155 protein-coding genes, 4 tRNA genes and 1 pseudogene (1 of these 160 only partly in view) are annotated in these 204,593 nt (G+C 73.4%); 79 read left to right on the top strand and 81 right to left on the bottom strand.

What is annotated here, in order from left to right; all coding sequences use genetic code 11:
- Positions 1-543: 543 nt before the first annotated feature.
- From ACGFIS_RS23210 to ACGFIS_RS23190, 5 genes are all read right to left on the bottom strand, one after another.
- Positions 544-1,158 carry a TetR/AcrR family transcriptional regulator gene (locus ACGFIS_RS23210; RefSeq protein ID WP_392906949.1) on the bottom strand — a complete coding sequence of 205 codons (615 nt, stop codon included), beginning with the start codon at positions 1,156-1,158 and terminating at the stop codon, positions 544-546.
- Positions 1,159-1,162: 4 nt separating this feature from the next.
- The gene (locus ACGFIS_RS23205; RefSeq protein ID WP_392906948.1) at positions 1,163-1,945 is read right to left on the bottom strand and encodes a fatty acid desaturase family protein; all 783 of its coding nucleotides are present in this window, start codon (positions 1,943-1,945) and stop codon (positions 1,163-1,165) included.
- Positions 1,942-3,417, bottom strand: a complete 1,476-nt coding sequence (locus ACGFIS_RS23200) for a phytoene desaturase family protein (protein ID WP_392906947.1) — start codon at positions 3,415-3,417, stop codon at positions 1,942-1,944. Before ACGFIS_RS23200 ends, ACGFIS_RS23205 begins: the two co-directional genes overlap by 4 nt.
- Before the next feature lie 175 nt (positions 3,418-3,592).
- The gene (locus ACGFIS_RS23195) at positions 3,593-4,270 is read right to left on the bottom strand and encodes a DUF998 domain-containing protein (RefSeq protein WP_392906945.1); all 678 of its coding nucleotides are present in this window, start codon (positions 4,268-4,270) and stop codon (positions 3,593-3,595) included.
- Positions 4,271-4,346: 76 nt separating this feature from the next.
- Positions 4,347-5,150, bottom strand: a complete 804-nt coding sequence (locus ACGFIS_RS23190) for a metalloregulator ArsR/SmtB family transcription factor (RefSeq protein ID WP_392906943.1) — start codon at positions 5,148-5,150, stop codon at positions 4,347-4,349.
- A gap of 84 nt (positions 5,151-5,234) precedes the next feature.
- Here ACGFIS_RS23190 and ACGFIS_RS23185 point away from each other — a divergent pair, with 84 nt between their 5' ends.
- The gene (locus ACGFIS_RS23185; RefSeq protein WP_392906942.1) at positions 5,235-5,654 is read left to right on the top strand and encodes an SAM-dependent methyltransferase; all 420 of its coding nucleotides are present in this window, start codon (positions 5,235-5,237) and stop codon (positions 5,652-5,654) included.
- A 24-nt stretch (positions 5,655-5,678) separates the two neighbouring features.
- Here the strand turns inward: ACGFIS_RS23185 and ACGFIS_RS23180 are convergent, their stop codons facing one another.
- Positions 5,679-6,287, bottom strand: coding sequence for a TetR/AcrR family transcriptional regulator (locus ACGFIS_RS23180; RefSeq protein ID WP_392906941.1), 609 nt, complete (start codon positions 6,285-6,287; stop codon positions 5,679-5,681).
- 99 nt (positions 6,288-6,386) lie between these two features.
- Here ACGFIS_RS23180 and ACGFIS_RS23175 point away from each other — a divergent pair, with 99 nt between their 5' ends.
- The 4 genes from ACGFIS_RS23175 to ACGFIS_RS23160 are packed head-to-tail and all read left to right on the top strand — an operon-like array spanning position 6,387 to position 12,848.
- Complete coding sequence (locus ACGFIS_RS23175) at positions 6,387-8,141, top strand: acyclic terpene utilization AtuA family protein (RefSeq protein ID WP_392906939.1); 1,755 nt, start codon at positions 6,387-6,389, stop codon at positions 8,139-8,141.
- Positions 8,138-9,730 carry an acyl-CoA carboxylase subunit beta gene (locus tag ACGFIS_RS23170; RefSeq protein ID WP_392906938.1) on the top strand — a complete coding sequence of 531 codons (1,593 nt, stop codon included), beginning with the start codon at positions 8,138-8,140 and terminating at the stop codon, positions 9,728-9,730. Before ACGFIS_RS23175 ends, ACGFIS_RS23170 begins: the two co-directional genes overlap by 4 nt.
- A gap of 5 nt (positions 9,731-9,735) precedes the next feature.
- Complete coding sequence (locus ACGFIS_RS23165; RefSeq protein ID WP_392906936.1) at positions 9,736-11,697, top strand: acetyl/propionyl/methylcrotonyl-CoA carboxylase subunit alpha; 1,962 nt, start codon at positions 9,736-9,738, stop codon at positions 11,695-11,697.
- Entirely contained in the window at positions 11,694-12,848 is a 1,155-nt protein-coding gene (locus ACGFIS_RS23160; RefSeq protein ID WP_392906935.1) for an acyl-CoA dehydrogenase family protein, read from the top strand. The genes ACGFIS_RS23165 and ACGFIS_RS23160 overlap by 4 nt, the downstream gene beginning before the upstream one ends.
- On the opposite strand, the gene ACGFIS_RS23155 is transcribed toward ACGFIS_RS23160, so the two are convergent.
- The 6 genes from ACGFIS_RS23155 to ACGFIS_RS23130 all read right to left on the bottom strand — a co-directional run bounded on the left by ACGFIS_RS23155 (position 12,802) and on the right by ACGFIS_RS23130 (position 19,712).
- Positions 12,802-13,413, bottom strand: a complete 612-nt coding sequence (locus ACGFIS_RS23155) for an AAA family ATPase (RefSeq protein ID WP_392906934.1) — start codon at positions 13,411-13,413, stop codon at positions 12,802-12,804. The two genes, ACGFIS_RS23160 and ACGFIS_RS23155, sit on opposite strands and share 47 nt — an antisense overlap.
- Complete coding sequence (locus ACGFIS_RS23150; RefSeq protein ID WP_392972427.1) at positions 13,410-14,468, bottom strand: enolase C-terminal domain-like protein; 1,059 nt, start codon at positions 14,466-14,468, stop codon at positions 13,410-13,412. The genes ACGFIS_RS23155 and ACGFIS_RS23150 overlap by 4 nt, the downstream gene beginning before the upstream one ends.
- A gap of 76 nt (positions 14,469-14,544) precedes the next feature.
- Complete coding sequence (locus tag ACGFIS_RS23145) at positions 14,545-15,015, bottom strand: hypothetical protein (RefSeq protein ID WP_392906931.1); 471 nt, start codon at positions 15,013-15,015, stop codon at positions 14,545-14,547.
- A gap of 40 nt (positions 15,016-15,055) precedes the next feature.
- Positions 15,056-16,552 carry an LCP family protein gene (locus ACGFIS_RS23140; protein WP_392906930.1) on the bottom strand — a complete coding sequence of 499 codons (1,497 nt, stop codon included), beginning with the start codon at positions 16,550-16,552 and terminating at the stop codon, positions 15,056-15,058.
- A 118-nt stretch (positions 16,553-16,670) separates the two neighbouring features.
- A complete protein-coding gene (locus ACGFIS_RS23135; protein WP_392906929.1) occupies positions 16,671-18,137 on the bottom strand; it encodes an LCP family protein in 1,467 nt (488 codons plus the stop codon).
- Positions 18,138-18,275: 138 nt separating this feature from the next.
- Complete coding sequence (locus tag ACGFIS_RS23130) at positions 18,276-19,712, bottom strand: GuaB1 family IMP dehydrogenase-related protein (RefSeq protein ID WP_392906928.1); 1,437 nt, start codon at positions 19,710-19,712, stop codon at positions 18,276-18,278.
- A 698-nt stretch (positions 19,713-20,410) separates the two neighbouring features.
- Between ACGFIS_RS23130 and ACGFIS_RS23125 the strand changes: the two genes are divergently transcribed.
- Entirely contained in the window at positions 20,411-21,316 is a 906-nt protein-coding gene (locus ACGFIS_RS23125) for an Lrp/AsnC family transcriptional regulator (protein ID WP_392906927.1), read from the top strand.
- A gap of 74 nt (positions 21,317-21,390) precedes the next feature.
- On the opposite strand, the gene ACGFIS_RS23120 is transcribed toward ACGFIS_RS23125, so the two are convergent.
- From ACGFIS_RS23120 to ACGFIS_RS23110, 3 genes are all read right to left on the bottom strand, one after another.
- Complete coding sequence (locus ACGFIS_RS23120) at positions 21,391-22,263, bottom strand: LysR family transcriptional regulator (protein ID WP_392906926.1); 873 nt, start codon at positions 22,261-22,263, stop codon at positions 21,391-21,393.
- 93 nt (positions 22,264-22,356) lie between these two features.
- Entirely contained in the window at positions 22,357-23,961 is a 1,605-nt protein-coding gene (locus ACGFIS_RS23115; protein ID WP_392906925.1) for an MFS transporter, read from the bottom strand.
- Between the two features lie 77 nt (positions 23,962-24,038).
- On the bottom strand, positions 24,039-25,073 hold the full coding sequence (locus ACGFIS_RS23110) for a GDP-mannose 4,6-dehydratase (RefSeq protein WP_392906962.1): 1,035 nt from the start codon (positions 25,071-25,073) through the stop codon (positions 24,039-24,041).
- Positions 25,074-25,248: 175 nt separating this feature from the next.
- On the opposite strand from ACGFIS_RS23110, the gene folP reads away from it, so the two are divergent.
- On the top strand, positions 25,249-26,088 hold the full coding sequence (folP, locus tag ACGFIS_RS23105) for a dihydropteroate synthase (protein ID WP_392906923.1): 840 nt from the start codon (positions 25,249-25,251) through the stop codon (positions 26,086-26,088).
- Positions 26,089-26,096: 8 nt separating this feature from the next.
- On the opposite strand, the gene ACGFIS_RS23100 is transcribed toward folP, so the two are convergent.
- On the bottom strand, positions 26,097-26,684 hold the full coding sequence (locus ACGFIS_RS23100) for a CGNR zinc finger domain-containing protein (protein ID WP_392906921.1): 588 nt from the start codon (positions 26,682-26,684) through the stop codon (positions 26,097-26,099).
- Between the two features lie 217 nt (positions 26,685-26,901).
- Positions 26,902-27,474, bottom strand: a complete 573-nt coding sequence (locus ACGFIS_RS23095) for a hypothetical protein (RefSeq protein ID WP_392906920.1) — start codon at positions 27,472-27,474, stop codon at positions 26,902-26,904.
- A 298-nt stretch (positions 27,475-27,772) separates the two neighbouring features.
- Here ACGFIS_RS23095 and ACGFIS_RS23090 point away from each other — a divergent pair.
- From ACGFIS_RS23090 to ACGFIS_RS23080, 3 genes are all read left to right on the top strand, one after another.
- Positions 27,773-27,844, top strand: a tRNA-Trp gene (locus ACGFIS_RS23090).
- 15 nt (positions 27,845-27,859) lie between these two features.
- A tRNA-Ala gene (locus ACGFIS_RS23085) sits at positions 27,860-27,930 on the top strand.
- A 54-nt stretch (positions 27,931-27,984) separates the two neighbouring features.
- A tRNA-Ser gene (locus ACGFIS_RS23080) sits at positions 27,985-28,072 on the top strand.
- A gap of 18 nt (positions 28,073-28,090) precedes the next feature.
- Here ACGFIS_RS23080 and ACGFIS_RS23075 read toward each other — a convergent pair.
- Positions 28,091-29,428 (bottom strand): pyridoxal phosphate-dependent aminotransferase, encoded by a 1,338-nt coding sequence (locus ACGFIS_RS23075; protein ID WP_392906918.1) that lies wholly within the window; start codon positions 29,426-29,428, stop codon positions 28,091-28,093.
- Positions 29,429-29,612: 184 nt separating this feature from the next.
- On the opposite strand from ACGFIS_RS23075, the gene ACGFIS_RS23070 reads away from it, so the two are divergent.
- The 5 genes from ACGFIS_RS23070 (at position 29,613) to ACGFIS_RS23050 (ending at position 35,600) form a co-directional block, all read left to right on the top strand.
- The gene (locus ACGFIS_RS23070; RefSeq protein WP_392906917.1) at positions 29,613-30,539 is read left to right on the top strand and encodes a LysR family transcriptional regulator; all 927 of its coding nucleotides are present in this window, start codon (positions 29,613-29,615) and stop codon (positions 30,537-30,539) included.
- A gap of 230 nt (positions 30,540-30,769) precedes the next feature.
- Positions 30,770-31,534 carry a VC0807 family protein gene (locus ACGFIS_RS23065; protein ID WP_392906916.1) on the top strand — a complete coding sequence of 255 codons (765 nt, stop codon included), beginning with the start codon at positions 30,770-30,772 and terminating at the stop codon, positions 31,532-31,534.
- Positions 31,535-31,654: 120 nt separating this feature from the next.
- Positions 31,655-32,824, top strand: a complete 1,170-nt coding sequence (locus ACGFIS_RS23060) for an Ig-like domain-containing protein (protein WP_392906915.1) — start codon at positions 31,655-31,657, stop codon at positions 32,822-32,824.
- A gap of 208 nt (positions 32,825-33,032) precedes the next feature.
- Positions 33,033-34,214, top strand: a complete 1,182-nt coding sequence (locus ACGFIS_RS23055; protein ID WP_392906914.1) for an Ig-like domain-containing protein — start codon at positions 33,033-33,035, stop codon at positions 34,212-34,214.
- A gap of 63 nt (positions 34,215-34,277) precedes the next feature.
- A complete protein-coding gene (locus ACGFIS_RS23050) occupies positions 34,278-35,600 on the top strand; it encodes a glycosyltransferase family 4 protein (RefSeq protein WP_392906913.1) in 1,323 nt (440 codons plus the stop codon).
- Positions 35,601-35,636: 36 nt separating this feature from the next.
- Here the strand turns inward: ACGFIS_RS23050 and ACGFIS_RS23045 are convergent, their stop codons facing one another.
- The 3 genes from ACGFIS_RS23045 to xylB form a co-directional block, all read right to left on the bottom strand.
- A complete protein-coding gene (locus tag ACGFIS_RS23045; RefSeq protein WP_392906911.1) occupies positions 35,637-36,146 on the bottom strand; it encodes a DUF664 domain-containing protein in 510 nt (169 codons plus the stop codon).
- Between the two features lie 84 nt (positions 36,147-36,230).
- Complete coding sequence (gene xylA, locus ACGFIS_RS23040; RefSeq protein WP_392906910.1) at positions 36,231-37,391, bottom strand: xylose isomerase; 1,161 nt, start codon at positions 37,389-37,391, stop codon at positions 36,231-36,233.
- A gap of 11 nt (positions 37,392-37,402) precedes the next feature.
- A complete protein-coding gene (xylB, locus tag ACGFIS_RS23035) occupies positions 37,403-38,809 on the bottom strand; it encodes a xylulokinase (RefSeq protein ID WP_392906908.1) in 1,407 nt (468 codons plus the stop codon).
- 106 nt (positions 38,810-38,915) lie between these two features.
- On the opposite strand from xylB, the gene ACGFIS_RS23030 reads away from it, so the two are divergent.
- Complete coding sequence (locus ACGFIS_RS23030) at positions 38,916-40,121, top strand: ROK family protein (RefSeq protein WP_392906907.1); 1,206 nt, start codon at positions 38,916-38,918, stop codon at positions 40,119-40,121.
- A gap of 37 nt (positions 40,122-40,158) precedes the next feature.
- On the opposite strand, the gene ACGFIS_RS23025 is transcribed toward ACGFIS_RS23030, so the two are convergent.
- From ACGFIS_RS23025 to ACGFIS_RS23015, 3 genes are read right to left on the bottom strand one after another with little or no spacing between them, the layout of a single operon-like run.
- A complete protein-coding gene (locus ACGFIS_RS23025) occupies positions 40,159-41,721 on the bottom strand; it encodes a glycoside hydrolase family 43 protein (protein WP_392906906.1) in 1,563 nt (520 codons plus the stop codon).
- On the bottom strand, positions 41,718-44,039 hold the full coding sequence (locus ACGFIS_RS23020) for a beta-glucosidase (protein WP_392906905.1): 2,322 nt from the start codon (positions 44,037-44,039) through the stop codon (positions 41,718-41,720). Before ACGFIS_RS23020 ends, ACGFIS_RS23025 begins: the two co-directional genes overlap by 4 nt.
- On the bottom strand, positions 44,036-45,064 hold the full coding sequence (locus ACGFIS_RS23015; protein ID WP_392906961.1) for a LacI family DNA-binding transcriptional regulator: 1,029 nt from the start codon (positions 45,062-45,064) through the stop codon (positions 44,036-44,038). The genes ACGFIS_RS23020 and ACGFIS_RS23015 overlap by 4 nt, the downstream gene beginning before the upstream one ends.
- A gap of 331 nt (positions 45,065-45,395) precedes the next feature.
- On the opposite strand from ACGFIS_RS23015, the gene ACGFIS_RS23010 reads away from it, so the two are divergent.
- The 4 genes from ACGFIS_RS23010 to ACGFIS_RS22995 all read left to right on the top strand — a co-directional run bounded on the left by ACGFIS_RS23010 (position 45,396) and on the right by ACGFIS_RS22995 (position 49,798).
- Complete coding sequence (locus ACGFIS_RS23010) at positions 45,396-46,637, top strand: extracellular solute-binding protein (protein ID WP_392972424.1); 1,242 nt, start codon at positions 45,396-45,398, stop codon at positions 46,635-46,637.
- Positions 46,634-47,623 carry a carbohydrate ABC transporter permease gene (locus ACGFIS_RS23005; RefSeq protein ID WP_392972422.1) on the top strand — a complete coding sequence of 330 codons (990 nt, stop codon included), beginning with the start codon at positions 46,634-46,636 and terminating at the stop codon, positions 47,621-47,623. Before ACGFIS_RS23010 ends, ACGFIS_RS23005 begins: the two co-directional genes overlap by 4 nt.
- On the top strand, positions 47,623-48,453 hold the full coding sequence (locus ACGFIS_RS23000) for a carbohydrate ABC transporter permease (RefSeq protein WP_392906899.1): 831 nt from the start codon (positions 47,623-47,625) through the stop codon (positions 48,451-48,453). Before ACGFIS_RS23005 ends, ACGFIS_RS23000 begins: the two co-directional genes overlap by 1 nt.
- Before the next feature lie 232 nt (positions 48,454-48,685).
- Complete coding sequence (locus ACGFIS_RS22995) at positions 48,686-49,798, top strand: lytic polysaccharide monooxygenase (protein ID WP_392906898.1); 1,113 nt, start codon at positions 48,686-48,688, stop codon at positions 49,796-49,798.
- A gap of 281 nt (positions 49,799-50,079) precedes the next feature.
- Here the strand turns inward: ACGFIS_RS22995 and ACGFIS_RS22990 are convergent, their stop codons facing one another.
- Positions 50,080-51,807 (bottom strand): glycoside hydrolase family 6 protein, encoded by a 1,728-nt coding sequence (locus ACGFIS_RS22990; protein ID WP_392972420.1) that lies wholly within the window; start codon positions 51,805-51,807, stop codon positions 50,080-50,082.
- Positions 51,808-52,131: 324 nt separating this feature from the next.
- Between ACGFIS_RS22990 and ACGFIS_RS22985 the strand changes: the two genes are divergently transcribed.
- Together ACGFIS_RS22985 and ACGFIS_RS22980 are read left to right on the top strand one after the other, a co-directional pair.
- Positions 52,132-53,274 carry a substrate-binding domain-containing protein gene (locus ACGFIS_RS22985; RefSeq protein ID WP_392972418.1) on the top strand — a complete coding sequence of 381 codons (1,143 nt, stop codon included), beginning with the start codon at positions 52,132-52,134 and terminating at the stop codon, positions 53,272-53,274.
- A 114-nt stretch (positions 53,275-53,388) separates the two neighbouring features.
- A complete protein-coding gene (locus ACGFIS_RS22980; protein WP_392972416.1) occupies positions 53,389-56,313 on the top strand; it encodes a glycoside hydrolase family 48 protein in 2,925 nt (974 codons plus the stop codon).
- Here ACGFIS_RS22980 and ACGFIS_RS22975 read toward each other — a convergent pair.
- Positions 56,303-57,151, bottom strand: a complete 849-nt coding sequence (locus tag ACGFIS_RS22975) for an alpha/beta fold hydrolase (protein ID WP_392972414.1) — start codon at positions 57,149-57,151, stop codon at positions 56,303-56,305. The two genes, ACGFIS_RS22980 and ACGFIS_RS22975, sit on opposite strands and share 11 nt — an antisense overlap.
- Positions 57,152-57,200: 49 nt before the next feature.
- Between ACGFIS_RS22975 and dinB the strand changes: the two genes are divergently transcribed.
- From dinB to ACGFIS_RS22960, 3 genes are all read left to right on the top strand, one after another.
- On the top strand, positions 57,201-58,394 hold the full coding sequence (gene dinB, locus ACGFIS_RS22970; protein WP_392972412.1) for a DNA polymerase IV: 1,194 nt from the start codon (positions 57,201-57,203) through the stop codon (positions 58,392-58,394).
- 148 nt (positions 58,395-58,542) lie between these two features.
- Entirely contained in the window at positions 58,543-59,223 is a 681-nt protein-coding gene (locus ACGFIS_RS22965; protein WP_392906888.1) for a GntR family transcriptional regulator, read from the top strand.
- A 91-nt stretch (positions 59,224-59,314) separates the two neighbouring features.
- Entirely contained in the window at positions 59,315-60,121 is an 807-nt protein-coding gene (locus ACGFIS_RS22960) for an SAM-dependent methyltransferase (RefSeq protein ID WP_392972410.1), read from the top strand.
- Between the two features lie 27 nt (positions 60,122-60,148).
- Here the strand turns inward: ACGFIS_RS22960 and ACGFIS_RS22955 are convergent, their stop codons facing one another.
- The gene (locus tag ACGFIS_RS22955) at positions 60,149-61,000 is read right to left on the bottom strand and encodes a hypothetical protein (protein ID WP_392972408.1); all 852 of its coding nucleotides are present in this window, start codon (positions 60,998-61,000) and stop codon (positions 60,149-60,151) included.
- Positions 61,001-61,430: 430 nt separating this feature from the next.
- Here ACGFIS_RS22955 and ACGFIS_RS22950 point away from each other — a divergent pair, with 430 nt between their 5' ends.
- From ACGFIS_RS22950 to ACGFIS_RS22940, 3 genes are all read left to right on the top strand, one after another.
- Entirely contained in the window at positions 61,431-63,242 is a 1,812-nt protein-coding gene (locus ACGFIS_RS22950; RefSeq protein WP_392972406.1) for a sensor histidine kinase, read from the top strand.
- Positions 63,243-63,300: 58 nt separating this feature from the next.
- Positions 63,301-63,975, top strand: coding sequence for a response regulator transcription factor (locus ACGFIS_RS22945; protein ID WP_392972404.1), 675 nt, complete (start codon positions 63,301-63,303; stop codon positions 63,973-63,975).
- Positions 63,976-64,274: 299 nt separating this feature from the next.
- Positions 64,275-66,077 (top strand): sensor histidine kinase, encoded by a 1,803-nt coding sequence (locus tag ACGFIS_RS22940; RefSeq protein WP_392972402.1) that lies wholly within the window; start codon positions 64,275-64,277, stop codon positions 66,075-66,077.
- Here the strand turns inward: ACGFIS_RS22940 and ACGFIS_RS22935 are convergent.
- The 4 genes from ACGFIS_RS22935 to ACGFIS_RS22920 form a co-directional block, all read right to left on the bottom strand.
- Positions 66,043-66,738 carry a TetR/AcrR family transcriptional regulator gene (locus ACGFIS_RS22935; protein WP_392906880.1) on the bottom strand — a complete coding sequence of 232 codons (696 nt, stop codon included), beginning with the start codon at positions 66,736-66,738 and terminating at the stop codon, positions 66,043-66,045. The genes ACGFIS_RS22940 and ACGFIS_RS22935 overlap by 35 nt on opposite strands.
- A 13-nt stretch (positions 66,739-66,751) precedes the next feature.
- Positions 66,752-67,660, bottom strand: coding sequence for an oxygenase MpaB family protein (locus ACGFIS_RS22930; RefSeq protein ID WP_392972400.1), 909 nt, complete (start codon positions 67,658-67,660; stop codon positions 66,752-66,754).
- A 146-nt stretch (positions 67,661-67,806) separates the two neighbouring features.
- Complete coding sequence (locus ACGFIS_RS22925; protein WP_392972398.1) at positions 67,807-68,208, bottom strand: STAS domain-containing protein; 402 nt, start codon at positions 68,206-68,208, stop codon at positions 67,807-67,809.
- 131 nt (positions 68,209-68,339) lie between these two features.
- Positions 68,340-69,191: a PaaX family transcriptional regulator C-terminal domain-containing protein gene (locus tag ACGFIS_RS22920; RefSeq protein ID WP_392906875.1), complete on the bottom strand. Its 852-nt coding sequence runs from the start codon at positions 69,189-69,191 to the stop codon at positions 68,340-68,342.
- Between the two features lie 255 nt (positions 69,192-69,446).
- Here ACGFIS_RS22920 and ACGFIS_RS22915 point away from each other — a divergent pair, with 255 nt between their 5' ends.
- The 8 genes from ACGFIS_RS22915 (at position 69,447) to ACGFIS_RS22880 (ending at position 79,617) form a co-directional block, all read left to right on the top strand.
- Positions 69,447-70,961 (top strand): long-chain fatty acid--CoA ligase, encoded by a 1,515-nt coding sequence (locus ACGFIS_RS22915; protein ID WP_392906874.1) that lies wholly within the window; start codon positions 69,447-69,449, stop codon positions 70,959-70,961.
- Positions 70,958-71,767, top strand: coding sequence for an IclR family transcriptional regulator (locus tag ACGFIS_RS22910; protein WP_392906873.1), 810 nt, complete (start codon positions 70,958-70,960; stop codon positions 71,765-71,767). The genes ACGFIS_RS22915 and ACGFIS_RS22910 overlap by 4 nt, the downstream gene beginning before the upstream one ends.
- A gap of 107 nt (positions 71,768-71,874) precedes the next feature.
- Complete coding sequence (locus ACGFIS_RS22905; protein WP_392906872.1) at positions 71,875-72,894, top strand: Rieske 2Fe-2S domain-containing protein; 1,020 nt, start codon at positions 71,875-71,877, stop codon at positions 72,892-72,894.
- Positions 72,895-72,962: 68 nt separating this feature from the next.
- The gene (locus ACGFIS_RS22900) at positions 72,963-73,124 is read left to right on the top strand and encodes a hypothetical protein (protein ID WP_392906870.1); all 162 of its coding nucleotides are present in this window, start codon (positions 72,963-72,965) and stop codon (positions 73,122-73,124) included.
- Positions 73,125-73,143: 19 nt separating this feature from the next.
- On the top strand, positions 73,144-74,226 hold the full coding sequence (locus ACGFIS_RS22895) for a FecCD family ABC transporter permease (protein WP_392972396.1): 1,083 nt from the start codon (positions 73,144-73,146) through the stop codon (positions 74,224-74,226).
- 5 nt (positions 74,227-74,231) lie between these two features.
- Positions 74,232-75,263: a FecCD family ABC transporter permease gene (locus tag ACGFIS_RS22890; RefSeq protein WP_392906867.1), complete on the top strand. Its 1,032-nt coding sequence runs from the start codon at positions 74,232-74,234 to the stop codon at positions 75,261-75,263.
- Positions 75,260-76,063: an ABC transporter ATP-binding protein gene (locus ACGFIS_RS22885; protein ID WP_392906866.1), complete on the top strand. Its 804-nt coding sequence runs from the start codon at positions 75,260-75,262 to the stop codon at positions 76,061-76,063. Before ACGFIS_RS22890 ends, ACGFIS_RS22885 begins: the two co-directional genes overlap by 4 nt.
- A gap of 35 nt (positions 76,064-76,098) precedes the next feature.
- Complete coding sequence (locus tag ACGFIS_RS22880) at positions 76,099-79,617, top strand: amino acid adenylation domain-containing protein (RefSeq protein WP_392972394.1); 3,519 nt, start codon at positions 76,099-76,101, stop codon at positions 79,615-79,617.
- Between the two features lie 23 nt (positions 79,618-79,640).
- On the opposite strand, the gene entS is transcribed toward ACGFIS_RS22880, so the two are convergent.
- Positions 79,641-80,984 (bottom strand): enterobactin transporter EntS, encoded by a 1,344-nt coding sequence (gene entS / locus ACGFIS_RS22875; protein ID WP_392906863.1) that lies wholly within the window; start codon positions 80,982-80,984, stop codon positions 79,641-79,643.
- 77 nt (positions 80,985-81,061) lie between these two features.
- On the opposite strand from entS, the gene panD reads away from it, so the two are divergent.
- From panD to ACGFIS_RS22855, 4 genes are all read left to right on the top strand, one after another.
- The gene (gene panD / locus ACGFIS_RS22870; RefSeq protein WP_392906861.1) at positions 81,062-81,469 is read left to right on the top strand and encodes an aspartate 1-decarboxylase; all 408 of its coding nucleotides are present in this window, start codon (positions 81,062-81,064) and stop codon (positions 81,467-81,469) included.
- An 8-nt stretch (positions 81,470-81,477) separates the two neighbouring features.
- Positions 81,478-83,088, top strand: a complete 1,611-nt coding sequence (locus tag ACGFIS_RS22865; RefSeq protein WP_392906859.1) for a (2,3-dihydroxybenzoyl)adenylate synthase — start codon at positions 81,478-81,480, stop codon at positions 83,086-83,088.
- Positions 83,089-83,368: 280 nt separating this feature from the next.
- Positions 83,369-84,589: an ISAs1 family transposase gene (locus ACGFIS_RS22860; protein WP_392972392.1), complete on the top strand. Its 1,221-nt coding sequence runs from the start codon at positions 83,369-83,371 to the stop codon at positions 84,587-84,589.
- Positions 84,590-84,904: 315 nt separating this feature from the next.
- On the top strand, positions 84,905-86,338 hold the full coding sequence (locus ACGFIS_RS22855) for a DUF222 domain-containing protein (RefSeq protein WP_392972390.1): 1,434 nt from the start codon (positions 84,905-84,907) through the stop codon (positions 86,336-86,338).
- A gap of 87 nt (positions 86,339-86,425) precedes the next feature.
- Here the strand turns inward: ACGFIS_RS22855 and ACGFIS_RS22850 are convergent, their stop codons facing one another.
- Together ACGFIS_RS22850 and ACGFIS_RS22845 are read right to left on the bottom strand one after the other, a co-directional pair.
- A complete protein-coding gene (locus ACGFIS_RS22850; RefSeq protein WP_392906856.1) occupies positions 86,426-87,103 on the bottom strand; it encodes an alpha/beta fold hydrolase in 678 nt (225 codons plus the stop codon).
- Positions 87,104-87,334: 231 nt separating this feature from the next.
- Entirely contained in the window at positions 87,335-89,017 is a 1,683-nt protein-coding gene (locus ACGFIS_RS22845) for a hypothetical protein (protein ID WP_392906854.1), read from the bottom strand.
- Between the two features lie 242 nt (positions 89,018-89,259).
- Between ACGFIS_RS22845 and ACGFIS_RS22840 the strand changes: the two genes are divergently transcribed.
- Positions 89,260-89,427: a hypothetical protein gene (locus tag ACGFIS_RS22840; protein WP_392972388.1), complete on the top strand. Its 168-nt coding sequence runs from the start codon at positions 89,260-89,262 to the stop codon at positions 89,425-89,427.
- A gap of 66 nt (positions 89,428-89,493) precedes the next feature.
- On the opposite strand, the gene ACGFIS_RS22835 is transcribed toward ACGFIS_RS22840, so the two are convergent.
- From ACGFIS_RS22835 to ACGFIS_RS22810, 6 genes are all read right to left on the bottom strand, one after another.
- On the bottom strand, positions 89,494-90,150 hold the full coding sequence (locus ACGFIS_RS22835; RefSeq protein WP_392906851.1) for a response regulator: 657 nt from the start codon (positions 90,148-90,150) through the stop codon (positions 89,494-89,496).
- Positions 90,147-91,295 (bottom strand): sensor histidine kinase, encoded by a 1,149-nt coding sequence (locus ACGFIS_RS22830; RefSeq protein ID WP_392906849.1) that lies wholly within the window; start codon positions 91,293-91,295, stop codon positions 90,147-90,149. Before ACGFIS_RS22830 ends, ACGFIS_RS22835 begins: the two co-directional genes overlap by 4 nt.
- A gap of 61 nt (positions 91,296-91,356) precedes the next feature.
- Positions 91,357-92,379, bottom strand: coding sequence for an ABC transporter permease subunit (locus tag ACGFIS_RS22825; RefSeq protein WP_392906848.1), 1,023 nt, complete (start codon positions 92,377-92,379; stop codon positions 91,357-91,359).
- Complete coding sequence (locus tag ACGFIS_RS22820; RefSeq protein WP_392906847.1) at positions 92,376-93,290, bottom strand: ABC transporter ATP-binding protein; 915 nt, start codon at positions 93,288-93,290, stop codon at positions 92,376-92,378. Before ACGFIS_RS22820 ends, ACGFIS_RS22825 begins: the two co-directional genes overlap by 4 nt.
- A gap of 121 nt (positions 93,291-93,411) precedes the next feature.
- Complete coding sequence (locus tag ACGFIS_RS22815; protein ID WP_392906845.1) at positions 93,412-93,540, bottom strand: hypothetical protein; 129 nt, start codon at positions 93,538-93,540, stop codon at positions 93,412-93,414.
- Positions 93,541-93,567: 27 nt separating this feature from the next.
- On the bottom strand, positions 93,568-94,878 hold the full coding sequence (locus ACGFIS_RS22810; RefSeq protein ID WP_392972386.1) for a salicylate synthase: 1,311 nt from the start codon (positions 94,876-94,878) through the stop codon (positions 93,568-93,570).
- A 99-nt stretch (positions 94,879-94,977) separates the two neighbouring features.
- Between ACGFIS_RS22810 and ACGFIS_RS22805 the strand changes: the two genes are divergently transcribed.
- From ACGFIS_RS22805 to ACGFIS_RS22790, 4 genes are all read left to right on the top strand, one after another.
- The gene (locus ACGFIS_RS22805) at positions 94,978-107,268 is read left to right on the top strand and encodes an amino acid adenylation domain-containing protein (protein ID WP_392972433.1); all 12,291 of its coding nucleotides are present in this window, start codon (positions 94,978-94,980) and stop codon (positions 107,266-107,268) included.
- Between the two features lie 113 nt (positions 107,269-107,381).
- On the top strand, positions 107,382-108,401 hold the full coding sequence (locus ACGFIS_RS22800; RefSeq protein WP_392906842.1) for an iron-siderophore ABC transporter substrate-binding protein: 1,020 nt from the start codon (positions 107,382-107,384) through the stop codon (positions 108,399-108,401).
- Complete coding sequence (locus tag ACGFIS_RS22795; RefSeq protein WP_392906840.1) at positions 108,401-109,711, top strand: lysine N(6)-hydroxylase/L-ornithine N(5)-oxygenase family protein; 1,311 nt, start codon at positions 108,401-108,403, stop codon at positions 109,709-109,711. The genes ACGFIS_RS22800 and ACGFIS_RS22795 overlap by 1 nt, the downstream gene beginning before the upstream one ends.
- Entirely contained in the window at positions 109,711-109,908 is a 198-nt protein-coding gene (locus ACGFIS_RS22790; protein WP_392906959.1) for an MbtH family protein, read from the top strand. The genes ACGFIS_RS22795 and ACGFIS_RS22790 overlap by 1 nt, the downstream gene beginning before the upstream one ends.
- 42 nt (positions 109,909-109,950) lie before the next feature.
- On the opposite strand, the gene ACGFIS_RS22785 is transcribed toward ACGFIS_RS22790, so the two are convergent.
- Entirely contained in the window at positions 109,951-110,853 is a 903-nt protein-coding gene (locus tag ACGFIS_RS22785) for an alpha/beta hydrolase family esterase (protein WP_392906838.1), read from the bottom strand.
- Between the two features lie 525 nt (positions 110,854-111,378).
- On the opposite strand from ACGFIS_RS22785, the gene ACGFIS_RS22780 reads away from it, so the two are divergent.
- Positions 111,379-111,831: a MaoC family dehydratase gene (locus ACGFIS_RS22780; protein ID WP_392906837.1), complete on the top strand. Its 453-nt coding sequence runs from the start codon at positions 111,379-111,381 to the stop codon at positions 111,829-111,831.
- A gap of 29 nt (positions 111,832-111,860) precedes the next feature.
- Entirely contained in the window at positions 111,861-113,522 is a 1,662-nt protein-coding gene (locus ACGFIS_RS22775) for a long-chain fatty acid--CoA ligase (RefSeq protein WP_392972384.1), read from the top strand.
- A gap of 33 nt (positions 113,523-113,555) precedes the next feature.
- On the opposite strand, the gene ACGFIS_RS22770 is transcribed toward ACGFIS_RS22775, so the two are convergent.
- From ACGFIS_RS22770 to pfkB, 8 genes are all read right to left on the bottom strand, one after another.
- The gene (locus ACGFIS_RS22770; RefSeq protein ID WP_392906834.1) at positions 113,556-114,161 is read right to left on the bottom strand and encodes a TetR/AcrR family transcriptional regulator; all 606 of its coding nucleotides are present in this window, start codon (positions 114,159-114,161) and stop codon (positions 113,556-113,558) included.
- A 100-nt stretch (positions 114,162-114,261) separates the two neighbouring features.
- Positions 114,262-115,023, bottom strand: coding sequence for a DeoR/GlpR family DNA-binding transcription regulator (locus tag ACGFIS_RS22765; RefSeq protein WP_392906957.1), 762 nt, complete (start codon positions 115,021-115,023; stop codon positions 114,262-114,264).
- Between the two features lie 95 nt (positions 115,024-115,118).
- Complete coding sequence (locus tag ACGFIS_RS22760) at positions 115,119-115,403, bottom strand: HPr family phosphocarrier protein (RefSeq protein WP_392906833.1); 285 nt, start codon at positions 115,401-115,403, stop codon at positions 115,119-115,121.
- A 50-nt stretch (positions 115,404-115,453) separates the two neighbouring features.
- On the bottom strand, positions 115,454-116,494 hold the full coding sequence (locus ACGFIS_RS22755; RefSeq protein WP_392906831.1) for a zinc-dependent dehydrogenase: 1,041 nt from the start codon (positions 116,492-116,494) through the stop codon (positions 115,454-115,456).
- Positions 116,491-117,000, bottom strand: a complete 510-nt coding sequence (locus tag ACGFIS_RS22750; protein ID WP_392906830.1) for a PTS sugar transporter subunit IIA — start codon at positions 116,998-117,000, stop codon at positions 116,491-116,493. Before ACGFIS_RS22750 ends, ACGFIS_RS22755 begins: the two co-directional genes overlap by 4 nt.
- A complete protein-coding gene (locus ACGFIS_RS22745; protein WP_392906829.1) occupies positions 116,993-117,292 on the bottom strand; it encodes a PTS lactose transporter subunit IIB in 300 nt (99 codons plus the stop codon). Before ACGFIS_RS22745 ends, ACGFIS_RS22750 begins: the two co-directional genes overlap by 8 nt.
- A gap of 52 nt (positions 117,293-117,344) precedes the next feature.
- On the bottom strand, positions 117,345-118,526 hold the full coding sequence (gene mtlA / locus ACGFIS_RS22740) for a mannitol-specific PTS transporter subunit IIC (protein WP_392906827.1): 1,182 nt from the start codon (positions 118,524-118,526) through the stop codon (positions 117,345-117,347).
- Positions 118,527-118,630: 104 nt separating this feature from the next.
- On the bottom strand, positions 118,631-119,557 hold the full coding sequence (gene pfkB / locus ACGFIS_RS22735; RefSeq protein ID WP_392906825.1) for a 1-phosphofructokinase: 927 nt from the start codon (positions 119,555-119,557) through the stop codon (positions 118,631-118,633).
- 389 nt (positions 119,558-119,946) lie between these two features.
- Here pfkB and ACGFIS_RS22730 point away from each other — a divergent pair, with 389 nt between their 5' ends.
- Together ACGFIS_RS22730 and ligA are read left to right on the top strand one after the other, a co-directional pair.
- Positions 119,947-120,849, top strand: coding sequence for a DMT family transporter (locus tag ACGFIS_RS22730; RefSeq protein WP_392906824.1), 903 nt, complete (start codon positions 119,947-119,949; stop codon positions 120,847-120,849).
- A 58-nt stretch (positions 120,850-120,907) separates the two neighbouring features.
- Positions 120,908-122,977, top strand: coding sequence for an NAD-dependent DNA ligase LigA (gene ligA / locus ACGFIS_RS22725; protein WP_392906823.1), 2,070 nt, complete (start codon positions 120,908-120,910; stop codon positions 122,975-122,977).
- Positions 122,978-122,988: 11 nt separating this feature from the next.
- Here the strand turns inward: ligA and ACGFIS_RS22720 are convergent, their stop codons facing one another.
- The 10 genes from ACGFIS_RS22720 to ACGFIS_RS22675 form a co-directional block, all read right to left on the bottom strand.
- Positions 122,989-124,167, bottom strand: coding sequence for a helix-turn-helix domain-containing protein (locus ACGFIS_RS22720; protein WP_392972382.1), 1,179 nt, complete (start codon positions 124,165-124,167; stop codon positions 122,989-122,991).
- A gap of 105 nt (positions 124,168-124,272) precedes the next feature.
- Complete coding sequence (locus tag ACGFIS_RS22715) at positions 124,273-125,568, bottom strand: acyltransferase family protein (RefSeq protein WP_392972380.1); 1,296 nt, start codon at positions 125,566-125,568, stop codon at positions 124,273-124,275.
- A 228-nt stretch (positions 125,569-125,796) separates the two neighbouring features.
- Positions 125,797-126,591, bottom strand: coding sequence for an SAM-dependent methyltransferase (locus ACGFIS_RS22710; protein ID WP_392906820.1), 795 nt, complete (start codon positions 126,589-126,591; stop codon positions 125,797-125,799).
- Positions 126,592-126,904: 313 nt separating this feature from the next.
- On the bottom strand, positions 126,905-127,552 hold the full coding sequence (locus ACGFIS_RS22705; RefSeq protein ID WP_392906819.1) for a GNAT family N-acetyltransferase: 648 nt from the start codon (positions 127,550-127,552) through the stop codon (positions 126,905-126,907).
- A gap of 65 nt (positions 127,553-127,617) precedes the next feature.
- The gene (locus tag ACGFIS_RS22700; RefSeq protein ID WP_392906818.1) at positions 127,618-128,031 is read right to left on the bottom strand and encodes a hypothetical protein; all 414 of its coding nucleotides are present in this window, start codon (positions 128,029-128,031) and stop codon (positions 127,618-127,620) included.
- 168 nt (positions 128,032-128,199) lie between these two features.
- Positions 128,200-129,147: an anti-sigma factor RsbA family regulatory protein gene (locus ACGFIS_RS22695; RefSeq protein ID WP_392972378.1), complete on the bottom strand. Its 948-nt coding sequence runs from the start codon at positions 129,145-129,147 to the stop codon at positions 128,200-128,202.
- Between the two features lie 248 nt (positions 129,148-129,395).
- Positions 129,396-130,484 carry a glutamate--cysteine ligase gene (locus ACGFIS_RS22690; protein ID WP_392906816.1) on the bottom strand — a complete coding sequence of 363 codons (1,089 nt, stop codon included), beginning with the start codon at positions 130,482-130,484 and terminating at the stop codon, positions 129,396-129,398.
- A 150-nt stretch (positions 130,485-130,634) separates the two neighbouring features.
- On the bottom strand, positions 130,635-130,808 hold the full coding sequence (locus ACGFIS_RS22685) for a hypothetical protein (RefSeq protein WP_392906815.1): 174 nt from the start codon (positions 130,806-130,808) through the stop codon (positions 130,635-130,637).
- Between the two features lie 4 nt (positions 130,809-130,812).
- A complete protein-coding gene (locus ACGFIS_RS22680; RefSeq protein ID WP_392906814.1) occupies positions 130,813-131,022 on the bottom strand; it encodes an HGxxPAAW family protein in 210 nt (69 codons plus the stop codon).
- A 111-nt stretch (positions 131,023-131,133) separates the two neighbouring features.
- Positions 131,134-132,312: an acyl-CoA dehydrogenase family protein gene (locus ACGFIS_RS22675; RefSeq protein WP_392906813.1), complete on the bottom strand. Its 1,179-nt coding sequence runs from the start codon at positions 132,310-132,312 to the stop codon at positions 131,134-131,136.
- A 130-nt stretch (positions 132,313-132,442) separates the two neighbouring features.
- Between ACGFIS_RS22675 and ACGFIS_RS22670 the strand changes: the two genes are divergently transcribed.
- The 8 genes from ACGFIS_RS22670 to ACGFIS_RS22635 all read left to right on the top strand — a co-directional run bounded on the left by ACGFIS_RS22670 (position 132,443) and on the right by ACGFIS_RS22635 (position 141,372).
- Positions 132,443-134,266 (top strand): methylmalonyl-CoA mutase family protein, encoded by a 1,824-nt coding sequence (locus ACGFIS_RS22670; RefSeq protein ID WP_392906812.1) that lies wholly within the window; start codon positions 132,443-132,445, stop codon positions 134,264-134,266.
- Entirely contained in the window at positions 134,263-136,476 is a 2,214-nt protein-coding gene (gene scpA / locus ACGFIS_RS22665) for a methylmalonyl-CoA mutase (RefSeq protein WP_392906811.1), read from the top strand. Before ACGFIS_RS22670 ends, scpA begins: the two co-directional genes overlap by 4 nt.
- Positions 136,473-137,456: a methylmalonyl Co-A mutase-associated GTPase MeaB gene (gene meaB / locus ACGFIS_RS22660; protein WP_392972376.1), complete on the top strand. Its 984-nt coding sequence runs from the start codon at positions 136,473-136,475 to the stop codon at positions 137,454-137,456. The genes scpA and meaB overlap by 4 nt, the downstream gene beginning before the upstream one ends.
- Before the next feature lie 78 nt (positions 137,457-137,534).
- Complete coding sequence (locus tag ACGFIS_RS22655; protein ID WP_392972374.1) at positions 137,535-138,518, top strand: GNAT family N-acetyltransferase; 984 nt, start codon at positions 137,535-137,537, stop codon at positions 138,516-138,518.
- A 136-nt stretch (positions 138,519-138,654) separates the two neighbouring features.
- Positions 138,655-138,725: transfer RNA gene (locus ACGFIS_RS22650), tRNA-Asn, on the top strand.
- A 6-nt stretch (positions 138,726-138,731) separates the two neighbouring features.
- On the top strand, positions 138,732-139,193 hold the full coding sequence (locus ACGFIS_RS22645) for an HNH endonuclease (RefSeq protein WP_392972372.1): 462 nt from the start codon (positions 138,732-138,734) through the stop codon (positions 139,191-139,193).
- Between the two features lie 250 nt (positions 139,194-139,443).
- Positions 139,444-140,484, top strand: coding sequence for a coiled-coil domain-containing protein (locus tag ACGFIS_RS22640; protein WP_392906807.1), 1,041 nt, complete (start codon positions 139,444-139,446; stop codon positions 140,482-140,484).
- A 51-nt stretch (positions 140,485-140,535) separates the two neighbouring features.
- Complete coding sequence (locus ACGFIS_RS22635; RefSeq protein WP_392906806.1) at positions 140,536-141,372, top strand: endonuclease/exonuclease/phosphatase family protein; 837 nt, start codon at positions 140,536-140,538, stop codon at positions 141,370-141,372.
- Here the strand turns inward: ACGFIS_RS22635 and ACGFIS_RS22630 are convergent.
- Both ACGFIS_RS22630 and ACGFIS_RS22625 read right to left on the bottom strand, forming a co-directional pair.
- Positions 141,366-142,421, bottom strand: coding sequence for a Gfo/Idh/MocA family oxidoreductase (locus ACGFIS_RS22630; RefSeq protein ID WP_392906805.1), 1,056 nt, complete (start codon positions 142,419-142,421; stop codon positions 141,366-141,368). The two genes, ACGFIS_RS22635 and ACGFIS_RS22630, sit on opposite strands and share 7 nt — an antisense overlap.
- A 51-nt stretch (positions 142,422-142,472) precedes the next feature.
- Positions 142,473-143,267 carry a class II aldolase/adducin family protein gene (locus ACGFIS_RS22625; protein ID WP_392906803.1) on the bottom strand — a complete coding sequence of 265 codons (795 nt, stop codon included), beginning with the start codon at positions 143,265-143,267 and terminating at the stop codon, positions 142,473-142,475.
- A 126-nt stretch (positions 143,268-143,393) separates the two neighbouring features.
- On the opposite strand from ACGFIS_RS22625, the gene ACGFIS_RS22620 reads away from it, so the two are divergent.
- The 3 genes from ACGFIS_RS22620 (at position 143,394) to ACGFIS_RS22610 (ending at position 145,808) form a co-directional block, all read left to right on the top strand.
- Positions 143,394-144,542, top strand: coding sequence for a helix-turn-helix domain-containing protein (locus ACGFIS_RS22620; RefSeq protein WP_392906802.1), 1,149 nt, complete (start codon positions 143,394-143,396; stop codon positions 144,540-144,542).
- A 64-nt stretch (positions 144,543-144,606) separates the two neighbouring features.
- Positions 144,607-145,479 carry an LLM class flavin-dependent oxidoreductase gene (locus ACGFIS_RS22615; RefSeq protein WP_392972370.1) on the top strand — a complete coding sequence of 291 codons (873 nt, stop codon included), beginning with the start codon at positions 144,607-144,609 and terminating at the stop codon, positions 145,477-145,479.
- On the top strand, positions 145,479-145,808 hold the full coding sequence (locus ACGFIS_RS22610; RefSeq protein WP_392906798.1) for a DMT family transporter: 330 nt from the start codon (positions 145,479-145,481) through the stop codon (positions 145,806-145,808). The genes ACGFIS_RS22615 and ACGFIS_RS22610 overlap by 1 nt, the downstream gene beginning before the upstream one ends.
- Positions 145,809-145,878: 70 nt before the next feature.
- Here the strand turns inward: ACGFIS_RS22610 and ACGFIS_RS22605 are convergent, their stop codons facing one another.
- From ACGFIS_RS22605 to ACGFIS_RS22585, 5 genes are all read right to left on the bottom strand, one after another.
- Entirely contained in the window at positions 145,879-146,730 is an 852-nt protein-coding gene (locus ACGFIS_RS22605; RefSeq protein ID WP_392906797.1) for a helix-turn-helix domain-containing protein, read from the bottom strand.
- A 36-nt stretch (positions 146,731-146,766) separates the two neighbouring features.
- Positions 146,767-147,516 carry a hypothetical protein gene (locus ACGFIS_RS22600; protein WP_392906796.1) on the bottom strand — a complete coding sequence of 250 codons (750 nt, stop codon included), beginning with the start codon at positions 147,514-147,516 and terminating at the stop codon, positions 146,767-146,769.
- A 190-nt stretch (positions 147,517-147,706) separates the two neighbouring features.
- Positions 147,707-149,116: an aldehyde dehydrogenase family protein gene (locus ACGFIS_RS22595; RefSeq protein WP_392972368.1), complete on the bottom strand. Its 1,410-nt coding sequence runs from the start codon at positions 149,114-149,116 to the stop codon at positions 147,707-147,709.
- Between the two features lie 141 nt (positions 149,117-149,257).
- On the bottom strand, positions 149,258-149,782 hold the full coding sequence (locus tag ACGFIS_RS22590) for a hypothetical protein (RefSeq protein ID WP_392972366.1): 525 nt from the start codon (positions 149,780-149,782) through the stop codon (positions 149,258-149,260).
- Between the two features lie 6 nt (positions 149,783-149,788).
- A complete protein-coding gene (locus ACGFIS_RS22585; RefSeq protein WP_392906792.1) occupies positions 149,789-150,415 on the bottom strand; it encodes a hypothetical protein in 627 nt (208 codons plus the stop codon).
- A gap of 241 nt (positions 150,416-150,656) precedes the next feature.
- Here ACGFIS_RS22585 and ACGFIS_RS22580 point away from each other — a divergent pair, with 241 nt between their 5' ends.
- Positions 150,657-151,148: a hypothetical protein gene (locus ACGFIS_RS22580; protein WP_392906791.1), complete on the top strand. Its 492-nt coding sequence runs from the start codon at positions 150,657-150,659 to the stop codon at positions 151,146-151,148.
- Positions 151,149-151,251: 103 nt separating this feature from the next.
- On the opposite strand, the gene ACGFIS_RS22575 is transcribed toward ACGFIS_RS22580, so the two are convergent.
- The 4 genes from ACGFIS_RS22575 to aceA all read right to left on the bottom strand — a co-directional run bounded on the left by ACGFIS_RS22575 (position 151,252) and on the right by aceA (position 155,277).
- On the bottom strand, positions 151,252-152,244 hold the full coding sequence (locus ACGFIS_RS22575) for an ATP-binding cassette domain-containing protein (RefSeq protein WP_392906790.1): 993 nt from the start codon (positions 152,242-152,244) through the stop codon (positions 151,252-151,254).
- Positions 152,244-153,059: an ABC transporter permease gene (locus ACGFIS_RS22570; RefSeq protein WP_392972364.1), complete on the bottom strand. Its 816-nt coding sequence runs from the start codon at positions 153,057-153,059 to the stop codon at positions 152,244-152,246. The genes ACGFIS_RS22575 and ACGFIS_RS22570 overlap by 1 nt, the downstream gene beginning before the upstream one ends.
- Entirely contained in the window at positions 153,052-153,840 is a 789-nt protein-coding gene (locus tag ACGFIS_RS22565; RefSeq protein ID WP_392972362.1) for an ABC transporter permease, read from the bottom strand. Before ACGFIS_RS22565 ends, ACGFIS_RS22570 begins: the two co-directional genes overlap by 8 nt.
- Before the next feature lie 153 nt (positions 153,841-153,993).
- Complete coding sequence (aceA, locus tag ACGFIS_RS22560; RefSeq protein WP_392906786.1) at positions 153,994-155,277, bottom strand: isocitrate lyase; 1,284 nt, start codon at positions 155,275-155,277, stop codon at positions 153,994-153,996.
- A gap of 149 nt (positions 155,278-155,426) precedes the next feature.
- On the opposite strand from aceA, the gene ACGFIS_RS22555 reads away from it, so the two are divergent.
- The 8 genes and pseudogenes from ACGFIS_RS22555 to ACGFIS_RS22520 all read left to right on the top strand — a co-directional run bounded on the left by ACGFIS_RS22555 (position 155,427) and on the right by ACGFIS_RS22520 (position 166,955).
- Positions 155,427-156,863 (top strand): helix-turn-helix domain-containing protein, encoded by a 1,437-nt coding sequence (locus ACGFIS_RS22555; protein WP_392906785.1) that lies wholly within the window; start codon positions 155,427-155,429, stop codon positions 156,861-156,863.
- Between the two features lie 166 nt (positions 156,864-157,029).
- Entirely contained in the window at positions 157,030-158,013 is a 984-nt protein-coding gene (locus tag ACGFIS_RS22550; protein WP_392906783.1) for a glucosyl-3-phosphoglycerate synthase, read from the top strand.
- Positions 158,014-158,126: 113 nt separating this feature from the next.
- A complete protein-coding gene (locus ACGFIS_RS22545; RefSeq protein WP_392972360.1) occupies positions 158,127-159,356 on the top strand; it encodes an acyl-CoA dehydrogenase family protein in 1,230 nt (409 codons plus the stop codon).
- Between the two features lie 204 nt (positions 159,357-159,560).
- Positions 159,561-159,893 (top strand): acyl carrier protein, encoded by a 333-nt coding sequence (locus ACGFIS_RS22540; RefSeq protein WP_392906780.1) that lies wholly within the window; start codon positions 159,561-159,563, stop codon positions 159,891-159,893.
- An 11-nt stretch (positions 159,894-159,904) separates the two neighbouring features.
- Positions 159,905-163,405: pseudogene (locus ACGFIS_RS22535) on the top strand (condensation domain-containing protein); the annotation flags it as partial.
- A 63-nt stretch (positions 163,406-163,468) separates the two neighbouring features.
- Positions 163,469-165,187 carry an amino acid adenylation domain-containing protein gene (locus ACGFIS_RS22530; RefSeq protein WP_392972431.1) on the top strand — a complete coding sequence of 573 codons (1,719 nt, stop codon included), beginning with the start codon at positions 163,469-163,471 and terminating at the stop codon, positions 165,185-165,187.
- Positions 165,184-165,936: a thioesterase II family protein gene (locus ACGFIS_RS22525; RefSeq protein ID WP_392906777.1), complete on the top strand. Its 753-nt coding sequence runs from the start codon at positions 165,184-165,186 to the stop codon at positions 165,934-165,936. The genes ACGFIS_RS22530 and ACGFIS_RS22525 overlap by 4 nt, the downstream gene beginning before the upstream one ends.
- Positions 165,915-166,955, top strand: coding sequence for an LLM class F420-dependent oxidoreductase (locus tag ACGFIS_RS22520; RefSeq protein ID WP_392906776.1), 1,041 nt, complete (start codon positions 165,915-165,917; stop codon positions 166,953-166,955). Before ACGFIS_RS22525 ends, ACGFIS_RS22520 begins: the two co-directional genes overlap by 22 nt.
- Here ACGFIS_RS22520 and ACGFIS_RS22515 read toward each other — a convergent pair.
- The 7 genes from ACGFIS_RS22515 to ACGFIS_RS22485 all read right to left on the bottom strand — a co-directional run bounded on the left by ACGFIS_RS22515 (position 166,923) and on the right by ACGFIS_RS22485 (position 192,337).
- Positions 166,923-170,261, bottom strand: coding sequence for an amino acid adenylation domain-containing protein (locus tag ACGFIS_RS22515; RefSeq protein WP_392972358.1), 3,339 nt, complete (start codon positions 170,259-170,261; stop codon positions 166,923-166,925). The genes ACGFIS_RS22520 and ACGFIS_RS22515 overlap by 33 nt on opposite strands.
- Complete coding sequence (locus ACGFIS_RS22510) at positions 170,258-173,419, bottom strand: amino acid adenylation domain-containing protein (protein WP_392972356.1); 3,162 nt, start codon at positions 173,417-173,419, stop codon at positions 170,258-170,260. The genes ACGFIS_RS22515 and ACGFIS_RS22510 overlap by 4 nt, the downstream gene beginning before the upstream one ends.
- Positions 173,420-173,527: 108 nt before the next feature.
- Positions 173,528-179,044 (bottom strand): amino acid adenylation domain-containing protein, encoded by a 5,517-nt coding sequence (locus ACGFIS_RS22505; protein WP_392972354.1) that lies wholly within the window; start codon positions 179,042-179,044, stop codon positions 173,528-173,530.
- Entirely contained in the window at positions 179,041-184,581 is a 5,541-nt protein-coding gene (locus ACGFIS_RS22500) for an SDR family NAD(P)-dependent oxidoreductase (protein ID WP_392972352.1), read from the bottom strand. Before ACGFIS_RS22500 ends, ACGFIS_RS22505 begins: the two co-directional genes overlap by 4 nt.
- Entirely contained in the window at positions 184,550-189,505 is a 4,956-nt protein-coding gene (locus tag ACGFIS_RS22495) for an amino acid adenylation domain-containing protein (RefSeq protein ID WP_392972350.1), read from the bottom strand. Before ACGFIS_RS22495 ends, ACGFIS_RS22500 begins: the two co-directional genes overlap by 32 nt.
- Positions 189,502-190,695 carry a thioesterase domain-containing protein gene (locus ACGFIS_RS22490; protein ID WP_392906956.1) on the bottom strand — a complete coding sequence of 398 codons (1,194 nt, stop codon included), beginning with the start codon at positions 190,693-190,695 and terminating at the stop codon, positions 189,502-189,504. The genes ACGFIS_RS22495 and ACGFIS_RS22490 overlap by 4 nt, the downstream gene beginning before the upstream one ends.
- A 271-nt stretch (positions 190,696-190,966) precedes the next feature.
- On the bottom strand, positions 190,967-192,337 hold the full coding sequence (locus ACGFIS_RS22485; RefSeq protein WP_392972348.1) for a hypothetical protein: 1,371 nt from the start codon (positions 192,335-192,337) through the stop codon (positions 190,967-190,969).
- 112 nt (positions 192,338-192,449) lie between these two features.
- Here ACGFIS_RS22485 and ACGFIS_RS22480 point away from each other — a divergent pair, with 112 nt between their 5' ends.
- The 6 genes from ACGFIS_RS22480 (at position 192,450) to ACGFIS_RS22455 (ending at position 197,827) form a co-directional block, all read left to right on the top strand.
- Positions 192,450-193,106 carry a TetR family transcriptional regulator gene (locus tag ACGFIS_RS22480; RefSeq protein ID WP_392906764.1) on the top strand — a complete coding sequence of 219 codons (657 nt, stop codon included), beginning with the start codon at positions 192,450-192,452 and terminating at the stop codon, positions 193,104-193,106.
- Positions 193,103-193,528 (top strand): phosphomannose isomerase type II C-terminal cupin domain, encoded by a 426-nt coding sequence (locus ACGFIS_RS22475; RefSeq protein WP_392906763.1) that lies wholly within the window; start codon positions 193,103-193,105, stop codon positions 193,526-193,528. Before ACGFIS_RS22480 ends, ACGFIS_RS22475 begins: the two co-directional genes overlap by 4 nt.
- 336 nt (positions 193,529-193,864) lie before the next feature.
- Complete coding sequence (locus ACGFIS_RS22470; protein ID WP_392906762.1) at positions 193,865-196,042, top strand: anthranilate synthase component I; 2,178 nt, start codon at positions 193,865-193,867, stop codon at positions 196,040-196,042.
- A 67-nt stretch (positions 196,043-196,109) separates the two neighbouring features.
- Positions 196,110-196,256, top strand: coding sequence for a GPGG-motif small membrane protein (locus tag ACGFIS_RS22465; RefSeq protein WP_165975373.1), 147 nt, complete (start codon positions 196,110-196,112; stop codon positions 196,254-196,256).
- A gap of 71 nt (positions 196,257-196,327) precedes the next feature.
- Positions 196,328-197,245, top strand: a complete 918-nt coding sequence (locus ACGFIS_RS22460) for an SDR family oxidoreductase (protein WP_392972346.1) — start codon at positions 196,328-196,330, stop codon at positions 197,243-197,245.
- A 177-nt stretch (positions 197,246-197,422) separates the two neighbouring features.
- The gene (locus ACGFIS_RS22455) at positions 197,423-197,827 is read left to right on the top strand and encodes a ChaB family protein (protein WP_392906759.1); all 405 of its coding nucleotides are present in this window, start codon (positions 197,423-197,425) and stop codon (positions 197,825-197,827) included.
- Between the two features lie 28 nt (positions 197,828-197,855).
- Here ACGFIS_RS22455 and ACGFIS_RS22450 read toward each other — a convergent pair whose 3' ends face one another.
- Positions 197,856-198,836, bottom strand: coding sequence for a helix-turn-helix transcriptional regulator (locus ACGFIS_RS22450; protein WP_392972429.1), 981 nt, complete (start codon positions 198,834-198,836; stop codon positions 197,856-197,858).
- A 111-nt stretch (positions 198,837-198,947) separates the two neighbouring features.
- Between ACGFIS_RS22450 and add the strand changes: the two genes are divergently transcribed.
- Entirely contained in the window at positions 198,948-199,973 is a 1,026-nt protein-coding gene (add, locus tag ACGFIS_RS22445) for an adenosine deaminase (RefSeq protein ID WP_392972344.1), read from the top strand.
- A gap of 12 nt (positions 199,974-199,985) precedes the next feature.
- Here the strand turns inward: add and ACGFIS_RS22440 are convergent, their stop codons facing one another.
- Positions 199,986-201,230, bottom strand: coding sequence for a DUF1266 domain-containing protein (locus ACGFIS_RS22440; RefSeq protein WP_392906757.1), 1,245 nt, complete (start codon positions 201,228-201,230; stop codon positions 199,986-199,988).
- Positions 201,231-201,357: 127 nt separating this feature from the next.
- Between ACGFIS_RS22440 and thyX the strand changes: the two genes are divergently transcribed.
- Complete coding sequence (gene thyX, locus ACGFIS_RS22435; RefSeq protein WP_392906756.1) at positions 201,358-202,155, top strand: FAD-dependent thymidylate synthase; 798 nt, start codon at positions 201,358-201,360, stop codon at positions 202,153-202,155.
- Between the two features lie 108 nt (positions 202,156-202,263).
- Entirely contained in the window at positions 202,264-202,986 is a 723-nt protein-coding gene (locus ACGFIS_RS22430; protein ID WP_392972342.1) for a dienelactone hydrolase family protein, read from the top strand.
- Between the two features lie 30 nt (positions 202,987-203,016).
- Here ACGFIS_RS22430 and ACGFIS_RS22425 read toward each other — a convergent pair whose 3' ends face one another.
- Positions 203,017-203,421: a PaaI family thioesterase gene (locus ACGFIS_RS22425; RefSeq protein ID WP_392906754.1), complete on the bottom strand. Its 405-nt coding sequence runs from the start codon at positions 203,419-203,421 to the stop codon at positions 203,017-203,019.
- 144 nt (positions 203,422-203,565) lie between these two features.
- On the opposite strand from ACGFIS_RS22425, the gene ACGFIS_RS22420 reads away from it, so the two are divergent.
- Positions 203,566-204,363, top strand: a complete 798-nt coding sequence (locus ACGFIS_RS22420) for a helix-turn-helix domain-containing protein (protein WP_392906954.1) — start codon at positions 203,566-203,568, stop codon at positions 204,361-204,363.
- Positions 204,364-204,367: 4 nt separating this feature from the next.
- On the opposite strand, the gene ACGFIS_RS22415 is transcribed toward ACGFIS_RS22420, so the two are convergent.
- Positions 204,368-204,593 carry the 3' end of a globin domain-containing protein gene (locus ACGFIS_RS22415; protein ID WP_392906752.1) on the bottom strand. It continues 908 nt past the right edge of the window, so only the last 226 of its 1,134 coding nucleotides appear in the window; its start codon lies off the right edge, out of view; its stop codon occupies positions 204,368-204,370.

Here is a 204,593-nt window from a genome sequence, read left to right as displayed (position 1 = left end):
GACCTTCCCGCCCGCCGTCACCACCCGCCAACGCAAGATCCTCGACGCCCTGAACACCCCACGCGCCACGCACTAACCAATTGAGCCAACTCAGGGGGCCTTTCTCATTTTGAGGCTTTTGTGGTCGTTCGGTGTACCGCGGGGTACCGGACCGTCGCACTCGGAGTACATCCGGAAGGCGGTCAGGGGCGAACCTGGTGTTCCACGCGGTGACGTATGTACTCGTCTGGATGCGAGCGGGCGATCGCCACCGCGGCGTCGACGAGGCCGTGCAGTTCCGGCGGGTGGGCGGACCTCCACAGGGAAAGTCCGGGGAGGATGCAGCGCCGAACATAGGTCGATCAGGCGGACGATGTCGGCGAGACACCGTAGGAACGGTGCTCATCCGTCATCGGTTCTCCCCGGCAGCGCCATGAACGACTGCACGGCGCCGGACACTTTCTCGGCGGCTGCTTCATTGTCACCCGAGTTCATGTCGGCCTCCCAGTCCGGAATCGGAAGCTGCCCGCGGCTGCGTTGAGCTGAGCAGGGACACGGGCCTTCTCAATTCTCGGGGATCGTTGCGGGGCCGCGGGCGAAGGCGTCCCAGAGCAGCGCGGCGGATTCGGCGGTGTTGAAGAGCGATTCGATCCGGGAGCGGTCGTCGTCCAGGTGGACGAGCGTCTGGACGCCGAGGAACATCGCGACCGCGATCATCCCGACGTCACGGGACGGGACGACGTTCTCCAGGGCCGTTCCGCCGACGAGGCGCTGGACCGCCGCGGCGGCGAAAGCGGACCACGATTCGACGTGTGCCAGAAGTTCCTCCCGCAGCCTCGGCGACGTCGCCGAGGCGGTGAAGAGCTCCTGGACGGCGTCGATGTGGCCCTGTTCGCGCACGTCCGCGGCATACACGTCACGGAGGCGCGAGAACAGGTCGGTGGCGTCCGTGCAGGAGCCGAGCGCCTCCTCGTAGCGTTCCATGCGGACCCGGCTCGTTTCGCGGAGTGCCGCGACCAGGAGGGCTTCCAGATCCTCGAAGTGGTAGTAGATGACGCCCGGTGCGAAGCCGCCCGTCCTGGCGATCGAGCGTGCGGTCGTCCCGCCGTAGCCCTCGACCGCGAGCGTCCGGATGGTCGCTTCGAGGAGCCGTTTCCTGGCCTCCGCGCGTGGCGCCATTCGTTCAGATCACTTTCCACGGTTTCACCCCGGCCTCGGCGAGGACGGGGTCGAGGCGCCGTGCGAGGCGCGCCAGGTGGTGGCTTGGCACCTGCGGGTACAGATGGTGCTCCAAGTGGTACGTCAACTCCAGGAACAGCGCGGGGACGACACGCCCGCGCAGGGTATGGGTCTGCGTGAGCGGCGTGTCCCCGTAGTGCCGGTGCGGCAGGTGGACGGTCAGCAGCGGGTAGACCCAGCTTCCCACGATCATCATGACGGCGTAGGCGAGGAGGCCCCGGGAGAACAGGGTGCCCGCGCCGACGGCGGCGAAGGGCGGTGCCGCCTCCGCCAGCAGCCATGCCCGCTGACCGGCGGAGCCGCGCCGGAACGCCCACCACCACAGGCGGATGAGGAAGACCGGCCCGTAGAGGACCGCGCCGAGCGCGGACAGGTTCGCGGGATATCCCTCGGGGTCCTCGTCGCTGGGGAACGTCCGATGATGCTGCAGGTGGGTCGCGCGATAGGCGTGGCCGCTTTCCAGCAGGACCGTGCCCAGCAGGAACAGCGCCCATTCGGTCGCCCGCTTGCCGAGACCGAGGGACCGGTGGACGACGTCGTGCGTCGCGGTCACCACGGCGACGAAGACCCCGAAGGCGATCAGCGGTGTCAGCCACCACCATCCCGCGAGCCACGCGGCGGCGAACAAGGCGACCCCGGCGAAGGGGAGGGAGAGGGTGAGGATCCGCCGTGGGCGGGTCGTGACGAGCAGGTCGGGGCCCAGTTCGGACAGTCTGGGGACCGTCATCGCGCCACCGCCGTCCGGCGCGCGGACTTGAGCGCCTCGTCTGCGACGATCCTGCTGCCCAGGGCGCACGCGACGGTGCCGAGGCCGGGCCAGGTGGAGTCGCCGACGAGCCACAGGCCGGGCACGCCCAGCGAATGGGGGACGGCGTTCTGGTTGGCGTTCCCCGGCGACTGGTGGGCGCCGCCGACCGCGCCGCCCGGCCGGAACGCGAAACGCTCGTACGAGCGCGGTGTGCCCACCTCCCGGACGCGTGCGCGTTCGCCGAGTGTGGGGTGGACGCGGCGGGCCAGACCGACGAGACGCTCCCCGATCTCGTGCTTGCGGGCCTCGTAGTCGGCGTCCGGCAGCCCTTCCCATTCCGCGAGCCGCGTGTGCGTGGAGATCATCACGGCGCGTTCGCCCGGCGGTGCGCTCTCGGTGTCGCCCCGCGCGGACACCGACACGAACATGTTGTTGCCGTCGCCGAGCGGCCGGCCGTAGTCGTGCAGCAGTTGATGGTGGGTGAACTCCTGGCCGGCGACCTCGTCCTCCGGGACGCCGAGGAACACGACGATCGCGCCGCCCATGTCGTGCTCGTCCCGTTCCAGGTAGGGCTTGAGCGGGCGCGCGAGGTCGGGGACGACGCGTGCGGTCGTGGCGGCCGGCAGCGCGCTCACGACCTGCCGGGCGTGGACGTCGCCCTGTGACGTGTGGACGACGAACGCCCCGGCTCGTCCGGTGACCCGTTCGACCTGGCAGCCGACGCGCAGCCGCCCGCCGATCCCGCGGTAGTGGGCGAGGAAGCGCCGCCAGAAGCCGCGCATGCCGCCGTCCGCGCGGGTGAGCCCGGCGCCGCGGATGGTGACGCCCAGCGCGGCGTTGATGAGCGGGGCGCGGTCGACGGTGCTGTGCACGGTGTCCTCCACCAGCATCGACAGAAGCCCGACGAGCGGTGCGTCGCCGCGGAGGCGGTGCCGGACGAGGACGTCGCCGAGGGTGGTGTTGAGGTGGCGGGCGAGCGGGAGGCCGCGGGGCCCGAGGGCCCGCAGGTTGTGCATCGCGTCCGCGGGACGCCGGATCGGCAGCCGCACACCGGCGCGGCTCGCGTCCCAGAAGACGTGCGCGAGGCGGTCGAGCCGGTCCCAGAACGCGCGGTGCCGGGGGCTGTCGCCCAGCGCGCGCAGCCGTTCGCGGTGCCAGGCGCGGGTGTCGCGGTAGAGGGTGACCTTGCGGTCGGGCAGCCAGCCGACGTAGCCGGGCAGTGCCTCGCCGGGGACCGGGTCCATCCCGACGCTGTCGAGGAGTTCCGCGCCGACCCCGCCGGGTTCGAAGTCCACCATCGTCGTCGCGCCCACGTCGAAGGAGAAGCCCCGCCGCCGGTAGTAGCCGGCGCAGCCGCCCACATGGCCGTGCGCCTCGATCACGAGCGTGGACACGCCGGCCGCCTGCAGCCGGGCCGCCGTCGCCATCCCGGCGAGGCCCCCGCCGAGCACGGCCACCTCGCACGACGCGGGAAAACGCGCCGCTCTCCGTGGACGATCCACCTGAACGCTTGTTCTGAACATGAGTTCAGATTCCGTCAGGCGTCGGATGCGGTCAATGCGCGGAGGCGGACATGGCCGGAGGCGGCCCCGCTCCGGCCGTGGAGCGGGGCCGCCTCCGGGCGGTTCAGGTGCGGCCGGCGGATTCACGCAGGAACTTCAGCGACAGGACGGCGGCCCACGTCCAGATGACGGCGCCTCCGGCGAGCATGAGCCGGAAGTCGCCCGCCGGGAGCGCGGCGAACCCCAGGACAAGGTACACGGACGGTGCGGCGGCGCTGTAGACCGTCCAGCCGGTCCGTCCCTCGCGGAGGAACCGGCGGGCGAACACCACGCAAGCCGCGCTCAGCGCGAGGCCCATCCCGACCGGGGCGAGGTTGTGCAGCATGCCGTGCCAGCTGACCTCGCCGGCGCCGCCTGGCGTACCGGCCGGGAAGCCGTCGGCGGGGTCGGTGCGGAACATCCCGGCCCACACCAGGCTCGCGCCGTAGACGGCGATGAGGGCGGTGCCCCAGGTGCGGCCGGCCGTGCCCGGTTCCAGGACGCGGCGCAGCCCGGCGGCGGACGCCGTGACGAGAACGCCGCAGACCAGGAAGTTCGCGGTCTGGATCCACCCGTGCTCGCCGAGCGCGAGCATGCTGAGCGGATGGCGCGCGGCGTCATAGCCGTCGCGGGTGAGCGCCTGCGCGACGATCAGCAGCGTGAACAGCGGCCCGGCGGCGGCTCCGCCGGCGAGCAGTGCGCGGGCGGAGGCGGGCCGGGTGTCGGGACGGGACCGGCCGGCGGCGGTGGAAGGGCTGAGCATGAGGACTCCACTTCGGGGGATGGCGGCGGCCGGGCCTCGGCCGCCGGCGTGCGATGACGCGGGGGCACGGCGATGATCAGGCGAAGAGGGACTCGCCGGTCTCCAGCAGGGTCTTCAGGTCGCTGAGCGTCTGGCTCCAGCCGCCGCCGGCCCCGGGGGTCTCGCCCGCGGACTGCGCCGCCGTCTGCGGTGCGCCGGTGACGTCGTGGGTGACGGTCAGCCGCGTGATGCCGGGTTCGTCGTCCTCGATCTCGTAGGTGAGCCGTGTGGACGGCTCGCCGAGCCACAGCGCCTTCCATGTCTGGACGAGCCTGCGCGGCGGGTCCGCCTCGATGACCTCGCCGTCGATCACCACGTCCGGGGCGCCGTGCTCCTTCATCGCGTCGCTGGCGAGGCCGCGGAAGGCGCCGCCGGGACGCAGGTCGTACTCCACCGGCGCCTGGTAGCCGAACTTCACCGTCCACTCCGGTTTGGTGATGGCGTCCCAGATGGCCTGCGGTGTCGCTTTGATGTACACCCGGTACACCTGGACGGTCCTGTCGCCGCCGGTCTCGGTCGTCGTCATGTCGGACTCCAGTTCTCGCTTGAGGTCGGTGAGCGCCGCGACGGGCGGCTCGGTGTACTTGCCGATCCACCGGTCGTGGATCAGCCGGATCGGCACCGGGTTGAGGAAGTGCAGCTTCTCCCGGCCCGAACGGCGCGGGACCACCAGCCCGGCGTCCTCCAGAACGCGCAGGTGCTTGGCGACCCCGAACCGTGTCATCTCCACCTCCGACTCCAGTTCGCCGAGCGTCCGCCCGTCCCGGGCGAACAGCAGGTCGAGCAGGAACCGGCGGGTCGGGTCCGCCAGCGCCTTGAACGCCAGATCGTCGTCGTCCACACCCGGAAAATACGTGACCAAAAGGTCACATGTCAACCATGGTCGAGGAAAGCCGCGCCGGGGCGGGTGCCGTATCGTCGGTCCATGACGCTCTCGCCCCGGCTCGCCGAGATCGTGGACGCGCTGCCGCTCGCACCGGACATGCGGGTCCTGGAGATCGGCTGCGGGCCGGGCGCCGCCGCGCGGGCCGTCGCGGCGCGGCTCGGCACCGGGCACGTTCTCGCGATCGACCGGTCCGCCAAGGCGATCGCGCAGGCGGAGGCCGCCTCGGCCGCCGAGATCGCCTCGGGACGCATGAGCGTCCGGCGAACCGCGATCGAGGACTTCTCGCCCGAACCCGGCGAAGGTCCCTTCGACCTCGTCTTCGCGGTGCGGGTGGGGGCGCTGGACGGCCGCCATCCGGAGGCCGGCCGGGAGGCCGTGCGGTCCATCGCGGCGGTGCTCGCTCCCGGTGGCCGCGTCTTCATCGACGGCGGAAGCCCCTTGCGGGAGATCACCGTCTGAGCCGCGCCCCGCGGACGTGCGGGGTCAGCCGCCGAGGGCCTGGTCGAGCGTGGCGGCCCACTGGTTCAGCAGGCGGGTGCGGCGGGCCGAGTCGTCGGTGAGGAGATCGGCCAGGCCGAGGCCGCGGACGAGATCGAGCGTCGCCTGGACGGTCTCGCGGACGCCGGGCACGCTCTCGTCCGCGCCGAGCGCCTCGATGGTGAGACGGTGCGCCTCGCGTCCGACCCGGGCCTCCAGGGGGACGACCCGCGCGCGCAGCTGATCGTCGGAGGCGGCGGCGACCCAGAGTTGCAGCGCGGCGCGGAACAGCGGGCTGGTGTACATCTCGCCGAGCAGCGCGACGACCTCCAGGGTGGACGGACGCCGGTCGGCCAGCGCGTCCAGGCGCTCGCGCATCTGCGTCATCCGCACGTCGGAGCCGTACTCGACGGCCGCGGTGACCAGTTCCTCGCGCGTCCTGAAGTGGTGCTGCGCGGCGCCCCGGGAGACGCCGGCGCGCTCGGCGACCACCGCGACCGTCGTCCCCGCCCAGCCCACGGAGGCGAGGCAGTCGACGGCCGCCTCCAGGAGGCGCCGCCGGGTCGCGCGGCTGCGGTCCTGCTGCGGTTCACGGGGGACTGCCTGCGTGGTCATGTGGTCCTCGGCTCGGCGGACCTCCAGTCAACCAAAACGCCTTCAAAGAAACAATCATGCATGATTGATTTTTTCCGTCCGGGCTGGCAGGGTTCTGCCATGAGCCAACCGCTGCGGGTCGGTAACGCCTCGGGCTTCTACGGCGACCGCTTCTCCGCGGTCCGGGAGATGCTGGAGGGCGGGCCGCTGGACGTCCTGACCGGCGACTACCTCGCCGAGCTGACGATGCTGATCCTCGGGCGCGGCAAGATGAAGGACCCGGACGCCGGGTACGCCACCACGTTCCTGCGGCAGATGGAGGAGTGCCTCGGGCTCGCCGTGGAGCACGGCACCGCGATCGTCGCCAACGCCGGCGGGCTCAACCCGCGCGGGCTGGCCGCCAGGCTGCGCGAGCTGGCCGGGCGGCTCGGCCTTGAGGTGCGGATCGCCCATGTCGAGGGCGACGACCTGCTGGCGCGGGCGGTGGACCTGGGGCTCGCCGATTCACGCTACGGCGCGCCGCTCACGGCCAACGCCTACCTGGGGGCGTGGGGCATCGCCGAGTGCCTCCGGAGCGGCGCCGATGTGGTGGTGACCGGCCGCGTCACCGACGCGTCCCTGGCCGTGGGGCCGGCCGCCGCGCACTTCGGCTGGGCCCGCGACGACTGGGACGCGCTGGCCGGCGCGACGGCCGCCGGGCACGTCCTGGAATGCGGTGCGCAGGCGACGGGCGGTAACTACGCCTTCTTCGAAGAGATCCTCGGCGAAGAAATCTACAACGTAAAGGCGCCGGGTTTTCCGATCGCCGAGATCCACCCCGACGGCTCCAGCGTGATCACCAAACACGACGGGACGGGCGGCGCCGTGACCGTCGAGACCGTCACGGCGCAGCTGCTGTACGAGATCGGCGGGCCGTACTACGCCGGCCCGGACGTCACGACGCGCTTCGACACGATCGAACTGGCGCAGGACGGCCCCGACAGGGTGCGCATCAGCGGCGTGAAGGGCGTTCCGCCGCCCGCGACCACCAAGGTGTGCCTCAACCATCTCGGCGGTCACCGCAACGAGATGACGTTCGTCCTCACCGGGCTCGGCATCGAGGCCAAGGCGGAACTCGCCAGGAGGCGGCTGGAGGCGGCGTTCGGCGACGCCCCGCCGGCCCGCGTCGAATGGACGCTCATCGGCACCGCCGGCCCGGACCCCGCCACGCAGGGGGAGGCCACCGCGCTGCTGCGCTGCGCCGTCCTCGACCCCGACCCGGAGAAGGTAGGCCGCGCGTTCAGCGGCGCGGCCGTGGAACTGGGACTCGCCGGCTACCCCGGCTTCACGATGACGTCCCCGCCGGGCAAGGGCGGCCCCTACGGCGTCTACACGCCCGCGTTCGTCCCCAACGAGGCCGTCGAACACGTCGCGGTCACGCACGAGGGCGAGCACGTTCCCATCCCCTCCGCACCCGTCGTGGCCCCGGCCGGCGAACCCGCAGGCCACGGGGCGGGAGAACAATCGCCCGCTGTGGAGAACCCGGCCCCCGCACCCGGGGGCACGGCCGTCCGGGTGCCACTCGGGCGGGTCGCGGGGGCGCGGAGCGGGGACAAGGGCGGGGACGCCAACATCGGCGTGTGGGCGCGGACGGACGCGCAATGGCGGTGGCTGGAGCCGTTCCTCACCGTCGAGCGGTTCCGTGAGCTGCTGCCCGAGACGCGCGACCACGCCGTCCAGCGGCACGTTCTGCCCAACCTCCGTGCGGTCAACTTCGTCGTCGAGGGGCTGCTGCAGGAGGGCGTATCGGCCTCGACCCGGTTCGACCCGCAGGGCAAGGCCCTCGGCGAGTGGCTGCGGTCCCGCCTCGTCGACATCCCGGAGGCAGTCCTTTGACGCTCAAGAGCACGATCGACCCGCGCGGCCCGGAGTACCGGGAGCGCCGCGCGGCCATGCTGGAGAAGATCGCCGCCCTGGACGCCGAGCACGCGAAGGCGCTGGAGGGCGGCGGGGAGAAGTACGTCGCGCGGCACCGCGGGCGCGGCAAGATGCTCGCGCGGGAACGCATCGAGATGCTGATCGACCCGGACTCGCCGTTCCTGGAGCTGAGCCCCCTCGCCGCGTGGGGCAGCGACTTCCCCGTCGGCGCCAGCGTCGTCACCGGCATCGGGGTCGTCGAGGGCGTCGAATGCGTGATCGTGGCGAACGACCCGACGGTGCGGGGCGGGGCCAGCAATCCGTGGACGGTGAAGAAGAGCTTCCGGGCGTCCGACATCGCGCTGGAGAACCGGCTGCCGCTCGTCAACCTCGTCGAGTCGGGCGGCGCCGACCTGCCGACGCAGAAGGAGATCTTCATCCCGGGCGGGCGGATGTTCCGCGACCTGACCCGGCTGTCGGCCGCCGGGATCCCGACGATCGCGCTGGTGTTCGGCAACTCCACGGCGGGCGGCGCGTACATCCCCGGCATGTGCGACTACGTCGTCATGGTCAAGGAGCGCGCGAAGGTGTTCCTCGGGGGCCCGCCGCTGGTGAAGATGGCGACGGGGGAGGAGGCCGGCGACGAGGAGCTCGGCGGCGCGGAGATGCACGCGCGGGCGTCGGGCCTCGCCGACTACATGGCCGTGGACGAGGCCGACGCGCTGCGCCTTGGCCGCCAGATCGTCAAGAACCTGGGGCACCGCAAGCCGGGCCCGCCGCCCGGCCCGGTGGAGGAGCCGCTGTACGACGCGGACGAGCTGGCCGGCATCGTCCCCGAGGACCTGAAGATCCCGTTCGACCCGCGCGAGGTCATCGCCCGGATCGCGGACGGCTCACGGTTCGACGAGTTCAAACCCCTCTACGGGACGAGCCTGGTCACCGGCTGGACGCGCGTCCACGGCCACCCGATCGGGGTGCTCGCCAACGCGCAGGGCGTCCTGTTCAGTGAGGAGGCGCAGAAGGCGGCGCAGTTCATCCAGCTCGCCAACCAGCGCGACATCCCGCTGCTGTTCCTGCACAACACGACCGGCTACATGGTCGGCAAGGACTACGAGCAGGCCGGGATCATCAAGCACGGCGCCCTGATGATCAACGCGGTGGCCAACAGCACGGTCCCGCACCTGTCGATCGTGATGGGCGCCTCCTACGGGGCGGGCAACTACGGCATGTGCGGCCGCGCGTACGATCCCCGGTTCCTGTTCACGTGGCCGAGCGCGAAGTCGGCGGTGATGGGCCCGCAGCAGCTGGCGGGGGTCCTGTCGATCGTGGCGCGGCAGGCCGCCGAAGCGCGCGGGCAGGCCTACGACGAGGAGCAGGACCGGGCGATGCGGGAGATGGTCGAGGCGCAGATCGAGGCGGAGTCGCTGCCGTACTTCCTGTCGGGACGGCTCTACGACGACGGCGTCATCGACCCGCGCGACACCCGCACCGTGCTCGGCCTGTGCCTGTCCGCCGTCCACAACGCGCCCGTGCGCGGAGCCGGCGGCTTCGGCGTCTTCCGGATGTGAGGGTGATGATCGCAACAGTGCTGGTCGCCAACCGCGGCGAGATCGCCCGCCGCGTCCTGCGGGCCTGCCGGGACCTCGGCATCGGGACGGTCGCCGTCCACTCCGACCCGGACGCGGGCGCGCCGCACGTCCGGGAGGCGGACGTGGCGGGGCGGCTGCCCGGGGCGTCTCCGGCGGAGACGTACCTGTCGGCCGAAGCGCTCCTCGCCGTGGCGAAGAGCGCCGGGGCGGACGCCGTCCACCCCGGGTACGGGTTCCTGTCGGAGAACGCGGACTTCGCGCGGGCCGTGACCGACGCCGGCCTGACCTGGATCGGCCCGCCGCCGGCGGCGATCGCCGCGATGGGATCCAAGATCGAGGCCAAGAAGCTGATGGCCGCCGCGGACGTCCCGGTGCTGCCCGAACTCGACCCCGCCCAGGTGACCGACGCGGACTTCCCGTTGCTGGTGAAGGCGTCCGCGGGCGGCGGCGGGCGCGGCATGCGGATCGTCCGGACGCCCGAGGAGCTGCCGGACGCCGTCGCCGGGGCGCGCCGCGAGGCGGAGTCGGCGTTCGGCGACCCGACCGTGTTCTGCGAGCCGCTGCTGGAAGGCGCCCGGCACATCGAGGTGCAGATCCTCGCCGACGCGCACGGCACCGTCTGGGCGCTGGGCGAACGCGAATGCTCCATCCAGCGCCGCCACCAGAAGATCGTCGAGGAGGCGCCGTCGCCCGCGGTCGGCCCCGGACTGCGCGCCGAACTGTCCGGGGCGGCGGCGAGCGTGGCCCGCGCCATCGGCTACACCGGGGCGGGCACGGTCGAGTTCATGCTCGCCCGCGACGGCCGCTTCTTCTTCCTGGAGGTCAACACCCGCCTCCAGGTCGAGCACCCGGTCACCGAGTGCGTGTACGGGGTCGACCTGGTCCGGCTGCAGATCGAGATCGCCGAGGGGGCGCGGCTCCCGGACGCGGCGCCGGAGCCGCGCGGCCACGCCGTCGAGGTCCGCCTGTACGCCGAAGACCCGGCCCGCGACTGGCGTCCGGGCAGCGGCCCGCTGCACACCTTCGAGGTACCGGACGTCGACGCCGAGTTCGCCGTCCCCGCCTCGTACGGGCTGCGGCTCGACAGCGGGGTGGAGAGCGGCGGCGAGATCGGCGTCCACTACGACCCGATGCTCGCCAAGGTGATCGCGTGGGCGCCGACCCGCCGCGCCGCTGTCCGCCGCCTCGCGGCCGCGCTGCGCGGCGCCCGCATCCACGGCCCGGCCACCAACCGCGACCTGCTCGTCCGGATCCTGGAGGAACCCGCCTTCCTGGACGGCGACACCGACACCGGGTACCTGGACCGGGTCGGCCTGGACGCCCTCGCCGCTCCGCTGGCCGGCGAGGCGGCGATCCGGGTGTCCGCACTGGCCGCCGCGCTGGCCGGAGCCGCCGCGGACCGGGCCGCCGCGCCGGCGCTCGGCGGGCTCCCGTCCGGGTGGCGCAACGTCCGGTCGCAGCCTCAGCGCAGGGCGTTCGAGGGGCCGGCCGGGCCGATCACCGCCGACTACCACCTGGACAGGGGCGGGCTGGTTTCCGGACTGTGCCCGGGCGGCTCGCTGGTGAGCGCCGCACCGGAGCGGGTCGTCCTGGAGCATGACGGGCTGCGCGAAACGTTCACGGTGACCACGGCCGGTGACTCGGTGTACGTCGACTCCCGCCTCGGCCCGGTGGCGTTCCGGGCCGAGCCGCGCTTCGCCGACCCGAGCAGCCACATCGCACCGGGCTCGCTCCTCGCGCCCATGCCCGGGACCGTTGTGCGCGTCGAGACCGAACAGGGCGCTTTCGTCGCCGAAGGGCAGACCCTCATCGTCCTGGAGGCGATGAAGATGGAGCACCGCATCGCCGCCCCCGCCTCCGGGACGGTCGCCGAACTGAACGTCGCGGAGGGACGGCAGGTCGAGTCCGGCGCCGTCCTCGCCGTCATCGAAGGGACATCCGGATGAGCTTCGTCGAGACCGAGGAGCGGCGGGCGCTGCGCGCGGCCGTCGCCGAACTGGGCGCCGCGTACGGTGCCTCGTACTACGTGGAGAAGGCCAGGTCCGGGCAGAAGACCGACGAGCTGTGGTCCGAGGCGGGGCGGCTCGGCTACCTCGGCGTGAACGTGCCCGAGGAGTACGGCGGCGGAGGCGGCGGCATCGGCGACCTCGCCGCGGTGTGCGAGGAACTGGCCGCGGCGGGCTGCCCGCTGCTGCTCATGGTCGTCTCCCCGGCGATCTGCGCCACGATCATCGCGCGGTCCGGCACCGGGGACCAGAGGAAGCACTGGCTTCCGCGGTTCGCGGAAGGCTCGGTCAAGATGGCGTTCGCGATCACCGAGCCCGACGCGGGCTCCAACGCGCACCGCATCACCACCACGGCGAGGCGCGACGCCGGCAACTGGGTGGTGAGCGGGCAGAAGACCTTCATCTCCGGTGTGGACGAGGCGGACGCGGTCATGTTCGTCAGCCGCACGCAGGACCAGAAGGGCAACCTGCGTCCCTCGCTCTTCATCGTCCCGACGGATGCGCCGGGGTTCTCCTGGACGCCGATCGACATGGAGATCGTGTCGCCGGAGAAGCAGTTCGTCTGCCACCTCGACGACGTCCGGCTGCCCTACGACGCGCTCGTCGGCGACGAGGACGGCGGGCTCCTGCAGCTGTTCGCCGGCCTCAACCCCGAGCGGATCATGGCGTCCGCCATGGGCGCCGGGATCGGCCGCCTGGCCCTCGGCAAGGCCACCGCCTACGCGAACGAACGGCAGGTCTTCGCAACGCCCATCGGCGCGCACCAGGGCCTCGCGCACCCGCTCGCCGCCGCGAAGATCGAGCTGGAACTGGCGCGGCTGATGGGGCAGAAGGCCGCCTGGCTGTACGACGAGGGCGACGACACCGGCGCCGGCGAGGCCGCCAACATGGCCAAATACGCCACCGCCGAGGCCGCGATCCACTGCGTCGACCAGGCCATCCAGACCCACGGCGGCAACGGCCTCACCACGGAGTACGGCGTCGGCATGCTCGCCGGGGTCGTCCGCCTCATGCGCATCGCCCCGGTCAGCCGCGAAATGATCCTCAACTACGTCGCGCAGCACTCCCTGGGCCTGCCCAAGTCCTACTGAGCCGAGCCAGCGCGTCGAGCTGCGTCTCCAGGGGGACGGGTGCCGTGAGGCGGTTGTCCACGGCCGTGTGGGGAACGGGCGGCGGCTCGTCCGGCCGCATCCGGGCGGTGAAGGCGTCGAAACCGGCCAGCTTGCCGGTGTCGCGCGGTGAGCCGCGTTCCTCCAGGCGGCGGCGCAGCGTCGCCGCGTCCGTGCGGACCCACACGAGACGCACCGGCGGGCCGCCCAGGGACCGCGTCCACTCCGCCCAGCGGACGCCGTCCCGGATGTGGCCGGTGAACGGGCCGCTGAGCAGCACCGGGCAGCCGTGCGTGCGGATCTCCCGGGCCGTCGCGGTCATCCCCGCGTACTCGTGCGGCTTGACGTGCTCGTCGTACCACGGGCCCTCGCGCTCACCCGGATCGCGGGCGGACGCGGCGAGGGCGGCCTCGACGAACGGCCCGTACATCGTGTCCTTGTCCAGCAGGGCCGGGACGGGCCGCAGCCGCGCCAGCAGCAGGTCCGACACGGTGGACTTGCCGGAGCCGGGCGGGCCCGCCACCACCCACACCGGGGCGGGGATCATGCCGACAGGCGCAGCCGGCGGGTCGCGAGCCGCTCGATGCGCGCCTCGTCGATCTCGTGGCCGAGGCCCGGCTGGGTGAGGGGGACCCCGACGACGCCGCCGGACGAGCGGACGGGCGGTGTCACGAACACCGGGCCGCCCGCCGGGTCCGACACGTCGCTCGGCAGCGTGCAGCCCGGCAGTGACGCCAGCGCGACGGCGGCGGCCTGCCCGATGCCGAACGCGCCGCACCCGCTGCACCACACGTCCCAGCCGGCCGCGTACGCCAGATCGTGGGCGCTGCGGGCGGCGGTCAGCCCGCCGAGCCGGTCCAGCCGCAGGTGCAGGGCGCGGCCCGCATCCAGCGACAGGGCCGCGTCGAGGTCTTCCAGGTCGCCGATGGCGGGGGCGACGGCGGCGCCCACCCGCAGTTGGAGCCGGGCGTGCGCGGCGAGGTCGCCGGCCGCGAACGGACGCTCGACCGCCGCCACGCCGTAGGCGTCCAGCCCCTCCAGCACGGCCAGGTGCTCGGCCGACTCGGAGTAGGCGTGGCCCGCGTCCGCCACGAGCGCCAGCGCCGGGTACGCCTGCCTGACCGCCCGGACCGGCTCGATGTCCCAGCCGGGGCGGATGTCGAGGGTGACGCGGGTGTGGCCCGCTCCAACGGCCTTGTTGACGCGGCCCGTGAGCGTGTCCAGCTCCGTCTCCGGCGTGATCCGCGCACCGGTCACGATGGACGTGCGGGTGCCGCCGAGCGCGTGCGCGAGCGGCAGGCCCTTCGTGCGGCACCACAAATCCCAGCAGGCGGTGTCGACGGCGGCGGCCGCCTCCCGGGCGCCGAGGTCGGCGGCGGCGGACACGTCCTCGGGACGGTCCAGGTCGAGCCCGACGAGCGCCGGACCCAGGCGCTCCTCGATGTCGGCCCAGGCCGGGCCCGGACCGCCGGAGCCGCCCGAGACGGCCATTTCGCCCCATCCCACGGCGTCGCCGCCGGTGAGGCGGACGAGGACGCTCTCCGGCCGCCGCCCGCGCGGCATCGTCACGCGGAAGGCGTCGCAGCCCTGGATCCGAGGCACCCGCACCCGCCCTTCGAGGAAGTGGTCTCCATCAATGATCCCCCCTCCGGGCACCTGCGAAGACACTCCGGGCGGGTCAGGGCGCGCCGGGCGGCCCGGACGCACCGCCGCGGAGCCGGTGCAGCACCGGCCGCAGCGGCCGCCGCTCGTACCCGCCGTCGGCGAGACCCGCGAGACGCTCGAACGGGTTGTAGGACGACCAGTCGCCGCACAGGAGCATCGACACGCCCGCGCACACCCCGTACAGCGGGATCATGACCGGGCCGAGGCACCAGGCGTACTGCGTGCAGTGCCGTGCCTCGTGCCGCAGCAGCCGGGACCCGTCGGCGAGACCGGACGCGTCGCCGCGCACGAGGACGACGTTGCCGACCGTGAACACCGGCGCGGCCGGCACCGGCGGACGGTAGCCCCCGGCGACCAGCAGCCCGCCCGGGGCCCGGCGGACGCCGCGGGGACGCCGGGTGGCGGTCGCGGCCAGCGCCAGACCCAGGGCCGTCGACAGGTTGACCGCGTTGACGACCTGCCGGAGCCGGTGCACCCGTTTCACGTGAACAAGTGTCCCGCGCCGGCGGCGCCGCCGGCAGTGGCTACGGGCAGTTCGCTTCCAGGGACACCGGTTCTCTGGTGGGCGCCCGCGTCGCGCCGCCGTCCGGCTGCCGCCCCGGCGTGGGCTGCTGCCCCGCCACGGGCGGGGACACGCTCGGCGACGCGCCGGGAACACCGCCCGGGTGGCTGCTCACCTGGCGGGGGTCGGTGTTGACCGCCTCGGACGCCAGCTTGCGGATGAGGTCGAAGTCGGGGTTCCCGGTGTAGATCAGCGGCGGCACGAACTGCAGGCTGTTGATCTGCGCGCCGTCCTTGACCTTGTTCGACAGCTCCACCAGCGCGGGCAGCAGCTCGTGCGGGATGTCGGTGGCCAGGGTCCGCTTGGCGGCCGCGGCGAGCTTGTCGAAGCTGGTGAGGACGGTCCGCGGGTCGGCCTGCTCGGCGATCGCGGCCATCAGGCACTTCTGCCGCCCCATCCGCACATAGTCGCTGCTGTTGGTGCGGGACCGGCCGTACCAGAGCGCCTCCTTGCCCGTCAGCGTCCGTTGGCCGGGCTCGAGCACCGCGCCCTCCAGCCCGTACGGGATGGGCTGCTTGATGTTGAGCTTGACGCCGCCCATGGCGTCGATGATGTCGGCGAAGCCGAACATGTCGACCAGGATGTAGTAGTCGACCCGCAGGCCGAGAATGCCGGCGATGGTGGCCTTCAGCAGCTCGGGGCCGCGCTGGTTCTTGGGGACGCCCGGCACCACGTCGGGGTGCTCCTCGGCGTACTGGTACACCTCGTTCAGCAGGCCCGGCGTCTGCGGGCCGGCGCCGGTGAAGCCGTAGGGGAAGCGGTCGCGGGCGGGTCCGGGCGGCAGCTGGAAGCTCTCCAGGTTGCGGGGGAGGCTCAGCAGCACCGTGTCGCCGGTCTCGGTGTCGACGCTGGCCACCGTCATGCTGTCGGTGCGCACGCCGGTGCGGTTCTCGGCGGAGTCGCCGCCGAGGAGCAGGATGTTGACGCGGGCCTGCCCGTTGAACGGGTCGTCGGCGTCGACCTCCTTGCCGTTCTCGCTGCCGCTGCGGAAGATGCTCGTCAGCGCGTCCCGGTAGACGTAGGTGCCGTGCGCCGACCACGCCACGGGGACCGCGACGGCGAAGCACATTACGGCGACGGACGCCGCGCCGAGCGTGCGGGCGGGCACGGACAGCCGGAGGGGACGCAGCACCTGGTAGGAGCGGATCACGATGAAGACCCACACCACGCCGAGCGCCACCAGCGCGGCGGACAGCCGCTGCAGCATGTCCGGCTGGACGGCCAGGTGCGTCAGGTCGGAGCGGTAGAAGGTGGCGGCGACCGCCACGGTGGCGGCGAGCGCGGCGTACAGGGACAGCAGCAGCCACCCGGCGATCCGCCGGCCCGCGACGATGTGGGCGACGCCCCACACCATGGCCGACGCCAGCGTCAGCGCGAGCGCCCGGGGCAGCCCCCCGGCGCCGCCGGAGGAGCGATCCCCGTCCCCTTTCCGGGCGCGCCGACTCGCCGATCGACCCATGTACGCTCCGATTCCCACCCACGGTGAAATAAGCCTGGCTCACATCTATCGACGCGCAGAACCGGTCAAAAGTTGCGTGGGAGTCGACCGCGTGCGAGCGCGTGTTGCCCGTGATGTCCTAGGTGCAGCTGTTGTTCAGGATATGCAATCCGGCCGTCTTATGGGAGCCCGACGCCGAGTCGCGGACCGCCCGCGCCGCCATCCGCCTGATCCCGGCGTAGTCCGGGCGCCAGGTCGAGATGAGGGGCGGGACGAACTGCAGGCTCGTGATCTCGGCGTTCCTGACCTTCGCCGCAAGGCCGACCAGCGGCGGCAGCAGCCCGCGCGGCAGATCGGTGCTGACGGAGTCCTTGAAGACCTGGGTGAGCCGCTGGAAGCTGCGCAGCACGGTGAGCGGCCCCGCCTGGCGGGCGAGCGCCCACATCAGGCATTTCTGCCGTCCCATCCGGTCGTAGTCGCTGCTGCCCGTCCGCGACCGCCCGTACCAGAGGGCCTCCCGGCCGCTCAGCGTGCGGCATCCGGGTTCGAGGACGCCCGCCGGTACCTGCTGCCTGGGCACGGGGACGGCGTCGGCCACACAGACCCGGACACCGCCGACCGCGTCCACGATCTGCCGGAAGCTGCGCATGTCGACCATCGCGTAGTAGGGGACGGGCCGGCCGAGGATGTGCGCGACGGTCCGCTTCAGCAGCTCGGCGCCGGGATCGGGGACGTGCCCACCGCCGGCGAGGACGCCGGGACTCCGGATGCCGGCCCCGTAGACGCCGTTCAGCAGCCCCTCGGCCGGGTACGGGACCCGCTCGCTGCCCGACCACACCGGCACGTGCTGCAGGTTGCGCGGCAGGCTCAGCAGAACCGTGTCGCCCGTCCCGGTGTCGATGCTGGCGAGGGTCATGCTGTCGGTGCGGATGCCGGGGCGGCCCACGTCGGCGTCGCCGCCGATGAGCAGGACGTTGAGGCGCGGGACGTGCGCCAACGGGTCGCCGGCGCCATGCGGGGCGGCCGGGCCGCCGGCGGCGCCGCGGGCCGCGTCCCGCTCGTCGGTGAACAGGCTCGTGACCAGGTCGCGCTGCAGGTGGCCGTAGTGGGCGACGGTCATCGGCGGGACGACGACCAGCAGGCACAGGACCGAAACGGTGGTGCCTCCGGCGAGCCGCCACAGCGGCGGCAGCCCGCCCGGCACCAGCACGGCGTAGGAATGGACGATCAGCGCCGCCCACAGCCCCGCGAGGACCGCGGCGCCGGCCGTCAGGGCCAGCAGCCAGCCGGGCCGCACCGACAGCTCGAGGAACAGGGAGCGGCCGTGGCCGGCGCAGATCGCCGCCGCGGTCAGCAGCACCGCCTGCGCGCCGAGCAGCGCCGCGCCGAGCCGGACACGCCCCGCCCGCAGGTGTGCGACGCCGGGCATCACCGGCGACACCGCGGCGATCAGCAGCGCCTCCGCCAGCCGCCGCAGCGCCGCGTCCCGCCGGCCCCGCACGGCCCGCCTGCCCCGCTCGTGCCGCTTGTCCCGCCCGCCGTCCTCCGACCGCGGACGGTCCGGCAGCAGCGGTGTCCGGCCCCCGATCGGCCCGCCGTCGAACATGCTCCGCCCCCCTCGGGGACGCAGACCCCCTTCTGCGTCCCCTGGGTCAAAAGCGTGCAGGTCAGCGAGCCGAATATGCCGCGACGGCGGCGGCGTGTCGCGAAATGCCGCGCCGGGAAGGCGGCGAAACCGGGAGGTTCACCAGCTGCTGGACAGCGGCATGCCCTCGGCGTAGCCGGCCGAGCTCTGGATCCCGACGGTCGCGCGCTCGTGGAACTCCTCCAGCGTGCGGGCGCCCGCGTAGGTGCACGAGCTGCGCAGCCCGGCGACGATCGAGTCGACGAGGTCCTCCACGCCGGGACGCCGCGGGTCCAGGAACATCCGGGATGTGGAGATGCCCTCCTCGAACAGCGCCTTGCGGGCCCGGTCGAACGGGGAGTCGTCGGCGGTGCGCAGCCGCACGGCCCGCGCGGACGCCATCCCGAAGCTCTCCTTGTAGAGCCGCCCGTCGGCGGCGCGCTGCAGGTCGCCGGGCGACTCGTAGGTGCCGGCGAACCAGGAGCCGACCATCACGTTCGCGGCGCCGGCCGCCAGCGCCAGGGCCACGTCGCGGGGATGCCGGACCCCGCCGTCGGCCCACACGTGCCGGCCGAGGCGGCGGGCCTCGGCGGCGCACTCCAGGACGGCGGAGAACTGCGGGCGGCCGACTCCGGTCATCATCCGGGTCGTGCACATCGCGCCGGGGCCCACGCCGACCTTGACGATGTCGGCGCCCGCCTCGATCAGGTCGCGGGTGCCCTCGGCCGTCACCACGTTCCCGGCCGCGACCGGGACGCCGGGGTCCAGGCCCCGGACGGCGGCGAGCGCGCCCAGCATCTTGTCCTGGTGGCCGTGCGCGGTGTCGACGACGAGCAGGTCGGCGCCCGCCTCCAGCAGCGCCTTGGCCTTGCCCGCCACGTCGCCGTTCACGCCGACCGCCGCGGCGATGCGCAGCCGCCCGGCACCGTCCACCGCGGGCTTGTAGAGGGTGGCGCGCAGCGCGCCGGTGCGGGTCAGGATGCCCGCGAGCCGGCCGGCGGCGTCGACGACCGGGGCGAGCCGGTGGCCGCGCTCGTGCAGCCGCTCGAACGCCTCGCGCGGGTCGACGCCGGCCGGCACCGTGACCAGGTCGCGGGACATGATGTCGCGGAGCTGGGCGAACCGGTCGACGCCCTGGCAGTCGGCCTCGGTGACGACGCCCACCGGGCGGTCGTCCTCGACGACGATCACCGCGCCGTGCGCGCGCTTCGGCAGCAGCGCGAGCGCGTCGCCGGCCGTGCTCGACGGGTCCAGCCGGATCGGGGTGTCCACGACCAGGTCGCGTCCCTTGACCCAGCCGATGACCTCGGCGACGACGTCGGCCGGGATGTCCTGCGGAAGCACCGCGATGCCGCCGCGCCGGGCGACGGTCTCGGCCATCCGGCGCCCCGATACCGCGGTCATGTTGGCCACCACGAGCGGCACGGTCGTACCGCTGCCGTCCGAGGTCGACAGGTCGACGTCCAAGCGCGACCCGACCGAGGAGCGGCGCGGGACCATGAAGACGTCGTTGTAGGTGAGGTCGTGAGCGGAGGGCTCACCGTTCAGCAGCTGCACGGCGGTACTACACACCAATCACAGGATCTGGGTGGCTGGGCCACCGTTCATTGTCGGCCATACCCGCCGATGCTCCGGCCAAGCCGTGACCGGGCCCGGCCGCCCGCCGGCCCGGACGGCGCGGTCCGCGGGGCCGTACCCAGGGGTGATGACTCTGTGTCCCCGTGGAGTGGCCGAATGATCTCCGGCGGTGCCTCCGGCCCCTTCCCGGCGTGGCGGAAGTGAACGCCGTGCCGGTGGGGCAAAACGGTGCAACGTGAGGCTTGGCTCTCTGTAAAGTTACCTCTTGACGTAACTGCGCCCTGGATGCACTTTTCTTACATGTGCCTCACGCGGACGGCGAAACCCGCCGTAGGGCGTGACAGCAGAACACCGGGAGAAGCGCATGCAGGTCAGGCACTTGAGCCCGGTCAGCCGCGCTCGCCCGCGCCGCGGGCCGCCCCGGCCGGGCGGCGACCACCGTGGTGATCATTGCCATCCCGCGCGGCCGCCGCCGACGCGAGGCGGAGGCGTTGCGCTCTCGCAGGGATTTACCCGGCGTCGGAAACGGCGCCGCGCGGAACCCGGCACAGACGCATCGACGGCCGCCGGGCATGGCGAACACGAGCAAGATCAATATTTGACGTCATACCGTCCTGAAATGGAATGATCTTGCAGTTGCTGGCAAAACGATTCATCGCACATCGAGGAGGAGAGCCGTGCTGGATGCGGTCGACGCCGTGCTCGTCCGCGAGCTCCAGCGGGATGGCAGAGCGACGTTCCAGGCGCTCGCCGACCGTGTCGGGCTTTCCCGCACGGCCGTGCGGGCACGGGTACAGCACCTTCTCGAGACCAAGGTCGTCCGCGTCGTCGGCATCGTGCACGCCGCCGTCGTCGGAGCGGAGGCGATCGGGCACCTCTCGGTCGCCGTGGACGGCTCGGCCAGGGAGGTGGCCGCGGCCATCGCCGAACGCCCCGCCGTCAGCTTCACCGCGCTGACCGCCGGCCCGCACGACCTGGTCGCGCAGGTGCGCACCAGCGACGACGCCGCGCTCGCCGCGGAGGTGGACCACATCAGGTCCGTCCCCGGGGTGCGCGTGGCGGAGGTGTTCCGGTCGGTGTCCACCGTGCGCGACACGCACGCGGTGGTGCGCGAGCTCGGCGAGGTCAGCCTCGACGACATCGACTGGCGGCTCCTGCAGGAGCTGCAGCGCGACGGGCGCGCCCCCTACACCCGGCTCGCGCACATCATCGGCCTGTCGCAGGCCGCCACCCGGGCCCGGGTCGTCAGGCTCATGCGCTCGGGCGTCATCCAGGTCACCGGCCTGGCCGACCCGCTGGCCCTCGGCGCCGCCGAGCTCGGCGGGTTCGGGCTGACGGTGACCGGGGGGCTGCGCAAGGTCGCCGAGGCGGTCGCCGCCCAGGACGGCGTCCGCTACCTGGCGACGGGCTTCGGCCGCTACGACATCGTCGGGCAGGCCGAGGCGACCTCACGCAGCGAGCTGGTCGCCGTGCTGGACGCGATCCGGTCGGTGCCCGGGGTCACGGTCAGGGAGTCCTGGCACCACCTGGACGTGGTGAAGGAGTCCTACGCCGTCGAACTCCCCGAGCACGGGTCGTCCTGACCGGTCCCGCCGCGGCCTCGGTGCGAACCGCGGCCGAGGCGGGACCGGCACGCCCCGTCACGGGCCGTCCGGCGTCACTGGTCGCCGCGGCCCGTCTCCTTGGCGAACGTCAGGAAGTCGCGCGCGGCGGGCGGGAGCCTGCGGTGCGCGTGGACCAGCCCGATCATGCGGGTGATCGGCGGCATGAACGACCGGACGGTCACCCCCTCGGTGTCGTCGATCTGGTTCCGGTACCACAGCAGGGACCCCAGCCCGGCGCGGACCCAGCCGAGCCAGGCGCCGCGCTCGTCGGACTCGACGGCGGCGACCGGGGTGGCGCCGACGCGGCGCAGCACCAGGTCGATCTCGGCGCGGCGGGCGCTGCCGCGGGCGGGCAGCACGAGCCGCATCCCGTTCAGCGCGGCCGGCGACACCGGCTCCCGGACCTTCAGCGCGGGCGGCGAGATCAGCACGACCTCCCGCTGCTCGAACGGATGCGCGGACATGTCGCCGGGGACCGGCAGATCGGTCAGGGCGAGGTCGGCGCGGCCCGTGCGCAGCGCCGCCGCGACCTGGTCGCGGTCCGCGCAGCGGACCACCCGGATCCGGACGGCCGGCTGGTCGCGGGCGAAGCGGGGGATGAGCCGGCCGGTCAGCTCCGGCTCCAGGGACGCGGTGACGGCGATGCGCAGCTCCGCGCCCCGCCCGTTGGCGCGGGTGACCGACAGGGCCTCGATCGCCTCGACGGCGCCCAGCGCGACGCGGGCCTGCCGGACCACCTGCTCGCCCGCGGGGGTAAGCGCGACACCGCGGCCGGAACGCGCGAACAGTTCGACGCCGAGCTCGCGCTCCAGCTCGCGGACGGCCCGCGAGAGCGCGGGCTGGGCCACGTAGAGAGCCTGGGCCGCCGACGTCATGGTGCCGTGGTCGGCGGTCGCCACGACATAGCGCAGCTGCCGCAGATTCATGCCTTGACCGTATGACAACGAACCGTTCCGGTCCTGGACATAGCCGGAATCGGACCGAGAATCAGCGGCGGCGCCCCCCGTCCGGCCAGGTGATCAAGGTGGCGGGCCCGGTGGCGGGGCCTTGCGCGGGCCCGCGGGCGGGTCGGCAGGGACGGTCTCCGGCTCGGGCTGCAGCTGCGGGGCGCCGACGCCGCACTGGCTCCTGCACTCCGGCCGGACCTGCTCCCCGGACGGGGTCCGCAGCGCGTCGTCGCCGATCGTCAGGAGGCTCAGCACCGCCCCGCAGGCCAGGATCGCGGCGCACGTCACCATCGCGATCGCGAACCCGCGGGAGAAGTCGGCGGGGTTCCGGTAGGCGTCGCCGGTCAGCCCGGCCAGCGGCGGGATCGCCGCCACCGCCAGGAGCCCCGCGGCCCGCGCCACCGCGTTGTTGACCCCGCTGGCCACGCCCGCGTGGCGGACCTCAGCGGTGGCGAGCACGGTGGCGGTGAGCGGCGCGACCACCGCCGACAGGCCCAGCCCGAACACGATCACGGCGGGCAGGACGTCGCGCCCGTACGAGGTGTCCGCGCCGATCCGGGAGACCATCAGCATCCCGGCGGCCGCCAGCAGCAGCCCGCCCGCCATCGGCAGCCGCGGGCCGATCCGCTGCGCGAGCGCGCCCGCCCGCGCCGACAGCAGCAGCATCAGCACGGTGACCGGCAGCAGCGCCGACCCCGCGGCGATCGGCGAGAACCCGCCGACGACCTGCAGGTGCAGCACGAACAGGAAGAACATCACGGCCATCCCGCCGTACATGATGAACGTGACGACGTTGACGGCGGAGAACTGCCGGGACGCGAACACCTCCAGCGGCAGCATCGGCTGCGGCGCCTCCGGAGCGCGCGCCTCCCGTCCGGCCGTCCCCTTCGCCCGCCGGCCGGGCGGCCGCTCCCGGCCGCGGCTCCGCTCGACCACCACGAACGCGGCGGCGGCCGCCAGGCCCGCGACGGCGGCGGCCCCGATGACCGCGGGGTTCACGTCACCGCCGGGCGCCTCGGTGAGCGCGTAGGTCGTCCCCGTCAGGGCGAGCGCCGCCAGGGCCGCGCCGAGCACGTCGAAACGCCCGTGGGCCTCGGGGTCGGCGCTCTCGGGGACGTGCCGGGCCGCCACCAGCACCACCACGGCGGTCAGCGGCACGTTCAGCAGGAACACCCACCGCCACCCGGCCGCCTCCACCAGCCAGCCGCCCGCGAACGGCCCGACCGCGGCGGCGACGCCGCCGAGGCCCGACCAGGCGCCCACCGCGCGCGGACGGTCATCGGGGACGAACGACGACTGGATGATCGCCAGCGAGCCGGGGGTGAGCAGCGCACCGCCCACGCCCTGCAGCGCCCGCGACACGATCAGCATCTCGATGTTCAGGGCCAGGCCGCACAGCGCCGACGCGACCGCGAACCACACGACGCCGATGAGGAAGATCCGCCGCCGCCCGAACCGGTCGCCGAGCGAGCCGCCGAGCAGGATGAACCCGGCGAGCGTCAGCGTGTAGGCGTTCACCGTCCACTGCAGCCCGGCCATGTCGGCGCCCAGGTCCCGCGCCAGCGCCGGCAGCGCCACGTTCACGACCGTGGCGTCGAGCATCGCCACGCCCGACCCGAGCACCGTCGCCAGCAGGATCCAGCGCCCGGACCCGGTGCCCAGCCGGACGTCCGGCATCAGACGGTCGGTTCGTCGGCGGCCATGCCTGCATCGTGCCACGACCCGCCCGGTTCACGCCTCCCCGGCGGGACGGATCACCAGTGGTCGGGGCTGAACGGCTCGTCCTCGGGCCGCGCGGACCGCGACAGCAGCCGCAGGTCCGACTCGACCATCATCGTCACGAGCTCCTCGAACGTCACCGCGGGCTCCCAGCCGAGCTGCTCGCGGGCCCTCTTCGGGTCGGCGCACAGCAGGTCGACCTCGGCGGGACGCGTGTAGCGGGCGTCCAGGACGACGTGGTCCTCCCAGTTCAAGCCCGCCGTGCGGAACGCGAACTCGACCAGCTCCCGCACCGACTGCGTCTGGCCCGTTCCGATGACGTAGTCCTCGGGGGCGTCCTGCGTCAGCATCAGCCGCATCGCGCGGGCGTAGTCGCCCGCGTAGCCCCAGTCGCGCCGCGCGTCCAGGTTGCCGAGCCGCAGCTCGGTCGCCAGGCCCAGCTTGATGCGCGCCGCGCCGAGCGTCACCTTCCGGGTCACGAACTCGGCGCCGCGGCGCGGGGACTCGTGGTTGAACAGGATCCCGCTGACGGCGAACATCCCGTAGGACTCGCGGTAGTTCTGCGTGATGTAGTGGCCGTAGCTCTTGGCCACCCCGTACGGGCTGCGCGGGTGGAACGGCGTCTTCTCGTTCTGCGGCGTCTCCCGCACCATCCCGAACATCTCCGACGACGACGCCTGGTAGAACCGGATCTGCTCGCGGGCCGGCGTCCGGGACGGGCTGATGCCCGACACCACGCGGATCGCCTCCAGCATCCGCAGCACGCCCATGCCGGTCACCTCGGCGGTGAGCTCGGCCTGCTGCCACGACATCGGCACGTAAGAGATCGCGCCCAGGTTGTAGACCTCGTCGGGCTGTACTCGCTCCACCGCCGAGATCAGGCTGCCCTGGTCCAGCAGGTCTCCGGTGGTGATCTGAACGTCGCCGATGTGCTTGCGCAGCCGCGACACATGGGGGTTCGCCTGCCCCCGCACCAGGCCCCAGACCTCGTACCCCAGCCCAAGCAGATGCTCGGCCAGATACGAGCCGTCCTGTCCGGTGATGCCGGTGATGAGTGCTCGCCTGGACAGCGGATCCTCCATGGCTGAAATAGGTCCGACGGGGCCCACCACGGGTGAACCCGCAACGAGCGTGAAATATGAGATTACCGACCGCGCCACGTCGATGACGAGGGAGGGCACCGTTTGGACCGAATTCACTTCTGGTTCGCCCGCCGGGCCGCCGATGTGCCACGGTGAGGGGATCATGAGCTCTGCGCTGGTGCCGCCGCTGCGGCTGAACGGCCGCGAGATCGGCCCGCACGCGATCATGGCCGTGGTGAACCGCACACCCGACTCGTTCTTCGACCGGGGCGCCACCTACGGCTTCGACGCCGCCCTCGCCGCCGCGGGCCGGGCCGTCGCCGCCGGCGCCGACATCGTCGACATCGGCGGCGTGAAGGCCGGTCCCGGCGAGGACGTCGGCGTCGACGAGGAGCTGCGCCGGGTCGTCGACCTGGTCGCCGCCGTCCGGGACCGCCATCCCGGTGTGGTGATCAGCGTCGACACCTGGCGCGCCGAGGTCGGCGAGGCGGTCGCGCGGGCGGGCGCCGATCTGCTCAACGACACCTGGGGCGGCCCCGACCCCCGGCTCGCCGAGGTCGCCGCCGCGCACGGCATCGGCCTGGTCTGCTCGCACGCGGGCGCCCTCGGCCCCCGCACCCGCCCGCACCGGATCGGCTACGCCGACGTCGTCGGCGACGTGATCGCGCACATCACGGCCGAGGCCGAGCGCGCCGCCGCCCTCGGGGTACCGCGGGAGGCGATCCTCATCGACCCCGCCCACGACTTCGGCAAGAACACCCGGCACTCCCTGGAGATCACCCGACGGCTCGGCGAACTGACCGCCACCGGCTGGCCGGTACTGGTCGCGGTGTCCAACAAGGACTTCATCGGGGAGACCCTCGGCCGCCCGGTCGGCGCGCGCGGCGTCGGCACGACGGCCGTCCTCGCCGTCTCCGCGCTCCTCGGCGCCCGCGTCTTCCGCGTCCACGACGCCGCCGGCGCGCGCCGCGCCCTCGACGCGGTCACCGCCCTCCGCTCCTGAACGACCGCTCAGTGCGCGGCGGTCTCCTGCCGGGGCGAGTCGGCCCCGGCCTCCCGCTGGCGGGCCCGGTAGGCGGCCACGTGCATGCGGTTGCCGCAGGTGCGGCTGTCGCAGTAGCGGCGGCAGCGGTTGCGCGACAGGTCCACCAGGACCCGGGAGCAGTCCGGTGCCTCGCAGGTGCGCAGCCGGTCCAGCTCGCCGGACGCCACCACGTACGCCAGCGCCATGCCGCAGTCGGCGGCCAGGTGCTCGCCCAGCGGCGCGCCGGGCGCGAAGAAGTGCACGTGCCAGTCGTAGCCGTCGTGGTCGGTCAGGTGCGGGGTGGTGCCGACCTCGCCGACGATCTCGTTGATCTTCCGCACGGCGGACGGGACGCCGTCGGCGCGGAACACCGCGTGGAACCGCGCGCGCAGGTCCAGGACCCGCAGCAGGTCGGTGTCGGTGAGCTCGCCCACGTCGCTGAACGTGTTGCGCTCCACGAACGAGCGCAGGCCGGGCAGGCCGCCGAGCCGCTCGGCCCCGGACGCCGCCGCGCCGGTGTTGATCAGGTCGACGACGACGGCGAGCGCGTGCTCGGTGTCATGAGTGAAGATCACAATGACTCCAGTCTCGGGGACCGGGGCGGTCGTGTGCCCGGCAGCGCCGCCGGGGCCGGAACGCGGCCCGTGGGCCCCAACCATATGACGCGGATCGCGCACGTCCACGCGCACCCCGCCAGGATGCGCTGGCGCGTCGCGCGGCCTGATCCGGCCGGAACGTTCCATGTGCGGCGGGTCCCGCGGGCCCGGCCGCGGCGAGGGATCGCGGCGCCCGTCAGCGCTCGTAGCTGGGGTCGGCGACGACCGGGTAGTAGGCGTCGGTGTGCTGGACCCGCATCGTGACGACCGCGCCCTCCAGCGTGTAGTCGGCCTTCACCTGACGGAACATCGCGTCGCTCGCCCAGGGGTTGTAGAGCCGGCCCACGGTCGCGCCGTAGCGCAGATGGACGACGTCGTAGCCGCCGGACGGCATCGACTCCAGCGTGAGGCCGTCGGCGAGGGAGATGGTGAAACGGAACTCCGAGGGGGCGTCGGGGCCGTGGATCACCGTCAGCAGCCGCACGCCGGCCGCCGTCGTCTGCGCGACGATGTCGGTGTCGACGTCCACGCCCACGAAGACCCGCAGGCTGGGTCGCAGCACCTGCGCGACGGTGTCCGCCGCCGCGACGTCGATGCCGAGGTGGATCCGCTGCCCGTCCCTGGTCGGGACCCACACGCCGTCGCGGGCGCGCTGACCCCAGGCGACTTCCGGATTCTCCATCTCCTGGGGCTCGTTCTTGCCCCGCGCGACCAGAATCCTGGAGGCGGCGCTCATCGCCGCGGCAGCCCCGTCCCGTGCATGCCTCATGGCGGGCCCCCTCGCCTTCTTTCATCACTTGCGTGACTTCGTGCTCATCTTGGGTTTATCACGGGCAAGGCGGGCCGGATGCCGCTTGCCTTGCCGTTGGTCGATTCGTGACGTTCGCCCCGTGCGTCGTTGGACCTTACACCACGCTTATACGTGCCGGTCGGGCCGGACTGTGACCCTCCGCACGGCCGCCCGCGGCGCCGATGACGGTGCGCATCCGGCCCTTCACGCAGAAAACACTTTGTGTCGTGCCGGGAACGCCCGCATCATTGGACGCATCGAACGAGCGAAAGAACGATGGGGTGAGCCACCGGATAGGCGGCCGGTCTCCAAAACCGGCGGAAAGTGGGTTCGACTCCTACCGCCCCAGCTGAGCACGGATCACGGGCTTGTGGTGTAACGGCAGCACACTTCCCTTGCAAGGAAGCGATCAGGGTTCGACTCCCTGCTGGTCCACCGGCGTTTCACGCCGCGGGCCGTCCGGTCGCCCGGACGGCCCGCGATTCGCCCGGAGGGTTGGCCGAACGGTAAGGCAGCAGTTTCGAAAACTGACGTCGAGGTGACACTCGAAGGGGTTCGACTCCCTTACCCTCCGCCATTCCCGCCGACTTTCCCGTCAGGCCGGCACCGGCTCGCCCGCGGTGACCGTCTCGGAGAGGTCGGTGAGGACGTCGGTGAGGTGGTCCAGGGCGCCCGCGATCCACGGCAGCGCCGCCGGGGCGGGGGAGGCCAGGGCCGCGAGCCGCCGCTCGTCGTCGTCCCCGTACAGCAGGCTGGGCGCCACCCGCATCCGCAGGGCCGCCGGAGCGTCCCCGAACGAGCTGCCGGGCAGGACGCCGACCCCGTAACGCTCCAGCAGCAGATGTGTCAGGTCCGCGGCCGTCCGGATGCCGTGGTTCTCCCGCAGCGCCTCCCGGACCGGGCCGAAGTCGGGGTAGACGTAGAAGGCCGCCTCCGGCCGGGTGACCCGGGCGCCCGCGGCGGCGAACCGGTCGGCGACCGCGCAGGTGACCGCGGCGTGCAGCCGCCTGCTGCGGTCGATGTGCTCGACCAGCTCGGGCGGCTCGGCGAACGCGTACGCGGCGGCGTGCTGCATCGGGGCCGGGGCACTGGACCAGATCTCGCTCGCCACGCCCAGCAGGCTGTCGCGCAGCGCACGGCCGAACGGGCCGTCCGGCAGCCGCGCGACGCCGAGCCGCCAGCCGCCCGCGGCCAGGCTCTTGCTCAGCGCGGTCGTCACGACGGTCCGCTCCGGCGCGTGCCGGGCCGGGCTCGGCACCGCGCGGCCCGGCTCATGCACCAGGTCGCGGTAGATCTCGTCCGAGATGATCACAAGGTCGTGCTCGCGCGCCACCGCGCACAGCCGCCGCACGGTTTCGGCGGAGGCGATCGTCCCCGTCGGGTTGTCGGGCAGCGTCACCACCACGGCCCGCACGTCCCGGCCCCGCGCCCTGGCCCGCACGACGGCGTCGGCCAGCAGCGCCGGGCTCGGCACACCGCCCTCGCCGGGCGGGGTGGCGACGCGGATCGGCTCGGCGCCCACCAGCGACGTCTGCGCGGCGTAGGTCACCCAGCTCGGCGCCGGCACGACGACGTCGCCGCCGATCGCGGTGAGCAGGGCGTACAGCAGCGGCTTGCTGCCGGGGCCGGCGACGACCGTGGACGGGTCGGTGGGCAGCCCGCGCCGCGCCCAGTAGCCGGCGGCTGCGGCGCGCAGTGCGGCGGACCCGGCGACCGGGCCGTAGCCGCCACGGCCCGCGGCCGCGCCGAGCTCGCGGGTCAGGGCGGGATGTATCGGTATCCCGGCCTCTCCGAAGCCCAGGGGGAGGACGCGCCGGCCCTCCCTGCGCTTGCGCGCGATGGCCTCGTTCACCGCGAGCGTCGCCGACAGCGGGACCGGACGCGGGGTGAAGGGCAGTGGCCGGACGGGTGCGGGCTCTTTCTGGGCAGGCATCGATACTCCAATGGGCATGGCGAATTAGGCATCGCGAAACAGCCATCGCGAAACAGGCACAGCGAAATAGCGGTGGGTGACTGCAGAATCCCCCTGTGTGACCCGGCCGGGCTCGATTTCATACTTGCCCGCTCCTAGCATCATCACAAGCGAGTCTCATCGATGGTGACCGTAAGGTGGAGTGATGCTAGAGCTGCGCCGCCTCCGCCTTCTCGCCGAATTCGCCCGCCGCGGCAGCATCGCCGCGACCGCCGCCGCCCTCGGCTACACGCCGTCGGCGGTCTCCCAGCAGCTGTCCGCGCTGGAGCGGGAGGCCCGCGTCCCGCTGCTGGACCGGACCGCCCGCAGCGCGGAGCTGACCGATGCGGGGCGCCGCCTGGCCGAGCGCGCCGAGGAGATCCTCGGCCTGGTCGAGACCGCGGAGTCGGAGCTGTCGGCGCATTCGGAGACCCCCACGGGACGCGTCGTCGTCACCGCGTTCCCCACCGCCGCCGTCGCCTTCGCGCCCGCCCTGGCGCACAGCCTCGGCGAGCATCCCGGGCTGGCCTTCGTCCTGCGCCAGACCCGGCGCGGCGACGGCATCCGGCAGGTGCAGAACGGCGAGGTGGACATCGCGCTCATCGACGACTGGACGGGCAAGGTCCCCGACCAGTCGCCGGCCGCGCTGGAGTTCTTCCATCTGCGCCGGGACCCGCTGGTCCTCGTCGTGCCGGCCACCCATCCCATGTCGGACCCGGCCCTGCCCGTGGACCTGCAGCGGCTGCGGGAGGAGCCGTGGATGGCCGCGCCGCCCGGGGAACTGTCCCGGCAGGCCGTCGAGCGGCTCCTGGACACCGTCGGCGGGGCCCGTCCCGTCCCGTGGGAGTTCGAGGGCCTGCACACGATCCTCAGCCTGGTGGCGCGGGGGATCGGCATCACCGCCGTGCCCGCGCTGGCCCTCGCGGCCGGCGACCAGGACGTGGCGGTGCGGCGCATCCCGGAGTGCACGCTGGCCCGCGAGGTCTACGCCGTCACCAGGACCGCGAGCGTGCGCAGGCCGTCGGTGGCGGTGACGCTCCGGGCCATCTACGCCGCGGCTCGCGACGCTCAGCCCGCCCCGCCGGAGAGCTGAGCGAAGGGGCCGCTAAAGTCGGAATCAGGGCCGGGGTCACACGGGTTCGACTCTGGCCGTTTCCGGACGCCACCCGCACCGAACGGGACGCGCAGCCGAACTAAGGAGCGGACGGCCGCGTAGCCCGGGTGATCTCAAAACGGACATACGGGTGCGGATCATCACGTACGGTGGGGCGAATCGTGAGCACATCCGAGTTCATGCACACCGATCGGGGAGCACACCGCTCGATGGATCGACCGGCGACCATGCCCGCACCGCCCCTCGGGGCGGCGGAACCTCCCGCACCCGCGGCGGACGCCCCCGCGGGGCTCACGCGTGCGGCCGAGCCCGAGGACGCGCACGGCGGCGGGAGCGCCGTCTTCGAACTGCCGCGGGTGCCGGCGCTGCTGATGCACGCGCTCCCGCGGTTCGTCGAGGGCGTCATCGCCCCCGTCGTTGTGTTCTACGTCGCACTCGTGCTCCTGGGGCTGACCGGGGCGCTCGTGGCCGCCGTCGTCTGGGTGTACGGCGGCATCGTCTACCGGTACGTGCGCGGGCACCCGGTGTCGGGGATGCTGCTGCTGGCCGCGGTCGGCGTGACCGTCCGCGCGGGACTGGCGGCCGCGACGGGCAGCGCGGTCGTGTACTTCCTGCAGCCGACGCTCGGGACGCTCTGCGTGAGCATGGCCTTTCTCGCCTCGGTGCCGCTGGGGAAGCCGCTGGCCATGAAGCTGGCCAGGGACATGGCGCCGATCCCCGACGCGTTCTACAAGCACGCCAGGGTCCACCGGTTCTTCCTGCGCATCTCGCTGCTCTGGTCGGCGGTCCTGCTCGCGAACGTGGGCGTCAGCCTCTGGATGCTGTTCAGCCAGTCGATCAGCATGTACCTGTGGATCCGCACCGGCATCGTCGCCGGGCTGGGCGCGATCGGCATCGCCGTGTCCGTGTGGGGCTTCAAGCGCGTCGTGCGCCACGTGAACCGCGAGCCCGCCGAGGGCGTGCAAGCCGCCTGAGCGGCCTCATCCGGCCTGAGCAGTGATCACCCGGCCGATGGGCCGAACTTCCGGCCCGTCTGCGGCGTCTCCATTCTCAGATAGTCCGACACGGGGCGATATTTCGAGTTTGGGGGAGTTGTGGCGACTAGGGGCCGTTTCAGGCTGGTGCTGACCGGTACCGCGAGCGCGGTCGCGATGCTCGCGACCGCCTGCACGGTCGGCGGCGGGGGCAAGCTGGCCGCGGGGAACTCGGGCGAGCCCGTGACGATCACCCCGGTCAACGGGACCGCACAGGTCAAGCCGGACGGAAAGATCCAGGTGAAGGCCTCGGACGGCGAGCTGCAGAAGGTCACCGTCCAGGGCGAGGGCGCCACCATCACCGGGACGTTCGGCGACGACCGCAAGACGTGGCACTCCACCCGGACGATGACGCCCGGAACGTCCTACACCGTCACCGCGCAGACCCGCGACGACGGCAAGACCCGCACCGTGACCAGCTCGTTCAGCACGCTGAAGGCCGCCCAGACGCTCTCGATCGCCGATGTGACCCCGAACGTCGAGGGGGAGAAGGTCGGCGTCGGCATGCCGATCATCGTCCGGTTCGACCGGCCCGTCACCGACAAGGCCGCCGTCGAGCGGGCCCTGCGGGTCAAGCCGGCCAAGCCGGTCGAGGGCGCGTGGCGGTGGGTCGCCCCCGACCAGGTCATCTACCGGACGAAGACGCACTGGCAGCCGCACCAGAAGGTCGCCTTCCACGCGGCGCTGGCCGGGGTCGACGCGGGCGGCGGCGTCTACGGGGCGAAGGACGCGCAGGCGACCCTGAACATCGGCGCCGCGCAGATCACCACCGGCGACATCGGCAAGCACGAGATGACCGTCACGCGGGACGGCGAGAAGCTGCGGACCATCCCGTTCAGCGCGGGCAACGGGCAGACGCGGGAGTACACCACGACGAGCGGCGTCCACCTGCTGATGGGCAAGGGCAACCCCGTCACGATGACGGCCCCCGGCCGCAAGCCGGGCGACCCCGGGTACTACAAGACGGTCGTCGACCACGCGGTCCGCTTCTCCAACAGCGGCGAGTTCGTGCACTCGGCGCCCTGGTCGGTCGGATCGCAGGGCTCGGCGAACGTCAGCCACGGCTGCATCAACGTCAGCCCCGCCAACGCGCGCTGGTTCTACGACATCATGCAGCGCGGCGACGTCATCAAGCTGACCGGCACCGACCGCCAGATCGAGTGGGACAACGGCTGGGGCTACTGGCAGATGTCCTTCGACAAGTGGCGGCAGGGCAGCGCGCTGGGCTGACCTTTCACCGCCGCGCCCCCGGTACGGGCCGGGCGGCGCGCCGTTCTGCAACGCTTTGATCTCGGACACCTGCAAAAACCCTGTGACGTGGCATGATCGACGACTTTTGTCGCTAATGTCTCTCTGGTAGTTCGGCGGGGTACTGGAGGTTGAGGTGCAGCGGAGGTTTTCCGCAGGAGTTCGGGCGGGCACGGCACTGGCGGGGGTCGTGTTGCTCCTTACCACGGCCTGCAGCGGGGGAGAGAAGGACAACGGCGTCACCGTCGGTGAGAAGGCCGACGCGAACGCACCGCAGGTGACGATCGACCCCGCAAACGGGAACGCCAAGGCGAAGCCCGAGGACGGTGTCACGGTCACCGCCGCGGGCGGGACGCTCGCCAAGGTCACCGTCACGCTCAAGGGCAAGCAGGTCGACGGGAAGATGGCCGCCGACAAGACCACCTGGAAGTCGCGCACGCTGCGTCCCGGCTCCAAGTACCAGGTCACGGCGGTCGCCACGAGCCCGGAGGGCAAGTCGACCACGGTCAACGCCGCGTTCGCCACGCAGAAGGCGCCACTGGAACTGAAGATCGCCGACGTCACGCCGCAGAAGAACGAGAAGGTCGGCGTCGGCATGCCGATCCGGGTGGTCTTCAACCGCGGGGTGGCCGACAAGGAGGCCGTGGAGAAGGCCCTGGAGGTCAAGTCCACCAAGCCCGCCACCGGGGCGTGGCACTGGGCGAACGACACCACGGTGATCTTCCGTACCAAGAACGGCCAGTACTGGCAGCCCAACCAGAAGGTCCTGTTTCGGGCCAGGCTGTCCGGTGTGAAGTCGGGCAAGAAGACCTACGGCGTCTCCGACTACGCGCGCCCGTTCCGCATCGGCGACTCGCACATCCTCACGGTCAGCACCAAGAGCAAGAAGGCCGTCGCCAAGGAGAACGGCAAGAAGGTCCGTAGCTGGCCGATCAGCGCCGGCAAGGGCGGGCGCGTGGTCAACGGCGTCGACACCTACCTCACCGCCAGCGGCATCCACCTGACCATGGGCAAGGAGAATCCGGCGGTCATGACGTCGGAGTGGATGGGCGTCGATCCGAAGGACAAGAAGAACGGCGGCTACAAGGAGGTCATCCCGTGGGCGGTGCGGATCTCCGCCACCGGCGAGTACGTCCACGAGATGGCCGCGACCGTGTGGGCGCAGGGCGAGCAGAACGTCAGCCACGGCTGCATCAACTCGCCGCCCAAGGACGCCCGCTGGTTCTACAAATGGTCCTACCGCGGCGACCCGGTGATCATCACCGGCAGCAAGCGCGGCCTTGACCCGTTCAACGGCTGGAGCTACTACGAGATGTCCTGGAAGCGCTGGGTCAAGGGCAGTGCGCTCGAGCGCTCCGTGACGACCGGCTGATGTTAACCGGGCTCTCCGCCGGGAAAGAGCAGGCCACGACGGCCGGCTTCGATGGGGGGCCCGGTGAACGAGCCAGTGCGCAAGCTGAGACTGCGGCGCCGCGTCCGGCGCAGGGCACACCGTGTTCTGCGCCGGGCGGCGCTCTGGACGTTGCGTCCGCTGCGATGGAGGCGCGTACCGCCGCCGGGTGAGCGCCTGCGCGTCCGCGTTCTCCTCCAGAACGCGCACGGGACGGGCGGCACGATCCGCACCGTGCTGAACCTGTGCGGGCACCTGACCCGCGACCACGACATCGAGATCGTCAGCGCCCTGAAGGGGAACCCGAAGCCGTTCTTCCCGCTTCCCGCCGGCGCCGCGATCACCTACGCCGACGACCGCTTCGCCGCCAAGGGCAGGGCGGCGCGCCTCCTGGCGCGGTTTCCGAGCCTGCTGATCCCGGCGGAGGAGTCGTCCTTCCGCTTCATGAGCCTCTGGACGGACGTGTGCCTTCTGCGCGCCCTGCACCGCACGCCGTCCGACGTGCTCATCGCGACCCGGCCGTCCCTCATCCTGCTCGCCGCCGAGCTCACGCCGCGCGGTACCGCGACGATCGGGCAGGACCACATGAGCCTGGAGTCCTACCGGCCGCCCCTCCGGCGGCTGGTCGTGCGCGCCTACCGCCGGCTCACCGTGCTCAGCGTCCTCACCGGGCCGGCCCGCGCCGGTTACGAGACGGCCCTCGCCGGATCCGGCGTCCGCATCGTCCGGATCCCCAACGCCTCGCCGCCGCTGCCGGGACGGCCGTCCCGGCGCGAGCACAAGGTCGTGCTTGCCGCCGGCCGCCTCGTCGCCAACAAGGGCTTCGACCTGCTGATCCGCGCCTACGCGCCGATCGCCGCCGAGCATCCCGACTGGACGCTGCGCATCTTCGGCTCCGGGCTGCGCCGGGACCGGCTCGGCGCCCTGATCACCGAGCTGGGCCTGACCGGGCGGGTGGAGCTGAGCGGTTTCACCCGCGACCTGCACGGCGAGATGGCGCGCGCGTCGATCTACGCCCTGTCGTCCCGGCGCGAGGGCATGCCGATGGTCATCATCGAGGCCATGGGCATGGGACTGCCGGTCGTGTCGTTCGACTGCCCGTTCGGCCCCCCGGAGCTGATCACGCACGGAAGCGACGGCCTGCTCGTCCCCACCGGAGACGTGGACGCGCTCACCGCCGCGCTGCGCGAGCTGATCGCGGACCCCGCGCTCCGCGACCGGCTCGGCGAGCGGGCCCGGCGGTCCGCGCGGGCCTACGACCTGGAGCACATCGGCGCGCGGTGGTCGCGCCTCATCTCCGGGCTTCGGCCGTCCGTGCCGCGCGACATCACCCGCAGGCCGGAGAAGCCGCGGAAGATCCCCGCCTGAGCGGCTGCGGCGCGGGCCGGTGGCGTCGGGTGCGGCTCAGCCGCGCAGGAGGAGACCGCGGACGAAGGCCGCCTGGCCTGCGTGCTGCAGGTCATCGGAGATCACGCTGACCAGCCGCACCGCCAGCGTGACCGGCGGGTCCCAGGCGCTGTCCACGACCCGGCCAAGATCGTCGTCGGTCAGCGAACCCACGTACTCGGCGGTCCGGTCGTGCACGGCGTCGTGATAGCCGGTCAGCAGGTCCGCCGAGTCGACCTGGACCGCCGCGACCTCGTCCCCGGTGTGGCCGTAGCCGGTATCGGACGGGTCCAGCGGGAGCCCGAACCGGCCGGCCCAGCCGTCCCGCGTCCACACCTGCGCGGTGCCGGCGGCGTCGGCGATGTGATCGTCCTGGACGCGGGTGAGGTGCCAGACGAGCCAGCCGATCGAGTTGGCCCCGTCTCCGGCGCGGTAGGCGAGCTGCCGTGGGGTGAGCCCGCCGGCCGCGTCGTGGACCGCCTCCCGGATCCGGCCGAACGCGTCGGTGAGCAGTTGCGCGCTGGTCATTGCCCCGACGCTACCCCAACGGGCACCCGACGTGCGGAAGCCCGCCCCCGGGAGGAGAGGGCGGGCTTCCGCGGGGACGGGCGTCTAGGAGCGGACGCCGTAGAGGTGTTCGAGGGCGAGCTGGTCGAGGTGCTCGAACGCGGTGCGGCGGGTCGCGAGGGCCTCGATGTCGGGGGAGGCGTCGCGGACGGAGCGCCAGTCCTCCCCGTCGGCGAGGGTGGGCTGTGCCAGCTCCTCCAGCTTGGCCTCGCGCAGGGCGCTCTGGACGTCCGGATCGGCGCGGAAGGCGCGGGCCTTCTCCCGCAGGATCAGCCAGTTGCGCATGCACGCCGCCGCCGACTCCCACACGCCCTCGTCGTCCTCGGTGCGCGGCGGCTTGAAGTCGAAGTGGACCGGGCCGTCGTAGTCGCTCTGCTCGATCAGGTCGACCACCCAGAACGCGCCGCGCGCGTTGCCGGCGCCGAACCGCAGGTCCTGGTCGTAGCGGGGGCCGTGCTGCCCGTTCAGGTCGATGTGGAACAGCTTGCCCTGCCAGAGCGCCTGCGCCAGCCCGTGCGCGTAGTTCAGCCCCGCCATCTCCTCGTGCCCGACCTCGGGGTTCAGGCCGACGTTGTCGGAGTGCTCCAGGGTCTGGATGAACGCCAGGGCGTGGCCGATCGTGGGCAGCAGGATGTCGCCGCGCGGCTCGTTCGGCTTCGGCTCGATCGCGAACCGCAGGTCGTAGCCCTGGTCGGCGACGTAGGCGCCGAGGACGTCGAACGCCTCCTTGTAGCGGTCCAGCGCCGCCCGCACGTCCTTGGACGCCCCGGACTCGGCGCCCTCGCGGCCGCCCCAGCACACGTAGACGCGGGCGCCGAGCTCGGCGGCCAGGTCCAGGTTGTCCATGACCTTGCGGAGTGCGAACCGGCGCACGTCGCGGTCGTTGGCGGTGAACGCCCCGTCCTTGAAGATCGGGTGGCCGAACAGGTTCGTGGTGGCGGTGGTGACGACCAGGCCGGTCTCGTCCAGCGCCTTGCGGAACGCGTCGATCCTCCCCTGCCGCTCGGCCGGCGTGGCGTCGAAGTCGAACACGTCGTTGTCGTGGAAGTTCACGCCGTAGGCGCCGAGCTCGGCCAGCTTGCGGACGGCGCGGTCGGCGGGCATCGGCGGCCGGGTGCCGGGGCCGAACACGTCGACGCCCTGCCAGCCGACCGTCCAGATGCCGAACGAGAACCGGTCCTCGGGTACGGGTGTGTAGTCGCTCATGGGAGACCTCCTCAGATCTGCGGGGCGGAGTCGCGCAGCGCGGCGTAGCGTCCGCGGATGTCCTGCCCGGTGTGCTCGCCGGTGTGCCCGGTCGCCGGCGGCGCCGGCCATTCGGTCGCCGGCGGCGCCGGCCATTCGGGTGGCTCGGGCGTCCCGGCGAGGGCCCACGCGGCCTGCCGGGCGGCGCCGAGCGCGACGTACTCGGCGGGCTCGGGGACGGTCACGGGCGTCCCGAAGATCGCCGGGGCGAGGGCCCGGACGGCCTCGGAGCGGGCGCCGCCGCCGATCAGGAGGGTGCGGCGGGGCCGGATGCCCTGTGCGGCGAGATGGTCGACGGCGTCGGCGAGGGAGCACAGCAGCGCCTCCACCGCCGCCCGCGCCACGTTCTCCCGCGTCGCGTTGGACGTGGTGAGCCCCGCCAGGACGCCGGTCGCGTCCGGCCGGTCGGGGGTGCGCTCGCCGTCGAGGTAGGGGAGCAGCGTCACCCCGCCGGCGCCCGGTCCGGCCGCGAGGGCGAGCGCGGACAGCTCGTCCAGCGCGGCCCCGGTCATGGCCGCGGCGGCCGACAGGATCCGGGCGGCGTTGAGCGTGGCGACGAGGGGCAGGAACCGGCCGGTGGCGTCGGCGAACCCCGCGACCAGGCCGGACGGGTCGGCGGCGGGCTCGTCCGCGACCGCGAAGGCCGTGCCGGACGTGCCGATCGACACCACGACGTCGCCGGGCCGCAGCCCGAGGCCGAGCGCGGCGCCCATGTTGTCGCCGGTGCCGGGGCCGAGCGCCGCGCCCCATGCCGTCTCGCCGGCGCGCTCGCCGGGGGCGGCGACGCGCGGCGTCTCGGCGTCGTGGCCGAGCGCGGCGCGCAGCAGGTCGGGCAGGTAGGCGCCGGTGGCGGGGGACCAGTAGCCGGTGCCGGACGCGTCGCCGCGGTCGGTGACCGGCTCGGGCGCGCCGAGCCGCAGCGTCAGCCAGTCGTGCGGGAGCATCACCCGCTCGGTGCGCCGCGCGTGGCCCGGCTCGTGCTCGGCCATCCAGCGCAGCTTGGTCACGGTGAACGAGGCGGGCGGCACGCTGCCGGTCCGGTCCGCCCACGCCTTCGCGCCGCCGAACTCCTCGACGAGGGCGCGGGCCTGCGGCGCCGAGCGCGTGTCGTTCCACAGCAGCGCGGGCCGGACGACCTCGCCCGCGCCGTCGAGGGCGACCATGCCGTGCTGCTGCGCGGCGACGGCGACCGCGTCGGCCCGTTCGAGCAGGTCCCGCACCCGCGTCAGCGCGTTCCACCAGTGGTCCGGATGGCATTCGGTCCCGTCGGGGTGCGGGGCCGACGCCTCGGCGACCACGGTGCCGTCCGCGGCGCGGCACAGGACGACCTTCGTCGACTGCGTCGAGGAGTCGACGCCCGCGACCAGGCTCTCGGCCATCCGTCCCACTCCTTCATGCGAAGTCGTTTCGTAAAGAGCGTGGACTAATTAACGTAGCAGAGGGGTACCGTCCTGCCTATACACGTGTTTGATTTAGGGTTCATTCATGACGAAGTCCGCGAACGCCCCCGTCCGGCACGCGACGATGCGCGAGCGGAACCTCGCCGTCGTGCTGGAGCACATCGCGCGGCACCAGCCCGTCACCAGGGCGCGCCTCGCCGAACTGACGGGCTTCACCAAGACGACCGTCTCGAACCTCGTCGCCCTCCTGGAGAGCGCGGGCCTGGTCCGTGGCGGCGCGCCCGTCCACGAGGGGGAGCGCGGGCGTCCGGGTGTCGGGGTGTCCGTCCACGGCGACGGCGCCGCCGGGCTCGGCCTGGAGGTCAACGTCGACTACCTCGCCTCCTGCGTGATCGACCTCGGCAAGCAGGTCCGCTACCGGCACGTGCTCAGCTCCGACAACCGCGGACGCGAACCAGGCGCCGTCCTCGCCGCCCTCTCGGCCCTCGCCGCGGAGGCCGTCTCCGCCGCCGCCGGGCAGGGGCTCACCGTCGCCGGCGCGGCCGTCGCCCTCCCCGGCCTGCTCGACCGCGAGAACGGCGTCGTGCGCCACGCCCCCAACCTCGGCTGGACCGACGTCCCCGTCACCGGCGCGCCCGGCCTCGACGCCGCCCTGCCCGCCGAGTACGACAACGAGGCCAACCTCGCCGCTCTCGGCGAACTGTGGTTCGGCGGCGGGAACCGGTTCGGCGACTTCGTGCACGTCTCCGGCGAGATCGGGATCGGCGCCGGCATCGTCGTGGACCGCCGGGTGTTCCGCGGGGCCCACGGCTTCGCCGGCGAACTCGGGCACCTGGTGGCGGAGCCCGGCGGTCCGCCGTGCTCCTGCGGCGGCCGCGGATGCCTGGAGCAGATCGCCGGTCAGGAGGCGATCCTGCGCGCGGCCGGGCTTCCCGTGACGCGGCCCGCGGCCGGGCCCGGGGGCCCGGTGAGCACGCTCATCGACCGGCTGAACTCCGGCGACGAGACGGCCCTGCACGCGGTGGACCGGGCCGGCCGCGCGCTCGGCGGTGCGCTCGCGTCCGTCGTCAACCTGATCGACCCGGACACCGTCGTGCTCGGCGGGGTCTTCTCCCCGCTGGCCGAATGGGTCCGTCCCCCGCTCCAGGAGGTCCTGGCCGACGGCCCCGGCTCGCTCCGCCGGGGCGTGCCGCCGGTGGAGATCTCCGGCCTCGCCGAGGGCGCCGCCGTCCTCGGCGCCGCCGGCCTCGTCATCGAACGCGTCATCGCCGACCCGGCCCTGCTCCTGTGAACGACCCCATGATCGTTCACAGGAGGCGCGCCGCGGATCAACGGGGGAGCGGGTGGTACTCGAACCAGGCGAAGTCGGCGTGGTTGATGCCGGCCCGTCCGTTCGCGGTGGCGTAGAGGCCGATGTAGGCGCCGGTGAAGCCGCCCGCGACCTGGCTGCTGAGGATGTCGCCGTCCACGGGATCGCCGAGCGGCGTCCAGCCGCCCGCCTCCACGGTGTTCCCCGGCTCCAGTGCGTAGGACGCCTGGTACCAGCGGCCGTGGGCCTCGAAACCGAGCCGGACCCGCCCGGGAGCGGCCGGCGCCTTGGCCAGCACGGTTTCGATCCCCTGCTCACGCTTGATCAGCCGCAGCCCCTGGCTCGTCGAGACGAGCAACACGTGGAAGTCGTTGTTCTGGACCAGTGCGAGGCCCGCCCACTCCTCGTTCGCCGGGACGAAGTCGAGCGAGGTGAAGGCGGCGAAGTCCGGGTGCTGCTGGCGCCGCCCGACGAACGAGGGGTTGGCGACGTCGGCGAGGCTCTCCGGCCGCACGCGCAGCCGCAGATGCCCCGGACGCTCGTCCAGGCTCCACCAGCGTTCCCGCGGAGGCCGCAGCATGTTCCAGACCGGGGCCAGCTCCGGCCCGTCGAACTGGTCGCACATCGGGGCGGCGGGCCAGGGATGCGGAGGCAGCGCCGGAACCGGATGGTCCGGCTCGACCCGGCCGCCGGTGACCGGCCATCCGTCTTCCCAGGTGACGGGCGTCAGGAACGTCTCCCGGCCGAGGACGCACCGGTCGTCGCGATGCGGGCGCATCCCGAGCAGCACCATCCACCACTCGCCGCCGGGCGTCTCCACCAGGTCGGCGTGGCCGGTCCCGACGATGGCCTGGCCCGTCCCGAGGTTGCGGTGGGTCAGTACCGGGTTGCGCGGGTTCCCCTCGTACGGGCCGGTGACGGTGTCGGCCCGCGCGACCATGACGGCGTGCTCCAGCGCGGTGCCGCCCTCGGCCGTGAGCAGGTAGTACCGTCCGCCGATCTTGTAGAGGTGGGAGCCCTCCGACCAGATCGAGCCCTTCAGCGCCCCGTCCCAGAGCACGTGCTCATCGCCCGTCAGCGCCAGGGCGGACGGGTCGAACTCGCGCAGCCAGATCTCCGTGTGCCCCTCGTACCGCCCGGTCAGGCGGGTGCCGGTGCACCAGGCGCGGCCGTCGTCGTCGAAGAACAGGGACGGGTCGATGCCCTCGCCGTCCAGCCGGTGCGCGTCCGACCACGGCCCGGCGGGGTCGGACGCGGTCATCACGAAGTGCCCCGACCACTCCTTGCCGTCCACCAGCGTGCAGACCAGGTAGAAGCGGCCCTCCTGTCCGGGGGGCGCGTGGTAGCGCAGCGTCGGCGCGTACAGGCCCCCGGATGCGGGGACGCCGTCCAGCGGGAGCTGCTCCGGCCGGTCCAGCGCGTGCCCGGCGTGCCGCCAGTGCACCAGGTCGCGGCTGTGGAACACCGGCAGGCCGGGGAACCACTCGAACGTCGACGTCACGAGGTAGAAGTCATCGCCCACCCGGCAGATCGACGGGTCGGGATGGCAACCCGGCAGGATCGGATTGCGGAATCGCGTCATGGCAGCGTGACCTCCACGGGGACGGTCAGCACGCGATCCGGGCCGAGGGTGCGCACGGGCCCGTCCAGGACGAACGACCCCCGCAGCGGCAGATCGGCGCTCGACCGCCCGACGGCGACCTCGATCGCGCCCGGCTCGACGATGCGTCGCAGGTCGGGGCCGGTGAACGAGGTGCGGTCGGCGTGAACGTCGAACACGATCCGCGCCGCGTCGCCCGGCTCCAGCCTGACCCGGGCCCAGCCGGCGAGCCAGCGGACCGGCCGGACCACCGACGCCACGGGGTCCGACAGGTACAGCTGCACGACCTCCGTCCCGGCGTGGTCCCCGGTGTTGCGGACGACGGCGCTGACCTCGACCGACCCGTCCGTGGCCGCCCGCTCGTCCACGTGCAGGGCGTCGTACTCGAACGTCGTCCAGGTCAGGCCGTATCCGAACGGGTACCGGGGGACCGGGTCGACCACGCTCCAGTCGTGCCCGCCGTCCATCTTCGACCGCAGGTAGGTGACGGGCGGGCCGGACGCGCGGCGCGGCACGCTGATCGGCATCCGCCCGGACGGCTCGACCCGCCCCGACAGGATCCCGGCGACCGCCCGGCCGCCCTCCTCGCCCGGGAAGAACGCCTGCACGACGGCCGCGGCGCGGTCGCCGATGCCCTCCAGCGCGTAGGGGCGGCCGGTGAGCATGACGATGACCGTGGGCGTGCCGGTGTCGATCACCGCGGTGGCCAGCTCGGCCTGGCGGCCGGGCAGCGCGAGCGTCTCGACGTCGCAGCCCTCCCCGGAGGTGCCGCGGCCGAAGATCCCGGCCCGGTCGCCGAGCGCCAGCACGCACAGCTCGGCGTCGCGGGCCGCCGCCACGGCCGCCTGGATGTCGGCGTCGTCGGTCACGAGAACGTCCTTGGAGCCCGCCACCCGCACGTCGGGCAGTTCGCCCTGGAGCGCCTCCGCCAGCGTCGGGAACTCCACCCCGAGGGGCAGTTCCGGATGCTGCCTGCCGACATGGCTCGGGAACGTGTAGCAGCCCATCATCGCGAACGGGTCGTCGGCGAGGGGGCCCGCCAGCACGACCCCGGCGCCGGAACGCAGCGGCAGCGTCCCGTCGTTGGCCAGCAGCACGACCGACTCCTCGGCGAGCCGCCGTGCCAGCGCCCGGTGCTCGGGCGGGTCGAAGTCCAGCTCCGCGCCGTCACCGTCGCCCGGTACGCCGTCCAGCAGGCCGAGTTCGGCCTTGAGGGTCAGGACACGGGCGGCGGCCCGGTCCAGGAGCTCTTCGGAGACGGCGCCCCGGCGGATCTCCTCGATCAGGGGAGTGCCGTAGCAGCGCACGGTCGGGAGCTCCATGTCGATGCCGGCGCGCAGGGCGAGCGCGGCGGCCTCGCCCCGGGAGGCGGCCACGCGGTGGCGGGTCTCCAGGAACGAGACGCCGAAGTAGTCGGCGACGACGATGCCCGTCAGACCCAGCTCGTCGCGCAGCAGCCCGGTCAGCAGCCGCTCGTCGGAGGCGGCCGGCATCCCGTCGACGTCGGTGTAGGAGTGCATGACCGAGCGGGCGCCGCCGTCGCGCAGCGCCATCACGAAGGGTTCGACGATGACGTCGGCGAACTCGCGCGGCCCGATCGGCGTGGGGGCCATGTTCCGGCCGGCGCGGGAGGCGGAGTAGCCGGCGAAGTGCTTGAGCGTCGAGACGACCCCGGATCGTTCCAAGCCCCGGACGTATGCGGTGCCGAGAACGCTGACGAGATACGGGTCCTCCCCGATGCACTCCTCCGTCCTGCCCCAGCGCGCGTCGCGGACGACGTCCAGGACGGGCGCGAGGCCCTGGTGGACGCCGGCCGCCCGCATGTTCTCCCCGATCGCGGAGGCCATCTCGCCGACGAGATCGGTGTCGAACGTCGCGCCCCAGGCGGGCGGGCTGGGGAAGACGGTGGCGCCCCACGTCATGAAGCCGTTGAGGCATTCCTCATGCGCGATCGCCGGGATGCCGAAACGGTTTCCGGCGGCGACGCGCCGCTGCAGATCGCGGAGCCGCGCGGCGCCCTCCGCGGCCGGGACGGGAGCGGTCCCGAACACGCGGGTGAGCTGGCCGAGGCCCCGGTCGAGGATCTCGTCCAGGGAGGGGGCGGTCTCGTTCGAGTCGTCTTCCATGGGAGCCACGGGCTCGCCGGGCTCGGCGGGCAGCGCCCAGTATCCGGCGAGCTGGCCCGCCTTCTCCTCCGGCGTCATCCGGGCCAGCAGGTCGGCGACCCGCTCGGCGACCGTCAGCCCGCGGTCCCGCCAGGGCTCACGGGTCGCACTCGCGGCCGGGACGGCTTCGGTCATCGCTCCTCCGATGGTGGTGGTGCGGTGGAGGCGCGGACACGCAGATCGGTGGCCAGCTCCACGCGGGGGGTCAGGGGCGGCCGTCCGTCGAGCAGCTGGAGCAGGGTCCGGGCGGCGACCCGTCCCATCTCCTCCAGCGGCTGCCGGACGGTCGTCAGCGGTGGCGACAGCCACTCGCAGGTCGGCAGGTCGTCGAAACCGACGACGCTCAGGTCCTCGGGAATGCGCAGGCCGGCGAGCCGGGCAGCCTGGTAGGCGCCCATCGCCTGCTCGTCGCTGCCGGCGAAGATCGCCGTCGGCGGATCCGGGAGCTCCAGCAGCTCGCGCGTCCGGGCGAAGCCGCCCTGGTGGTGGAAGTCGCCGTACCGGACGAGGTCCTTGTCGACCTCGACCCCGGCGCGCTCCAGGGCCGTCCGGTAGCCGTCCACCCGGGCCTGGGTGCACAGCATGTCCGCCGGGCCGCCGATCATTCCGATGCGGCGATGGCCGAGCCCGAGCAGATGCTCGGTGGCGGACATCCCGCCGGCCCAGTTGGTGGCGCCGACGCTGGCGATGTCGTTGTCCGGCAGGTTCACCGGATCGACCAGGACGAGCCCCACGCCGGCCCGGGCCAGCTGGTCGCGCTGCCGGCGCGTCATCCGGGACGTCACCAGGATCACCCCGTCGCTGTGGTGCAGCGCGGGCAGGTTCTGCCAGCTCGGCGGGCGGGCGTCGTCCTCGCGGACCAGCGAGACGACGACGCCGGTGCCGTGCTCGGCGCATTCGGCCTCCACGCCGCGCAGGATCTCCACCGCCCACGGGCTGTCGAGCCCGGCCAGGACGAGGTCGATCAGGCCGGACCGGCGGGCGCGCCGCGCCCCGCCGGGTCCGGGGTAGTTGTGGGTGCGCAGCAGCGCCTCCACCCGCTCACGGGTCGCGGCGGCGACGTCGGTCCGGCCGTTGAGGACCTTGGACACCGTGGCGGGGGACACCCCCGCCTCGGACGCGATGAGCGCCAGGGTCGGCCGGGACGGCGGATCCGGCATCTCGTCGGTGGTGCGCACGGGCACGCTTCTCTCCTCCCCGAGGAAACGATTGCGAACAGTATCGCAATGTTTCGGCCACTCCTAGCCCCCGACGCCGGTAACTCTTCCGCACTTAATTGCGGTCAACCATCGCTCAGGTCTTGACCGCCGGGGGTCTCGTTCTTAGAGTTCCACGGCAACGGAGCCCGAAGACTTTCGAAATGTTTCGAGCGGAACGGATCTCGTTCCCCCCAGCCAGGCCAACGCCCACCACCCCCGGATCCAGGAGACCACCATGGGCATCCCTCACCGATCGCGACGTTCGTTCCTGACCGCAGTCTCTGCGGGAGCCGTGCTGGTCACGGCCGCGCCCATGCTCACCGCCTGCGGCGGGGACGACTCCGGATCGGGCGGCAAGGTCACGATCGAATGGATGAACATCGCGACCACCGAGCCGTCGCAGAGCCTCTTCCCGAAGATCGCCAAGGCCTATGAGGCGCAGCACCCGAACGTCGACATCAAGGCCACCAGCCTGGAGAACGACGCCTACAAGTCGAAGATGACGGCGCTCGTCGCCTCCGGCGACCTGCCCGACATCTACGTGACCTGGGGCGGCGGCGTCCTCAAGCAGCAGATCGACGCCGGCCTGGTCAAGGACATCACCTCCGACGGCGCCAAGGTGCTCGGGACGATGACCGACGTGTCGAAGAAGGCGTACACCTTCGACGGCAAGACCTACGCCGTCCCGTACGACATGGGCATGGTGGGCTTCTGGTACAACAAGAAGCTCTTCAAGGACGCCGGGGTCAGCGGGCCCCCGAAGACCTGGACCGAGTTCATGGACGCCGTCCAGAAGCTCCAGGGGGCCGACATCACCCCCATCGCGCTCGCCGGCAAGGACAAGTGGCCCGGCCACTACTACTGGGCCTACCTCGCGATGCGCATCGGCGGCATGCAGGCGATGCAGCAGGCCGCCCAGTCCAACGACTTCGGCGGCACCGCGTTCATCCAGGCCGGTGAGAAGCTGAAGCAGCTCGCGGACCTCAAGCCCTTCCAGGAGGGCTACCAGAACGCCGGCTACGACACGCCCGGCGGCCACTCCGCCTCCATGGGCGCCGGCAAGACCGCCATGTCGCTGATGGGCCAGTGGGCGCCCGCCGTCATGAAGGACGCCTCCGGCAAGGACCTCGGCGAGGACCTGGGCTGGTTCCCCTTCCCGACCGTCGAGGGCGGCCCGGGCGCCGTGACCGACGTGTTCGGCGGCGGCAACGGGCACGCGGTGAGCAAGGACGCGCCCCCCGAGGCCGTCGACTTCCTGACGTTCCTCATGAACGAGCAGAACGAGCGCGAGTTCGTGACCTCGGGCGCGTTCATGCCGGTCGTCAAGGGCGCCGAGAGCGCGCTGACCGACGAGAACCGCAAGATGGTCGCCGAGGCGCTGAAGGGCTCCACCGGGTTCCAGCTCTACCTGGACCAGGCGTTCCCGCCCGCCGTCGGCGCGGAGGTCAATGACAGCGTCGCCCTGCTCATCGCGGGCAAGAAGTCGGCCCAGGAGGTCGCGCAGACGGTCACCAAGGTGGCCAAGGACCAATGACGCTTTCCGCCACGACCGATGATCGGCCGCGGCACGCCGAACGGGCCCCGCGCAAGCGGGGCCCCAAGGCGTCGGCGGGGAAGCGGCTGCGCGGCTGGCTGTCGAGCACCTGGTTCCTGACGCCCGCACTGCTGCTGTTCGCCTGCTTCGTCCTGATCCCGATCCTGGTCGCCTTCTTCACCAGCTTCTTCAAGTGGGGCGGCTTCGGCTTCCCCGACGAGTTCATCGGCCTGGACAACTACCGGAAGCTGGCCGGCGACGAGGTCTTCCGCGGCGACCTGTGGCGCGCTCTCGTGCTGGTCGTGATGTCGCTGGTCGTCCAGCTGCCGCTCGCCCTCGGCACCGCCGTCCTGCTCAACCAGAAGATGCGCGGCAGGGCGGTCTACCGAGCGGTCTTCTTCGCGCCCTACATCCTGGCCGAGGTGATCGCCGGTGTGCTGTTCGGCATCATCTTCCTGCCGGGAAGCGGCCTCGCCGACGCCCTCGTCGAGGACCTGCCGCTGCTCGGCGGACTCGCCGGCAAGTGGTTCTCCGACCCCGACACCGCACTGCCCACCCTGATCGCCGTCATGACGTGGAAGTACTTCGGCTTCCACATGATGATCTACCTCGCCGGGCTGCAGGGGATCCCGAAGGAGATCCTGGAGGCCGCGTCGATCGACGGGGCGGGGGCGTGGCGGCGGTTCCGCAGCGTCACACTGCCGCTGCTGGCGCCGACCCTGCGGATCAGCGTGTTCCTGTCCGTCATCGGCTCGATCCAGCTCTTCGACCTCGTGTGGGTCACCACGACTGGCGGGCCGACTCATGCAACGGAGACGATGGCCGTCACCATGTACGAGTTCGGCTTCAAGCGATACCAGATGGGCTACGCCAGCGCGATCAGCGTGGCCATGTTCCTCATCAGCATGGTCTTCTCACTGATGTACCAGCGCTTCGCGCTCCGCCGCGACCTGCAGGGCTCGGTCACCTCCGCGGGAGGCCGCTGATGAGCCGCCAGGCGATCGCGAAGAGCATGTCGCGGCACACGCTGGTCTGGGTCCTCGGCTCGTTCATCGTCGTCCCGCTGCTGTACGCGGTGCTGTCGGGCCTCAAGACCACCGGCGCCCTCTCGTCCGACCCCTTCGGGCTGCCGGACGAGTGGCAGTTCTCGAACTACACCGGCATCCTGTCGTCCGGCGGCTTCTGGCGGCAGATCGCCAACAGCGTGATGATCGCGGTCGGCACCACGCTGATCGCGGTCGCGGTGTCGGCGATGGCGGCGTTCGCGTTCGCCCGCTACGCCTTCCGGGGACGCGAGATCTTCTTCACGGCGTTCGCGGCGGGCCTGATGTTCCCGCCGGCGGTGGCGGTGCTCCCGCTGTTCGTCCTGCTGCGCTCGCTCGGCCTGCTGGACAATCCGCTCGGCGTGATCCTGCCCCAGGCCGCGTTCGCGCTGCCGATCACGATCATCATCCTGCGCTCCTTCTTCCGGACGATCCCGGCGGAGCTGGAGGAGGCGGCGATCATGGACGGCTGCACCCGGTTCGGCTTCTTCTGGCGCATCCTGCTGCCGATGGCGCGACCCGCCATCGGCACCGTGTCGGTCCTCGCCATCGTGACGAGCTGGAACAACTTCTTCCTGCCGCTGCTGGTGCTGGCCGACGAGAAGTGGCACACGATCCCCGTCGGAATCCAGCAGTACCAGGGGCAGTACTCGACGGACTACGCCCTCGTCCTGGCCTACATCGTGCTGGCGATGATCCCCGCCCTCCTCTTCTACGCGGTGGCCGAACGCCAGCTGATCGGAGGTCTCACGGCCGGCGCGACCAAGGGCTGAGCCACCGGGCCCCGGCGCCGGGGTGATCTCCCGGCCCACGGCCGGGGGACAACCAGGCCGCCGGGGTCCATCCGGGCCGGCGATTCGTCCTCGCCCCGGCCCGGCGGCCACCCGCAGGGCACCCTCGGTGAAAGGGCGAGGTGAAAGGGTGAAAGGGCCGTTCACGGGCCTGACCGGCCGGAGTTAGCGTCCGGTTGGGACAGATGTCTCCCGACCCCGTGAACGGAGGACGATGACCACCCCGAGTCGAACCACCCGAAGACGCGCCCCCCGGAAACGCGCGACCCGGAAACGCAAGGCCCTGGTCGCGGGCGCCGTGCTCGGCCCCGCGATGCTGGCCGGTTCCCTGCTGACGGCCGCGCCGGCCGCGGCGCACGGCGCGATGATGGTGCCCGGCAGCCGCACCTACCTGTGCTGGAAGGACGGACTGACCCCGAACGGGCAGATCATCCCGAACAACCCGGCCTGCGCGGCCGCGGTCGCGCAGAGCGGCACGAGCTCGCTCTACAACTGGTTCGCGGTGCTGCGCTCGGACGGCGCCGGCCGCACCAGCGGCTTCATCCCGGACGGTGAGCTGTGCAGCGGCGGCGCGGTCGTCTACGACTTCGGCGGCTACGACCTGCCCCGCGACGACTGGCCGGTCACGCACCTCACGTCCGGCGCGAACCTGCAATTCAGGTACAACAAGTGGGCGGCCCACCCGGGAACGTTCCGCACCTACATCACCAAGGACTCGTGGAGCCCGACGAGCCCGCTGTCCTGGGACGACCTGGAGGCGGAGCCGTTCTACAGCGCCACCGACCCGCCGAGCGTCGGGTCGCCCGGCAACGAGGACGCCTACTACCACTGGGACGCCCGGCTCCCGTCCGGCAAGAGCGGCCGCCACATCATCTACACCGTGTGGGAACGCTCTGACAGCCTCGAGACCTTCTACGGCTGCTCCGACGTCGTCTTCGACGGCGGCAACGGCGAGGTCACCGGGATCGGCGACGGGGACGGGGAGCCGACCGACCCGCCCACCGATCCCCCCGGCGACCCGGGCATGGTCTGCACCGCCGCCTACCGCTCCGTCAACAGCTGGGACGGCGGCTACCAGGGCGAGATCACCGTCACCAACACCGGCACGCTCCCGATCAACGGCTGGACGGCCCACCTCACCTTCGCCAACGGTGAGACGGTCGCGAGCCTCTGGAACGGCACCTACACCCAGTCCGGCCCCGACGTCACCGTCGGCAACGCCGCCTGGAACGGCGCGCTGGACGTGGGCGACACGGCCACGTTCGGGTTCACGGTGAACACGTCCGGAGCGGCGACCGACCTCGACCCGCACTGCATGACCTCATGACCCCGTGACTCATGACCCCGTGACCTCTGGACCCCCATGACCTCCTGATCCCATGATTGCCTGATACGGCACAGCGCAGAGAACGGCATTCCGAGCGAAGGCTCCCGACAACAGAACGTGGCCCGCGGCGTCCGGACAGGGGACGCCGCGGGCCGCTTCGTCTCCCCGCCGATTCCTTCCTCTCCCGCGAGTCCCTCTCCGGCTCCCGGGTTCCGCGGACAGGGAGAGGCCCCGTGACCGGAGCAGATCACGGGGCCTTTCCCGGGGTGGCCGGTTACCGGTTACCGGACGGGCGGGTTGGCGTTCCGGAGCAGCTCCTGGAACTGGGCGGAGAACCAGTGGCCGGAGAGCGGCGCGTCCGGCAGGGCACCGCTCGGGTTGCCGCCGTTGCGGGGGTTGCCGCCGTACGCGGGATCGCACATCTCGTCGAAGCCCTTGCCCTCGTCGTTCGGGATCTCCTCGCTGGCCCCGTCCGACTCGCCCGGAGGCTTGATCCAGACATAGGCGTCGATGCCCGGCTCGGGCGCCGCCGTCGGCCGCTCACCGAGACCCGCGCCCGACTGGTTGCACCAGTTGCCGAGGTGGAGGCGCCGGTCGGTGCGGCCGCCGTCGACGTAGGCGTCCACATCCGTCGTCGGGCCGGGACCGGTCGGGCGGTCGGCGCCGCCCCAGCCGTTGCGGCTGGTGTCGATGAGCATCCCGATGCCGTCGTCGAAACCGTTGCCGACGAGCTCCTGCCGGTACGCCTGCGCGTACGAAAGCTCGTCGACGTACCGGTTCCAGTCGACCCACGAGGATTGGCGGACGGACGTGCCGTTGACGGAGTCGCTGATGGAGAAGTACGGCTCCGTCAGCGCCCCGTAGTTGGCGGTGTTGGTGATGAAGCCCGTGATGTTGTCGAGTGAACCGGACATCTGGGCGACCTCGGTGAGCAGGTCGGCGGACGAGGAGAAGTTGTCGTCCCAGCCGAGCCAGCCGTGGTGGCCGATGTCGATGTAGTTGTAGACGTTCGGAATGGCGCCGAGCTCCTGCAGCGCGTAGGCGATGCCCTTCTGGTAGTTGCCGTTCGCCAGCATCTCGTTGCAGTTCTCGGTGGCGACGTCCCCGTCGCCGACGTTGGTGATGAGGTTCGGCAGCGAGTCGAGCTCCACGACCGTGACGATCCGCAGGCCGGCGTACTTCTCGTCGCCGAGGATGTCCGCGATCGGGTCGATGAACTCGGTCTTGTACCTGTCGATCTCGTCCGGGCCGAGCTCGCCGTTGGACGCGAGCGCCGCGCAGTCGCGTCCGGGCAGGTTGTAGACGACGACCTGGACCAGGTCGTCGCCCTGGTCGAGCGCGGTGTCGAGATGGTCGCGCAGGCCCATTTTGCCGCCCGCACCCTCGATCGCCGCGATCCGGTCCATCCACACACCGGTCGGCTCGTCGGCGATCGCGTCGCCGCCGGGCTCGGCGGCGGCGTTGGCCGCCCACTGCGGGTTCACGTACACCTCTGCCCCGGCGTACGGGTTGTCGGCCCGGTCACCGGGCGGGTCGGTCGGCGGGTCGGTGGTCGGCGGGTCGGTCGGTTCCGTCGACCCGGTGCAGAGGACGCCGTTCAGAGTGAACTCGGAGGGCGCCTGGTTGCTGCCCGAATAGGTGGCCTGGAAGCCCGGGCCGGCCGTCGCGCCGGTGCCGAGCGTGCTGCTCCAGCTCGGGTTCGTCACCGTGACGTGGCTGCCGGACTGCGCGAACGTCCCGCTCCAGCCCGAGGTCACCTGCTGGTTGCCGGCGAAGTCCCACTCCAGCGTCCAGCCGCCGGTGATCGGGTCGCCGAGGTTGGTGACCGAGACGGTGGCGGTGAAGCCGCTGTCCCACGAGTTGGCGGTGTAGTCGACCTTGCAGCCGGCGGCGGCGCTGGCCTGGGCCTGGCCCAGCGCGACCGTGCCTGAGGCGAGCAGGAGAGCGGCCGACGCGGCCGCGATGCCGCGGCGGGCGCCGCGTCTCCTGCGCACTGGGGGGTGTTTCATCCGGTGTCCTCCTCTGGTTGGGCGGATGTCTTCCGGTCGGGGCTCTCGCTACTGTGCGTTCGGCCTTGGGAGCGCTCCCACTCCTGGACTGACGGTGAACGTAGAACGCCCCGGCTTAGGAGGAGAAGGCTTGTTTCATTACTTTCACGAATTTTCACCGCCCCTCGCGCGCGCGGTGAGGGACTCGGGGCCCGGGCCGAATCGGTCGCCCGGCGGCCCTTGACACGGCAGGCGTCCGAACGGATTCTTGGGAGCGCTCCCACTACTCCCCGACCCGGCCTCACCCCCCGCACGGCCGGGAACCCCCGAAGGGAGTGCCGAAGCGTGACCGTCACCCACCCCCCAGAAGACCCCGTCCTCCCGAAAGACCCCGCCTACCCGCGAGACGCCGCCTACCCGCGAGACGCCGCCTACCCGGAAGACCCCGCCTGTCCGAAAGACCCCTCCAAGGACCCCGCCCTCCCCGACCGCCGCCCCCCGACCCTCGCCCACGTCGCGCAGCTCGCCGGAGTCTCCCCGGCGACCGCGTCCCGCGTCCTCAACGGCTCCGCCAGGGTCAGCCGGACCGCCCGGCTCCAGGTCGAGGCGGCCGTCGAACGGCTCGGCTACGTCCGCCGCCGGACCGGCCCCCCCGACCGCGTCTCGTCCGGGACGATCGCCGCCGTCGTGTGCGAGGACGGCTGCCGCGCCATCGGCGACCCGTATTTCGCGCGCCTGCTGTGGGGCGTGCGGCGGGAACTCGCCGGCCGCGCGCCGCTCGTCGTCCTCATGGCCGGCCGCGCGGAGGAGTGGCGCGCCACCACCGGCTACCTGCGCGGCGGGCAGGCCGAGGGCGTCCTGCTCGTCGGCGCCCGCCGCGCCCACCTCGCGCCGCTGGTGCAGGCGGCCGCCGGGGCCCCGGTCGTGCTGGCCGGGCGGCCCCTGGAGGAGGTGGCCCTGCCGTACGTCGACGTCGACAACTTCGGCGGGGCGCAGGCCGCCGTCCGGCATCTGCTCGCCTCCGGCCGCCGCCGGATCGGCACCATCGCCGGCCCCGCCGACATGGGCGCCGGCGTCGACCGGCTGGCCGGCTACCGGCTCGCCGTGCAGGAGGCCGGGATGGGCGTCAACGGGCTGGTCTGCCAGGGCGACTTCGGGCGGCTGTCCGGTGAGCGGGCGATGCGCCGGCTGCTGGAACGCCGCCCGGACCTCGACGCCGTCCTCGCCGCGTCCGACCAGATGGCGGTCGGCGCCCTCAGCGCGCTGCGCCGCGCCGGGCGGCGCGTCCCCGACGACGTCGCCGTCGTCGGGTTCGACGACGCGCCGGTCGCCCGGCAGGTCCGCCCCCGGCTGACGACCGTCCAGCAGCCGGCCGAGGACCTCGGCGCCCGGCTGGCCCGCGAACTGCGGGCCTGCACCGGCGGCCGGCCCGCCGGCGAGCGCGCCGTCGTGCTCCGCACCAAGTTGATCATCCGAGAGTCCGGCTGACACTTCCCGGACCGGTGCGCCCCCGGGCGCGACCACCCGAACGCCATCGCCGGACTCCGCCGGTGGTGGAGCCCGGTATGCCCGGACTCGGGCACGCTAGGAAGGAACGAAGGCGTGAGAAGACGGCAACGATGGCGCGCGTTCACCGCCGTGAGCGCCGCGCTGACCCTCCTCTGCGGCGGCCTGGGCGCCATGGTGCCCGCGCAGGCCGCCGCGGCGTCCTGCAAGGTCGTCTATGAGAAGAACGACTGGGGCAGCGGCTTCACGGCGAACATCGGCATCACCAACCAGGGCGACCCGGTCGACGGCTGGGAACTGGTCTACTCCTACTCCGGGAACCAGCGGCTGACCAGCGGCTGGTCGGGCCGGTGGTCGCAGTCCGGCTCCGAGGTCACCGTCCGGAACGAGAGCTGGAACGGGTCCCTGGCCACGGGCGCGACGGTCAGCGTGGGCGCGCAGTTCACCTACAGCGGGACGAACGCCGACCCCACCTCCTTCACCCTGAACGGCACGCCCTGCAACGAGGGCGCCCCCGCCCCGACGGTCGTGCTGACCAGCCCGTCCGCCGGTGCGACGTACTCCGTGGGCGCCTCGGTGCCGCTGGCGGCGACCGCCGAGGCTGCGGACGGCGGGTCCATCGCCAAGGTCGAGTTCTTCAACCAGGACGGGCTGCTCGCGGAGGCCGACACCTCCGCCCCCTACAGCCTGGACTGGACGCCCTCCGAGGCGGGCGACTACTCGGTCTACGCCAGGGCGACCGACGGCAACGGCGCGACCGCCGAGTCGACGCCGGTCGGCATCACCGTGACCGCGGATGCGAGCGTCGTGGCGAGCCCGGCGGCGCTGACCGTCGCGCAGGGCGCCACCGCCGCGTACGGCGTGAAGCTCACCGAGGCGCCGTCCGCGAACGTGACCGTGACGACCACCCGCACCGCGGGCAACAGCGGCCTGTCGGTCACCGGCGGCGGGACGCTCACGTTCACGCCGCAGAACTGGTCCACCGCGCAGAACGTGGAGATCACCGCGAACGACACCGGGACCGGCACGGCGACGTTCACCTCGACCGCGCCCGGCTACGCGGACGCCGAGGTGACCGCGACGCAGGTGGAGACCGGCGGCGGCACCTACACCCAGCGGTTCCTCGACCAGTACAACAAGATCAAGGACCCGGCGAACGGGTACTTCAGCCCCGAGGGCATCCCGTACCACTCGGTCGAGACGTTCATGATCGAGGCGCCGGACCACGGGCACGAGACCACGTCGGAGGCCTACAGCTACCTCATCTGGCTGGAGGCCATGTACGGCAAGGTCACGCAGAACTGGGAGCCGTTCAACGACTCCTGGGCGCTGATGGAGAGATACATGATCCCCACCAGCGAGGACCAGCCGACGAACTCCTTCTACGACCCGTCCTCGCCCGCCACGTACGCCTCCGAGCACCCCGAGCCGAGCGACTACCCGTCGGCGATCGACGACGGCGTCCCCACCGGGCAGGACCCGATCGCGGCCGAACTGGAGTCCGCCTACGGGACCGACGACATCTACGGCATGCACTGGCTGCAGGACGTGGACAACGTCTACGGCTACGGCAACACGCCGGGCGGCGGCTGTGAGGAGGGCCCCGGCGCCGACGGCCCCTCGTACATCAACACCTACCAGCGCGGCTCCCAGGAGTCGGTGTTCGAGACCGTCCCGCAGCCGACGTGCGACAGGTTCGCCTACGGCGGCACGAACGGGTTCCTCGACCTGTTCATCGACGACGACTCCTACGCCGAGCAGTGGAAGTTCACCAACGCGCCGGACGCCGACGCGCGCGCCATCCAGGCCGCGTACTGGGCGAACGTCTGGGCGGGGGACCAGGGCAAGGCCGGCGAGATCTCGGCCACCGTCGCGAAGGCGGGCAAGATGGGCGACTATCTGCGCTACGCGTTCTTCGACAAGTACTTCAAGCAGATCGGCAACTGCTACCCGGCCTCCTCCTGCCCCGGCGGGACGGGCAAGGACAGCGCGCACTACCTGCTGTCCTGGTACTACGCGTGGGGCGGCGCCCTGGACTCCAGCGCCGGCTGGTCCTGGCGCATCGGTGACGGCGCGTCGCACTTCGGGTACCAGAACCCCCTCGCCGCGTGGGCGCTGGTGAACGACCCGGCCCTCGCACCGGAGGGCGCGACGGCCAAGGCCGACTGGGAGACCAGCCTCACCCGGCAGCTGCAGCTCTACAAGTGGCTGCAGTCCGCCGAGGGCGGGATCGCCGGCGGGGTCACCAACAGCTGGGAGGGCAGCTACAGCGCGCCGCCCTCCGATCTGACGAAGTTCTTCGGCATGGCCTACGACTGGCAGCCCGTCTACCACGACCCGCCGAGCAACCAGTGGTTCGGGTTCCAGGCGTGGTCGATGGAACGCGTCGCCGAGCTGTACCAGGTCACCGGCAACGCCGACGCCAAGGCGATCCTCGACAAGTGGGTCGACTGGGCGCTGTCGGAGACGACGGTCGACCCGTCCACCGGCAGCATCCAGATCCCGTCCACGATGACGTGGTCCGGGACACCGGACGCGAACTGGTCGTCGGCGACGGGCATGCCTCCGGCCAACACCGGGCTGCACGTCACGGTGGAGAACCACACCGACGACGTCGGCGTCAGCGCCGCGTACGCCAAGACCCTGACGTACTACGCGGCCAGGTCCGGTGACGAGGACGCCAGGCGGACCGCCAAGGATCTCCTCGACGCGCTGTGGCGGCACACCGACGGCAAGGGCGTCGCGGTGGAGGAGACCAAGGGCGACTATGACCGCGTCAACGACCCGGTCTACATCCCGCCCGGCTGGACGGGGACCATGCCGAACGGCGACCCCGTCAATTCTGAGTCGACGTTCATGTCCATCCGCTCCTTCTACGAGGACGACCCCGACTTCGAGCGGGTCTGGGCCTACGCCAACGGCACCAGCTCCACCGAGCCGGTGTTCACCTACCACCGGTTCTGGGCGCAGGCCGACATCGCACTCGCGATGGCGGACTACGGCCGGCTCTTCAACGAGTGACCCCCCGGGGCCCGCGGCGGGCGACCCCCGCCGCGGGCCCCTCCAGGGCGGCGAACGCGGAAAGGGCCCCGGCGAGCAGCGCCGGGTCCTCCATCATCGCCATATGTCCCTGACCGGGAAGGACGGCGACGTCCGCGCCCGGGATCAGCTCGGCGATCGCCTCGGCCGCCGGCCGCTGGTACGCCGGACTCCGTTCCCCGACGAGCAGCCGGACGGGCACCCCGATGCCGGCGAACCGGCCGCACTCCTCGATCCGTCCCACGCTCTCCGTCTCCCGCAGGAGCGGGGGCGCGTTCTCCAGGGACGTCCGCCAGAACCGCCGGGCACTCCGCAGCGCGTCCACCTGCTTGGGGGACAGCCGGATCACCTCGCGCAGGACGGTTTCGAGCAGCCGCTCGTAGTCCTCCTCGCCGGCGAAGGCGCGGAGCCGCTCCATCGCCTCCGGTGAGGCGACCTCACGCCACGGCGAAGTGACCGGCGGCTCGTAGAGGACGATCCGCCCGATCGCATCGGTGTGCGGCGCCGCGTTCAGCGAGCACAGCGCACCGTAGGAGTGGCCGACGAGGAACACGTCCCGTCCCGCCGCCTCGACCACGGCCGCGACGTCCTCGCCCTCGCGCGCGAGCGCGTACGGGTCGCCCTCCCGCATGCTGAGGCCCCGCCCGCGCCGGTCCATCACGTGCACGGTGAACCGCTCGGCGAGTTCCGGCACCAGCGGCGCCCAGGAGCGCCCGTCGACCGCGGCGCCGTGGACGAGGACCATGGGCGGCCCCTCGCCGAAGACCCTGAACCCGATGACGCTGCCGTCCGCCGACTCGGCGTACCGCCCTTCGTCCATCCCCGGAGGGTACAGCGACGCACGGCACAGACTATGCGAACATATGTTCGTGTCCGGTAGCGCCACGATCCTTCACGCCGACCTGGACGCGTTCTACGCGTCGGTCGAGCAGCGCGACGATCCCGGCCTGCGGGGACGGCCGGTGATCGTCGGGTCGGGCGTCGTGCTGGCGGCCAGCTACGAGGCCAAGGCGCACGGCGTCCGCACCGCGATGAGCGGCGGCCAGGCCAGGCGGCTCTGCCCGCGCGCGATCGTCGTCCGGCCCCGCATGAGCGCCTACACCGAGGCGAGCAAGGCGGTGTTCGCCGTGTTCCGCGCCACGACGCCGCTGGTGGAGGGCCTGTCGATCGACGAGGCGTTCCTCGACGCGGACGGGCTGCGCCGGCCGCCCGCGGACGTCGCCGCGCGGCTGCGCCGGGAGGTCGCCGAGGAGGTGGGGCTGCCGATCACGGTCGGGGTGGCGCGCACCAAGTTCCTCGCCAAGGTCGCCAGCGGCGTCGCCAAACCCGACGGGCTGCTGGTGGTGCCGCCGGACGGGGAGGCGGAGTTCCTGCGTCCCCTCCCGGTGCGGCGGCTGTGGGGGGTCGGCGGGGCCACCGCCGCCAAGCTCGCCGGGTACGGCGTCACGACGGTCGGGGACGTGGCGGACATGCCGGAGGCCACGCTGGTGTCGCTGCTCGGCCCCGGCGCCGGCCGTCACCTGCACGCGCTGGCGCGCAACCGCGACCCGCGGCCGGTGCGCACCGGGGTCCGGCGCCGCTCGATGGGCGCGCAGCGGGCGCTGGGACGCCGCCGGCGGTCCCCCGAGGAGCTGGACGCGATGCTCGTCGGCCTCGCCGACCGCCTCGGGGGCAGGCTGCGGGCGGCCCGGCGGGTGTGCCGGACGGTCACGCTCCGGCTCCGGTTCGGCGACTTCGCCCGCGCCACCCGCTCGCACACGCTGCCGCAGGCCACCGCCGAGACGCCGCAGATCCTGGCCGCGGCGAGGGCCCTGCTCGCCGCCGCCGCACCCATGATCGAGAGCCGCGGCCTGACCCTGATCGGCGTCTCGCTCGGCAATCTGCACGACGACCGGGCCGTCCAGCTCGCGCTCCCGTTCGAGGGGTCGCCCTTCGTCGAGCAGGGCGGCGCCGTCGACCAGGCGGTCGACGGCGTCCGCGGCCGCTTCGGCTCGGCCGCGATCACCCGCGCCGTCCTGCTCGGCCGCGACCAGGGGGCGTCCGTCCCGATGCTCCCCGACTGACCGGGGCCGGCCCGGCCCCCACCCTGCCCCCGCCCTGCTCCCCGTCTCTTCCTTCCGTTCCCTCCCGTGCTCGCGTTCGGCGAGAATGATGGGCCGGCACGGGGATCGCGAACGACCGGGGGTTCGGCCCAAGGATGAGGAGAACCGGGTGAGTTCCGCGAGGAAGCAGGACCGGACCAGAGAGAGCAAGGTCGAGTTCTGCTACGGACTGCTGCGGTCGCGCATCCTGGAGGGCACCTACGTGCCCGGATACCGGCTGGTCATCAACCAGCTCGCCCAGGAGACCGGGGTCAGCACGATCCCGCTGCGCGAGGCGCTGCGCCGCCTGCAGTCCGACGGGCTCGTGGAACTGGTGCGCAACGTCGGCGCCCGCGTCGCGGTGTTCGACGCCGCGCAGGTGGAGCACACCCTGCAGATCCTGGCCCGGCTGGAGGGCTACGCCACCGCGATCTCCGCCCCGCACATGACCGCCGCGGCGGTCGGCCGCTCCCGCGCGATCAACGAGCGCATGATCGAGGCGCTGGAGGCGTTCGACCCCACCGCGTTCACCGCGCTCAACCGCGAGTTCCACTTCTCGATCTACGAGCACTGCCCGGACGCGCATCTGCGGTCCCTGGTGGAGGCCGAGTGGACGCGCCTGGACCACATGCGCCGCCCCGCGTCCGGCTATGCCCCCGGCCGGGCCCGCCGCTCGGTGGCCGAGCACGGGCGGATCCTCGACCTCATCTCCGGGCACGCCGGCCCGGACGAGATCGAGCGCGCCGCCTGCGCCCACAAGAACGCCACCGCCGGCGCCGTGCACGGCGGCCCCGCCGTATCGCACAAGTGATCGCCGTATCGCACGAGTGATCCGCCGGGGCCTGGCAGGCCCGGTTCGCACTTCATGAGACGATCGTCCCCCGGGGACGAATGGAGTCGCGATGGCCGATGAGGGGTGGTCGCCCGCCGGCGTCGATCTGACGACGCCCAACACGGCACGGATCTACGACTACCTTCTCGGCGGCAAGGACAACTACGCCGCCGACCGCGAGGTCGCCGAACAGCTGATCGAGGTCATCCCGGAGGCGCGGATGGCGGCGCGGGAGAACCACGCCTTCATCGGGCGCGCGGTCCGCTTCCTGGCCGGTGAGGGCGTCCGCCAGTTCATCGACACCGGCACCAAGCTGCCCGCGCGCGGGAACGTCCACGAGGTCGCCGCCGAGGTCGCGCCGGACGCGACGGTCGTGTTCGCCGACGGCGACCCCGTCGTCCTGGCGCACGCCAGGGCACTGCTCGCCGGGACGCCGCGCACGGCCGCCGTCCAGTGCGACCCGCACCGTCCCGAGGCCGTCGCCGCCGACCCGGAGGTCCGCGAGTTCATCGACTTCGAGCGGCCGGTGGCGTGCGTGCTCGACCGGGTCCTGCACTTCATCGGCGACACCGCCGAGGCGGCTGCCGCCGTCCGGCGCCTCCACGACGCGCTGCCGCCGGGCAGCCACCTGGTGTTCACGCACATCACCCAGGACCCGGAACCGGAGTCGGGCGGCGACGTCGGCGAGGTTTTCAAGCCGACCAGCGGTCACTTCTGGGGCCGGAGCCGCGCCGAGATCCTCGAGATCGTCGGATGCTTCGACCTCGTCGAACCGGGCCTGACCTACACCTCGCAGTGGCGGCCCGACCCCTCCCGCCCGGCGGAAGCGCACCCGGAACGCACCTTCACCCTGGCGGGCGTCGGCCGCCGCCGCTGACGGGCGCGCTCACGGCGACGGGCACGTTCACCCGGCGAGCCTGTTCAGCAGCCTTCTCGTCCTGGCGGCCAGCCCGGGGGACGCGCCCGGCCCCTCGGAAGCGAGGCCGGCGGCGTCGTGGACCCAGCCCTGGTGGGTGCGGCCGGTGACCCGCAGGTGCACGACCGGGGTGTAGGAGCCCGCCCGGATGCCCTCGTAGCCGTGCCGCACGATCGAGTGGTAGATGTCGTCGGACACGACCAGCGCCAGCGGGGCGCCGGTGCGCCGCAGCGCGTTCTTCGTCGCCGGCGAGTCCAGCAGCCGGAAGGCGACGTCGAGGGCCTCTCCGAAATTGCCGCGGCCGTCATTGTGCACCTCTCCGGCGTGCACGACGACGCGAATGCGAATTCGCCGGTCGCCGCCCGGAGCGATCATCGGACCCGAATTGTATTCGGCCAGCAGGGCCGACAAGACCGGCACGACCGGATACAGCAGCAGCGTTTTGGGGACCTCGTCGTGAGGATGGACGAGAACGAGCATCCCGTCGCCCCGGTCGACATACGCCTCGCGGTGGCCCTCCTCGATTCCGGACCGGTTGAACGCCTCTTCCAGCAGCCTGTAGAGCACCCGCCTCAGTTCGGCCTTCACCGCGTCGGTGCGGGCGGTCGAGCCCTCGATGTCCACCGCCAGGATGGTGCGGTAGCGCGGCCGGAGCCGGGCCCGTTCGACGACCGGGAGCCGCGGGCCGGAAGCGTCGACGAGCACGGGCGGCCGGGCCGCCGCGCGCGTCCCGCCCGCCGCCCTGCCCGCCGCCGTGGCGACCATCGTGATCGGTGCCGCTTCCGAGGCCGTGCCCGGCTCGGCCCCCGGTCGCGTCCACCCGGCCGTTTCCTGTTTCATTTCCCCCGTGCCCCTTCCCCGAAGTCCCATCATCGCCGAAACGATCCTTGCAGTGCGCGATCGGATCGGCAATCGAGGTGTTCCCGGTGGCGGCCCCGGGTTTTCCCGGTAAATGTGAATTCCCTTCAGTGGGCGGCGATAGGAGCTTGAAAAGGAGCCGTTCACGGATTCTGCACGCGTGTCAAGGGGAACGCGTCCCGGATGATCCCGGCCGCGCGGGGCGCCCGTCCCGCATGATCGGGACGGAAACGCCCGGGAAGGCCCCGCATCGATCGGATAACGCCACTACAGGTCCGCGGCGCGGTCCGGGAAACTGCCCGTGCGCGAGACGCCGCCGGCCGGGCGCCGGCGCCGCGTCCGGGAAAGCACGGACCGCCGCCCCGTGGGTTCCCGGTGGCAGGACGTGTCCGCAGGTCCGAGCATGGAAAGGGTGGTCGTGGTGATTACCGCCCCGCGGCGGCGCAGGTCGCCGCCGTGGTTCGGCGCGGAAACGAGGCGCGCCCTCGCCGCCGGGCTCGCGGTGGCGGGGCTGGCGCTCCTCGCCGGCTGGCCGTACTGGCGCGACCACCCGGCCGCCGCCGTGATCACGCTGGTGAGCTGCGCCGCGCTCGCGGTGGTGGGCGTCCTGCTGGCGACCGGCGGGCGGACGCGGCGCACCGGGCTGCTGTTCGTCACCGCGTCGGTGTGCTGGGCGGCGAACTGGGCCGCGAGCTGGGACGCGGGCATCGGGCCGATGATGTCGCCGTACGCGCAGGCCGAGTTCTACCTCGCACTCGCCGTGGGCGTCCTGCTGTACCCGAGCGGGCGGCTGGAGTACCTGGCCGACCGGATCTGGACGGTCATGGCATGCGTCATCCTGCTGGGCTGCCCGACGGCGCTGTGGGTGACCTCGGAACCGGAGTGGGCCGCGTTCCGCGGCGAGTCGGTCTGGTGGCCCGCGCCGTTCCCCGACCCCGGCGTGTTCCAGGCCGTCCTGCGGGTCTCCGCGGCGCTGTATCTCCTGCTCGCCCTCTCGTTCGCGGTGGTGCTGCTGCTCCGGCTGCCGCGGATGGACCGGCTGCGGCGGCTGCTCACCCTCCCGGTGACCGGTGCGCTGGCCTTCGTCGGGATCTCCGCCGCGCTGACCCAGAAGCCGGTCATGGAGACCTCGATCCCGCTGGACGACCTGCTGGAGGTGTACGTCGTCCAGGGCGCGGTCGTCGTCCTCGTGCCGCTGACGCTGCTGGCGTCCGGGCTGCGGGTCCGCATCAGCGAGCTGGCCGTCGCGGGCCGGATGCTCCGGCTCACCGCGCCGGTTTCTGTGGAGCGGGTCCGCGACGCCCTGCGGGACGTCCTGCACGACCCGACCCTGGAGCTGTGGTTCTGGGCGCCGATGGAGGAGACCTATGTCGACACCGGCGGACGTCCCGTCGACATCGATCCCGGCGAGGCCGCCGGCGCGGGGGAGGGGGCCGGGGACGAGGGGCGATGGCGGCATCGGGTCCTCAGCGCGTCCGGCGACCCGCTCGCCGTCGTGGAACTCGGCGGCGCGCTCCGCGACCACGGTTCCCTCGTCGGGGCCGCGCTGGCCGCGGGCGGCCGTGCGCTGGAGACCGCGCGGCTGCAGGCCAGCGTGCACGCGGGCCTCGAACAGGTCCGCTCCGCCTACCGCCGCCTCGTCCGGGCCGAGACCGTCGAACGCGAGCGCCTCGCCCGCGACCTGCACGACGGCGCCCAGCAGCGGCTGCTGGCGCTCGGCGCGATGCTCGGGACGCTGGAGGCCGTGACCGGCGACCCCGTGGCGAAGGAGCACGCCCGGACGTGCCGCGCCGAGCTGAAGCTGGCCCTCGCCGAACTGCGGGCGCTCGCCCGCGAGGTCCAGCCGGCGCTGCTCGTCCAGGACGGTCTCGGGCCGGCGCTGGAGGTCGTCGCCGAGCGGCTCGGTACCCGCGTCGTGCTCGACGTCACCCCGCGGCGGTTCTCCCGCGAGATCGAGTCGACGCTTTACTCCGCGCTTTGCGAGACGTTGTCGTACGCTGTCGAGCGTGCGCGTGCGACTCAGGTGTCCGTGCGGGTCGGCGACGAGGACGGCCGGCTGGTCGCGGAGGTGAGCGACGACGGCGGCCACGGTGACCCGGCCGCCGATCCCGCCGCCGACCTGGCCGGGCTGTCCGGCCGGATCAGGGCGCTGCGCGGCCACGTGGAAGTCGACGGCGGCCCCGGACGGGGCACGAGGGTAAGGATGGACCTGCCATGCGAGTAGCCCTGTGATGCGAGTAGCCCTGCGATGCGGATAGCCGTGCCATGCGGATAGCCGTGCCATGCGGGTAGCCGTGGCGGAGGACAGCGGGATCTTCCGGCAGGCGCTGGTCACCCTGCTCACCACGGTCGGCATCGAAGTCGTCGTCTCCGCCGGATCCGGCGAGGAACTCCTCGCCCGTGTCGCCGGTGACCCCCCCGACGTGGCGATCGTCGACCTGCACATGCCCCCGACGTACAGCAACGAGGGCGTCGTCGCCGCGCGCCGCCTCCTGGAGCGCCACCCGGGCCTCGGCGTTCTCGTCCTGTCGGCCTACAACGAGACGCCGCAGGCGATGGAGCTGTTCCGCGACCAGCCGCGCGGCGTCGGCTACCTGCTGAAGGACCACGTCACCGACGTGGAGAACCTGCGGTCCGCGCTGGAGCGGGTCATGCTCGGCGAGGTCGTCATCGACCCGGACGTGGTGAGCAGGCTCGTCGAGGCCCGCCACCGGGAGCACGAGCTGGCACGGCTGTCGGGACGCGAGCGGGAGGTGCTGGCGCTGATGGCCGAGGGCCACTCCAACGCGGGGATCGGCAGGCGGCTGCACCTGTCCGCCCGGACCGTCGAGGACCATGTGCGGGCGATCTTCACCAAGCTCAAGATCACCTCGTCGGGAGGGCCGCCGGGGCCGCAGGACAGCAACAAGCGCGTCCTCGCCGTCCTCACCTGGCTGCGGGCCGCCGAGGCGCGCTGACACCCCGCGCTGACACCCCGCGCCGGCACCCGCCGGGGGTCGTTCCGCCCGGCCCGCGCATCAATCGGGTAAACGGGCCCTCGCGTCCGGTACGTCAGGTGGGGAACACTGACCGGATCGGTCGGGGCGCGTCAGGTGACCCGGTGGCGGCCCCCGCACGTCACCGCGACACTCGCCGGGCCCCGGCGCCCGGGGCCGCGCCCGGCCTACGCCATGCTCCCGGTGCCGCCTCCCCCGCACATCCGGGAAAACCCCGCTCCCGGCCCGCGGTTGCCCGGGACGACACGGAAGGGAGAGCGGTGAGGCCCGTCCCCTGGCGGCCGCCCCTGTGGCTCGGCGCGCGGGTCCGCCGTGCCCTGGGCGCGGGCGCCGCCGTCGCCGCGGGCGCGCTCGCGTGCGGCTGGCCGTACTGGCGCGCGGAGCCCGCCGCCGCCGTGGTCACCCTCGCCTGCTGCGGCGGGTTCGCGGCCGCGGGCGGGCTGCTGGCCGCGGGCCGGCTCGGCCGCCGGACGGGCGCGGCGTTCGTCGTGGCCGCGGCCGCGTGGGCGGCGACCTGGGCGGCGGCCTGGAACGCCGGCGCGGGCCCGGTCGTGTCGGTGTTCGCCCAGTCGGTGTTCTTCACCGCGATCGGCATCGGCGTCCTGCTGTACCCGGAGGGACGCCTGGACCGTCCCGCCGCGCGGCTGTGGACGGCCGCCACCGTCGTGGTCATGGTCGGTGGCCAGGCCGTCCTGTGCACCGTCTCGCGACCCGGGTGGAACGGCTTCGCCGCGACCGCGGCGTGGCCCGCGCTGCATCCCGTCCAGGAGACGTTCGAGGCCGTTCAGCGCGCGATGACGGCCCTGACGGCGGTCCTGGCCGGCGCCCTGGTGATCACGCTGCTGGCGCGGCTGCCGCGCATCGGGCGGCTGGACCGGACGCTGACCGTCCCGGTCGCCGCCACCGTGACCATCGGTGTCGCCGGTGCCCTGGCGATGCAGGGCACCCTCGTCGGCGCCGGCGTGGAACTCGACGAGGTCCTGCACGTCTACCTCGTCCAGGGGATCTTCGCGACGATGGTGCCGCTCGCCTTCCTCGGCACCGCGCTGCGCGCCCGGCTGGCCGAGCTGACCGTCGCCGAGCGGATGCAGCGCCTCACCGACCACGTCTCCGTGGAGAAGGTCCGCGGCGCCCTGCGCAGCGTCCTGCGCGACGACTCCCTCGACCTGTGGCTGTGGGCCGGCGCCGGCTACGTCGACGTGGCCGGGCGGCCGGTGGACGCCGGCTTCGGCGGTACCGGGCCGGGCGACGTCCCCGGACGCTGGCGGCACGAGGTCAGGACGTCCGGCGGCGAGCCCCTCGCCACCGTGGACGCCGCCGCCGTGCTCCGCGACCACGAGCCTCTCGTCGAGGCCGCGCTCGTCGCCGGCGGCCGCGCGCTGGAGACCGCCCGGCTGGAGGCGGCGGCCCAGGCCAACCTCGAACGGGCCCGCGACGCCCGGGAGCTCCTCGTCCGCGTCCAGGCGACCGAGCGCGAGCGGCTCGCGGCCGATCTGCAGCACAGCGCCCAGCAGCGGCTGCGCGTGCTGGAGGGGATGCTCGCGGACCTGGAGTCCGCGGCCGCGGACCCGCGGGCACGGGAGCACGCCCGGACCTGCCGCCGTGAGCTGGCCGAGGCGGTCTCCGAGCTGGACGGCCTCGCCCGCGGGGTGCATCCCGCGATCCTCGCCGACGCGGGCCTGGCCCCGGCCATGGAACTGGTCGCCGCCCGCGCCGCCGGCGCACCGCCGTCGGCCGGCGTCCGGCTCGACCTGCCCGACCGCCGCTTTCCGCCCGAGATCGAGTCGACCCTCTACTTCGCGCTCTGCGAGGCCCTCGCGAACGCCGTCAAGCACGCCCGGGCAGGCTCCATCGAGCTGAGCGTCCGCCCCGGCGCCGGCGGGATCGTCGCCGAGGTCCGCGACGACGGCGTCGGCGGCGCCGCACCGTCCCCCCGCGGCGGCCTCGCCGGCCTCACCGACCGCGTCCGCGCCCTCCGCGGCGACGTCACCGTGGCCAGCCCGCCCGGCGAAGGCACCACACTCAGGATCACCCTCCCGGACCCCGGTCCGCCCGGCTGCTGACCATGGGCAGGAGGTAGCTGCGGGCGAAGGCGCGGGCGCCCTCGTCGTCGAGGGGGATGTGGCCGTCCGGGGTCAGCATCAGCGAGTGCGTGAGGCGGATGAGGATCTCGGCGACGACCTCCGGGTCGACGTGCGTCGGTGCGGCGCCGATGCGCTGCGCGGTGCGCAGCCGCCCGGCGAGGTAGCCGCGGGCGGCGGCCAGCAGCGGCCCGGCCTTGACCGTGGCGTGCGGGAGGGCCAGCTCGGGCTCGACGACCATGAGCCGGGTCATCAGGCGCTGCTCGCGGCTGATCCGCAGGGTGACGGCGAACCCCTCGACCAGGCGCTCCTCCAGGGTGGGCAGTGCCGCTACGGCGTCGTCCAGCTCGGCGAAGAAGCGCCGCGCCTCCCGCAGCAGGACGCCCGTCACCAGGTCGCCCTTGGTGGGGAACCGGCGGTAGATGGTGGCGCGGCCGAGCCCGGACTCGCGGGCGACGTCGTCCATGGTGGTGCGGCGCGGCCCGAAGGTCTCGAACGACCGGAGGGCGGCGTCCAGGATCCGGTCGGTCTGGGGTTCGCTCTGCGCGGTGCCGGTGAGCAGGCTGCGCAGGAGTTCGCCGCCCCCCGGCCGTTCGTGCTCGCTCGCCGGTTCGTCGCCCCTGGCCGGTTCGTCGCTCGTCATGGTGCCGCCGACTCTAGTCCGGTGCGCGCCGCGCGGAGCGCATGGCCCGGGCGGCGATGGGGGACTGGAGCAGCCGGTCGGGCGCCACGGCGCCGGCGGCGCGCACGGTCCGCGCGAAGACCTCGAAGCGGAGCCGGTCCGCGGCCGTCCAGCGCAGCCCGAACCGTTCCCGCAGGACGGGCGGGAGCGTGGCGATGCCCGTCTCACGCAGCAGGCGGGTGGGCGGGAGCGCGAGGCCCGTCCAGGCCGCCTTCGGCAGCGGCCACTTCGGGGGCGGCGGCAGCGGCGTGCGGTCGAGCCGGATGAGCAGTTCCACGGTCTCGTTGTTCTCGAGGCGGTTCTCGACCATGTCGTCGAAGTAGTCGCGGAAGGCGGCGGGCCCGGCCGGCAGGTGGCGTTCGGTGATGCCGAGGGCGAGCGCGAGGTCGCGCCACTCCCGGAAGAGGGCCTTCTCCCTGGCGGGGCCGAGGGCGCGGCCGAACACGCGCTGCGTGTGCAGCATGCCGTGGAGGAGCGTCGCGTGCACCCAGAGGTACGCCTCGGGGTTCAGCGCGTGGTAGCGGCGGCCTTCGGCGTCCACGCCCTTGATGTCCTTGTGGATCTCGCGGAGCCGGGCGGCCTCGTCCCGGCCGCGTGCTTCACCGCGGTAGCCGAGGAAGTCGTTCGCCGACTCCAGGGTGCGGCGCAGGCGCCCCCAGCGGTCCTCCACGAACTCGGAGTGGTCGGCGACGCCCGCGCCGACCATCGGGTGCGCGACCTGCAGCAGCAGTGTCGACCGGCCGGTGAACACGCCGCGCCAGTCGCCCGCGTACCGCCAGGTGAGCGAGGACGGCCCCGGGATCGCGCCCGCCGGCGGGTGCGCGGTGCCCGGCGCCGGCCGGGCGTGGTCCGCGGGGGTGGTGCGGGTGTTGAGGCGTTCCATGGGAACCCCGCCCTCGTGAGACGTTAATACGGAATGCGTATCATCATCCGGGTGAGGCGGCAAGCGGGCATCCGGCCGTCAGGGGCTCGATGAGGGCGGCTCGGTGGGGGCGGCTCGGTGGGGGCGGCTCTGTGGGGGCGGCTCGGTCAGGGCGGCGGCTCGGTCAGGGCGGCGATCGCCGTTTCCCGCGTCGGGTGCGCGATCAGATGGCGGTCGAGGCCGCTGCGTTCGATGATGGTGCGGAACCGCCGCTCCGGGCGGGCGAGGACGAACTCGCCGCCGGCCCGGTGCGCGCTCTTCCAGATGACGATCAGCGCGTTGAGGCCCGAGGAGTCGCAGAAGTCGACCTCTCCGACGTCCAGGACGACCCGCGGGGGGCCGCCGAGGCCGCGCATGTCCGCCAGGATGTGTTCGCGCAGCCGGTCGGCGGTGAGGATCGTGAGTTCCCCCTCCGCCACCACGACGAGGCAGTCTTCACGGACACCGCTGCGGAGCCGCAGCGGTTCGAGTGGGACCCTGTTCGGCCGCCCGTCCGGTCCGAGAGACATTCCGATCACCTTCCGTCATCGCAGGCACCTCGCGTACCCGCGAACGGGCAGGTCATGCCACCGGTTCGCGGGGGAGGGCCGGGCGGCGCCCACCTACCTCCCCACCGGCATCCCCGCCGGCATCCCCACTGTCAGCGCAGCCGGACGAACTCGATGGCCTCGTCGGCGAGACGGCGGGCGGGGGCCCGGTAGCGGTCGCGCAGCTCCATCAGAACCTGCTGCCCCCGGACGGCGGGCCAGCCCGCCGGCAGGTGCTCGACGGGAAGCCGGGGGTCGGCGCGGACGAGCTGCAGCCACTCGGTGGTCATCCACAGGTAGCGCGCGAGGTCGTCGGGGGCGTGGGGCAGCGGGTCCGGGCGGTCCCAGCGGTCGAGGAACGCGCGGTAGCCGCTCGCCAGGCCGTCCAGGTCGAACGCCTCCCGCAGCATGCCGGCGACGTCGGTGGGCTCCTCGGCCCGGCCGGCGAAGACCTTGAGGCGCCCGTTCAGGCCGAGGCCCGCGATGATCGGGCGGACGTCCATCCGGGCCGGCGCGATCCACGTGCCGTTGCCGAGCGACCCGAAGCCGGCCCAGGTGAGCCGTGCGCGCAGGTCGTGCCGGACGCGCTGCCACGACTCCGGCATGGAGAACGCGAGCACGGTCCAGTCGCCGTCCCAGTCGGTGTTGAGCACGCCGCGGCGCCACACGCGGTCGTCACCGTCGTGCAGGATGCCCTCCGACCGCGGGGTGAGCCCGAAGTGCATGCGGCGGCCCTCCCGGTGCCGCTCCAGCAGGCCGCGGCCGACCATGCGGGTGAGCGTCGACCGGACGGCGTGCTCGCCGACGCCGAGCCGCGCGAAGGTGTCGATGAAGCTGCCGGAGAACACGGCGATGTCGCGGCCGAGCACGTAGTTGCCGAGGTAGGTCAGCATCAGCGACTGGGGCCGGAGCCTCGGGGAGGGCTCACCGGCGGCCTTCGGCGCGGCCGCACCGGGTTCGCTCACCCGTGAGTTCAGCCGTGCGCTCCCCCGTGCGCTCCCCCGTGCGCTCCCCCGTGCGCTCCCCCGTGCGTTCACCCGTGCGTTCACCTGTTCGGCCACCCGTCCGGCTCCCGTCGTTGCGTCAGCGCTACGACGGCGCGGGCGCCTCCCGCCCCGCCGCCACGCCTGCCAGCCCTTGATGTTCGGCAAAACATTGACCACTGTGAAGAATAAGCCTAACTTCGGCCGTACGCCCACCCTGGGAGAGGACAGCCCCGAATGCGCAACGAAGGACTCGGGTCGTGGCCGGCGCGCCGTGCCCGCAAGACCCCCCGAACGGCCGCCCTGATCCACGAGGGACGGACGCTCACCTACGCCGGCCTGCTCGACCGCGTCGCGCGTCTCGCGCATGCCCTGCGCGACCTCGGGATCGGGCCGGGCGACCGGGTCGCCTACCTCGGCCCCAATCATCCGTCCTTCGCGGAGGCGTTCTTCGCCACCGGCATGCTCGGCGGCGTGTTCGTCCCGCTCAACACCCGGCTCACCGGCCCGGAGATCGCCTACCAGCTGGACGACTCGGGCGCCTCGGCCCTGGTGTACGGGCCGTCCCACGCCGGGCTGGTGGACGGTATCCGCGGCCGCACCCCGGTCCGGGAGCACATCGCGCTCGACGACCCGGGGGAGCGCGGGTACGAGGCGCTCCTCGCCGCCGCGGACGACACCCCGCTCGACCTGCCCGTCGCGCTCGACGACCCGTGCATGATCATGTACACGTCCGGGACGACCGGGTCGCCCAAGGGCGCGACCCTCACCCACGGCAACATCACCTGGAACGCGATCAACGTCCTGATCGACCACGATCTGGTGGCGGGCGAGGTGGCGCTGGTGTCCGCGCCGCTGTTCCACACCGCCGGGCTCAACATGCTCACGCTGCCGGTGCTGCTCAAGGGCGGGACGTGCGTGCTCGTCGCCGCGTTCGATCCCGCCGAGACCCTCGATATGATCGCCGAGCACAGGGTCACGTTCATGTTCGGGGTGCCGACGATGTTCCAGCGGGTCGCCCGCGAACCGGGCTGGGCCGACGCGGACCTGTCGTCGCTGCGCATCCTCACCTGCGGCGGCGCCCCGGTGCCGCCGTCACTGATCGAGACCTACCAGAAGCGGGGCCTGACGTTCCTGCAGGGATACGGGATGACCGAGGCCGCCCCCGGTGTGCTGTTCCTCGACGCCTCGCACGCGCTGTCCAAGGCGGGTTCGGCCGGAGTGCCGCACTTCTTCAGCGACGTGCGCGTCGTCGGCCCCGACATGGTGGACGCCGCGCCCGGCGAGACCGGTGAGGTCGTCGTCCAGGGCCCGCACGTGATGCGCGGCTACTGGGGACGCCCCGACGACACCGCCGCGGTGCTCGCCGATGGCTGGTTCCGCAGCGGCGACGCGGCGCGGCTCGACGAGGACGGCTACGCCTTCATCGTCGACCGGATCAAGGACATGATCATCTCCGGTGGCGAGAACGTGTATCCGGCCGAGGTGGAGAACGCGATCCTCGCCGATCCCGACGTGCTGGAATGCGCGGTCATCGGCGTTCCGGACGACACGTGGGGCGAGGTCGGCCGCGCCGTCCTGGTCCCGCGTCCGGGCGCCGACGTGGACCCCGGCAAGGTCCTGGACGCGCTGTCGGGACGGCTCGCCCGCTACAAGATCCCCAAGTCGGCGGTGCTGGCCGACGAGATCCCGCGCAACGCCGCCGGCAAGATCCTCAAGACGCGGCTGCGGGAGGAGCACGGCATGCCATGACGGCGTCCGGCCGGGCGCCGGACGGAGGCGGGCGGCCCACCGTCACCAGCCGCGTCCTGGACATCCTCGAGGCGTTCTCCGCCGAGCGCACCGCGCTGAACATCACCCAGATCAGCAGGCACGCCGGCCTGCCGCTGTCCACCGCGCACCGGCTGGTCGGCGAGCTGACCCGGTGGGGCGCCCTCGAACGCGAACCCGGCGGCCTGTACCGGATCGGGCTGCGGCTCTTCGAGGTCGCCGCGCTCGCCCCCCGCGGGCCCGCCCTGCGCGGCGCCGCGATGCCGTTCCTGGAGGACCTGTACGAGGCGACGCACGAGAACGTGCACCTCGCCGTCCTGGACGGACTGGACGTCGTCTACATCGAGCGGATCTCCGCCCGCGACGCCGTTCACGTCCTGTCCCGCGTCGGGGGGCGCTGGCCCGCCCACGCGACGGGAGTCGGCCTCGCGATGCTCGCGCACGCCGGCGCCGAACTCCAGGAGCGCGCCATCGCCGGGCCGCTCCGCCGCTTCACCGACAAGACGATCACGTCCGGTCCCGAGCTGCGCCGCGTCCTCGCCGAGGTCCGCCGGACCGGCGTGGCGATCAGCGACGGCCAGGTCGAGACGTTCGCGCTGTCGGTCGGCGCGCCGGTCTTCGGCCCGGACGACGCCGTCGTCGCCGCCGTCGCGATCGTCGTCCCGTCCGACGGCTGGGAGGCGCGGGCGCTCATCCCCGTCGTCCGCGCCAGTGCCCGCGGCATCTCCCGCGCACTCGGCGCGCCCCGCGCCCTGCGCCCTCCGGAGACCGCGCTGCACAACCGCTGACGGGCGCGTTCTTCCGTTGGACGGAATCGGTGTGGCCCACCTCACCGCGACGCCGGGATGGTCGAGAGGATCCGCCGCCCACTCATCGTTCACCGGAGGAACGGCCCATGGTCTTCGCACGCAACCAGTGGTACGTAGCCGCCTACGGCCAGGAGGTCGGCGACGACCTGCTCGCCCGGACCATCTGCGGGGAACCCCTCGTCATGTACCGGACTCAGGCCGGGGAGGCGGTCGCCCTGACCGACCGCTGTGTGCACCGGCGCTTCCCCCTGTCGGAGAGCAACCGCGACGGTGACCGCATCGTCTGCGGCTACCACGGCTTCACCTACGCGCCCGACGGGGTGTGCGTCGCCGTGCCGGGGCAGACCCGCATCCCGCGCACCGCCCGCGTCCCCGCCTTCCAGGTCGTCGAGCAGGACTCGCTCATCTGGGTGTGGATCGGCGACGGGGAGGGCGACGCCACCGCCATCCCGCGCGCCCCCTGGCTGGACTCGCCCGGCTATGTGACCGTCCGCGGCATGGAGCCCCTCGCCGCCCGCTACGAGCTGCTCGTCGACAACCTTCTGGACCTGTCCCACGAGACGTACCTGCACGCCGGGTACATCGGCACCCCGGAGGTGGCGCAGACGCCCATCACCACCGAGGTGGACGACGAGGCCGGCGTCGTCTACGTCAGCCGGCGGATGAAGGACGTCGAGTGCCCGGCCTTCTACGCCGAGTCCACCGGCATCGAGGGCCGCATCGACCGCTGGCAGGACATCGAGTACCACCCGCCGTGCCTCTACCTCCTGCACAGCCGCATCGCCCCCACCGGCGTCGAGCCCGGCCCGGACGGCGACGACTCCGGGGCCTGCCACGCCGAGATCGTCTACGCCATCACCCCCGAGACGGAGACGACCACGCACGACTTCTGGATGGTCGCCCGCGACTTCGCCCTGGACGACGAGAACGTCTCGGCGTTCCTCGCCGAGAGCAACCGCACGGTCGTCCTCCAGGACGTGGAGGCGCTGAACACCCTGGAGAAGGTCATCGCCGCCGAACCCGAGGGCTACCAGGAGCTGTCCATCAACATCGACACCGGCGGCCTCGCCGCCCGCCGCCTCCTCCAGCGGCAGACCGCCCGATGACGCCGGCCCGTCCGGCCGGCACCGCCCGTCCGGCCGGCACGGCCGGTCACGTCAGAGCGGCCGGTCCGGTGACGGGGGGCCGCCTGCGCGTCGAATGGTCCCCGGGCTCGGACCGCCTCACCGGCATCTGCCACTGCGGCGCCCATCACACCGCCGAGGACCCGGCCGAGATCTGGACCTGGCTGCTCGCCCACCCCGACCACGCGGGCGGGGCTTCACCGGGTTGTTAGCTTAGGCTAGCCTCATATTGTGTTGTCCCCCGCGCGGATTCTGCCGCTGAGAGCCCCGGCGCAGGCGGACGGGCCGCGCGGTGCAGGCCGTGCCGGCCGTGGTGCCGGCCGCCGTGCGCACGGGTGGTGGCTGGCGCTGCTCGCGGCCGTGCTGCTGGCGACGGTCGTGGCCAGCCTCATGATCGGTGCCGGCGACGTCCCGGTCGGGCGGGTGCTGCCCGGGGTGTTCTCCCCGGACGACGAGTCGCGGCCCGAGCTGATCGTGCACGAGCTGCGGCTGCCCCGCACGCTCCTCGGGATCGTGGTCGGGATGGCGCTCGGGCTCGCCGGCGCGGTGATGCAGGCGCTCACCCGCAACCCGCTCGCCGAGCCGGGGCTGCTCGGCGTGAACGGCGGGGCGGCGCTCGCGGTGGTCATCGTCATCGGCACGTTCCAGGTGGACGAGCCGCTCGTGTACGTCTGGGCGGCGTTCGCGGGAGCGGCCGGCGCGGCGGCGATCGTCTACGTGATCGGCGCGCGGGGGAGGGGCGGCGCGTCGCCCGCGCGGCTGGTCCTCGCCGGGGCCGCGGTCAATGCCGTGTTCAGCGCGCTTACGGCCGGCCTGATGCTGCTCAGCCCGCAGAGCTTCAACGGCTTCCGGTTCTGGCAGGTCGGTTCCCTCGGCGGACGGGAGATGTCGGTCTTCATCCGGATCCTCCCGTTCGTCGTCGCCGGCATCGTGCTGGCGCTGGTGCTCGCCCGCCCGCTGAACGCGCTCGCCATGGGCGACGACGCGGGCCGGGCCCTCGGCTCGAACCCCGGGCGGACCCGGGCGTTCGGGGCCCTCGCGATCGTGGTGCTGTGCGGCGCCGCGACGGCGTCGGCCGGGCCGATCGCGTTCCTCGGGCTGGCCGTCCCGTTCATCGTCCGGACGCTGGTCGGCCCCGACCTGCGGCTCGTCCTGCCCTACTCGCTGCTGCTCGCACCCGTGCTGCTGCTCGGCGCCGACGTCATCGGCCGCGTCATCACCCCCGGCGAGCTGGAGACCGGCATCGTCACCGCGTTCCTCGGGGCGCCGCTGTTCGCGGTGATGGTCCGGCGGGGGAGGACGCGCGACCTGTGAAGGGCATGAAGGCGAGGGTCCTGCGTACGGGCGCGCTCTCGGTGCGGTGGGAGCCGCGCGCCGCCATGGTGTGCGGGGTCCTGTCGGCGGTCGCCGTCTGCGCCGCGGTCCTCGTCGTCGGCTCCGGGGAGTTCCCCATGTCGCCGCCGGAGGTGGTGCGCGCCCTCATCGGGCAGGGCGACCGCGCCACCGAGTTCATCGTCACGACGCTGCGGCTGCCGCGCGCCGTCACCGGGCTGCTCGCGGGCCTGGCCCTCGGGCTCAGCGGCGCGATCTTCCAGAGCATCTCCCGCAACCCGCTCGGCAGCCCCGACATCATCGGTTTCACCACCGGCTCCGCGACCGGCGCGCTGCTGCAGATCCTGGTGTTCGGCGGCGGCGCCGTCGCCATCACCACCAGCTCGGTGGCGGGCGCGGTGCTGACCGCGCTGGCCGTCTACCTGGTCGCCTACCGCCCGGGCGGCGGCGTGCACGGCGTCCGCCTGGTGCTGATCGGCGTCGCCGCCGCGGCGATGCTGCAGGCGCTGAACTTCTACCTCATCACCCGCGCCGAGCTGCGCGAGGGCTACGAGGCCGCGTTCTGGCTGACCGGCAGCCTGAACGGGCGGGACTGGGACCAGGCCGTCCCGCTCGCCCTCGCGCTGGCCGTGCTCGTCCCGGCGGCGCTGCTGCTCGCCCGGCCCCTCGGCATGGGGGAGCTGGGCGACGACGCCGCGCAGGCGCTCGGCGTGCCCGTCCAGCGGACCCGGGCGCTGGTCACCGTCGCCGGGGTGGGCCTCGTCGCCGCCGCGACCGCCGCGGCCGGGCCGATCCCGTTCATCGCGCTCGCCGCGCCGCAGCTCGCCCGGCGGCTGACCCGCCGGCCCGGCGCGCAGCTGCTGCCCGCCGCGCTGACCGGCGCCGCGCTGCTGGCCGCGTCCGATCTCATTTCGCTTCACCTGCCGGTCGCGATGCCGGTGGGCGTCGTCACCGGCGTCCTCGGCGGCGTGTACCTGGCCTGGCTGCTGTCGACCACCGCACGGAAGGGGACGACGTGACGAGGTTGAGCGCTGAGAACCTCACGCTGGCGTACGAGAGGCGCGTCGTCGCCGAACGGCTCGGGGTGCGGATCCCGGACGAGTCCTTCACCGTCATCGTCGGGCCCAACGCGTGCGGGAAGTCGACCCTGCTGCGCGCCCTCGCCCGCCTGCTGCGTCCCAGGGAGGGAACCGTCCTCCTGGACGGCGAACCGATCGGCGCCCTGCCCGCCAAGCGCCTCGCGCGGCGGCTCGGGCTGCTGCCCCAGTCGCCGCTCACCCCGGAGGGCATCACGGTCGGCGACCTCGTCGCGCGCGGCCGCTACCCGTACCAGGGGCTGCTGCGGCAGTGGTCGCGCGAGGACGAGGCCGCCGTCGAGGACGCGATGGCCGCCGTCGGCGTCACCGACCTCGCGGACCGCGTCGTGGACGAACTGTCCGGCGGGCAGCGCCAGCGGGCCTGGCTCGCGCTCGTCCTGGCCCAGCAGACCGGCATCATGCTGCTGGACGAGCCGACGACGTTCCTGGACATCGCGCACCAGATCGAGGTGCTCGACCTGTGCGCGCGCCTCCACGATGAGGGACGCACGCTCGTCGCGGTCCTGCACGACCTCAACCACGCCTGCCGGTACGCCACGCACCTGATCGCGATGCGGGGCGGCGAGGTCCTCGCCGAGGGCCCGCCCACCGAGATCGTCACCGCCGAACTCGTAGAGCGCGTCTTCGGACTGCCGTGCCGCGTCATCCCCGACCCGGAGACCGACACGCCGCTGATCGTCCCGGCCGACCGGCGGCGGGCGTTGACGGTGAAAACCCCTTGAATTAGGTTAGCCTTACCTAATTTGAGGGGAGTGGCGTGTCCGATTCAGGGCTGACCTGGGAAGATCTGCACACCGCGCTGGCCGAGGTGCTGGGCGAGCGCGCGGCGGCGGACGACAACCTCATCGAGCTCGGGATGGACTCGATCCGGCTCATGCAGCTGACCGGCCGGCTGCGCCGCCGCGGCGTCGAGATCCGCTTCGCCGAGCTGGCCGAACGCCCCACCCTCGCCGGATGGTGGGACCTGTTCGCGGAGAAGGGCCAGGTCGAGCCATCGGCGGGGCCTGCCGCCACCGCTGCCGGTGCCGCTGCCGGTGCTGCTGTTGGCGGTGCTGTTGGCGGTGCTGTTGGCGGTGCTGCTGATGGAGGTGCCGCCGGCCTCGACCCAGGGGACGTCGAGCCGGGAGATGTCAGTCCGGGGGATGTTGAGCCGGGGGACGTTGAGCCGGGGGACGTTGAGCCGGACGGGCCGTTCGCGCTGGCGCTGATGCAGCACGCGTACTGGATCGGCCGTGACTCAGGCCAGTCGCTCGGCTCCGTCGCCGCGCACCTGTACGTCGAACTGGACGGCCGCGCGATCGACCCCGTCCGGTTCGAGCAGGCCGTCCGCGCCCTGGTGAAGCGGCACCCCATGCTGCGCGTCGCCGTGTCCGACGGCGGCACGCAGCGCATCCTGCCCGAACGCCCCGAGCCCGCCGTGACCGTCCACGACCTCCGCGGCGTCACCGACCCCGGCGCCGAACTGGAGGCGATCCGCGCGGAGATGTCGGAGCAGCGGCTCCCGATCGAGGACGGCCGCGTGTTCGACGCCCGGCTCAGCCTGCTGCCCGCCGGGACCGCCCGCCTCCACCTGGACGTCGACATGGTCGCGGCCGACGCGATGAGCTACCGCGTCATGCTCGCCGACCTCGCCGCACTGTACGAGGGCGAGACCCTCGCGCCGATCCGCTACGGCTACGCCCGCTACCTCGCCGACGACCCCCGCGCGGCAGCACGCGAGCAGGACCGGCGGTGGTGGGCCGACCGGCTCGCCGGCCTTCCCGGCCCGCCCGAGCTGCCGGTCGTCCCCGAACCCGGCGACCGCGTCGAGCGCAAGCACCATTGGCTCCCGCCGGACGACAAGGACCGCCTCCTCGCCCGCGCCCACGCCGAAGGCGTCACCCCGGCGATGGCCCTCGCGGCGGTGTTCGCCGAGGTGATCGGCGCATGGTCGGCGGCGCCCCGCTTCCTGCTGAACCTGCCGCTGTTCCACCGCGAACCCGTCCACCTCGACGTGGACCGCATCGTCGGCGACTTCACCGGATCCATCATGCTGGAGGCCGACCTCACCGCCGACCTCCCGTTCGCCGAGCGCGCCCGCGCCGTCCAGGCGAACCTGCACACCGCCGGCGCGCACAGCGACTACTCCGGCCTGGAAGTGCTGCGCGACCTGTCCAGGCTGCGCGGCGAGCAGGTCCTCGCGCCGATCGTCTACACCAGCGCGCTCAGCCTCGGCGAGTTGTTCGGCGGCGCCGTCCGCGAACGCTTCGGCGAACCGGAGTGGATCATCTCGCAGGGCCCGCAGGTGCTGCTGGACGCGCAGGTGACCGAGGTGTCCGGCGGACTGCTGCTGAACTGGGACGTCCGCCGTCCCGCGTTCCCCGAGGGTGTCGCCGGGGCGATGTTCGACGCCTACACGGCCGCCATCACCCGTCTCGGCGCGCCCGGCGCCGACTGGGACGTGCCGCTGGGCATCGCCGCGACGCCGTCCCAGCTCCGCGTCCGGCACCGCCTCAACGCCGTCCCGGCACCGCCGCCCCGGACGCTGACCGAGGGCTTCTTCGACCACGCCCGCCGCCGCCCGGACGCCCCCGCCCTGCACTGGGGCGACGACGGGACGCTCACCTACCGTGACCTGGCCGGCCGCGCCCTGGGCATCGCCTCCGCGCTGGCCGCCGAGGGCGTGCGACCGGGCGACCGCGTCTCCATCGAACTCCCGAAAGGCCCGGACCAGGCCGCCGCGGCGCTCGGCGTCCTGGCCGCCGGCGCCGCCTACGTCCCCATCGGCCCCGAACAGCCCGAGGCCCGCCGCGCGAAGATCCGCGCCACGGCCAGGGTCGCGGCGTCCCTCACGCCGGACGGAATCGCCGATGCCGAGCCCCTGGCCGAGCCGGTCGCGGCCCGTCCCGACCAGGTGGCCTACGTCCTGTTCACCTCCGGTTCGACGGGTGAGCCCAAGGGTGTCGAGGTATCGCACGGTGCGGCGATGAACACCATCGGCGACCTCGTCGAGCGGTTCGGGATCGGCCCGGACGACGTCACGTTCGGGATTTCGGCCCTCGACTTCGACCTGTCGGTGTTCGATCTGTTCGCGCCCTGGTCGGCGGGCGGCGCGGTCGTCGTTCCCGGCGAGGACGAGCGGCGCGACGCCGCCCGCTGGAGCGAACTGGTCCGGAGCCGGTCGGTGACCGTGCTGAACTGCGTTCCTTCGGTGCTGGAGATGCTGCTGCGGACGGGCCCGGCGGAGAGCCTGCGGCTGGTCCTGCTCGGCGGCGACTGGGTCGGCACGCACCTGCCCGCGCTGCTGGAGGAACGCGCGCCCGGATGTCGTTTCGCGGCCCTCGGCGGCACGACCGAGACCGCGATCCACTCCACCGTGCAGGAGGTCGCCGGGGAGGTGCCGTCCGACTGGCACGCCGTCCCGTACGGGGTTCCGCTGCGCGGCGTCGCGTGCCGGGTCGTGGACGAGCTGGGCCGGGACCGTCCCGACTGGGTGACGGGCGAGCTGTGGATCGGCGGCGGCGGCGTCGCCGACGGCTACGCCGCCGACCCCGCGCGCACCGCGGACCGCTTCGTCGTCCGCGACGGCACCCGCTGGTACCGGACCGGCGACCTGGCCCGCTACCGCCCGGACGGGACGCTGGAGTTCCTCGGCCGCCGCGACCACCAGGTCAAGGTGCGCGGCTTCCGGATCGAACTCGGCGAAGTCGAGGCGGCGCTCCTCACCCATCCCGCCGTGGGACGTGCCGTCGCGCTCATCGCGAACGGCCGCCTGGCCGCCGTCGCGGCGGCGTCCCCGGGTCTGGACCGCGACGCGGTGCTCGCCCATGTCCGCGGCCTCCTGCCGCCGCACATGGTCCCCGAACTGCTCGTCCGCGTGAACGAGCTGCCGCTCACCGCCAACGGCAAGGTCGACCGCAGAGCCCTCACGGCCCTGGCCGCCGCCGAGGCGGGGGAGGCCGCCGGCGCCTACGCCGAGCCGAAGACGTCACTGGAGCGGGTGCTGGCCCGGATCGTCGCCGAGGTGCTGGGGAGGGACCGCGTCGGCGCGGACGCCGACTTCTTCGCGCTCGGCGGCGACTCCGTCCTCGCCACCACCGTGATCGCGCGGCTGCGCGAGGCGCTCGACACCACCGCGCTGCCCGTCCGGGTGCTGTTCGCCGAGCGGACCGTCGCGCGCGTCTCCCGGCGCTTCACCGAACTGGAGGAGGAGCCGGGACGGCTTGAGGCCGTCGCGGAGATCTGGCTGGAGGTCGACGCCATGACGGAGGAGGAACTGGCCGCCCGCCTCGGATGACGGCCGCGCGGAGCGGAGCCGGATCAGCCCCGCTCCGGCTCCGGCTTCTTTTTCGGCTCCGGCTTCTTTATTGGTCCCGATCCCGGTCCCGGTCCCGCTTCCGGGACGGTTTGCGGTTCGCGCTTCGGGCGGATGGTCGCGGTGCGGAGCCCGGTGAGGGTCAGCGCCAGCACGAGCGCGAGAACGGCGCTGACCGTCCCGTAGACCACGATCGCCGCACCCGGCGCCAGGTAGCGGCCGAGGGCCCCGGCGCCCAGCGACCCGATGGCGCCGCCACCCGTCTCCTGCGCGGCCCACAGCGCGTTGACCCGCCCCAGATGCGAGTCGGGCGTGTGCGACTGGATCAGCCCGTACCGCAGGATCTCCTCCACCGACTCGACGAACCCGTACGCGAACAGGATCGCGACGGCGAGCGCCGGGTGGCGGGCCAGGCCCAGGCAGGCGAGCGAGGCGAAACCCGTGACGGAAGCGACGAGCAGGGCGAGCCCCGGCCGCCGGAACGTCCCGGCCCAGCCGCTCGTCACGGACGCCAGGACCGCGCCGCAGGCCGGCGCGGCGAACAGCAGCCCGACCGTGGTGGGCCCGCCGTCCAGGCTCCGCGTCGCGAACGCGGGCATCAGAACCGGGATGCCGCCCGCGACCATGAACAGCAGCCCGAGAAGCATGAGGGAACCGACCACACGATGCGACGCGACGAAGCGGAAACCGTCCCCGACGGCTCTCAGCGGGTTCGTCTCCGGCTCGTCGCCGACGGCGGGTTTGAGCGGCGGCAGCCTGGTCAGTAGCGCGATCGTGCCGAGGGTCCCCGCCGCCGCGGCGGCGTAGTTCCAGCCGACGCCGAACGCCGACACGACCAGCCCGCCGAGCGCGGGCGACACCATCGACCCGAGCCGGACGGTCAGCGCGTTCAGCGCCCCCGCCGCCACCAGCTTGTCCGGCGCGACCAGGGACGGCGTTGCGGCCAGCAGCGCGGTGACGCTGACACCGGTCGCGAGGCCGTCCCACGCCGCCAGCACGTACAGGGCGGTGACCGACGGGGACGGCAGGAAGGCGTTGACAGCCAGCAGGACGAAGCCCACACCGGCGGCCGTCCGCGCGCGCAGCATCAGCCGCCGCCGGTCGTACCGGTCGGCCAGCACCCCGCCCCACAGGAATCCCGCGAGAAGCGCGAAACCCTCGGCGGCGGCCACCGCGCCGACATGCACGGTCGACCCGGTCAGCGCATAGACCTGCACGGGCAGCGCGACGGCCAGCATGCCGATCCCGAAGACCGAGACGGTGCGGGCGATGAACACGTTGCGGAACGGCCTGCTGTCGCGCAGCGGACCGATGTCCATGACCACGCGGCGGGCCAGTCGCCGGAGCATCGTCGGGGTTCTCCTCTGCCGGGGGAGTGGCTAAGGTAAGCCTAGCCTTAGTTGTTCTTGAGGAAGAGGGCGAACCGGTGCAGCGCATGCTGATGAACGGAAAGATCCACCGTGCGACCGTCACCCAGGCGGACCTGCACTACGTGGGCTCCCTGACGATCGACGCGGACCTGATGGAGGCCGCGGACATCGTCGAGGGCGAACAGGTCCACGTCGTCGACATCACCAACGGCTCTCGTCTCGTCACCTACGCCATCCCCGGGGACGCGGGCAGCGGAGTCATCGGCATCAACGGCGCGGCGGCCCGCCAGGTCCAGCCCGGCGACATGGTCATCATCATCACCTACACGTCCGTGGACGACACCGGCCGCGACGGCCACGAGCCCCGCGTCGTCCACGTGGACGCCGCCAACCGCATCGTCGCCCTCGGCTCCGACCCGGCCGAACCGGTCCCCGGCGCCCCGGCCCAGCTCGCCGGGCGGTGAGCCCGCCGATGGACACCGACGGCTTCACTCCCTGGCCGGCCGACCTCGAAGCACGCTACAAGGCCGAGGGCTACTGGACCGGCCGGCTCCTGGGCGACGTCCTGCGCGGCGACCCGGACAAGACCGCCCTGATCGCCGGCGACGACCGCCTCACCTACGCGGACCTGGACGACCGCGCCTCCCGCACCGCCGCCGGCTTCCTGCGCCTCGGCATCCGCCGCGGCGACCGCGTCGTCGTCCAGCTCCCGAACACCACGGGCTTCGTCGTCACGTTCCTCGCCCTGGTCCGGATCGGCGCCTCCCCCGTCCTCGCCCTCCCGGCCCACCGGGACAGCGAAATCCGCTACCTGTGCGAGCTGTCCGAGGCCCGCGCCTACATCTGCGCCGACCGCGACGGCGACTTCGACTACCGCCCGATGGCCCGCACCCTCCCCGTAGAGCACGTGATCGTGGACGGCGACGCAGCTGAGTTCACCGCACTCTCCTCGCTCTCCTCACTCGCCGCGGTGGGCGCGGTGGCCGCGGCCGATGCCGATCCGATGGAGATCGACGGACCCGTTGCGGCCGACGTCGGCGTCTTCCTGCTCTCCGGCGGCACGACGGGCCTGCCGAAGCTCATCCCGCGGACCCACCGCGACTACGTCTACAACCTGGAGGCCAGTGCCGAAGTCTGCGGTTTCACCCGCGACACCGTCTACCTGGTCGTCCTCCCCGCCGCCCACAACTTCGCGCTCGCCTGCCCCGGCATCCTCGGCGTCTTCGCCACCGGCGGCACGGTCGTCCTGTCCCCGTCCGGCTCCCCGGACGAGGCGTTCCCCCTGATCGAGCGCGAACGGGCGACGGTGTGCGCGATGGTCCCGCCGATCGCCCTGCTGTGGCTGGACGCGGTGACGTGGTCGGACGAGGACGTGTTTTCGCTCGAACTCCTCCAGGTCGGCGGCGCCAAATTCGCCGCCGAACGGGCCGCCGAGGTGCCGGACGTCCTGGGCTGCCAGGTCCAGCAGGTCTTCGGCATGGCCGAGGGCCTCCTCAACTACACGCGGCTGGACGACCCTCGCGAACTGGTGGAACGGACTCAAGGCCGCCCTCTCTCACCGGCCGACGAGATCCGCGTCGTGGATGGCGACGGCGAACAAGTCGCCCCCGGTGAGGTGGGCGAACTCCTCACCCGCGGCCCGTACACCCTCCGCGGCTACTACCGCGCCCCCGAGCACAACGCCCGCTCGTTCACCCCGGACGGTTTCTACCGCACCGGCGACCTCGTCCGCGAACTCCCGACGGGTCACCTCGTCGTGGAGGGCCGCGAAAAGGACCAGATCAACCGAGGCGGCGACAAGATCTCCGCCGAGGAACTGGAGAACCACCTCCTGGCCCACCCGGCGATCCACGACGCCGCCGTCGTCGGGCTCCCCGACCCGATGATGGGGGAACGGACATGCGCGTTCCTCATCGTCAGGGAGAGCGAAAAGGCGCCGGTCCTCCGCGAGGTCAAGGAATTCCTGCGCGAGCGAGGCGTCGCCGCGTACAAATTCCCGGATCGGATCGAGGTGGTGGATTCCTTTCCGCGCACCCCTGTCGGCAAGGTCAGCAAGAAAGTGCTTGCCGTCGGCATCGGTTGACAGTATCCGGCCTGGCCTGTCCCCTCGACATCGGCTGCGGCTCACCTTTGCTCGGCTCACCTTTGTTTGGATCACCTTTGTTCGGGTCGCCTTTGCTCGGGGTCACTTTCACTTGGATCGGCTTTAAGGGAATTGTTCATTGGGCGGCGGAGGCGGCGCAGCGTAAGGGGCCGCCCCTCCGAAGTCAAGGGCGCTTCGCAGGGCGATTTCAAGGTTGCCTGTTTGGGGTGTCCGTGCCCTTATGGCCGGATCGGCTGTCGTCACGTAGGGTGACGCCGGAATGAAGATGACCTTCTGTTCGGGATCATGGGAGTTCTCACGCTTCCAGCCCCGGACAAGAAGGTCATCGGTGTCAGTCTCGCATGCTCGTACGTTGCCGTGTCTGCTGGAAGCCTTGGAGGGCTTGACCGATCCGCGTAAGCGCAGGGGGATCCGGCATCGGCTGGTGGCGGTGCCGGCGGTTGCGGTGGTGGCGACGCTGGGCGGGGCCCGCAACTACCGGGAGATGGGGTCGGCGGCCGAGGACTTCTCCCCGGCCCTGCTGGAGTTGCTGGGGGTGCGGTGGCATCCGTTCAGGCGGCGGCGGGTCGCCGCCGGTGCCGGCACGATCCGGCGGGTGCTGATCGGGGTGGACGCCGATGCGCTGGACCGGGTCATCGCCGATTGGCTGCGGGCCTGCGCCGCCTGCGACCAGGGTGGATGGCAGATCGCGCTGGACGGCAAAGACCTGCACGGCGCCTGGGACGGTGATGGGCGGCTGGTGCTGTTCTCGGCGCTGGTCCACCGCCGCAGAGGGCGGGACCCGGTGACCCTGGCGCAGATCGCGGTGCCCGAGGGCACCACCGAGACCACCCAGGTCACCACCCTGCTGGACGACCTGGACATCGACGGGGCGCTGGTGACGATGGACGCCGCGCACACCTGCGCCGCCACCGCCCGCCACCTGGTGGACAACAAGAACGCCGACTATCTGATGGCGGTCAAGGGGAACCGCGAAGCGCTGTACGCCGCGTGCAGGCGCGTCGCGGCCGGCCTGGTGTGGGGTGGGCAGATCCCGCATGTGGTCACCGAAACCGGCCACGGCCGGATCAGCACCTGGACCACCTGGAGCACCGACCTGGCCGACGGCGACAAGGTGAGGCTGCCGTATGCGGCCCGCCTGGCGGTGATCCGCCGCGACATCGCCGACCTGGCCGGACAGCCCACCAGCAAAGAGATCGTCATGATGGTCACCAGCCGCGCCACGATGACCAGCGCAGACTTCCACACCAGCACCCGCGGGCACTGGTCGATCGAGAACCTGGAGCACCGGCCCCGCGACACCGTGTGGCAAGAAGGCGACCAGCAGGCTTACCTGGGCAACGGCCCCCGCAACACCGCCGCCCTGCGCAACCTCGCCCTCGGCGCCCTGGCCATCAACGGCATCACCAAGATCACCGAAACCGTCCAGAAGATCGGCCGCCACCACGACCGCGCAGCCCCACTACTCATGCTCACATAGCGTCACAACAATCCGTCGCCGACGACTTTGAAATCGCCCTGGGCGCTTCGCGTCGCTTCGCGATGGGACTCCGTCCCACCCTTGGCTTCGGAGCCTCTGCGACCCCTCATGCAGCGTTCAAACGGGCAGGCTCCGCCTGCCCCACCTGGTCGCGCCGCCCCCACCGCCCAGCCAAGACCCTGCAAGGGAAAAGGCCACTTTGCGGCTTATGGTCGCTCTATGCGTCACTCTGGCTATCCATATGGTGACAATAATCGAACTCTAATCTGAGTCGTTGGGGCCGTATCGCGATGCCGGGCGCGATAGCATTCGTACATGCGTTCGATGACGATCGACCTCGATGAGGCGTCCACCATGGAATTGGTGAACGCTCTTTCGGAGATCGCCGCCGAACTCGCCGAGCGTGCCGCCCCGGAATCTGCGGCGGCGTGCCTGGAACTCACCGAAGCGCTTGCGGTCGCCACCGACAAGCAGGAGGCGGCCCTCGCCGGATTCATCGGAGTGGTGGACGGCGCCCGCGAAGTTCAGCGCTGGGGATTTCCGTCAACGCAGTCCTGGTTGCGGAATCGGCTCGGCATGCGCGACGCCCGCGCCAAGGAACGTCTCACCCTGGCCCGCCAGCGGCACCGCCTGACCGAGATGACCGGCCGGTGGACGTCGGGGTCGCTGTCGTCCGGGTACGCCGCCACCATCGCCGGTGCGGTCGCACGCCTGGACGACACCGACTGCGCCGCGGCCGAGGCGATCCTGCTCGGCATGGTCGATCAGGACTTCTCCGCCGGGAAAGTCGCCTCGTTCGGCCGCCGGATCCGTGACGTCATCGCCGAGCGCGACGGTACCGAGACTCCCGACGCCGACTCCCGGCGCGGGTATGAGCGGTCCTGGATCGACTCCACCCGGTCGCTGGACGGCGGCCGGTACATCAAGGGCTGGCTGAACGCTGAGGACACCGCCATCTGGGACGGGACACTCGGCCCGCTGGCCAAGCCGGCCGGGGCCGACGACCGCCGTGACCTGTCCGAGCGGACGGCCGCCGCGCTGTCGAGCGTGCTGTCGGGCGGGCACAAGGCCACCAAGGTCACCGTCATCTGCGACCTGGACACCCTCACCGGCGGCACCACGCCCGCGCGGTTGACGGACGGAACACCGATCCCCGCCGAGCAGGCCCGCCGCATCGCCCTGTCCGCCGGGGTCTCGCCGCTGTTGCTGGGACGCGGCCACCTGCCCCTCTACCTCGGGTACCGGGAGCGGTTCGCCACCCCAGGCCAGCGCCGCGTCCTGGAGACCCTTTACCCGACGTGTGCGGTGCAGGGCTGCGAGGTTCCCGGGACGTTGAGCGAGGTCGACCACGTCAAGGGCTGGGCGTTGGGCGACAGCCCCACCGACATCGACCAACTCGCCCTCGTTTGCGGGTGGCACAACCGCTGGAAGGCCGGTCACCCGTCCCGGCTCACCATCACCAAGGAACAGGACGGCCGCTACAGCTACCGCGCACTGCCTCCCGGCCGGACGGTTCCCACCCCTCAGCCCGCTCAGCCGTCGGCCGACGTTCCCCGCCCCGTTGCATCACACATGCCATTGGACCCGCGACCGGAGCCGAGCATCCCGAACCTGTGGGAGCAGGCTCCGAGCTCGACCGCGGCCCTCATACCCGACCGGAACCGTCCCCGCCGTCGGCGCAACTACCCGAAGGCCCGGCCCGCCCGCCAACTTCGCCTCCGCGGCCAACGCCAAACCGGTGGCCCCTGACCGGCCAAGTCCCAACCCCCGTCACCACGCGCCTGTGGCGACGCCCTGCCCAGGGTTCAGCTCCCGATGGTTCGCCCGTGCTGCTGGTCACGGATCGGCGACCTCGGCTATCAGCGCCATCACGGCGTCGAGGTGATCCGGAGTGGTCAGGTGGCCCATGCCGGGCAGGATCCGCAGGTCGAGGTCCATGGTCCGGCGCACTGCCGGTGCCAGGCGACGAGGTGGGAGGAACCGGTCGTGCTCTCCCGTACCGACGATGCAGGGCCTGTCGGTGCGGCGGGCGAGCAGGTCGGCGGGCAGGGGCGGCGGGGCCAGGGTGGTGCGGCAACTGGCGGCCATGAGAGTCATCCACTCGACTTCGTTCCCGGGCGGATCCTCACCGGGGGCGACGAACAACCGCAGCATGCCGCGGGTGTGTCCGGGCGTGGGACGCGGCAACCACAGGGCAGAAGCCACCGCCAGTGCCGGGTCCACCGTGAGACGGATGAACCCGGCCGGAGAGACGAGTGCCCGCGCCGCGATCCGGGGGGAGTCGGCGGCCAGGGCCACCGCCGCCCCCAGCGAATCGCCCACCAGCACGACGCGGTCCAGGTCCGCGGCCGCCAGGACCTCGTCCAGGACCCGGCCGTACCAGGCCGCCCGGCCCCGCCGGGGCCGGTGCGACCGCCGCGTTGAAGCCGGTGCCGGGTACCAGGACGATCCGCGGCCCTTGGTGTCCGGCCGACACGAGCGCCACCCGGCCGCCGCTGGTGTCCACCGTCGCATGGGTGAGCGGGAAGCCGGCCGCGACAGAGCATCCGAACACCACTGCCGGACGGCGCGCCGGCCCCGTGAACTCTTGTACACGCCGGACACTGCGCCAGCGTGCCCGCCGACACGAGATCCGTCCACTCCGCCCGACTCCACCAGCACTACCCGACCTTCCCGGACGCGGACATCAGATCCTCCCGCAGCGTCCCGCTCGCCGTGTCGGGGCAGGAGCAGGAGGTCGTGGCTTCACCGGATCGCGCCCTGCTCGCTGAGGAAGTCCCGCAGCGCGGCCTCGCGGCGGGCGGTGTCGGAGATGTGGTATTTGATCAGGCGGATGCCTACGTTCCGCCTGGAGTAGGGCCTCGGGACGAGCGGCCGGAACCTGCGGCATGACGACCACTTCGGCGCGGTGCGGAAACAACCGCCCGCGAGCCGGAAGTCCCGGCGGCCGGTCGCGTCCAGCCGCCACTCGACGATCTCGTGGACGTTGCCGCAGCAGTCCTGGACGCCGTGCGGCGACTTCCCGCGCTCCCGCCAGCCGACGGGCTCGACCTCATGCCTGCCTCGCAGGTCGCCGTAGCCGAGATTCGCCCGTTCGGGGGTGGGCGGGGTCTGGCCCCAGGGATAGTCGGTGTCCTCGCAGCCGGCGAGGGCCAGCCATTCCGGGGCGGTCGGGACCGCCCACAGTTCCTCGGAATCGGGATCGTCGCGCATGCAGGCCCCGATCAGCCGGCTCAGGCAGTTGACCAGGTCGGTGCCCGAGCCCTTCTCGGGAGGCCTGGGAAGATCGATGACGTAGGGGTGGTCGACGTTGTCCGGGACCTCGTCCGCCAGCAGGACCCCGACCTCGCCGATCGTCAGGGGGAACAGCATCGCCTTGAACTCGTAGGGGCACAGGCGGCCGCCCGGAACGGGCGTGATGGCCGGGGCGAAGGAGGCCGGCCGCCGGGAGCCGATGCGGCGCGACGCCAGGCTCTGGGCCTTCTTGACTCGCAGGCGCAGCTCCCAGGGCGCCACCTCCGGGAGATCCGCCTCGTAGTCCCGGAGCGCCTTGTGGATGCCGGCCCACAGTGCCGGGTCGTCAGGGACGACCTCCAGCAGCCAGACCATGAAATGGTAGAACCAGTTGGCGCGGCCGCCCGCCCACGCCGTGATGTCGGCCACCATCTGCTCGATCGGCCATGCGGGGTCGTCCGCTCCGCCGGTCAGAAACCTCTCGAAGAGCACCTTCCAGGTCAGCCGCAGCTGCGCCACGTGTTCCGGCTTGTTCCTGCGCCTGAGGATCTCGCCGCTCTCCTTGACGAGCCACCGCCGGTGCCCCGCGGTCCCGCGGTGCAGCGTCATGTCCGCGGCCAGCACCGCCCAGAACTCGGAGGCCGACCCGACCGGCACATGGATGCCGCGGAAGCAGGTGACCACCTCGGCGGTCACGCCGCTGGAGCGCAGCGCCCCGAGCGCCGAGGGCAGGGCCGCCAGGTCGTTCGTGTTCACCGCCGGCCCTTCGCCGCGGAGGATCTCCTCGGGGGACGACCTGTGCGGCTGGTCGAACTCGGCCACCCACCGCGCCAGTTCGACGCACACGTCCGGCCGGGTGCCGGTGTCGGCCTGAGCCCGGCTCTCCTCCGTGGTCGCGATGCGTTCCCATGCCTGCGTCCAAGGGGCCAGGCGGGAGGCCGGGGTCCCGCAGGCGTGGACGAATGCCGACAGCAGTGCCTTGCGGGGGAACCGGCTGCCCTTGAGCATGTCGCTCACCGAGGACTTGGTCAGCCGCACCGGATCCCCGCGGTCGACCGAGTCCCTGTCGAGCGTGCGCAGCGACGGGCTGTCCGCCCGCCGGTGCAACTCGCGCAGCAGCGCGGCCAGTTCCACCCGGGTGGCGACCGCCGCGAGTCTCTCCTCCAGGTCGTGCGTGTGCGGAACGTCGTCCACGCCTCACCCTTCTCCGAGTGTCCAACGCTGTCCGAGACAGTACGACGCGAGGACGACCGTGGCCGCCGGCCGTCCCGATGGCCGAGCGCCTGTCCGGTTCCGGCACCCGGGTGGACGGGCCGGGCACCGCGTCGTCCGGCGCCCTGCAGGACACCCGCCCGCGGATGTTTCCTGGATTCACGCCGCGAGGGATCGGCGCGGGGACCCGGCCGCCCCCGGGCCGTGAAAGGGGAACGCAGATCATGGACGACGGCGTGAACGACGTCATCGAGGGCAGGCGGGCCGACCGCCGGCATGCCGCCCGCTACTGGCGGGTCCGCACCGCGCTGGAGGTCGCCAAGTTCATCGCCTGGGCGGTGGTCTTCACCCTGTGGCCCCCCGGCTCGGACATCGCCGCCTGGCTCATGTGACCCGTCGCCGGCCCGGGCCTGCCGGTTCAAGGGGAGCGGACCGGCTCGGGCCGGCCGCGGCGCCGCTCATGGTGTGTCGACGAGCCGGTTCTCCCATGCCCACGTGACGATTCCGACCCGGTTGCGCACCCCCAGTTTGGTCTGGATGCCCGACAGGTGGCTTTTGACGGTGCTGACCGAGATGAACAGCTCGGCGGCGATCTCCTGGTTGGTGCGGCCGCGCGCCAGCGCCCGGACGACCTGGAGTTCGCGGTCCGACAGGGGTGGGGGCCGCGCGGCGCCGGACGGTGCCGAGGCGGCCGTCAGGTGCCGCAGCAGCCTCACGGTGACCGACGGTGAGACCAGCGCCTCGCCGTTGTGGGCGGCGCGGACCGCCTCGGCGAGCAGGGCGGGCCCGGCGTCCTTGAGGAGGAACCCCGCCGCACCTCCGCGCAACGCCCCGTACACGTACTCGTCGAGGTCGAAGGTGGTGACCACGACGACCCGTATCGGGTCGGGCACCCGCGGGCCGGCCAGCGCCCGGGTCACCTCGATGCCGTCGAGCCGGGGCATCCTGATGTCCACCAGGCACACGTCCGGGCGCAGCCGCCGGGCCATGGCGACCGCCTCGGCCCCGTCGGCGGCCTCTCCGACGACGGTGATGTCGGGCTGGTCCTCCAGGATCAGCCGCAGCCCGCGGCGGACCATCGCCTGGTCGTCGGCGAGCAGGACCGAAATGGTCATCGGGGCTCCCTGGTGGGGACGGGCAGGGTCGCCCGCACGGACCAGCCGGCGCCGGGCCGCGGCCCGGCGCGCAGCGAGCCGCCGAGCGTCTCGACGCGTTCGCGCATGCCGATCAGACCGTATCCGCCACGATGGGGGTGCCGGGGCGGGGCGGCGGGGGCGTCGTCGGCGACCTCGACGGCGACGCCCTGCGCGTCCTGCTCGACCGTGACCGTGACGGACCGGGCCTTGGGTGCGTGCCGCGACACGTTCGTCAACGCCTCCTGGACGACGCGGTACACGGTGGTGGTCACCTCCGGCGGCCACCCGGTGTCCCCGTCCGGCATGTCCAGCCGCACCTCCGGGCCCTGCCGGCCGAAACGCTCCACCAGCGCGCCGAGCCGCTCAGGCCCGGGGGACGCCGGTGCCGCGTCGCCGGCGTCGCGCAGCAGCCCGACGACGCGCCGCATCGCCGCCAGGGCGTCGGTGCCGGCGGCCTCCAGGTCGGCGAGGTACTCGCCCACCTGCTCCGGATTCCGCCGCGCGACCACCTGTGCGCCCTGCGCCTGGACCACCATTCCCGTGATGTGGTGGGCGACGACGTCGTGCAGTTCCCGGGCGAGTGCCAGCCGCTCGTCCCGGCGCACCCGCTCGGCGGCCGCGTGCGCACGGGCGTCCAGGAACCGCAGCGACAGCCCCGCCCCGACGGCGGTCAGCCAGATCAGGCCGTCCAGCGCCGTCACCGCCGCGAGGTCGGCGGACGGCGGCCCGGCGGCCAGCTGGCCGGCGATGATCACCGCCGGCCCGGCGCCCGCGATGACGCCCGCCTGGACCGGCGCGAGGGCCCGGAGCGCGGAGCCGGTCAGCACCGCCAGACCCAGCGTCATGGCGGGGCTGGGTTCGGCGGGAAGATCGGGTCCGGCCATGCGGGTGGCCACGATGGCCGACACCGCGAGGCCGAAGCCCGCGATCGCCGGCCGGAGCGGCCGGCGCAGCCCCGGCAGCGCCGGCAGGCAGACCGCCGCCGCGGAGACGCTGCCCGGCACCCAGTACCAGGCGCCCCAGCTCTGCGCGATGGCGGTGGCCTGCACGGCGATGGCCGTGAGGAACACGGCGCCGAGTCCGGTCACGGAGACGCCCCGGACCCATCCCCCCGGAACGGTCACACCGGACAGGTTATCGATGTGCCGTCCGGCGGATCCGTGCCCGGCGGATTCCGGTCGCTCGTCACGAGACCCGCCTGACGCGTCGCAGGGCGATGGCGGTGAGGAGTGCGCCGGCCACCAGGTAGAGCCCGGTTTCCGCGAACTGGAACGGCCAGTAGCGGCTGCCGGGCTGGTACTCGATGTCGACATGGAGGCCGAGTCCGGACAGGCAGACCGCGGCGTCGCCGAACGTGCCGCCCGCGCCGCTCTTCGGCGGGGTGTCGAGGCAGTCGTTGAACGTGCTCTCGCTGAGCGTCTGCCCGTCCGCGGTGCGCAGCGGGCTGGTCTCGCTGATCCACGCGCCGGGTGCGCCGGGCACCCGCAGGCCGCCGATGACGGGGGCGCCGGTGATGCTGCCCAGGTTCTTGGCCTGGTTGATGGTCTGCACGGTCATCGGCAGGGTCGTCTTCTCCGGCGGTATGAGGTGCGGACGCACCAGGTTCGGCACGGTGAACTGGACGACGAGGAAGACGACGCCCGTGATGGCCATCGCCGGAAGCGTCCGGCGCACGAACAGGCCGATGGCGGTGCCGAGGGTGAAGGCGAGGAAGGCGTAGCCGATCGGGGCGATGTTGCGGGCGCCGAACTCCACCGCGCCGAACCGGTCGGAGGCGACCGAATCGTACGGGGAGGCCGCCCAGGTGAGCAGTAGGGCGGCCAGGCCCGTCAGGGCCATCGCGGCCAGGCCGACGAACGCCATCCTGCCGATCAGCCAGCGGCGACGGGTCACGCTCTGGTTCCACACCAGCCGGTGGGTACCGAGCTCCATTTCCCGCGCGATCAGCGGTGCCCCCCAGAACACGCCGATGACGACGGGGATCAGCCCGAGCCCGGCGGCCAGGAACAGCAACGTGTTCTTGTAGGAGCTCTGGAACTGGCTCGCGGCCTGCGCGCAGCCGGCGGGGTCGGCGCACCGGGACCGGTAGGCGTCATGGGCGTCCCGGATGTCCATGCCCAGGAACAGCAGGTACCCGGCGATCAGGGCGAGCCCGATGGCGCCGGCGAGCGACTGGAGGCGGAACTGCCGCCAGTTCAGCCAGATCATCGCACTCCCTCCCCGGCCGCGGCGCCGGCGCGGGCGGCGGGCGTGTTCGCCCGCGACATGTAGGCGAGCACCAGCTCTTCGAGCGTGACGGGCCCGGCCCGGAACGGGATCTCCGACGGCGGGAGGCCGGTGCGCACCACCGCGCCGGCGTGCGGGGCGCCGTGGTCCACGCGGACGACCTCGACACCGGCGGGGAGCCGGCCGAGTTCGCCGTGGGGCGCGAACAGCCGGTGATGGCCGGCCAGCAGGTCGCGGACTTCGCCGGCGATCTGGATCCGCGAGTCGCACAGCACGATGAGGTAGTCGCAGACCCGCTCGATGTCCCCGAGCAGGTGCGACGACAGCACGGCGCCGGCGTCGAGCTCCGCGACGAACTCCATCAGGTTCGCCAGGAACCCCTGGCGCGCCAGCGGGTCCAGCGCGGCGGCCGGCTCGTCGAAGATCAGCAGTTCGGGGCGCTTGGCGGCGGCGATCGTCAGCGCCAGCTGCGCGCGCTGACCACCCGACAGCCGTCCCGCCTTCTGGCCCGGGTTCAGCCCGACCTGCGCGATGCGCCGCTCGGCCAGCCCCCGGTCCCAGGACGGGTTGAGGCGCGCGCCCAGACGCAGGTGGTCGGCCACACTGAACGACGGGTACACCGGGGTGTTCTGCGCCACGAACCCGACCCGGGCCAGGTGCGCGGCGTCCGCCGCCGGCCGGGACCCCAGGACGCGCAGTGTGCCCGACGTCGGCTGCAGCAGGCCGCAGGCCAGATTCAGCAACGTCGACTTGCCGGCCCCGTTCGGACCTACCAGACCCACGACGCGACCGGCCGGAACACGCAGATCGACTTCGCTCAACGCCTCGCGGCGGCCATACCTTTTCGTCAATCCCTCGGCGTGCAGCACCGGGATCGGATTCTCATGAGACATGACAGCATCGTCGGCAACGGCGCCACTCCAGATCACCGGCCCAAAGGACGGTTCGCGCCGGCGACGGCCGTACTTTCGGCTGGTTCGACGCCGAGCCCCACCCCGCCGGGGACTTCGGGTATCAGCGCGACGAGGTTTCCGGACCCGTGGCCTCGTCCAGGTCCGCCGGCATCGTTCCCGGGGGGGCGAGGTTGACGTTGCCCAGTTCGGTGGTCACGGCCTCGAACAGGTCCATGTCGGGCCCGTGCATGCCTCAACGTTCCCAGCGGGCAGGTGGTCACACGAGCGGGACGACGTGGGGGGCGATGCTGGAGAGTTTCTCGCAGGTCTCCTCGTATTCGCGGTCCGGGGTGGAGGCGCCGACTATGCCGGCGCCTGCGCGGAGCCATGCGCGGCCGTCCTCGCTGTAGAGGGCGCGCAGGACGAGGGCCGAGTCGAGGGCGCCGTCGTGGGAGACGGTGACGACGGCGCCCGAGTAGAGGCCGCGGCGCCCCTCCAGGCGGGTGATGGCCTCGATCGCGTCGGGCTTCGGGATGCCGGACGCGGTGACGCCGGGGAACAGGGCGTCCAGGGCGTCCCACGAGGTGCGGCCGGGGGCGAGGACGCCGCTGACGCTGGAGCCGAGGTGCTGGACGCTGCCCCGTTCCTTCACGGTCATGAAGTCGGTGACCTGGACGGTCCCGGGGTCGCAGACCCGGTTCAGCTCGTCCTGTGAGGTGCGGACGGAGACGGCGTGCTCGTAGATCTCCTTGGGGTCGGTTTCCAGGTCGCGGCGGGTGCGCGCGTCGGTGTCGGTGCCGAGGCCGAAGGCGCGGGTGCCGGCGAGGGGCTGCGTCATGACGCGGCCGCCGGCGTCGACGCTCGCGAGGACTTCGGGGCTGAACCCGGTGGCCTGGAAGCCGTCCAGGTCGAGCAGGAACGAGCGCGCCGGAGTGTTCGCGCGGCGGCCCCGGACGTAGGTCGACACGACGTCGACGGGGTAAGGGATGTCCAGCCGGCGGGACACGATGACCTTCTGGTAGCGGTCCGCGCCGATCTCGGCCAAGGCTTCGGCGACCTGTGCGCGGTAGCGATCGCCGCCGGCTCGGACGTCGACCGGTGAGGGGATTCCCGCGGACGGCGCGGCGGCGGCGGTGAGCAGCTTGGCGACCTGCTCGGCCTCGGCCTCGTCGACGCCCGTGATGGTGGCGCGGCCGTCGCGGGCCCGGACCTCGGTGCGGGGGACGATCAGGTGGGCGAGGCGCCCGGCGGGACGGGGCGCGGCGAACTCGAACGCGATCCAGCCGCAGGCGGTCCAGGTGGGGAGCGGTGCGCCGGCGAACGTGTCGCGGAGTGCGTCGGCGGGGCGGCCCGTCCAGGCGCGGGTCGTCGGGGGCCGGCCGGGCCAGTGCGCGCGGACCGTGGCCGCGTCCAGGACGACCTCGCCGAGGGCGCCGCCCGCGAACGTCCACGCCCAGGGTCTCTCGTAGACGACGTAGTCGTCGAACAGCCCGGATCCGGCCAGCCGGGTCATGAGCGTGAGGGGGTCCGAGGTGTACTCGACCACCAGCTCGGTGAGTGTCGCATCAGTGCTCAGAGCAGACGACAAGGCAGCCAACTCCCTTTCGCGGGCCGGAACGTCCCAAACTTAGGTAAGGCTAACCTTGTGTGATTTTCATAGGCAAGGCTAACCTAACCGGCGGTGGCGATGCCGACAGCGAAGAAGCCGACAGCGAAAGAGTTGAGCGTGCAGGAGCAGACGACGACGGCACGGCGGCGCGAACTGATGCGGCGGATGATGGCCGAGGCCGGACTCGGCCCGGACACCGCCGGGCTCACCCCGCGGGAATCCGGCGGACCGGCGCCCCTGTCGTACGCGCAGCAGAGCATGTGGCTGCACCACAACACGTTCCCGGGCAGCCCCGCCTACAACGTCTGCCTGCTCATCCGCATGTCGGGGCCGCTCGATACGGGCGCGTTCCGTGCGGCGCTGCGCGGGTTGATCCGGCGGCACGCCGTCCTCCGCACCACCTATGCGGACGGGGAGGACGGCGGTGCCGTGCAGGTCGTCGGCGACGACGCTTCGCTGGACCTGGAGCCGGCCGACCGCCCGGACGCGGGGGCGCGGGCGGCGGAGTTGGCGGCGGTGCCGTTCGACCTGCGGAACGAGCGGCCCATCCGGCTGGAGCTGCTCCGGCTCGGCGAGGACGAGCACGCGCTCGTCCTCGTGGTGCATCACATCGCGTGGGACGGCATGACGTGGGGCACGCTGTCGCGTGACCTGTCGGCCCTTTACCGCGCGGCGGTGACGGGGGAGCCGGACGGGCTGCCCCGGCTGGACGTCCAGTACGCCGACTACGCCGAGTGGGAGCAGCGGCGGCCGGTCGCCGAGGACGATCTCGCGTACTGGCGTGCCCGCCTCGATCCGCCGCCCGCGCCGCTCGACCTGCCCGCCGACCGTCCGCGCGGCGCCGTGCTCTCCGAGCGGGGAGGACGCCGGGCGCGGCTGTTCGACGACGCCGTGGCGGAGGGGATGAGGAGGCTCGCCGCCGAGGAGAACGTCACCTCGTTCGCGGTGATGCTCGCCGCCTACGCCGTCCTTCTGCACCGCTACACCGGCGCCGGCGATGTGGCGATCGGGTCGGCGGTGATGAACCGGGAGCACGCCGGGATCGAGCGGCTCATCGGCAATTTCGGCAACACGCTGGTGCTGCGGACGGACCTGTCGGGAGCGCCGACGTTCCGGGAGGCCCTGCGCCGCACCGGCCGGACCTGCGCGGAGGGTTTCGCGCATCAGGCCCTGCCCTACGACCGCATCGTCCAGGATCTGCGGCCGGCTCGGGAAAGGGGGCGTTCCGCGTTCTTCGACACGATGCTGCTGTTCCTCGCCCAGGAGATCGGCGAGCTGGACCTGCCCGGTGTCACGTCCGGCTGGACGCATGTCCACAACGGCACCGCCCACTTCGACCTGTCGCTGGAGGCGTTCGTCAGGCCGCAGGGCATGACGGTCGAGGCCACGTTCCGCCGCGAACTGTTCGACGACGAGCGCATCGACGCGCTGCTCGGCCACCTCGAGACGCTCCTGAAGGACGCGCTGGCCGATCCCGACCGCCCGATCGGCGCGCTGGAGGTCATGGACGCCGGCGAGCGTGCCCTGATCGAGGACGCGAACGCCACCGGTCATCCCGTTCCGGACACGAACGTGGTCGCGTTGTTCGAGGAGCAGGCGGCGCGCACACCGGACGTCCCCGCGATCGAGAGCGGGAACGCGTCCCTCACCTACGCCGAGCTGGACGTGCGGTCGTCGGCGCTCGCGGCGGAGCTCCGCGCGCGGGGCGCCGGGCCGGAGGGCATCGTCGCGCTCGCTCTGCCCCGCACGCCCGATCTGGCGGTGGCCCTGCTCGGCGTCCTGAAGGCGGGCGCCGCGTACCTGCCGCTCGACCTCGACCATCCCGCCGACCGGATCGCCGGCATGCTGGACGACGCCGCGCCCCTCTGCGCGATCGTCACCGGCGAGACCGCGCACCTGCTGCCGGACACGACGAGCCTCCTGGTTCTCGATGGCGGGAGAAAGGGCGGGAGAACGGGCGAGAGAAACGGCGGGAGACAGGCCGCCCCGGCGGCGCCGTCCGCCGAACCGCGCGGTGACGATCTCGCCTACGTCATCTTCACCTCCGGTTCGACCGGGCGCCCCAAGGGCGTGGCCGTCCCGCACGGCGCGCTCACGAACTTCCTGCTCACCACGCGCTCCCAGCTGAACCTCGGGGCGGGCGACCGGCTCGTCGCGGTGACGACGATCGCGTTCGACATCGCCGCCCTGGAGCTGTTCGCTCCGCTGATCAGCGGAGCGACGGTCGTGCTCGCCGGCCGGCGGGACGTCCGCGACCCGGCCGCGCTCGCCGCGCTGCTGGAGGGCGCCACGGTCGTGCAGGGCACCCCGTCGCTGCTCGGGACGCTCGATCCCGCCGCGCTGAAGGGGCTGCGGGTGCTGGTCGGAGGTGAGGCGCTGCCCGCCGCGCTCGCCGAGTCGCTGGAGGCGTCGGCCTCGCTCGCGACCAACATGTACGGGCCGACGGAGGCGACGATCTGGGCGACGTCCGCGGACCTGCCCGCGTCCGGCATCGGCGACCCGCTCTGGAACACGCGCGCGCACATCCTGGACGGGGCGCTGCGTCCCGTCCCGCCCGGTGTGCCCGGCGAGCTGTACCTGGCGGGCGCGCAGCTCGCCCGCGGCTACGTCGGCCGCCCCGACCTGACGGCGGAGCGGTTCGTCGCCGACCCCTGCGGCCCGCCCGGCTCCCGCATGTACCGGACGGGCGACCTGGCGCGGCGCGGCCGGGACGGGTCCATCGAGTATCTCGGCCGCACCGACGACCAGGTGAAGATCCGCGGGTTCCGGATCGAGCCCGCCGAGGCGCAGGCCGTCCTCGCCGCGCGGCCGGGCGTCGCGCACGCCGCCGTCGTGGTGCGCGAGGACCGCCCCGGCGAGCCCCGGCTCGTCGGCTACTACGTCCCCGAAGGCGACCTGGACGAGGCCGCTCTGCGCGACGCGCTCGCCAAGGCGCTCCCCGAGTACCTCCCTGAGTACATGGTGCCGTCCGCCCTCGTCGCCTTGGACGCGCTGCCCCGCACGGTCAACGGCAAGCTCGACCGTGCCGCGCTCCCGGCGCCCGGAGCCGAGATCTCCGGACGGGCCCCGCGCGACGCCCGCGAGGCGGCGCTCTGCGCGATCTTCGCCGAGTTGCTCGGCGTCGAAGGGGTCGGCATCGACGACGACTTCTTCGCCCTCGGCGGGCATTCGCTGCTGGCGGCCCGCGTCGCGGCCAAGGCCCGCGCCGTCCTGGGCGCGGCGCCGTCCATCGCGGACGTGTTCGAGGCGCCGACCGTCGCCGCGCTCGCGCCCAGGCTGGTGGAGGCCGGCGGGGTGCGCGTCCGCGACGTCGAACGGCCGGACGTCGTCCCGGCGTCGGCCGCGCAGCGGGGGCTCTGGCTGGAGGAGCGTCTGCGCGGCCCCTCCGCCTCGTATGCGCTGCCGCTCGGGCTCCGCCTCCGCGGCGCCGTGGACGAGGCCGCGCTGGACGCCGCGTTCGGCGATGTCGTCGCGCGTCATGAGGCGCTGCGCACGCTGCTCGTCGAAGGGCCGGACGGCCTGCCCGTCCAGCGCGTTCTCGAACCGGCCGTCCCCGTGCGCCTCGCCGTGATCGACGCGCGGGCCGAGACGCCGCAGCGGCGCGCGGCCATCGAGCGGGACGCCACCGCGCACGTCTTCGACATCGGCCGGGACCTGCCGGTCCGGGGCACCCTCGTCCGGACGGGCGACGCGGCATGGTCGCTGCTGCTCCTGCTGCACCACGCCGCCGCCGACGAATGGTCGTTCACACCCCTGCTGGCCGACCTCGCACGCGCCTACGAGGCCCGGCGGGACGGCCGCGAACCCGGCTGGGAGCCGCTGCCCGTCCAATACGCCGACTACGCGGCCTGGCAGCGGGAGGCGGCACCGGGAATGTCCGCCCAGCTCGACTACTGGGAGAGGGCCCTCACCGGGCTGCCCGAGGAGACCGTTCTCCCGTTCGACCGGCCGCGTCCGGCGGAGGCGAGCCACCGGGGCGGGCTCGTGCCGTTCCGGCTCCCGGCCGCCGGGGCGCGGCGGCTGGCGCGCGACACCGGCACCAGCGTGTTCATGGTCCTGCACGCCGCCGTCGCGGCCCTGCTCCAGCGGTCCGGCGCGGGCGACGACGTGGCGCTCGGGTCGCCGATCGCGGGACGCGCCGACGAGGACCTCTCCGGCCTGGTCGGCGTCTTCGTCAACCCGCTCGTCCTGCGCACCGATCTGTCCGGCGACCCCACGTTCGCCGAGCTGCTCGACCGGGTGCGCGGCACCGACCTCGCCGCGTTCTCCCACGCCGACGTCCCGTTCGAGCGGGTCGTGGACCGGCTCGCCCCGGAGCGTTCGCTGGCGCGCAGCCCCCTGTTCCAGGTGATGATCGTCCACCAGCGGCTGGACGACGTGCGGCTCGCGCTGCCGGACGTGCGCGCCGAGCCGTTCCTGCCGGAGACCGGCGGCGTGAAGTTCGACCTCGACCTGTACTTCGCCGAGGGCCCCGCCGGTGAGGGGGACGAGGAGATCGAGGGCTTCGCCGCGTTCGCGGCCGACCTCTTCGACGCCGCGACCGTCGAGCGGCTCCTGGACGGCCTGGACGAGCTGCTCGGCCAGGTCACCGCCGATCCGGAGCGGAGGCTGTCGACGCTGGGCGCCCCCGTCGAGCATCCCGTCACCGCCCGCGACTTCCCCGTGCGGACGGTCGCCGCCCTCGTCGAGGAGCAGGTCGCGCGCACACCCGGCAGGACCGCCGTCGTCTTCGAGGGCACCGAACCCGCCTCCACCGAACCCGCCTCCACCGAACCCACCCACACCGAACTCACCTATGCCGAACTCGACCGGCGCGCCGAGGCGCTCGCCGACCGGCTCGCCGCCGCCGGCGCCGGGCCCGAGCAGGTCGTCGCGCTCGCGCTGCCGCGCTCGGCCGAGTTCGCCGTCGCGCTGCTCGCCGTGCTGAAGACGGGCGCGGCCTACCTGCCGGTCGACCTGGCCCATCCGCCCGCCCGGGTGGACATGATGCTGGACGCCGTCCAGCCGCTGCTGGTCCTCGGCCGGGACGAACCACCGCTGGACGCACCGCGCCGCGCACGGCCGGACATCCGGCCCGACCATCCGTCCTACGTCGTCTTCACGTCCGGGTCGACCGGGACGCCCAAGGCCGTCGCCGGCACGCAGCGGGCCCTCGCCAACCGGCTGGCCTGGGGCGCGGACCTCGCCGCGCCGGGCGTCCGCGTCGCCAAGAGCTCGCCCGCGTTCATCGACGGCACGACCGAGCTGCTCGGCGGCCTCGTCGCGGGCGACACCGTCGCCATCGCCGGCGACGCGACCGCCACCGACGCCGTCGCGCTCGCCGCCTTCATCGAACGGCACGGCGCCGCGCTCGTCACGCTCGTCCCGAGCCTCCTGTCGGCGCTGGTGGACAACGGCCTGCCCGCGTCGGTCACGACCTGGGTCAGCAGCGGCGAGGCACTGCCCGCCGCGCTGGCCGGGCGGGTCCCGGCCCGGCTGGTCGACCTGTACGGGTGCTCCGAGGCCGCCGGGGACAGCCTGATGGCCGTGCCCGGGGAAGACGCCGTGCCGGGGGAGGGGGCCGGGGGACTGCTCCCCATCGCGAACACCCGTGCGCACGTCCTGGACTCCGCGCTGCGCGAGGTTCCCGCCGGGGAGCTGTACCTCGCGGGCGACGGGCTGGCCCGCGGCTACCTCGGCGACCCGGCCCGCACCGCCGAGCGGTTCGTCGCGAACCCGTTCGGCCCGCCCGGCTCCCGCCTGTACCGCACCGGCGACCGGGTGCGGCGCCGCCCGGACGGCGGACTCGACTTCCTCGGCCGCGCCGACGCGCAGATCAAGATCCGCGGCTTCCGGATCGAGCCGGGCGAGGTCGAGGCGGTCCTCGCCGCCCAGCCCGGCGTCCGGTCCGCCGCCGTCGCCGCGCACGGCTCCCGGCTCGTCGGGTACGTCGTGGGCGACACCGACGCGGAGATCGACGCGGAGGTGGACGCGGGGGTGGACGCGGGGGTGCTGGACGGCCGGCTCCGCGGCCTGCTGCCCGACTACCTCGTCCCCGCCGAGCTGATCGTCCTGGACGAGCTTCCGCTCAACCCGAACGGCAAGGTCGACCGGCGCGCCCTGCCCGAGCCGGGACGGCCCGCCGCGGGGCGGGCGCCGGCGACCGGACCGGAACGCGTCCTCGCCAGGCTGGCCGCGACCGTCCTCGGCCGCGACGCCGTCGGCGCCGACGACGACTTCTTCCGCACCGGCGGCGACAGCATCAGCGCGGCGCTCCTCGTCGCCCGCGCCCGCCGCGCCGGGCTGTCGTTCACCGTCCGGGACGTCTTCCGGCTGCGGACGGTCGAGGCGCTCGCCGCGGCGGCCGCCCCCGCCTCCGCCCCCGGACGCGCCGCCGTGGAGGCCGGCACACCCGGTGAACTGCCGCTGTCGCCGCTCCAGGAGGGGCTGCTCTTCCACCTCATGCTGGCGGGCGAGGGCCGCGACATCTACGTGCAGCAGGCCGTGGTGACGCTGTCGGGGCCCGTCGACCCGGACCGGATGGCGGACGCGGTGCGCACCGTCCTGGACAAGTTCCCCAACCTGCGCGCCGGGTTCCGGACGGACGGCGACCGCGCGGTGCAGTTCGTCCCCGACGACGTCGAGGTCCCGTGGACGCACGCCGGAATCGCCCCGGACGAACTGGACGCGTTCGTCGACGCGCAGCGCGCCGAGCCGTTCGACCCCGGCGAACCGCCGCTCATCCGGTTCGCCCTCGCCAGCCTCGGAGCCGGCGACCACCGGCTGATTCTCACCTCCGAACTGATCCTGCTGGACGGCTGGTCCGGCGGCCTCCTCGTCACCTCCCTCCTCGACGCCTACACCGACGCCGCCGCCGAGGCGGCCCGTCCCGTCCCGCCGTTCCGCGCGTTCCTCGACTGGGTGAGCGGACGCGACAGGCCCGCCGCCGTGGAGGCGTGGCGCCGCGCCCTCGACGGCTTCGACGAGCCCGCCCTGGTCCGCCCGGGACTGGCCGGCCGCCCCGCCGACCCCGCGGCGGCGGGGGAGGTGCACCGGACGCTGCCGCCGGAGCTCGCGGAACGCCTCGACGCCGTCGCCCGGGACCGGGGCGTCACGCCCGGCACGCTGTTCGAGACCGCGTGGGGCCTGGTCCTGATGGGCCTCACCGGACGCGACGACGTCGTCTTCGGCTCCTCCGTGTCCGGCCGCCACCCGGACGTGGACGGTGTCGAGTCCATGGTCGGCCTGCTGTTCAACACCATCCCGGTGCGAGTGCAGGCCGGCCCGGCGGACGCGCTCACGACCGTCCTCGACCGCGTCCAGGCCGCCCGGTCGGAACTGTTCGACCACTCGTTCGTCGCGCTCGCCGACGTCCAGCGCGCCACCGGCCTCGGCACGCTCTTCGACACGCTGTTCGTCTTCCAGAACTTCCCCGGCATGCCCACCGGCCGCGGGTTCGGCCCGGACGGCGACCTGCGCGTCCTCGGACGCGAAGTCCGCGACGCCACCCACTACCCGATCACCATGGTGGTCGAGCCGGGCGCGGCGCTGCGCGTCATGTACCGGGGCGACGCGTTCACCGAGGCCGGCGCCGGACGCGTCACCGACCGGTACGTGCAGGTGCTCCGGGCGCTCGCGGAGTCGCCCGGGACGCCATGGCACGGCCTCGACCTGCTCCTTCCCGAGGAACACGAGCGCCTGCGCCGCGAATGGGACGAGGCGCGCCGTCCCGTCCCGGAACTGACGGTCGCCGAACTGCTCGCGGAACGCGCGGCGGAACGTCCGGGCGACCCGGCCCTGGTGTCCCTCCCCGACGTCCGCCTCACTTACGGGGAGCTGAACGCCGAGGTCAACCGCCTCGCCCGGCTCCTGCTCGCGCACGGCGCCGGCCCCGAACGCGTCGTCGCGCTCGCGCTGCCGCGCTCCGCGCAGATGGTCGTCGCGCTGTTCGCCGTCCTGCGCACGGGCGCCGCCTACCTGCCGCTCGAACTCGACCACCCGGCCGACCGGCTCGACCACATGCTCCGGGACGCCGCCCCGGCCTGCCTCGTCTCGCACCGCGGCATCGCCGCCGGACTCACCCACTCCGGCACGACCCTCGCGCTGGACGACCCGGAAACCGCCCGGACCCTCGCCGGCCTGCCGGGCACGGACCCGGCCCCGGACGAGCTGCCCGGCTTCGCCCCGGGCACACCGGGGCGCCTCGACCACCCCGCCTACGTCATCTACACGTCGGGCTCCACGGGACTTCCCAAGGGCGTGGTGACGCCCTACCGGGGTCTCACGAACATGCAGTTCAACCACCGCGCCAACATCTTCGACCCGGTGGTGGAAGCCGCGGGCCGCCGGCTGCGGATCGCGCACACCGTGTCGTTCTCCTTCGACATGTCGTGGGAGGAGCTGCTCTGGCTGATCGAAGGCCACGAGGTGCACGTCTGCGACGAGGAACTGCGCCGCGACGCCGAGGCGCTCACCGCCTACCTCCGGCGGCACCGCATCGACGTCATCAACGTGACCCCGACGTACGCGCAGCAGCTCCTGGACGAGGGGCTCCTGGACGGCGGGCACCGCCCGCCGCTCGTCCTGCTCGGCGGCGAGGCCGTCCCGGCGTCGGTGTGGGACCGGCTCGCCCGGGCCGACGGCGTCCTCGGCTACAACCTGTACGGCCCGACCGAGTACACGATCAACACGCTCGGCGGCGGCACCGGGGACAGCGCCACCCCGACCGTCGGCAAGCCGATCTGGAACACCCGCGGCCACGTCCTCGACGGCCGGCTGCGGCCCGTCCCGCCCGGCGCGCCCGGCGAGCTGTACATCGCGGGCGCCGGCCTGGCCCGCGGCTACCTCGGCCGCGCCGACCTCACCGCGGAACGCTTCGTCGCGGACCCGTACGGCCCGCCGGGGTCGCGCATGTACCGGACCGGCGACCTCGTGCGGGTCCGCGACGACGGCAACATCGACTTCCTCGGCCGCACCGACGACCAGGTCAAGATCCGCGGCTACCGCGTCGAGCCGGGGGAGATCGAGACCGCGCTCGCCGCCGAACCCGGCGTCGGGCAGGCCGCCGTCGTGGCCGCGGACACCGGCGTCGCCGGCGTGAAGCGCCTCATCGGCTACATCGTCCCCGACGGGACGCGGGAGGGCGCCGCCGTCGAGCAGCTCGCCGAATGGCGGCAGATCTACGACGCCGAGTACACCGAGGTCGGCACCGTCGTCCACCGGGAGGAGTTCGCCGGCTGGGACAGCAGCTACGACGGCGCCCCGATCCCGCTGGACGACATGCGCGAGTGGCGGGAGACGACCGTCGAGCGCGTCCGTGCCCTGCGTCCCCGCCGCGTCCTGGAGATCGGGGTGGGCGCGGGCCTGATCCTCACGCGCCTGGCCCCCGAGAGCGAGGAGTACTGGGGCACCGACTTCTCCGAGCCGGTCATCGCGAAGCTGCGAGCCGATCTGGGCCCGGACTCGCCGGTGCGGCTGAGCCACCGTCCCGCCCACGACACCGATGGCCTGCCGGAGGGGCATTTCGACACGATCGTCGTCAACTCGGTCGCGCAGTACTTCCCGGGCCCCGGCTACCTCCAGGACGTCATCGGCAAGGCGATGGCGCTGCTCGCACCGGGCGGGGCGCTGTTCCTCGGCGACGTCCGCGACCTGCGGACCGTCCGGTGCCTGCACGCGGCGATCCGGCTCGGACGCGGCGGCGGCGACCTGGACGCGGTCGAGCGCGCCGTCCGGATGGAGAAGGAACTGCTGCTCGACCCCGCGTTCTTCACCGCCTTGGACGGTCCCGCACGCGTCGATGTGCTCACCAAGCGCGGCACCCGCCACAACGAGCTGACCCGGCACCGCTACGACGTCGTCCTCTGGAAGTCCGTGCCGCCCGCACCGGAGACGCCGGTCGTCGACTGGAGCAGCCTGGGGGAACTGGAGGAACAGGTGGAACAGGTGGAACCGGGCGAACCGGGGGCGGGGCCGGCGGGCCCGCTGCGGGTCCGGGGGATTCCGGACCCGAGGCTCTTCGGCGAGGTCGCCGCCCTGCGGACCCTGCGGGACGGCGGATCCCCGGACGAGGCCCGCGAGGCGCTGGCCGCGGCGCCGGAGGGAATCGAACCGGAGACGCTGCACGCGCGGTACCCGGGCGTGGTCCTCACACCGTCCGACCGGATCGGGTACTACGACGCCGTCTTCGGCGGGGGAGCGGCGGGACCGCCGGCCGAGCCCGGACGGGCGCCCGCGTCCTACGCCAACGACCCGGTCGCCGCGCGCGACCACGGTGTTCTGGCCGGGCGGGTCCGCGAGGCGCTCAAGCGGCGGCTGCCCGGCTACATGGTGCCGAGCGCGATCATGACCCTCGACGCGCTGCCGCTGACGGTGAACGGCAAGCTCGACCGCCGCGCCCTCCCCGACCCGGGGCGGGGCGGCCCTCGCGGGGAAGGGCGCGGCGGCGGGAGCCGGGCCCCCCGCACACCCGTCGAGCGGCTCCTGTGCACGCTGTTCGCCGAGGTCCTGGACGTCCCCGGGGCCGGCGTCGACGACGACTTCTTCGACCTCGGCGGCCACTCGCTGCTGGCGACCCGGCTCGTCGGCCGGGCCCGCAAGGTGCTCGGCGCCGAACTGGCGATCCGCGACCTGTTCGAGGCGCCGACCGTCGCGGAACTCGCCGGGCGCGTCCACCGCGACGCCGGCGCGGACGCCGCGGCACGGCCCGCCCTGGGACCGAGGGAACGCCCCGCGCGCATCCCGCTGTCGTCCGCGCAGCGCCGCCTGTGGATGCTCGACCAGCTCCTCCGCGAGGACGACGGGCCGCGCGGCGCCTACCATCTGCCGCTCGCCGTCCGGCTCCGCGGCGATCTCGACCTCGCGGCCCTCGAAGCCGCGATCGCCGACGTCACCGCCAGGCACGAGAGCCTGCGGACGGTCTTCACCGAGCATGACGGCGTCCCTTACCAGCGGATCCTCGCCCCGGAGGAGGCGCGTCCCGTCCTGGAGGTGGCGGCGTGCGCGCCCGAGGACGTCATCGCCAGGCCGTTCGATCTCGGCACGGAGATCCCGCTGCGGGTCGCGGTGTTCCCCGAGGGGGAGCGCGAGCACCTGCTGCTCGCCGTGTTCCACCACATCGCGTTCGACGAGTGGTCGTTCGGGCCGTTCGCCCGCGACGTCGCCGAGGCGTACACGGCGCGGCTGGACGGGGCGCCGCCCGCGTGGGAGCCGCCTCCCGTCCAGTACGCCGACCACACGCTGTGGCAGCGGGAGCTGCTCGGCGACCCGCTCGACCCGGGCGGCGTCCACGCCCGGCAGCTCGACCACTGGGCGCGCGCACTGGCGGGAGTCCCGGAGGAGATCCCGCTGCCGGTGGACCGGCCGCGCCCCGGCACCGCCGGGCAGCGCGGCGGGACCCTGGCCGCCACCCTGCCGCCCGGCCTGACACGTCGGCTGCGCGGCGTCGCGCGGGACGCCGGCGCCAGCATGTTCATGGTCTGCCAGGCCGCCGTCGCCGCCCTCATGCACCGCATGGGCGCCGGAGACGACATCCCCCTCGGCAGCCCCGTCGCCGGACGCACCGAGGAGGCCGCGCGGGATCTGGTCGGCTTCTTCGTCAACACGCTCGTCCTGCGCGCCGACGTGTCCGGCGACCCCGCGTTCACCGAGCTGCTCGCCCGCGTCCGGGAGGCCGACCTCGCGGGCCTCGCCAACCAGGACCTTCCGTTCGAGGCCGTCGTCGAGGCGCTGCGTCCGCGCCGGGTTCCCGGCCGCAACCCGCTCTTCCAGGTGATGGTCGGGTACGAGAACCAGGGCGTCGGCGACGTCCGGTTCCCCGGGCTCGAGCAGCGGGAGGCGTCGTTCGGGCCGGGCGCGGCGAAGTTCGACCTCGACTTCATCTTCCGGGACGGGGCGGACGCGCGCGGCGGGACGGACACGCTCGGCCTGGTCGTCGACTACTCCGCCGACCTGTTCGACCGGGACACGGTCGCCGCGATGGCGGACGGCCTGATCGCCCTGCTGGAGGCGGTCGCGGCCGACCCGGGCATCAGGGTCGGCGCCCTCCCCTCCGTCTTGACGGCCCGTGCGGTCACGGCCCGTGCGGTGACGGCCCGTGCGGTATCGGCCGGGGGCGTGACCGCCGGTACGGCTCCGCCGGCGGCCGGGGCGGACGGGACGGACGCGGGGCGGGGCAGCGAACTGGAGGTGCTCCTGTGCCGGATCTTCGCCGAGGAGCTCGGTGTCCCCGAGGCCGGCCCGGACGACGACTTCTTCGACCTCGGCGGCCATTCGCTGCTCGCCATGAAACTCGTCCGGCGGATCAGGAGGGTGCCCGGATGCGAATCCCTGAAGATCGCGACCCTGATGGAGGCGCCCACCGTGGCGGGACTGCTCGCCCGGTTGCGGTGAGGCCGCTCATACCCCTGCACCCATTGCGTAGTTAGGTGAGGCTAACCTAATATTTCGGTCGAAAACCCCTGCAATCCCGCCCCCTGAGAAATGTGGAAGGACACCGGTCCTCTATGCGCACCATGATGCGGCGTGCGGCCGTCACCGCGGCACTCGTCCTGAGCCTGGGCATGGTCGCCGCCTGCGGCGACGACGAGCCGTCGGGCGGTACGTCCGGCGGCGGCGAGTCCGCCGGGGCGTTCCCCGTCACGGTCACCCACAAGCTCGGCACCGCCACGATCGAGTCCCGGCCGGAGCGGATCGTCGCGCTCGGCGAGGTCGACCAGGACGCGCTGCTCGCCCTCGGCGTCACGCCCGTCGGCATGGCCGAGCTGACCGGCGTCCAGGCCGACGGCCTCGCCCCCTGGACCGCCCCCAGGATCACCGGCGAGAAGCCCAAGCTGCTCAAGGCCGGCGAGGCCGGATTCAACCTGGAGGAGATCGCGGCGCTGCGCCCCGACCTCATCCTCGCCGCCGGCGACTTCTTCATCGACAAGGAGTACGAGAAGCTCTCCAAGCTCGCCCCGACCGTCGCGTACCAGACCGGCCCCGCCGAGGACGCCTGGCAGCAGATCACCCGGCAGGTCGCCACCGCCATCGGCCGCCCCGAGGACGGGAAGGCCCTGGTCGGCAAGGTGGATGCCCAGATCGCCCAGGTGAAGGAGAAGCACCCCGCGCTGAAGGGCAGGACGTTCGCGTTCACCAGCGTCTTCCCGAACGGGAACATCGGCGTGATGAAGTCCGGGGAGGACACCAGCGTCAAGCTGCTCAGCGAGTTCGGCATGGTGCTGCCCGAGTCGCTGAAGAACCTTCCGGGTGAGGGCTTCGCCGCCGAGCTCAGCATGGAGAAGATCTCGGTGCTGGACGTGGACGTGCTGATGAGCCACTACAACGACGACCCCGCCACGCAGAAGAAGGTCGAGGGCAACAAGCTGTTCTCCGGCCTCGCCGTCGTCGAGCGCGGCTCGTACGTGCCGCTCGACCTGGAGGCGTTCTGGCCGCTGCGCACCCCCACCCCGCTGGCGGTCCCCTACGTCATCGAGCAGGTCGTCCCGAAGATCGCCGAGGCCGCGGCCAAGGCCGAGTCCGCCTGATGCCGGAGGTGCGCGTGCAGACCCCCGTCCATGACGTGGTGGGCATCGGGTTCGGCCCGTCCAATCTCGCCCTCGCCGTCGCCCTCGACGAGGAGCGCGGCGCGGAGCACGGGCGGGGCGTGGACGCGGTGTTCTTCGAGAAGCAGCCGGAGTTCGGCTGGCACCGGGGCATGCTGATCGACGGCGCCACCATGCAGGTCCACTTCCTCAAGGACCTGGTGACGCTGCGCAACCCCGCCAGCCCGTACTCGTTCCTGTCCTACCTGCACGCGAGGGGCCGGCTGGTCGACTTCGTCAACCACAAGACGATGTTCCCCACCCGGGTCGAGTTCCACGACTACCTCGAATGGACCGCGGCCGCGTTCGCCGACCGCGTCCGCTACCGGTCGGAGGTGGTCGCGCTGCGGCCGCGCGACGACGAGACCCTCGAAGTCGTCGTGCGCCGCGACGACGAACTGGAGACCCACCTCGCCCGCAACGTGGTCGTCGGCGCCGGGCTCGAACCCGTCCTGCCCGGGGGCGTCCGGCCGGGCGAGCGGATCTGGCACACCGAGGACCTGCTCACCCGGCTGGACGAGCGGCCCGGCTGGACCCCGAAGCGGCTCGTGGTGGTGGGGGCCGGGCAGAGCGCCGCCGAGGCCGTCGAGTACCTGCACCGCACCTTCACCGAGACCGAGATCTGCGCGGTCTTCGCCCGGTACGGGTACTCGCCCGCCGACGACAGCGCGTTCGCCAACCGCATCTTCGACCCGCAGGCCGTCGACCACTACTACGCGGCCTCCGGCGACGTGAAGCGGATGCTGTTCGAGTACTCGCGCAACACCAACTACTCGGTGGTGGACCTCGACCTCATCGACGAGCTGTACCGGCGCGCCTACGCCGAGAAGGTCGCGGGCGCCGAACGGCTCCGCATCCTCAACGTCTCCCGTGTACTGGACGTCCAGGACGACGCGGGAGGGCTGCGGGTGCGGGTCGGGTTCCTGCCCACCGCCGAGGCGGCGGACCTGGACGCCGACGCGCTCGTCTACGCCACCGGCTACCGCGAACGCGACCCGTTCGCCCTGCTCGGCGAGGCGGGCGCGCACTGCCTCACCGGGCCGGACGGGCACCCGGTGATGGAGCGCGACTACCGCATCGCCACCGAGCCCGGCCGGGAGTGGTCGGTCTACCTGCAGGGCGCCACCGAGCACAGCCACGGCATCGCGTCGTCGCTGCTGTCCATGACCGCCGTGCGCACCGGCGAGATCGTCCGCTCCATCGCCCGCCGGTCCGCCCGCGTCGCGCCCGGCGTCCTTCAGAAGGGGGCATGATGACCAACCCGTTCGACGACGCCGGCGGGACGTTCCTGGTCCTCGTCAACGACGAGGGCCAGCACTCCCTGTGGCCGGCGTTCGCCGACGTCCCGCCGGGCTGGACGACGGCGTTCGGCCCCGCGCCGCGGCCCGGCTGCCTCGACCACATCACCGCGAACTGGACGGACCTGCGCCCCCGGAGCCTCACCTCCTGACGCGCGCGGCGGGCGGCGTGCCCCCGCGCCGCCCGCCGCCCGTCAGGTCTCCTTCGGCAGCGAGGGGCGGGCGGTGAAGAACTCCGCTATCAGCTCGCTGGCGTAGGGGGGCCATTCGTGGCCGCCCTGCTGTTCGGTGCAGAGCGCGACGAGGAGGGGCCCCGGGCCGGTGCCGACGCAGCCGTCCGGTCCGCCGGGCACCGGCCACGACAGCGCGGGCAGCTTGTTCAGCCACCTCCAGTACTCCATGGTGATCTGGACGGAGAAGAACGGGAAGTCGACGTCCGCGTCCATGTTCCCGCCGCCGTGGTAGGGGACGGACGGATCCCACGTGCCGTGGAACGCCAGGACGGACGTGGGATGGTCGGGCGTGCAGCCGATGGCGAGGGCGCCCGACACCACGGCGATCCCGGCGACCTTCGCCGAGCGCTCGCACGCGTACCGGTAGGCCATGCCGCCGCCGTTGGAGAAGCCGGTCACGAAGACCCGGCGCGGATCGGCGACGCCCTGCAGCACCAGCGTGTCGATGAGCTCGTCGAGGAACGCGACGTCGTCGACGCCCGTCCAGCGGGCGAACCAGCAGCACGCTCCGGCGTTCCACGTGCCGAGGAGGCCCTCGGGGTAGGCGACGGCGTAGCCGGCCTCGTCGGCGACCTCGTCGAGCCCGCTCTGCTCGCGGACGTACTCGGGATCGTTCAGGCCGCCGTGCAGCGCGACGATGAGCGGCAGCGGCCGGCCGGGCTCGCCTTCGTCCGCCGCACGTTCCGGGGGGACGTGCAGGAGGTAGGGGCGATTCCAGTCGCCCATGGCGATGGTGTGCTCGGAGGTTCCTGGGGCGGGGGTGTTCTCGGGGGCGGGGTCGGACGCCCCGGCGGGCAGGGGGTGGGCGATGAGCGTCGCGATGAGGGTCACGACGACCATCGCCGCCCGCGCGGCGATCTTCATAGCGCAGATCCAACGCCCGGGACCGCATCCTGGCAATATCCCCGGGCGCTAAAAGATCGCCGCGTTTTGGTGGCCGGGCGCACACTCGGTGACCGTTCCGCGAATCTTGTCCAGGCATGCCCGCTCTGTGTTCGTCTCCCCCTGCTCGGGGGTGTGGCCGAGACGCTGGACCCGGAAACCGGCGTCGGCGCATATGCCCTGGTGGACCATGTGTACTCGTCGGTAACTGTGGGGTGTGTGACGCATTACGGCGCGTAGGCGCTGTGCATGGTGAGAGCCGGATCGCGATGGCGCCGGCGGGCCGTGAGCAGGAGGGGGGCCCGCGCGTCAGCCGAAGCGCCGGCCACCTGCCGGCGGGCTGGACGGTCCCGCGGTGCCGGGGCGGACGCCGCGGGGCCGTCCCGCCCGCCGGCCGGAACGACTCCCGGACCCGAGCCGGTCCGTCGCGGGGATTGCATACCAACCGGTCGGTATGTTGTCATCGTCCCGTTCACGGAACAGTCGTTGCACGGAGGTCACGACCGCATGCGCACGTTCAGCGGAGTCGACGAGTACGAAAAGGCCGTCGGAAGCCACCTCGGCCACAGCGAGTGGCACACGATCACACAGGAGCAGGTCGACCTGTTCGCCGACGCGACCGGCGACCACCAGTGGATCCACGTCGACCCGGAGCGGGCGGCGCGCGGCCCGTTCGGCGGGACGATCGCGCACGGCTACCTCACCCTGTCGCTGCTGCCCATGCTCGCCGCGGAGATCTACCGCGTCGAGGGCCTGAAGATGGGCGTGAACTACGGCGCCGACAAGGTCCGCTTCCCGGCGCCGGTGCCGGTGGGCTCGCGGATCCGCGCCGGAGCCGAACTGCTGTCGCTGCAACGCGGTCCCTCGGGCGCGCGGGCCGCGGTGCGCGTGACGATCGAACGCGAGGGCGGCGACAAGCCGGTCTGCGTGGCCGAGACCCTTTCCGTCCTGGTCGACTGACCGGCGGGCCGGAGAATCGGAGAATTGCCATGATCCCCAGCACGATGCAGGACTTTCCGCTGTCGGTCGCCGCGATCCTGCGGCACGGCGCGCGCGTGTACGGGCGCAGCGAATGCGTCACCTGGACGGGCGGCGGGGCACCGAGGCGCGCCACGTTCGCGCAGGTCGCCGAGAACGCCGAGCGCCTCGCGTCCGCCCTGGCCAGGCTCGGCGTCCGCCGCGGCGACCGGGTGGCGACCTTCTGCTGGAACAACCAGGAGCACCTGGAGGCGTACTTCGCGGTGCCGGCCATGGGCGCGGTGCTGCACACGCTGAACATCCGGCTGTTCCCCGAGCAGCTCTCGCACATCATCAACCACGCCGACGACCAGGTCGTCATCGTCGACGACTCCCTCGTTCCGCTGCTGGCCAGGGTCGTGCACGAACTGCCCGCCGTCGAGGCGTTCGTGGTCGTCGGCGACGGCGACGCCGCACCGCTGCGCGACAACGGCAACGGCGCGCCCGTCCTGCGCTACGGCGAACTGCTCGACGCGGAGGAGCCCGGCTACGACTGGCCCGACGTCGACGAGCGCGCCGCCGCGTCGATGTGCTACACCAGCGGCACCACGGGCGACCCCAAAGGCGTCGTGTACTCGCACCGCTCGACGTTCCTGCACGCCATGGCCGTGCAGTCGGCATCGCTGATCGGCATCACCGAGGCGGACCGGGTGCTGACCATCGTCCCCATGTTCCACGTGAACGCGTGGGGCCTGCCGTACGGGGCGTTCCTGTCCGGCGCGACCCTGCACATGCCCGGCCCGTTCATGCAGCCCGAGCACCTCACGGCGTTCATCGCCGAGGAGCGCAGCACGCTGTCGTCCGCCGTCCCCACCATCTGGAACGCGATCCTCGCCTACGGGGAGCGGCACGAGCTCGACCTCTCCTCCCTGCGCGCCGGCACCTCGGGCGGAGCCGCCGCTCCGCGCGTCCTTCTGGAGCGGTTCGAGGAGCGCTACGGGCTGCGCATCGTCCAGGGCTGGGGGATGACGGAGACCAGCCCGCTCGGCGGCATGGCGTTCCCGCCGCCGGGCGTCGAACCCGGCACCGCCGAGGACCTGGACTGGCGGCTGAAGTCCGGCCGCGTCGCCGCCGGCGTCGAGATGCGCATCGTCGACGAGTCGGGCGCGGAACTCCCGTGGGACGGCCGGGCCGTCGGCGAGATCGAGGTCCGCGGCCCGTGGATCACCGGCGCCTACCACCGCGACCCCGCGCCGGAGAAGTTCGACGGCGGCTGGCTGCGCACCGGCGACATCGGCACCGTCGACGACCGCGGCTTCTTCCAGATCACCGACCGGGCGAAGGACGTCATCAAGTCGGGCGGCGAATGGATCTCCTCCGTCGAGCTGGAGAACCACCTCATGGCGCACCCCGCGGTGGCGGAGGCCGCCGTCATCGGCGTCCCCGACGCCCGGTGGGACGAGCGTCCGCTGGCCTGCGTCGTCCTCCGCCCCGACGCGACCGCCACCGCGGCCGGCCTCGCGTCCTTCCTCGCCGGCAAGGTGGCGCGCTGGCAGGTCCCCGAGTACTGGACGTTCCTGGACGAGATCCCGAAGACCACCGTCGGCAAGTTCGACAAGAAGCCCCTCCGCGCCCGCCACCGGGACGCCGCCCTCGAGATCGAGCACGTGGAGAAGGCGGCGTCGGCCGGCTAGTCCCTCAGGCCGTTCGCGAACTCTTCAGGCCGTTCAAGGGTTCTTCAGGCCGTTCAAGAAGAGGTCGACGTAGTGCTCGCTGATGGCGGCCGGTTCGAGGCGGCCGCCGGGGCGGTACCAGGCGCCGATCTGGTGGACGGTGCCGAAGAAGAAGTGGACGGCGATGTCGGCAGAGGCGCGGTCGCGGAAGGTGCCTTCGCGCCTGCCCTCCTCGACCAGGCCGCGGAAGCGCTCGTGGTAGCGGCGGCGTTCGGCGCGGACGGCCTCGCGGCGGTCGCGGGGGAGCAGGTGGGTGGAGCGGAAGAAGACGGTGAAGTCGTCCAGGTAGCGGAACGAGGTGTCGAGGACGTCGACGGCGGCGGCGCGGAGCCGTTCCTCGGCGGTGCCGGGGCCGTCCGCGATCTGCTCCAGGCGCGACATCTGCAGGCCGATGAGCCGGTGGTAGATCTCGTAGAGAAGGTCGTCCTTGGAGCCGAAGTAGTGGTACATCGCGCCCTTGGTGACTCCGGCGGCGTTGACGATCTCCTGGACCGAGGTGTTCTCGAAGCCCTTGTCGGCGAACAGGCGCGTCGCGACGGCCAGCAGCCGGTCGGGGAGGGGGAGGGCGCCGGGGGCCCGGCCCGCGGGCGCCTGCGTCATCACTCCACCTCCGTCCGGGATCGGCCGGGGTGTCCCGCCGCCCCGGCGCGGCGCGGTCAGCCTACCGGGCCGGACGGCGGGCCGCCGACGCGCGGCGGCGTCAGGCGCGGACGATCTCGGGGCCCTCGGCGGCGAGGTCGGCGGCGAGGTCGGTGTCCAGGCCGGTGTCGGTGATCAGCACGTCGATGTCGGACAGGTCACCGAACCGCACCAGATGGTCGTGCCCGATCTTGGTGCGGTCGGTGAGCAGCACCCGCCGCCGCGACGAGGCGATCATCGCCCGCTTCACCGCGGCCTCGGCCTGGTCGGACGTGGTCAGCCCGCGCTCGACGGAGCAGCCGTTGGTCGCCATGAACGCCACGTCCACCCACAGGTCGGCCAGCGGGCGCAGCACCCACTCGTCCACCGTGGCCAGCGTCCGGCCCCGGACCCGCCCGCCCAGGATGATCACGGTCAGGTTGGGGCGGGTGGCCAGCACCGAGGCGTGCGGCGGCGAGTTCACGATCACGGTCAGCTCGCGGTCGGTGGGCAGGAGCTGGACGAACCGGGCGGTGGTCGTCCCGGCGTCCACGATGATCGAGCCGTCGGCGGGCAGCTCCTCCAGCGCCGCCTTGGCGATGCGCTGCTTCTCCTCGGTCATCACCGCGTCCCGCGCCGCCAGCTCGGGCTCGAAACCGAGCCGCTCGACCGGCATGGCGCCGCCGTGGACGCGGCGGATCGTCCCGGCGCGTTCGAGGACGGTCAGGTCGCGGCGGATGGTCTCGGTGGTGACCGAGAACTCCTCGGCCAGCGCGACCACGTCCACGCGGCCCTTCGAGCGCGCCAGCGCGAGGATCGCCTGCTGTCGTTCTTCGGCGTACATGACCCTCGCCTCACCCGTCCCGAGTCCGTTCCCGTTCACCCGCCATTGTGGTGCGTCCGGGCCGCGTTGCGCTCCCTCACGCCGGGCCGTGCGGCTCAGGCATGGCCGGGTTCCTCCGCGTCCAGGTCGGCGGCGAGCAGTTCGGCCAGCTCGTCCAGCGCCGTGTCGGCCCCGTCGCCGTCGGCGGACAGGATCACCTCCGTTCCCCGGGCCGCGCCGAGCGACAGCACGCCGAGGATGCTGCTCGCCGGGACCGCCGCGCGGTCACCGACCCGGATGGTCACCGGGACGGGCTGCTGCGCGGCCGTGTGCACGAAGATCTTCGCGGGGCGCGCGTGCAGCCCCTGCGCCGAGCCGATGACGACGGTGCGTTCGGGCACGGCTGCCTCCTTCTGGTCAGGGTTCGCCTCGGGTCCGGCTCGCCTCGGGGTCAGGGTTCGATCGTCACTTTGATCGCGGCGCCCCGGGTCACGAGGTCGAGGGCCTCGTGCAGGTCGTCCAGGGGAAGGCGGTGGGTGATGAGGTCCTCGACGGGCACCCGGCCGGAGCCGATCAGCTCCAGCGCGCGGGCGTTGTGGGCGGGGCTCGACCCGTTGGCGCCGACCAGGGACAGCTCCCGGTAGTGGACGCGGTTGGCGTCGACGGAGATGACCGGATCGTCCTTGGGCAGCCCGCCGAACAGGCTGACCCGGCCGCCGGGCGCGACGAGCCGCTGCGCCTGCTCCTGCGCGGCGCCCGACGCGGCGGCCGTGATCGCGACGTCGGCGCCGCGGCCGCCGGTGCGTTCGAGGATCTCCTCGACGACGTCGGTGGCGCCCGCGTCGATCGAGGCGTCCGGCTTCACGATCGCCGCCGCCTGGCCGAGCCGCTCGGCGTTGACCTCCACGAGGAACACTCGGGCGGCGCCGCGCGCGCGGGCGACCCGCACGTGCAGGCAGCCGACCGGCCCGGAGCCGAACACCACGACGTCGTCGCCCTCGCCGACGCCCGCCAGCTCCTGGCCGTTCAGGACGCAGGCGAGCGGCTCGGCCACCGACGCCTCGGCGAACGAGACGCCGTCCGGGATCCGGTTCACCCCCCGCACCGCCAGGACCTTCGCCGGGACGATCATGTATTCGGCGAACGCGCCGTCGTAGTGGTATCCCATCGACTCCTGCGCGGTGCAGACCGTCATCCGGCCGCGGCGGCACTCCGGGCACGTCCCGTCCGGGATCGCGGCGATGACCTGGACGCGGTCGCCCGCCGTCCAGTCCCCGGCGCCGGGGCCGGCCTCGGTGACCTCGCCGGCGATCTCGTGTCCCATCACCCTCGGCGGGACGATGTGGTGGTGCCCGAACCGGGAGATCTTGACGTCGGTGCCGCACGTCGAGCAGTTGCGGACGCGGATCTTCAGCTCGCCGGGGCCGGGCGTGGGCTCCGGCGCGTCCTCCAGGCGGATGTCGCCGGGTGCGTAGAAACGGGCGACCTTCATACGGCGTGTCCCTGTCCTGTCTGTAGCGGATCCGTCTGCAGCGGGTCCGTCGGTTGCTGTTCTTCTGCCCGCGGGTCGAGCAGGGCGAGGATTTTGTCCGGCTCGGCGGCCTCGCGCAGCTCGCGTGCCTTGTCCGGGTCCATGAGCACCTCGGCCAGCTCGGCGAGGATCTCCATGTGCCCGTCGCCGCGCGCCGCGATGGCGATGCAGACGGTGACGGGGTCGCCGTTCCAGTCCGCGCCCTCGGGGAATCTCACGAAGGCGAGCGCGTCCCGGTGGATGAGGTCACGGCCTCCGGACGTGCCGTGCGGGATGGCCACCCCTTCGCCGAGGTAGGTGGAGATCGACCGCTCCCGCTCCAGCATCGCGTCGATGTAGCCGGGTTCGACGGCACCGATGTCCACCAGCACCTGCCCGCAGGTCCGGACGGCGTCGTCGCGGCCGCCGGCGCGGGCGTCCAGCCGGATCGCCCCGGGGGCGAGCAGACCGGTGGCCCGGTCAGGCACCGACCTCACCCCCGTCCTTGATCGCCTTGACCAGGCGGTCGACGGCGGGGTCGCCGATGTAGACCTCGAACGCGATGACGGGAGCGTCGCCGGCGCCGCGGCGGGCGCGGTCGGCCAGCCCGGTGTGGGTGACGACCACGTCGGCGTCGGCCGGGATGTCGTCGACGGGCGTGTGCACGACCGTCACGTCGGTCTTCTTCAGCGACTTGCGCAGCCGGCCGGCGAGCATGACGCTGCTGCCCATGCCGGCGTCGCAGGCGATGACGAGCTTGCGGATGTCCTTGCCGTTCATCGTGGGTGTGCCTTTCGGACTGGGTGGTTCGGCCGTGTGATCTCGTGCGCGGTCAGCGGGCGCTGGTCTCCTTGGCGGTGCCGTCGGCGGCGCCCTCGCCCTCCGCGCCGGCCCCCTCCGCACCGGCCTCATCCGCGCCGACCTCATCCCCTGCGTCGTCGCCGCCCTCGGCGGCCGGCTCGGCGAGCCTGCCGAAGCCGAGCAGTGCGGCGCCGACCCCGAAGGAGACGGCCGCGGACGCGAGCATGCCGGTGTAGACGCCGATCCAGTTGCCGGCGCCGCGCGGCGTCTGCGCGAGGTAGGCGAAGATGCTCCCCGGCGACGGGGTCGCGACCAGGCCGGTGCCCGAGGCCATGAAGATCGCGACGCCGGTCATGCCGCCCGCGATCGCGGCGAGGATCATCCGCGGCTTCATCAGGATGTAGGGGAAGTAGATCTCGTGGATGCCGCCGAAGAAGTGGATGATCGCGGCGGCCGGAACGGTCGGGCGCAGCCGCTTCGGCCCGAAGAACCAGTAGGCGAGCAGGACGCCGAGGCCCGGCCCGGGGTTGGACTCCAGCATGAACAGTACGGACTTGCCGGTCTCGGCGGCCTGCTGCACGCCGAGCGGGCCGAGCACCCCGTGGTTGATGGCGTTGTTGAGGAAGAGCACCTTCGCGGGCTCGATGAGCAGGGACGTGAGCGGCAGCACGTCGTGGTCGACCAGCCATCCGACGCCGTCTCCGGCCCACTCGGTGAAGGTGTTCATGACCGGGCCGATTCCCCGGTTGCCCGCGACCGCCATGGCGCCGCCGATGATCCCGGCGGAGAAGTTGTCGACGAGCATCTCGAACCCGGGCCGGACGCGGTCCTGGACGAGGTCGTCGAACAGCTTCAGCAGGTACGCGGTGAGCGGCCCGATGATCATCGCGCCGAGGAACATCGGCACGTCGGAGCCGACGACGATGCCGACGGTGGCGACCGCGCCGACGACCGCGCCGCGCTGGCCGTGCACCATCCGGCCGCCGGTGTAGCCGATCAGCATCGGCAGCAGGAACTTGATCATCGGGTCGACCAGCTCGGCCAGGTCCTCGTTGGGCAGCCAGCCGGTGGGGATGAACAGGGCGGTGATCAGGCCCCAGGCGATGAACGCGCCGATGTTCGGCATGACCATCCCGGCCAGCTTGCCGCCGAACCGCTGGACCTGCGCTCGGAGCCCGCTTCCCGCGGGTTCTGGGGTGTAGTCGGTGGCCATCTCGGGCCTCCTGTCGATCGGGGGTGGGTGCTAACAGGGGGTGTTGGTGACCGTGGCTTGAGTGGACGGGGCTTGAGTGGGGTGCGGGGCTCGGGTGGACGGGGTCAGGTGACGAGGGGCCGGGTGAGGTCCGGCCGGGGATGGATGCGGACGATGTCGCGCCGGACGTCGGCGGTGCCCGGCATCCGGCTGGCGGGCAGCCGGACGGCCGCGGCGCCCCAGGCGAGCGCCTCGGTGAGGGCGCCGGGGCCGCGGGCGCCCGCGGCGAGGAACCCGGCGAGCAGGGCGTCGCCGGCGCCGACCGTGCTGCGCGCCCGGGCGACCGGCGCCTCGCCGGTGAGGACGCCGTCGTCGTCGACGAGCACCGCGCCCTCGGCGCCGAGGCTGACCAGGACGGCGCGGGCTCCGCGCGCCCGCAGCTCCCCGGCGGCCTCGACGACGTCGGCGACCGTGTCGACCGGGCCGCCGACGGCCTCGGCGAGTTCCTCGCGGTTCGGCTTGATCAGGTCGGGCCCGGCGGGGACGGCGGCGCGCAGGGCGGCGCCGCTGGAGTCGACCGCGACCCGGATGCCGTCCGGCCCGAACCTGCGGCACAGCTCGGCGTAGGTGCCGTCCGGGACGCCGGGCGGCAGGCTCCCGCAGCCGACCACCCAGCTCGCGGTGCCCGCCTCGGCCGCCACGACGGCGCCGATCTCGTCCAGCTCGCCCGGCGCCAGCGGGCCGCCGGGCTCGTTCAGCTTGGTGGTGACGCCGCCCGGCTCGACGATGGTCACGTTGGACCGGGTGCGGCCCGCGACGCGGACGGCGCGGACCCGCATGCCCTCGCCCTTCAGCAGCCGCCGCAGCTGGTCGCCGTCGGCGCCGCCGACCGCGACCACGGCGGTGGACGCGACGCCGTTGGCGAGCAGGGCCCGCGAGACGTTGACGCCCTTGCCCCCGGGGTCCAGCCGCGCCGACCGCGCCCGGATGACCGCGCCGCGGGTCAGCACGTCCACCTCGATCGTCCGGTCGAGGCTCGGATTGAGCGTCACCGTGACGATCATGCGGGTGCCGTTCCCCGATGCATGTGGTTTCCCTCCCGTTTATCTTTGTTTCCCTCGTATTTATGCCCGTTTGGCGCGCGAGGTCAAGGGTTTCGAGCGAGTTTTCGCAGGAAAAACCGTGTGAACCCCCGGAGCTCAGCGCGGCGCATGTGGAAATGCAGGTTCGGAGGGCATCCGCGGGCGTCGCGATCGTGCCGCGAAGCCGGTCCCCGCCTTGGGGCGAACCGGCCGAATCGTGGGAAGGATGATCGGGAAGGCGGCGCGTTGCACGAGGACGCGGGAGGCGTGGTGATCCGGTCCGAAGCGGTCGCGGCCGGTGGCGCGGAAGGCCGGCGGGGAACGGATCGCGCCGGCGGCGCGCGGGCCGGAACGCCCTGATGGCGTGGTCGGTCGCGTTCAGCCTGCTCGCCGCTTTCCTGTTCGCGGCGGCCGCCGCCCTGCAGTACCGCGCCGCCAGGCGCGCCGCGCACGGCGGCATGGACGCCACGGCCGCGCACGGCCTGATCCGCAAACTGCTCCGCGACCCGGTGTGGCTCACCGGGTGGGGCGTGAACATGGCCGGGTTCTTCACCCAGGCCGCCGCCCTGCACTTCGGGTCGACCGCCGTCGTCCAGCCGCTGCTGGTCACCCAGCTCGTCTTCACCATCCTGCTCGGCGCCGCCGGCACGGGGCGCCGCCCGGCCCGGATGGACGTGCTCGGCGGCATGGCCGTCTCGGCGGGCCTCGCCGTCCTGTTCACGGTTCCGGGCGCGATCCCGCCCGCGGGCGAGCCGTCCCGGTCGCGGCTGCTGATCGCCGGGCTGATCGCCGCGCCGCTCATCGCCGTGCTGTCCCGGGCGGCGTGGCTGCGGAGGGGACCGGTGCGGGCGGCGCTGCTCGGCGTCTGCGCCGGTCTGTGCTTCGCGGCGACCGCGGTCCTGATCAAGCTCACCACGGCGAGCCTCGTCGACCACGGCGTCGCGGCCACCGCCGCGGACTGGCCGGGCTACGCCCTGGCGGGCAGCACGCTCCTCGGGCTCGTGATCGAGCAGCGGGCGTTCGCCGCCGGATCGCTGCCCGCCGCGATGACCGCGATGACGATGACCAACCCCATCGCCTCCTACCTGGTGGCCGTCCTCGCCTTCCGGACGCTGCCGCCCCGGACGGCGGCGGCGTTGACCGCCGTCTCGGTCAGCGCGGTCCTCCTCACCGCCGGGGTGGCCCTGCTGTCGCGCTCCGCGGCCGCCGCCCGGGGCGACGGGCCGTCCGATCCGCTCCCGCCGGAACGGACCCCCACATGATCACCCGGGCTGCCTCACACGGCCCGGAAATGTCGGTGGCACCAGGCAGGATGGCCTCATGACCGAGACACCGGCCCGTACCGAGATCGGCGACCAGGCCGCCTACGCCGCCGCCGTCCAGACCGCCGTCACCGCCTCCGCCGCCTACTACGGCGAGGGCGACTCGCCGCTCGACGACGACGCCTTCGACCGGCTGGTGCGGGGCATCGCCGCCTACGAGGCCGAGAACCCGGAGCACGTGCTGCCCGGCTCCCCGACGGGCAAGGTCGCCGGGGGAGCGGTCATCGGGGACGTCCCGCACACCGTCCCGATGCTCAGCCTCGACAACGTGTTCTCCGCCGAGGGCCTGGAGGCGTGGGCCGCGGGCCTGGTCCGCAGGCTCGGCCGCGAGGTCGCCGCCTGGAGCGTGGAGCCGAAGCTGGACGGCCTGGCGATCTCGGCGCGCTACCGGGACGGGCGCCTCGTCCAGCTGGTGACGCGCGGCGACGGCGCCGCCGGCGAGGACGTCTCCCGCGGCATCGGCCTGATCAGCGGCCTGCCGGGGCGGCTCGCCGAGCCGCTCACCGTCGAGCTGCGCGGCGAGGTCCTGATGACCCGCGCCCAGTTCGAGGCCGCCAACACGGCCCGCACGGCCGCCGGGGGAGCGGCCTTCGCCAACCCGCGCAGCGCCGCCGCCGGGTCGCTGCGCACCAAGGACCGCGCCTACCGGGTGGAGATGACGTTCTTCGCCTACGGCGCCCTCCCTCTCGAAGGCACCGACGACGCGACGGCCGCGCGGCTGCGCGAGCTGCCGCACAGCGGGATCATGGAGCTCGTCGCCGGACTCGGCGCGCACACCACCGCGGCGACGCCGGTGCCCGCGGTCACCGCGACCTCGGTCGAGCACCTCCACAAGCGGGTCGGGGAGATCGCGGCGCTGCGCGCCGAGCTGGACTTCGGCATCGACGGCATCGTGATCAAAGCGGACGCCGCGGCCGACCAGGCCGACGCCGGGATCTCCTCCCGCGCGCCCCGCTGGGCCATCGCCTACAAGCTGCCCGCGGTCGAGAAGATCACCCGGCTGCTGGACGTCGAGTGGAACGTCGGCCGCACCGGGGTCATCGCGCCGCGCGCCGTGCTGGAGCCCGTCGAGGTGGACGGTTCGGTCGTCACCTACGCGACCCTGCACAACGCGGCCGACATCGAACGGCGCGGTCTGAGGATCGGCGACCACGTCACCGTCTACAAGGCCGGTGACGTGATCCCCCGCGTGGAGGCCCCCGTCGTGCACCTGCGCACCGGCGAGGAGCGGCCGATCGGCGTGCCGTCCGCGTGCCCGCGCTGCGGCGACGGCATCGACGCGTCCCAGCAGCGCTGGCGGTGCGTGCGCGGCCGGTCCTGCCATGCCGTGGCGTCCGTCCGGTACGCCGTCGGCCGCGACCAGCTCGACATCGAGGGCCTCGGCGAGAACCGCATCGACCAGCTCGTCGACGCCGGGCTGATCACCGACTTCGCCGACCTGTTCGTCCTCACCCACGAGCAGGTCATCGCCCTGGACCGGATGGGCGAGACCAGCACCGCCGCGCTCCTCGCCGCGATCGGGGCCGCGAAGGCCAAGCCGCTGAACAAGGTGTTCTGCGCGCTCGGCGTGCGCGGCACCGGCCGGTCCATGTCCCGCCGCATCGCCCGCCACTTCGGCGCGATGGACGCGATCCGCGCCGCCGACGCCGAGGCGTTCCAGGAGGTCGAGGGAGTCGGCCCGGAACGCGCCACGGTGCTGGTCGCCGAGATCGCCGAGCTGGCCCCGCTGATCGACAAGCTCGTCGCCGCGGGCGTGACCATGACCGAGCCGGGCGCCGCCGCGCCGGACGAGGCCGGCGAGGAGGCGGGCGCGCCCGGCCTGCCGCTGAGCGGCCTGTCCGTCGTCGCGACCGGAGCGATGTCCGGGCCGCTCGGCGGGCTGTCCCGCAACGAGGTGAACGAACTGATCGAACGCGCCGGCGGCAGGGCGTCCTCGTCGGTCTCGGCCCGCACGTCCCTCCTCGTCGCCGGGGGCAAGGCCGGCTCCAAGAAGGACAAGGCGGAGAAGCTCGGCGTCGAGATCGTCACTCCCGAGGAGTTCGCCGCCCGCGTCGCCGCGTTCCTGTAGGGCCGGCCCGGCTACGCCCGCTGCTCTGCGTGGGCGGACCGCACCAGCCAGCTCAGCATCAGCATCATGTCGAGCCGGCCGTCCAGTTCGGTGAACCGCCCGTCGGTCAGCTCGGCGATGCGGCGCAGCCGGTACCGGACGGTCTGCTCGTGGATGTGGAGCCGTTCCGCCGCGATCACCGCGTTGTCGCCGCACTGCAGATAGGTCAGCAGGGTCTCGGCGAGCGGCCGGCGGCGCGCCGGGGCGAGATCGAGCAGCGGCCCGAGGACGGTGGCGGCGGTCGCGTCGACCAGCTCGTCCGCCGCCAGCGTCGCCAGCGAAGCGATGTGGTCCACGCACCGGACCGGGGCGCCGCCGGGCAGCAGCCCCCGGTCCACCAGGGTCAGAGCGTGCCGGGCCCAGCGCAGCGAGACACCGCCCCGCCCGAGCGGGACGGTCGGCCCGATCGCGGCCGTCCCGAGCCTGCGCAGCGCCGGCCACAGCCTGTCCTGGCCGGGGCCCTCCGGGTCGGGCACGACGAGGAAGGGGATCGGCGCCTCCCAGTCGGCCAGCACCCCGGGCGGCAGGATCCGCGCCCCGGCGGGCGCCCCCGCGGGCAGCGCGACCAGGCCGATGCTCTTCGGCAGGTCCCAGCGGGCCGCCACCGCCAGGTCGGAGATCGCCTCCTGCGCGGGCGGCGGCTCGGCGATCAGCAGGTCCCGCAGCCTGTCCCGGCGGCGCTCCCGCTCGGTCGCGAGCTGCCCCTGCTCCCGTGCGTACCCCTGCGCGGCCGCGTCGGCGACCCGCGCCAGCAGCATGAACAGCGAGTCGGTCAGCCGGCCCAGCGTCTCGCGCGACCAGCCGAGCCGGTAGGCGTCCTTGATGAAGCGGCGGCACGCGACCTGGCTGCTCACCCGCATCGCGTTCTGCAGCGCGTCCAGGCTCCGGCCCTGCCTGGCCTCCTGCTCGCCGAGCTGCATGTAGAGCTCGGTGAGCAGGTGCGCGTCGGCGTTCGGATGATCGACGGAGTCGACGAAGAACGCGACGGTGTCACTGACCGTCCGCTCCACCCGCTTGGCGTACTCGCCGCCGTCGTCGCCCGCGTACTCGGGCACCTGGTCGCGGATCTCCCGCTCCATCTCTGCCACGGCGGACTGGAGGTGCTGGCGCAGCAGGTCGGGCAGCTCGGCGGGCATGGGCCCTTGTGTCATCCGCTATCCGTTCCGCCGGGAGGCTGGCTGGGGGTGAATCGGCCTCACCTTAGGCAGGAAGGGGAAACGCTGTCATCACCCCCCCCGGCCGTCGCGTCCGGGGGATCAGGTCCGGGCGGGCCGGGGGGCCGTGCCGCGCGGTGACGCCCGCCGGTCGGTCAGGCGGCGTCCGAGGCGCTGGGCCGGGCGCTCGACGAAGCGGTGCGCCAGCGCGGCGGAGCCGAGCACGGCCGCGACCAGCACCACCCCCCAGCCCAGCCGCACGACGGCGGGAAGCTCGCTCGGGTCGCGTCCGGCGGCGTACCAGACCCCCTGGATGACCAGCGGATGCAGCAGGTAGACGGAGTAGCTGACCAGCCCGGACCACACCAGGACCCGGGGCATCCGGTGGCGGCGCAGCGCGAGGCCGCCCAGGAACGTCAGCCAGGCGGCGCCGACGGCGATGGACCAGTCCGGGCCGAGCGGGTTCGGGTTGGCGTTCAGGGCCCACTCGGTCGGGGCGCGCATGCCCGCCGCCAGCGTGAAGACCGCGACGACCGTGATCATCCCCGCCGCCGGCCGGGTGCGCAGCCGCCCGTCCTGGACGCCCCGGACGGCCGTTCCGGCGAACATCGTGGCGATGATGCACAGGCTCTCGATCGCGCCGATGCGGCTGTTGAGGAGCAGCAGGGTGAGCGCCAGCGTCGCCACGACCGTGACCCCCGCCCGGCGCATCCCGCGCCGTCGGCCGATCATCGCCGCGAGCCCGCCGGCCAGCAGCAGCACGGTGACGAGGACGGTTCCGTCCGGCCAGCGGGAGGCCAGCAGCCCTGACGGCAGCGCCACGCCCAGCATCGCCGCGCCCACGCCGAACCCCAGCGCCACCCGGGCGCTGGAGCGGTGGACGCCGGCGACGAACATCGCCGTCACCAGGAGGTAGAAGACCATCTCGTAGGAGAGCGTCCAGAAGACGTTGAGGGCGTTCGGCACGCCCATGAGGTCCTGAAGCATGGTCAGGTGCGCGATGGCGGCCGCCCAGGGGCGGTCGCCGAGGGCTGCGGGCAGCCCGTAGGACACGCCGCCCGCGCCGACCGCCAGCGTGAGCGCGGCGGCCACGGACCAGGCCGGATACAGCCGGAAGAACCGCCCTGCCCAGAACTGCCGGACGCTTCCGCGCCGCTCCAGGGAGAACGGCACGACATAGCCGCTGACGAGGAAGAACACGAACACCCCGTAGCGGCCGAAGTCGAACCACGGGCTGGCCGTCCGGCGCACCTCGGGCAGCAGCACGTCCAGGGAATGCTCGAACACCACCACAAGGGCGGCGAGACCGCGCAGGGCGTCGAGCCAGCCCATCCGTGGCGCCTTCTCCTCGCGGGAGCCGATCCGGGTTCGCGGTGGAGTCAGGGTGTTCGCCGCCATCCGGGCCACCATAGGTGCCGGGAGTCGACGTTCTCCAACGGGCGGACGTGATTCGCGTGACGCGGTGCTCCGGCGGCTGACTCAGCGTGACGGCCGCGGAGGCCCCCGCGACCGACGGGGGCGGTGCTGCGGCGAGGTGGACGCCGGGCACGCGTACCGGGCCGTAGCGCGACTCATTGTGACCAACCCCACACCCATCGGACGTCGCGGGCGGGCCCGCCGGGAGGGTCAGCGGACGGCCACGGCGCCGTACATGATCGGCTCGCGGCCCGGCCGGGGCATCCCGCACGGATGCCCGCTGGGGATCGGCGTCAGGCCGGGGAACAGCGGGCGGAACGGTCCGAGGAGCCGCGCGATCTCACCGGCGCCGCGCGGGATCATCGGGACGCCGCTCGCCTCCCGGTAGCGCCGCGCGGCCTCGGCGAGCGCCGCCGGGGCGAAGTCGGCCGTGGCGTGCGAGACGACCACGGCGCTGCCCGGCGGGGCCGTTCCCGCGAGGCCGGCGACGAGGTCCGCGGCGCCCGGCAGGAAGTGCAGGACGGAGGAGAACACCAGCGCGACCGGCTCGGCCGGGTCGATGAGGCGGCGGACCTCCGGGCTGTCCACGATCGAGGCCGGGTCGCGGATGTCGGCGTTCAGCGCCGCGATGTTGCCGCCGTCGATCAGCAGCGCGCGGGCGTGCGCGAGGACGAGCGGGTCGTCGTCGACGTAGACGACGCGGGTGCCGGCGATGTGCCGGGCGGCCATCTGGTGCAGGTTGTCGGCCTTGGGCAGCCCGCATCCGAGATCGAGGAACTGCCGTACGCCGCGGGCGGCGAGCAGCCGGACGGCGCGGGCGAGGAAGGCGCGGGCGGCGCGGGCCGCGTCCGCCGACTGCGGCAGGACCTCCAGGATCCGGTGGGCGAGGTCGCGGTCCGGGGCGTAGTTGTCCTTGCCGCCGAGGAGGTAGTCCTGGACCCTGGCCGGTCCGGGCCGGTGCAGGACAAGCCGCGCCTCCGGTGCGCGCGTCGCGGCCGTCGTCATGTCGCTTCACCTGTCGCCTTCACCAGAGGGAGCGGTGTGGTGACTTACCTCCGACGGTAGGCGGACGGGGGCGGTCAGCGGAAAGGGCATTCCGTGGTCCGTCCGAAAGGCGCCTCGCCGCGTGGCCGCATCGGGCCAATCGTGTTTCGCGGTGTCCCGCCGGTTCCGGAGCCGCCGGTGGCGGGCAGCAGGAACGCGACGCGGGCGCGGACGGCCGCCGTCCGCGCACCGGCCGCCCGGCGCCCCGGCATCGATGGCCGGATCCGGCCATGACACGGACTTAACCGCATGGCCGTAACCCCTGTCGGGACCCTCAGGGGCGTTGCCCGGGCGCCCGCCACATGAGCCAGACCGGCGGGCAGCCCTTGCCCGGCAGGGCGAGTTCGCGCGTCACGGTGAACCCGAACCGCTCGTAATAAGGGACGTTCCGCTCCTTGGACGACTCCAGGTAGGCGGGGACCCCCTCGGCGTCGCAGCGGTCGAGGCGGGACCGCAGCAGCGCGCCGCCCAGCCCGCCGCCCTGCGCCGGAGGATCGGTGCCGAGCACCGCCAGGTACCAGTGCGGCTCGCGCGGGTGCTGCTCCTCGATCGCGCCGAGCGTGCGCAGGGTGGCGGGCACCCGAGTGCCGAGAACCCGCAGCAGCGGTACCGCCTGGGCCGCCTGCGTGCGGACGGGCACATGCCACCGTCCGGGCGGGTCCCACAGGGCCGCCGCTTCGGCCGTTCCGTCCCGTCCCGTGGCCTCCGTGGTGCCGTGCGGAAGGTGCACCCGGCGCAGCATGATCGCGAACAGCCCGGTCAGCCGCCGCACGCGGGACGCGTCGTCGGGCAGCAGCCACCGCCAGACCGGGTCGTCGTCGAAGGCGCGGCCGAGAACGGCGGCGACCGCCGCGGTGTCGGAGGCCGTCACCGGACGCACGCTCAACGGCCCGGGCGGGGACGGCTGGGGCTGGGACGTCATGGTGCGGCCTCCTCGGGGACGCGCCGATCCTCACCGGGCGGGCCGCGCCGCGTCAAGCGGCCGTCTCAGCGGCGGCGGGCGCAGCGTTCCGCCCGGGCGCGGCCGATCTCCTCCAGGACGAGGCCGGTGCCGATCCCGAAGAGCCAGGAGTCCTTGGCGAGGCCGATGCCCTGCTGGGTGGGACGCAGGTCGCCGGGCTCCCGCATGCCGGGCACCCGCAGGTACAGCCCGGTCAGCCCGCTCGAGAACGCGGCGAGGGCGGCGCCCGCGACCACCGAGGGGACCAGCGGCACAAGGAGCGCGGTGCCGAGGGCGACCTCGGCCGTGCCGAGCATGCGGGTGAACTCCTGCGGGTTGCGCGACTCCAGGAACGGATAGGCGGTCTTGGCCATGGCATGGGTCTGCTCGGCCGCCTCGTCGCCGCCCTTGAGCTTCGACATGCCGGAGTTCACGATGAACGCTCCGACGATCATCCGCATGGGCATCTGGTGAGCGCGGGCAAGAAAACGCATCGTTCCCCACAAGGATCGTGCTGACATCGGCCGCACGGGTCATTCCCGTCGTGCGTCCGGTACACCTGGTGCAAGGTCAAGTCTCGGCATCGCCGGATTGCGGCGGCGCCGGCCCTCACTTGCGCATGCCGGCCCTCACTTGCGCATGTAGACGCGGATCGCGGTGCCGTCCGGGCCCGTGTGGACGCGGACGAGGTCGGCCAGATGGTTGACCATGAGGATGCCGCGGCCGCCGTTGGGGCTCATGTCGGCGGGGTGGCGGCCGGCGAGCGGGTCGGTGATCGTCCCGGCGTCGCGGACCTCGCAGAGGACATGGCCGTCCTCCGCCCACAGCCGCGCGACGCCCGAACCGCCGCCGTGCAGGCAGGAGTTGGCGGCCAGTTCGCTGACGGCGAGTTCCAGGTCGCCCACCGCGTCGGGACCGAGACCGAAGCGTGCCGCCCACCGGCACGCGAACTCGCGGACGAGGGGCAGCGCGTCGAGGTCGAAGCTCATCGAGACCGCGCCGCGCGGCTCCGGCAGCGGCCGGTTGTAGGCGCGGATGACGCGGTGGGGCGCGTAGTCGCCGCTCCTGCGCTCGCCCCGCCGGTCGATCACCACCGGGTGGGTGGCGCGGGCGTCGGCGATCGCGACGGGGTCCAGGCCGGACACGTCGTAGGGGCACAGGATCGACACCTCGCGCCCCTCGAACGCCAGGTTGATCAGCGCCTCGTGCTGCGCGCAGGCGGGGTACTCGGCGGCCGACCGGCCGGGCCAGACCGGCTCGCCGATGATCCGCACGCGCCCGGCGGTGTGCAGGTCGGCGAAGCCGCGCAGCACACCCGGGATGATGCGGCCCGGGTTGCGTCCCGCCTCGGACATGTCGAGCCACGTCACCTCGGCCGCGGCCGGGCCCAGCGCCGCGCGCAGCAGGATCAGCCGCGCGTGCGGCACCGCGACGGCGACGGGTTCGCCGGACTCGTGTCCCGCGCGGATGAACGGGACGGTGCCGGCGAGGTACTCCCCGTCGTCACGGTAGAAGAGGGCCGGGTGGACGAACGGGCCGCGCGACACCGTGCCCGGCCCCCCGGGCATGAGGCTCATCGCGCGGTCACTCCGTTCGGGACGATGGTCGCGTGCACGTGCATCGGTTCGAGCGTACGTGGCGGGGGACGGCCGCGCGAAACGGACCCGTGCACATGTCCCCCGAGGTCAGGCGGTCACGGCGGCCGTAGAACGGCCAAGTTCACGAGTACCCGCTGAGGACCACCGAAAAACGGGCGAAGACCGTAAAGTTACACGCCGAGATCATCGAATCGCTTCCGCGGACCGTCGAATCGCTTCCGTCGCGATCACCGATCCCGCAGGATCGCGGCGTCGACCACATCGGTCAGACGGCCGCGCCTGCGGTACGCGTCCCGCTGCCGCTCGGCGCCGGTCCCGCCCGTCAGGAGGCGGCGGACGCCGCGGACGACGGCGCCGAGGTCCCCGCTGTCGCGCAGCGCGGGCAGCACATGCGCCAGCAGGTCCGCCGCCAGCTCCCGGAAACCGGCGGGACGGCCCGTGCACACGTCCACTCCCGTCCCGGCCAGGCCGTCCCGCGCGGCCAGCCAGTACGCCGCGCGCAGCATCTCCTGCGACGGGTCGGGCGCCCGCTCACCCGCGTCGACCGCCGCGGCCGAGACCTGCACGAGCGCCCGGATCAGTGCGGCGAACACGGCGGCGTCCTCGGCGGTCGGGGCGACGTCCGCGAGCCGGATCTCCACGGTGGGCAGCCGCGCCGACGGCCTGACGTCCCAGAAGATCGTGCCGGTGTCCATCAGGGCGCCGCAGCCCAGCAGCGTCCCGACGAGGTCGTCGTAGTGCGCCGACGACTCGAAGAACGGCGGCGGGCCCGCCACCGGCCATCGCGCCCAGGCCATCACGCGCCAGCAGGCGTGGCCGGTGTCGCGGCCCGCCCAGTACGGCGAGTTCGCCGCCAGGGCCACCAGCGTCGGCAGCCAGGGACGCAGATGGTTGCCGACCTGGATCGCGCGCTCGCGGTCGGGCATCTCGACGTGGACGTGACACGAGCAGATGCTCTGCTCGTCGTCCAGGCCCCGGTACACCGCGAGGCTCTCGGCGTAGCGGGCGCCCGCGCTGATGGGGGCGGGGATCACCTCGCCCAGCACGGGCGTGCCGGTCGCGGCGAGCCGGACGCCCTCGGCGGCGGCGGCGGCCGCCATCGCCGACCGCATCGAGCGGATCTGCTCGCCGAGCTTGTCGAGGTCGTCGCACGGCGGCGTCTTGGCCTCGGCGAGGAAGTCGACCAGCTCGGTGGAGGTGCGCTCGCCCAGGGCCGCGGTGGCCCGCCGCACGACGGCCGCGGCGCGGGGGACGACCTCCCGTGAGACGGGATCGACGACGAAGTACTCTTCCTCGATTCCGAATCGCAGGGCCATCCCACCACCTCTGGCTCGGGGGCGACGCAGGCGGCCACATCACTTCGACCGTACGTTGCCGCCGCCCCGTTCGCACCCGCCGGACGGGCCTGGAGCGGTCCCGGGAATCTTCTTGACGCGCTTTTGACCCGCCTTAACCAGAGACGGGGCCTATTCGAAGAAGTACAGCGACAGCGCGATGAGGTGGGTGACCACGACCACGCCGATGCTGAAGAAGAACAGCATCTTGGCGGGGGCGTGCGGGAACACGGTGCCCGGCTCGAGCGGCCCGCGTTCGCGCTGCCGGGCGGCGATCCGCTCCTCGATGGGAGGGCGGCCGAACATCCTGCTACCGCCTGGGCTCGTCGACGACGACGTCGGTCATGATGTCGACGGCCAGCGCGAAGATGCCGCCGATCGCGACCAGGGCCGCCCCGACCCCGAACACGATCCAGTCGGGGCCCATGACGATGCCCACGCCGCCGACGACGAAACCGGTGAAGATGATGGCCACGGCGACCCAGGACTTGGGGCGCCCGGCGTGGCTGCCTGTCGACATGCGTTCGTCTTCCTCACAGGTTCCGTTGGGGGCTGACGACGCCGAACTCTAGCAACGCCCATCGCCGGGTGCCCTTCCGGGGTATGCCGTAGACCCTTACCGGAGGGGCGGTCAGACGAACGCGCCGAGCCCCGTCGCCGCGCGCCCGACGATCAGCGTGTTGATCTCCCGGGTGCCCTCGTAGGAGTACAGCGCCTCCGCGTCGGCGACGAACCGGCCGATGCCGTAGTCGAGCACGATCCCGTTGCCGGCCATCAGCTCGCGCGCCCAGCCGACGACCTCCCGCATCCGGGTGGTGCAGTGGGCCTTGGCGAGCGCCGAGTGCTCGTCGCGGTAGAGGCCCTCGTCCTGGAGCTGGGCGAGCCGCACCACCATGCCGAGCGAGGCGGTGGTGTTCCCCAGCATCTTGACCAGCAGGTCCTGGACGAGCTGGAACTTGGCGATCGGACGGCCGAACTGCTCGCGCTCCAGCGCGTAGACGCGGGCGATCTCGTAGGCGGCGAGCATGACGCCGACGGCCTGCCAGGCGACACCGCTGCGCGTCCGGCGCAGGATCGCCGCCGTGTCCTTGAAGCCGTTCGCGCCCGCGAGCCGGTCGGCCTCCGGGACGCGGCAGTCCGCCAGCACGATGTCGGCGTTCTCCACGGTCCGCAGCGCGATCTTGTTCTCGATCCGGGTGGCGGTGAAGCCGGGTGTGTCCTTGCCGACGACGAACCCCTTGACCTGGTCGTCCGCCTCGTCCCTGGCCCAGACGACGGTGTGGTCGGCGAACGTCGCGTTGCCGATCCACCGCTTCGCGCCGTTCAGCACCCAGGTGTCGCCGTCGCGGCGCGCGGTGGTGCGCAGCCCGAGCGCCACGTCCGATCCGCCCTCCGGTTCGGTGAGCGCGAACGCGCCGATCTTCTCCATCCGCCCCATCGCGGGCAGCCACCGCTCGCGCTGCTCGGGCGAGCCGCACCGGCCGATGCTGCCCATGGCGAGGCCGGAGTGGACGCCGAAGAACGTGGCCATGGACGGGTCGACGCGGGCCATGTCCATCGCAAGGAACCCGGTGAGCAGGCTGCTCGGCTTCTCGCCGGGGCACTCGTCGTGGGGGAGCCCGGCGATGCCGAGCTCCCCGTACTGGGGGATCAGGTCGAACGGGAACCTCGCCCGCGCCCAGCAGTCGTTCGCGATCGGCGCGACCTTCGACTCCAGGAAGGCGCGCACCCGCCCGACGATCTCCTTCTCGCGCTCGTCGAGGAGTTCCTGCATGTGGTAGAGGTCACCGGGGAGGGAATCCAAGGTCATGGGCTGCCCCTTCCCGTGCGCCGCACCGCTAACCGGCGCACCGGTCCGGCGCGCCCGGTCCCGCGCGCAGGTTCTGGTCACCGGGACCCGCTTCAGAGCCGGATTCGGTCGCTCGCCTACGATCCAGGGCATGACGGTGCCGCCTGAGGAACTCGAACTGGCAGCCGCCTTCCCCCTGGCCGAACGCGACCGGTGGCGGGAGATGGTGAAGGGGGTGCTGCGCAAGTCCGGCGCGGCGACGGAGGACACCCCCCTCGACGACATCGAGGGTCTGCTGACCCGCGAGTCGTACGACGGAGTGCCGATCGCCGCGCTCTACGCGCGGGGCGACGCCCCGCCGGGGCGCCCCGGCCTCGCCCCCTTCGTCCGCGAGGTGCGGCCGGACGGCGAGGGCATCGCCGGATGGGACGTCCGGCAGCGGCACGCGCACCCCGATCCGGCGGTCACCCGGGAGGCGGTCCTCGCCGACCTGGAGAACGGCGCGACCTCCGTCTGGCTGCGGCTCGGCGACGGAGGGCTGCCGGTCGCCGGGCTCCCCGAGGCGCTGCGCGGCGTGCTGCTGGACCTCGCGCCGGTCGTCCTGGAAGCGGGCGAGCGCACGGCCGAGGCCGCGGAGGCGTTCCTCTCCCTGGCCGCCGAGCGCGGGAACGCGGCGGACGTGTCCGGCAACCTCGGCGCCGACCCGCTCGGGCAGGCCGCGCGCACCGGCACGCCCGGCTCGCCGGACGAGGCCGCCGCGCTCGCCGTCCGCTGCGTCCGCGAGTTCCCGAGGCTGCGCGCCGTCGTCGCCGACGGCACGCCGTATCACGACGCGGGCGGCGGCGACGCGGAGGAACTGGGCGCCGCCGTCGCGGCGGGCGTCGCCCACCTGCGCACGCTGACCGGCGCGGGCCTGAGCGTGGACGAGGCGTTCGGGCAGATCGAGTTCCGCCTCGCCGTGACCGCCGACCAGTTCTCCTCGATGGCCAAGCTCCGCGCCGCCCGCCGCCTGTGGGCGCGGGTCGCGGAGGTCAGCGGGGCGGCCGAGGGGACGGCCGCGCGCGTCCACGCCGTGACGTCGTCGGCGATGATGACGCGGCGCGACCCGTGGGTGAACATGCTCCGCACCACGATCGCGGCGTTCGCCGCCGGGACGGGCGGCGCCGACGCGGTCACCGTCCAGCCGTTCGACGCCCGGTTCGGGCTGCCGGACGACTTCGCCCGCCGCATCGCCCGCAACACCCAGACGCTGCTGCTGGAGGAGTCGAGCCTCGCCCGCGTCGTCGACCCGGCCGGCGGCTCCTGGTACGCCGAGAGCCTCACCGAGGGACTCGCCCAGGCCGCCTGGACCTGGTTCACCGAGATCGAGAAGGCGGGGGGCCTCGCCGCCGCCCTCGAATCGGGGCTCGTCGCCGACCGGCTCGCCGCGACGTGGGCGCGGCGCCGCGCCGACATCGCCCGGCGCAAGGCGCCGCTCACCGGCATCAGCGAGTTCCCCAACCTCGCCGAGACCCTGCCCGAACGGGCGCCGGCGCCCCGGGAACCGCGCGGCGGGCTCCCCGCCGTCACGTACGCGCAGGACTTCGAGGCCCTCCGCGACCGCTCCGACGCCCACGCCGAGGCGACCGGCGCCCGTCCCCGGGTCTTCCTCGCCACGCTCGGGCCCATCGCCGTCCACACGGCGCGCGCGTCGTTCGCGGCGAACCTCTTCCAGGCGGGCGGGATCGAGACGGTCACCGGCGCACCCGAGGAGTTCGGGACGTCCGGGACGTCCGTCGCCTGCATCTGCTCCAGCGACCGGCTGTACGAGGAGCAGGCCGCGGAGGCGGCGCGGGTTCTGCGCGAAGCGGGTGCGGTGAAGGTCTGGCTCGCGGGTAAGGGAAGTCATGAGGGGGTCGACGCCGTCGTGTACGCGGGATGCGACGCGATCGAGGCGCTGGAGACCACCCTCCACGATCTGGGAGTGAACGAATGATCCCCGACTTCACCGAGATCGAGCTCGGGACGGCGCCCTCCGCCGACGAGGCCGCCAAGCGGTGGCGCGCCGCGGTCGCCGGCACGATCGGCACGGACCCCGAGGCCCAGACCTGGGAGACTCCGGAGGGCATCGGCGTCCGGCCCCTCTACACCGGCGACGACCTGGCCGGGCTCGACTTCCTCGACACCTACCCGGGCGTCGCGCCGTACCTGCGCGGCCCCTACCCGGCGATGTACGCGACGCAGCCGTGGACGATCCGGCAATACGCCGGGTTCTCCACCGCCGAGGAGTCCAACGCCTTCTACCGGCGCAACCTCGCGGCCGGGCAGAAGGGCCTGTCGGTCGCGTTCGACCTCGCCACCCACCGCGGCTACGACTCCGACCACCCGCGCGTCTCCGGCGACGTCGGCATGGCGGGCGTGGCGATCGACTCCATCTACGACATGCGGCAGCTCTTCGACGGCATCCCGCTGGACAGGATGAGCGTGTCGATGACCATGAACGGCGCGGTCCTGCCCGTCCTCGCGCTCTACATCGCCGCCGCGGAGGAACAGGGGGTGAAGCCGGAGGCGCTGGCCGGGACCATCCAGAACGACATCCTCAAGGAGTTCATGGTCCGCAACACCTACATCTACCCGCCGCAGCCGTCGATGCGGATCATCTCCGACATCTTCGCGTTCACCTCGCAGCGGATGCCGAAGTACAACTCCATCTCCATCTCCGGCTACCACATCCAGGAGGCCGGGGCCACGGCCGACCTGGAGCTGGCCTACACCCTCGCCGACGGCGTCGAGTACATCCGCGCCGGACGCGACGCGGGCCTGGACATCGACGCGTTCGCGCCCCGCCTGTCGTTCTTCTGGGCGATCGGGATGAACTTCTTCATGGAGGTCGCCAAGCTCCGCGCCGCCCGGCTGCTGTGGGCGCGGCTGGTGAAGACGTTCGACCCGCGGAACCCCAAGTCAATGTCGCTGCGGACGCACTCCCAGACGTCCGGCTGGTCCCTCACCGCGCAGGACGTCTACAACAACGTCGCCCGCACCTGCATCGAGGCGATGGCCGCCACGCAGGGTCACACCCAGTCCCTGCACACGAACGCGCTGGACGAGGCCCTCGCCCTGCCGACCGACTTCTCGGCGCGCATCGCCCGCAACACCCAGCTCGTCCTCCAGCAGGAGTCCGGGACGACCCGCACCATCGACCCGTGGGGCGGCAGCGCCTACGTCGAGCGGCTCACCTACGACCTCGCCCGCCGCGCCTGGGGCCACATCACCGAGGTCGAGGACGCCGGCGGCATGGCCAGGGCGATCGACGAGGGGCTGCCCAAGCTCCGCATCGAGGAGGCCGCCGCCCGCACCCAGGCCCGCATCGACTCCGGCCGGCAGCCCGTCATCGGCGTCAACAAGTACCGCCCGGACACCGAGCAGGAGATCGAGGTCCTCAAGGTCGACAACGCGTCCGTCCGCGCGCAGCAGATCGACAAGCTGCGCCGCCTGCGCGAGGAGCGCGACGAGCCCGCGGCGCTGGCCGCGCTGGACGCGCTGACCCGCGCCGCCGACGCCGCGGAGAAGGGGGCCCGGGAGCCCGGCCTGGAGCACAACCTCCTGGCCCTCGCCATCGACGCCGCCCGCGCCAAGGCGACCGTGGGCGAGATCTCGGACGCGCTGGAGAAGGCGTACGGCCGGCATGCCGCGCAGATCCGCACGATCTCGGGGGTGTACAGGGAGGAAGCGGGCCAGGTGACCGCGATCGAGAAGGCCCGTGAGGCGACCGCCGCGTTCGAGGACGCCGAGGGGCGCCGCCCCCGCATCCTCGTCGCGAAGATGGGCCAGGACGGCCACGACCGCGGCCAGAAGGTGATCGCGACCGGTTTCGCCGACCTGGGCTTCGACGTCGACGTGGGCCCGCTGTTCCAGACCCCGGCCGAGGTCGCCCGGCAGGCCGTCGAGGCCGACGTGCACATCGTCGGGGTCAACTCCCTCGCCGCCGGCCACCTCACGCTGGTGCCGGCGCTGCGCGAGGAGCTGGCCGCGCTCGGCCGCGGCGACATCATGATCGTCGTCGGCGGGGTCATCCCGCCGGGCGACTTCGACGAGCTGCGCGCCGCCGGCGCCGCGGCGATCTTCCCGCCCGGCACGGTCCTGGCGGACGCGGCGATCGGCCTGCTGGACGAGCTGACCGCCGCGCTGGGCCACGCGAACAAGTGAAGCCGGGCCTCGACGACTACGCGGCCGGGGTCCTGGACGGGTCGCGGGCGTGGATCGCGCGGGCGATCACGCTCGTGGAGTCGAGCCGCCCCGACCACCGGGACCTCGCGCAGAAGCTGCTGGTCGAGCTGACCCCGCACGCGGGGAACGCCCGCCGTGTCGGGATCACCGGGGTCCCGGGCGTCGGCAAGTCCACGTTCATCGACGCGCTCGGCACCCGCCTGACGGGCGAGGGGCACAAGGTCGCGGTCCTGGCCGTGGACCCGTCCTCGACCCGGACGGGCGGCAGCATCCTCGGCGACAAGACCCGCATGCAGCGCCTCGCCACCGACCCGGAGGCGTTCATCCGCCCCTCGCCCACCGCGGGGACCCTCGGCGGCGTCGCCAAGGCCACCCGCGAGGCGATGGTCGTCATGGAGGCCGCGGGGTACGACGTCGTCCTCGTCGAGACCGTCGGCGTCGGCCAGTCCGAGACCACCGTGGCCGACATGGTCGACTCGTTCCTGTTCCTCACCCTCGCCCGCACCGGCGACCAGCTGCAGGGCATCAAGAAGGGCGTCCTGGAGCTGGCCGACGTCATCGCCGTCAACAAGGCCGACGGCGAGCACAAGATGGAGGCCAAGCGCGCCGCCCGCGAACTGTCGGGTGCGCTGCGGCTGCTGCGCAGCGACGAGCGGATCCGCGACACCCCCGTCCTGACCTGCAGCGCCAAGGAGGGCACCGGGCTGGACGAGGTGTGGGGCAGGCTCGTCGAGCACCAGGAGCGGCTGCGCGAATCCGGCGAGCTGGAGACCAGGCGGCGGCGGCAGCAGGTCGGCTGGACCTGGGCGATGGTCCGCGAGCGGCTCCTCACCGAACTGGACGCGCATCCCGACGTCCGGAAGCTCGCGCCGCGGCTGGAACGCGAGGTCGCCGACGGCGCCCTCACCCCCGCCCTCGCCGCCGAGCGCATCCTGGAGGTGTTCTCGCGCGGCTGCTGACCGCCGTTCCCGCCGACCGAAACCCCCGGTTGCCGAGGGTCCAGGCCACGCCGCGCGACGATCAGGTACAACAGTCGGATGGACGTCATCGCACTCGATGATCCGGCGGACGTGCAGATCCGGGAGTGGCACGGCGTGCTCACGGCCGTCCACGCCGCCGACCCCGCGGCGGAGCCCGCCCCCGACCCGGAACGCACGGCCCGGCTGCTGCTCGGCTCCGAGCCCGGGGCACGGCGGCGGCTGTGGGCCGTGACCGACGGCGAGCACATGGCCGCGGTGGCGGCGCTCCGGCTGCCGGGCGAGCCCGGTACCGGCCGTCCCGCCGAGATCGACATCCGGGTCCGGCCCGAACATCGCCGCCGCGGTCTCGGCGGCCGCCTCCTCGCCGCCGCCGCCGGAGGGCTGCGCGCCGACGGACGCACCAGCGTGATCGCGCAGGTGCTGGCGGGCACCCCGGCCGTCCCGTTCCTGGAGTCGCACGGCTTCGAATGCGTCCTGACCCTGCGCGGCATGCTGCTGCGGCTGGACGACGTCCCGGCCGGGCACGTCGCCCGCCTCCTGGCCGAGGAGCACGCCGGCTACGACCTGGTCCGCTGGCAGGGCGTGGTGCCGGACGAGCACGCCACCGCGCTCGCCCGCGCCAAACACGCCATGGCGGACCTCGCCGAGTACGAGGGGACCCCCTGGGACGCGCACCGCGTCCGCGAGATGGCCGAGGTCGTCGCCAAGCGCGGCGACGACCTGTACACCGTCGCCGCCCTCTCCGGCGGCGTCATCGCGGGGTTCACCGAGGTCGTCGTCCCGGACGGCTGCACCGGCCGCGCCGCCCAGTACGACACCGCCGTCGTCCCCGAGCACCGCGGCAGGCGCCTCGGCATCTGGGTGAAGGCTGCCATGCTCGAATGGCTGGCCGAGGCGCGCCCCGGCGTCCGCGAGATCGAGACCGACAACGCCGGCGACAACGTCCACATGCTCGCCGTCAACGAGGAACTCGGCTTCCGGATGGAACGCGAGTCCATGGAATACCAGGCGGCCGCCTCCGCCCTCCCCACCGTGCCGTGACCACCGTGCCCTGACGGCCCGCCGGGCGGGTCCGGCGGGCGCCGGGACCTAAAACACCTTGCCTCCGCGGCCCCGCGTCGGCACTCTTATGGAGGCTTCCGGGAATGCCCGGAGGCCTCCAGAATTGCCGAAGCATTCCCTTGTTGTTCAACGGCAGAACGCCGCACCGTTAATGCGGATATCCAGGTTCGAATCCTGGCGGGGGAGCGGCACATGGGGTTGGGAGGTGACCCGGTGAACGTGCTCGTCCTGAACGCGTCGTACGAGCCCTTACAAAGGGTGGACCTGCGGCACGCCATCCGCATGCTGGTGCGCGAGGTGGCGGTCGTCGAGGAGGCCGAGGAGGGCCGGACTTTCGGCCGGTTCCCGGTGCCGCGGGTCCTGCGGCTCGTCCGATACGTGGCGATGCGCTGGCGGCACGGCAGGCGCCCGCCGTGGAGCAAGCGCGGCGTGTACCTGCGCGACCGGGGTCGCTGCTGCTACTGCGGCAAGCGCGGCAACACCATCGACCACGTCCACCCGAAGTCGCGCGGAGGCGGGGACACCTGGGAGAACACCGTCCTGGCCTGCGGCCGGTGCAACAACCGCAAGGGGGACCGGACGGTCGCCGAGGCGGGTCTGCGGCTGCTGTCCCGGCCGCGGATCCCGCGCTGGGAGGAACTCGTCGGGCCGTGACCGGAGGTGCCCCTCCAACCCGAGGGCGAGGGGGCCTTCCGGCGACGCCGGGGCAGGGGGCCGGGCCGCCGCACGGCGGTCCGGCCCTCGGCCTTTGCGCGGTGCCGGCCCTTCGTGGCGGGGCCCTCCGGGCGCGTGGCCGACCGGTAGCCCGGGGGTGACTCCATGTGTTTACTGAAGCTTCTGAGGCTAAATGGGCGATTGTGGTAACGTGCCGCCAATCTTGAGCTTTGTTATCTAGGAGTGATCTGTGGCGGCCTTCGATCCCCCCGGCAGGACGGCTCGCGCGACGGGCGGGCGCACAACGTCGCGGCGCCTGGCGGCGCTGGCCCTCGCGGCGGGCGTCGCGGTGGCGCTGCCTCCGGCCTCCGGGAGCGCCGCGAGCGCCGCGAGCCTCCCCCAGGCACCGGACGACGACCTGAAGAAGAAGTACGCCAAGCTCAAGGCGGAGTCCGAGAAGCTGTCCAAGGAGTACCGCGGCGAGCTCGTCACGCTGGAGGAGGCGAAGAAGGCAGCCGAGCGCGCCGGCGCGGACGCCGCCCGCGTCGACCGGGAGTACGACGAGGCCCGCGCCGCCGTCGCCCGCCTCGCCTCCACCTCCTACATGACCGGCCGGCTCGACGTGATCCCGATCATCTCCTCGGCCGAGCCGGGCGCCGCCGTCCACGACGCCGCCGTCATCGAGCACATCAGCCGCAACAACGACCGCCGCCTGGAGAACCTGCAGACCCTCACCGCCAAGGCGGAGCAGTCGAAGGAGACGGCCGGCAAGAAGCTCGACGCGGTCGAGAAGGAGATCAAGGACCTGAAGAGCCAGCGCACCCGCGTCAAGAAGCTGCTGGCCAAGTACAAGCCCCAGGTGACGCGGACGCAGGCGCCCGCGGGCGGCGGGAGCGGCCGTCCCGACGGGGCGAGCGGCACCAAGTCCCCGATCGTCGGCAACTCCATGACCGCGCGCATGCGCAGCGTCCTCGTGGAGATCGACGGCAGGTTCGGCGCGTTCCCCACGATCGGCTGCTCGCGTCCCGGCGACCCGCAGGACCACGGCTCGGGCACCGCCTGCGACTTCATGGAGAGCACCGGCGGCAGTATGCCGAGCGCCTCCGCCCAGGCGCACGGCGACAGTGTCGCCCAGTACCTGATCAACAACGCCTCGCGGATGGGCCTCAAGTACATCATCTGGAAGCAGCGCATCTACGACTTCCGCAGCAGCGGCGGCTGGCGCCAGATGGAGGACCGCGGAAGCATCACGCAGAACCACTACGACCACATCCACGTCTCCGTCCTCTGATCCCCGGCCGCGATCCTGGCGGCCCGGCGCACGCACTGAGACGCTCGCGTCATGCCTTATGACATCGAGCAGCCGTACGGCCCGCAGATCGAGACCACGGTCCGGGTCGCCACCTGGAACGTCTGGGACCGCCACGGCCCCTGGCGCGAACGCGAGGCGGCGATCATCGCGACCCTCCGGGACGCCGAGCCCGACATCGTCGTCCTGGCCGAGGCGTGGGAGGACGACGACGAGGCGCAGGCCGACCGGCTCGCGGAGGCGCTCGGCCTGCCGCACACCGTGTTCCGCGGCGCCCCGTCCGCCGCCGGACCGGGCAGGTCGGGGATCGCGCTGCTGTCCCGCTGGCCCCTCGGCCAGGTCGGACGCCAGCAGCTCGGCTTCCAGCAGGACCAGTTCGACTCCGGCCACGCCCTGCACGCCAGGGCGGAAGGGCCGCGCGGCCCCGTGCACGTCTTCGGCACCGTCCTCGGGTGGAAGCTCGGCCACAGCGCGCAGCGCCAGGAGCAGGTCCGCGCCCTCGGCGGCTTCGTCCGCCAGGCGGGGCGGACCGACGCGCCGGTCGTGGTGTGCGGGGACTTCAACGCGGCACCCGACTCCGACGAGATCCGCATGCTGACCGGGCGTGCGGCCGCCGCGGCGCCCGGGGTGGTCTTCTACGACGCCTGGGAGATGGCGGGGGACGGCACCGCCGGGCACACCTGGAGCCGGGCCAACCACTGGACGAGGCCCGTGCTGTGGCCCGACCGGCGGATCGACTACGTCTTCTCGGCGTGGCCGCGCGCGGGCGGCGCCGGCCATCCCGTCCGCTGCGAGCTGATCGGCGAGCGGCCCGTGGACGGCGTCGTCCCGTCCGACCACTACGGGGTGCTGGCCGACCTGCGCTACTGATCGTCGAGAGCGGCGACGGCGTTCTCGCCGGCGGAGCGGGCCGCCGCCTCGATGACCTCCAGGCCGGTGATCGCGTCGGCGAGGGTCACCGGAGGGGGAGCGCCGTCGCGGAGGGCGCGGACGACGCCCGCGTAGAAGTCGTGGTAGGCACCGGGCTCGGTCGGTTCGGCGGCCTCCTCGCCGGGGACGCCGAGCATGCCGTGCGCATCCGGGGGTGCGATGCCGTAGCCGGGTTCTTTGGGAGTGAGGCCCCCGCGGAGCTGTTCCTCCTGCGGGTCCATGCCGGACACCGTGTAGGACCCGCGGCTTCCGAGCACCCGGAACCGCGGGCCGAACTGCGCGGCCGTCGCGCTCATCCACAGGTGGGAGCGGGTTCCGCCCGGGTGGGCCAGGGCCACGAACACGTCGTCGGGGGTGTGCGCGCCCTGGCGGCGCGTGTCGATCTCGGCGTACACCCGTTCCGGGCGGCCGAACAGCGTGACCGCCTGGTCGATGAGGTGGGAGCCGAGGTCGAACAGGATGCCGCCCGCGTCGCGGGGGTCGGTGCTCTCCTTCCAGCCCGCCTTCACCCCGGGACGCCAGCGCTCGAACCGCGACTCCAGCCGCCGGACGTCGCCGAGGGCGCCCGAGGTGATCAGCCGCCGGGCGGTCCGGTAGTCGCCGTCCCAGCGCCGGTTGTGGAACGGGAACACCGGCAGCCCCCGCACCGCGCTCAGCGCCGCCAGCGACCGGGCGTCCGCCGCCGAGGCCGCCACCGGCTTGTCCACCACGACCGGGAGACCCGAGGTCAGCGCCGACCGCACCAGCGGGACGTGCTGCCGGTTCGGCGCCGTGACCACGACCAGGTCATAGCCTTCCGGCGCGCTCCAGAGGCGGTCGGCGCTGCCGAGCACCTCCGCCTCCGGGTACCGCTCGCGGACGGCCTCCTGCCGGCCCGGGTTCCCCGTCACGACCGCGGCCAGCCGCATTCCCGGCACCGACGAGATCAGCGGGGCGTGGAACACCGAGCCGCCGGTGCCGTATCCGATCAGCGCAACACGCAGGTCCATGCCCCCGATGATGACCGATCGCGCGGCGCCGCCCCGCGCCGGGTCCGCGGGTCACTCGAACAGGTCGGGCTGCTCCCGGGTGATCTGGTCGTAGAGGGGCTGGTAGTTGATCCAGCCGACGAGGTCGTTGCCGATCTGCCCGTGGGTGAGGACGGCGTTGTCGTGTTCGATGGGGACGACCTGCCCGGCGGCCTTGGCGAGGAGCTGCACCTGGCACGAGCGTTCCATGGTGATGAACCACCAGGCGGCGGCGTCCACGGTGTCGCCGACGGTGAGCAGGCCGTGGTTGCGGAGGATGACGGCCTTGGTGTCGCCGAGGGCGGCGGCGATGCGCTTGCCCTCCTCCAGGTCGGTGACGACGCCGGTGTAGTCGTCGAACAGGCCGTGGTCCTGGTAGAACGCGCAGACGTCCTGCGTGATCGGCTCCAGCTTCTGGCCGAGCGCGGAGATCGCCCGCCCGTGCGTGGAGTGGCTGTGCGCGGCGGCCACGACGTCCGGCCGGGCCTGGTGCACCTGCGAGTGGATCGCGAACGCCGCCTCGTTGACGGGGTAGCGGCCCTCGACGACCTGGCCCTGGTGGTTCACCAGGATGAGGTCGCTGACCTTGATGTGCTTGAACGACATGCCGAACGGGTTGACCCAGAAGTGGTCGGTGCGCTCGGGGTCGCGGGCGGTGATGTGGCCGGCGACGCCCTCCTCGAACCCGAACTTGCCGAAGATGCGCAGCGCGGCGGTCAGGCGCTCCTTGCGATGGCGGCGCTCGCCCTCGGCGTCGTCGAACGACGGAGGCAGCCGGAAGATCAAGTCGGTCGGCAGCTTCTCCAGGAACTCGTCTTCCTCGGACATCGGAGCACTCCTTGAGGTCGTTTGCACCACCGAACACCAACGTCCGGCGGTTCGGCTAGACCGGGGCCGTCCAAATGCTGCACGGCCGGTTGTCCGGCCGGGACAACCAGGGCGCAGAATGGGGGGATGGAGGCCAGTGCGGGCGACCGGTTCCTGCGGTTGCTGACCGACCGCACCGACGATCCGGCGGTGATCGAGGCGACCGTCCGCGCCGCGCGGAGCAAGTCGGAGATGGTGGCCGCGCTGCCCGAGGAGGAGACCAGGCGGCACACCCGCGCGCTCGTGCGGGGCGTGCTCGCGGCGGTGCGGAGCGGCAGGCCCGGCGAGGACGTCCTGGCCGCGGCGGAGCGGCTCGGCTCGGACCGGGCCCGGCAGGGCGTGCCGGTCGCGGCGTTCCTGGACGGCTTCCAGGCGGGCCGCGCCCATCTCGTCCGGACGCTCGTCGCCGACGGCCGCCGGAGCGGCGTGCCGGACGCCGTGCTGCTCGACGGCGTCACCCGCATCGACGAGATCACCACGGCGCTCGTCCACCGGATGGTCCACGCGCACCGGGTCGCGGAGCTGGAGATGGCCCGCACCGTGCGGGAGGGCCGCGTGCAGATGCTCCGGCAGCTCCTGCACGGCGAGTCCGTCCCGGTGCTCGCTCCGCTCGACCCGTCCTGCGCCTACCACTGCGTGGTCTCCGACGTCAGCGACCCGGCGGTCGCGGCGCGGCTGGAGGCGGAGCTCCTCGCCGCGGGGCCGGGGCTGTGCGGGCTGGTCGACGGGCGGCTCGTGGCGCTGGTCGAGCGGCTCCCCGACCCGCGGGGCACGACCGGCGGGCCGGCCGGTCCGCTCCTGGTGGCGGCGCCGCCCGCCCGCCCCACCGCGATCGCGCCGATGTACGCGCTGGGGCGGCGGGCGCTGCGGGCGGGCGCGTCCGCCCGACTGGCCGGGATGCGGGAGCTCACCGACCTCGCGCTGCTCACCGCCACCGACGCGGAACCGGAACTCGGCGGGCTGCTCGCCGCCGCGCTGCCGGCCGGTCTCGACCCCGACGACCCGTTCCATGTCGAACTGGCCGAGACCGGGCTCGCCTACCTCGACCACGGCGGGCGGATCGAGCCGACCGCCGCCGTCCTCCACGTCCACGGCAACACGGTCAAGTACCGTATCCGGCGCCTGCAGGAGCTGACGGGGCGGCCGCTGCTGGACCCGTCGTCGGGGGCGGCGGTGTCCCGCGCCGCGAACTGGTGGTGGGCGCTGCACCGCTGGCTCGCGCAGGCCCGGTCGTGATCTATTGGGACGGTGTGATCAGCCCGGGGGACGTCCCGGGGAGTCGGGGAGAGGGGAGGGGCCGGTGACCGGCACACCGAGGATCGGTACGGTGATGTGGCCGATGCGGTCCTGGCCGGAGGCCGGGGAACTGTGGCGGCGCGCCGAGGATCTCGGGTTCCGGCACGCCTGGGTGTACGACCATCTCGCGTGGCGCGGCACGACGCCCTGGTACGACGCCTACACGACGCTCGCCGCGGCGGCCGCGGTCACCTCCCGGGTGCGGCTCGGCACGCTGGTCACCTCGCCGAACTTCCGCCATCCCGTGCCCACCGCGCACGCGATCAAGACGATCGACCATGTGAGCGGCGGGCGGCTGTCGGTGGCCATCGGGTCGGGCGGCGTCAGACGCACCTCCGACGCCGGCGTCCTCGGCGGGGACGAGTGGACGCCGGGCGAGCGCGCCTCCCGGTTCGCCGAGTGGGTCGAGCTGCTCGACCTGCTCCTGCGGGGGCCGGAGACGACGTTCGAGGGGACGTACTACACGGCCCGGGAGGTCGTCTCGGAGCCGGGCTGCGTGCAGCGCCCGCGCGTGCCGTTCGTGATCGCCGGGGACGGGCCGCGGGGCATGCGGGTCGCCGCCAGGTACGGCACCGGGTGGGTGACCGGCGGCCACGCCGAGGGCAGGGAGCCGCAGGACGTCGTGCGCTCCCGGCTGGCGGCGCTCGACGCGGCCTGCGAGGCGGAGGGCCGCAGGATCGACGACCGCATCCTGATGACGGGGTTCAGCGGGGAGCCGTGGCTGGACTCGCCCGGCTCGTTCGCCGACCTGGCGGGCCGCTACGCGGAACTCGGCATCACCGAGATAGCGCTGCACTGGCCGCGTCCCGGCACGCAGTTCGAAGCGGACATGAGGGTCTTCGAGGCGGTCGCCGCCGAGCAGGGTGAGGGCCGCTGATGCCGTTCGTGCTGCTCGCCTTCGCGATCGCGTTCGAGGTCACGGCGACGCTGGCGATGCGCGCCTCGGAGGGGTTCACGAGGCTCGTGCCGTCCATCGTGGTGGTGGCCGGATACCTGATCTCGTTCGTGTTCATGGCCAAGGCGCTGGTGTCGCTGAACGTCGGTCCCGTCTATGCGATCTGGTCCGCGCTCGGCACGGTCGGGGCGTTCGCCGGCGGCGTGGTGCTGTTCAAGGAGCCGGTCAAACCGGTGACGATCACCGGTGCGGCGATCATCGTGGTGGGCGTGATCGTGATGAACCTCGGCGGGGGAGTGCGCCAGCAGTAGGAGGAGCCGTCCCCCCGGCGGCGCCCGACCCTCCTCCGCCGGGGGCCGCGGCCACCCCCCGCGGCGCCCGTCAGGCGGGTTCGGCGAGGGTGCTGACGCGCTGCTGCTCCAGCCGCCCGCCGATGAGCTCGGTGGGGGTGCACCCCGAGAGCGCGCGGAACTCGCGGTTCAGGTGGGCCTGGTCGTAGTAGCCGCAGGCGAACGCGGCCTCGGCGAACCCGGCACCGCCGGCCAGCACCTCGACGGCTCGCTGGAAGCGCAGCACCCGCGCCATCACCTTGGGCGGCAGGCCGGCCTGCTCGCGGAACCGGTGCGTCAGATGCTTGCGGCTCCAGCCGACGTCGGCGGCGATGTCGGCGACGGTCACCGCGAGGTCGCCGTTCAGCAGCCGCCACGCCCTGGTGACCTCCGGGTCGGGAACGGGACCGGCCTCCAGGCGGCGCAGCAGGAAGCCGTCGAGGACGTCGAACCGCTCGCCCCAGGACGCGGCGGCGCCGAGCCGCTCGACGAGGGCGTACGCGCCGCGGCCGAGCAGGTCGGGCAGGTCGACGGCGGCGTTGGTCAGGCGGGCCATCGGGACGCCGAACAGCGTGTACGCGCCGAGCGGGGTCACGTCGAGCTGGATGCCGCGCTGCCCGCCGGGGCTGACGTACATGCCGTGCCCGTCGTGCATCCCGGCGACGAACGACCCGTACTCGCGGCTGCGGACGCCGGAGTCGGGGACCTCCAGGTAGAGCGGCGGCCCCAGGTTGATGATCACGACGGCGGTGCGGGTCGGCAGGGTGCGCGTCCGGGTCGGGACGGCGACGGTCTCCCAGTAGCCGTCGTAGGAGCCCAGGAAGGGGCGCAGCGCGGGATGCGGCCGCGCCCGCGCCAGCCACCAGCCGTCCCGGTCGCTGAACTGGACCGGCCTGTCGCTCATGTTCCCAGTCCTACCAGACGGGCCCGACGGATCCGGCTACTCGTACATCTGGCCGCACACGGCGATGCGGGCCAGGTCGTCCCACGTCATGGTGGTGATCGTGCGGACGTAGGAGCGGGCCGGCGGCTCCCCGGGCCGGGTGGGCAGCGGCACGCGGGCGCCGTCGGCGGCGTCCCAGCCGCCGAGGCTTCCCGCGACGGCGCACTCCAGGTAGGTCGCGGGGTCGAAGTTGTACCAGCGGGCCGGGGTGGCGCGGGCGCCGGAGCCCGGCGGGCGGGGCGCGTCCACGCCGAACCTGGCCTGCGGGCCCGGGGGAGTGGTCAGGAAGTCCTCGAGATCGGCGATCTGGGAGAGCAGCACCCGTTCCCAGTCGGCGTACCCGTCCGGCTCGTCGCCGGGCAGGGACAGGTCCTTGCCGCTCCACGCCGGGTCGAAGTCGACGGGCGGGGTGATGGACGCCGCGGCGAACATCGCCGCCACGTCGTCGGGCTCCAGCCGCGGCCGGTCGGCGAGCGGGGCGCTGACCTTCCAGAGCGCCCGCAGGAACCCCGACAGCGACCAGGACGCCGCCCTGGCCTCCTGCCCCAGTTGCAGGAACACCAGGTACAGGTCGCGGTTGGTGCGGACGGCGGGCCCGGGCGGGCCCTCGACCCAGTACTCCTGCCGGTGCCGGACGCCGCTCTCGAAGACCAGGATCTGCGCCAGCGCCGAGATCCGCGAGTCGTGCGCGGCCACGTGGAACGTGTTGCCGATGTCGTCTTGGCGCATGACGTCCCAGGTCTGCATCCGGGCCTCCACGGTCGGCGGTGCGGTGGCACGACCCCCGCCCCAGAAAGTGTGCCATCGCGGTGGCCGACCGCCAGTAGTGGCCATGTCACTTTCGGGCCTCGAAGTCGTGACCTCTCGCAGATGCGAGACGGGGCGGAAACGGGTAGGGGCCCGGCGTCCCGGCGCCGGGCCCCGCCGCATGGGCCGGTCAGTGCTTGGAGCGGTGGACGACCTGCATCTCGGTGAACCCGTACAGGCCCCACGGGCCGTTCTCGACGCCGATGCCGCTCCACTTGAACCCGCCGAACGGCTGGTTCGGGGCGAGCGCCAGGTGCGTGTTGACCCAGGCGGTGCCGCACTCCAGCCGCCCGGCGATCTCGGCGGCCCGGTCGGCGTCGGCGCCCCACACCGAGCCGGACAGCCCGAAGTGGGTGCCGTTGGCGCGGGCGAGGGCCTGCTCGACGTCGGTGTACTTCACGATCGGCAGCGCGGGGCCGAACTGCTCCTCGTCCACGATGCGGGCGCCGTCCTCGATGTCGGCGAGGATCGTGGGCTCGAAGAAGTAGCCCGGCCCGTCGATGGGCTTGCCGCCCGCCGCCGCCCGGGCGCCGCCGGCGAGCGCGTCGGCGACCAGCTCGCTCACCCGCTCGAACTGCGCCCTGTTGTTGATCGGCCCGTACTGGACGCCCTCCTCCATGCCGTTGCCGACCCTGGCGGCCTTCGCCCGCTCGGCGAGGGCGTCCACCACGTCGCCGTAGAGGGCCTCCGGGACGTACACGCGCTTGATCGCCGAGCAGACCTGCCCGTTGTTCTGGAACGCGCCGCCGAAGACCCTGTCGGCGATGGCGGCCGGGTCGGCGTCGTCCAGCACGATCGCCGGGTCGTTGCCGCCGAGTTCCAGCGTGACGCGCTTGAGGTCGGGCGCCGCGGCCGCGGCGACCCGCTTGCCGGTGGCGACGCTGCCGGTGAAGCTGATCTTGCGGGGGACGTCGTGCGAGGTCATCCAGGCGCCGAGCTCGTCGCCGCCGGTGACGACGTTCAGCACGCCGGGCGGCAGGACGTCGCGGAGCACCTCACCGAGCTTGAGGCTGGACAGCGGGGTGAACGGCGACGGCTTGAGCACCATCGTGTTGCCCGCGAGCAGCGCCGGGGCGAGCTTCCAGATCCCCAGCAGCAGCGGGAAGTTCCACGGGGTGATCGCGGCGACGACGCCCATCGGGCGGCGGACGACCTCGACCAGCGCGTTGTCGTCGTCCTGGATGACCTCGCGGGGCAGTTCCAGCTCGGCGAAGTACTTCAGCCACACGCCGGCGCCGACGACCTCCATGGTCGCGTCGGCCAGCGGCTTGCCCTGCTCCAGGGTCAGGATGCGGCCGATCTCCTCCGACCTGGCGAACATGAGGTCGGCCGCCGCGAGCAGCGCCTTGCGCCGTACGGACTCGTCGCGGCGCCACTCCGCGTAGGCGGCCTGCGCCGACGCCATCGCCGCGTCCAGCTGCTCCCGGGAGGCATCGGGCGCCTGCTCGGCCACCTCCCCGGTCGCCGGGTCGATCACACCGAAGGTCGCGGGCGCGTCCACGGCCTGGCCGTCGATGGTCATGGAGAATTTCTCGGACACCGTTGATCCTCCGCTCACGGGATTACCGAACGGCATTCAGTATTCACCCTCGCCGGCCGTTTTGACGAGACGGGCGCGCGACGGGACGCCAGGTCCCTGGCCGGTCCGGCGCCCATCGCCGGCGCTCGGACCGGGCGCCGCTCAGGCGGCGAAGATGCGGTCCAGGAGGTCGCGGTAGCCGCGCAGCGCCAGCCGGAGCTGCTCGGTGTCGGCGCGCTCCCGGTGCTTCAGCCCGTCCGAGAGCGTCCGCCGGTGCTCGGCGATCGCGCGCCCGAGCGCGTCGACGGCCTCGGACGCGAGGTCGTCCGCCTTGCGCACGGACCGGCCGGGGTCGTCGACGAACGCGGACTGCACCTCGCGCCAGCGTTCCCTCAACCGCTCGGACTCCGCCGGATCGAGCAGCTTCGCCGGGGTCCCGGCGGGAGCCGGATCCGGGACGGCGGCGGCCGCCCTCCCGCGGTCGCCGCCCGCCGCGGGGATCGGATCGGGTGCGGTGTCGGGGACGGGTTCGGGCGCGTCCATGACGGGTTGCCCCGGTGCCGTCCCGGCGACGCGGGTGTCACCGGCCACGCCGGGATCGGCCGTCCCGGCCGCCCGGGCGCGCTCGTCGGCGGTGAACCCGGCCCCGGTGCCCGGCGCCATGTCGTCGGGTCGCCTGTGCTCCATCGGGGGTCAGCTCCTCGGTGCCTGGTCGTCGCGGTGCCCGGCCGGTCCGGCGGTCGCCGCCGGGGCGGCCGCACCCGTCCCGCCGGCGGGCGGCCGCTCGCCGGGGGCGGACAGCAGCTCGTCGAACAGGGCGCGGTAGTGCACCATGGCCTGCCGCAGGTCCTCGGTGGAGGCCTGCTTGTCCGCCGCCCGGCCGCTGATCGCGTGGGCGCTGCGGTAGTGCTCCATCGTGCGGCCGTGCTCCACCGACAGGTGGGCGACCTTGTCCTCGAACCCGTGCGTCGGGTAGCCGCGCTCGCCCATCACCACGGTGACGAGGCCGTCGGCCTGCTCGACCGCCGCCTCCGGGGTGTCGACGAAGCGCTCCTGGACTCGGACCCACTGTTCGCGGTACTGCTCGCGCCGCCGCGGGTCGAGATCGTGCAGTTCGAGTTCGTCATGGCGCTGCTCGCGGGAGCGCAGCTCGCGCTCGGCGGCCGTGCGGCCGCCCTCGCTCTCCAGCGTCCGGTCGTATTCGGGGCCGAATCGCCGCCTCAGCCGCTGCGTCCGCGCCCGGGTCCGGGCGAGGAACACGGCCGCGATCAGCGCGGCGACGACGACAACGGCGATGACGACCCATATCGCGGTCGACATTGTTTCCTCCAACGTGCGTCGGATCGAATGGAACGCCGATGCCCGCAGCAGGACACTTAAAACGAAACACCACAGATCGACCACGTGGTGGTCAGCGCCCCGTACCGTGTCACCAGCGGAAGATCGCCACTCTCGGTTATCAGTACGGATTTACTGCGCCATGCCCGATGTGCATGTTCTGATTGAGGCGCTACGGAACCTCCCGCGCCCGGTGGGCGCGTGCGAATGGATGTGATGCGCGGTGCGCCATGCGTTCGGCTTCGTCCTCGGCGTCCTGCTGACACCCGCTCTGGTGTACGGCGCCGCATGGGGCTACGTCCAGGCCGGCCAGTCCTTCGACGGCACCGGGCAGGAGATCACCGATCGCACCCGCATCTACGGGGCGTTCGCCCTCCTCGCCGCCGTGGGCCTGGTGATGGGCGTGATCATCGTCGCGCGGTGGGCGTCGCCGCTGGTCTCGCTCATCCCGGCGCTGGCGCTGCTCGGCTTCTCGGCCTACTTCCTGATCGACCCGGACCGCGTCCTCGACCTGCCGGGCAAGGTGCCGCCGGCCGGCGACATGGACTTCGGGCTGCGCATGCTGCTCGGCTCGGGCGTGTTCGGCATGATGGGGCTCGCGCTGCTGATGCCGAGCTGGGCGCCGCGCCGCTGGAGTCCCCACCGCGACGAGGACGCCGCCGACATCGACTTCTACACCGCCCTGGAACGCCGGACCTCGAGAAACGAGCCCTGACCCGCCGGACACGGGCCCACCGGACACGGGCCCGCCGGACACGGGCCCACCGGACACGGGCCCACCGGACACGGGCCCGCCGGACACGGGCCGACGGACATGGCTAGGGCGCGACCGGGCGGCCGGGATGCCGGTATGCGTGCTCGCCACGGTAGAGCCCGGCGAGGACCTCCTCGATGCCCGCCTCCCGCAGCGAGATGTCGCGTATCTCGTGGCCCCGCGCCAGTTCGGCCACGACCGCCGCGGCGTTCACCGCGTTCGGCAGCCGCAGCCACTGCCGGGGCCCCTCCACCCGCTCCGCCTCGATCCCGTCCAGCCTGATCGGCGGGCTCGGCCGCGCCAGCTCGACGATCAGCAGCCGGTCGGCGTCCACGGTCCGGCGCAGCTCGTCCAGCCCGCCGTCGTAGGCCAGCCGCCCATGGTCGATGATCATGACGCGGCGGCAGAGCCGTTCGATGTCGCCGAGGTCGTGCGTGGTCAGCAGAATCGTGGTGCCCCGCTCGGCGTTGACCCGCTCCAGGAAGTCGCGGACGGTCGCCTTGCTCACCACGTCCAGGCCGATCGTCGGCTCGTCCAGCACCAGCAGCTCGGGATCGTGCAGGAGGGCCGCGGCCAGGTCGCCGCGCATCCGCTGGCCGAGGCTGAGCTGGCGGACAGGGATGTCCAGGAACGGCTCCAGCTCCAGCAGCGCGGTCAGCTCGGCGAGCCGCACCCGGTGCGCGGCCGCCTCGACCCGGTAGAGCCGCCGGACGAGGGCCAGGCTGTCGCGCAGCGGCAGGTCCCACCACAGCGTCGTCCGCTGCCCGAACACCACGCCGATCCGGCGCGCGAGCGACGTGCGCCGCCGCGACGGGTCCAGCCCGCACACCCGCAGCTCGCCGGACGACGCGGTGAGGATGCCGGTCAGCATCTTGATCGTCGTGGACTTCCCGGCGCCGTTCGGGCCGAGGTAGCCGACGAACTCGCCGGGCTCGACGGTGAACGACACCCCGTCCACGGCGCGCAGGGTCGTGCGCGACCGCCGCAGGACGGCCGCCCGCTTGCGGATGGTGAAGGACTTGACGAGGTTCCCGGCCTCGATCATCGGCACCCGCATCAGCTCCCTGTCGATCGGTAGCGCCGCATCCCCGCCCGCCACGCCAGCGCCGCGGCCGCGCACAGTACGGCCGCCACCGCCGGGGACGCGAACCGCGCCGCGTCCGGCAGCCCGAGCGGGTCGCGGCGGTCGAGGACGTACAGCGCGGGCTGCCAGTTCACGAACGCCAGCGGCACGACGAACGTCACGCCGCGGACGAAGTCCCGCCCGAACATGGTCATCGGGTACTGCGTCAGGAAGGCGCCCCCGTAGGTGACGGACTTGCTCGCGCCGTGGCTGTCGATCAGCACGAACTGCACCGCGCCCGCCAGCACCCACAGCGCCGCGAAGATCACCGTCCCGGACAGCACCATGACCGGGACCATCGCCGCCCGGCCCGGCGTCCAGGCCACCTCCACCCGGCTCAGCGCGAACGCGAGCACCGCCACCGCGGGGACCAGCTTGCCGAAGCGCCGGGGCGAGAAGTCCTCCGTCGCGACCTGGACGAGCGGGCTGACCGGACGCACCAGCATCGCGTCCAGCGTCCCCTGCCGCACATGCTGGCCCAGCCGCTCGGTGGTGCCGAGCAGGATGTCGGAGATCCCGAACGACAGCGCCGACGTCCCGTACAGGAACAGCACCTCCGAGGCGCCGAACCCGGCGATGCGCGGGGCCTGGGAGAACAGCAGCCCGATCGCGGCGGCGTCCAGCCCGGTGACGACCGCCGTGGCGAGCGCCAGCAGCACCATCGACACCGGGTACTGGGCCGCCGCCCGGATCCACGTCCAGGCGAGCAGCCCGTACATGCGGACGGCCCCGGCCGGCGTGTCATCCACCGTGCACCACCAGCTTGCGCCGGGCCGCCCGTGTCAGCAGCGCGCCGGCCCCGAGCAGCGCCGCGGCCCACGCCGCCTGGAAGGCCAGTGCGCCGATCAGCCCGGCGCCGGTGTGGCGGCCGAGGAACACGTCCGCGGGCACCTGGATCTGCGCCGACCACGGCAGCGCCTGCGCGACCGTGCCGAGCGCCCCCGGGAACACGACCAGCGGCAGGATCATCCCGGAGAAGAACAGGGACATCACGAGCGTGACGGCGTGCAGGCCGCGGTCGTCGTGCAGCCAGAACATCCCCAGCGCGACCAGGTAGCGCAGCCCGAAGCCCACCATCACGGCCAGCGGCAGCGCCACCGCGAAAGCGGCGAGGCCCTCCGGTCCCGGCCAGCGGAACGGGAAGACCATCGTCCCGGCCACCAGCGGCGGGCCGCCGCGCAGGAGCAGCGAGGCGGCCGCGCGGCCGAGGTCGTCGGCGAGCCACCAGCCCTGCAGTCCGACGGGCCGGTGCAGGTCGATCGCCACGTCGCCGTTGCGGATGCGCTCGGTGAGGTCCATCCCGCCGAAGATCTGGACGGGGCCGATCAGCGCCTGGGTGATGAAGCAGAAGGTGACGGCGTCGGCGGCGTCGTAGCCGCCGAGGGAGGGACGCACCTCCCAGAGCGCGAGCAGGACGTACGCCCGCATGAAGCCGAAGGCGGTGTTGGTCACCGATTCGGTGAGGGAACCGAGCGGATACGCCGTGTGGCGGCGGAAGCCGTACCACCACACCCATGGAAGAACGCCCACTTGCCGGGAGCCTAGGCACGCGGGCGGCGCCTCACCACGTAATTTCGCACAGAACCCGTGCCGTCCCGGGTGAGGACGCCAGAAGGCCCCCGCGGGTGTAGGGACGCGGGGGCCTCCGGGGTCCTGGGGATCAGACCGGAAGGTGGAGCCGGCTCAGTGGAACTGGCCCTCTTCCGTCGAGCCCTTCAGCGCCGTGGTCGACGAGTCCGGGCTGATCGCGGTGCTGACCATGTCGAAGTAGCCGGTGCCGGCCTCGCGCTGGTGCTTGACCGCGGTGAAGCCCTTCTCGGCCGCCGCGAACTCGCGCTCCTGCAGGTCGACGTAGGCGGTCATGCCGTCGCGGGCGTAGCCGTGGGCCAGGTCGAACATGCCGTAGTTGAGCGCGTGGAAACCGGCCAGGGTGATGAACTGGAACTTGAAGCCCATGTGGCCGAGCTCGCGCTGGAACTTGGCGATGGTCGCGTCGTCCAGGTGCGCCTTCCAGTTGAAGGACGGCGAGCAGTTGTAGGCCAGCATCTGGTCCGGGTACTCGGCCTTGACGGCCTCGGCGAACTTGCGGGCCACTTCCAGGTCCGGGGTGCCGGTCTCCATCCAGATCAGGTCGGAGTGCGGCGCGTAGGCCTTGGCGCGGGCGATGCAGGGCTCGATGCCGTTGCGGACCCGGTAGAAGCCCTCGGCGGTGCGCTCGCCGGTGATGAACTCGCGGTCGCGCTCGTCCACGTCCGTCGTGATCAGGGTCGCGGCCTCGGCGTCGGTCCGCGCGATGATCAGGGAGGGCACGTTGGAGATGTCGGCCGCGAGGCGGGCGGTGTTCAGCGTCTTGACGTGCTGCGAGGTCGGGATCAGCACCTTGCCGCCGAGGTGGCCGCACTTCTTCTCGGAGGCCAGCTGGTCCTCCCAGTGCACGCCCGCGGCGCCTGCGGCGATCATGCCCTTCATCAGCTCGAAGGCGTTCAGCACGCCGCCGAAGCCGGCCTCGGCGTCGGCCACGATCGGGGCGAGGAAGTGCGTGTCGCCCTGGCCCTCGGCCCACTGGACCTGGTCGGCGCGCAGGAGCGCGTTGTTGATGCGGCGGACGACGGCCGGGACCGAGTTCGCCGGGTAGATGCTCTGGTCCGGGTAGGTCTGGCCCGCCAGGTTGGCGTCGGCGGCGACCTGCCAGCCCGACAGGTAGATGGCCTTGAGGCCGGCCTTCACCTGCTGGACGGCCTGCAGCCCGGTCAGCGCGCCGAGGGAGTGGACGTAGTCCTCCTCGTGCAGGAGGCTCCACAGGCGCTCGGCGCCGAGGCGCGCGAGGGTGTGCTCCTCCTGGACCGAGCCGCGGATCCGCACGACGTCCTCGGCCGAGTAGGTCCGCTCGACGTCCTTCCAGCGAGGGTCGGTCTCCCACTGTCGCTGCAGCTCTTCGGCTGCGCCCTTGAGGCGACTATCACTCATCGTCTCGCCCTTCCGTGTCGTCCCCTGGGTGCTTGGCTCGACTATGCCCCGGCTGCAACCCCTTAATGAACTCGCAAGTAACAGAAGAACTGCGAAATTTCCGGTACTATCAAGCCGTGACGACCTTGCGGCCAGAAGAACCCCTCAACTTGACGAGTGACGTAGATCTCGTCACCTTCGGGCAGCGGCTCCGCCATCTGCGGCGCGGCCGTGGCTTGACGCTGTCGGAGCTCGGCGAGCGCGTGGGCCGCGCCCCGTCCCAGCTGTCGCTGCTGGAGAACGGGCGGCGCGAGCCCAAGCTGTCACTGCTGCAGGCCCTCGCCGCCGCGCTGGAGTGCCCGGTGGAGGAGCTGCTGCGGCGCCAGCCGCCCAGCCGGCGCGCCCAGCTGGAGATCCAGCTGGAGGAGGCGCAGCGCGACCCGCTCTACCGGACGCTCGGGCTGTCGCACCTCAAGGTCGGCAAGCGGATGCCGAACGAGGTGATCGAGCACATCCTCGCGCTGTACGGCGAGCTGAAGCGCAGCCGGACCAAGCCGACCGCGAGCCCGGAGGAGGCGCGCAAGGCCAACGCCGAACTGCGCCGCCAGATGCACGAGCGCGGCAACCACTTCGCCGAGATCGAGGCGATCGCCTCGCAGACACTCGACTCCGTCGGCTACCGGCGCGGCGCGGTGTCGCAGGGCCTGCTGATGACGCTCGTCGGCCACTTCGGCTTCAGCCTGCAGTACGTCCAGGACCTGCCGCGCTCCGTCCGGTCCATCACCGACCTGCGCAACCGGCGGATCTACCTGGAGCGCGAGCAGCTCGGCATGCACACGCCGCGGACGATCCTGCTGCAGACCCTCGGGCACATCGCGCTCGACCACGACCAGCCGCGCGACTTCGCCGACTTCCTGCGCCAGCGCGTCGAGGCCAACTACTTCGGCGCCGCGATCCTGATGCCCGAGCGCAGCGTCGTCCCGTTCCTGCAGGAGGCGAAGGCGGCGCGCGAGCTGTCGGTGGAGGACCTCGCGGACGTCTTCTCCGTCTCCTACGAGATGGCCGCGCACCGCTTCACCAACGTCGCGACCCACCATCTGGACCTGCAGCTCCACTTCACCAAGAACGACGAGAACGGCACCATCTACAAGGCGTACGCCAACGACGGCCTCGCGTTCCCGCAGGACGAGGACGGCGCGATCGAGGGTCAGCGGATGTGCCGCGACTGGGCCGGGCGGCACGTGTTCGGCGCCGAGGACCGCTTCTCGGTCTACTACCAGTACACCGACACCCCCAAGGGCACGTACTGGTGCCTGTCGCACATAGACCCCAGCCATGAGCGCGACTTCGCGATCACGCTGGGCGTGCGGTTCGAGGACTCGCGCTGGTTCCGCGGCCGGGAGACGACCCGGCGCCGCAAGTCGTCCTGCCCGGACGGCGACTGCTGCCAGCGGCCCCCGAAGGCGCTCTCGGACCGGTGGGAGGGTATGGCCTGGCCGTCCGCCCGTGCGCACTCGCACGTCCTGTCCGTCCTCCCGCCCGGCGCCTTCCCCGGCGTGGACGACGCCGACGTCTACGAGTTCCTGGACAAGCACGCCGCCGAATGACCGGCGTGTTGTGCTCGTGTTAACTCTTCGGGTCGGTCCGCCTTGTCCCGTGCCAACGGTGAATGATCTGGGAGGATCTGGCGTTTCCTGTAGGTGAGGGGGACGCCCGGTCCGGGACGTCCCGTCCGGACGTCCGTCCGGGACGGTCCGCACGGAGGGAGAGCGCGTGCTGCCTGAGGTCGCTTCGTGGTTGCGCCGCCGCACCAGCGCGGCGGCGGACTGGGCGCCGCGCCGGCTGCTCGCCGCCAAGGGTGACGCCAGGATCAGCGTCGTGCTGCCCGCGCGCGACGAGGAGGCGACGGTCGGCGCGATCGTGGCGGCCGTCCGCACCGACCTCGTCGAGCGGATGCCGCTGGTGGACGAGATCGTGGTGGTCGACTCCCGCTCCGGGGACAGGACCGCCGCCGTGGCCGCCGCCGCGGGCGCCGAGGTGGTCGCCCAGGACGCCGTCCTGCCCGGCCAGGGCCGCATGTCCGGCAAGGGCGAGGCGCTGTGGAAGTCCCTGGCCGCGACGTCCGGCGACCTGATCGTGTTCGTCGACGCCGACCTGCGCGAGTTCACCTCCTCCTACGTGACCGGGCTGCTCGGGCCGCTGCTGACCGACCCGTCCGTCGGCTACGTCAAGGGCTGCTATGACCGCCCTCTCGTCGACGGCGACCGGCGCGTCGAGGGCGGCGGGGGCCGGGTGACCGAGCTGGTCGCGCGCCCCCTGATCAACCTGCACTGGCCGATGCTCGCCGGCGTCATGCAGCCGCTCGGCGGCGAGTACGCGGGACGCCGCGCGCTGCTGGAGCGGCTGCCGTTCGTCACCGGCTACGGCGTGGAGCTCGGCCTCCTGCTCGACGTCTACCAGGACTCCGGGCTGGACGCGATCGCGCAGGTCGATCTCGGCCGGAGGGTGCACGCGCACCAGTCGACCGAGGCGCTCGGCGCGATGTCGGGGCAGATCATGCTGACGGCCTGGTCGCGGCTGGAGCGGCACGGCCGGATGATGCCCCTGGAGGCCCCGGCGACCGCGCTGACGCGGTTCCGCCGCGGCCCGGACGGGCACGACGCCCGGACCACCGACGTGGCGGTGGGGGAGCGGCCCCCGATGATCGAGGTCTCCGGCTATGCCGCCGCGCGGTCGTTCTCGCCCGGCCGCAGGTAGCCCTCGGCCGGGGGGCCGCCCTCGCGCTGTGACTCACGCCACGGTGTTACCCACGGTAACGTCAGATGGTGCTACCGTTGGTAACACGATATTGGAGAGAGGGTCTATTAATCATGACGAGCGCGGAGCCGACACCGTTCTCGCTGGAGCCCAGTGAGGACGTTCGCCAGGTCAGGGACTGGGTGCACGAGTTCGCCAGGGACGTCATCCGTCCCGCGGCCGAGGAGTGGGACGAACGCGAAGAGACGCCCTGGCCGCTGATCCAGGAGGCGTCCAAGGTCGGTCTCTACTCGCTGGACTTCTTCGCCACCCAGTGGCTGGAGCCGACCGGGCTCGGCATCCCGGTGGCGTTCGAGGAGATCTTCTGGGGCGACGCGGGCATCGGGCTCTCCATCGTCGGCACCGGTCTCGCCGCCGCGTCGGTCGCCGCCGTCGGTACCCAGGAGCAGGCCGCCGAGTGGGTGCCGCAGATGTTCGGCACCCCCGACGACGTCAAGCTCGGCGCGTTCTGCGCCTCCGAGCCCGACGCCGGCAGCGACGTCGGCGCCATCCGCGCCCGCGCCGTCTTCGACGAGGCGAAGGACGAGTGGGTGCTGAACGGCACCAAGACCTGGGCCACCAACGGCGGCATCGCCGACGTCCACATCATCGTGGCGTCCGTGCACCCCGACCTCGGCAGCCGCGGCCAGGGCAGCTTCATCGTCCCGCCGAACACCCCGGGGCTGCGGCAGGGCCAGAAGTTCAAGAAGCACGGCATCCGCGCCTCGCACACCGCCGAGGTCATCCTCGAGGACGTGCGCATCCCGAGCCACCTCATCATCGGCGGCAAGGACAAGTTCGACGAGCGCATCGCGCGGACCCGCGAGGGCAAGCGCTCCAAGGGCCAGGCCGCGCTGAAGACGTTCGAGACCACCCGCCCGTCGGTCGGCGCGATGGCGCTCGGCGTCGGCCGTGCAGCCTACGACTACGCGCTGCAGTACGCGCAGGAGCGCGAGCAGTTCGGCAAGAAGATCGGCGACTTCCAGGCCGTCGCGTTCAAGCTCGCCGACATGAAGTGCCGGCTGGACGCGGCCCGGCTGATGGTGTGGCGCGCCGGGTGGATGGCCCGCACCGGCAAGGACTTCGACAACGCCGAGGGCTCGATGGCCAAGCTGATGGCGAGCGAGATGGCGGTGAACGTCACCGAGGAGGCCATCCAGATCCTCGGCGGCAACGGCTACACCCGCGAGTACCCGGTCGAGCGGATGCACCGGGACGCCAAGATCTTCACGATCTTCGAGGGCACCAGCGAGATCCAGCGCCTGGTCATCGGCCGCACCGTCACCGGCCTCCCCGTCCGGTAGCGCCCCCCGGCCGGGGCCACCGCCATCACGATCCCGCCTCGCCGATGGCGGCCCGCCTCGGCCCCCGGGCCCGGCGTCCAGCAAGGACGCCGGGCCCGGTCTCACGTCCCACCGGTGACATCGAGGTGTTACCGCGGAAGACTCCCGGAAAAGATCTTCTGGTCGGTACCGTTACCCTCGTCGGAACCGCGAAGGAGATCCGGGATGCCTGAAGTGAGCGACCTGGCCGCCGTGATCTCGCAGATGGTCGCCGAGGCACTGGGGCGTCCCGCCCTGCCGGAGGAGAACTTCTTCGAGGCGGGGATGGACTCGCTCGCCCTGGTCGAGATGCACGACCGGATCACCGAACGGCTGGGCCTGGAGTTCCCGATCACCGAGCTGTTCGCCAATCCCAATCTGGCGGCGCTGCTCGGGTTCGTGGGCGCCACGGCGGGACGGCCGGACGCCCCGCGGCGCGGCGACGCGGCGGCGCGGCGCAGGCGGGCGCCGTCGTCGCAACGGGTGCGGTCGCGGAGCCGCCGCGGGGACGCACGCTGAGGGCGGGGACCATGGACGATCATGTGCCGGAACCGATCGCCGTGGTGGGCGCGGCCTGCCGGCTGCCCGGCGCCCCCGGGCTGGGGGAGTTCTGGGACGGGCTGAGCGGCGAGCGCGAGGCCGTGACCGCACTGGCCGACGGCGACCTGCTGCGCGCCGGGGTGAGCCCGGAGGAACTGGCCGATCCGTCCTACGTGCGGGCGGCGGCGCTCATGCCGGACGCCGCCGGGTTCGACGCCGCGTTCTTCGGCCTGACGGACGAGGAGGCGCGGCGCTGCGACCCGCAGGCGCGGGTCCTCACCGAACTGGCGCATTCCGCCCTCGAAGGCGCCGGCCTGGACGTCTCGGCGGTGGGCGGGCACACGGGGGTGTTCGCGGCCTCCGGCGCGGGCCGCTACCGGGACCTGAACCTGCGCGACGATTCACCGGGACCCGACCCGGCCGCCTCCGTGGCGGCGATGCTCGGGCTGCGGGGGCCCTGCGTCGGCATCTCGACCGGGTCCCTGGCGGCCGTGCATCTGGCGTGCGAGGCACTGCGGTCGGGCGCCTGCGACATCGCCGTCGCGGGCGGCGGCCACATCCGCATGCCCTACGGTCACGGCTACCGGTGGGCGCCGGGCTCGCGGTACGCGCCCGACGGCCGGTGCCGCCCCTTCGACGCCCGTGGCGCGGGGACGGTCCCCGGCAGCGGCGCCGGGGTCGTGGTGCTGCGGCGCCTCTCGGAGGCGATCCTGGACGGCGCCCGCGTTCTCGGCGTCGTCCGCGGCGGCGCCACGTCGCACGATCCGGCCGGGTCCTCCCGGTGCGCCGCCGAAGCGCTGGACGCGGCCGGCGTCGAGGCGGACGCCATCGGCTACGTGGAGGCCCGCGGGTCGGGCGTCCCGGCCGAGGACCTCGCGGAACTGGCCGCGCTCGGTGAGGTCATCGGAGGGCCGGTACCGCTGGGGTCGGTGACGTCCGCGGTGGGCGACCTCGCCTCGGCCGCGGGTGTGGCGGAGCTCCTCAAGGTCCTGCTGTCGCTGGAACGGGGCAGGATCCCGGCGACCGTCAACGCCCGCACCCCGCATCCCGCGATCCGGTCGGGCCCGTTCGACATCGTCGGCGAGAGCCGCGCCTGGCCGCGCGGGGAAGGCGCGTCCCGGCAGGCCCTGGTGTGCGACCGGGCCACCGGCGACGTGCACGCCTGCCTGGTCGTGGCGGAGGGGCCGCCCGCCCCGCCGCCCCTGCCGGATCGCAGGCCGCGGCTGGTGGTCTGGTCCGGGCACGACGCAGGCGCGGCGGCCGCGGTGCGCGCGGGCCTGGCCCGGCACTTCGCCTCCGGCGCCGGGGACTTCGAGGACACGGTCGCGACACTGCAGCAGGGCCGGGCGGCCCGCTCCCACCGCGGCGCGGCGGTCTGCTCCGACGCCGCCGAAGCCGCCGCGGCGCTCGGCGGGGAGGCGCTCGGCGGGGAGGCGCCGGCGACCGAGGCGGGCGCCCCGAAAGTGGCCTTCGCCTTTCCCGGTGCCTTCACCGGGCGGCTCCCGCAGGGCCTCTACGGCACCGAGCGCACCTTCACCGAGACCGCCGACGTCGTGCTGGAACGATTCGAAGACGAGGGCCTGGACGTCTACGACCTCTGGACGTCGGGAGAGATGCCGGAGACCGGCCCGGAGGCCGGGGCGCTGCTGTTCACCTTCGAGTACGCCCTCGCACGGATGTGGCGGGCATGGGGCCTGCATCCGCACGCGCTGGTGGGTCACGGCGTCGGCGGGATCGTCGCGGACGTGCTGCGGGGAACGCGCGAACTCGGCGACGCGGCGGCCGCCGCCCTGCCCGGCCCGGTCGCGCCGTCCGTGGACGGCCACCTGCGGGAGCTGCGCGCGACCGGGGTCGATGTGGTCCTGGAAGCGGGGCCGGGAGACGATCTCACCCGGCTGTGCCGGGACGGCGGTCCCGCGGCGGCCCTGGCGTCGTTCGAGGCCGGCGGCCAGGGCGGCGTACGTCCCGTCCTCGAAACCCTGGGGCGGTTGTGGACGATGGGCCAGCCGGTCGACTGGGCGGCACTGGACCCCGACCGCCCGCCGCGCCGCGTCCCGCTGCCCGCCTACCCCTACCGGCGCGAACGGCACTGGGCCGTCCCCGTCACCGGCCCGGCGGCCCCGAAGACCGGCGGCGCCCCGCCGGTGCGGGAGACCGCGGCGGCGCCGGAGAACACGCGGGTCGCGGGCCTGCCCGACCCGGCCGAGCCGCTGCGCCCGCTGTCGCGCACCCAGCACGCGTTCTGGATGCTGGAGCGGCTCGCCCCCGGCACCGGCGTCTCCAACATCGGCATCGCGTTCCGCACCGCCCGCCCCCTGCGCTGGTACCCGCTGCAGACCGCGGTGGAGCGGCTGGTCGCCCGGCAGCCCGCGCTGCGCCTGCGGTTCCCCGAGGTGGACGGCGTCCCGCTGCGCCACCTCACCGGCCCCGGCGACGCGCGGATCGAGGTGCCGACCGACACCACCACCGAGGAGGCGCTGGTCGGCGATCTCCAGGCGTTCCTGGACGAGCCGTTCGACCTCGGCCGCGACCTGCTGTTCCGGGCCGGGCACTTCGTCCTCCCGGACGGCTCCAGCGTGGTGTGCCTGGCCGCCCACCACATCGTGATCGACGCGCCGGCCGTCCAGCTCCTGGTCGAGGAGATCGGGAGGCTGTACGACGCCGTCGCCGAGGGGCGCGCCGTCCCCGGGGAGCTGGACGGGCCCGCGCCGCTGCTGGCCGAGCCGGAGCCCGACCCCGTCTCCCTGCGCTACTGGACGGACCGGCTGCGCGGCGCCGAACCCGAGGCGATGGTGCTGCCGGGCACCCGTCCGGCGCCGCGGCGCCCGACGTTCGCCGGGCACACCTGCAGCTGGGAGATGACGGCGTCCGCGCGGGACGCGCTGGAACGGCTGCGCGGCCTGCTCCAGGTGACGGACAACATCATCCTGATGAGCGCGTTCGCGCTGATGCTGCTGCGCCACGGAGCGGGCCCCGACCTGGTGATCGGGGTACCGGTCACCACCCGGCGCCCCGCCACCCGCCGCAGCGTCGGCTACGGGGTCAGCACCCTGCCGCTCCGGGTCCGCCCCGACCCGGGCGCCGGGTTCGCCGACCTGGTGCGGCAGGTGGCGGAGGCGTTCTTCGAAGGCGTGGAACACGCGGACGTCTCGGTGGAGACGGTGATCACCGAGCGCGGACACGGCACCGGCGACTGGCGCGTCCCGCTGTTCCGGCACATGTTCAACTACCGGCCCTGGACCGACGAGCAGATCGCGATCACCGGCGAGGTCCCCGCCTACATCGAGGACCTGTTCGATCGCAGCCGGCTCGACCTGCAGTGCGTCGCCGTCCCCGAGCCGGGCCGCTTCACGCTGCGCGCGTGGCACAGCACCGAGGTGCACGACGAGGCGGAGATCGCGTCGTACATCGCGCGGATGCAGGTGCTGCTGGAGGAGGCGGCCGAGGACGCCGGCCGCCCGGTCGCCGAGCTGGGCCTGGCCTCGGCCGGCGACCGCGAGGTGCTCGACGCGCTCAACGGCACGGACCGGGCATGGGACGGACCGGGAACGCTCGTGCGGCGCATCGCCGGGCGGGCCACCGAGTCGCCCGACGCCGTCGCGGTCGTGGACGGCGACGACACCGTCACCTACGCGCAACTGATCGCGCGGGCCGTCGCGGTGCGCGACCTGCTGCGCGCGCACGGCACCGGGCCGGGAGAGGTCGTGGCGCTGGCGCTGGGCCGGTCGGCGGCCATGGCGGCGTCGGTGCTCGGGGTGTGGGCGGCGGGCGCGGCGTACCTGCCGCTGGACGCGCGGCAACCGGAGGCGCGGCTGACCTACCAGGTCGAGGACGCGGGCGCGCGCGTCGTGCTGGTGCACCCCGGCGAGAGCGCCGGATGGGCCGGCCGGCGGCCGGTCCTCCCGGTTCCGGCCGAGGCCGGGCCGGGTGAGCTGCTGGACCGGGGCGCCCCCGAGCCGGGGGCCGCCGCCTACGTGATCCACACCTCGGGATCGACGGGCCGGCCCAAGGGCGTCGCGGTCTCCCACCGCAACCTGCTCAACCTGGTCTGCGATTTCGCCGACCGGCTCGGGTGCGGGCCGGGCGATCCCGTGCTCTGGGCGACCACCACGTCCTTCGACATCTCCTGGCTGGAGTTGCTCCTGCCACTGCTGTGCGGGGCGCCGCTGGTCGTGGCGCCGGACGAGGCGCAGCTGAAGCCGTCCGCCTTCCTGGGCCTGATCGAGCGGCACGACGTCGCCGTGATCCAGGCCACGCCGACCGCGTGGCGGCTGGTCGCGGCCGAGGCCGGAGAGGAACTCCGGGGCCGGACGGTGCTGTGCGGCGGGGAGCCGATGCCCGCCGCGCTCGCCCGGCGGCTGCTGGCGGCCGGGTGCCGCCTGTTCAACGTGTACGGCCCGACCGAGACCACGATCTGGTCGACCGCCGCCGAGATCACCGGAGCGCCGGAGGATCCCGTCCCGGTCGGCGCCCCCCTCGCCAACACGCGGGTCTTCGTCCTGGACGCGGCGGGCCGGGAACTGCCGCCGGGCGTGCCGGGGGAGCTGTGCATCGCGGGCGACGGGGTGAGCCTGGGCTACCCGGCCCGGCCCGGCCTGACCGCCGAGCGCTTCGGCGACCATCCCCGGCACGGCCGGTTCTACCGGACCGGCGACCGGGCCCGGGTGCGGCACGACGGCGCCCTGGAGCTGCTCGGACGGGCCGACCGGCAGGTGAAGCTGCGCGGCCACCGCATCGAGCCGGGCGAGGTCGAGGCGGTGCTGCACGAGCACCGCGGGGTCCGGGCCGCCGCCGTCACCCTGGTGGGCGACCCGCAGGGCGACGGGCGGCTGGTCGCCTACGTCGAGCCGGACGCCGCCGCGCCCGGCGGCGGGCTGGCCGAGGAGCTGTGGCGGCACGCCCGCGCCCGGCTGCCCGACTACGCCGTGCCCTCGGGGTTCACGCTGCTGGACGGCCTCCCGGCGACCCCCAACGGCAAGATCGACTACGCCCGCCTCCCGGCGCCGCAGGACGCTCCGGCCGCACCCGCCGCCGCGCCGTCCCCGGGCGAACCCGAGCTGGTGGAGCGCCTGGTCGGGCTGTGGCGGGAGACGCTGAAACGCCCCGGCCTGGGCGCGCGCGACAACTTCTTCCTGCACGGCGGGCACTCGATCCTCGCGGTGCGGCTGGTGAGCGCCCTGGAGGAGATCGCGGGCACCGAGGTGGACGTGCGGACGGTGTTCGAGCATCCGACGCCCGCCGAGCTGGCCGCGCATCTGGGAGGGCCGGCATGAGCGCACCGCTGTTCGTCCCGGTCGAGGCGCGCCCCGGGGCGCGGATCCGGCTGGTGATCTTCCCGCATGCCGGTGGCGGGCCCGCGTCGGCCGGCTCGCTGGCCGGCCGCCTCCCCGGCGACGTGGAGGTCTGGTCGGTCAGCCCGCCGGGACGGCAGGCACGCCTGGCCGAACCGCCCCGCACCGACCTGGACCCGTTCGCGGCGGACCTCGCGGCCGACCTCACCCGGCTCGTCCCGGAGCCGTTCGCGCTGTTCGGGTACTGCAGCGGCGCCCTGCTGGCCTACCTGACGTGCCGGGCGCTGGAGCGCCCCGCGGCACGGCTGATCGTCGGTTCGTTCGCCGCCCCGGACGTCGCGGTCCTGCCGCGCGGGCTGCACGCGCTGCCTTCGGACCTGTTCTGGGACGAGCTGATCGGCATGGGCGGCGTCCCGGACGAGATCGCCGCACGGGAGTCGCTGCGGCCGGTCCTGGAACCCGCGCTGCGCGCCGACTTCGGCATGCTCGCCGGGTACCGGCACCGCCCGGCGGCCGCCCCGCTCGGCACGCCGATCACCGTCCTGTACGGGCGGCGCGACACCACCCTGACGCGGGGCGGGCTGCTGGGCTGGCGGCGGCAGACCGCGCACCGCCCCGTCCTGCGGGGGCTGGACGCCTCCCACTGGCTGGCCGAGACGGCCCCGGACGAGCTGGCCGCCGTCATCGCCGAAGAACTGGGGAGCGCCGGATGCGTCTCGGATACAGCCTGAGCTACTGGGGCAACACGGGGCTGCGGCCCGCCCACCATCTGGAGCTGGTCGCCGAGGCCGAACGGCTCGGCTACGACTCGGTGTGGGCGGCGGAGACCTACGGCACCGACCCCGCCGCCCTGATGGCGTGGCTGGCGGGACGCACCGAGCGGATCGGGCTGGGCACCGCGATCCTCCAGATGCCCGCGCGCCGTCCCGTCGCCGCGGCGATGACCGCGGCGACGATCGACCAGATCTCCGGGGGCCGGTTCCGCCTGGGGCTCGGATTCTCCGGGCCGCAGCTGGTGGAGGGATGGCACGGGCTGCCCTACGGCCGTCCGCTGGCGGAGTCCCGCGACTACATCGCGGTCGTCCGAAAGGCGCTGGCCCGCGAGCCGGTCGTGCACCGGGGCGAGACGCTGACCGTTCCGCTGCCGGGCGGGCAGGGCAAGGAGATGTCGCTGGCCGTCTCGCCCGTCCAGGAGGACCTGCCCGTCTACCTGGCGACGATCGGGCCGAAGGCGGTCGCTCTGACCGGTGAGATCGCCGACGGCTGGCTCCCGCTCAACGTCCCGCCCGAGTATCTGGCCGGCTGCCGCACGCTGCTGGAGGAGGGCGCCGCCCGCTCCGGCCGGTCCCTGGACGGCTTCGACACCGCCCCGATGGTCCTCACCCTGGTCGAGGACGACCTCGACATCGCCTACGACATGATGCGCCCGATGCTGGCCCTGTACCTGGGCGGCATGGGCTCGCGGAAGACGAACTTCCACAACCGGCTCGCGCAGCGGCTCGGCTTCGCCGACGAGGCCAGGGCGATGCAGGAGGCGTTCCTGGCCGGACGGCAGGCCGAGGCCGTCGCGGCGATGTCGGACGAGCTGGTCGACGCGATGACCGTCTGCGGGCCGCCCGAGCACGTCCGCGACCGCATCGCCGCCTACCGCGAGGCGGGCGCCACCACCCTGATCGTCGGCCTGGTCCATCCGACGCTGCGGCTCCGGATGGAGCAGCTACGCCTGATCGCCGAGCTCGCCGGGATCTAGCCGGGCCCGCGCCTCCTCTTCGGTGAGCCGGTCGATCTCCTCGGCGAGCAGCCGCTCCACCTCGGCGGCGAGTTCCCGCAGGGTGCGGTGCGAGAAGACGGTCCGGACCGGGACGTCCAGTTCGAGGGTCGCGGCCAGCCGGGCGGTCACCTTGGTGGCCAGCAGCGAGTGCCCGCCGAGATCGAAGAAGTCGTCCGAGGTCCCGGCGCGGTCGATGCCCAGCACCTCGCACCAGATCCCGGCGACCAGTTCCTCGGCGGCCGTCTCGGGCGGCGCGTGCCCGCGCTCCCCGCCGCCCCGCGGGGGCTCGGGCAGCCCCGCCCGGTCGAGCTTGCCGTTGGGGGTGAGCGGCAGGCGGTCCAGGGGGACGAACGCGGCCGGGACCATGTAGGGAGGCAGCGCCCGGCCCAGATGCCCGCGCAGATCGTCCGCCCCCGGCCGCGCACCGTCCCGGGGGACGACGTAGGCGGTCAGCCTCGCGTCGCCGGGACGGTCCTCGCGCACGACCACCGCCGCTCCGGCCACCCCCGGATGCTCCAGCAGGACGGCCTCGACCTCCGCCGGCTCGATCCGGTACCCGCGCAGCTTCACCTGGTCGTCGGCGCGGCCCAGGAACTCCAGCGCGCCGTCGGGCCGGTACCGGGCCAGGTCGCCGGTCCGGTAGAGGCGGCCGCCCGGCGCCCCGTGCGGGTCGGCGACGAAGCGCTCGGCGGTCGCGGCGGGAAGGCCGCGGTAGCCCCGGGCCACCCCGTCCCCGCCGACGCAGACCTCCCCGGCCGCGCCGATCGGCACCGGGTCGAGCCGGCCGTCCAGCAGGTGCACGCGGGTGCCGGGCAGCGGACGCCCGATCGGGGGACGCCACTGCGCCCGGCCGGGATCCATGTCGGCCGACGTGGCGATGATCGTCGCCTCGGTCGGGCCGTAGGTGTTCACCAGCCGCACGCCGCCGCGGCCGAGGCGCGCCCAGTCGGCCAGCGCCGCGCCCGGCAGCGGGTCCGCGCCGAGGATCAGCAGCCGCAGGCCCTCCGGCCAGCGGATCCGCTCCCCGTGCGAGACCAGCTCCCGCCAGTAGGACGTCGGCAGGTCGAGGACGGTGAGCGCGGCACCTTCGGGCGTGCCGAAGAAGTCCGGGAGCGGCATGCCCGCGGGAGGCAGGACGAGCGCCGCCCCGGAGGCGAGCGCCGGGTAGATCTCCTCGGCGTGCGTGTCGAAGCCGATCGAGGCGAACTGCAGCACGCGGTCTCCCGCGCCGAGCCCGTAGTCCTCGCGCATCCAGCGCACGCGGGACGCCAGCGCGCGGCGCTCGACCTCCACGCCCTTCGGACGTCCGGTGGTTCCGGAGGTGTAGCAGACGTAGGCCAGATCGGCCGCCGCGGCGGCGGTGGGCGGCGCGGGGCCCGTCGCGTCCTCCGCGTCCAGTGGCAGCGTGGCGACTCCCGGGACGTGCGCCGACCCGTCGGTGAGCAGCAGCGCGGCGCCGCCGTCGCGGACCATGTACTCCAGCCGTGCGGACGGGAGGGCGGGGTCGAGCGGCAGGTACGCGGCGCCCGAGCGCTGCACCGCGAACAGGGCCGCGACCAGTTCGGGCGAACGCGGCCCGCAGACCGCCACGACCGTGCCGGGACCCGCACCGGCCGCGCGCAGGGCACCGGCGAGCCGGCCGGCCCGCGCGTCCAGCTCGGCGTAGGTGAGGGTGCGCCCGCCGTGGCGCACCGCGACCGCGCCGGGGGTACGGGCGGCCTGCCGGGACAGCGACTCGTCCGGAACCTCCGGAGCGTCCGGCGCGTCCGAGGCGGCCGGGGCGCTCGCGGGGCCGGGGCCCGAGGCGAACGCGAGCAGCGTGCGGCGCTCCTCGTCCCCGAGCATCTCCCGGTACAGGGTGGACAGGGACGGGTCGCCGCCATCGGCCACGAGCTCCAGCAGGCGCCGGAAACGGCCCGCCATCCGCTCCATGGTGGCGCGCTCCCACAGGTCGCGGTTGTAGGACAGGAAGGCGAGCATGTCGTCCGGCCGCCGGGTGACGTCCAGCATGAGGTCGAACTTGGCCTGGCGGACCCCCGGCTCGAACGGCTCGCAGGCCAGGCCGGGCAGGTCCGCGGTCGCCGCCTCCGCGTCCTGCATGGCGAACATCGCCTGGAACAGCGGCGTGCGGCTGGTGTCGCGCCGCGCCCCGACGGCGGTGATCAGCTCCTCGAAGGGGACGTCCTGGTGGGCGAAGGCGTCCAGCACGGTGCCCCGGGTCCGGTCGAGCAGCTCGCCGAAGGAGGGATCGCCGGACAGGTCGCCGCGCAGCACGATCGTGTTGGGGAAGAAGCCGATCAGCGGTCCCAGTTCGGGACGGTCCCGGCCCGCCACGACGGAGCCGACGCAGACGTCGTCCTGGCCGGCGTGCCGCGACAGCAGCACCTGGAACGCGGCGAGCACGGTCATGAACAGCGTGGCCCGCCGGGTGCGTCCCAGCCGCTCCAGCCGGCCGGCCAGCTCCGCGGGCAGGACCAGCGCGACGTGGTCGCCCGCCGAGGTGCGCACCGCGGGGCGCGGGCGGTCGGCGGGGACCTCCAGCGTCGGCGCTCCGGCCAGCGCGTCCGTCCAGAACGCGAGCCGGTCGCCGTCGGAGTCCCGCTCCCGCCGGGCGCGCCGCCAGGCCGCGAAGTCGCCGTACTGGATCGGCAGGGGCGGCAGCGGCGACGGCCGCCCGTCCAGGGCCGCCCCGTACAGCTCGGACAGCTCGGACAGGAACACCTTCAGCGACCAGCCGTCGGCGATGATGTGGTGCAGCACCACGCACAGCACGTGGTCGTCGTCTCCGAGCCGCAGCAGGTGCGTTCTCAGCAGGGGTCCCCGCTCCAGGTCGAACGGGAGGCCGGTGCGCCCGGCCACGAGTTCGCGGGCGCGGGCCTCGCGTTCACCGGCGGGCAGCCCGGTCAGGTCGAGCCGCTCCGGCTCGACCCGCGCGTCCGCGTCCGCCACCTGGACGGGGCGCCCGTCGCGGCCGGCGGGGAAGCGGGTGCGCAGGATCTCGTGCCGCCGGACGATCTCGCCGACCGCGTGCCGCAGCGCCGGCTCGACCAGCCTGCCCCGCAGCCGCAGGACGATGAACATGTTGTACGACGCGTCGCCCGGGTCGAACTTCTGGAGGAACCACAACCGCTCCTGGCCCGCGGACAGCGGGACCGGGGCGCCGTCGTCCGCCCGCCGGGGGATGCCCGGCTCCCGCGCCCCGGGCGCGGCGGCGCCCAGCCGCCGTTCGAGCGCGGCCCGCTGCCGCGGGGTCAGCCTGGCCAGGCGCTCGCTCAGATCGCTCACGATTCGGGCTCCCCGGTGACGGCGTCCAGCAGCCGGTCCAGGTCCTGCCCGCCGAGCCGATGTTCCAGGATCTCCAGGGCGTACCCCTCCACAGTGGTGATCTCGAAGCAGCGGCGAAGGGGGAGTTCCACGCCGAAGGCCGCGCTGACGCGGTTGATCAGCTCCACGACCAGCATGGAGTGGCCGCCCAGCTCGAAGAAGTCGTCCAGCGCCCCGACCCGGTCCCGGCCGAGCAGGTCCTGCCAGATCCCGCACAGCTCCTCCTCAACGGGGGTGCCGGGGGCCCGGTAGCCGGTCGCGAGCGTCCGGCGCCCGGCGCCCGCCGGGGACGGGAGCGCCGCCCGGTCGAGCTTGCCGCTGGACCCCGCGGGCAGCTCCTCCACCGCCACGAACGCCTGCGGCATCACGGTCGGGGGCAGCCTGCGGGACAGGTGGTCGCGCAGCATCCCGGTGATGTCGGCCGGGTCGCCGGTCCACACCGCGTAGGCGACCAGGCCGGGCCCGCCGGGGGCGTCATCGCGGAGCGCCGCCGCCGCCCGCTCCACCCGCGGGTGCGCCTCCAGCGCCGCCTCGATCTCGCCCAGCTCCACGCGGACGCCGTGCACCTTGACCTGGGTGTCGATGCGGCCGAGGAACTCGATCGCGCCGTCGGCCCGCCGCCGGGCCAGGTCGCCGGTCCGGTAGAGCCGGGAGCCCGGCGGGCCGAACGGGTCCGGGACGAACGACGCCGCCGTGCGCCCGGGCCGCCCGTGATAGCCGCGGGCGAGCTGGACGCCCCCGATGTGCAGTTCACCCGGTATCCCGTCCGGGACCGGCGCCATCCGCTCGTCCAGCACGTACAGAGCGGTGTTGGGCACGGGACGGCCGATCGGGACGGGCCCGGACGCCCCCGGTTCGCACCGCCAGGCGCTGACGTCGATGGCGGCCTCGGTCGGCCCGTACAGGTTGTGGAGTGCGGCGTCCGGCAGCCGGCCGGCGAAGCGGGCCGCCAGGTCGCGGGACAGCTCCTCGCCGCTGCAGATCACCTGGCGCAGCGACCGGCACTCCTCGACGCCCTCGGCGGCCAGGAACGACGCCAGCATCGACGGCACGAAATGCGCGGTCGTCACCCGCCGCTCCCTGATGAGGTCGCGCAGGTAGGACGGGTCCCGGTGGCCTCCGGGCGTGGCGAGGGCGAGGGCCGCGCCGCACGCCGCCGGCAGGCACAGCTCCCACACCGACACGTCGAAGCTGATCGGCGTCTTCTGCAGGACGACCGCGCCCGGCGGGTGGGAGCGCCGCATCCACTCCAGCCGGTTGACGATCGCCTCGTGGGCGGTGACGACGCCCTTCGGCCTGCCGGTCGTCCCCGAGGTGTAGAGGAGGTAGGCGGCGTCGCCGGGGCGGTTGACGCGTGCGGGCTCGTCATCGGGCAGATCGCGCCACGCGCCGTCCTCGTCGAGCGGCACGAGCCGGGCGGGCAGGTTGCGCACGCGGCCTGCCAGGTGCGACTGGGTGAGCACCAGGCGGGCCCCGCTGTCGGCCACCAGGGCGCCGAGCCGCTGCCAGGGATGGTCCGGGTCGAGCGGCGTGTAGACGCCGCCGGCCTTGAGCACCGCCAGCACGCCGACGACGAGTTCGGGCGAGCGTTCGGCGCAGATCGCGACGGGCGTCCCGGGGCCGACGCGCTGGGAGCGCAGCCAGTGCGCCAGCCGGTTGGCGCGGGCGTGCAGTTCGCCGAAGGCGAGCGTGCCGCCGTCCGGTGCGACGACGGCCGTGGCGTCGTCGCGTGCGGCACCGGTGAACAGGTCGGCGAGGACCGTGCCGGCGCCGAGCGGCATCGAGGGGCCGCGGGAGGCCGCCAGGATCCGCTCGCGTTCCCGCTCGTCCATCAGCGGGAGCGCGGAGATCGGCCGGTCGGGATCCCGCACCGCTGCGGACAGGAACGTCTGGAACCAGCCCGCGAGCCGTTCGATCGTCCCCGCGTCGAACAGGTCGGTGGCGTACTCCAGGCGCCCGTGCATCCTGCCGTCGCGGACGTTGAGGTCCAGGCTCAGGTCGACCTTGGTGGTGCCGTTGGCGATCTGCCCCCGGGTGTCGGACGGGACGAGGTTGAACGCCACCTGGAACAGCGGGGGCCGGCTGAGGTCCCGCTGCGGTTGCAGGGCCTCGACCAGCCGCTCGAAGGGCATCTCCTGGTGGTCGATCGCGTCCAGCAGGGTGCCCCGCACCCGCCGCGCCGCCTCCCGGAACGACGGGTCGCCGGACAGGTCCGTGCGGACGAGGACGGCGTTGACGAACATCCCGATCAGGGGTTCGAGCTCCGGCAGCACCCGCCCGGCCATCGGGCAGCCGACGGTGATGTCGTACCGCCCGGCCCAGCGCGCCAGCACCGCCTTGAACGCGCCCAGCAGCGCCATGAACGGGGTCACGCCCAGCGTCCTGGCCAGCCGGTCGACCTGCGCGGTCAGCTCGGGCGACAGCGCGAACCGGTGCAGCCCGCCGCCGTAGGTGCGGACGGCGGGGCGGGGACGGTCGGCCGGCAGGCCGAGGTCGGCGGGCAGCCCCTCCAGGCGCCGGCGCCAGTACCGCAGTTCCCCGGCCAGGAAGTCGTCGGTGAGCCGGCCGCGCTGCCAGGCGGCGTAGTCGGCGTACTGGATCCGCAGTTCGGGCAGGCCCGGGGGGCGCCCGCCGGCCGCCGCGGCCAGGACCTCGTACAGCTCGTCGACGAAGATCGCCGAGGAGGCGCCGTCGAAGATCGTATGGTCGCAGATCCACACCAGCCGCAGATCCTCCTCGTCCAGCCGGACCAGCCTCGCCCGCCACAGCGGCGCGGTGTCCAGCGGGAACGGCCGGCTCGCGTCGCCGCGGGCGAGCCGGTCGAACTCGGCCTCCCGCTCCGGCTCGGGCAGCGCACTGAGATCGGTGGTGGCGAGGGCCGCCGGCACCCCGGCATGGACGAGCTGGACGACCTGCCCGTCCCGGAAGTCGAACGTGGTGCGCAGCGGTTCATGCCGCTCCGCCAGCGCCGCCAGCGCATCCACGACCGCCGCCGGCTCCGTGTCCCGCGGCATCGGCATCCACAGGCAGACGTTGTAGACCGCGAGGTCGGGCTCGAACCGGCTGAGGAACCACATCCGCTCCTGACCCGACGAGACGGGAAAGACGTCGACGCTCATAGGTGTCCTTTCCTGGGGGAGGTCCCCCCGGCCCCCCGAACGGCTCCGCCGCTCATAGGTGTCCTTTCCTGGGGGAGGTCCCCCCGGCCCCCCGAACGGCTCCGCCGCTCATAGGTGTCCTTTCCTGAGAGCCGCCGCGCCCCCGCGCTCGCGGAGGGCCTGCCGTCCGACGAGGTCGTCGGGCGGCGCGTCGGGAACGTCCCGGTCGAACCGGCCCAGCACCCTGGTCCGCATGGCCACCGCGACGGCCACCCCCATGAGCAGGCCCAGCACGAGGTACATCAGCCCCAGCCCGCGTCCCGTACCGGTGCCGATCACCTGCCCGACGGTCGGGGCCAGCGCGCCGTCCGCCGCCATCAGCGGCTCCAGCAGCCGCTCGCCCAGCGGCACGGCGACGGCGAACCCCAGCGGCAGCGTCGACCAGGCGATCATCTGGTTGACCGCCAGGATCCTGCCGTGGAAGCGCTGCGGGAACTTGAGATGGATCAGCGTGACGTAGATGCCGTTGTGGATCGCCAGCCAGAAGTACAGGAAGAAAGCGCACACCGCCACGAACACCGGGTCCGGCCGCATCCCGGTGAGCGTCGCGGACGCCGCCAGCAGCAGCCCGGTCACCATCACGCCGTGGACGCGGCGCTCCCTGGGGCCGCCCCACACCGCGATCGCCAGACCGCCCGCCGCCACCCCGGCGCCGCCCACGACCGCCACCTGCCCGGCGGCCGACAGCGACCCGAATCCGAGCACCAGAGGCGCGAGCGACATCAGCAGCGGGGACAGCAGGATGTTGAACACCGCGAAGAAGCAGAGCAGCGCCCGGATCGGCCGGTTCCTCCACACCAGGCGGAACCCGTTGACCAGCTCCTCCCACAGGGTCTCCCGGCGCACCCGCCCCAGCCGTTCCGGGAACCGGACGAACGCCAGCACGGCGACGGCCACGAAGAAGCCGGCCACGTCCAGCGCCAGGACGCCGCCCAGCCCGACCGTGGACAGTAGCCACACCGCCGCCAGCGGAGCGCCGAACTGCGCGATGCCGTTCACCATCTGCGCCAGCCCGTTGGCGTGCCCGAGGAAATGCTTCGGCACCAGCTGCGGGATCGCGGTGGTGTAGGCGAGCCGCTGGAAGACGAACACCACCGAAAGGCAGGCGATCAGCGGGTAGACGTGCCAGATCCGCAGGGTGCCGGTCCACACCAGCGTGCCCAGGCACAGCTGCACCGTCCCGGCCGCGCCGGTGCTCCACAGCAGCACGGTCCGGCGGCTCAGCCGGTCCACGACCGCCCCGGCCAGCGGGCCCGCCAGCACGCCGGGGACGATGGCCAGCGTGGCGAACAGCGCGAACCGGGCCAGCGACCCGGTGGTCAGGTAGATCCAGATCGGCAGGGCGAAGTCGGTGACGGCGGAACCGGTGACCGCCGCGAGCTGCGCCGACGTGACCGCCAGGAAGCGGCGCAGGCCGGGCTCCGGTGCGGCGCGTCCGGCCGGTTCGCCGGGCCCGCCGCCGGACCGGGCGCCGTCGTCGGCGTCCTCCAGCCACCAGGTGGCGGCGGGTCCGCGCGCCTCCCGCCGCAGCGCGCCCGTGGTCCCGGCGGCCAGCGCGTCATGCGTCCCGGCGACGATCTCGGCCGTCTCCTCGGCCCGGTACCGGACGAAGTAGTGCCCGGCCTCGTCCAGCACCACCAGCGCCACCGAGCCGGAGAGGAACCGCCACTCCAGGTAGCGCTCCTGGTACATGTCGGTGACGCCGTCCTGCGCGCCGACCAGCGAGATGATCGGCGCGCGCAGCGGCGCCACCCGCTCGTGCAGCAACCGGGTGAAGTACTCCTCGGCGAGCACGCTGTCGCGGCGCATCGCCCTGGCCATGAACCGGACCTGCGCGTCCTCCAGGCCCGCCACGTCCGTGCCCAGCGCCCGCATCCGGACCTCGTACAACCGGTCGCCCAGGACGCGCTCGCGCAGCCGCAGCACCGGATCGGCGATCCGGCCGCGGGGACGGGCGAACGGGAAGATCGCGGCGAGGTAGACCGCCGTCACCTCGCGGCCCGCCGCCTCCAGCAGCCGCGCCAGCTCGACGGCCAGCGCGCCGCCGGCGCAGTGCCCGTACAGCGCGAGCGGGCCGTCGACGCGGTCCAGGATCTCCGCCGCGCAGCGCCGGGCGAGTTCCTCGACGGATTCTCCGGGCCGCTCACCGGCCGGGGACGGATCGCCGGCCAGGGACGGATCGCTGCCGGGGACGGCGACGGAGTACACCGCGCGGTCCTCCGGGAGGGCGTCGGCGAGGTCCCGGAAGGCCAGCGCCTGCCCGCCCGCGTACGGGACGCAGACGTAGCTGAGCGCGCACCGGCCGGGAGGCGGCGCCTTCAGCGCGTGCAGGAGGCCGGAACCGCGCTCGCGCGGGTCCTCCAGGAGCCGCGCGAACCGCCGCACGGTCGGGTTCTGGAAGAGGTCCATGACGCTCACCGACCAGTCACCGCCGCCGAGGAGGCGGCGCAGCCGGGTCAGCGCCTTGATCGCGGCCAGTGAGTGTCCGCCGCTCTGGAAGAAGTCGTCGTCGGCGCCGAGGCCGGGGTCGCCCAGGACGTCCCGCCATACCCCCGCGACCGTCCGCTCCAGCTCCGTCGCGGGTTCGGCGGACGGCTCCGGGGACGTGGGCAGGGAACCGGTGGGCTCCGCCGAGGGGACGGCCAGGGCCTTGCGGTCGACCTTGCCGTTGCGGCTGAGCGGCAGCCGCGGCAGCAGCCGGTACCGGCCGGGGACCATGTGGCGCGGCAGGGCCCGGTCCAGGTGGGAGCGCAGCGCCGCCGCGGCGGGTCCGGCTCCGGGCTCGGCGACGACGTGCGCCACCAGCTCGCCGTCCTGCGCGGTGACGACGCATTCGGCCACGTCCGGGTGGGCGGCCAGGTGCGCCTCGATCTCACCGAGCTCGACCCGGTGGCCGCGGATCTTGACCTGCGCGTCCCGCCGGCCGCGGAACTCGATGACCCCGTCGGGGCCGAACCGTCCCAGGTCGCCGGTCCGGTACAGCCGCTCCCCGCTGGACGGACGGCGCACGAAGAGGGCCGCGGTGAGTTCGGGGTCCCGCCAGTAGCCGCGGGCGACGCCGGCGCCGCCGACGTACTGCTCCCCGGTGACGCCGACCGGCACCGGCGCGCCGTCCTCGTCCAGGATGTGGACGGTGTGGTTGGCCAGCGGCCGCCCGTACGGGATGGACCGCCACTCCGGATCGACCTCGCCGACCGTGTGATGGACGCACCAGATGGAGATCTCGGTGGGCCCGCCCAGGCTGATCACCTCGGCGTTCGGCGCCACCGCCCGGATCCGGCCGGGCAGGCCGACGGGGATCCGGTCGCCCGACAGCAGCACCAGGCGCAGCGAGCCGAGGTCGGCGTCCTCGTGCTCGGCGTGCTCCACCAGCAGCTCCATCAGCGCCGGGACGGAGTTCCACACGGTGATCCGCGCGCGCTCGACCCAGCGGGCCCAGGCGGCCGGGTCCCTGGCGGCGGCGGGCTCGGGCATCACCAGGGCCGCGCCCGCGGCCGGCGCGCCGAACACGTCGTACACCGAAAGGTCGAAGCCGAGCTCGGCCAGGGACAGCACCCGGTCGTCCGGCCCGACACCGAACCGCCGGTTGACCTCCAGGCAGGTGTTGGCCGCGTTCCGGTGCTCGATCATCACGCCCTTGGGCGTCCCGGTGGAGCCGGAGGTGAACAGCACGTAGGCGAGATCTCCGGGACGCGAGGGGCCGAGTGCGCCGGCCGGCTCCGGTTCGCCGCCGGGCGGCGGGACGACCTGGCGCACGTCCAGTCCGGGCGGCCACGGGACGGATTCCGCCAGCCGGGGCTGGGTGAGCGCGATCCGGCATTCGCCGCGCTCGATGACGTGCCGCAGCCGCCGCCCGGGCAGGTCGGGACCCACCGGCAGGTAGGCGCCGCCCGCCCGCTGGATCGCCTGGACCGCGACGATCTGCTCCCAGCCGCGCTCCATGACGACGGCCACGAGTTCTTCGCGTTCCACTCCGGCCCCGGCGAGTTCCCGGGTGAGGTGCCGTACCCTGCGCTCGACCTCCGCACGGGTGAGCTCGCCGCCGGGGTGCACGACGGCGACCTCGCCCGGACGGGTCCGTGCCCGCCGGGCGAGGAGCCCGTGCAGCGTCGCGGGCGGGCCGAGGTCGGCGGCGGTGTCGTTCCACCGTGCCCGTTCCGCCCGCTCGTCCTCGGTGAGCATCTCCAGCTCGCTGAGCCGCGCGCCGGGACGCTCCGCGATCGAGCCGAGCAGCGTCTCCAGGTGCCCGGCCATCCGCGCGATGGTGGCGGCGTCGAACAGCTCGCGGTCGTAGACCAGCAGCCCGTCCAGCCCGCCCGACGGGCGGGCGGCGACGTGCAGCTCCAGGTCGAAGCGGGTCGCATGCTGCGCGACCGGGAACGGTTCGGCCGCCGGGCCGCCGGGCGGCCCGTCCGGGGGCGGGTCCGGATCGTGGAAGGTGAAGGTCACCTGGAACACCGGTGACCTGGCGGCGTCGCGCTCCGGCCGCAGGTCCCGCACGAGCCGCTCGAACGGCAGGCCCTGGTGGGCCAGGGCGTCCAGGGTGGTGTCCCGGGTGCGGGCGAGCAGCTCGGTGAACACGGGGTCGCCGGTCAGGTCCGCGCGCAGCGTCACCATGTTCACGAACAGGCCGACCAGGCCCTCCAGCTCCGGCAGCGGGCGGCCGCCCACCGGCGTCCCCACGGCCGGGTCGCGGCGGCCCGAGTGCCGCGCCAGCACGATCTGGTAGGCGGCCAGCAGCGTCATGAACGGTGTCGCGCCGTGCGCCCGCCCGATCTCCCCGAGCCGGCCGGCCAGGCCGGGGGACACCCGGAACGGGTGCGACGCCCCGGCGGAGGACGGCCCGGCGCCGCGCGGCCGGTCGGCCGGCAGCTCGATGGGCTCCAGGCCGTCCAGCCGCTCCCGCCAGTACTCCAGGTCGCGGTCCAGCGCGCCCTGCGACAGGTGATCCCGCTGCCAGGCCGCGTAGTCGCCGTACCGGACGGGCGGGTCGGGCGCGGGCGGCGCGTCCGGGCCGGCGGCGTAGCGCTCCCGGATCTCCCGGGCCAGCAGTCCCGCCGAGACGCCGTCGATCACCAGGTGGTGCGCGGTGACCAGCAGGACGTGGTCGTCACCGGCGATGCGCACGAGCAGGGCGCGCAGCAGCGGCCCCCGGGCCACGTCGAACGGCCGTGCCGCCGCACGGGCCACCAGTCCGTGCGCCTCCTCCACGCCTCCCGAGGCGTCCGCGCGTTCCATCGGCACCGGGGACGGGTCCGCGACGACGACCAGCGGCGAGCCGTCCGGGCCGGCGGGGAACCGCATCCGCAGGCTCTCGTGCCGGGCCGCGGCGCCGTCCAGGGCGGCGCGCAGCCGTGCCTCGTCCAGCGGCCCGCGCAGGCGCAGCGCCATGGGGACGTTGTAGGCCGCGGTGCCCGGCGCGAACTGCTCCATGAACCACAGCCGCTCCTGCGCGAACGACAGGGGCGGCGCCACGCCGTCCGGCAGGCGCCCGATCACCGGGCGCGCCGCAGCGGGTGCCCGGCGCCGCAGGCGCTGCTCCAGCAGCGCCCGCTTCGCCGGGCTCAGCCCCTGCGTGTCGCTCACGCGCCGACGCCTCCCGTGCCGGAGTCGGTGCTGCGCGGCAGGCGCGGGATGGTGGTGCCCCCGTCGCCGGACTCCCCGGGTTCCGGCGGGGACGCCTCGTCCGCGGCCACCAGCGCGGCGAACGCGGCGATGGTCGGCGCCTCGAACAGGGTGCGCATCGGCAGCCGCACGCCGATCTGCTTGCGCAGCAGCGCCAGGAACTGCACGCCGATGAGCGAGTTTCCGCCGAGCTCGAAGAAGTCGTCCTCGACCCCGATCTCCTCACCGCCCAGGACCTCGCCCCACAGCCGGGCCAGGGTGGCCTCCATCTCGGTGCGCGGCGCGACGAAACCGTCGGACGCGCGGCGGGCGGCCGCGGACGCGGCCCCCTCGCCCACCGCGGTCTCGACGGTCTCCTGGGTGAGCGCGCGGGTCTCCTCCAGGATCGCGGGCAGCGGCGTCGCGGTGACCGCCACCTGCGGGCCGAGCGGGGTGGCGAGCATCCGGGTGAACGCCTCGGCGCCGTCCGCGGGCCGGATCCCGGGCCCCCGGTCGGCGCCCACCCCCTCCTGCTGGGCGGGCGCGCCCGCCGGGCCGGCGCCGGCGGGGTCCTTGCGGGTGACGACGCCCATGACCCGGTCGGGGTCGACGCGGCGCAGCACGTAGTCGGTGATGGCCACGACCTCCCGGCCGTCCTCGTCGTACAGCGTCACGTCGGCGACGATCACCTCGTCCGTGCCGCTGTCGCGGAACACCAGGTGGCTCCACATCTTGGCGGGCATCGCCCCGCGCACCACCACGCGCCCGTAGCTGAGCGGCAGGTAGTGCCCCTCCACGCTGATGCGGGCGAAGGAGGTGGCCTCGTCCAGCATTCCGGGATGCAGCACCCAGCGGTCCAGGTCGGCGGCCACGATGCCCTCGGCGTGCAGGAACGCCAGCGCCTCGCCCTCGCCCATGTACCAGCTGCGCAGGTTGCGCCAGTGCGGCCCGTAGCTGAGCAGGCTGGACAGCGGGACGCCGCCGCGCCCGTCGGCCTGATCGCAGCGCGCCCGGACGGCGGCGATGTCGGCGACCGGCGCGGTACCGGGGTCGATCCGGCCCGCGCCGCCCCGGACGTGGTCGCGGACCTCCCCGCCGACGCGGCTGGAGATCCGCATGTCGATCCCGTCCGCCTCGGGCGTGAGGGTGACGCGGATCTGGGCCGCCTCGCCGTCCGGGACGGGCATGGGCTCGGTGAACGTCAGGTCGCGCAGCTCGATGACGGTGCCGTCGCCGTCCGCCGCGGGCAGCGCCGTGGCGGCGGCGCGGTGCGCGGTCTCGACGTATCCGGTGCCGGGCATGACCGGGACGGGGGTCATCCGGTGCTCGTCCAGCACCCAGTGGGTCTGCGCGGACACCTCGCCCGCGGCCCACGCGGCGCCCGCCTCGCCCGACAGCATCTCGGTGACGATCGGGTGGTCGACGGGCGTGGACCGCATCCCGCGCTGCAGGGCGCGGAACGCGGACGGGGCCTCGGCCTCGGCGGCCATGCCGACCTCCAGCCACCCGCCCCAGTCCAGCGAGACCACCCGGCACGGCCAGCCGTGCTCGCCGGACGCGTGCGCGTCCATGAAGGCGTTCGCGGCGCAGTAGTCGACCTGGCCGAACCCGCCCGCGACGGCGGTGACGGACGAGCACAGCACCACCGCGCGCAGGTCCAGGTCGCCGAACGCGTCGCGGAGCGCGAGCGTGCCGCCGATCTTGGGCGCCAGCACCCGTTCGGCGGCGGCGCGCTCCTTGACCTCGGCCATGCCGCCGCCGGCCACACCGGCGGCGTGCACGATCACGTCCAGCCGGCCGAAGCGGGCGAGGGTCTCCTCGCGGGCCCGGCGCAGCGCCGCCGCGTCGGTGACGTCGGCGGCGGCCACCATGACCTCGGTACCCGAGTCCCGCATCCGGCGGACGGCGGCGATGGCCCGCGCGGCGGGTCCGCCGTCGGCGGCGCGGGCGTCCCATTCGCTCTCGGGCGGGAGGCCGGAGCGGGACGCCAGCACCAGCCGGGCTCCCGCGCGCCGGGCGAGGTCCTCGGCGAGGGTGATGCCGATGCCGCCGAGGCCGCCGGTGACGAGGACGACGTCGTCCGGGCCGATCGGCGGCGGCGCGCCGCCGTCCGCGCCGGGGACGGTCACGCGCTCCCATTCCTCGATCCAGCGGCGTCCCCCGCGCAGCGCGACATCGGCGTCCCCGCCCAGTTCGGCCAGGACGGCGGCCGGGTCGGCGAGCGGCTCGACGGGGTCGAGGTCCACGTGCCGGACGGTCAGCCAGGGCGCCTCCAGCGGCACCACCCGGGCGATGCCGGCGACGGTGGCGTGCTCGGGCCGGGTCACGTCCCGCCCGGTGACGGCCCGCGTCCCGGCGGTGAGCACGTCGAGCCGGGTCTCGGGCGGCTCCGCCGCGGACAGCGCCTGGACGAGGGTCAGCAGGCTGAAGAAGCCCCGGTCCTGAGCCTGCAGGGCAGCCTCGGGGCCCGCGGCCGGTGAACCGGACAGCGCCCAGGCGTGGACGATGCGGCCGGGGACGTCCCCGAGGTCGGAGATGAGCGCCTCGTAGTCGGCGGGCTCGGCCGGGCGGACGGCGTGGACTCCGTCGCCGGCCCTGCCGTAGGCGTCGCCGGGACGGACCTCGACGACCTCGGCGCCCGCTTCCCGCAGTGCCGCGACGAGCCCGGCGGTGCCGTCGTCCACGAACGCCAGGCAGCGGCCGATCGGCTCCGGCGAGCCCGGTGCCCGCGGCGCCTGCCGCCAGGCGGGGACGGTGAACCACTCCTCCAGGGGCAGGTTCGCCTCGCCGCCGATGTGCGGGACGACGGCCAGCGGCCCGACGCCCTCCGCGGGCTCGATCCAGGCGCGCTTGCGCTCCCAGGGGTAGCCGGGCAGTGAGACGCGGCGGCCTTCGGCGGCCGGTCCGGTGAGGTCGATGCCCCGCGTCCAGAGCGCCCCGGCGGCGGCGTAGAGGGTGTGCAGGTCGGAGCCCTTGTCGCGCGGACCCGGCAGGCTCGGCGCCGGGCGGGCCGCGTCGCGGCCCAGTTGCATCCGGACCAGGCTCGACAGCTGGCGGCCCGGCCCGCACTCGACGAACAGCCACTCGCCCTCGTTCAGCAGCGTCTCCACGCCCGCGCCGAACCGGACCGCCTCGCGCAGGTGCCGCGCCCAGTAGGACGGGTCGGTCGCCTCCTCGGCGGTGATCCAGGTGCCCGAGACGTTCGAGACGAACGGCATCCGGGGCGCGGACCGGGGCGTCTCCTCCACCAGCTGCCGGAACCGGCCCAGGATCGGCTCCATCATCGGTGAGTGGAACGCGTGGGAGGTGCGCAGCGGCGTACCGGCGACGCCCTCCGCCGCCAGTTCGGACGCGAACGCGTCCACGGCCTCGGCCGGCCCGGCGACGACGCAGGTGCCGGGCGCGTTGACGGTGGCGACCGCCAGGTCGGCGGGGAGCCGCGTGCGGACCTCCTCCTCGTCCAGCGGCACCGCGAGCATCGCTCCCGGCGGCATCTCCTGCATCAGCGCGCCGCGGGCGGCGACGAGCCTGAGGGCGCCGGGCAGGTCGAACACCCCCGCGACGGTCGCGGCGGCGTACTCGCCGATGCTGTGCCCGATCATCGCGGCCGGTTCCAGGCCCCACGACAGCCACAGCCGCGCCAGCGCGTACTCGACCGTGAACAGGGCGGGCTGGGTCAGCCGGGTCTGCCGGAGCCGCTCGTCGCCGTCCCCGCCGCGGGTGAGGACGGTCTCGCGGATGTCCTCGCCGAGTTCGCCGGCGAGGATCGCGGCGCACTCGTCGACGGCGTCCCGGAACACCTGCTCGGCCTCGTAGAGCTGCGCGCCCATGCCCGCGTACTGCGCGCCCTGCCCGGAGAACAGCAGCGCGACCTGCGGGGTGCGGCGGGGCACGGCGCCGGTGACGAGGCGCCGCGGGTCGCGGAGCGCGGCGACGGCCTCGTCGATGTCGGCGGCCACGACCACGGCGCGGCGGCCCATCCTGCGCCGTCCCTCGCGCAGGGTGAAGGCGACGTCGGCGAGGTCCAGGTCGCGGTCGCCGTCCAGATGCGCGGCGAGCCGCTCGCATGACGCCTCCAGCGCGGTCTCCGTGCGGGCGGAGACGTGCAGCAGATGCAGCGGGCGCGGCTCCCGGGCGGGGCGGTCCCGGGCCGGCGCCTCCTCCAGGACGAGGTGCGCGTTGGTCCCGCCGATGCCGAAGGAGCTGACGCCCGCCCGCCTCGGGGCGCCGTTCGCCTCCCACTTCGCGAGGGAGGCGTTGACGTAGAACGGGTTCTCGCCGAAGTCGATCCTGGGGTTGGGGGACTCGTAGTGCAGGCTCGGCGGGATCGTCCCGTGCTCCAGCGCCAGCACCGTCTTGATCACCCCGGCGATCCCGGCTGACTGCCCCAGATGCCCGATGTTGGTCTTGACCGAGCCGATCGCGCACCAGCCGGTGTCCGGACTGGCCTGGCCGAACACGTTCGACAGCGCGCCGACCTCGATCGGGTCGCCCAGCGCCGTCCCGGTTCCGTGCGCCTCCACGTAGGACACGGTGCGGGCGTCCACCCCGGCGACGCCGAGGGCCTGCGCCACCACCGCCGACTGGCCCTCCACGCTCGGTGCGGAGAACCCCACCTTGTTGGCGCCGTCGTTGTTGATCGCGTTGCCGAGGATCACCGCGCGGACGTTGTCGCCGTCCTCCAGCGCGTCCGCCAGCCGCTTCAGCACCACGATCCCGCCGCCGCTGCCCCAGATCGTGCCCTTGCCCCCGGCGTCGAAGGCGCGGCAGTGCCCGTCCGGCGAGGTGATGCCGTCGTCGTCGTAGATGTAGCCGTGGCCGGCGGGCACCTCGATGGTCGCGCCGCCGGTCAGCGCCATGTCGCACTCGCCGTTGCGCAGCGCCTCGCAGGCGGTGTGCACGGCGACCAGCGAGGTGGAGCAGGCGGTGTGCAGCGTGATGCTGGGCCCGCGCAGGTCGAGCTTGTAGGACGCGAGCGTGGCGCAGTAGTCGGCGTGGTTGCTGACCATCACCGCGAGCCAGCCCGCGTTGGCGTACGCCTTGGGATTGCTGCGGATGTTGATCCATTGGTAGACGTCCGGACCCACCCCGCCGTACACGCCGATCTCGCCCGGGTAGCGGGTCGAGTCGTAGCCGGCGTCCTCCAGCGCGGTGTGCGCCAGCTCCAGGAACAGCCGGTGCTGCGGGTCGCGGATCTCCGCCTCGCGGATCGACATGCCGAAGAACGCGGCGTCGATGGAGTCGTGGTCGTCCAGCACCATCGCGGCCGGCACGAAGTTCGGGTCGTTCAGGACGTGCTCGGCCACGCCCAGCTCGCGCTGCTCGTCCGGGGAGTAGTAGCGGATCGCCTCCGCGCCCTCGGCGAGGTTGTCCCAGAACCGCCGGGCGTCGCCGGCGCCGGGGACCCGGCAGGCCAGCCCGATGATCGCGATCGGTTCCACGGCCTGCCCGCCGTGCTCGTCGTGTTCTCCGTGGTCGTCCTGGCGGTCAGCCGGGGAGGCCGTGTGGGGGGTCGTCATGGTCCGCGTCCTTCTGGTTGCCGTGCGCCGGTCGCGTGGGTGAAGAGGGGCGGTCGCGCCGCCGGGAGCGGGAGCGACGGGCGGCGGCCCGCCGGGTCGCCCGGTCGAGGCCGGGGCTGTGGCGGGCGCCGCCTTCGAGGAAGGCGGCCAGTTCCCGGACGGTGGGGTGGCGGAACAGCTCGACCACCGGGACGCGGCGGCCGAGGGCCTGGTCCAGGCGGGCCTGCACGGCCATGATCGCCAGCGAGTGGCCGCCGATGTCGAAGAAGTTGTCGCGCGGGCCGACCCGCAGCCGCCCCAGCACCGCGCCCCACGCCTCGGCCACGACCCGTTCGGTGGGGGTCAGGGGCCCGCCGGACGCGGGCGGGAGCGGACGCCGCCGCTGCCGGGGCAGCGCGGAGCGGTCCACCTTGCCGCCGCGGGTCAGCGGGATCGCCGGGACCAGGCGCACGTCCGCCGGGACGGCCGCGTCCGGCAGCTTCGCGCGCAGGTGGGCCAGCAGGCCGGCCGGGGTGAGTTCGGGATGCTCGGGCACCGCGTAGCCGTGGACGACGCGCGCGCCGGCCGCGTCCACGGCCGTGGCGGCGGCGGCCGCCCTGACGCCGGGATGGTCCAGCATCGCGGCCTCGACCGCGCCGAGCTCCACCCGGTACCCGCGGATCTTCACCTGGTCGTCGGCGCGTCCCGCGAGCTCGACCGCGCCGTCCGGCGCGTACCGTCCGAGGTCGCCGGTGCGGAAGATCCGGTCGCCGGGGTCGGCGGCGCCGGGCGTGGCGCCGAAGCCCCGCCCGGTCAGGGACGGGTCGAGGTACCCGTCGGCGAGATGGCGGCTGCGGATCACCACCTCGCCCAGCTCGCCGGTTCCGCAGACGCGGTCCGCGGGGTCGACGACCAGCAGGCGGCTGCCGGGGATGCCGCGTCCGACGGGGACCGGGTGCGCCGTCGCGGTCAGCCGGGCCGGATCGACCTCGTGGCGGGAGTGGCCCTGCGGGGTCTCGGTGGTGCCGTACAGGTTCAGCATCCGGGCGTTCGGGGCGAGGACGGCCAGGCGGAGCGCGTCGTCCTCGGTGAGGCGGTCGCCCGCGAGCGCGATCAGCCGCAGGCCGGGGATCGGCTCGGCGGCGGCCGCGCAGAGCATCCGGGCCAAGGGCGGGGTGAGGTGGGCGACCGTGACCTCCTGCGCGCGCAGCCATTCCGCAAGGGGTCCCGGGTCGCGCACCATCGGCCCGCCGGGCACGCACAACCGGGCCCCGGCGGCGAGCGGGACGAACATGTCGCGCAGCGCGGGGTCGTGGGACAGGCCGGACAGCAGCGCGACGCGGTCGCCGGGGCCGATCCCGTGCGCGGTCGTGTACCAGTCGACGAAGCGGGCCAGCGGGCGGTCCGACGTGACGACCGCCTTGGGCCCGGACGTGGTGCCCGAGGTGAGGGAGATGTAGCCGCGCGGCGACTCGGTGCCGTCGGCGGGCCCGCCGTCCTCGACGAGGACGGCCGGGAGGTCGCGGAGGGCGCCGTCGTCCTCGGCGGCGCCGGGGCCGCGCAGCCGGGCGCGGGCTCCGGCGGCGGCGGCCTGCGCCCGCCGTACGGCCGGTGGATCGGACGGGTCGAGGATCGCCCAGCGCGCCCCGGAGGCCAGGACGCCCAGCAGCAGGCCGGGCAGGGCCACGTCCCTGATCGCCGGTACCGCCACCGTCTCGCCGGGGCGGACGCCCGCCGCGCGCACGGCGGCGGACGTGCGGCGGCTCAGGAGGGCGAGCTCGCCGTAGGTCAGCTCGCCCCCGGCCCCGGAGGCCGCGACGGCGTCCGGCGCCGCCCGGCGCACCCGTTCCAGGACTCCCGGCCCCGTCCATTCCGGGAGCGGCTCGTCCCAGTCCGGCGCGGCCGGGTCGCGCAGCGACGCCTCGCGCACCGGCTCGTGCGGGCGGGCGACGAGGTCCCCGAGCAGCCGCAGGTAGCCCGCGAGCAGCGCCTCGACGCGGTCGCCGTCGAACAGGTCGGGGTTGTGGACGACCTGGAACGCCAGCCCGCCCGGGGTCCGGTCGGCGTACATGGTCAGGTCGAACAGGGACCCGGGCAGCCCCGCCTCGACCGGTTCGGCGGTGCAGCCGGGAAGGCGGAGCCGGGGCCCGGCGAACCCGAACATGTTGAAGGCGACCTGCGCGAGCGGCCCCCGTCCCAGGTCGCGCGGGACGCCCAGCGTCTCGACGATCCGCTCGAACGGCAGGTCGCCGTGGGCGCTCGCCTGGGCGAGTTCGTCCTGGCAGCGCCGCACGTGGCAAGCGAAGTCCGCGCCGCCGTCGACCCGCAGCCGCAGCGGCAGGATCCGCAGGCAGCACCCGACCAGGTTCTCGAACGCGGCGTCCGGGCGGTCGGCGTACGGGGTGGCGACGACCAGGTCGTCCTGGCCGGTGAGCCGGTGCAGCAGCACCCCGAAGGCCGCCAGCAGCACGGCGTACGGGGTGGCGCCGAGCGAGACGCCGAGGGCGTCGACGGCGGCGGCGAGCTCCGGGCCGGTCCGGGCGGCGGTGCGTTCGCCGCGGAAGGTCTGCACGGGCGGGCGGGCGCGGTCGCGGGGGAGGTCGAGCACCGCCGGCGCGCCGGCCAGGTGGTCCTTCCACCACGCCGCCTGGTCCGTCCCGTGGCGCCTCGCCCGCTCCAGCGACCACGCGACGTAGTCCGCGAAGCCCGCCCGTGCCGGCGCGGCGGGCGTCCCGGCGTACGCGGCGGCGAGGTCGCCGGCGAGCACGCCCTGGGACCAGCCGTCGAAGACGATGTGGTGGACGGTCAGCGCCAGGACGTGGTCGTCGTCGCCGAGCCGGAGCAGCCGGGCGCGCAGCAGCGGCCCGGCGGCCAGGTCGAACGGCGTGGACGCCTCGTCCGCGAGGGCCCCGGCCAGCCGGGACTCGCCGACCTCGTCGACGGGCAGCGGCACCTCGCCGGGCGGGTCCACGACCACGTAGGGGACGCCGGACCGCTGCCGGACGCGCCAGCGCAGCACGTCGTGCCGGGCGACCACGGCGGTCAGCGCCGCGCGCAGCGCGTCCGCCGAGAGCGGGCCGCGCAGCCGCTCCGCGATCGCCACGTTGTGCACGGGGGTGCCCGGCGCGAGCTGCTCGACGAACCAGAGCCTCCGCTGCATGGCCGACAGCACCGGTCCGTCCGGCGCGGCGCGTACCGGGCCGCGGAGGAGCGGGGGAGCCGCGGCCACCCGGGCCTGCAGGCCGGCCAGCGTCCGCCCGGCGAAGACGTCCTCGACGGTGACGTCGCGGCCCAGCTCGGCGCGCAGCGCGGAGACGATCCGCATGGCCCGCAGCGAGTGGCCGCCGGACTCCAGGAACCCGTCGCCGGGCCCGGGAGCCGGTGACCGCAGGACGCGCGCCCAGATCCCGGCGACCGTCCCGTTCCCGCTCGCGGACGGCGCCGGTTCCGGGACCGCCCGGCCGCGCAGCTCCTCCAGGTCGACCTTGCCCGCGGTGTTGAGCGGCAGCGCGTCGAGCCGGACGAGGCGGGTCGGCAGCATGTAGGCGGGCAGCCGGCCGGCGCAGTGGGCGCGCAGCTCGTCCAGGTCCGGCGCCCCGCGAGGCGTGACGTAGGCGACCAGCTCGTCCGCCGCGACGCCGGCGACCGCCTGGAGCACGCCGGGATGGCCGCGCAGGACGGTCTCGACCTCGCCGGTCTCGACCCGCTGGCCCCGGATCTTCACCTGCCGGTCCAGCCGTCCGAGGAAGGCGATCCGCCCCTCCGCGTCCAGGACGACCCGGTCGCCCGTGCGGTACAGCCGCGCGCCCGGTTCGCCTCCGAACGGGTCGGGGACGAAGCGTTCGGCGGTGAGGGCGGGCCGCCCCAGATAGCCGCGCGCCACCTGCGGGCCGCCGATCCACAGCTCGCCCGGGACGCCCGGCGGGCAGGGGCCGCCCCGCTCGTCCAGGATGTGGGCCCGGCAGCCGGGGAGCGCGCGGCCGATCGGGAGCGGGCGGTCCCAGTGGCCGGTCAGCTCCGTGCCGACCACGCACACGGTCGTCTCGGTCGGGCCGTACCAGTTGTGGAACCTCCGCTCCGGCGGCTTCGACCAGCGCTCCACCTGTTCCGGGCCGGCCGGCTCGCCCGCGGTGACCAGGTCGCGCAGGTTCGGCATCCCCTCGGGGTCGAGCAGCGGCAGAAGGGCCGGGGGCAGGAAGCCCCACGTCACGTCGTGCTCGCCCAGGAAGCGCTGGAGCCGGCCGGGGTCGTCGCGGTCGCCGTCGCCGACGAGTTGCACGCTGCCGCCTCTGGTCAGCGGTGCCAGCATGTCCAGGACGGACACGTCGAAGCCCAGCGCGGAGAACGCGATCGAGCGGCACGTCCCGTCCAGCCCGAACCAGTCGGCCGCCATGGTCACGAACGCCACGGCGCTGCGGTGGGCGACGGTCACGCCCTTGGGCTCGCCGGTCGACCCGGACGTGTAGAGGACGTAGGCGGCGTTCTCGGGCGCGGCCGCGTTCGGCGGCGGATCGTCCGGGTCATCTGGATTGTCCAGGTCGTCCGGCGACGGTACGAGCAGGCGCGGGCCGAGGCCGTCCAGGAGTTCCCGGCCCGTCTCGTCGGCGACGACCACGTCGATGGCGGCGTCCGCGATGACGCCGGCCAGCCGTCCCCGCGGATGGGACGGGTCGAGCGGCACGTAGGCGCCGCCCGAGAGCAGGACGCCGAGGACGGCGACGGGCATGAGCGGCGTCCGCCGGAGGCACACCCCGACCCGCTGCTCCGGGCCGATGCCGAGCCGTCGGAGGTCCCGGGCCAGCGCCGCGGCGGCTCCGGCCAGGGCCCGGTAGGTGAGGGTGTCGTTCCACTGCCTGACGGCGATGGCGTCGGGGGTCCGCGCGGCCTGGGCCGTGATCAGGTCTCCCAGGAGCGGGGGCGGTGGGGCGGCCGGCGCCTCGGTCACCGGGCCTCCCCGGGGATCTCGAAGCGGAGCCGCCATCCGTCACGTGCGACGGCCACGGCCGCGAGCCCTCCCGGTACGGGGAAGTGAGTGACCCGCCACGCCTCCAGCCGTTCCATCCCCGGGGCCGCGCCGGGACGCCACGGCTCGCCCGCGTCGCGCCGGACGAACCCGAAACCGGCGGGGTCGCAGGCCGGGGCGTTCCCGGCCGCCCGCAGGACGGCCTTCTTCGCGACGTGGATGCTCACCGCGGACAGCAGCCGCGTCTCCGCGGGCTCGGCGTCGAGGTCGGCCCGCTCCGCCGGATCGAAGAGGCTCTCGTCGACGCCCTCCGGGGGCGGCAGGCGTTCCACGGCGATGCCGGCGCGCAGGCCCCGCGTGACCGCGGTGACGGTGAGACCTCCCGATTCTGCGGCGCCGATCCGGAGGCCGGGCCGTGCGCCGTCGTACCGGCGCAGGATCTCCGGCCGCGTCGCGAGCCAGACGTGGACCTCGTCGTCCTCCGGCGGTCCGGGAGCGCGGCCGCTCCCGCCGGTCAGGTCCGCCGCGATGATCGCGGCCATGCGCTCGGCCTGCCCGTGCAGGAACATGTGCCCGCCCGCCAGGGTGTGCAGCCGGAACCCCGCCGTGGTGTGCCTGGCCCAGCCCGCCATCTTCGCCGGGGGGAACTCCCTGTCGTCCGACCCCGCGAACGCCGTGACGGGGACGTCCAGAGCCGGTTCCGGCCGGTACCGGTACGCCCTGATCCAGGCGAAGTCCGCGCGCAGCGCCGGCAGCGCCAGGGCGCGCAGTTCGGGCTCGTGGCGCAGGTCCGGCGGTGCTCCCGCGCGGTCGATCAGCTGCTCGATGAAGTCGGCCTCGGGCAGGTTCGCCAACCGGGCCAGCGGCTCGGGAAGGTGGGGCGGGAGGGCCGCGCCGACGAAGAGCCGGACCGGCATCGGCGCGCCCGTCCGGCGGAGCTCGCGCACCACCTCGAAGGAGAGGCGGGCGCCCATGCTGTGCCCGTACAGCGCGTAGGGGCCCCGCGCCCGGCACGCCACCGCCGCGGCGATCTCGGGGACGGACGGCGCCTCCGCCGGCTCGCCGGCCTGCCCGTCCCGGCCGGGGACCTTGAGGGGCTGCAGGTCGATGGCGGCCGGGAACCCGCGCCGCCACGACCAGTACGCGGTCGCGCCGCCGCCTGCGTAGGGCAGGCACAGAAGCGCGCACTCGGCGTCTTTCCGGGGTGGGCCGAACCAGCGTTCTTCCGTTACCGGACGAGCGATGCCTGCTCACCCCATTCCACCCGGACGGCGGTGCGGCACCCGACCGCGTGAGGGGTGTCACAACCTCGGCTGGCTGAATTTTGCCGATTTCCTGGTGATATGTCGAGACCCGAACGATCAAGAGATCGGCGGCACCGCGGAACGGGCGCCCAGGCTCCCGGCCGGGCCGCCGCCGGCCTGCCGGTTCGCCGGATGATCGCTAGATGATCGCCACGTCGTAGAGGATCCGCTTCATCGACGCCTCGGGGAGGCCGGGGTTGCGCGCCGCGCTCCCGGCCGCCTCCGGGTCGTCGAGCAGTTCCAGCAGCCGGGCGACCGGGAGCCGCGCGTCCCGGGCCGCCGCCGCGCGCACTTCCGGGTCGCCGTCCCGGCTGAGCCGCTCGACGGCCCGGATCCCGAGCGCGGGATCGCGCAGGGCCAGGGTGCGGGCGACCGGGTCGTCCGCGCCGGCGAGCCGGGCGAGGCCCGCGCACGGGAAGTTGGGATGCCCGACGCGGTCCAGCCTGGTGATGTACGGCGACTCCAGCGCCACCGCGAGCAGCAGGTCGCCGGGCGGGTCGGGATGGCACTCCGACAGCAGCATCCGGACGACGAAGTCCTCGTCGGCCGCCAGGAGGGCGACGAGGTCGGCGGGCAGGTGCGGGCTGTAGGCGGCGAAGCGGCGCAGTCCCACATGCGCGGACGTGGCGTACCGGCGCATCAGGACGAGGTCGTCCAGCCGCGTCCAGAACCACTCGGGCGGGTGGAGCCGGTCGTGCGGCCCGACGTGGCAGTCGATGGCCGCGCGCTGCTCCTCGGTCAGCTCCGGGCGCAGTGACACCGCGAGCCGCACCTCGTGTTCGGGGTCGGCGGCGAGGACCTCGACGAGGCCGGGCGGCAGATGGGGGTTCGCGGCGACCGCGGCGCGCGTCGCGGTGTTCTCGTGCCGGCACAGCTCACGCGCCTGCTCGTCGTCCAGGGGGAGGGTGGACACCGCCGACGCCTGGCCGGTGGCCAGCAGCGGCGCGGCGAACTCGGGGCGGCGGTGGCACGCGAGCCGCATCGCCAGCCGCCGGACGGCCGGGTCGGCGTCCTCCAGCGCCGCGTCGACGACCTCGTCGGGCGGCTCCGGCCAGGTCAGCAGCGCCCCCATCCGGACCTTCGCGTCCGGGTCGGCGGCGAGCGCGGCCCGGACGCCGTCGGGCAGGGCCGCGTTGTCGCACAGGGCGTCGCGCACCCGCGCGTCGGGGTCGGCCGCGAGCCGCGCGAGGACGTCGCGGGGCAGCGGCATCGCGGGCTCCCACTGCTCGGGGGCCGAGGCCACCGCCCGGCGGACGACGGGATCGGGGTCGTCGGCGAGGCGGGCGCGGAGCGCGACCGGTGCGTGGCCCGTCGTGGCGACCAGCCGCCGGGTGCGCGGGTCGGGGTGCCGGGCGGCGGCCTCGTACACGGCGTCCGGCACACCGGCGCGGCGCAGCAGCGCGTTCCGCATCCGGGGTTCGGCGCGCTCCAGGATCAGCAGCAGGAGATCGGCCGGGGCGGCGGGGTTGGCGGCCAGGCCCTCCAGCCGCACCGAATAGAGCGTCCGCACCCTGGTCACGGTAGCCGCTCGGGCCGCGCGGCGGGAGGCTCGCCGCCGCGCGAGTTCCGCGCAGGCCAGGCGGTGTTGTCACCGGGTAACACCCCCGGATACCTTTGCGGGCATGACACGTGCGCAGGGCGGCCCGGCAACGGGGTCGCGGCGCGATCCCGGGCGCCGCCGCGCGCTGCTCGAGGCCGCCGACCGGGTGATCCAGCGGGAGGGCCCGGAGGCGTCGATGGCCGCGATCGCCGCCGAAGCGGAGATCAGCAAGCCGATCCTCTACCGCCACTTCGGCGACAAGAGCGGCCTCTACCAGGCGCTGGCCGAGCGGCACACGCGCAAGCTGATCGAGGGGATCCGGGAGGAGTTCTCCAGCGGCGGCCCGATCCGCGACCGCACCCGCTCCACCATCGACACCTACCTGTCGACGATCTCCAAGAACCTCAACCTCTACCGCTTCCTGATGCACCGGGCGAGCGCCGAGGACACCGCCACGCACAGCGCGATGAGCACGATGATCCGCGACGTGAGCCGAGAACTGGCCGAGGTGATGATCGCCGACGGCGAGATGGCGGACCGGACCCGCGCCTACGTGTGGGGCCACGCGATCGTCGGCATGGTGCAGACGGCCGGCGACTGGTGGCTCGACCACGACGACGAGGTTCCGCGGGAGGCCGTCGTGGACGGCCTCGTCGACCTCGTCCTGGGCGGGCTGCCGGCGGCGGCGTCCGGCGCCCGCGCCCCGCAGATGTCCGACGAACCACGATCCCCGAGGTGACTGTGCAGACCGACGCGCGCGTGCAGACCGACGTGCGGCCCGAGCCGGCCGCGGAGACCGAGCCCGCGGTGGAGACGGAACCCGCGGTGGAGACGGAGCGGCGGCCCTGGGGGAGCTTCGAGCGCTTCACGCTCAACGAGCCGTCCACCGTGAAGATCATCCACGTGGAGCCGGGACAGCGGCTCAGCCTGCAGCGGCACCGCGACCGCGACGAGCTGTGGGTGGCGCTCGACCCCGGCGCGGTGTTCGAGGTCGCCGGCCGCCGCATCGTGCCCGGTGTGGGGGAGCGGGTGCTGATCCGGGCCGGCGACACGCACCGGCTGAGCTCGGACGGCCCTGCGGTGCGCGTCATGGAGATCGCCTTCGGGCACTTCGACGAGGACGACATCGAGCGCCTTGAGGACCAGTACGGGCGCGCCTGACCCGCGGGAGAACGGCCCGGCCGCCCGGTCGAGCGGGCGGCCGGGCCGTTCCCTGAATCACCGTGTCCCGCGGTTACCGGAGAAGCGTCCAGTGGCCGCCGGCGATGCCGGGCTCCCGGCCGCCGCCGGGGCGGGCCGCGCGGTGGCGTGAGTGAACCCCTGCTTCCGGCCCGTGGTAATCTCGCGGCATGCGAACCGCAGCCTCCCAGTGGTGGTGGCGCCGCTAAGGCGGCGCCGGTTCGTGCACGTTCACACCCAGGCGACCGCCCTCACCCGGCGGTCGTTTTCGCGTCCCTCCGCCTGGGTGCAGGGCCCGGACAATGAGGGGCCACCGCGGTGGAGACCGTCTCACAGCAGCCGCTGACCAGCGAGTTCGTCACGGCCGGAGGCGTACGGGTGACCCGTACCGCCACCCCGGTCGACTCCGAGCGCAAGTCCGACGTGCTGAACGCCCTCGTCGCCGCCGTGGGGGAGCGGCGCGGCGGCGTGCTCAGCTCCGGCATGGAGTACCCGGGCCGCTACAGCCGCTGGCACATGGCCTACGTCGATCCCTGCCTGGAGATCGTCGCCCGCGGCCGGACGGCCGCCGTGCGGGCCCTCAACGAGCGCGGGCGGGTCGTCCTGCCCGCCATCGCCGCCGTGCTCCGCGGCACCGGCGAGGTCCGGGCGGACGAACCCGGCCTGTTCGAGGTCTTCGTCCCGCCGGCGGACGCGTTCTTCACCGAGGAGGAGCGCAGCCGCCAGCCGACCGTCTTCACCGCCCTGCGCGCCGTCGTCGGCCTGTTCCGCTGCGACGACCCCCACCTCGGCCTGTACGGGGCGTTCGGATACGACCTGTCGCTGCAGTTCGAGCCGCTGCGGACGAGGGCCGAACGGCCGGCGGACCAGCGCGACCTCGTCCTGCACCTGGCCGACGAGATGGTCGTCGTGGACCGCAAGCGCGAGACCTCCCACCGGATGTCGTACGAGTTCGAGATCGGCGGGGTGAGCACCGCGGGGCTGCCGCGCGCCACCGAGCCGACGCCCGTCCCGCCACCGGCGGCGGAGCTTCCGGCGCAGCCCGTCCCCGGCGTGTACGCGCAGATGGTGCGGGACGCCAAGGAGAAGTTCGTCCGCGGCGACCTGTTCGAGGTGACGCCGGGGCACGCCATGTACGCGCGCTGCGACGCGCCCGCCGCGTTCTTCGAGCGGCTGCGCGAGACCAACCCCGCACCGTACGAGTTCCTGTTCAACCTCGGGGACGGCGAGCACCTGGTCGGCGCGTCGCCGGAGATGTTCGTCCGGGTCGGCGGCGACCGGGTCGAGACGTGCCCGATCGCCGGGACGATCAAGCGCGGCGCCGACGCGCTGGAGGACGCCGAGCAGATCCGCACGATCCTGTCGTCGGCGAAGGACGAGTCCGAGCTGACCATGTGCACCGACGTGGACCGCAACGACAAGTCGCGCATCTGCGTGCCGGGCAGCGTGCGCGTCCTCGGCCGCCGGCAGATCGAGATCTACTCGCGGCTGATCCACACCGTCGACCACATCGAGGGGCGGCTGCGCCCCGGGTTCGACGCGCTCGACGCGTTCCTCACCCACATGTGGGCGGTCACCGTCACCGGCGCCCCCAAGACGTGGGCGATGCAGTTCATCGAGGACCACGAGGAGTCGCCGCGCCGCTGGTACGGCGGCGCCGTCGGATGCGTCGGCTTCGACGGGTCGATGAACACGGGCCTGACGCTGCGGACCGCGCAGATCCGCGACGGCGTCGCCACCGTCCGGGCCGGGGCGACCCTGCTGTACGACTCCGACCCCGACGAGGAGGAGCGCGAGACGCACCTCAAGGCGAGCGCGCTGCTGGGGGCGCTCACCGCGCCGCTGGAGGGGGGCGGGTCCGCCGCGGCGCGGGAGGCGCCGCTTCCCGCGCCGCCGGGCGACGCGCCGAAGGTGCTGCTCGTCGACCACGAGGACTCGTTCGTCAACACCCTCGCCGACTACTTCCGCCAGCAGGGCGCCGATGTGGTCACGCTCCGGCACGGGTTCCCGATGCGGATGCTGGACGAGCACGCACCCGGCCTCGTCGTGCTCTCACCCGGGCCCGGCCGCCCCGACGACTTCGCCACCCGCGCCCTCCTGGACGCGCTGGACGAGCGGGACCTCCCCGTCTTCGGCGTCTGCCTCGGCCTGCAGGCGATGGTCGAGCACGCGGGCGGCGATCTGACGCTGCTGCCCGAGCCGTCCCACGGCAAGCCCGGCCAGGTGAAGGTGACGGGCGGCGGGCTGTTCGAAGGGCTCCCGGACGAGTTCACCGCGGCTCGCTACCACTCGCTGCACGCCACGCCCGACCGGGTGAAGGGGTTCCAGGTGACGGCGCTGACCGGGGACGTCGTGATGGCGATCGAGGATCCGGAGCGGCGGCGCTGGGCCGTCCAGTTCCACCCGGAGTCCATCCTCACGGCGGCGGGCGGGGCGGGGCACCGGATCGTCGCCAACGTCCTCCGGTTGAGCCGTCCGCAGAGTCGCCGTCCATAATGTCAAATTTGGGCATCCGAACCGAGATGCCGGTTTTGCCGTGAATCTACCGGGGATCCCCTGGGCCATGATGACAATTCTGTGGCTCATCGCCGTGATCCTGGTGATCGCCGGTATCTATGTGATCGTCGCGCGACGCGACCTGCTCTGGGGCATAGTCCTCATCGTCGTCGGGCTCCTCGTCGGCCCGGGCGGGGTGAGCATCTTCACCTGACCGAAAACCGGCGCGGCCGGGGACGCGAAACCTGACGTCGCCTGTCAGGTTTCGGTGCCAGCATCGTCCCCATGAGCCGTGCACTGAAGGGAAAGACAGCACTGGTCGCGGGCGGGACGCGCGGGGCGGGCCGCGGCATCGCCGCCGAGCTCGGCGCCGCGGGCGCGACCGTGTACGTCACGGGACGGTCCACCCGGTCAGCGCGATCGGAGATGGACCGTCCCGAGACCATCGAGGAGACCGCGGAACTGGTGACGGCCGCGGGCGGCGAGGGCATCGCCGTCCCGGTCGACCATCTCGACCCCGGGCAGGTCACCGCGCTGGTGGACCGCATCGACGGCGAGCAGGGAAGGCTGGACGTCCTCGTCAACGACATCTGGGGCGCCGACCACCTGTTCCAGTTCGGCAAGCCGCTGTGGGAGCAGTCCCTCGACGACGGGCTGCGGCTGCTGCGGCTGGCCATCGAGACCCATGCCATCACCAGCCACCGCGCCCTGCCGCTGCTGATCCGCGAGCCCGGCGGGCTCGTGATCGAGATGACCGACGGCACCGCCGAGTTCAACGCGAAGTACCGCAAGGACGTCGGCTACTTCTACGACCTCGCCAAGTGGGCCGTGATCCGGATGGCGCACGCCCAGTCCGAGGAGATCGCCGAGCACGGGGCCACCGCCCTGTCCCTGACGCCCGGATGGCTGCGCTCGGAGGCGATGCTCGACAACTTCGGCGTCACCGAGGAGAACTGGCTCGACGCCACCAAGGCGAACCCGCACTTCGCGATCTCCGAGTCCCCGGCGTTCGTGGGACGCGCCGCGGCGGCCCTCGCCGCCGACCCGGACCGGGCGCGCTGGAACGGCGCGTCGCTGTCCAGCGGCGGGCTCGCCCAGGTCTACGGGTTCACCGACGCCGACGGCAGCCGGCCCGACGCCTGGCGTTACATCGTCGAGGTCGAGCAGGCCGGACGTCCCGCCGACGTCACCGGCTACCGGTAGGAACGCCCCCCCGGCGAGGACCCCGCCGACCCCCCGGCGTCGGCGGGGCCCCGCCCCTCGTGCCGGTTTGAGCCGATTCTGTCCGGATATGGCGTCGGACAGATGAAAGCCGGACGGATGAAAGCCGGACGGACGACGCCGGAAAGACGGCGCCGGACAGGTGAAAGGGGAGGAGCCATGCCGAAGACGACCAAGAGCGGCAAGCCGCGGAAGGAGGAGCTCCCCGGGACGCTGCAGCGCTCCCCGAAGGAGGCGCAGGAGACGTTCGCCAAGGCCCACGACTCGGCGGTCGAGACCTACGGCGAGGGGCAGCGCGCACACCGCACCGCCTACTCGGCGCTCAAGCACAAGTTCGAGAAGCGCGGCGACAGGTGGGTCCCCAAGGGCCGCAAGGGCCCGTCCGACCAGCGGGCCAAGGATCCCGAGGCGCGCCGCGGCCGCGGCCGGACCGCCGGCGGCGTGGACGTCGAGGGCAGCAGCAAGAAGGACCTCTACGACCGCGCCTCCGACCTCGACGTCCAGGGCCGCTCCAAGATGAGCAAGCAGGAGCTGGCCGAGGCGATCGCACGCAAGCAGGACTAGCTGTAGCGCCGCCCCGGACGGGACGCGCTCAGCGCGGGTGCCGGGAGGCGTACAGCCCGGCGAGCCGGGCGGCGCCGTCGGCCATGCGCTCGCGCAACTCCGGCGGGGCGAGGACCTCGGCCTCCGGCCCGAGCCGCATCAGCTCCGACGCCGCGACGGCCATCGACTCGACCGGAAGCGCGGTCACCACCCAGCCCTGCGCGTCGGGCTCCCCGGCGCCCTCCGCCGCCCGCTGCGCGGCGTACGGTTCGACGGCGTACCGCAGGACCCGCATCCCGGCAGGCGACAGCCGGACGGTGACCTCCTCGCGCAGCATCGACCGCACGAACGCCTCCGCCTGCTCGCGCCAGTGCCCGGGGAGATCGAAGTCCTCGTCCCGCTCGAAGGAGGAGCCGGTCGGCCGGACCTCCGTCACCCGGTCCACCCGGTAGGTGCGGGGCCTGCCCCCGACCCGCGCGATGAGGTACCAGGTGCCGTTCTTCAGGACGAGCCCGTACGGCTCGGCCGCCCGCGTGACCTCGGTGTCCCCGCGGCGGTAGCGCAGCTCGACGCACTCGTCCTCCCAGACGGCCCGCGCGAGGTCCCGCAGCAGCGGCGGCGGTCCCGCCTCGCCGAACCAGCCCGGCGCGTCCAGATGGAACCGCTGGCCCGCCCGCGACGGCGCGTCCCGCAGCGAGGCGGGCAGCGCCGCCAGGACCTTCAGCTCGGCCGCCGCCACCGCGTCGCCGCGTCCCATGTCCCCCGCCGGGCCCGGCAGCCCGGACAGGAACAGCGCCTCGGCCTCCTCGCGGGTGAGGCCCGTCAGCCGGGTCCGGTACCCGCCGACCAGCCGGTACCCGCCGGCGCGCCCCTGGTCGGCGTACACCGGGACGCCGGCCGCCGACAGCGCCTCCATGTCCCGGTACACGGTGCGCTCGGAGACCTCCAGCTCCCGCGCCAGCTCACCCGCCGTCATCGTGCCCCGCGACTGCAGGAGCAGCACTATCGAGATCAACCGGGCGGCCCGCACGCGTCCCATCCTGCCGCACCCCGGGCACCGCTCCGCGGTATCTGACAATCTTGTGGCAGATTGGGGTGGTTTGTCTGTCGTGGCCGGTCCGACGGCTGTTAGCTTCGCGGCGTGCCGACCGAAACCACACCCATCGAGGCGTTCATCGACGCCCTGCCGAAGGTCGAGCTCCACGTCCACCTCGTGGGCTCCGCCTCCGTCCCGACCGTGCTCGAACTCGCCCGCCGCCACCCCGACGGGCCGGTCCCGGTGGACGAGCGGGAACTGCGCGCCTTCTACGAGTTCCGCGACTTCCCGCACTTCGCCGAGGTGTACGAGTCCGTCTCCGGCCTCGTCCGGACCCCCGAGGACGTCGGGACCCTCGTCCTCGGCACCGCCCGCGACCTCGCCGCCCAGAACGTCCGCTACGTCGAGCTGACCGTCACCCCCTACACCCACCAGCGGGCCGGGATGCCGATGCCCGCGATCACCGAGGTCCTCGACCACGCCGTCCGGGAGGCCCGCGACCGGCACGGCATCCGCGTCGCCTACATCTTCGACATCCCCGGCGAGTTCGGCGCCGAGGGGGCCCGCGGCACCATCGACCACGCCCTCGTCCACCCGCCGGAGGCGCTCATCGGGTTCGGCATCGGCGGCATCGAGCAGGTCCGCCCGCCGTTCCGGGACGCCTTCCGGGACGCGTTCGCCGCCGCCCGCGCCGCCGGGCTCCGCAGCCTCCCGCACGCGGGCGAGATGACCGGCCCGGAGACGATCTGGGAGGCGATCGAGGGCCTCGGCGCCGAACGCATCGGCCACGGCATCAGCTGCATGGACGACCCGCGCCTCATCGCGCACCTGCGCGAGACGCAACTGCCCCTGGAGGTGTGCCCCACGTCCAACGTCTGCACGGGACAGGTCGCCGCCCTCGCCGGCCACCCCCTGCCGAGGATGCTGGAGGAAGGCCTCTTCGTCACCCTCAACAGCGACGACCCGCCGATGTTCGACACCACCCTCACCGGCGAGTACCGCATCGCCGCCGAGGTCTTCGGCCTGGACCGCGCCGGCCTGGCGTCCCTGGCCCGCAACGGCGTCGCCGCCTCGTCCCTGGACGAGGAGGCCCGCCAGGCCGTCCTCGCCGACATCGACGCCCTGCTCTGACCCGGCTCCGGCCTAGCCCCAGGCCATGCGGCGCCACGGGCTGTCGGGATCCTCGGCGAGGACGCGGTGACCGGCGAGGGAGCGTTCGTACCATTCGCCGAACCCGCCCTCATCGAACCGCAGCATCCTCCCGAGGATGTACCCGGCGGAGAACGCGCCCCACGACGAGTACACCTGGTGGGCGCGCCCACCGGCCGTGAGGACGCACTTCTCGGCCTCCTCGGCGTCGCAGTACCCCGCGTTCAGGCCCCAGCGGGCCATGTTCACCGCGCGCCCGAAGTCGTAGCCGTACACGCTCTCGACCCGGCCGTCCGGCTTGAGGAGGCCGTCCGCCCGGAACCGCGCCTCGTACCGCTCGATCAGGTCGGGCAGCCCGACGACCTCGCCGACGGTCTCATCGGAGATCTTCCGCTCGCGGCACCAGGCGACGACGGCCGCGCGCCACGCCGCCCGGTCGGTGCCCCGGCCGCGCTGGTCGAGGACCATCTGGATCGCGGGATCGCTGTTCTGCGCGTCGAGCAGAGCGTCCATCTGCTCACGCCAGCTCTCGGGGCCGGTGATGCCCCAGTCGCGCTCCAGCATGACCTTGCCGTCCCGGGAACTCCCGTCGTGGCCGCTCAAGCCGTTCCAGGCGACCCCGTTGCCGACGGCCAGATGCGCGCCCACGGCGAGGGCCGCGGCGAGCCGCCCCCACGCCGCACTGTCCGGATCGACGACGAGGACGTCGTGGTCCCGGTCGGGACGCCGCTCGGCGTCGGCGAGCATCTTCGCCACCTGCCGGTACCCCTCGCCTCCGGTCGGCATCTGCGCCAGCAGCTCCCGCAGCGGCCGCAGCGCCTCGCGGGCACCCGCGTCCTTGACGATGAGCCGCGCGGCGTGGACGCCGGCCCCGTCGGCGCGCTTGCGGTCGTGCAGCGACCAGAACGCGCTCATCGCCGACCACGCGCGCCTGGCCGCCTCGCCGGTCCGCCCGGCGGCGGCCAGGACGTGCGCCGCCTGCGCGTCCAGCCCGGCGCGCACCTCGGCGGGCATGGACGCGGCGGCGCGGTCGAGCCCGTCCAGGATGCGGTGCGCCTTCCCGGTGTCGCCCGCGGCGGCGAGGGCCCGCGCCCACCGCGCCCGCACCGCCACGGCGGACGTCCGGTCGCCGCGGCGCTCCAGCTCCTCGGCGGCGCCCGCGTAGGCGGCCGCGGCCTCCCCGTGCCTGCCCTGCCGCTCGAACTTCCGGGCCCGCTCGAGCATCCCCTGATTCGTCATCGTCCCTCCGCGCCCAACCGTACCGACCCGATGATCTCCACGGCCGGGCTTCCGCGGCCGAGGTCGCGGCCGTCCCACCGTGGTGGTTTCCTAGGGACGACCGAATCGACCCTGGGGGGATACGAGAGTGAAGAGCGTCGAGCCTGAGGTTTTTCTCGTTGCGCGGCCCGAACTGGACTACGACGAGGTTGCCCGGTACCTGCGCGACGTGGGCGGGGAGAGCTGGCTGGAGCGGCTCGACCGCGGCGGCCTCGACGACGAGCTGAACGATCCGCAGAACCTCGCCGAGTTCGCGGGCCGGCTCTGCTACCGCTCGTGGGAGCCCGGCCTCAACCCCAACGTGGTCAAGGTCCGCACGGACTCGGGCCAGTACCTGGAGAACATCCTGCGCAGCCTGCACGGCTCGGTGCTGGAGCACGTCAGCTTCAGCTTCGTCCTGCACAATGTGAGCCGCGTCCTCACCCATGAGCTCGTCCGGCATCGTCCCGGTGTGGCCATTTCGCAGGAGTCCTTGCGTTTCGTCCGGCTTCAGGACATCCCGTTCTGGTTCCCCGAGTGGGCCCGCGAGGACCCGGAACTGATGAAGCGCGCCACCGCCATGCTGGAGCAGATGGAGGAGTTCCAGGGCTGGATGGCCGGGCACTTCGGCCTGGACGACGAGGGCGTGCCGTTCAAGGAGAAGAAGCACAAGACCTCGTTCATGCGCAGGTTCGCCCCGGAGGGTGTCGGCACCGGTCTGGTCTGGACGGCCAACGTCCGCACCCTGCGCCACACCCTGGAGAACCGCACCGCCCCCGGCGCCGAGGAGGAGATCCGCCTGCTCTTCGGCAAGATCGGCGAGGTGATGCGCAAGGAGGCCCCTGACCTGTTCGGCGACTACGTCATCGAGGACGGCGCCTGGATCCCCCAGTGGCGCAAGGTCTGACGCCCAGGCCCGTGTGGTCAGGGTCCGTGTGGTCGGGGTCCGTATGGTCGGGGTCCGTATGGTCGGGGTCTGGTCGCGGGGCGTGCGTCTGCGGCATTGTTGGACGGTATGTCTGACATCACGATTCCCGTGGGCGAACGGGAGCTGCCGGGTCACCTCGCCGTCCCGGAGGGGGAGGGGCCCTGGCCCGGGGTGGTCATCGTCTTCGAGGCGCTGGGCGCCACGGAGGACATGCGCGCCCAGGCCGACCGGTTCGCCGCGAACGGATATCTGGCCGTCATGCCGGACCTGTACGACGGCGCCCCGTGGATTCGCTGCGTTACCAAGGCGATGCGGGACATGCGCTCCCGGCGCGGACCCGCCTACGACCACATCGAGGCGGCGCGCGCGTGGCTGGCGGGGCGGGACGACTGCACCGGCGACGTCGGCGTGTGCGGGTTCTGCCTGGGCGGCGGGTTCGCGCTGGTCGCGGCGGCGAAGTACGACTTCAAGGCCGCGGCGGTCAACTACGGGATCCTGCCGAGCCGGCCGGAGGAGACGCTGCGCGGCGCGTGCCCGATCGTCGGGAACTACGGCGGCGCCGATCCGACGCTTCGAGGGGCCGCGGGCAAGCTGGAGCGGGCGCTCACCGGTGCGGGGGTCGCGCACGATGTGAAGGAGTACCCGGCGACCGGGCACGGCTTCCTGACCGAGACCGCCCTCCCGGGCCCGCTCGGCCCGGTGGCGAAGATCGTGTTCGGGCTCGGGCGGGGCCGGGAGAACGCGTCGGACGGCTGGGAGCGGATCTTCGCCTTCTTCGGCGAGCATCTCGCGAAAAAATCTACAACGTAAAGGCGCACGATCGGCTCAGACACGGCCGGATCAGACACGGAGGACGGCCTGGGTCTGGGTGACCTGCGCGACGCGGCGGCCGGTGGCGTCGAACAGGTCGGTCTGGACGACGATCGAGGTGCGGCCCGTGTGCAGCGGGCGGGAGACGCCCCGGACGTGGCCGTCCTTCAGGCCGCGGAAGAAGTTGGTCTTGGACTCCAGCGTCGAGGTGGACGTGCCCGGCGGCAGGTTGAGGAACGCGCAGGCCGCGCCGAGGGTGTCGGCCAGGGCCATGAGGGCGCCGCCGTGCATGACGCCGCCGGCGGTGCAGCGGTCCGGGGCCCAGTCCAGCCGGCCCGTGACCTCCCCGGGCCCGGCGGTGTCGATCTCCACACCGAGTGCGCGGGCGAAGGGCATGGCGTCGGCGAGCTGGTCGGGGGTGAGCCCGGTGGTCATGGAGGCCTCCTCGTTCGTGTCCGTCCCACTCTGGCGAGCGGGCACACGCCGCGTCCATTACCTCGCGGGTAGCCGCGGACGCGGTTACCCGCGAGGTAATCGCCGCCATGACGGGCCGCGGGTACCGTCGGGGCGGTGACGACGATGACGGCGTTGGGTGACGTGAGACCGGTCGGGGACCAGCTGCGCGCGTGGCGGCAGCGGCGCAGGCTCAGCCAGCTGGAGCTGGCGTCGGAGGCGGACGTGTCGACGCGGCATCTGAGCTTCGTGGAGACGGGGCGTTCGGCGCCGAGCCGGGAGATGGTGCTGCGGCTGGCCGAGCATCTGGACGTGCCGCTGCGCGACCGGAACCTGCTGCTGGTGGCGGCGGGGTTCGCGCCGGTGTTCGACGAGACGCCGATCGAGGAGCCGAGGATGGATTCGGTCCGCGCGGCGCTGAGGCAGGTTCTGGAGGGGCACGAGCCGTACCCGGCGGTGGTCGTCGACCGGTTCTGGAACCTGATCGACGCCAACGGCGCCGCCGCGCTCTTCATGGAGGGAGCGCCGCCGGAGCTGCTGGAGCCGCCGCTGAACGTGCTGCGGCTCAGCATGCATCCCGAGGGGATGGCCCGGAACATCCTGAACCTGGCCGAGTGGCGCGCCCACATGATCGACCGGGTGCGGCGGCATGTGGCGCTGACCGCGGACGCGTCGCTCGCCCAGCTCTACCGGGAGCTGCGGAGTTTCCCGGGGGACGTGGGGGAGGCGATGGCGCCGCCCGAGGGCAACGAGGTGTGCGTCCCGCTGCGGATGCGGGTGGACGGGCGGGACCTGTCGTTCTTCAGCACGATCGCGACGTTCGGGACGCCGGTCGACATCACGGTGGCGGAGCTGGCGATCGAGTCGTTCTATCCGGCGGACGCGGCGACGACCGCGTTCCTGCGGGAGCGCGCGGGCTGGTGACCGCTCAGTCCTCGGCGGTGAGCAGGTCGTGGTGGATGCGGGTGAGGGACATCCCGTGCCGCTGCAGCGCGGTGACGGTCCGCCGGACGAGCGGGGCGGGGCCGGCCACGTAGGCGTCGTGGTCCCGCCAGCCGCGGACGCCGTCCAGGAAGCCCGGCAGGACGTCGGGCATCCGGCCGTGCAGGCCGCCGGGCGGCCCCGGTGACCGCGACAGGACCGGGACCACGCGC

The sequence above is a fragment of the Spirillospora sp. NPDC048824 genome, assembly GCF_043198455.1.
Lineage (GTDB): Bacteria > Actinomycetota > Actinomycetes > Streptosporangiales > Streptosporangiaceae > Spirillospora.
The sequence above is the reverse complement of the archived record's forward strand: the minus strand, read 5'-3'. Positions and strand labels throughout refer to the sequence as shown.

Excerpts from the sequence above, each read along its gene's own strand:
- ACGFIS_RS23030 (WP_392906907.1), top strand. The coding sequence starts at position 38,916 with ATGACGAAGTCCGCGAACGCCCCCGTCCGGCACGCGACGATGCGCGAG.
- ACGFIS_RS22520 (WP_392906776.1), top strand. The coding sequence starts at position 165,915 with ATGCGTCTCGGATACAGCCTGAGCTACTGGGGCAACACGGGGCTGCGG.
- aceA (WP_392906786.1), bottom strand. The coding sequence starts at position 155,277 with ATGAGTGATAGTCGCCTCAAGGGCGCAGCCGAAGAGCTGCAGCGACAG.
- ACGFIS_RS23205 (WP_392906948.1), bottom strand. The coding sequence starts at position 1,945 with ATGACGGTCCCCAGACTGTCCGAACTGGGCCCCGACCTGCTCGTCACG.
- ACGFIS_RS22840 (WP_392972388.1), top strand. The coding sequence starts at position 89,260 with ATGGACGACGGCGTGAACGACGTCATCGAGGGCAGGCGGGCCGACCGC.
- ACGFIS_RS22685 (WP_392906815.1), bottom strand. The coding sequence starts at position 130,808 with ATGTTCGGCCGCCCTCCCATCGAGGAGCGGATCGCCGCCCGGCAGCGC.
- ACGFIS_RS22995 (WP_392906898.1), top strand. The coding sequence starts at position 48,686 with ATGACCACCCCGAGTCGAACCACCCGAAGACGCGCCCCCCGGAAACGC.
- ACGFIS_RS22690 (WP_392906816.1), bottom strand. The coding sequence starts at position 130,484 with ATGGCCCTGCGATTCGGAATCGAGGAAGAGTACTTCGTCGTCGATCCC.
- ACGFIS_RS22590 (WP_392972366.1), bottom strand. The coding sequence starts at position 149,782 with ATGGAGCACAGGCGACCCGACGACATGGCGCCGGGCACCGGGGCCGGG.
- ACGFIS_RS22620 (WP_392906802.1), top strand. The coding sequence starts at position 143,394 with ATGGAGGCCAGTGCGGGCGACCGGTTCCTGCGGTTGCTGACCGACCGC.
- ACGFIS_RS23175 (WP_392906939.1), top strand. The coding sequence starts at position 6,387 with ATGAGCCAACCGCTGCGGGTCGGTAACGCCTCGGGCTTCTACGGCGAC.
- ACGFIS_RS22975 (WP_392972414.1), bottom strand. The coding sequence starts at position 57,151 with ATGGACGAAGGGCGGTACGCCGAGTCGGCGGACGGCAGCGTCATCGGG.
- ACGFIS_RS22815 (WP_392906845.1), bottom strand. The coding sequence starts at position 93,540 with ATGCACGGGCCCGACATGGACCTGTTCGAGGCCGTGACCACCGAACTG.
- ACGFIS_RS23210 (WP_392906949.1), bottom strand. The coding sequence starts at position 1,158 with ATGGCGCCACGCGCGGAGGCCAGGAAACGGCTCCTCGAAGCGACCATC.
- ACGFIS_RS22780 (WP_392906837.1), top strand. The coding sequence starts at position 111,379 with ATGCGCACGTTCAGCGGAGTCGACGAGTACGAAAAGGCCGTCGGAAGC.
- ACGFIS_RS23045 (WP_392906911.1), bottom strand. The coding sequence starts at position 36,146 with ATGACCAGCGCGCAACTGCTCACCGACGCGTTCGGCCGGATCCGGGAG.
- ACGFIS_RS22860 (WP_392972392.1), top strand. The coding sequence starts at position 83,369 with ATGAAGATGACCTTCTGTTCGGGATCATGGGAGTTCTCACGCTTCCAG.
- ACGFIS_RS22695 (WP_392972378.1), bottom strand. The coding sequence starts at position 129,147 with ATGAGCCTCATGCCCGGGGGGCCGGGCACGGTGTCGCGCGGCCCGTTC.
- ACGFIS_RS22430 (WP_392972342.1), top strand. The coding sequence starts at position 202,264 with ATGTCTGACATCACGATTCCCGTGGGCGAACGGGAGCTGCCGGGTCAC.
- ACGFIS_RS22850 (WP_392906856.1), bottom strand. The coding sequence starts at position 87,103 with ATGCGACGGTGGACACCAGCGGCGGCCGGGTGGCGCTCGTGTCGGCCG.
- ACGFIS_RS22855 (WP_392972390.1), top strand. The coding sequence starts at position 84,905 with ATGCGTTCGATGACGATCGACCTCGATGAGGCGTCCACCATGGAATTG.
- ACGFIS_RS22600 (WP_392906796.1), bottom strand. The coding sequence starts at position 147,516 with ATGCAGACCTGGGACGTCATGCGCCAAGACGACATCGGCAACACGTTC.
- ACGFIS_RS22585 (WP_392906792.1), bottom strand. The coding sequence starts at position 150,415 with ATGTCGACCGCGATATGGGTCGTCATCGCCGTTGTCGTCGTCGCCGCG.
- ACGFIS_RS22945 (WP_392972404.1), top strand. The coding sequence starts at position 63,301 with ATGCGGGTAGCCGTGGCGGAGGACAGCGGGATCTTCCGGCAGGCGCTG.
- ACGFIS_RS23165 (WP_392906936.1), top strand. The coding sequence starts at position 9,736 with ATGATCGCAACAGTGCTGGTCGCCAACCGCGGCGAGATCGCCCGCCGC.
- ACGFIS_RS22525 (WP_392906777.1), top strand. The coding sequence starts at position 165,184 with ATGAGCGCACCGCTGTTCGTCCCGGTCGAGGCGCGCCCCGGGGCGCGG.
- ACGFIS_RS23160 (WP_392906935.1), top strand. The coding sequence starts at position 11,694 with ATGAGCTTCGTCGAGACCGAGGAGCGGCGGGCGCTGCGCGCGGCCGTC.
- ACGFIS_RS22785 (WP_392906838.1), bottom strand. The coding sequence starts at position 110,853 with ATGAAGATCGCCGCGCGGGCGGCGATGGTCGTCGTGACCCTCATCGCG.
- ACGFIS_RS23180 (WP_392906941.1), bottom strand. The coding sequence starts at position 6,287 with ATGACCACGCAGGCAGTCCCCCGTGAACCGCAGCAGGACCGCAGCCGC.
- ACGFIS_RS22440 (WP_392906757.1), bottom strand. The coding sequence starts at position 201,230 with ATGACGAATCAGGGGATGCTCGAGCGGGCCCGGAAGTTCGAGCGGCAG.
- ACGFIS_RS22755 (WP_392906831.1), bottom strand. The coding sequence starts at position 116,494 with ATGAAGGTCGCCCGTTTCTACGCACCCGGCGACATCCGCCTGGAGGAC.
- xylA (WP_392906910.1), bottom strand. The coding sequence starts at position 37,391 with ATGAGCGACTACACACCCGTACCCGAGGACCGGTTCTCGTTCGGCATC.
- ACGFIS_RS22835 (WP_392906851.1), bottom strand. The coding sequence starts at position 90,150 with ATGACCATTTCGGTCCTGCTCGCCGACGACCAGGCGATGGTCCGCCGC.
- ACGFIS_RS22990 (WP_392972420.1), bottom strand. The coding sequence starts at position 51,807 with ATGAAACACCCCCCAGTGCGCAGGAGACGCGGCGCCCGCCGCGGCATC.
- ACGFIS_RS22605 (WP_392906797.1), bottom strand. The coding sequence starts at position 146,730 with ATGAGCGACAGGCCGGTCCAGTTCAGCGACCGGGACGGCTGGTGGCTG.
- ACGFIS_RS22805 (WP_392972433.1), top strand. The coding sequence starts at position 94,978 with ATGCCGACAGCGAAGAAGCCGACAGCGAAAGAGTTGAGCGTGCAGGAG.
- ACGFIS_RS23155 (WP_392906934.1), bottom strand. The coding sequence starts at position 13,413 with ATGATCCCCGCCCCGGTGTGGGTGGTGGCGGGCCCGCCCGGCTCCGGC.
- ACGFIS_RS23120 (WP_392906926.1), bottom strand. The coding sequence starts at position 22,263 with ATGAATCTGCGGCAGCTGCGCTATGTCGTGGCGACCGCCGACCACGGC.
- ACGFIS_RS22425 (WP_392906754.1), bottom strand. The coding sequence starts at position 203,421 with ATGACCACCGGGCTCACCCCCGACCAGCTCGCCGACGCCATGCCCTTC.
- ACGFIS_RS23115 (WP_392906925.1), bottom strand. The coding sequence starts at position 23,961 with ATGCCGGACGTCCGGCTGGGCACCGGGTCCGGGCGCTGGATCCTGCTG.
- ACGFIS_RS22930 (WP_392972400.1), bottom strand. The coding sequence starts at position 67,660 with ATGGAACGCCTCAACACCCGCACCACCCCCGCGGACCACGCCCGGCCG.
- ACGFIS_RS22910 (WP_392906873.1), top strand. The coding sequence starts at position 70,958 with ATGACGGCGTCCGGCCGGGCGCCGGACGGAGGCGGGCGGCCCACCGTC.
- ACGFIS_RS23025 (WP_392906906.1), bottom strand. The coding sequence starts at position 41,721 with ATGACGCGATTCCGCAATCCGATCCTGCCGGGTTGCCATCCCGACCCG.
- ACGFIS_RS22800 (WP_392906842.1), top strand. The coding sequence starts at position 107,382 with ATGCGCACCATGATGCGGCGTGCGGCCGTCACCGCGGCACTCGTCCTG.
- ACGFIS_RS23005 (WP_392972422.1), top strand. The coding sequence starts at position 46,634 with ATGACGCTTTCCGCCACGACCGATGATCGGCCGCGGCACGCCGAACGG.
- ACGFIS_RS22655 (WP_392972374.1), top strand. The coding sequence starts at position 137,535 with ATGGACGTCATCGCACTCGATGATCCGGCGGACGTGCAGATCCGGGAG.
- ACGFIS_RS22460 (WP_392972346.1), top strand. The coding sequence starts at position 196,328 with ATGAGCCGTGCACTGAAGGGAAAGACAGCACTGGTCGCGGGCGGGACG.
- ACGFIS_RS22720 (WP_392972382.1), bottom strand. The coding sequence starts at position 124,167 with ATGACACAAGGGCCCATGCCCGCCGAGCTGCCCGACCTGCTGCGCCAG.
- ACGFIS_RS22825 (WP_392906848.1), bottom strand. The coding sequence starts at position 92,379 with ATGATCTGGCTGAACTGGCGGCAGTTCCGCCTCCAGTCGCTCGCCGGC.
- ACGFIS_RS22795 (WP_392906840.1), top strand. The coding sequence starts at position 108,401 with ATGCCGGAGGTGCGCGTGCAGACCCCCGTCCATGACGTGGTGGGCATC.
- ligA (WP_392906823.1), top strand. The coding sequence starts at position 120,908 with ATGACCGAGACACCGGCCCGTACCGAGATCGGCGACCAGGCCGCCTAC.
- ACGFIS_RS22545 (WP_392972360.1), top strand. The coding sequence starts at position 158,127 with ATGACGAGCGCGGAGCCGACACCGTTCTCGCTGGAGCCCAGTGAGGAC.
- ACGFIS_RS22775 (WP_392972384.1), top strand. The coding sequence starts at position 111,861 with ATGATCCCCAGCACGATGCAGGACTTTCCGCTGTCGGTCGCCGCGATC.
- ACGFIS_RS23140 (WP_392906930.1), bottom strand. The coding sequence starts at position 16,552 with ATGGGTCGATCGGCGAGTCGGCGCGCCCGGAAAGGGGACGGGGATCGC.
- ACGFIS_RS23185 (WP_392906942.1), top strand. The coding sequence starts at position 5,235 with ATGACGCTCTCGCCCCGGCTCGCCGAGATCGTGGACGCGCTGCCGCTC.
- ACGFIS_RS22480 (WP_392906764.1), top strand. The coding sequence starts at position 192,450 with ATGACACGTGCGCAGGGCGGCCCGGCAACGGGGTCGCGGCGCGATCCC.
- xylB (WP_392906908.1), bottom strand. The coding sequence starts at position 38,809 with ATGGCCGAGAGCCTGGTCGCGGGCGTCGACTCCTCGACGCAGTCGACG.
- ACGFIS_RS22960 (WP_392972410.1), top strand. The coding sequence starts at position 59,315 with ATGGCCGATGAGGGGTGGTCGCCCGCCGGCGTCGATCTGACGACGCCC.
- ACGFIS_RS22770 (WP_392906834.1), bottom strand. The coding sequence starts at position 114,161 with ATGACGCAGGCGCCCGCGGGCCGGGCCCCCGGCGCCCTCCCCCTCCCC.
- ACGFIS_RS22610 (WP_392906798.1), top strand. The coding sequence starts at position 145,479 with ATGCCGTTCGTGCTGCTCGCCTTCGCGATCGCGTTCGAGGTCACGGCG.
- ACGFIS_RS22635 (WP_392906806.1), top strand. The coding sequence starts at position 140,536 with ATGCCTTATGACATCGAGCAGCCGTACGGCCCGCAGATCGAGACCACG.
- ACGFIS_RS22645 (WP_392972372.1), top strand. The coding sequence starts at position 138,732 with ATGGGGTTGGGAGGTGACCCGGTGAACGTGCTCGTCCTGAACGCGTCG.
- ACGFIS_RS23015 (WP_392906961.1), bottom strand. The coding sequence starts at position 45,064 with ATGCCGGATCCGCCGTCCCGGCCGACCCTGGCGCTCATCGCGTCCGAG.
- ACGFIS_RS22905 (WP_392906872.1), top strand. The coding sequence starts at position 71,875 with ATGGTCTTCGCACGCAACCAGTGGTACGTAGCCGCCTACGGCCAGGAG.
- ACGFIS_RS22455 (WP_392906759.1), top strand. The coding sequence starts at position 197,423 with ATGCCGAAGACGACCAAGAGCGGCAAGCCGCGGAAGGAGGAGCTCCCC.
- ACGFIS_RS22465 (WP_165975373.1), top strand. The coding sequence starts at position 196,110 with ATGATGACAATTCTGTGGCTCATCGCCGTGATCCTGGTGATCGCCGGT.
- ACGFIS_RS22625 (WP_392906803.1), bottom strand. The coding sequence starts at position 143,267 with ATGTCCGAGGAAGACGAGTTCCTGGAGAAGCTGCCGACCGACTTGATC.
- folP (WP_392906923.1), top strand. The coding sequence starts at position 25,249 with ATGAGCTCTGCGCTGGTGCCGCCGCTGCGGCTGAACGGCCGCGAGATC.
- ACGFIS_RS22915 (WP_392906874.1), top strand. The coding sequence starts at position 69,447 with ATGCGCAACGAAGGACTCGGGTCGTGGCCGGCGCGCCGTGCCCGCAAG.
- ACGFIS_RS22745 (WP_392906829.1), bottom strand. The coding sequence starts at position 117,292 with ATGAACGGCAAGGACATCCGCAAGCTCGTCATCGCCTGCGACGCCGGC.
- ACGFIS_RS22705 (WP_392906819.1), bottom strand. The coding sequence starts at position 127,552 with ATGACGTCCCAGCCCCAGCCGTCCCCGCCCGGGCCGTTGAGCGTGCGT.
- ACGFIS_RS23020 (WP_392906905.1), bottom strand. The coding sequence starts at position 44,039 with ATGACCGAAGCCGTCCCGGCCGCGAGTGCGACCCGTGAGCCCTGGCGG.
- ACGFIS_RS22500 (WP_392972352.1), bottom strand. The coding sequence starts at position 184,581 with ATGACGACCCCCCACACGGCCTCCCCGGCTGACCGCCAGGACGACCAC.
- mtlA (WP_392906827.1), bottom strand. The coding sequence starts at position 118,526 with ATGGCCACCGACTACACCCCAGAACCCGCGGGAAGCGGGCTCCGAGCG.
- ACGFIS_RS22955 (WP_392972408.1), bottom strand. The coding sequence starts at position 61,000 with ATGAAACAGGAAACGGCCGGGTGGACGCGACCGGGGGCCGAGCCGGGC.
- ACGFIS_RS22510 (WP_392972356.1), bottom strand. The coding sequence starts at position 173,419 with ATGAGCGTCGACGTCTTTCCCGTCTCGTCGGGTCAGGAGCGGATGTGG.
- ACGFIS_RS23095 (WP_392906920.1), bottom strand. The coding sequence starts at position 27,474 with ATGAGGCATGCACGGGACGGGGCTGCCGCGGCGATGAGCGCCGCCTCC.
- ACGFIS_RS22935 (WP_392906880.1), bottom strand. The coding sequence starts at position 66,738 with ATGACGAGCGACGAACCGGCCAGGGGCGACGAACCGGCGAGCGAGCAC.
- entS (WP_392906863.1), bottom strand. The coding sequence starts at position 80,984 with ATGCTCCGGCGACTGGCCCGCCGCGTGGTCATGGACATCGGTCCGCTG.
- ACGFIS_RS22890 (WP_392906867.1), top strand. The coding sequence starts at position 74,232 with ATGAAGGCGAGGGTCCTGCGTACGGGCGCGCTCTCGGTGCGGTGGGAG.
- ACGFIS_RS22420 (WP_392906954.1), top strand. The coding sequence starts at position 203,566 with ATGACGGCGTTGGGTGACGTGAGACCGGTCGGGGACCAGCTGCGCGCG.
- ACGFIS_RS22670 (WP_392906812.1), top strand. The coding sequence starts at position 132,443 with ATGACGGTGCCGCCTGAGGAACTCGAACTGGCAGCCGCCTTCCCCCTG.
- ACGFIS_RS23070 (WP_392906917.1), top strand. The coding sequence starts at position 29,613 with ATGCTAGAGCTGCGCCGCCTCCGCCTTCTCGCCGAATTCGCCCGCCGC.
- ACGFIS_RS22925 (WP_392972398.1), bottom strand. The coding sequence starts at position 68,208 with ATGTCTCTCGGACCGGACGGGCGGCCGAACAGGGTCCCACTCGAACCG.
- ACGFIS_RS22700 (WP_392906818.1), bottom strand. The coding sequence starts at position 128,031 with ATGCGGATGATCGTCGGAGCGTTCATCGTGAACTCCGGCATGTCGAAG.
- ACGFIS_RS22715 (WP_392972380.1), bottom strand. The coding sequence starts at position 125,568 with ATGGCGGCGAACACCCTGACTCCACCGCGAACCCGGATCGGCTCCCGC.
- ACGFIS_RS23000 (WP_392906899.1), top strand. The coding sequence starts at position 47,623 with ATGAGCCGCCAGGCGATCGCGAAGAGCATGTCGCGGCACACGCTGGTC.
- ACGFIS_RS22680 (WP_392906814.1), bottom strand. The coding sequence starts at position 131,022 with ATGTCGACAGGCAGCCACGCCGGGCGCCCCAAGTCCTGGGTCGCCGTG.
- ACGFIS_RS23075 (WP_392906918.1), bottom strand. The coding sequence starts at position 29,428 with ATGCCTGCCCAGAAAGAGCCCGCACCCGTCCGGCCACTGCCCTTCACC.
- scpA (WP_392906811.1), top strand. The coding sequence starts at position 134,263 with ATGATCCCCGACTTCACCGAGATCGAGCTCGGGACGGCGCCCTCCGCC.
- ACGFIS_RS23135 (WP_392906929.1), bottom strand. The coding sequence starts at position 18,137 with ATGTTCGACGGCGGGCCGATCGGGGGCCGGACACCGCTGCTGCCGGAC.
- ACGFIS_RS22865 (WP_392906859.1), top strand. The coding sequence starts at position 81,478 with ATGGACACCGACGGCTTCACTCCCTGGCCGGCCGACCTCGAAGCACGC.
- ACGFIS_RS22730 (WP_392906824.1), top strand. The coding sequence starts at position 119,947 with ATGGCGTGGTCGGTCGCGTTCAGCCTGCTCGCCGCTTTCCTGTTCGCG.
- ACGFIS_RS22675 (WP_392906813.1), bottom strand. The coding sequence starts at position 132,312 with ATGACCTTGGATTCCCTCCCCGGTGACCTCTACCACATGCAGGAACTC.
- ACGFIS_RS23195 (WP_392906945.1), bottom strand. The coding sequence starts at position 4,270 with ATGCTCAGCCCTTCCACCGCCGCCGGCCGGTCCCGTCCCGACACCCGG.
- ACGFIS_RS22540 (WP_392906780.1), top strand. The coding sequence starts at position 159,561 with ATGCCTGAAGTGAGCGACCTGGCCGCCGTGATCTCGCAGATGGTCGCC.
- ACGFIS_RS22630 (WP_392906805.1), bottom strand. The coding sequence starts at position 142,421 with ATGGACCTGCGTGTTGCGCTGATCGGATACGGCACCGGCGGCTCGGTG.
- ACGFIS_RS22710 (WP_392906820.1), bottom strand. The coding sequence starts at position 126,591 with ATGACGACGGCCGCGACGCGCGCACCGGAGGCGCGGCTTGTCCTGCAC.
- ACGFIS_RS22820 (WP_392906847.1), bottom strand. The coding sequence starts at position 93,290 with ATGTCTCATGAGAATCCGATCCCGGTGCTGCACGCCGAGGGATTGACG.
- ACGFIS_RS22575 (WP_392906790.1), bottom strand. The coding sequence starts at position 152,244 with ATGCGGGTGCCGATGATCGAGGCCGGGAACCTCGTCAAGTCCTTCACC.
- ACGFIS_RS22790 (WP_392906959.1), top strand. The coding sequence starts at position 109,711 with ATGACCAACCCGTTCGACGACGCCGGCGGGACGTTCCTGGTCCTCGTC.
- ACGFIS_RS23065 (WP_392906916.1), top strand. The coding sequence starts at position 30,770 with ATGGATCGACCGGCGACCATGCCCGCACCGCCCCTCGGGGCGGCGGAA.
- ACGFIS_RS22765 (WP_392906957.1), bottom strand. The coding sequence starts at position 115,023 with ATGTACGCCGAAGAACGACAGCAGGCGATCCTCGCGCTGGCGCGCTCG.